At 73.2% G+C, this 227,229-nt stretch carries 194 protein-coding genes, 3 pseudogenes and 1 riboswitch (2 of these 198 only partly in view); of the genes and pseudogenes, 94 read left to right on the forward strand and 103 right to left on the reverse strand.

Features of this window, described 5'->3' with window-relative positions; all coding sequences use genetic code 11:
* On the forward strand, positions 1-1,180 hold the 3' portion of the coding sequence (locus AOQ37_RS09330; protein WP_062643145.1) for a glycoside hydrolase family 43 protein. It extends 209 nt beyond the left edge of the window; only the last 1,180 of its 1,389 coding nucleotides appear in the window; its start codon lies off the left edge, out of view; it ends in the stop codon at positions 1,178-1,180.
* A 74-nt stretch (positions 1,181-1,254) separates the two neighbouring features.
* On the opposite strand, the gene AOQ37_RS09335 is transcribed toward AOQ37_RS09330, so the two are convergent.
* The 5 genes from AOQ37_RS09335 to AOQ37_RS09355 all read right to left on the reverse strand — a co-directional run bounded on the left by AOQ37_RS09335 (position 1,255) and on the right by AOQ37_RS09355 (position 6,844).
* The gene (locus tag AOQ37_RS09335; protein ID WP_062643147.1) at positions 1,255-2,607 is read right to left on the reverse strand and encodes a DUF3500 domain-containing protein; all 1,353 of its coding nucleotides are present in this window, start codon (positions 2,605-2,607) and stop codon (positions 1,255-1,257) included.
* Positions 2,608-2,773: 166 nt separating this feature from the next.
* The gene (locus AOQ37_RS09340; RefSeq protein WP_062643149.1) at positions 2,774-4,309 is read right to left on the reverse strand and encodes a sensor histidine kinase; all 1,536 of its coding nucleotides are present in this window, start codon (positions 4,307-4,309) and stop codon (positions 2,774-2,776) included.
* The gene (locus AOQ37_RS09345; RefSeq protein ID WP_062643150.1) at positions 4,306-5,031 is read right to left on the reverse strand and encodes a response regulator transcription factor; all 726 of its coding nucleotides are present in this window, start codon (positions 5,029-5,031) and stop codon (positions 4,306-4,308) included. Before AOQ37_RS09345 ends, AOQ37_RS09340 begins: the two co-directional genes overlap by 4 nt.
* A 99-nt stretch (positions 5,032-5,130) precedes the next feature.
* Positions 5,131-6,252, reverse strand: a complete 1,122-nt coding sequence (locus AOQ37_RS09350; RefSeq protein WP_062643152.1) for a PP2C family protein-serine/threonine phosphatase — start codon at positions 6,250-6,252, stop codon at positions 5,131-5,133.
* Between the two features lie 136 nt (positions 6,253-6,388).
* Positions 6,389-6,844, reverse strand: coding sequence for a MarR family winged helix-turn-helix transcriptional regulator (locus AOQ37_RS09355; RefSeq protein ID WP_062643154.1), 456 nt, complete (start codon positions 6,842-6,844; stop codon positions 6,389-6,391).
* 167 nt (positions 6,845-7,011) lie between these two features.
* On the opposite strand from AOQ37_RS09355, the gene AOQ37_RS09360 reads away from it, so the two are divergent.
* Complete coding sequence (locus AOQ37_RS09360; protein ID WP_062643157.1) at positions 7,012-8,469, forward strand: MFS transporter; 1,458 nt, start codon at positions 7,012-7,014, stop codon at positions 8,467-8,469.
* Between the two features lie 144 nt (positions 8,470-8,613).
* Here the strand turns inward: AOQ37_RS09360 and AOQ37_RS09365 are convergent, their stop codons facing one another.
* Positions 8,614-9,603 carry a helix-turn-helix domain-containing protein gene (locus tag AOQ37_RS09365; protein ID WP_062643159.1) on the reverse strand — a complete coding sequence of 330 codons (990 nt, stop codon included), beginning with the start codon at positions 9,601-9,603 and terminating at the stop codon, positions 8,614-8,616.
* A 141-nt stretch (positions 9,604-9,744) separates the two neighbouring features.
* On the opposite strand from AOQ37_RS09365, the gene AOQ37_RS09370 reads away from it, so the two are divergent.
* Positions 9,745-10,584, forward strand: coding sequence for an SGNH/GDSL hydrolase family protein (locus AOQ37_RS09370; protein WP_062643161.1), 840 nt, complete (start codon positions 9,745-9,747; stop codon positions 10,582-10,584).
* 104 nt (positions 10,585-10,688) lie between these two features.
* Here the strand turns inward: AOQ37_RS09370 and AOQ37_RS09375 are convergent, their stop codons facing one another.
* From AOQ37_RS09375 to AOQ37_RS09385, 3 genes are all read right to left on the reverse strand, one after another.
* A complete protein-coding gene (locus AOQ37_RS09375) occupies positions 10,689-11,663 on the reverse strand; it encodes an alpha/beta hydrolase (protein ID WP_062643594.1) in 975 nt (324 codons plus the stop codon).
* Positions 11,664-11,931: 268 nt separating this feature from the next.
* The gene (locus AOQ37_RS09380) at positions 11,932-12,879 is read right to left on the reverse strand and encodes an FkbM family methyltransferase (RefSeq protein WP_062643163.1); all 948 of its coding nucleotides are present in this window, start codon (positions 12,877-12,879) and stop codon (positions 11,932-11,934) included.
* A gap of 289 nt (positions 12,880-13,168) precedes the next feature.
* Positions 13,169-13,732, reverse strand: a complete 564-nt coding sequence (locus AOQ37_RS09385; protein ID WP_062643164.1) for an NAD(P)H-dependent oxidoreductase — start codon at positions 13,730-13,732, stop codon at positions 13,169-13,171.
* A 100-nt stretch (positions 13,733-13,832) separates the two neighbouring features.
* Between AOQ37_RS09385 and AOQ37_RS09390 the strand changes: the two genes are divergently transcribed.
* A complete protein-coding gene (locus AOQ37_RS09390) occupies positions 13,833-14,537 on the forward strand; it encodes a TetR/AcrR family transcriptional regulator (RefSeq protein ID WP_062643166.1) in 705 nt (234 codons plus the stop codon).
* Here AOQ37_RS09390 and AOQ37_RS09395 read toward each other — a convergent pair.
* Positions 14,521-15,669, reverse strand: a complete 1,149-nt coding sequence (locus AOQ37_RS09395) for an FAD-dependent oxidoreductase (RefSeq protein WP_062643168.1) — start codon at positions 15,667-15,669, stop codon at positions 14,521-14,523. The genes AOQ37_RS09390 and AOQ37_RS09395 overlap by 17 nt on opposite strands.
* The gene (locus tag AOQ37_RS09400; protein ID WP_062643170.1) at positions 15,666-16,337 is read right to left on the reverse strand and encodes a TetR/AcrR family transcriptional regulator; all 672 of its coding nucleotides are present in this window, start codon (positions 16,335-16,337) and stop codon (positions 15,666-15,668) included. The genes AOQ37_RS09395 and AOQ37_RS09400 overlap by 4 nt, the downstream gene beginning before the upstream one ends.
* 116 nt (positions 16,338-16,453) lie before the next feature.
* Between AOQ37_RS09400 and AOQ37_RS09405 the strand changes: the two genes are divergently transcribed.
* Genes AOQ37_RS09405 through AOQ37_RS09415 form a run of 3 tightly spaced genes read left to right on the forward strand, consistent with a single transcriptional unit; the run spans position 16,454 to position 20,184 of the window.
* Positions 16,454-17,503, forward strand: a complete 1,050-nt coding sequence (locus AOQ37_RS09405; RefSeq protein ID WP_062643172.1) for a LacI family DNA-binding transcriptional regulator — start codon at positions 16,454-16,456, stop codon at positions 17,501-17,503.
* Between the two features lie 25 nt (positions 17,504-17,528).
* Positions 17,529-18,707, forward strand: a complete 1,179-nt coding sequence (locus AOQ37_RS09410) for a 4-hydroxybenzoate 3-monooxygenase (RefSeq protein WP_062643175.1) — start codon at positions 17,529-17,531, stop codon at positions 18,705-18,707.
* Positions 18,708-18,747: 40 nt separating this feature from the next.
* Entirely contained in the window at positions 18,748-20,184 is a 1,437-nt protein-coding gene (locus AOQ37_RS09415) for an aldehyde dehydrogenase family protein (RefSeq protein WP_062643177.1), read from the forward strand.
* Between the two features lie 100 nt (positions 20,185-20,284).
* On the opposite strand, the gene trxA is transcribed toward AOQ37_RS09415, so the two are convergent.
* The gene (gene trxA, locus AOQ37_RS09420) at positions 20,285-20,695 is read right to left on the reverse strand and encodes a thioredoxin (protein WP_062643179.1); all 411 of its coding nucleotides are present in this window, start codon (positions 20,693-20,695) and stop codon (positions 20,285-20,287) included.
* A 143-nt stretch (positions 20,696-20,838) separates the two neighbouring features.
* Here trxA and AOQ37_RS09425 point away from each other — a divergent pair, with 143 nt between their 5' ends.
* Positions 20,839-22,257 (forward strand): dihydrolipoyl dehydrogenase family protein, encoded by a 1,419-nt coding sequence (locus AOQ37_RS09425; protein ID WP_062643181.1) that lies wholly within the window; start codon positions 20,839-20,841, stop codon positions 22,255-22,257.
* A gap of 27 nt (positions 22,258-22,284) precedes the next feature.
* On the opposite strand, the gene AOQ37_RS09430 is transcribed toward AOQ37_RS09425, so the two are convergent.
* Complete coding sequence (locus tag AOQ37_RS09430; protein ID WP_062643183.1) at positions 22,285-22,929, reverse strand: peptide deformylase; 645 nt, start codon at positions 22,927-22,929, stop codon at positions 22,285-22,287.
* A 160-nt stretch (positions 22,930-23,089) separates the two neighbouring features.
* Between AOQ37_RS09430 and AOQ37_RS09435 the strand changes: the two genes are divergently transcribed.
* Complete coding sequence (locus AOQ37_RS09435; RefSeq protein WP_062643186.1) at positions 23,090-24,487, forward strand: PepSY-associated TM helix domain-containing protein; 1,398 nt, start codon at positions 23,090-23,092, stop codon at positions 24,485-24,487.
* Between the two features lie 115 nt (positions 24,488-24,602).
* On the opposite strand, the gene AOQ37_RS09440 is transcribed toward AOQ37_RS09435, so the two are convergent.
* Together AOQ37_RS09440 and AOQ37_RS09445 are read right to left on the reverse strand one after the other, a co-directional pair.
* The gene (locus AOQ37_RS09440; RefSeq protein ID WP_062643188.1) at positions 24,603-24,974 is read right to left on the reverse strand and encodes a tetratricopeptide repeat protein; all 372 of its coding nucleotides are present in this window, start codon (positions 24,972-24,974) and stop codon (positions 24,603-24,605) included.
* A 63-nt stretch (positions 24,975-25,037) separates the two neighbouring features.
* Positions 25,038-25,541, reverse strand: a complete 504-nt coding sequence (locus tag AOQ37_RS09445) for a MarR family winged helix-turn-helix transcriptional regulator (protein ID WP_062643190.1) — start codon at positions 25,539-25,541, stop codon at positions 25,038-25,040.
* Positions 25,542-25,645: 104 nt separating this feature from the next.
* Here AOQ37_RS09445 and AOQ37_RS09450 point away from each other — a divergent pair, with 104 nt between their 5' ends.
* Positions 25,646-26,368: a hypothetical protein gene (locus tag AOQ37_RS09450; protein WP_234436847.1), complete on the forward strand. Its 723-nt coding sequence runs from the start codon at positions 25,646-25,648 to the stop codon at positions 26,366-26,368.
* Positions 26,369-26,465: 97 nt separating this feature from the next.
* Here AOQ37_RS09450 and AOQ37_RS09455 read toward each other — a convergent pair whose 3' ends face one another.
* Positions 26,466-27,032, reverse strand: coding sequence for a universal stress protein (locus AOQ37_RS09455; RefSeq protein ID WP_062643194.1), 567 nt, complete (start codon positions 27,030-27,032; stop codon positions 26,466-26,468).
* A gap of 152 nt (positions 27,033-27,184) precedes the next feature.
* A complete protein-coding gene (gene metE / locus AOQ37_RS09460; protein WP_062643196.1) occupies positions 27,185-29,503 on the reverse strand; it encodes a 5-methyltetrahydropteroyltriglutamate--homocysteine S-methyltransferase in 2,319 nt (772 codons plus the stop codon).
* A 164-nt stretch (positions 29,504-29,667) separates the two neighbouring features.
* Positions 29,668-29,899, reverse strand: a riboswitch (cobalamin riboswitch).
* Positions 29,900-30,136: 237 nt separating this feature from the next.
* Here metE and AOQ37_RS09465 point away from each other — a divergent pair.
* A complete protein-coding gene (locus tag AOQ37_RS09465; RefSeq protein WP_062643198.1) occupies positions 30,137-30,607 on the forward strand; it encodes an ATP-binding protein in 471 nt (156 codons plus the stop codon).
* A gap of 21 nt (positions 30,608-30,628) precedes the next feature.
* Here AOQ37_RS09465 and AOQ37_RS09470 read toward each other — a convergent pair whose 3' ends face one another.
* From AOQ37_RS09470 to AOQ37_RS09490, 5 genes are all read right to left on the reverse strand, one after another.
* Positions 30,629-32,050, reverse strand: coding sequence for a M1 family metallopeptidase (locus AOQ37_RS09470; RefSeq protein WP_062643200.1), 1,422 nt, complete (start codon positions 32,048-32,050; stop codon positions 30,629-30,631).
* Between the two features lie 74 nt (positions 32,051-32,124).
* Positions 32,125-32,823 carry a response regulator gene (locus AOQ37_RS09475; RefSeq protein ID WP_062643201.1) on the reverse strand — a complete coding sequence of 233 codons (699 nt, stop codon included), beginning with the start codon at positions 32,821-32,823 and terminating at the stop codon, positions 32,125-32,127.
* 18 nt (positions 32,824-32,841) lie between these two features.
* The gene (locus tag AOQ37_RS09480) at positions 32,842-34,047 is read right to left on the reverse strand and encodes a sensor histidine kinase (protein WP_062643596.1); all 1,206 of its coding nucleotides are present in this window, start codon (positions 34,045-34,047) and stop codon (positions 32,842-32,844) included.
* A 74-nt stretch (positions 34,048-34,121) separates the two neighbouring features.
* Positions 34,122-34,880: a DUF4232 domain-containing protein gene (locus AOQ37_RS09485; RefSeq protein WP_234436848.1), complete on the reverse strand. Its 759-nt coding sequence runs from the start codon at positions 34,878-34,880 to the stop codon at positions 34,122-34,124.
* Positions 34,881-35,134: 254 nt separating this feature from the next.
* On the reverse strand, positions 35,135-35,731 hold the full coding sequence (locus tag AOQ37_RS09490; RefSeq protein WP_062643598.1) for an NADPH-dependent FMN reductase: 597 nt from the start codon (positions 35,729-35,731) through the stop codon (positions 35,135-35,137).
* A gap of 112 nt (positions 35,732-35,843) precedes the next feature.
* Here AOQ37_RS09490 and AOQ37_RS09495 point away from each other — a divergent pair, with 112 nt between their 5' ends.
* Together AOQ37_RS09495 and AOQ37_RS09500 are read left to right on the forward strand one after the other, a co-directional pair.
* Complete coding sequence (locus AOQ37_RS09495) at positions 35,844-36,680, forward strand: helix-turn-helix domain-containing protein (protein WP_062643203.1); 837 nt, start codon at positions 35,844-35,846, stop codon at positions 36,678-36,680.
* Positions 36,681-36,828: 148 nt separating this feature from the next.
* On the forward strand, positions 36,829-38,634 hold the full coding sequence (locus AOQ37_RS09500) for a RecQ family ATP-dependent DNA helicase (protein WP_062643205.1): 1,806 nt from the start codon (positions 36,829-36,831) through the stop codon (positions 38,632-38,634).
* Between the two features lie 114 nt (positions 38,635-38,748).
* Here the strand turns inward: AOQ37_RS09500 and AOQ37_RS09505 are convergent, their stop codons facing one another.
* The 3 genes from AOQ37_RS09505 to AOQ37_RS09515 all read right to left on the reverse strand — a co-directional run bounded on the left by AOQ37_RS09505 (position 38,749) and on the right by AOQ37_RS09515 (position 40,765).
* Positions 38,749-39,714, reverse strand: a complete 966-nt coding sequence (locus AOQ37_RS09505; RefSeq protein WP_062643207.1) for a pirin family protein — start codon at positions 39,712-39,714, stop codon at positions 38,749-38,751.
* 75 nt (positions 39,715-39,789) lie between these two features.
* Positions 39,790-40,278, reverse strand: a complete 489-nt coding sequence (locus AOQ37_RS09510) for a hypothetical protein (RefSeq protein ID WP_234436849.1) — start codon at positions 40,276-40,278, stop codon at positions 39,790-39,792.
* A gap of 1 nt (position 40,279) precedes the next feature.
* A complete protein-coding gene (locus tag AOQ37_RS09515) occupies positions 40,280-40,765 on the reverse strand; it encodes an ATP-binding protein (protein WP_062643209.1) in 486 nt (161 codons plus the stop codon).
* Positions 40,766-40,904: 139 nt separating this feature from the next.
* Between AOQ37_RS09515 and AOQ37_RS09520 the strand changes: the two genes are divergently transcribed.
* Complete coding sequence (locus AOQ37_RS09520; protein WP_062643211.1) at positions 40,905-41,129, forward strand: DUF397 domain-containing protein; 225 nt, start codon at positions 40,905-40,907, stop codon at positions 41,127-41,129.
* A 95-nt stretch (positions 41,130-41,224) separates the two neighbouring features.
* The gene (locus AOQ37_RS09525) at positions 41,225-42,148 is read left to right on the forward strand and encodes a helix-turn-helix domain-containing protein (RefSeq protein WP_062643213.1); all 924 of its coding nucleotides are present in this window, start codon (positions 41,225-41,227) and stop codon (positions 42,146-42,148) included.
* A 25-nt stretch (positions 42,149-42,173) separates the two neighbouring features.
* On the opposite strand, the gene AOQ37_RS09530 is transcribed toward AOQ37_RS09525, so the two are convergent.
* Entirely contained in the window at positions 42,174-42,992 is an 819-nt protein-coding gene (locus AOQ37_RS09530; RefSeq protein WP_062643214.1) for an SAM-dependent methyltransferase, read from the reverse strand.
* 174 nt (positions 42,993-43,166) lie between these two features.
* Between AOQ37_RS09530 and AOQ37_RS09535 the strand changes: the two genes are divergently transcribed.
* From AOQ37_RS09535 to AOQ37_RS09545, 3 genes are all read left to right on the forward strand, one after another.
* The gene (locus tag AOQ37_RS09535; RefSeq protein WP_062643602.1) at positions 43,167-43,940 is read left to right on the forward strand and encodes a helix-turn-helix transcriptional regulator; all 774 of its coding nucleotides are present in this window, start codon (positions 43,167-43,169) and stop codon (positions 43,938-43,940) included.
* On the forward strand, positions 43,937-44,911 hold the full coding sequence (locus AOQ37_RS09540) for a threo-3-hydroxy-L-aspartate ammonia-lyase (protein ID WP_062643216.1): 975 nt from the start codon (positions 43,937-43,939) through the stop codon (positions 44,909-44,911). The genes AOQ37_RS09535 and AOQ37_RS09540 overlap by 4 nt, the downstream gene beginning before the upstream one ends.
* Before the next feature lie 142 nt (positions 44,912-45,053).
* Entirely contained in the window at positions 45,054-45,413 is a 360-nt protein-coding gene (locus tag AOQ37_RS09545) for a cupin domain-containing protein (protein WP_062643217.1), read from the forward strand.
* Between the two features lie 21 nt (positions 45,414-45,434).
* Here the strand turns inward: AOQ37_RS09545 and AOQ37_RS09550 are convergent, their stop codons facing one another.
* Both AOQ37_RS09550 and AOQ37_RS09555 read right to left on the reverse strand, forming a co-directional pair.
* Complete coding sequence (locus tag AOQ37_RS09550; protein ID WP_062643219.1) at positions 45,435-46,787, reverse strand: vWA domain-containing protein; 1,353 nt, start codon at positions 46,785-46,787, stop codon at positions 45,435-45,437.
* Positions 46,784-47,641 (reverse strand): AAA family ATPase, encoded by an 858-nt coding sequence (locus tag AOQ37_RS09555; protein ID WP_062643220.1) that lies wholly within the window; start codon positions 47,639-47,641, stop codon positions 46,784-46,786. The genes AOQ37_RS09550 and AOQ37_RS09555 overlap by 4 nt, the downstream gene beginning before the upstream one ends.
* A gap of 154 nt (positions 47,642-47,795) precedes the next feature.
* On the opposite strand from AOQ37_RS09555, the gene AOQ37_RS09560 reads away from it, so the two are divergent.
* A complete protein-coding gene (locus AOQ37_RS09560) occupies positions 47,796-48,368 on the forward strand; it encodes a hypothetical protein (protein ID WP_062643222.1) in 573 nt (190 codons plus the stop codon).
* Between the two features lie 102 nt (positions 48,369-48,470).
* Here the strand turns inward: AOQ37_RS09560 and AOQ37_RS09565 are convergent, their stop codons facing one another.
* The 6 genes from AOQ37_RS09565 to rhaI form a co-directional block, all read right to left on the reverse strand.
* Positions 48,471-49,112, reverse strand: coding sequence for a LutC/YkgG family protein (locus AOQ37_RS09565; protein ID WP_062643223.1), 642 nt, complete (start codon positions 49,110-49,112; stop codon positions 48,471-48,473).
* A complete protein-coding gene (locus tag AOQ37_RS09570) occupies positions 49,109-50,596 on the reverse strand; it encodes a LutB/LldF family L-lactate oxidation iron-sulfur protein (protein ID WP_062643225.1) in 1,488 nt (495 codons plus the stop codon). Before AOQ37_RS09570 ends, AOQ37_RS09565 begins: the two co-directional genes overlap by 4 nt.
* The gene (locus tag AOQ37_RS09575; protein WP_062643227.1) at positions 50,593-51,348 is read right to left on the reverse strand and encodes a (Fe-S)-binding protein; all 756 of its coding nucleotides are present in this window, start codon (positions 51,346-51,348) and stop codon (positions 50,593-50,595) included. The genes AOQ37_RS09570 and AOQ37_RS09575 overlap by 4 nt, the downstream gene beginning before the upstream one ends.
* 73 nt (positions 51,349-51,421) lie before the next feature.
* The gene (locus AOQ37_RS09580; protein ID WP_062643603.1) at positions 51,422-52,858 is read right to left on the reverse strand and encodes a rhamnulokinase; all 1,437 of its coding nucleotides are present in this window, start codon (positions 52,856-52,858) and stop codon (positions 51,422-51,424) included.
* A gap of 5 nt (positions 52,859-52,863) precedes the next feature.
* Positions 52,864-54,903: a bifunctional rhamnulose-1-phosphate aldolase/short-chain dehydrogenase gene (locus AOQ37_RS09585; RefSeq protein WP_062643229.1), complete on the reverse strand. Its 2,040-nt coding sequence runs from the start codon at positions 54,901-54,903 to the stop codon at positions 52,864-52,866.
* Positions 54,904-55,043: 140 nt separating this feature from the next.
* Positions 55,044-56,204 carry an L-rhamnose isomerase gene (rhaI, locus tag AOQ37_RS09590; RefSeq protein WP_062643230.1) on the reverse strand — a complete coding sequence of 387 codons (1,161 nt, stop codon included), beginning with the start codon at positions 56,202-56,204 and terminating at the stop codon, positions 55,044-55,046.
* A gap of 261 nt (positions 56,205-56,465) precedes the next feature.
* Here rhaI and AOQ37_RS09595 point away from each other — a divergent pair, with 261 nt between their 5' ends.
* From AOQ37_RS09595 to AOQ37_RS09640, 10 genes are all read left to right on the forward strand, one after another.
* Positions 56,466-57,983 carry a sugar ABC transporter ATP-binding protein gene (locus AOQ37_RS09595; RefSeq protein ID WP_062643232.1) on the forward strand — a complete coding sequence of 506 codons (1,518 nt, stop codon included), beginning with the start codon at positions 56,466-56,468 and terminating at the stop codon, positions 57,981-57,983.
* A complete protein-coding gene (locus AOQ37_RS09600) occupies positions 57,980-59,080 on the forward strand; it encodes an ABC transporter permease (protein WP_062643233.1) in 1,101 nt (366 codons plus the stop codon). Before AOQ37_RS09595 ends, AOQ37_RS09600 begins: the two co-directional genes overlap by 4 nt.
* Positions 59,073-60,065 (forward strand): ABC transporter permease, encoded by a 993-nt coding sequence (locus AOQ37_RS09605; RefSeq protein WP_062643235.1) that lies wholly within the window; start codon positions 59,073-59,075, stop codon positions 60,063-60,065. The genes AOQ37_RS09600 and AOQ37_RS09605 overlap by 8 nt, the downstream gene beginning before the upstream one ends.
* Before the next feature lie 34 nt (positions 60,066-60,099).
* Positions 60,100-61,182: a rhamnose ABC transporter substrate-binding protein gene (rhaS, locus tag AOQ37_RS09610; RefSeq protein ID WP_062643237.1), complete on the forward strand. Its 1,083-nt coding sequence runs from the start codon at positions 60,100-60,102 to the stop codon at positions 61,180-61,182.
* A 40-nt stretch (positions 61,183-61,222) separates the two neighbouring features.
* Positions 61,223-61,543, forward strand: a complete 321-nt coding sequence (locus tag AOQ37_RS09615; RefSeq protein WP_062643239.1) for an L-rhamnose mutarotase — start codon at positions 61,223-61,225, stop codon at positions 61,541-61,543.
* Positions 61,544-61,682: 139 nt separating this feature from the next.
* On the forward strand, positions 61,683-63,107 hold the full coding sequence (locus tag AOQ37_RS09620; RefSeq protein ID WP_062643240.1) for a BNR repeat-containing protein: 1,425 nt from the start codon (positions 61,683-61,685) through the stop codon (positions 63,105-63,107).
* Positions 63,108-63,209: 102 nt separating this feature from the next.
* On the forward strand, positions 63,210-64,256 hold the full coding sequence (locus tag AOQ37_RS09625; protein ID WP_062643242.1) for a LacI family DNA-binding transcriptional regulator: 1,047 nt from the start codon (positions 63,210-63,212) through the stop codon (positions 64,254-64,256).
* A 277-nt stretch (positions 64,257-64,533) separates the two neighbouring features.
* Entirely contained in the window at positions 64,534-65,835 is a 1,302-nt protein-coding gene (locus AOQ37_RS09630) for an alpha/beta fold hydrolase (RefSeq protein WP_062643244.1), read from the forward strand.
* Positions 65,836-65,863: 28 nt separating this feature from the next.
* Positions 65,864-66,607 (forward strand): PIG-L deacetylase family protein, encoded by a 744-nt coding sequence (locus tag AOQ37_RS09635; RefSeq protein ID WP_062643246.1) that lies wholly within the window; start codon positions 65,864-65,866, stop codon positions 66,605-66,607.
* Between the two features lie 41 nt (positions 66,608-66,648).
* Entirely contained in the window at positions 66,649-67,479 is an 831-nt protein-coding gene (locus AOQ37_RS09640; protein WP_062643248.1) for a pentapeptide repeat-containing protein, read from the forward strand.
* Here AOQ37_RS09640 and AOQ37_RS09645 read toward each other — a convergent pair.
* Complete coding sequence (locus tag AOQ37_RS09645; protein ID WP_234436850.1) at positions 67,441-69,057, reverse strand: cytochrome P450; 1,617 nt, start codon at positions 69,055-69,057, stop codon at positions 67,441-67,443. The genes AOQ37_RS09640 and AOQ37_RS09645 overlap by 39 nt on opposite strands.
* Positions 69,058-69,164: 107 nt before the next feature.
* Between AOQ37_RS09645 and AOQ37_RS09650 the strand changes: the two genes are divergently transcribed.
* Positions 69,165-69,779 (forward strand): TetR/AcrR family transcriptional regulator, encoded by a 615-nt coding sequence (locus tag AOQ37_RS09650; protein WP_062643250.1) that lies wholly within the window; start codon positions 69,165-69,167, stop codon positions 69,777-69,779.
* Positions 69,780-69,912: 133 nt separating this feature from the next.
* Entirely contained in the window at positions 69,913-70,638 is a 726-nt protein-coding gene (locus tag AOQ37_RS09655) for a DUF2470 domain-containing protein (protein WP_062643252.1), read from the forward strand.
* Here the strand turns inward: AOQ37_RS09655 and AOQ37_RS09660 are convergent.
* Together AOQ37_RS09660 and AOQ37_RS09665 are read right to left on the reverse strand one after the other, a co-directional pair.
* Positions 70,606-71,880, reverse strand: a complete 1,275-nt coding sequence (locus AOQ37_RS09660) for a lactonase family protein (protein WP_107085151.1) — start codon at positions 71,878-71,880, stop codon at positions 70,606-70,608. The two genes, AOQ37_RS09655 and AOQ37_RS09660, sit on opposite strands and share 33 nt — an antisense overlap.
* A 386-nt stretch (positions 71,881-72,266) precedes the next feature.
* Positions 72,267-73,520 carry an FUSC family protein gene (locus AOQ37_RS09665; protein WP_062643257.1) on the reverse strand — a complete coding sequence of 418 codons (1,254 nt, stop codon included), beginning with the start codon at positions 73,518-73,520 and terminating at the stop codon, positions 72,267-72,269.
* A 180-nt stretch (positions 73,521-73,700) separates the two neighbouring features.
* Here AOQ37_RS09665 and AOQ37_RS09670 point away from each other — a divergent pair, with 180 nt between their 5' ends.
* From AOQ37_RS09670 to AOQ37_RS09685, 4 genes are all read left to right on the forward strand, one after another.
* The gene (locus AOQ37_RS09670; RefSeq protein WP_062643258.1) at positions 73,701-74,384 is read left to right on the forward strand and encodes a TIGR03086 family metal-binding protein; all 684 of its coding nucleotides are present in this window, start codon (positions 73,701-73,703) and stop codon (positions 74,382-74,384) included.
* A 325-nt stretch (positions 74,385-74,709) separates the two neighbouring features.
* On the forward strand, positions 74,710-75,672 hold the full coding sequence (locus AOQ37_RS09675; protein ID WP_062643260.1) for a phosphotransferase family protein: 963 nt from the start codon (positions 74,710-74,712) through the stop codon (positions 75,670-75,672).
* Positions 75,673-75,763: 91 nt separating this feature from the next.
* A complete protein-coding gene (locus tag AOQ37_RS09680; RefSeq protein ID WP_062643607.1) occupies positions 75,764-77,056 on the forward strand; it encodes an ROK family transcriptional regulator in 1,293 nt (430 codons plus the stop codon).
* Positions 77,057-77,206: 150 nt separating this feature from the next.
* Positions 77,207-77,497, forward strand: coding sequence for a hypothetical protein (locus tag AOQ37_RS09685; protein ID WP_062643262.1), 291 nt, complete (start codon positions 77,207-77,209; stop codon positions 77,495-77,497).
* 813 nt (positions 77,498-78,310) lie between these two features.
* Here the strand turns inward: AOQ37_RS09685 and AOQ37_RS09690 are convergent.
* The 3 genes from AOQ37_RS09690 to AOQ37_RS09700 all read right to left on the reverse strand — a co-directional run bounded on the left by AOQ37_RS09690 (position 78,311) and on the right by AOQ37_RS09700 (position 81,558).
* Positions 78,311-79,339 (reverse strand): SDR family oxidoreductase, encoded by a 1,029-nt coding sequence (locus AOQ37_RS09690; RefSeq protein ID WP_062643263.1) that lies wholly within the window; start codon positions 79,337-79,339, stop codon positions 78,311-78,313.
* Positions 79,340-79,825: 486 nt separating this feature from the next.
* Positions 79,826-80,482, reverse strand: a complete 657-nt coding sequence (locus tag AOQ37_RS09695; RefSeq protein ID WP_062643265.1) for an HAD family hydrolase — start codon at positions 80,480-80,482, stop codon at positions 79,826-79,828.
* A gap of 35 nt (positions 80,483-80,517) precedes the next feature.
* Positions 80,518-81,558: a PHP domain-containing protein gene (locus AOQ37_RS09700; RefSeq protein ID WP_062643267.1), complete on the reverse strand. Its 1,041-nt coding sequence runs from the start codon at positions 81,556-81,558 to the stop codon at positions 80,518-80,520.
* A gap of 96 nt (positions 81,559-81,654) precedes the next feature.
* Here AOQ37_RS09700 and AOQ37_RS09705 point away from each other — a divergent pair, with 96 nt between their 5' ends.
* A complete protein-coding gene (locus tag AOQ37_RS09705) occupies positions 81,655-81,891 on the forward strand; it encodes a hypothetical protein (RefSeq protein ID WP_062643269.1) in 237 nt (78 codons plus the stop codon).
* Positions 81,892-81,918: 27 nt separating this feature from the next.
* Here the strand turns inward: AOQ37_RS09705 and AOQ37_RS09710 are convergent, their stop codons facing one another.
* Together AOQ37_RS09710 and AOQ37_RS09715 are read right to left on the reverse strand one after the other, a co-directional pair.
* Positions 81,919-82,395 (reverse strand): VanZ family protein, encoded by a 477-nt coding sequence (locus AOQ37_RS09710; protein ID WP_062643608.1) that lies wholly within the window; start codon positions 82,393-82,395, stop codon positions 81,919-81,921.
* A gap of 419 nt (positions 82,396-82,814) precedes the next feature.
* Positions 82,815-83,495 (reverse strand): DUF4230 domain-containing protein, encoded by a 681-nt coding sequence (locus tag AOQ37_RS09715; RefSeq protein WP_062643271.1) that lies wholly within the window; start codon positions 83,493-83,495, stop codon positions 82,815-82,817.
* A gap of 433 nt (positions 83,496-83,928) precedes the next feature.
* On the opposite strand from AOQ37_RS09715, the gene AOQ37_RS09720 reads away from it, so the two are divergent.
* On the forward strand, positions 83,929-84,882 hold the full coding sequence (locus AOQ37_RS09720; protein ID WP_062643609.1) for a ribose-phosphate diphosphokinase: 954 nt from the start codon (positions 83,929-83,931) through the stop codon (positions 84,880-84,882).
* A gap of 149 nt (positions 84,883-85,031) precedes the next feature.
* Here AOQ37_RS09720 and AOQ37_RS09725 read toward each other — a convergent pair whose 3' ends face one another.
* On the reverse strand, positions 85,032-85,439 hold the full coding sequence (locus AOQ37_RS09725) for an anti-sigma factor antagonist (protein ID WP_078890099.1): 408 nt from the start codon (positions 85,437-85,439) through the stop codon (positions 85,032-85,034).
* A gap of 451 nt (positions 85,440-85,890) precedes the next feature.
* Positions 85,891-86,841, reverse strand: a complete 951-nt coding sequence (locus AOQ37_RS09730; protein WP_062643276.1) for an NADP-dependent oxidoreductase — start codon at positions 86,839-86,841, stop codon at positions 85,891-85,893.
* A gap of 71 nt (positions 86,842-86,912) precedes the next feature.
* Here AOQ37_RS09730 and AOQ37_RS09735 point away from each other — a divergent pair, with 71 nt between their 5' ends.
* Entirely contained in the window at positions 86,913-87,869 is a 957-nt protein-coding gene (locus AOQ37_RS09735) for a GlxA family transcriptional regulator (protein WP_062643278.1), read from the forward strand.
* A gap of 47 nt (positions 87,870-87,916) precedes the next feature.
* The gene (locus tag AOQ37_RS09740; RefSeq protein ID WP_062643280.1) at positions 87,917-88,789 is read left to right on the forward strand and encodes a hypothetical protein; all 873 of its coding nucleotides are present in this window, start codon (positions 87,917-87,919) and stop codon (positions 88,787-88,789) included.
* A gap of 7 nt (positions 88,790-88,796) precedes the next feature.
* Here AOQ37_RS09740 and AOQ37_RS09745 read toward each other — a convergent pair whose 3' ends face one another.
* On the reverse strand, positions 88,797-89,360 hold the full coding sequence (locus tag AOQ37_RS09745) for a TetR/AcrR family transcriptional regulator (protein WP_062643282.1): 564 nt from the start codon (positions 89,358-89,360) through the stop codon (positions 88,797-88,799).
* On the reverse strand, positions 89,357-89,719 hold the full coding sequence (locus tag AOQ37_RS09750; protein ID WP_062643284.1) for a DUF1304 domain-containing protein: 363 nt from the start codon (positions 89,717-89,719) through the stop codon (positions 89,357-89,359). Before AOQ37_RS09750 ends, AOQ37_RS09745 begins: the two co-directional genes overlap by 4 nt.
* 136 nt (positions 89,720-89,855) lie before the next feature.
* Between AOQ37_RS09750 and AOQ37_RS09755 the strand changes: the two genes are divergently transcribed.
* On the forward strand, positions 89,856-90,320 hold the full coding sequence (locus AOQ37_RS09755; protein ID WP_062643285.1) for a pyridoxamine 5'-phosphate oxidase family protein: 465 nt from the start codon (positions 89,856-89,858) through the stop codon (positions 90,318-90,320).
* Between the two features lie 65 nt (positions 90,321-90,385).
* The gene (locus AOQ37_RS09760) at positions 90,386-90,778 is read left to right on the forward strand and encodes a VOC family protein (RefSeq protein WP_062643288.1); all 393 of its coding nucleotides are present in this window, start codon (positions 90,386-90,388) and stop codon (positions 90,776-90,778) included.
* 112 nt (positions 90,779-90,890) lie between these two features.
* Here AOQ37_RS09760 and AOQ37_RS09765 read toward each other — a convergent pair whose 3' ends face one another.
* Complete coding sequence (locus AOQ37_RS09765; protein ID WP_062643289.1) at positions 90,891-91,187, reverse strand: DUF4235 domain-containing protein; 297 nt, start codon at positions 91,185-91,187, stop codon at positions 90,891-90,893.
* Positions 91,188-91,263: 76 nt separating this feature from the next.
* Positions 91,264-92,283 (reverse strand): glutathione S-transferase family protein, encoded by a 1,020-nt coding sequence (locus AOQ37_RS09770; protein ID WP_062643291.1) that lies wholly within the window; start codon positions 92,281-92,283, stop codon positions 91,264-91,266.
* A gap of 125 nt (positions 92,284-92,408) precedes the next feature.
* Between AOQ37_RS09770 and AOQ37_RS09775 the strand changes: the two genes are divergently transcribed.
* The gene (locus tag AOQ37_RS09775) at positions 92,409-93,500 is read left to right on the forward strand and encodes a cation diffusion facilitator family transporter (protein WP_107085152.1); all 1,092 of its coding nucleotides are present in this window, start codon (positions 92,409-92,411) and stop codon (positions 93,498-93,500) included.
* A gap of 135 nt (positions 93,501-93,635) precedes the next feature.
* Here the strand turns inward: AOQ37_RS09775 and AOQ37_RS09780 are convergent, their stop codons facing one another.
* The gene (locus AOQ37_RS09780) at positions 93,636-94,085 is read right to left on the reverse strand and encodes a nitroreductase family deazaflavin-dependent oxidoreductase (protein WP_062643294.1); all 450 of its coding nucleotides are present in this window, start codon (positions 94,083-94,085) and stop codon (positions 93,636-93,638) included.
* A gap of 117 nt (positions 94,086-94,202) precedes the next feature.
* Positions 94,203-94,826 (reverse strand): LysE family transporter, encoded by a 624-nt coding sequence (locus AOQ37_RS09785; protein ID WP_062643296.1) that lies wholly within the window; start codon positions 94,824-94,826, stop codon positions 94,203-94,205.
* 300 nt (positions 94,827-95,126) lie between these two features.
* Between AOQ37_RS09785 and AOQ37_RS09790 the strand changes: the two genes are divergently transcribed.
* The gene (locus tag AOQ37_RS09790; protein WP_234436851.1) at positions 95,127-96,434 is read left to right on the forward strand and encodes a cytochrome P450; all 1,308 of its coding nucleotides are present in this window, start codon (positions 95,127-95,129) and stop codon (positions 96,432-96,434) included.
* 9 nt (positions 96,435-96,443) lie between these two features.
* Positions 96,444-96,647, forward strand: coding sequence for a ferredoxin (locus AOQ37_RS09795; RefSeq protein WP_062643298.1), 204 nt, complete (start codon positions 96,444-96,446; stop codon positions 96,645-96,647).
* 75 nt (positions 96,648-96,722) lie between these two features.
* Here the strand turns inward: AOQ37_RS09795 and AOQ37_RS09800 are convergent, their stop codons facing one another.
* Entirely contained in the window at positions 96,723-97,268 is a 546-nt protein-coding gene (locus AOQ37_RS09800; protein WP_062643299.1) for a TetR/AcrR family transcriptional regulator, read from the reverse strand.
* Between the two features lie 143 nt (positions 97,269-97,411).
* On the opposite strand from AOQ37_RS09800, the gene AOQ37_RS09805 reads away from it, so the two are divergent.
* A complete protein-coding gene (locus AOQ37_RS09805) occupies positions 97,412-97,873 on the forward strand; it encodes a nuclear transport factor 2 family protein (protein ID WP_062643301.1) in 462 nt (153 codons plus the stop codon).
* Positions 97,874-97,882: 9 nt separating this feature from the next.
* A complete protein-coding gene (locus tag AOQ37_RS09810; RefSeq protein ID WP_062643303.1) occupies positions 97,883-98,398 on the forward strand; it encodes a flavoprotein in 516 nt (171 codons plus the stop codon).
* Between the two features lie 173 nt (positions 98,399-98,571).
* Here the strand turns inward: AOQ37_RS09810 and AOQ37_RS09815 are convergent, their stop codons facing one another.
* A complete protein-coding gene (locus AOQ37_RS09815) occupies positions 98,572-99,393 on the reverse strand; it encodes a phytanoyl-CoA dioxygenase family protein (protein ID WP_062643305.1) in 822 nt (273 codons plus the stop codon).
* Between the two features lie 69 nt (positions 99,394-99,462).
* On the opposite strand from AOQ37_RS09815, the gene AOQ37_RS09820 reads away from it, so the two are divergent.
* Together AOQ37_RS09820 and AOQ37_RS09825 are read left to right on the forward strand one after the other, a co-directional pair.
* On the forward strand, positions 99,463-100,425 hold the full coding sequence (locus tag AOQ37_RS09820; RefSeq protein ID WP_199824969.1) for an AraC family transcriptional regulator: 963 nt from the start codon (positions 99,463-99,465) through the stop codon (positions 100,423-100,425).
* A gap of 303 nt (positions 100,426-100,728) precedes the next feature.
* Positions 100,729-102,762, forward strand: a complete 2,034-nt coding sequence (locus AOQ37_RS09825) for an RICIN domain-containing protein (protein ID WP_199824974.1) — start codon at positions 100,729-100,731, stop codon at positions 102,760-102,762.
* A 9-nt stretch (positions 102,763-102,771) separates the two neighbouring features.
* Here AOQ37_RS09825 and AOQ37_RS09830 read toward each other — a convergent pair whose 3' ends face one another.
* A complete protein-coding gene (locus AOQ37_RS09830) occupies positions 102,772-104,067 on the reverse strand; it encodes an arsenic transporter (protein ID WP_062643309.1) in 1,296 nt (431 codons plus the stop codon).
* 72 nt (positions 104,068-104,139) lie between these two features.
* The gene (locus tag AOQ37_RS09835) at positions 104,140-106,509 is read right to left on the reverse strand and encodes a SpoIIE family protein phosphatase (protein ID WP_062643311.1); all 2,370 of its coding nucleotides are present in this window, start codon (positions 106,507-106,509) and stop codon (positions 104,140-104,142) included.
* Positions 106,510-107,044: 535 nt separating this feature from the next.
* Between AOQ37_RS09835 and AOQ37_RS38525 the strand changes: the two are divergent.
* A pseudogene (locus AOQ37_RS38525) lies at positions 107,045-108,286 on the forward strand (discoidin domain-containing protein); the annotation flags it as partial.
* 73 nt (positions 108,287-108,359) lie between these two features.
* On the opposite strand, the gene AOQ37_RS09855 reads toward AOQ37_RS38525, so the two are convergent.
* On the reverse strand, positions 108,360-108,926 hold the full coding sequence (locus AOQ37_RS09855; protein WP_062643319.1) for a cysteine hydrolase family protein: 567 nt from the start codon (positions 108,924-108,926) through the stop codon (positions 108,360-108,362).
* 256 nt (positions 108,927-109,182) lie between these two features.
* Between AOQ37_RS09855 and AOQ37_RS09860 the strand changes: the two genes are divergently transcribed.
* The 4 genes from AOQ37_RS09860 to AOQ37_RS09875 all read left to right on the forward strand — a co-directional run bounded on the left by AOQ37_RS09860 (position 109,183) and on the right by AOQ37_RS09875 (position 114,267).
* Positions 109,183-111,423: a glycoside hydrolase family 9 protein gene (locus tag AOQ37_RS09860; protein ID WP_062643321.1), complete on the forward strand. Its 2,241-nt coding sequence runs from the start codon at positions 109,183-109,185 to the stop codon at positions 111,421-111,423.
* Positions 111,424-111,550: 127 nt separating this feature from the next.
* Positions 111,551-111,796 carry a hypothetical protein gene (locus AOQ37_RS09865; RefSeq protein ID WP_037735240.1) on the forward strand — a complete coding sequence of 82 codons (246 nt, stop codon included), beginning with the start codon at positions 111,551-111,553 and terminating at the stop codon, positions 111,794-111,796.
* A 3-nt stretch (positions 111,797-111,799) separates the two neighbouring features.
* Entirely contained in the window at positions 111,800-112,177 is a 378-nt protein-coding gene (locus AOQ37_RS09870) for a hypothetical protein (protein ID WP_062643323.1), read from the forward strand.
* 437 nt (positions 112,178-112,614) lie between these two features.
* Positions 112,615-114,267, forward strand: coding sequence for an RICIN domain-containing protein (locus AOQ37_RS09875; protein WP_062643325.1), 1,653 nt, complete (start codon positions 112,615-112,617; stop codon positions 114,265-114,267).
* Between the two features lie 79 nt (positions 114,268-114,346).
* Here the strand turns inward: AOQ37_RS09875 and AOQ37_RS09880 are convergent, their stop codons facing one another.
* The 3 genes and pseudogenes from AOQ37_RS09880 to abmR all read right to left on the reverse strand — a co-directional run.
* On the reverse strand, positions 114,347-115,516 hold the full coding sequence (locus tag AOQ37_RS09880; protein ID WP_062643327.1) for a lactate 2-monooxygenase: 1,170 nt from the start codon (positions 115,514-115,516) through the stop codon (positions 114,347-114,349).
* A gap of 102 nt (positions 115,517-115,618) precedes the next feature.
* A complete protein-coding gene (locus tag AOQ37_RS09885; protein WP_062643329.1) occupies positions 115,619-117,226 on the reverse strand; it encodes a purine-cytosine permease family protein in 1,608 nt (535 codons plus the stop codon).
* A gap of 295 nt (positions 117,227-117,521) precedes the next feature.
* Positions 117,522-118,079, reverse strand: a pseudogene (gene abmR, locus AOQ37_RS09890) (ATP-binding transcription factor AbmR); the annotation flags it as partial.
* A 357-nt stretch (positions 118,080-118,436) separates the two neighbouring features.
* Here abmR and AOQ37_RS09895 point away from each other — a divergent pair.
* Positions 118,437-118,871 (forward strand): protease inhibitor, encoded by a 435-nt coding sequence (locus AOQ37_RS09895; RefSeq protein ID WP_062643331.1) that lies wholly within the window; start codon positions 118,437-118,439, stop codon positions 118,869-118,871.
* A 178-nt stretch (positions 118,872-119,049) separates the two neighbouring features.
* On the opposite strand, the gene AOQ37_RS09900 is transcribed toward AOQ37_RS09895, so the two are convergent.
* The 9 genes from AOQ37_RS09900 to AOQ37_RS09940 all read right to left on the reverse strand — a co-directional run bounded on the left by AOQ37_RS09900 (position 119,050) and on the right by AOQ37_RS09940 (position 130,433).
* On the reverse strand, positions 119,050-119,247 hold the full coding sequence (locus AOQ37_RS09900; RefSeq protein WP_062643333.1) for a CDGSH iron-sulfur domain-containing protein: 198 nt from the start codon (positions 119,245-119,247) through the stop codon (positions 119,050-119,052).
* Entirely contained in the window at positions 119,228-119,902 is a 675-nt protein-coding gene (locus tag AOQ37_RS09905; protein WP_107085153.1) for a HemK2/MTQ2 family protein methyltransferase, read from the reverse strand. Before AOQ37_RS09905 ends, AOQ37_RS09900 begins: the two co-directional genes overlap by 20 nt.
* The gene (locus AOQ37_RS09910; protein WP_062643613.1) at positions 119,903-120,919 is read right to left on the reverse strand and encodes an iron-containing redox enzyme family protein; all 1,017 of its coding nucleotides are present in this window, start codon (positions 120,917-120,919) and stop codon (positions 119,903-119,905) included.
* 325 nt (positions 120,920-121,244) lie between these two features.
* Positions 121,245-122,261, reverse strand: a complete 1,017-nt coding sequence (locus AOQ37_RS09915) for a Ppx/GppA family phosphatase (protein WP_062643334.1) — start codon at positions 122,259-122,261, stop codon at positions 121,245-121,247.
* 174 nt (positions 122,262-122,435) lie between these two features.
* Positions 122,436-123,938 carry an MFS transporter gene (locus AOQ37_RS09920; RefSeq protein WP_062643336.1) on the reverse strand — a complete coding sequence of 501 codons (1,503 nt, stop codon included), beginning with the start codon at positions 123,936-123,938 and terminating at the stop codon, positions 122,436-122,438.
* A 281-nt stretch (positions 123,939-124,219) separates the two neighbouring features.
* On the reverse strand, positions 124,220-127,105 hold the full coding sequence (locus tag AOQ37_RS09925) for an NHLP bacteriocin export ABC transporter permease/ATPase subunit (RefSeq protein ID WP_062643337.1): 2,886 nt from the start codon (positions 127,103-127,105) through the stop codon (positions 124,220-124,222).
* A 1-nt stretch (position 127,106) separates the two neighbouring features.
* Positions 127,107-129,329 (reverse strand): NHLP family bacteriocin export ABC transporter peptidase/permease/ATPase subunit, encoded by a 2,223-nt coding sequence (locus AOQ37_RS09930; protein WP_062643338.1) that lies wholly within the window; start codon positions 129,327-129,329, stop codon positions 127,107-127,109.
* Positions 129,326-130,132: an HlyD family efflux transporter periplasmic adaptor subunit gene (locus tag AOQ37_RS09935; protein WP_062643339.1), complete on the reverse strand. Its 807-nt coding sequence runs from the start codon at positions 130,130-130,132 to the stop codon at positions 129,326-129,328. Before AOQ37_RS09935 ends, AOQ37_RS09930 begins: the two co-directional genes overlap by 4 nt.
* An 85-nt stretch (positions 130,133-130,217) precedes the next feature.
* Positions 130,218-130,433, reverse strand: coding sequence for a hypothetical protein (locus AOQ37_RS09940; RefSeq protein WP_062643340.1), 216 nt, complete (start codon positions 130,431-130,433; stop codon positions 130,218-130,220).
* 1,026 nt (positions 130,434-131,459) lie between these two features.
* Between AOQ37_RS09940 and AOQ37_RS09945 the strand changes: the two genes are divergently transcribed.
* On the forward strand, positions 131,460-132,950 hold the full coding sequence (locus AOQ37_RS09945) for a S1 family peptidase (RefSeq protein WP_062643342.1): 1,491 nt from the start codon (positions 131,460-131,462) through the stop codon (positions 132,948-132,950).
* A gap of 70 nt (positions 132,951-133,020) precedes the next feature.
* Here the strand turns inward: AOQ37_RS09945 and AOQ37_RS09950 are convergent, their stop codons facing one another.
* Positions 133,021-135,177, reverse strand: coding sequence for a SpoIIE family protein phosphatase (locus AOQ37_RS09950; RefSeq protein ID WP_062643344.1), 2,157 nt, complete (start codon positions 135,175-135,177; stop codon positions 133,021-133,023).
* A 318-nt stretch (positions 135,178-135,495) separates the two neighbouring features.
* On the opposite strand from AOQ37_RS09950, the gene AOQ37_RS38530 reads away from it, so the two are divergent.
* Positions 135,496-136,104 (forward strand): response regulator transcription factor, encoded by a 609-nt coding sequence (locus tag AOQ37_RS38530; protein WP_234436858.1) that lies wholly within the window; start codon positions 135,496-135,498, stop codon positions 136,102-136,104.
* Between the two features lie 306 nt (positions 136,105-136,410).
* Here the strand turns inward: AOQ37_RS38530 and AOQ37_RS41980 are convergent.
* The 4 genes and pseudogenes from AOQ37_RS41980 to lanKC form a co-directional block, all read right to left on the reverse strand.
* A pseudogene (locus AOQ37_RS41980) lies at positions 136,411-137,829 on the reverse strand (ATP-binding cassette domain-containing protein); the annotation flags it as partial.
* Positions 137,830-138,224: 395 nt separating this feature from the next.
* Positions 138,225-140,174: an ABC transporter ATP-binding protein gene (locus AOQ37_RS09960; RefSeq protein WP_374701489.1), complete on the reverse strand. Its 1,950-nt coding sequence runs from the start codon at positions 140,172-140,174 to the stop codon at positions 138,225-138,227.
* Positions 140,175-140,313: 139 nt separating this feature from the next.
* On the reverse strand, positions 140,314-140,427 hold the full coding sequence (locus AOQ37_RS09965; protein WP_062643346.1) for a SapB/AmfS family lanthipeptide: 114 nt from the start codon (positions 140,425-140,427) through the stop codon (positions 140,314-140,316).
* 90 nt (positions 140,428-140,517) lie between these two features.
* On the reverse strand, positions 140,518-143,229 hold the full coding sequence (gene lanKC, locus AOQ37_RS09970) for a class III lanthionine synthetase LanKC (RefSeq protein WP_062643348.1): 2,712 nt from the start codon (positions 143,227-143,229) through the stop codon (positions 140,518-140,520).
* Between the two features lie 235 nt (positions 143,230-143,464).
* Between lanKC and AOQ37_RS09975 the strand changes: the two genes are divergently transcribed.
* The 7 genes from AOQ37_RS09975 (at position 143,465) to AOQ37_RS10005 (ending at position 150,410) form a co-directional block, all read left to right on the forward strand.
* Positions 143,465-145,930: a SpoIIE family protein phosphatase gene (locus AOQ37_RS09975; protein ID WP_062643350.1), complete on the forward strand. Its 2,466-nt coding sequence runs from the start codon at positions 143,465-143,467 to the stop codon at positions 145,928-145,930.
* A gap of 50 nt (positions 145,931-145,980) precedes the next feature.
* Positions 145,981-146,355, forward strand: a complete 375-nt coding sequence (locus AOQ37_RS09980; RefSeq protein WP_063781135.1) for a DUF6479 family protein — start codon at positions 145,981-145,983, stop codon at positions 146,353-146,355.
* Between the two features lie 73 nt (positions 146,356-146,428).
* Positions 146,429-146,611, forward strand: a complete 183-nt coding sequence (locus AOQ37_RS09985) for a hypothetical protein (RefSeq protein ID WP_062643352.1) — start codon at positions 146,429-146,431, stop codon at positions 146,609-146,611.
* A gap of 68 nt (positions 146,612-146,679) precedes the next feature.
* Entirely contained in the window at positions 146,680-147,747 is a 1,068-nt protein-coding gene (locus AOQ37_RS09990) for a glucose-1-phosphate thymidylyltransferase (RefSeq protein WP_062643354.1), read from the forward strand.
* Entirely contained in the window at positions 147,744-148,712 is a 969-nt protein-coding gene (rfbB, locus tag AOQ37_RS09995; RefSeq protein WP_062643356.1) for a dTDP-glucose 4,6-dehydratase, read from the forward strand. Before AOQ37_RS09990 ends, rfbB begins: the two co-directional genes overlap by 4 nt.
* The gene (gene rfbD / locus AOQ37_RS10000) at positions 148,709-149,620 is read left to right on the forward strand and encodes a dTDP-4-dehydrorhamnose reductase (protein WP_062643358.1); all 912 of its coding nucleotides are present in this window, start codon (positions 148,709-148,711) and stop codon (positions 149,618-149,620) included. The genes rfbB and rfbD overlap by 4 nt, the downstream gene beginning before the upstream one ends.
* On the forward strand, positions 149,607-150,410 hold the full coding sequence (locus AOQ37_RS10005; RefSeq protein WP_062643360.1) for a class I SAM-dependent methyltransferase: 804 nt from the start codon (positions 149,607-149,609) through the stop codon (positions 150,408-150,410). The genes rfbD and AOQ37_RS10005 overlap by 14 nt, the downstream gene beginning before the upstream one ends.
* Here the strand turns inward: AOQ37_RS10005 and rfbC are convergent.
* Both rfbC and AOQ37_RS10015 read right to left on the reverse strand, forming a co-directional pair.
* A complete protein-coding gene (gene rfbC, locus AOQ37_RS10010) occupies positions 150,400-150,999 on the reverse strand; it encodes a dTDP-4-dehydrorhamnose 3,5-epimerase (protein WP_062643362.1) in 600 nt (199 codons plus the stop codon). The two genes, AOQ37_RS10005 and rfbC, sit on opposite strands and share 11 nt — an antisense overlap.
* A 4-nt stretch (positions 151,000-151,003) precedes the next feature.
* Complete coding sequence (locus tag AOQ37_RS10015; RefSeq protein ID WP_062643364.1) at positions 151,004-152,938, reverse strand: glycosyltransferase family 2 protein; 1,935 nt, start codon at positions 152,936-152,938, stop codon at positions 151,004-151,006.
* Positions 152,939-153,096: 158 nt separating this feature from the next.
* Here AOQ37_RS10015 and AOQ37_RS10020 point away from each other — a divergent pair, with 158 nt between their 5' ends.
* Positions 153,097-153,600, forward strand: coding sequence for a metallophosphoesterase family protein (locus AOQ37_RS10020; RefSeq protein WP_062643366.1), 504 nt, complete (start codon positions 153,097-153,099; stop codon positions 153,598-153,600).
* A 207-nt stretch (positions 153,601-153,807) separates the two neighbouring features.
* Here AOQ37_RS10020 and AOQ37_RS10025 read toward each other — a convergent pair whose 3' ends face one another.
* On the reverse strand, positions 153,808-154,908 hold the full coding sequence (locus AOQ37_RS10025; RefSeq protein ID WP_062643617.1) for an XdhC family protein: 1,101 nt from the start codon (positions 154,906-154,908) through the stop codon (positions 153,808-153,810).
* A 201-nt stretch (positions 154,909-155,109) separates the two neighbouring features.
* Here AOQ37_RS10025 and AOQ37_RS10030 point away from each other — a divergent pair, with 201 nt between their 5' ends.
* Positions 155,110-156,972 (forward strand): hypothetical protein, encoded by a 1,863-nt coding sequence (locus tag AOQ37_RS10030; protein ID WP_062643619.1) that lies wholly within the window; start codon positions 155,110-155,112, stop codon positions 156,970-156,972.
* Positions 156,973-157,134: 162 nt separating this feature from the next.
* Here the strand turns inward: AOQ37_RS10030 and AOQ37_RS10035 are convergent, their stop codons facing one another.
* Positions 157,135-158,415: a YncE family protein gene (locus AOQ37_RS10035; RefSeq protein WP_062643368.1), complete on the reverse strand. Its 1,281-nt coding sequence runs from the start codon at positions 158,413-158,415 to the stop codon at positions 157,135-157,137.
* A gap of 181 nt (positions 158,416-158,596) precedes the next feature.
* Here AOQ37_RS10035 and AOQ37_RS10040 point away from each other — a divergent pair, with 181 nt between their 5' ends.
* Together AOQ37_RS10040 and AOQ37_RS10045 are read left to right on the forward strand one after the other, a co-directional pair.
* Positions 158,597-159,250 carry a TetR/AcrR family transcriptional regulator gene (locus AOQ37_RS10040; protein WP_062643370.1) on the forward strand — a complete coding sequence of 218 codons (654 nt, stop codon included), beginning with the start codon at positions 158,597-158,599 and terminating at the stop codon, positions 159,248-159,250.
* 43 nt (positions 159,251-159,293) lie between these two features.
* Positions 159,294-162,044, forward strand: a complete 2,751-nt coding sequence (locus tag AOQ37_RS10045) for a P-loop NTPase fold protein (protein ID WP_062643371.1) — start codon at positions 159,294-159,296, stop codon at positions 162,042-162,044.
* 9 nt (positions 162,045-162,053) lie between these two features.
* Here the strand turns inward: AOQ37_RS10045 and AOQ37_RS10050 are convergent, their stop codons facing one another.
* Positions 162,054-163,289, reverse strand: coding sequence for a glycosyltransferase (locus AOQ37_RS10050; RefSeq protein ID WP_062643621.1), 1,236 nt, complete (start codon positions 163,287-163,289; stop codon positions 162,054-162,056).
* Positions 163,290-163,495: 206 nt separating this feature from the next.
* Between AOQ37_RS10050 and AOQ37_RS10055 the strand changes: the two genes are divergently transcribed.
* The gene (locus AOQ37_RS10055; protein WP_107085154.1) at positions 163,496-165,454 is read left to right on the forward strand and encodes a ricin-type beta-trefoil lectin domain protein; all 1,959 of its coding nucleotides are present in this window, start codon (positions 163,496-163,498) and stop codon (positions 165,452-165,454) included.
* Positions 165,455-165,516: 62 nt separating this feature from the next.
* Here the strand turns inward: AOQ37_RS10055 and AOQ37_RS40385 are convergent, their stop codons facing one another.
* Both AOQ37_RS40385 and AOQ37_RS10060 read right to left on the reverse strand, forming a co-directional pair.
* Complete coding sequence (locus AOQ37_RS40385) at positions 165,517-165,759, reverse strand: hypothetical protein (protein ID WP_159401326.1); 243 nt, start codon at positions 165,757-165,759, stop codon at positions 165,517-165,519.
* Positions 165,747-166,112 (reverse strand): nuclear transport factor 2 family protein, encoded by a 366-nt coding sequence (locus AOQ37_RS10060; protein ID WP_062643373.1) that lies wholly within the window; start codon positions 166,110-166,112, stop codon positions 165,747-165,749. The genes AOQ37_RS40385 and AOQ37_RS10060 overlap by 13 nt, the downstream gene beginning before the upstream one ends.
* Positions 166,113-166,282: 170 nt before the next feature.
* On the opposite strand from AOQ37_RS10060, the gene AOQ37_RS10065 reads away from it, so the two are divergent.
* Complete coding sequence (locus AOQ37_RS10065) at positions 166,283-166,579, forward strand: hypothetical protein (protein ID WP_062643375.1); 297 nt, start codon at positions 166,283-166,285, stop codon at positions 166,577-166,579.
* Positions 166,580-166,647: 68 nt separating this feature from the next.
* Here the strand turns inward: AOQ37_RS10065 and AOQ37_RS10070 are convergent, their stop codons facing one another.
* Positions 166,648-168,402: an ABC transporter ATP-binding protein gene (locus AOQ37_RS10070; protein WP_062643377.1), complete on the reverse strand. Its 1,755-nt coding sequence runs from the start codon at positions 168,400-168,402 to the stop codon at positions 166,648-166,650.
* Between the two features lie 173 nt (positions 168,403-168,575).
* On the opposite strand from AOQ37_RS10070, the gene AOQ37_RS10075 reads away from it, so the two are divergent.
* The 3 genes from AOQ37_RS10075 (at position 168,576) to AOQ37_RS10085 (ending at position 171,336) form a co-directional block, all read left to right on the forward strand.
* Positions 168,576-169,661 (forward strand): S-(hydroxymethyl)mycothiol dehydrogenase, encoded by a 1,086-nt coding sequence (locus AOQ37_RS10075; RefSeq protein WP_062643379.1) that lies wholly within the window; start codon positions 168,576-168,578, stop codon positions 169,659-169,661.
* Positions 169,661-170,290 carry an MBL fold metallo-hydrolase gene (locus AOQ37_RS10080; RefSeq protein ID WP_062643381.1) on the forward strand — a complete coding sequence of 210 codons (630 nt, stop codon included), beginning with the start codon at positions 169,661-169,663 and terminating at the stop codon, positions 170,288-170,290. The genes AOQ37_RS10075 and AOQ37_RS10080 overlap by 1 nt, the downstream gene beginning before the upstream one ends.
* Positions 170,291-170,421: 131 nt before the next feature.
* A complete protein-coding gene (locus AOQ37_RS10085) occupies positions 170,422-171,336 on the forward strand; it encodes an SDR family oxidoreductase (protein WP_062643383.1) in 915 nt (304 codons plus the stop codon).
* 4 nt (positions 171,337-171,340) lie between these two features.
* Here the strand turns inward: AOQ37_RS10085 and AOQ37_RS10090 are convergent, their stop codons facing one another.
* Positions 171,341-171,877, reverse strand: a complete 537-nt coding sequence (locus AOQ37_RS10090; protein ID WP_062643385.1) for a hypothetical protein — start codon at positions 171,875-171,877, stop codon at positions 171,341-171,343.
* A 113-nt stretch (positions 171,878-171,990) separates the two neighbouring features.
* Positions 171,991-173,379 carry a pyridoxal phosphate-dependent decarboxylase family protein gene (locus AOQ37_RS10095; RefSeq protein WP_062643388.1) on the reverse strand — a complete coding sequence of 463 codons (1,389 nt, stop codon included), beginning with the start codon at positions 173,377-173,379 and terminating at the stop codon, positions 171,991-171,993.
* Between the two features lie 233 nt (positions 173,380-173,612).
* On the opposite strand from AOQ37_RS10095, the gene AOQ37_RS10100 reads away from it, so the two are divergent.
* Positions 173,613-174,308, forward strand: coding sequence for a L,D-transpeptidase family protein (locus AOQ37_RS10100; RefSeq protein WP_062643390.1), 696 nt, complete (start codon positions 173,613-173,615; stop codon positions 174,306-174,308).
* 223 nt (positions 174,309-174,531) lie between these two features.
* The gene (locus tag AOQ37_RS39720) at positions 174,532-174,702 is read left to right on the forward strand and encodes a hypothetical protein (RefSeq protein WP_020129024.1); all 171 of its coding nucleotides are present in this window, start codon (positions 174,532-174,534) and stop codon (positions 174,700-174,702) included.
* Between the two features lie 102 nt (positions 174,703-174,804).
* Here AOQ37_RS39720 and AOQ37_RS10105 read toward each other — a convergent pair whose 3' ends face one another.
* Together AOQ37_RS10105 and AOQ37_RS10110 are read right to left on the reverse strand one after the other, a co-directional pair.
* On the reverse strand, positions 174,805-176,196 hold the full coding sequence (locus AOQ37_RS10105; RefSeq protein ID WP_062643393.1) for a S1 family peptidase: 1,392 nt from the start codon (positions 176,194-176,196) through the stop codon (positions 174,805-174,807).
* Positions 176,197-176,310: 114 nt separating this feature from the next.
* Entirely contained in the window at positions 176,311-177,414 is a 1,104-nt protein-coding gene (locus tag AOQ37_RS10110; protein WP_374701490.1) for a type 1 periplasmic-binding domain-containing protein, read from the reverse strand.
* Here AOQ37_RS10110 and AOQ37_RS10115 point away from each other — a divergent pair.
* Together AOQ37_RS10115 and AOQ37_RS10120 are read left to right on the forward strand one after the other, a co-directional pair.
* Positions 177,413-178,612, forward strand: a complete 1,200-nt coding sequence (locus AOQ37_RS10115) for a MalY/PatB family protein (protein ID WP_062643397.1) — start codon at positions 177,413-177,415, stop codon at positions 178,610-178,612. The two genes, AOQ37_RS10110 and AOQ37_RS10115, sit on opposite strands and share 2 nt — an antisense overlap.
* A gap of 43 nt (positions 178,613-178,655) precedes the next feature.
* Positions 178,656-179,036: a PPOX class F420-dependent oxidoreductase gene (locus tag AOQ37_RS10120; protein ID WP_062643399.1), complete on the forward strand. Its 381-nt coding sequence runs from the start codon at positions 178,656-178,658 to the stop codon at positions 179,034-179,036.
* A 69-nt stretch (positions 179,037-179,105) separates the two neighbouring features.
* Here the strand turns inward: AOQ37_RS10120 and AOQ37_RS10125 are convergent, their stop codons facing one another.
* The 4 genes from AOQ37_RS10125 to AOQ37_RS10140 all read right to left on the reverse strand — a co-directional run bounded on the left by AOQ37_RS10125 (position 179,106) and on the right by AOQ37_RS10140 (position 184,468).
* Complete coding sequence (locus AOQ37_RS10125; RefSeq protein WP_062643400.1) at positions 179,106-181,901, reverse strand: alpha/beta hydrolase family protein; 2,796 nt, start codon at positions 181,899-181,901, stop codon at positions 179,106-179,108.
* Positions 181,902-182,110: 209 nt separating this feature from the next.
* Entirely contained in the window at positions 182,111-182,524 is a 414-nt protein-coding gene (locus AOQ37_RS10130; protein WP_062643402.1) for a Zn-ribbon domain-containing OB-fold protein, read from the reverse strand.
* 230 nt (positions 182,525-182,754) lie between these two features.
* Positions 182,755-183,468, reverse strand: a complete 714-nt coding sequence (locus tag AOQ37_RS10135; protein ID WP_199824975.1) for a TetR family transcriptional regulator — start codon at positions 183,466-183,468, stop codon at positions 182,755-182,757.
* Between the two features lie 151 nt (positions 183,469-183,619).
* Entirely contained in the window at positions 183,620-184,468 is an 849-nt protein-coding gene (locus tag AOQ37_RS10140) for a bifunctional methylenetetrahydrofolate dehydrogenase/methenyltetrahydrofolate cyclohydrolase (RefSeq protein WP_062643406.1), read from the reverse strand.
* Between the two features lie 245 nt (positions 184,469-184,713).
* Here AOQ37_RS10140 and AOQ37_RS10145 point away from each other — a divergent pair, with 245 nt between their 5' ends.
* Positions 184,714-185,541 carry an ATP-grasp domain-containing protein gene (locus AOQ37_RS10145; RefSeq protein ID WP_062643407.1) on the forward strand — a complete coding sequence of 276 codons (828 nt, stop codon included), beginning with the start codon at positions 184,714-184,716 and terminating at the stop codon, positions 185,539-185,541.
* A gap of 57 nt (positions 185,542-185,598) precedes the next feature.
* The gene (locus AOQ37_RS41985) at positions 185,599-186,534 is read left to right on the forward strand and encodes a peptidoglycan-binding domain-containing protein (protein WP_062643408.1); all 936 of its coding nucleotides are present in this window, start codon (positions 185,599-185,601) and stop codon (positions 186,532-186,534) included.
* Positions 186,535-186,767: 233 nt separating this feature from the next.
* Here AOQ37_RS41985 and AOQ37_RS10155 read toward each other — a convergent pair whose 3' ends face one another.
* From AOQ37_RS10155 to AOQ37_RS10175, 5 genes are all read right to left on the reverse strand, one after another.
* Positions 186,768-189,110, reverse strand: a complete 2,343-nt coding sequence (locus AOQ37_RS10155; protein ID WP_062643625.1) for a SpoIIE family protein phosphatase — start codon at positions 189,108-189,110, stop codon at positions 186,768-186,770.
* A 130-nt stretch (positions 189,111-189,240) separates the two neighbouring features.
* The gene (locus AOQ37_RS10160; RefSeq protein ID WP_199824970.1) at positions 189,241-189,621 is read right to left on the reverse strand and encodes a hypothetical protein; all 381 of its coding nucleotides are present in this window, start codon (positions 189,619-189,621) and stop codon (positions 189,241-189,243) included.
* A gap of 301 nt (positions 189,622-189,922) precedes the next feature.
* The gene (locus AOQ37_RS10165) at positions 189,923-190,846 is read right to left on the reverse strand and encodes a MurR/RpiR family transcriptional regulator (protein WP_062643409.1); all 924 of its coding nucleotides are present in this window, start codon (positions 190,844-190,846) and stop codon (positions 189,923-189,925) included.
* A gap of 732 nt (positions 190,847-191,578) precedes the next feature.
* Positions 191,579-193,495 carry a phosphatase PAP2 family protein gene (locus tag AOQ37_RS10170; protein WP_062643411.1) on the reverse strand — a complete coding sequence of 639 codons (1,917 nt, stop codon included), beginning with the start codon at positions 193,493-193,495 and terminating at the stop codon, positions 191,579-191,581.
* Positions 193,496-193,744: 249 nt separating this feature from the next.
* A complete protein-coding gene (locus tag AOQ37_RS10175; RefSeq protein WP_062643413.1) occupies positions 193,745-194,653 on the reverse strand; it encodes a BadF/BadG/BcrA/BcrD ATPase family protein in 909 nt (302 codons plus the stop codon).
* Positions 194,654-194,974: 321 nt separating this feature from the next.
* Between AOQ37_RS10175 and AOQ37_RS10180 the strand changes: the two genes are divergently transcribed.
* The 6 genes from AOQ37_RS10180 to AOQ37_RS10205 all read left to right on the forward strand — a co-directional run bounded on the left by AOQ37_RS10180 (position 194,975) and on the right by AOQ37_RS10205 (position 203,269).
* Positions 194,975-196,108, forward strand: coding sequence for an ROK family transcriptional regulator (locus AOQ37_RS10180; protein ID WP_234436853.1), 1,134 nt, complete (start codon positions 194,975-194,977; stop codon positions 196,106-196,108).
* A 279-nt stretch (positions 196,109-196,387) separates the two neighbouring features.
* Positions 196,388-197,710: an extracellular solute-binding protein gene (locus AOQ37_RS10185; protein ID WP_062643416.1), complete on the forward strand. Its 1,323-nt coding sequence runs from the start codon at positions 196,388-196,390 to the stop codon at positions 197,708-197,710.
* Between the two features lie 122 nt (positions 197,711-197,832).
* Positions 197,833-198,744, forward strand: a complete 912-nt coding sequence (locus AOQ37_RS10190) for a carbohydrate ABC transporter permease (RefSeq protein WP_062643418.1) — start codon at positions 197,833-197,835, stop codon at positions 198,742-198,744.
* On the forward strand, positions 198,741-199,643 hold the full coding sequence (locus tag AOQ37_RS10195) for a carbohydrate ABC transporter permease (RefSeq protein WP_062643420.1): 903 nt from the start codon (positions 198,741-198,743) through the stop codon (positions 199,641-199,643). The genes AOQ37_RS10190 and AOQ37_RS10195 overlap by 4 nt, the downstream gene beginning before the upstream one ends.
* Positions 199,644-199,645: 2 nt before the next feature.
* The gene (locus AOQ37_RS10200) at positions 199,646-201,364 is read left to right on the forward strand and encodes a hypothetical protein (RefSeq protein ID WP_062643422.1); all 1,719 of its coding nucleotides are present in this window, start codon (positions 199,646-199,648) and stop codon (positions 201,362-201,364) included.
* Between the two features lie 69 nt (positions 201,365-201,433).
* Positions 201,434-203,269: a hypothetical protein gene (locus AOQ37_RS10205; RefSeq protein WP_062643424.1), complete on the forward strand. Its 1,836-nt coding sequence runs from the start codon at positions 201,434-201,436 to the stop codon at positions 203,267-203,269.
* Here AOQ37_RS10205 and AOQ37_RS10210 read toward each other — a convergent pair.
* Together AOQ37_RS10210 and AOQ37_RS10215 are read right to left on the reverse strand one after the other, a co-directional pair.
* Positions 203,259-203,894, reverse strand: a complete 636-nt coding sequence (locus tag AOQ37_RS10210; protein WP_062643426.1) for a DUF6461 domain-containing protein — start codon at positions 203,892-203,894, stop codon at positions 203,259-203,261. The genes AOQ37_RS10205 and AOQ37_RS10210 overlap by 11 nt on opposite strands.
* A 10-nt stretch (positions 203,895-203,904) precedes the next feature.
* The gene (locus tag AOQ37_RS10215) at positions 203,905-204,585 is read right to left on the reverse strand and encodes a nucleoside/nucleotide kinase family protein (protein WP_062643428.1); all 681 of its coding nucleotides are present in this window, start codon (positions 204,583-204,585) and stop codon (positions 203,905-203,907) included.
* A 65-nt stretch (positions 204,586-204,650) separates the two neighbouring features.
* Here AOQ37_RS10215 and AOQ37_RS10220 point away from each other — a divergent pair, with 65 nt between their 5' ends.
* From AOQ37_RS10220 to prcB, 4 genes are all read left to right on the forward strand, one after another.
* Positions 204,651-205,046, forward strand: a complete 396-nt coding sequence (locus AOQ37_RS10220) for a YybH family protein (protein ID WP_062643429.1) — start codon at positions 204,651-204,653, stop codon at positions 205,044-205,046.
* Positions 205,047-205,116: 70 nt separating this feature from the next.
* A complete protein-coding gene (locus AOQ37_RS10225) occupies positions 205,117-205,893 on the forward strand; it encodes a beta-phosphoglucomutase family hydrolase (RefSeq protein WP_062643431.1) in 777 nt (258 codons plus the stop codon).
* Complete coding sequence (locus tag AOQ37_RS10230) at positions 205,890-208,232, forward strand: glycoside hydrolase family 65 protein (protein WP_062643433.1); 2,343 nt, start codon at positions 205,890-205,892, stop codon at positions 208,230-208,232. The genes AOQ37_RS10225 and AOQ37_RS10230 overlap by 4 nt, the downstream gene beginning before the upstream one ends.
* A gap of 88 nt (positions 208,233-208,320) precedes the next feature.
* The gene (gene prcB, locus AOQ37_RS10235; protein WP_062643435.1) at positions 208,321-209,187 is read left to right on the forward strand and encodes a proteasome subunit beta; all 867 of its coding nucleotides are present in this window, start codon (positions 208,321-208,323) and stop codon (positions 209,185-209,187) included.
* Positions 209,188-209,281: 94 nt separating this feature from the next.
* Here prcB and AOQ37_RS10240 read toward each other — a convergent pair whose 3' ends face one another.
* Entirely contained in the window at positions 209,282-210,241 is a 960-nt protein-coding gene (locus tag AOQ37_RS10240; RefSeq protein ID WP_062643437.1) for a hypothetical protein, read from the reverse strand.
* A gap of 11 nt (positions 210,242-210,252) precedes the next feature.
* Positions 210,253-211,725: an APC family permease gene (locus AOQ37_RS10245; protein ID WP_062643439.1), complete on the reverse strand. Its 1,473-nt coding sequence runs from the start codon at positions 211,723-211,725 to the stop codon at positions 210,253-210,255.
* 331 nt (positions 211,726-212,056) lie between these two features.
* On the opposite strand from AOQ37_RS10245, the gene AOQ37_RS10250 reads away from it, so the two are divergent.
* Positions 212,057-212,518, forward strand: coding sequence for a DUF5709 domain-containing protein (locus AOQ37_RS10250; protein ID WP_062643441.1), 462 nt, complete (start codon positions 212,057-212,059; stop codon positions 212,516-212,518).
* Positions 212,519-212,575: 57 nt separating this feature from the next.
* Here the strand turns inward: AOQ37_RS10250 and sthA are convergent, their stop codons facing one another.
* On the reverse strand, positions 212,576-213,979 hold the full coding sequence (sthA, locus tag AOQ37_RS10255; protein ID WP_062643443.1) for a Si-specific NAD(P)(+) transhydrogenase: 1,404 nt from the start codon (positions 213,977-213,979) through the stop codon (positions 212,576-212,578).
* A 63-nt stretch (positions 213,980-214,042) separates the two neighbouring features.
* Positions 214,043-214,249 (reverse strand): hypothetical protein, encoded by a 207-nt coding sequence (locus AOQ37_RS10260; RefSeq protein ID WP_062643445.1) that lies wholly within the window; start codon positions 214,247-214,249, stop codon positions 214,043-214,045.
* A 148-nt stretch (positions 214,250-214,397) separates the two neighbouring features.
* On the opposite strand from AOQ37_RS10260, the gene AOQ37_RS10265 reads away from it, so the two are divergent.
* On the forward strand, positions 214,398-216,641 hold the full coding sequence (locus AOQ37_RS10265) for an MMPL family transporter (RefSeq protein ID WP_062643447.1): 2,244 nt from the start codon (positions 214,398-214,400) through the stop codon (positions 216,639-216,641).
* Here the strand turns inward: AOQ37_RS10265 and AOQ37_RS10270 are convergent.
* Positions 216,598-217,692 (reverse strand): PP2C family protein-serine/threonine phosphatase, encoded by a 1,095-nt coding sequence (locus AOQ37_RS10270; protein WP_062643449.1) that lies wholly within the window; start codon positions 217,690-217,692, stop codon positions 216,598-216,600. The genes AOQ37_RS10265 and AOQ37_RS10270 overlap by 44 nt on opposite strands.
* Before the next feature lie 231 nt (positions 217,693-217,923).
* On the opposite strand from AOQ37_RS10270, the gene AOQ37_RS10275 reads away from it, so the two are divergent.
* Entirely contained in the window at positions 217,924-218,811 is an 888-nt protein-coding gene (locus AOQ37_RS10275; protein ID WP_062643451.1) for a GNAT family N-acetyltransferase, read from the forward strand.
* Between the two features lie 66 nt (positions 218,812-218,877).
* Here AOQ37_RS10275 and AOQ37_RS10280 read toward each other — a convergent pair whose 3' ends face one another.
* From AOQ37_RS10280 to AOQ37_RS10290, 3 genes are all read right to left on the reverse strand, one after another.
* Positions 218,878-219,768, reverse strand: a complete 891-nt coding sequence (locus AOQ37_RS10280) for a Gfo/Idh/MocA family protein (RefSeq protein WP_062643453.1) — start codon at positions 219,766-219,768, stop codon at positions 218,878-218,880.
* A gap of 134 nt (positions 219,769-219,902) precedes the next feature.
* Entirely contained in the window at positions 219,903-220,106 is a 204-nt protein-coding gene (locus AOQ37_RS10285; RefSeq protein WP_062643455.1) for a hypothetical protein, read from the reverse strand.
* Between the two features lie 71 nt (positions 220,107-220,177).
* Positions 220,178-221,491: a type III PLP-dependent enzyme domain-containing protein gene (locus AOQ37_RS10290; RefSeq protein ID WP_062643629.1), complete on the reverse strand. Its 1,314-nt coding sequence runs from the start codon at positions 221,489-221,491 to the stop codon at positions 220,178-220,180.
* A 558-nt stretch (positions 221,492-222,049) separates the two neighbouring features.
* Between AOQ37_RS10290 and bdeA the strand changes: the two genes are divergently transcribed.
* From bdeA to AOQ37_RS10305, 3 genes are all read left to right on the forward strand, one after another.
* Complete coding sequence (gene bdeA / locus AOQ37_RS10295; protein ID WP_062643457.1) at positions 222,050-222,985, forward strand: bis(hydroxyethyl) terephthalate hydrolase; 936 nt, start codon at positions 222,050-222,052, stop codon at positions 222,983-222,985.
* 246 nt (positions 222,986-223,231) lie between these two features.
* Complete coding sequence (locus AOQ37_RS41790) at positions 223,232-226,405, forward strand: LuxR C-terminal-related transcriptional regulator (RefSeq protein ID WP_062643459.1); 3,174 nt, start codon at positions 223,232-223,234, stop codon at positions 226,403-226,405.
* Positions 226,406-226,513: 108 nt separating this feature from the next.
* Positions 226,514-227,229 carry the 5' portion of a PucR family transcriptional regulator gene (locus AOQ37_RS10305; protein WP_062643460.1) on the forward strand. It continues 670 nt past the right edge of the window, so 716 of the gene's 1,386 nt are visible here — the first part of the coding sequence; it begins with the start codon at positions 226,514-226,516; its stop codon lies off the right edge, out of view.

Below are 227,229 nucleotides of genomic sequence, written 5' to 3' on the forward strand. Positions count from 1 at the left end.
CGCCACCGACTTCCGGCTGGTGCAGTCCTCCGCCTACACCCCGCCCGCCAACCGCATCCGCGACGCGAGCATCCTCAAGCACACCAACGGCTACTACTACATCGCCTACACGACCCACACCTGGCAGGACGTCAGCACCACCATCGGCTTCGCCCGCAGCTCCGACCGGGTCAACTGGACGTTCCTGTACGACTACACGCTCCCTATCGCCGATCTCTCGCGGGCCTGGGCGCCGGAGTGGTTCGTCGACAGCGACGGCAGCGTCAACGTCCTCGTGTCCTGCTCGGTGACCAGCGACGAGTGGATCTTCACCCCGTATCTGCTGAAGGCCGCCAACTCCGCGCTCACCGCCTGGAGCGCGCCGGTCGCGCTGTCCGGGATCGGCGCGAACCACATCGACACCTTCATCGTGAAGACCGGCTCGACCTACCACGCGTTCACGAAGAACGAGACGACGAAGTACATCGAGTACGGCACCGCGTCGAGCCTGGCCGGCCCCTACACGATCACCAGGACCGGTGACTGGGCGGGCTGGGGCAGCTACCGCGAGGGCCCGTCCGTCATCCAGCTCGACAACGGCGCCTGGCGGATCTTCTTCGACGGCTACGGCGACGGCAACTACTACTGGAGCGACAGCTACGACTCCTTCGCCACCTGGAGCGCGCCCAAGGCGCTGCCCGGCATCTCCGGCACGGCACGCCACTTCACGGTCATCAAGGAGACCGTGACCGGCGGCCCGGCCCTCACGAAGAACGCCACCCGCTCCTTCCGGTCCGCCAACTACACCACCCGCTACTGGCAGGAGCAGTCCGCGCTGCTCAACCTGCCCGTGGTGACCGGCTCCAGCACCACCGCCGAGAAGCAGGCGTCCACCTTCACCGTCGTGGCCGGTCTCGCCGACGCGAACGCGTACTCCTTCCGCGACGCGGCCGGCAACTACCTGCGCCACTACTCCTTCCGGGGCCGCTTCGACGCCAACGACGGCACGGCGTCCTTCGCGAGGGACGCCACCTTCATCGCCCGGACGGGCTCGGCGAGCGGTTCGGTCCGCTTCGAGTCGTACAACTACCCCGGCTACTACCTGCGCCACTACAACTACCAGCTGCGGGTGGAACAGCCGGACGGCACCGACCTGTTCCGCCAGGACAGCTCCTTCGTGGCGGCCACCCCCTGGGCCTGAGCACGCCCGCCCCGTGACGCGGTGAACCGGGCCGGGACGACGGGGCCCCGGCCCGGTGGCCTACCGGTACCGCCTCACCGGTGGTGCGGCGACGTCAGGTAGTGCTGCCGGAGCAGCTCCTTGCCGTAGTCGTTGCCGTTGGGGGTGCGGATGACGGAATGGACGTGCTTCTGGGTCGCGCCGCTGCCCTGGGTGGCGCCGTACGCGCCCGCGAGCGGGCCGGGGGCCTGGCAGTCGACCTCGATCCAGACGACGGGGCTGTGCACGCGCACGTAGAAGGCGTCGTCGTCACCGGTGCCGCCCGCCCAGGTGACGTAGGTGTCGTCGAGGTGCGCGCGCACCTCGGCCAGCGCCGCCTTCGCCACATCGGCCTTGGCGCGCCCGGTGAAGGCCCGCACGATGCCGAGCAGTTCGGTCCGCTGGGCGGCGGTGAGCGCGTTGCCGCGGATGCCGGTGTACGCCTGCACCACGTTGTCGGAGAACGCGCCCGCTGTCATCGACTCGTCGGACTTGGTGGACGACTCGATGGCGACCGCCCGCTGCGCCGCGCTGAGGGAGTTGATGAAGGCGAGGCCGGCGACGACCTCCTCGTGGCAGACGGTCACCGTCTCGCCGTCGATCTCCATCGAGGTCGGCTCCGAGCCCCAGAAGCAGGGGCTCATCACGACCTGGTCGCCGAGGACGAAGTAGTTGACGACCAGATGGTGGCCGTCGAACTGGAAGCCCCAGGGTTCGGTCGCCGACGGGGTGCCCAGCACGGTCCAGTAGTAGGCGTCCTCGTTGAAGGAGTTCGTGTTGCCGATGGCCTCGCCGGCCGCCTGGTTGATCCGCCGGATCTTCTCGGTGGTCTCCAGGCCGTCGGCGCTGAGCGCGGACTTCAGCAGCGCCGTTCCCAGGGCCTTCTGGGCGTCGCTCAGGTCGGCGAGGGACACGCCCTGGCGCGCGTAGGAGTCGACGTTGCTCCACAGCCGCCACTCGGTGGAGTGGACCGTGAACTGCGTCGAGGTCCGCTGGGTGTCGGTGAGCCCGGCCAGGAAGGCGTTCGCGGCGGCGATCACCGGGGCGGTCCTCACCCCCGTGGAGTGGATCGTGAACAGGTCGTCGATCCGCTTGCCGTCGGTGGTGAGGCCGAAGAAGTCCTCGGTGATCGTCTGGTTGCCGGGACCGCCGGCACCGCCGCCCGGACCCCCGCCGGGCGCGCCGCTCGGCACCGCGCTCGGGTCGGCGGAGGCGGTGGCGGTGGCGGTGGCGGTCGCGTCGTCCGCCAGCGCGGCCCAGGCCCCGGCCCCGCCCATGGTCGCGACAGCCGTGGCACCACTGGCGAAGAAGACCTTGCGCATGAACGTGCGGCGGCTCGCGTGAGCACGGCGGCCTTCCTCGGACCGGTTCTCGTGGGCCGTCGGTTCGCCGGAGTCGAGCTCGGTCATCGTCGCTGATTCCCTTCGTCAGGGGCACGTTCCCGCTGAACGGCCGCCGACCGATCACTGTGGAGGAGCCGGCTGAGGCAGACCTGAAGCGGCCGGCGAAGGACCGCCGGAAGCGGCCTGCGCGGGGCGTCCGCACGCGCCCTGAACTGCGGTTGTGTGAGCGCGCTTAGAGTTGCTGGGAAGTCGGGACGGCGGACCGTCCGGACGTCGGGAGCGTCACCGAGAACTCGGTTCGCCCCGGTTCGCTCCGCACGTCGATCCGGCCGCCGTGCGCCTCGGTGAGGGCCGCCGCGATGGCCAGGCCCAGGCCCGTGCCGCCCTCCGCGCCGTGCGTGCGGGAGCGGGAGCCGTCGGCCCGGGTGAACCGCTCGAAGACGGTGGGAAGCAGCTCGGGCGGGATGCCCGGCCCGTCGTCCCGCACCCGGATCACACACCGGCCGGCGCCGATCCCCGCCTCCGGCGCCCCCGGGGCCTCCACGACGACGGTGACCTTGGTGCCGGCCGGTGTGTGCGCCCGGGCGTTGGCCAGCAGGTTGGCCACCACCTGATGGAGCCGGGACGGGTCGGCGACGACCGTCACGGGCCCGGCGAGGCGCAGCGCGAGCTGCCAGTCGTGCTCGCCCCCCGCGGCCCGCGCGTCCCAGACGGCCTCCGCGACCAGCGTCGCGAGGTCCACCTCGGTCCACTGGAGCGGCCGTCCCTCGTCGAGCCGGGCGAGCAGCAGCAGATCCTCCACCAGGCCGGTCATCCGGGCCGACTGGGCGGAGACCCGGTGCCAGGCCAGCTCCGGCGCGATCGTCCGGCTGCCGCCGGTCATGTACTCGGCGTACCCCGCGATCGAGGCGAGCGGGGTACGCAGCTCATGGCCGGCGTCGGCGAGGAACCGGCGCATCCGTTCCTCGGTGCGGCGACGCTCGGCGAGCGAGGACTCGACGTGGTCGATCAGCTGGTTGAGCACGAGCCCGACCTGGCCGGCCTCGGTGCCGGGGTCGGTGTCCCGCGCCGCGACCCGGGCGAGGACGGCGACCTCGCCGCGGTCGAGCGGCACCCGGGCGACCTCGGCGGCGATGGCCGCGACCCGGCCCAGCGGGCGCAGCTGCCGGCGTATGACGACGGCGGAGACACCGGCCGCGGCGGCCAGTCCGAGGCCGCCGATCACCGTCTCGACCACCACCAGACGGTCGATCACCTGCTGCACGTCGGCCATCGGGAGCCCGGCCAGGACGGGTACCCCGTCGCCGCCGATCGCGGTCACCCGGTAGGTGCCGAGGCCGGGGACCGCGCGGGTGTGCAGCGACCCGTCAGCGGTGATCCCCTTCAGGGCGGCGCGCTGGGTGCCGGTGAGGGCCCGCTGACGGCCGTCCTCGGTCACCACTTCGGCGGCGATGACCTCCCCGTCGGCGAACCGGGCCGCCAGGGTGCCGGCCGGCTGTCCGCGTTCGTTGAGGAACCCCAGGTCCGTCGCGCCGCCGGTCCGTCGCTCCAGCCCGCCCTGGCTGCGCTCGGCGGCGTCGGTGACGCGCTGGTCCAGTGCCCCGAGCAGATGGACGCGTTGGACGAGTACGGTGCTGAGCGCCATGGCCGCGCCCACGGCGACCAGGGTCACGGAGACGAAGAGCACGAGGCGCGCGCGCAGGGAGCGGCGGCCCAGACCCGTGCCGGACCGGCCCGCTCCGCGCCGCCGCCCGGGCAGGACCCTCATGCCCACTCGTCCGCGGCCCTGATCGCGTACCCCGCGCCGCGCACGGTTCGGATCATCGGCGCCCGCCCCTTGTCGATCTTGGCGCGCAGTCCGTAGATGTAGACCTCGACCAGATTCCCCTCGCCGTCGAAGGACGCGTTCCAGACGTGGTCGAGGATCTGGGCCTTGCTGAGCACCTGGTGCGGATGGCTCATGAGGAACCGGAGCAGGTCGAACTCCTTGGCGGTCAGCGTGACCGGTGCTCCGCCGCGCCGCACCTCGCGGGTGCTCTCGGCCAGCACGAGATCGCCCAGCACCCGCACGGGGCTCCGGTCGGCGCTCTCGCCGGGACCGGTCCTGCGCAGCAGACCGCGTAGCCGCAGCATGACCTCTTCCAGCGAGAACGGCTTGGTCACGTAGTCGTCCGCGCCGGCCGACAGCCCGTCGAGCCGGTGCTCCAGGGCGTCCCGCGCGGTGAGCATCAGCACGGGCAGCCGGCTGTTCTCGCCGCGCAGCCTGCGCAGCACCTCGACCCCGTCGACGTCGGGCAGCATGCCGTCGAGGACGACGACGTGCGGGGCGCAGTCCCGCGCGATCCGCAGCGCGCCGCGTCCGTCGGCCGCCGAGAAGGACTTCCAGCCCGCCTCGGTCACGGCCGCGGACAGCAGCTCGGTGAGCTCGGGCTCGTCGTCGACTATCAGCACGCGAACCGTGCCCGCACGGGTACCGGGGACGCCAGACATGGCTCGACCCTCTCTCCGTCCGCCATGAGGAGCGTGTGCGCGAGCTGAGCGCGCGCCATGGGACGGACGACCCCCCCGCCGCCGGCCCGGACGCCGGGCTCAGTGACGCGGTGAGCGGCGGACGGTCAGTACGGCGACGTCGTCGTGCCGGCGGTCGTACCCGGCGTACGCGCGGGCGTCCTCGTGCAGGGCCGCGGGCAGCTCGGTGGGGGAGAGGCCGAGGTGCTTCATCAGACGCTCGTCGACCGGGTAGAACGTGCCGTCGGGGGCGCGGGTCTCGGTCAGACCGTCGGTGGTGAGCACCAGCGTGGAACCGGCCGGGAACGCGAACCACCCGACCGTCGTGGGTTCGGCGGCCAGTTCGGCGAGCCCGAGCGGGACGCCGGTGTCCACCGCCGGGGTGGTGACGGCGCCGTCGTGCACCAACCGGGGCGGGATGTGGCCGCAGTTGACGGCCTGTGCCTCCGTTCCCGCGTCGACGCCGATGATGAGCGCGGTGACGAACCGCTCGTCTTCACCGGTCTGTTCGGCGTAGGAGTTGTGCCGGACGACGGCTGCGTCCAGGGTGTCGACGAGCGCGGTGAGCGTGGGCTCGCGGTGGGCCGCCTCCCGGAAGGCGCCGATGACGGCGAACGCCGCGCCCACGGCGGCCAGCCCCTTGCCCTGCACGTCCCCGATCAGCACCCGTGTGCCGAACGGCGAGGCGACGACGTCGTAGATGTCACCGCCGACCAGCCGGTCCTCCTGCACGGGTTCGTAGACGCCGTTGACCAGCACCTCGTCGGTGAGCAGGGGCAGCGGGTGCAGGATGTGCCGCTGCATGGCGGCGGCGGTGGACCGCAGCCGCAGCATCGCGCGCTCGCGCGCGATGCGCCGGTGGCAGGCGTAGACGGAGGCGGCGCCCAGGGCGAGGGTGAGCAGCACCAGCAGCGCGCGGTCGAGCCACCGGCCGTTGTCGTCGGCCCGCACGAGCAGGGTGAGGGTGACGAACAGCGTGGTCCACGCGGCGACGAACTTCGTCTGCTGGACGGTGCACAGCGCGGAGGCCGTGCCCGGCAGGAAGACCAGCAGCCCGAGGAGCCACACCTCGGATTCGGACAGGACCCCGAGCACCTCCACCAGGACCGTCACCGACAGCACCCCGACGACCGTCTCCGCGTTGCCCGGGGGCTCGATGGCCTCGAGGGTGTCGGCGGGACGCGTCCGACGGGGACCGGTCATGGGAACTCCCGCGCAGTGGTGATCTCTCTGTACTTTAGTCGCGCGCCGACCGCGTCACCTGAACGCCCACCGGCGGGCGGTCACGGGCGTCCCGTCACGGGTCCGCGGTCACGGGTCCGCGGTCACGGGTCCGCGGTCACGGGCGGGGCCAGGGGCGGCCGCCGATGGCCTCGATGCCGTAGTTGAAGCGCCGCAGATAGCCCGCGAAGGCGGCGATGTCCTCGTCCGGCCAGTCGGTCATCACCTGGTCCAGGATGTCCACGATCCCCTCGCGCTCCGAGTCCAGCAGGCGGGTGCCCTCGTCGGTGAGCCGGAACTTGCGGGCCATCCCGCCCTCCGGGTCGGGGATCCGCTCGACGAGCCCCGACCGCATCGCCGCCGCGGTCTGCCGGTTCAGGGTGGACGCGTCCAGGCCGAAGGCGTCGCTGAGTTCCCCGATCGACATGGGTCCCTGGACCCGGATCCGGCTCAGCAGGATGTACGCGCTGCGCTCCATGAGGCTGTTCTTGCGGCGGCCGCCCCGCTGGTTCAGGAACGTGTGGCGGCTGAGCAGCATCTGCTCGTACTCGACCTCGTGCGTCGGCGTCTCCATGTGCGCGACCTCCTGCTTCCGTGCGCCCGCTCCATCCTGGCACATGGGTGTGCACGGGCCACGGCATGTGCTTGATACATACGACATGTACGATGCACATCCTTCGAGTCCTACGCGCAGATCCTTTCCGCGGACCTTCACCGCACATCCCAAGTCGAGGAGTCCCCATGGGCGCCCCCGCTCTCCAACCCACGGCCCGCCCGGGCGCCGTGATCGCCACGCTGGCCTTCGCCGGCACCACCGCGGCGATCATGCAGACACTGGTCACCCCGCTCATCGCCGAGCTGCCGCAGATCCTGGACACCTCGTCCTCGAACGCGGCCTGGGTGATCACGGTCACCCTGCTGGTGGCCGCCGTGTGCGTGCCGGTCGTCGGCCGCCTCGGCGACCTGCTCGGCAAGCGCCGGATGCTGCTCGCCTGTTCCGTGCCGCTGATCGTGGGCTCGGTGGTGTGCGCGTTCGCCTCCGACGTCGTCACGATGATCGTGGGGCGCGGCCTCCAGGGCATGGGCATGGGCATGGTGCCGCTCGGTATCGCGCTGCTGCGGGACGTCGTCCCGGCCGAGAAGCTCAGTGGCTCCATCGCGCTGGTCAGCGCCTCGATGGGCATCGGCGGCGCGATCGGCCTGCCGCTGGCCGCCGCCGTCGCCCAGTACGCGAACTGGCGCGTGCTGTTCTGGGGCTCGGCCGCCCTGGCCGCCGTCGTCGCGGTCCTGATCTTCACCCTCGTCCCGGACGTGCCCGCCGGGGCCAAGGGCCAGCGCTTCGACCTGCCCGGCGCGATCGGCCTCGGCGTCGGCCTGGTCTCGCTGCTCCTCGCGGTCTCCAAGGGCGCCGACTGGGGCTGGGCCTCGGGCACCACCCTCGGTCTGTTCGCCGCCGCCGTCGTGGCCCTCGCGGGCTGGGGCGTGTGGGAGGTGCGCACCACCGACCCGCTGATCGACCTGCGCACCACGGCCCGGCCCCGGGTGCTCCTCACCAACCTCGCCTCGGTCTTCATCGGCTTCGGCATGTACGCGAGCATGCTGGTGATGCCGCAGCTGCTCCAGTTCCCGGAGGCCACCGGCTACGGCCTCGGCCAGTCGATGCTCGCCGCCGGTCTGTGGATGGCCCCCGGCGGCCTGATGATGATGCTGATCTCCCCGCTGGGCGGGAAGCTCACCAACGCCCGCGGTCCGAAGTTCACGCTGGTCTGCGGCGCGCTGGTGCTGGCCGCCGGATACTTCGTCTCGCTGGCCCTGATGGGTTCCGCCTGGGGCGTCATGGTGGTCACGCTCATCACCAGCGGCGGTGTGGGCCTCGCCTACGGCGCGATGCCCGCCCTGATCATGAGCTCGGTCCCGCTCACCGAGACCGCCGCCGCCAACGGCTTCAACACGCTCATGCGGTCGCTCGGCACCTCGATCGGCTCCGCCGTCATCGGCGTGATCCTCTCCCAGATGACCACGACCATGGGCGGCCACACCTTCGCCTCCGAGGACGGCTTCCGCACCGCGCTGCTGGTCGGCGGCGGGCTCGCCCTGATCTCCGCGGCCATCGCCGCCGTCATTCCGGCCGCCCGCGCGGCGGCGCCCGGCGAGGACGCGACCGGCCGGGCCGAAGTGCCCGAGCAGGCCAAGGTCTGACCCACCGGAGGGGGCGACCGCGCCGGTCGCCCCCTCCGTACCGCACCGCTTCCGCCAGGACCGCACCGCTTCGCCAGGACCGCACCGCTTCCGCCAGGTCCCTCCCCGAGGCGTGCCGTCGCGGCCGGAGCCTCGCGCGGAGGCCTACGGGCGCGCCAGCCGCCGCATCGTCAGCGCCAGGTGCAGCCGCAACCGGCCCTGGGGCGTGCGCACCGGCCACCCCAGCAGCTGCTCGGCGTGGGCCAGCCGGTCCTGGAGGGTCGAGTGATGCACGTGCGCCTCGGCCGCCGCCGATCGCAGACTCGCGGTGGCGGTGACGGCGTGCAGGGTGGTGAGCAGCCAGGGGGCGTCGGCGGCCGCCGTCTCCACGGCCAGGACGTCCGCCGGGGGTGCCGCCCCCGGCCTGACGAGGTCGGCCAGCAGCGCGATGCCGCCCAGTTCGTCGGCGTGCACGACCCGCGGGCCCGGGTCCTGCGCGGTGCCGTCCGCGGCGAAGCGGAGCGCGGTGCGGGCCGCTGCCCAGGAGTGCGGCAGGTCCGGCACGGGCACGGCGGGCCCGACCCCCACCCGGCCGGCCGGCACCGCGTCCCGGGCGTCCGCGGGCAGCACGCGCGGCCTGCCGTCGGGCGTGGCGAGCGCGCGGGCCGGGGCGGCGGGGTCCAGGCCGAGGCGGCGGGCCGCGTGCAGCCGGGCCGGTCCGGCGGCCGTGGCGTCGAGGAGCGTCTCGACCAGCGCCGGGTCGTCCAGCGGCGCCCGCCCGCGGGTGCGGTCGAGCACGACGCGGGCCGCGCCGGCCGCCCGTTCCAGGATCACGGCGTCCACGACGCTGGGCAGCGCGGCGGCGCGTTCCAGCCACAGCGCGGGTGGCCCCCCGGGCGTCAGCGGGGTGCACGGCCAGTCCGGTTCCGGTGGCAGCTCCGTGTCGCGGCGCGTGCCGTCGGGCTCCACCCGGACCCGTACCCGCCGGTCGGCGTCGACGAGCCGCGCGGGCACCCCGGCGAGCACCGCGGCCCCGCGCACCAGCGCCTCCACCCCGGCCCGGGCCTCGGCCAGCCGGTCGAAGTAGGCGATGACCCGCACGGCGGCACCGGCGTCGGGGTCCAGTGCGGTCAGGCGCCCGGCCAGCTCTTTCATACGGCCATGATGCGCCAACGGGACGTCGGCGAGGAGGGGTGCCGTGTTCGTCCGCGGGCCTGACCTCTCCGTTTGCTCAACGGCGTGATTAGTCACTTTCTTGAGTATGATGAGGGGACGGGGAGGAAAGGCGGACGACTCATGGCCGGCGCTGCTTACTCGCGCTACGTCGCCCTGGGCGACAGTCAGACGGAAGGACTGGGCGACGGGGACGACACCGTCGGCCTGCGCGGTTTCGCCGACCGGTTCGCCGAGCGCCTCGCGGCCCTCGACCCCGGGGTCCGGTACGCCAATCTGGCCGTACGAGGGCATACCGCCGGCCAGGTCCGCGCCGGACAGCTGGGGCCCGCCCTGGCGCTGCGCCCCGACCTGGCCACCGTCGTCGCCGGGGTCAACGACCTGCTGCGGCCCCGGTACGACGCCGCGGAGGTGGCCGGGCACCTGGAGGAGATGTTCGCCGCGCTCACCGGGGCGGGAGCCCGCGTGGTGACCCTGACCTTCCCCGACGTCGGGAAGATCGTTCCCCTCGCCCGGCCCATCAGGTCACGGGTGTTCGACCTCAACACCCGGATCCGCGCCGCGGCCGCCCGTCACGGGGTCGCGGTCGCCGAGACCGGCCGGCAGGCCGTCACCACCGACCCCCGGCTGTGGACGGCGGACCGGCTCCACGCCTGCGCCCTCGGCCACGAACGGATCGCCGCGGCCCTCGCCCACGCGGTCGACCTGCCCGGAAGCGACGACGGGTGGACGCTCCCCCTCCCGCCGCAGCGGGTTGCCACGGGCCGGCGGGCCGTGGCGGCCGAACTCCGCTGGGCGGCCGCCTACCTCGGCCCCTGGCTGGGACGCAGGCTGCGCGGTCGCTCCTCCGGCGACGGCCGCACCGCCAAGCGCCCCCGGCTCCTCCCCGTGAGCGCGCCGAGCGCCCCGCCCGGACCCGAGACCGACAGCGGTCGGCGGCAGTCGTCAGGGGGACGGCCATGAGCCGCCGGCCGGCCGGAGCGCACACCGCGGGTGTCGTGCCCGCCGGCCACGGATGCCGCCCCGGCGACCGGGTCGGCACCCGCCCTCTCCTCTGACCGCAGGCGTCATTCGGCGAGCAGCCTCCGCAGCCAGTCCAGGTGGGCCGCGCGGGCCGACCTGGACAGCGCGGCCTGCGGTGCGAAGCCGTCGAAGCCGTGGAAACCGCCCGGCCAGACATGCAGTTCCGCCACCCCGCCGGCCTGCCAGATCCGGGAGGCGTAGGCGACCACCTCGTCCCGGAAGGTCTCGGCGGACCCCACGTCGAGAAAGGCCGACGGCAGCCCGGACAGGTCCTCGGCGCGGGCGGGCGCCGCGTAAGGGGAGACGTCCGGGCCGCCGCGCCGCTCGCCGAGCAGCGCCGTCCACCCGGTCTCGTTGGCCGTGCGGTCCCAGACGCCGAGGCCCGCCATCTGGTGGCTGGAGGGCGTGTCGTTACGGTCGTCCAGCATCGGGCACAGCAGCAACTGGCCGAGCGGCCGGGGCCCTCGACGGTCGCGCAGCAGCAGGGCGAGGGCGGCAGCGAGGCCGCCGCCCGCGCTGGCCCCGGCGAGCACGATCCGCCCGGGGTCCGCGCCGAGTTCCGCGGCGTGCTCCGCCGTCCACAGCAGACCGGCGTAGACGTCCTCGACCGGCGCCGGATGCGGGTGCTCGGGCGCCAGCCGGTACTCCACGGACACCACGACCATGTCCAGTTCCCGCGCCCGGTCCAGGGCCGTGTCCACGCCGACCCGGTTGTTGCCGAGGATCATGCCGCCGCCGTGCACGTGATAGACGACCGGACGCGGGCGCTCCGGAGCAGGTGACGTGGGCCGGCAGATCAGCAGGGAGATGTCCGGGCAGCCCGGCGGGCCCGGCACCTCGCGGTCCTCGACCTCGAAGGCCCCGTCCAGGGTCAGGTCCAGTTCTGCCAGCAGGGCGATCCCGGGCCCCTGGCGGACGGTCTCGATGTCCTCGGCGGCGAGTCCCGGCTGGATCATCTCCCGGAGCAGCTCCAGGGCGGCGCCGAGTTCGGGGTCGAAGGGCGGCGGTGCGGATGTCATTTGTCTCCTCACGAGGAGCGCGGTCGCGCGGCGGCTCGTGCCGCCCATGATCGGCGCCCGCACCGCCTTCCCGGCCACCGCCGTCCGGCGGGAGCTGACCGCCGTACGGCGGGTGACGGCCACTTCCCGCTCCGCGGCCCGCGGGGGCACGACCTCCGATGCCGGGCGTGACGCCCGCGAACGGTTCCACCGGCGGCGCGGGACCGCGCTACGGCGCTGCGGCGGGGGACGGCGCCACCGGGTGGGACTGCGCTACGGCGCTGCGGCGCTATGGGGTGGGCGCGGCGTCCGCGCGCATCAGTACGCAGTCGAACTCGATCACCCGCCCCGTGGTGGCCTCACGCGTCACGGGGTACATGCCGGTGATGCCGAACCCGGCGGCCTCGTACACCGCGACGGCCTCGCCCATGCCGGGACTGCCCTCGTAGAGCTTCAGCACCGCGACCTCGGACTGCATCCCGACGAACTCCGCGATCCGCTCCCCGGCGCCGGCGAACACCTCCAGGTCGTAGCCCTGGGTGTCCATCTTCAGGTAGGGCCGCGGATCGGCGAGGCCGTCCAGCGCCTCGGTCATGACCTCGTCCAGCCGGCGGACGTGGATCTCCTCGGTGTCGGCCTTCGCGAACCTGCTGTAGCGGCCCTTGCCGTAGTCGCTGGCCGGCAGCAGGGAGTTCATCGTCTTCCAGCCGACGTGGATCTCGGCCGTCGCCTCCGCGCGGCCCAGTCCGCACCGGTACACCTGCCAGTCGGGGTCGTCCGCCGCGGCCTTCTCGAGCCGGGCGAACGTCTCCGAGGTGGGTTCGAAGGACACGATCCGGCCGGTGTAGCCGAGCCCGCGCAGCCGCCTGGCGTACTGGCCGCTGTTGGCGCCGACGTCGAAGACGCAGTTCACGCCGTAGAGCTCCAGCATCGCGGTCACGTGCCGGGTGCAGAGGTACTCGGCGGCCGCCAGCTGGAGTGCGCGTTCGTCCCGGGCGCCCGCGCTCTCCATCAGGAGCAGGGCGCCGGTGTCGCCCAGCCGCACGGCGGCGCCCGCGGCGGCCTCGGACCGGGCCGCGTCCCGGGTCCGGCGCACCACCCACGTGTCCCTGTCCGCGCCGGTCAGCCGGTACGCGCCGACGCGCCGGGAGACCACCGCCGTCCCCGGCCAGAGGTCGGTCACCTGGACGCCGATCCGGGGCATCAGGCCGAGCAGTCGTCGAGAGAGGGTGCGCATCCGTCCAGCCCTATCAGACGCCGCCGGAGGCGGTCCGGGAGTTGAACGACATTCGCCGATCCGATTGCCGGACGAGGAAGCGGACGGACCGGTCCGTGGCGGCCGGTGTCCCTCGACTTCACGGGCCGGGGCCGCCGTGCGTCGGACCCCGTGCGCTGGACCCCGTGGACCGCCCCCGTGATCCGTCCACCGGAGCCCGTACGGCGGGGCGGGGGTACGGCGACAGGGGCCCGGAAACCGCTCCGGACCCCTGTCTCGCCGTGTCGTGCCGCTTCAGGCGGTCACGCGGTCAGGCCGCCGCGACCTCGCCCGCGTGGCCGTGCAGACGGGCCACGACCTCGGTCAGCTGGGCGGCGACCTCGGCGTCGTCGACCGGGTGGGTCTCGGCGAAGCGGGTCAGCGAGCCCGGGATGGAGAGCTTGAGGTCCTCGATGACCCGGCCGCCGGCGATGCCCACGGCCTTGCGGGCCTCGTCCTGCGCCCACACGCCGCCGAACTGGCCGAACGCGGTGCCGACCACGGCGACGGGCTTGCCGCCGAAGGCGCCCGCGCCGTACGGGCGGGACAGCCAGTCGATGGCGTTCTTCAGCACGGCCGGGATGGTGCCGTTGTACTCGGGGGAGAAGAGCAGGAAGGCGTCGGCGGCCTGGGCGGCGGCGCGCAGCTTGGCGGCGGCGGCCGGGACGCTGCCTTCGACGTCGAGGTCCTCGTTGTAGAAGGGGATCTCGGCGAGGCCCTCGAAGAGGTCGACGTCGGCGCCCTCGGGAGCGACCTTGACGGCCGCCTCGGCGAGCTGGCGGTTGGTCGAACCGGCGCGAAGGCTGCCGACGAGCGCGAGGATGCGGACAGACATGGGTACTCCCAGAGGCTGAAACATTGCTGTTACGAATCCGGACCGAGGTCCGTTTAATGTTCTAGCATCCTAACCGGACCACGGTCCAGTTTCATTCCCGATGCTTTACGCTGAGTTCATGTCCGCCGTTCTGCCTCCCTGTCCGGAGTCCGAGGAGAGCCTGACCGAGCCCGAGCTGCTGCACCTGGGCCCGGCGGGCGACGAGCCGTGCCTGCGCGCCGACGCGGCCCGGAACCGGGCCCGGCTGCTGGACGCGGCCGCCCGGCTGATCGCCGAGCACGGCGCGGCCGGGGTCACGATGGAGGCGGTGGCGAGCGCGGCCAACGTGGGCAAGGGCACGGTGTTCCGGCGCTTCGGCGACCGCACCGGGCTGCTGACCGCCCTCCTGGACCACTCGGAGCGCAACTTCCAGGCCGCGTTCCTGAGCGGCCCCCCGCCGCTGGGGCCGGGCGCGGAGCCCGTGGAGCGCCTGCGGGCGTTCGGTGTCGCCATGCTCCGGCGGGCCGTGGACGAACTGGACCTCCAGCTGGCGGCCGAGCCCGGACCGGACCGCCGGTACTCCGTGCCCCCGCGGCGGGTCCATCACAGTCATCTCGTGCTGCTGCTGCGCCAGGCGCTGCCCGACGCGGACGTCGAACTGCTGGCCCACACGCTGATGGGGTATCTCAACCCGGTCCTGGTGCACCACCTCACCCGGCAGTGCGGTATGCCGGCGGCGCGTCTGGAGGCCGGCTGGGGCGAACTCGTCGACCGGGTGACCAGCGGCGTGCCGAGCGTGCCGCCGCCGGTCACGGCCGCGCGGTGAAGAGGTCGACGACGGCCCGCGGGGCGTCCTCGGCGAACAGGGCCGTCGCGCTGCGGGCCGAGTCGGCGGCGGCCGCCGCGCTGCGCGGGAACAGCTTCTCCTCGTAGGCGGCCAGCGCGGCCTCACGCCCGCCCGGGTGCGCCGCCAGGGCCAGCCCCAGTTCGGCGCCGTCCAGCATCGCGAGGTTGGCGCCCTCGCCCGCGAACGGTGACATCAGATGGGCGGCGTCGCCGAGCAGGGTGACCCCGGGGACGCGGTCCCAGCGGTGGCCGACCGGCAGGGCGTGGATCAGGCGCGGCACCAGTGGTCCGTCGGCGTCGGCGACCAGTGCCCGCAGGCTCTTGTCCCAGTCCGCGAAGTGCTCCAGGACGCGCTCCTTGGCCACCTCGGTGTCGCCGAAGTCGATGCCGTCCGCCCACCCCTCGGCGACCCGCAGCGCGGTGTAGACGTGCAGGCCGCCGTCGGGTTCGCGGTGCGCGAGGAACCCCTTGCCGGCCCCGAGCGCGAGCAGGAACCCGCCGCCGACCACCGCGGCGCTCACCGGATGGCGTACGTCCGCGTCCGGCAGGTCCGTCTCCACGAAGGACACGCCCGTGTAGGCGGGCCGGGCGGCGGAGAGCAGCGGTCGGATCCGGGACCAGGCTCCGTCGGCGCCGACCAGCAGGTCCGTGGTGAAGGCGGAGCCGTCCTCCAGGCGCACCTCGTGCCGCCCCTCGCCCAGGGCCCGCGCGCCGGTGACCTTCGCGCCCCAGCGGACCGTGCCCTCGGGCAGCGAGTGCAGCAGCAGGTCGCGCAGGGCGCCCCGGTCGACCTCGGGGCGCCCGCCGGTCCCGTCGTCGGCGTCCTCGAAGCGGACCACCGCGTCCCGGTCGAGGACCCGGGTGGCCTGGCCGCCGGGCATCACCAGGCGTCGGAACCCGTCGTGCAGGCCGGCGGCGCGCAGCGCCTCCTGGCCGGAGTCCAGATGAATGTCGAGCAGACCGCCCTGGGTGCGGGCGGTGGGGGAGGCGTCCAGGTCGAAGACGGCCGCCTTGATGCCGCGCACGTGCAGGACGCGGGCGAGGGTGAGGCCGCCGAGTCCGGCGCCGATGATCGCTACGGGGTGATGCACGGTTCCTCCTGTGGTGGTCATTCGGGTACGGCGGTCCGCTCGATGCCGCTGATCAGCGCCTGGAATCCCCAGGAGACGCGGGCCTCGGGCGGGCCGGAGAGCAGCGGGCCGGCCAGACCCGCGAGGTGCGGACGGTCGTCCTCCGACGCCTCGCGGACCGCCTGCCGCAGGGCGTCCCAGTCCTCCTGGGAGGCCTCGTCGGTGTGTTCGGCGGCCGTCGCGGTGGCGTGCTGGAGCAGCAGGTCCACGCCCCAGGCGGCCTGTGCGGGGGGCACCCGGCCCTCGTCGAGCAGGGCCAGCAGGGTCTCGATCAGGTCCAGGTAGTGCGGGCCGCTGGGCCGGGCGGTGAGCGCGGAGCGGGCGAGGTCCGGGTAGGCGAAGAGCATCGCGGTGTACGCGGTGAGCACCGCCTCCAGCCGCTCGCGCCAGTCGCCCTCGTCCGGCGCGGGGCCGACCGTCCCCAGGAGTTCGTCGAGCACGGCCGCGTGCAGCTCCGCCGTGTTGCGGACGTACACGTACAAAGAGGCCGGGCCGGTGTCGAGTTCCTCGGCCAGGCGCCGCATGGTGAGCTTCCGCAGGCCTTCGGCGCGCAGCACCCTGAGGGCGGCGGCCACGATGCCCTCCCTGGTCAGAGCGGGCTTGGCCGGGCGCTCGCGGCGGCTGCGCGGAGTATCGGGGCGTGCTGTCATGCCTCCACTGTAACGAACATGTTCGTCGCGAACAAGTACGTCACGAACATGTTCGTTGACGGCTCATCGGATTTCGGCGTCCCCCGCCCGGAAGGTCGCTCACAGCTTCTGCCAAGATGCCGTACGTCATGGTGCAGATACCGAACCCGCCCGCGCCGACGATGCCGCCGGCGCCGCGCCCCGTGCCCACGAGCGCCGACGTCGCCCGCCTGGCCGGCGTCTCGCGCGCGACCGTCTCCTACGTCCTGAACAACGCCAGTGCCGTACGCATCAGCGAGCCCACCCGTCGCCGCGTGCACGCGGCCGCCAAGGAACTCGGCTATGTGCCGCACGCGGCCGCCCGCACCCTGCGGGCCGGCCACAGCCGCATGGTCCTGATGCCCACCCTGCCCGTCCCGGCGGGCCCCCTCTACTCCCAGTTCGTGCACGACTTCCAGGGGGCGCTGAGCCGCCTCGACTACACCGTCGTCCAGTACGGCGCCACCGGTCTGCGCGGTGACGACGCGGCCCGGGCCTGGGCCGAACTGCGGCCCGTGGCCGTGCTGGTGCCCAGCCCCGGCGTCGGCCCGGAGGGGGTCGCGGTGCTGAAGCGGTCCGGGGCCCGGGCCGTGGTCACCCTCGGGCCCGAGGCGGTCGAGGGAGCCCGTGCCCTGCTCCTCGACCACGCCGACGTCGGCCGCAGCGCCGCGACCCATCTGTACGCCCGCGGCCGCCGCCGGATCGGGGTGGTCGTCCCGGCCGAGCGCGGTATGGAGATGTTCTCCGCGCCCCGTCTGGCCGGCGCCCGCGAGGCGCTGCACGACACGGACGCCACCGTCACCGAGCTGTCCCTGGCGTACACGGAGGAGGCCGCGGCCGCCCTCGCCGCCCGCTGGTCCGCCCTCGGCCTCGACGCCGTCTTCGCCTACAACGACGAGTACGCCATGCTGCTGATACGCGCCCTCCAGGACGCGGGCGTACGCGTCCCCGAGGACGTCGCCGTCATCGGTGCGGACGACCTGATGCTCGGCCGGCTGCTGCGGCCCCGGCTCAGCACCGTGCGGATCGCGCTGCCCTCCGGCCGTGACCTCGCCTCGCTGGTCGACCGGGCGGTGCGCAGCCCCGCGGCCCTGCCCGAGCCGCACGAGCCGTTCGGGGCCACCGTGGTGCAGCGCGACTCCAGCTGAACTACGGTCGCAGGGGAGGCGTGCCATGCGTGCGACGGTCGGCATCATCGGCGGCGGCCCCGCGGGGCTGCTGCTCGCCCGGCTGCTGCACCGCGCGGGCGTCGACTGCGTGGTCCTGGAGAGCAGGACCCGGCGGTACGTGGAGCGGCGCCAGCGGGCCGGAATGCTGGAGCAGGGCACGGTCGACGCCCTGCGCGAAGCGGGGGCCGCCGGCCGGCTCGACCCCGAGGGCCTGGTGCACCACGGCATCGAGCTGCGTTTCGACCGCGAACGCCACCATCTCGACTTCCCCGTCCTCACGGGCGGCCGCACGGTCACGATCTACGCCCAGACGGAGATCGTCAAGGATCTCGTCGCCCTCCAACTCGCCGACGGGCCGCCCCTGTTGTTCGAGGCACAGGCCCTCGGTGTGGAGAAACCGCTGAGCGGGTCGCCCGTCGTGCGGTTCCTGCACGAGGGCCGCGAACGGACCCTGTCCTGCGACTGGGTGGTCGGCTGCGACGGCTCGCACGGCGTCGCCCGCGCGGCCTTCCCGGCCGCCGCGGGCCGCACGTACACCCACGAGTACCCGTACTCCTGGCTCGGCGTGCTCGCCGAAGTGCCGCCCTCCTGCGAGGAGTTGATCTATGCGCGCCACGAACGCGGCTTCGCCCTGCACAGCATGCGCTCGCCGTGGATCTCCCGGCTCTACCTCCAGGTCCCCAACGGCACCGACCTGGGGGAGTGGCCCGACGACCGGATCTGGGACGAACTCGCCGCCCGCTTCGTCGTCGACGCCGACTGGACGCTGTGCCGCGGCCCGATCATCAGCAGGTCCGTCACGCCGATGCGCAGCCTCGTGCACGAGCCGATGCGGCACGGCCGGCTGCTGCTCGCCGGGGACGCCGCCCACATCGTCCCGCCGACCGGCGCCAAGGGGCTCAACCTCGCCGTGTCGGACGTACGGCTGCTCGCCGGCGCCTTCGCCGAACTGCACGCCACCGGGTCCACGAGGCTGCTGGACGGGTACTCGGAACTCTGTCTGCGACGTGTGTGGCAGGCGACCCGCTTTTCCGACGACATGACTAGGATGTTGCACGCTCAACCAGATGGAGACGCGTTCGACCACCGGATGCAGCTCGCCCGGCTGCGCCGGATCACCGCATCCCGCCACGCCGCCGCCGAACTGGCGGCCAACTACACGGGACTTCCCCTCCCGCTGTGAGGAGCCGCGAGTCCCGCGGGTCACCGATCGGAGAGCCTTCATGCCGCTGCTCGACCCCAAGAACTGGCAGTCCCGCCCCTTGTCGGGTCCCCGGTACACCGTCACCGAGCCCGCCACCGGCGACCCGCTGGGCACCGTCGACCTGGCGGGCGCCGCGGACGTGGGCCCCGCCGCCGAGGCGGCCCGTGCCGCGCAGACCGAGTGGGCGCGGCTCCCTCACTTCGTGCGCGCCGGCGTGCTGCGCAAGGCCGGTGACCTGTTCACCGCACACGCCGACGAACTGCGCGACTGGATCGTCCGCGAGTCCGGATCCATCCCCGGCAAGGCCGACTTCGAGCTGCACGTCGCCGCCCAGGAGTGCTACGAGGCCGCCGCGCTCGCCTCCCGCCCGGCCGGACAGGTCCTGCCCAGCGAGGCGCCCCGGCTGTCGTACACCCGGCGGGTGCCCGTCGGCGTGGTGGGTGTGATCTCCCCGTTCAACGCCCCGCTGATCCTGTCGATCCGGTCCGTCGCGCCCGCCCTCGCGCTCGGCAACGCGGTGGTCCTCAAGCCGGACCCGCGCACGGCGGTGTGCGGGGGACTGGCCCTGGCGGCGGTCTTCGCCGAGGCGGGCCTGCCCGAGAACCTGCTGCACATCCTCCCGGGCGGCGCGGACACCGGCGCGGCCCTGGTCGCCGACCCGCTCGTGCCGGTGATCTCCTTCACCGGCTCCACCGGAGCCGGCCGGGCGGTCGGCGAGGCCGCGGGCCGCCACCTCAAGCGGGCCCACCTGGAACTCGGCGGCAACTCCGCCCTGATCGTGCTCGAGGACGCCGACCTGGACGCGGTGATCTCCACGGCGGCCTGGGGCTCCTTCTTCCACCAGGGCCAGATCTGCATGACCACCGGCCGCCACCTGGTCCACGCCTCCCTCTACGAGGAGTACGTGGAGCGGCTCGCGGCGAAGGCCGACGCCCTCGCCGTCGGCGACCCGCACCGCGCCCAGGTCCACCTCGGCCCGCTCATCGACGACGGCCAGCTCGCCAAGGTGCACGGCCTGGTGGAGGCCAGCACCGCGGCCGGCGCCAAGCTCGCCGCGGGCGGCAGGCACGAGGAGCTGTTCTACCGGCCGACCGTCCTCGCGGGCGTCGACGACGACACACCCGCCTACGCGGAGGAGGTCTTCGGCCCCGTCGCACCCGTACGCGCCTTCGCCACCCCGGACGAGGCGGCGGCGCTGGCCGCGCGCAGCCCCTACGGCCTCTCGCTCGGCATCGTCACCCGGGACGCGGCCCGCGGTCTCGACCTCGCCGAACGCGTCCCGACCGGCATCGTGCACATCAACGACCAGACCGTGAACGACGAGGCCGTCGCGCCCTTCGGCGGGGTCGCCGCCTCCGGCACCGGCGCCCGTTTCGGCGGCGAGGCCAACCTCGAGGCATTCACCGACGTGCGCTGGACGACGGTCCGCGCGGACGTGGCGCCGTACCCGTTCTGAGGACCCCCGCTCCGGCGACTCCCCGCTCCGGCGACTCCCGCTCCGGCGACTCCCGCTCCGGGGACCCCCGCTCCGGGAGTCCGGTCCGGGGGCTCCTCGACTACTCGCCCTGGGCGGCCGGGGTGCCGTCGGCCCCCGCCGCCGCCTTGGCCTGCTCCTCCTCGATCGACTTGCGCACCTCGTCCATGTCCAGCTCGCGCGCCTGTCCGATGACGTCCGTGAGGGCGGCCTCGGGCAGGGCGCCCGGCTGGGCGAACACGGCGACCCGGTCGCGCACGATCATCAGCGTCGGGATCGACTGGATGCCGAAGGCCGCGGCCAGCTCCGGCTGCGCCTCCGTGTCCACCTTGCCGAACACCAGGTCCGGGTTCTCCTGCGCGGCCTTGTCGTAGACCGGGGCGAACTGACGGCACGGGCCGCACCAGGACGCCCAGAAGTCGATCAGGACGAAGTCGTTGTCGGTGACCGTCTGGTCGAAGTTCTCCTTGGTGAGCTCCACGGTGCTGCTCATGGCGTGATTCCCTCTTCCCGGTACTTCCTGCCAGGGTCCCCTGACATGGGGTGAAGCCGTCCTCGACAACGCGGCCGGCCCGACACGTATTCCGCGCCCCTACCCGTGTGGCCACCCCGCACACCACCCACCAGACTGACCCCATGACGGAAACGGAAACCAACCTGTACGACGTGGTTGTGCTCGGAGCCGGGCCCGTGGGGGAGAACGTCGCCGACCGCACCCGTGCGGCCGGCCTCACCACCGCGGTCGTGGAGAGCGAACTGGTCGGCGGCGAGTGCTCGTACTGGGCCTGTATGCCCAGCAAGGCCCTGCTGCGCCCGGTGATAGCCCGCGCGGACGCCCGCAGACTGCCCGGCCTGCGCCGAGCGGTGCAGGGTCCGCTGGACACCGAGGCGGTCCTCGCCCGCCGCAACTGGTTCACCGGCGACTGGACGGACGACGGCCAGGTCGACTGGATCAAGAGCATCGGCGCGGACCTGTACCGCGGCCACGGACGGCTGACCGGCCCGCGCACGGTCACGGTGGGGGACAAGGTGCTGACCGCCCGGCACGCGGTCGTCGTCGCCACCGGGACCCGGGCGGCGCTGCCCGACCTGCCGGGCCTCGCCGAGGTCAGGCCCTGGACGAGCAGGGAGGCCACCAGCGCCCAGTCCGCGCCCGGCCGGCTCGTCGTGGTCGGCGGCGGAGTCGTCGCCACCGAGATGGCCACCGCCTGGCAGGCCCTGGGCTCCCGGGTCACGCTCCTCGTGCGGGGCAAGGGCCTGCTGGACCGGATGGAGCCGTTCGCCGGCGAACTGGTCGCCGCGGCGCTCACCGAGGCCGGCGCCGATGTCCGCACGGGCACCTCGGTGGCGTCGGTGACCCGCACCGACGGCACCGTCGTGGTCGTCACCGACACCGGTGAGCGCATCGAGGCCGACGAGATCCTCTTCGCCGTCGGCCGCGCCCCGCGCACCGACGACATCGGCCTGGACACGGTCGGCCTGGCACCCGGCTCCTGGCTCACCGTCGACGACAGCCTGCGGGTCACCGGCACCGACTGGCTCTACGGGGTGGGCGACGTCAACCACCGCGCCCTCCTCACCCACCAGGGCAAGTACCAGGCCCGGATCGCGGGCGCCGCCATCGCCGCCCGCGCGGCCGGCACCGACCTGCCGGAGAACGACCCGTGGAGCGCCCACGCCGCCACGGCCGACCACGCGTCCGTCCCCCAGGTCGTCTTCACCGACCCGGAGGCGGCAGCCGTCGGCCTCTCGCTCGCCGAGGCGGAACAGGCCGGACACCGGGTGCGGGCCGTCGACGTCGACATGTCGTCGGTGGCCGGAGCGGGTCTGTACGCCGAGGGCTACCAGGGCCGCGCCCGGATGGTCGTCGACCTGGAGCAGGAGATCCTGCGCGGCGTCACCTTCGTCGGCCCGGGGGTCGGGGAGCTGATCCACTCGGCGACCGTCGCGGTCGCCGGCCAGGTCCCGCTTGCCCGGCTGTGGCACGCCGTCCCGTCCTACCCGACGCTCAGCGAGGTGTGGCTGCGGCTGCTGGAGGCCTACCGGGACAACTGACGCGATGCGACCGACGGGGCCCGCCGCCTAGGGCAGTTCGAACCCCAGCGCCCTCGCGGCGGCGTCCGCCGTCGGCTGCGCCCAGCGTTCGAGGACGGCCTCATTGGCCGAGAGCGAGCGCGGTTCGGCCCGGTCGAGGTAGAGCAGCCCGTCGAGGTGGTCCGTCTCGTGCTGGACGATACGGGCGGGCCAGCCGGCGAACACCTCGTCCAGCGGCCGGCCGTGCTCGTCCGCGCCCGTGAGCCGCACCTCGGCGTGCCGGGCCACCACCGCCTGGTAGCCCGGCACGCTCAGGCAGCCCTCGAAGAAGGCGGCACGCGCGGAACCGACCGGCTCGTAGGCCGGGTTGACCAGGACCCGGAACGGCTGGGGCACCCGGCCGCGGGCCAGCCGCACCTCCTCCGGCACCGGCGCCGGGTCCTCGACGACCGCGATCCGCAGGTCCACCCCGACCTGCGGGGCCGCCAGGCCGACACCCGGCGCCGCGCGCATGGTGACGCGCAATGCCTCGACGAACCGGGCCAGCAGAGCGGGGTCGAGCTGGCCCTCGTAGCGCGGGGTGCCCGCCCGCAGGACCGGGTCCCCGGCAGCGACGATCGGCAACGGGCCGCCGGGGGCGAGGAGTTCCTCGATCCGGTCGGCAAGGGGCGCGCGGGGACTGGGAGATGCCATCGGGCCAGCATGCCATGACCGCACGCTCTGTGACGCGCGTCACTTGAAGTGACGGGAACTCGATGCCGTCCGTCACCGACTACTGGTGCGTCACGGCTGGAAAACGTCCCCCGGGCCGCTGTCCCCGACCCACTCCTCCTGCCTCCGGAGAAGCCCCACCATGTCCACCGCTCCCTCGACCACCACGGACGAGGCCCCGCACACCGCGGCGCCCGCGCCCGAGTCCCGCGGTCCCTGGGCCCCGCTGCGCCCGCTGATACTGCGTCTGCACTTCTACGCCGGCGTGTTCGTGGCGCCGTTCCTGCTGGTCGCCGCCGCGACCGGATTCCTGTACGCCGGCGCGTTCCAGGCCGAGAAGCTGCTGTACTCCCATGAGTTGACCGTGCCGGTCGGCGACCGTCCGCTGTCGATCTCCGAGCAGGTGGACGCGGCCCGCACGGCCTACCCCGAGGGCACGGTCTCGGCCGTCCGCCCCTCCCCGCAGGACGACGCCACCACCCGGGTGATGCTGTCCGGCGTCAAGGGCGTCGACGCCACCCACACCCTCGCGGTGTTCGTCGACCCGTACACGGGCACCGTGCGCGGCGCCCTGGAGCAGTACGGCTCCACCGGCGCGCTGCCCCTGCGCACCTGGATCGACGAGTTCCACCGCGATCTGCACCTCGGCGAGAACGGCCGCCTCTACAGCGAACTCGCCGCCAGCTGGCTGTGGGTGATCGCGGGCGGCGGTCTGGTGCTCTGGTTCTCCCGGCGACGCGCCCTGCGCAAGGTCCGCGGCACCACCGGACGGCGCCGCACCCTGGGCCTGCACGGCACCGTCGGCGTCTGGGCCGCCGTCGGCTTCCTCTTCCTGTCCGTGACCGGGCTGACCTGGTCCACCTACGCGGGCGCCAACATCGACGTCCTGCGCACCTCGCTGGGCCAGGCCACCCCGTCGGTCTCCGCGGCCGCGGGCGGCGGCGAGCACGCCGGTCACGGGACGGCCGCGGGCGCGGGCGGGGACGCCGGGGACGGCGTCGGCCTCGACGAGATCCTCGCCGCCGCGCGGGCCGAGGGGCTGGGCGACCCGGTCGAGATCGTCCCGCCCGCGGACGCCTCCTCCGCGTACGTGGTCAAGCAGGTGCAGCGCGGCTGGCCCGAGAAGCAGGACGCGGTGGCGATCGACCCGGCCACCGGCGAGGTCACCGACGTGCTGCGGTTCGACGACTTCCCGCTGCTCGCCAAGCTGACCCGCTGGGGCATCGACCTCCACACCGGCGTGCTGTTCGGCCTGGTCAACCAGCTCGCGCTGATGGCTCTCGCGGGTTCCCTGATCCTGCTGATCGTGTGGGGATACCGGATGTGGTGGCAGCGCGGCCGGGGTTCCGCCTTCGGCCGGCCGATCCCGCGCGGTGCCTGGGCGCAGGTCCCGCCGTACGTCCTCGTCCCGCTGATGGCGGGCATCGCCGTGATCGCCTACTTCGTTCCCCTCCTCGGCGTACCGCTCGCCGGCTTCCTGGTCGTGGACGTCGTCCTCGGCGAGATCGCGCACCGGCGGGGGCGGCGGACGGCCGTCTGAGCGGTCCCGCGCCGGACCCGTACCGGTCCCGCGCCGGACCCGTACCGGTCCCGCGCGGAAGCGGCCCGGCGGTGGAGGTCACCGCCGGGCCGCGCGTCGTCCCATCGCTGCGGGCTCAGGCCTCGGGGAAGTCCCCGGCCAGCGCCGAGGCGAGCCGCAGATGCGGTCCCGCCTCGATGTGCCGCCCCTGTCGCTCCAGGGTGCGGCCCAGCATCAGCCGGGCATAGTGCTCCACCGGGTCCCGCTCGACGATCAACCGCAACTCGTTCTCCGCGCGCAGCAGTTGGGCCGAGTGGTAGTAGGCGCGGGCCAGCAGGAGCCGCGGTCCGGTCTGCTCCGGCACCTCCTCGACCAGCCCGACCAGCACCCGCGCGGCGGCGGCGTACTCCTTCGCGGCGAAGAACAGCCGCGCCCGCTCCCACCGCTCGGCCGGCGTTCCGTGGGCGTAGTAGGCGGTGTTGTCGGTCGTCTCGTATGTCGTGTCCACTCGTGCCTCCTTCGAGGCCGACAACCGGGTGTGGTGGTTGAATATTCCACTAACCGGGAGGCGCTACCCGGCCGGTGCCTCCGTGGCCGGGCCGTCGCCCGCCGAGGTGGGGTCGAGCGGCACGTCGAGCAGGAGGGACAGTTCGGCGGTGAGGGTGCGGGTGCGCGGGCTCTTCAGTCCTCCGAGCGGTTCCAGGAGCTGGTCCAGCAGTCCCCGGACCACCTTGACGGCCCGCCGTGTCACGTCCTGCCCCCGCTCGGTCAGGGCGAGCTGCACGGCGCGCGGGTCGCGGGGGTCCCGGGTGCGCTCGATCAGGCCGGCGGTCTCCAGGGCGCGCGCCAGCTTGGAGACGTAGAGCGGCTCGAGGCCGGTGTGGTCGGCGAGGCGGCGCTGGCTGGGCCGTTCGCCGGCGTGCTGCATCCCGTACAGCGAGGCGACCAGGGAGTACTGGGCGTGGGTGAGGCCGAGCGGGGCCACCGCCCGGTCCACGGCGACGCGCCACTTCGTCGACAGCCGCCACACCAGAAAACCGGGCGTCGCCCCTTCGGAACCCCTGCGCTCGATCATGGGCGATAGATTACATGGCTACTATGTCCGAGGCTTCTCATGGTGTCTCACGGCTTCCGGCGACTTCCGGCGGCGGGGCCGCCACCTGAGCGAAAGAGGGGGAAGTGCCCGTGCACGGAGTGCCGTTGACCGAGCGGGTCATCGAGGTGGTGCGCCGCGATCCGGCCGCGAGCGCGCTGCCGTACCTGCTGCCCTACCTGAACGTGCCCTGGGTGGAAGGGGGCGTCCCCAGGCCGATGGCCGAGGACGCGCTCGAGCGGGCCGCGTTCCCGTCCGGGCGCCCCCTGTCGCCGAGCCTGCGTGCCTGGCTGGCCTACGACACCGGCCTGCTGGAGCGGCACGGATGGTTCACCCCGGACGGCGCCTTCGCGCCACGGCCGCTCGACCGGCTGGTCGGGGACGAGATGGGCGCCTTCTGGGGCGAGATGTTCGGGTGGCTGTCGGGACGCTTCTCCGAGTGCTTCCTCCTGCCCGGCGGATCGGACTCGCGACGGATCCTGGCCGTCACCGAACCGGACGGGGAGGGCGAGTACCCGGTGCTCGCCCTCGACCTGGACGACATGCCGTACCTCGGACTCATGTACCCGGGCTTCGACGTCTACCTCGCCGACACGGCGGGCCTCGTCGCCCACGCGGACGAGGAGCGCGGCTACACCGCCCTGTTCGGCGACGGGACCTACGGGCCCCGGCTGCGCGGCCACGCGGCCCGGTGCTTCGCGGGGGAGGAGTGCGTGGAGTTCCCCTTCGAGTCCGCCCGGGTGTACGCCGAACTCGGCCCCGAGCCGGGACGGGCCGACACCGGGGACGGCGCCCGGGACGGGGTCTGACCCGCGTCGCCGCGTAGGACACGGAAACCCGGCGGGGCCGACGATCCCGCGAGTCGCGCCGCCGACCCGTCGCGCGTCGCGCGTCGACGGCTCCGGCTCAGGCCTCGGGCGGGGCGGTGGCGAACTCCCTCGCCAGATGGCCGGTGTCCAGTCGCAGCCGCAACGCGTTCCGGCGGCGCGCCGAGGCGAGGGCGGCCTGGAGGGGGGACGGGGGCACCGCCAGGACCGGGCAGACGGCGTGGGCCAGGCAGTAGCGGCCGGTCGACGGCCACAACGCGCGGTGCAGCAGGCCGCGCCGTCCGGCGCCGAGCACGAGGAGGTCGTCCTCCCGGTCGGCGGTCCCGACCAGTGCCGGACCGGGGGTGCCGCGTGCGACGAGGGCCCGGGTGGGCACCCCGTGACCGCCCCCGCCGAAGACCTCGCGCAGGGCGTCGCGCAGCCTCTCGCGCGCCAGCCGCTCCCAGTCCTCGGCCAGCACGGCCGCGGACGTCGACCTGCGGACGGCGAACTCGCCGCCCGGCGGCTCCCAGACCAGCACCGGCCAGAGCTCGGCTCCCCGGTGCCGTGCCTCGTCGGCGGCCCGGCCCAGGGCGGTGAGACTCCCCGGTGAGCCGCTCACCCCCACGACGACACGGGGGGCCGGGGACGGGCGGGACTCGGGCATCGCATCCTCCGTTCTGCGCGCGCCGGCCGGTCCGTCCGGGCGGCGACCACGCGCACGACCGCTTCCGTCCCGCCTACCCCGGGAGGCCCCGAACAGCCCGGGGGCCGGGGAAGGACGGCGCGCGTCCTTCCCCGGCCGGGGCGTACCTGCCGTCAGGACGGGGAGAGTTCCTCGCGGACCGTGCGGGCGGCGGCCACCAGGTTCTCCAGCGAGGCCCGGGTCTCGGGCCAGCCGCGGGTCTTCAGGCCGCAGTCGGGGTTGACCCAGAGGCGCTCGGCGGGAATGGCCCGCAGGCCGGTGCGCAGCAGTGCGGCGGCCTCCTCGGCGCTCGGGACACGGGGCGAGTGGATGTCGTAGACGCCCGGTCCGGCCTCACGCGGGTAGCCGTGGGCGGCGAGCTCACGGGCGACCTGCATGTGGGAGCGGGCGGCTTCGAGGCTGATGACGTCGGCGTCGAGGTCGTCGATGGCCTGGACGACGTCCCCGAACTCGGCGTAGCACATGTGGGTGTGGATCTGGGTGTCCGCACGCACGCCGCTCGTGCTGAGGCGGAACGCCTCGGTGGCCCAGGCCAGGTAGGCCGGACGGTCGGCGGCCCGCAGCGGCAGGGTCTCGCGCAGCGCGGGCTCGTCCACCTGGATCACCGAGGTCCCGGCCCTCTCCAGGTCGTCGACCTCGTCGCGCAGGGCGAGGGCGACCTGTCGGGCCGTGTCGCCGAGGGCCTGGTCGTCGCGGACGAAGGACCAGGCGAGCATGGTGACCGGCCCGGTGAGCATGCCCTTGACCGGCCGCGCGGTGAGGGACTGGGCATACGTCGTCCAGCGCACGGTCATCGGTCCGGGGCGGGAGACGTCGCCGGCCAGGATCGGCGGGCGGACGTGACGGGTGCCGTAGGACTGCACCCAGCCGTGTTCCGTGGCCAGGTACCCGGTGAGCTGCTCGGCGAAGTACTGGACCATGTCGTTGCGTTCGGGCTCGCCGTGCACGAGGACGTCCAGGCCGGCCTTCTCCTGGAAGGAGACCACCTCCTGGATCTCGGCCCTGACGCGCTCCTCGTAGCCGGCGGTGTCGACGCGGCCGGTGCGCAGGTCGGCGCGGGCGGTGCGCAGTTCGCCGGTCTGCGGGAAGGAGCCGATGGTGGTGGTCGGCAGGAGGGGCAGGCCGAGGCGGGCCCGCTGGGCGGCGGCCCGCTCGGCGTAGGGCCCGCAGCGGCGGGCGTCGGCTTCCCGGACGGCGGCGGCGCGGGCACGGACGACCGGGTCGCGGGTGATCGGTGAGTTCGCCCGGGCGGTCAGGTCGGCGCGGTTCGCGGCCAGTCGGCCCGTGATCGCGTCGGTGCCGAGGGCCAGACCCCGGGCGAGGGTGACGACTTCGGCGGTCTTCTGGCGCGCGAAGGCCAGCCAGCGCCGGATCCCCGGCTCGATGTCCCGCTCCGGGGCCGTGTCGAGCGGCACGTGGAGCAGGGAGCAGGAGGCCGCCACGTCGACCCGGCCGGCCAGCCCGAGCAGGGTGCCGAGGGTGGCCAGGGAGGCCTCCAGGTCGTTGATCCAGACGTTGCGGCCGTCGACGACACCGGCGACCAGCCGCTTGCCGGGCAGGCCGCCCGCGGCCGCGAGGTCGCCGAGGTTGGCGGCCGCGGCGCCGGTGAAGTCCAGGGCGAGTCCGTCGACCGGAGCCTTGGCCAAGACCGGCAGGGCCTCGCCGAGCCGGTCGAAGTAGGAGGCGACCAGGAGCCTGGGACGGTCGGACAGGGCGCCGAGAGCCCGGTACGCGCGGGCGGCGGCGTCCAGTTCGGCCGCGGTGCGGTCCTGGACGAGGGCGGGCTCGTCCAGCTGTACCCACCCGGCGCCGGCCGCGCGCAGGTCGGCGAGGACCTCGGCGTACACCGGCAGCAACCGGTCCAGCAGGGTGAGCGGCTCGAAGTCCGCGGGCGCCCCCGGGGCGGGCTTGGCGAGCAGCAGGTAGGTGACCGGGCCGACCAGCACCGGGCGGGCGCTCAGCCCGAGGGCGAGGGCCTCCCCGAGTTCGGCGACCTGCTTGGCCGGATCGGCCGTGAACTCGGTGTCCGGGCCCAACTCGGGCACCAGATAGTGGTAGTTGGTGTCGAACCACTTGGTCATCTCGAGCGGTGCGACGTCCTGGTCGCCGCGCGCCATGGCGAAGTAGCCGTCGAGGGGGTCGGCGGCCACGGCGGCACGGTGCCGGCCGGGGATCGCGCCGACCATGACACTGGTGTCCAGGACGTGGTCGTAGTACGAGAAGTCGCCGGTCGGGACCTCGTCGAGCCCGGCGTCGGCGAGCTGCCGCCAGTTGGCGGCACGCAGTTCGGCGGCGGTCGTCCGGAGGGCGTCGGCGGTGACCCGGCCCTTCCAGTACCCCTCGACGGCCTTCTTCAGTTCCCGGTTCGGGCCCTGCCGGGGGTAGCCGTACACGGTGGCCCGTGCCGCCGGGGCCGCGGACTTCGCTGTCACGGAAATCTCCTTCGCGAGATATCTCCCTGGGGTCCCGGGACGGGACGCGAGCGCGAAGGGTGACGAACCGGACGGGCCCGATCTCGCGCCTCATGGCGCGGTCGCCCGACCGATCTGTACGCCGACCCGCCCACGAGGTCACCGGGACATCCGCGCACGAGTGGGTCGCACGCGGGCAACGGGCAGGTCTTCGGACTCACGGGCACGTCTCACCGTACGGAATGCGTACGAGACACCTACTGGCCGTCGCTTCCCAGACCCTGTTCGTGGGTCCAGTGCGTATGACGGCGGTCGTTCCCGCTCACCGCTGCGGGGCAGTCCCGGATTCCCACCGGGTTCCCTCTTACGACGCGTCCCGCCTGGCGGACGGGGCGAACCAGCTGCGCCCACCACCCTACGGGTTGTCGCTCCGCGCCGCGGGAAGGGTCGAGCATCCGTCGAGCGATGCGGCACCGGCCACCGGCCCCGTCGGGCTCGAGATCCACGCCCGCGCAGCGGCAGCAGCGCGCACCACGGGCCGACCGCGGCGGTGGACCGCGCAAGCGGACACGGCCCGGGACCCGCGCCTCCGTGGTATGCGGGGCGCGATCGCGGGTACCTGCGCACGTGAACGGGGGAGCGAGGGCGAGGCACGTGGAATCCGATGCCGAAGGTGACGGCAGTGCGGGACGGGACGGGTACCTGATGCGCTCCGGGTACGTCCTGGACGCGGACGACGGCTGCATCGCGGACGCCCGCCACCACGCCGTCGCCTTCCTCGGCCAGGCCCATGCCCACCGTCGGCTGCCGGAGCCCGCACGCGCGCGCGACCTCACCCAGCTCGTGGTCAGCGAACTGGTCACCAACGCCCGCAAGTACGCCCCCGGCCCCGTTCTGGTGGAACTGCGCCTCACCGCCCGTGCGGTGGAGGTCGTCGTGTGGGACAGCGACCCCACTGTTCCCGTGGCACGGGCCGGCGATCCGGGCAGGGTCGGCCAGCACGGTCTGGAGATCGTCAAGGCGGTCACCGAGGACCTCTTCATCGAGCAGGAGCCGGCCGGCAAGCGCGTCACCGCGCGCATCGCCCTGAGGGAGACGACCCGCGAGGCCCCCACCCGGGCGTGACGCGTCGTACTCCGGCGGGCGTCACCGGATGCGGTGCGTCTCCCAGAAGGGGCGCAGGTCGACGTCCGTCAGGGACTGGGCGGCCTTCTTGAAGGCCGCGGTGCTGGAGACGCCGTACCAGTGGTCCCGGACGTACCGGTGCAGCAGACGGGCCATGGTGTCGGCGCCGAGGGTGCGTTCCAGGTCGGCCAGGGCGCAGGGGCCGGCCGTGTAGAGGAGGTGGTACTCGCCGCGGTGCCGCGACCAGTAGGCCATCGAGGCGGTCAGCGCGGTCTCGTCGTCGGGCCACTGGACGTCCGACCAGCAGCCGTCGGTCTCCCAGCCGTAGAAGCGGGCGTTGGCGTACTGGGCGAAACTCTCGTCCAGCCACGGCGAGCCGTACTCGTCGTTGCCGACGACGCCGTACCACCACTGGTGCGCCACCTCGTGGACGACGGCGCCGCCCTCCTCGGTGGTGCCGAGCAGGACGAGGCCCGGGTACTCCATGCCGCCGCCGAACCCCGCGGTCATCACGAGGTCGATCTCGCCGTACGGATAGCGGCCGAACTCCCGGCCGAACCGGTCGATCGCGGCGACGGCGTCCGCGCGGTTGAGCCGCACGCCCGCGTCAGGGGTGTCGGCCGCCCAGTACGACCTCACCCGCACACCTCCGGGCGTGGTCTGCGTCGCCGTACGGAACGGGCCCGCGGCCCACGCGAAGTCCCGCACCCGCTCCGCGACGCTGACGGTGACCGTACGGCCGGGGCTCCCGGGGACGGCCCGGGTACGACCCGTCGCGGGCACCTCCAGGGCCGACGGGTGGTCGAGACGTACGTGGAAGTCGCCGGTCAGGGCGTAGAAGCTCTCGCCGAGCGCCACATACGGGTCGAGGTGCCATCCCCGCGCGTCGTGCACGGCGAGCACCGGCAGCGCGTTGCCGAGGAAGCGGTGGGCGCCCTCCCGGCCGAAACGGGCGTTGCGGTCGGGGACGGTGAGGGAGACGTCGAAGGAGACGGACGTCCGCTCGCCGCGCCCGAGCGGTTCCGGCAGGTCGATGCGCAGTGCCGTGCAGTCCACGTCGAGCGGCCCCGGTGCGCCACCGGTCACGCGCGACACGACGACGGGGGAGGGCGCTGCGGGCGTGCCGCACTTGTCCTCGCCGTTTCCCCACAGCCGCAGGTACACCTCGCGCAGGGGCCGATCGGACGCGTTGCGGAACGACACCCGCTGCCGACCGCTCCAGTGGCCGCCGTCGGCGTCGGAGCGCAGGGCCACGTCGTAGCGAGGGCGATCCGGCGTCGCCGCGCCCCCGGACATCCCGGCCCCGGACATCCCGGCCCCGGAGGTCGTCGCACCGGCCTCGTTCACTCCGGCGCCGAGGGCCGCGAGCAGCACGAGCAGGACGAGCGACACGACGGACAGACGGCGGCCGGGCCCGGACGGCCCCACGGCTGACGGCGACATGCCAGCCGATACTGCCACAACCCAACGCCCGGAGAGCCTGCTCGGGGCGTCCCCGGCGCGGCCGGTCTCCTCCGTCACGCGCCGGGGGCGTCCGGTCGGACCCGACGGACGCCGGCCTCGACGATGCCCGCCTCGTAGGCGAACACCACTGCCTGGGCGCGGCTGCGCAGATCCAGTTTGGTCATCACCCGGTGCAGGTGCGTCTTGACCGTGGATTCGCTGACCCGCATGCGCTCGGCGATCTCCTCGTTGGCGAGGCCCTCGGCGACGAATTCGAGCACCTCGACCTCGCGGCCCGTGAGCATGCCCGTCGCGTCGGCGCCGGTCCCGGTCCCCGGCCACTGCCGTCGGCCGACGTGCCGCTCGACGAGCCGCCGGACGTGGGCGGGAGCCACCAGCAGGTCCGCCGAGAGGGTCGCCGTGACCGCGCTGAGAAGCTGCTGCGGCGGCATGTCCTTCAGCAGGAAGCCGCTGCATCCGGCGCGCAGGGCCGCGTAGACGAACTCGTCGTCGTCGAAGGTGGTGAGGACGACGATGCGCGGAGCCGGGTCGAGGCCGAGGGCGAGAATGCGCTCCGCGGCCGCGAGCCCGCTGAGCCGGGGCATCTTGATGTCCATCAGGATCAGATCCGGGTGGTGCTCACGTGCCGCGGCGACGGCCTCCACACCGTCCGACGCCTCCACGACCGGGCCGAGTCCTTCCACCGTGCGCAGCAGCGTGACGATGCCGGAGCGGATGAGGTGCTGATCGTCCACGACCAGGATGCGGGCCACAGCGCTCCTCGCAGATGCTCACGTCACGGATCGGCCGCCGCCGCGGTCCTGGCCCAGGGGAAGACTGAGCCGCACCCGGAACCCGCCCTCCGGGCGGGAACCGGCTGTCAGCGAGCCGTGCCAAATCTTGGCCCGTTCCCGCATGCCGATCAAGCCGTGTCCGGACCCGTCGGAAGATGTGGCCGAAAGCGGCCCGCCCCGGTCGAGGACGGTCACTCTCAGTTCGTCGTCCAGGTAGTGGACGGCCACCTCGGCGGTGGCCGACCCGGAGTGTTTCACCACGTTGGTGAGGGCCTCCTGGACGACGCGGTAGGCACACAGTTCCACTCCTGGATGCAGCGGCCTGCGCTCCCCCGAGAACCGGACCTCGACATGCAGGCCGGCCGCCTCCAGCCGCTCGGCGAGCGCGGGAATGCGGTCGACGCCGGCCAGCAGATCGTCGGGGACCGGGTCGGCCGGGTTCTCGGGACCGGACGTGTCGCCGAGATCGTAGGTGCGCAGTACGACGAGGAGCCGGCGCAGCTCCTCCAACGACTCCCGTCCGGCCGCGGCGGCGGTGCCGAGTGCCTCGCGGGCGGAGGGAGGGTCACTGAAGAACACGTACTCGGCCAGCCCGGTCTGCAAGGTGACGATCGTCATGTGCTGCGAGATCGTGTCGTGCAGCTCCCGCGCGATGCGGAAGCGCTCGTCCAGGACGGCCCGGCGGGCTTCCTGGCGCTGCTGCCGGTCGAGCAGGGCCGTCAGCCGCCGCAACTCGGCGTTGCGGTCGGCGAGACGGCGCTGGGTGAGCCCGACGGTGCAGGCGACGGCCGGCACGATCAGGGCCTGCACGGCCACGACCGGCCAGGGCAGCCGGCCGCACACCCCGCTGAGCGCGATGACCGCCGTGAGCAACCCGGTGCCGCACGCGATGCGGCCGCGTCCTTCCCGGGCCGCGACGGAGATGAACGCCACCGCCGGGACCCAGAAGTTGAGCGAGGGCTGGTATCCCAGCAGCAGATATCCGGCGAAGCCCGCCGTCGTGGTCACGAGCACGCCGAACGGCAGGTTCTCTCGCAGGGCGAGCGCCAGGGCGATCAGCAGGGTGAGCAGATACGCCCACAGGTCGAACGGCCGCCAGGCCGACGGATGGTAGAACGCCCCGGCCAGACAGCCGGCGAGGGCGAAACCGGCGGCGAGGGCGATGTTGGCCGGGCGCGGGCGGAACGCCTCCGTCGCGGGCATCCGGACATGGTAGACGAAGCCTCTCAACCGACCCGCCTCCTACGAGAGTCACGGACCGAGTCAGGAGGACCGGGTCAGGAGGACATGATGAAGTCCAGGGCGAAGCCGGAAGCGGTCGTCCAGTAGGTGACGCGGGCGCCGTCGTCGAACGCCACCTCGCGGGGCAGGCCGACGTCGATCGGACCACTCCCGTCGCTGCCGAGCTCACGGCCGTGGAGCAGCAGGGTGATCGTGTCCGTCTCGTACTGGTCCATCGGGACACCGGAGGCGAGCAGCGCGGCGTACGCCTCGTCGCCCGGAGCGAGGGTGACGGGCCCGGCCTTCGGGTCGCTGTCCTCGTACACGTCGATCGGGTAGCGGGCCTCGGCGTACGGACCGAGGAACAGGTGCGGGTAGTGGTGGACGGCGCACTTCTTGTCGCCGGTGTTGGTGACGGTGATGAGGAGATGCTTGGGGACCTCGCCCGCCCCGTCCTCGAGCGTGGTGCCGAACGAGAGGTCCGCCGCGGCGCAGGCCGGAGCGGCGGCGGCACCGCTGCCGCCGCCGCTCCCGCCGCCGGTGGCGCCCCCCGATCCGTCGCCACCGGTGCCCGAACCGCCGCTCGGCGTCGCCGGACCCGATGCCCCGGGCGTGCCGGAGCCCGTCGCACCCGGCTGCGCCGGGCCGGTCGCGCTCGGCCGGTCCGAGGCGGTGGAGTCGGCGCCGTCCGCCTCGCCCGGCTCGCACCCCGCGGACACGAGCATCGCGCCGACCGCCGCGGCCCCCACGGCACAGGACTTCCAGCGGTCGGGCCTCTTGGACGTCCTACGGTTCTCGCGGACAGAGATGTTCATGGTGTTCCCCCGTGGTCGGCCGTTCCCGGCCGCTCTCGACTCCCGATGCGCCGGCAGGTCGTCCCGGCGCTACCGAGGCTAGGAGAGCGAGGGTGCCGACGGCGTCCGGCGGAGAGCCGGATGCTCCGTCGACTTCCGGTGCGGTGGACCTCCCCGGCGTAGACCTCTGCCCGACACCGGGGTCAACCTCCGGTGGAAGCGGGCGTGGTGCCTCCACCTCTGGTGCGGGCCGTACCGGGCTGCCCCGGCCGTCGTCAGGCGGGGTAGGGAACGGCCTCGCGAGCGGTCCGCAACGCCCCGGCCCACCAGGAGAGCTGGTCGAGCAGCGTCTTGGCGTACCCGGCGACCTGGGGGTCCAGCGGCCGGCCGTCCTGCCACGCCGTGTAGTAGTTCGGAAAGGCCAGGCCGTCGCGGACGGTCACCGCGTGCAACTCGGTCAGCACGTTCTCCAGATGCAGTACCGCGTGCCGGCCGCCCGCCGCTCCGCCGTAGCTGACGAAGGCGACGGGCTTGGCCGTCCACTGGGTGAAGTGCCAGTCGACGGCCGCCTTCAAGGAGGCGGGGTAGCTGTGGTTGTACTCCGGCGTGACCACGATGAACGCGTCGGCACGCTCCAGCGCCGACGTCAGCGCCGCCATCCCGGCCGGACGGGGATAGTCGTCACCGGCGTACTTCGGGGAGGCCGCGGGCAGGGCGAGCGGGATGTCGATCCCGGCCAGATCGACGACCTCCACGTCGAAACCGCCGTGCAGACGCGCCTGTTCGGCGACCCACGAGGCGACGACCGGGCCGAACCGTCCCTCCCGGACGCTTCCCACGATGATCACCAGCTTGTGCTTGTCGTTGTTCATGCCCACCACGATCGGGCCGCACCGCGGCCGCAGCCAGACCGTGCCCAGGCTGGCCCCCACAGGGCCACGCTGAGCGCCGCGCCCTCGGCGGTGGGCGCCCTATCCTCCTTGCATGGGCACGCCGTTGGGAGATTTCGTCCGGGCCAAGCGCGACAGCATCCAGCCGCGGTCGCTGGGGCTGCCCGATCGTGGCCGCCGCCGGTCACCGGGGCTTCGGCGGCTGGATCTGGCCGCGCGAGCCGGCATCAGCGTCGAATACCTGACCCGCATCGAGCAGGGCCGCGACCGCCGTCCCTCGTTGGCGGTCATCCACGCGCTGGCCGACGCTCTCAGCCTCTCTCCCTCGGAACGCGACCATCTGCGCTACCTCGCGAAGATCACCGGTGGCGAATGCACCGCGCACTCCCAGCCCGTACCGCCGACCCGGCAGGTGCGGCCGTCGGTCCTCGAGACGCTGCGCCTCCTCGAACCGGGCATCGCCGTGGTCACCAACCGGCTGGGCGACATCCTGGCGCACACCGGTGCGTACGAGGCGGTGACCGGCGCGTCCGGACTGCTCGACGGCGACCACCCGAACCTCACCCGCTACGTCTTCACCGACCCGCGCGCCCGCACCTTCTTCACCGACTGGGACGACATCGCCGACGAGCAGGCGTTCGACCTGTGGCTCGGGCCGTCCGTCGAGAACTCCGAGTGGCTGACCGCGCAGCTCGCGGCCGCCGCCGGACCCGAGTTCACCCGCCGCCGCAACCGCCATGTGGTGCCACCCCGTGGCGTCCTCCGGCTCCAGCACCCCGCCGGACCCGAGATCCGGCTGCGCCGCGAGACACTCGAACTCCCCTCGGACGCCCAGCAACTCGTCGTCCTCCTGCCCGCGGACGAGGAGACGGCCCAGGCCGTCGACCGGCTCCGCCGCCGACCGCACGGCCGGCTCCGCGCCATCTCGTGACCGGTGGACGCCCGGGCCGCCGGGGCAGTTCCGGAGAGGGTGGGCCCTGGGCTGTGCGAGGCCGCGGCACGAGGTGAGGCGATATCCCGGCGAACCGGGGTAGCCGCCAGACACACGGCGGTCGGACGCCCATCCCGCAAGGAGAACCATGCTCGCACTCACCTCCCGTCGTCTGCGCGGCACCGCCCGTCGGGTATTCGGCTGGCAGCAACTGCGTCCGGCCCAACTGAGCGCGATGAAGGCCGTGATGAAAGGGCGTGACGTACTCGCCGTCATGCCGACCGGTGCGGGCAAGTCCGCGGTGTACCAGGTGCCCGCGGTCCTGCTGGGCGGCCCGGTCGTGGTCGTCTCGCCGCTGATCGCGCTTCAGCGCGACCAGATGCAGAGCCTGCTCGGATCCGGCGCGCTGCGTGCCGCCGCCATCAACTCCGCGCAGCGCCGGAGCGACAACGAGACGGCATGGGCCCGCATCAGCGCCTCTTCGGTCGACGTGGTCTTCCTCGCTCCCGAGCAGCTCGCCAAGCCGGAGGTCACGGACCGGCTCGCCGCCGTCCGGCCCAGGTTGCTGGTGGTGGACGAGGCACACTGTGTGTCGTCCTGGGGACACGATTTCCGGCCGGACTACCTGCGGTTGCGCCAAGCACGCGAGCGGCTCGGCAACCCGCCGGTTCTCGCCCTGACCGCGAACGCGGCCGCCCCGGTACGCCGGGACATCGCCGAACGGCTCGGCATGCACGACCCGGTGGAGACAGTGGCCGGCTTCGACCGTCCCAACATCGACCTGAACGTGTCGACCTTTCAGGACGCGGCCGCCAAGGAGCGGTTCGTCGTGGAACGGGCGGCCGTCGAGGAGAAGCCCGGAATCGTGTACGCGGGGACGCGGCGGGCGGCGGACAGCTACGCCGAGCAGTTGAGCGACCTGGGACTCTCCGCCGAGAGCTACCACGCGGGCCGGTCCGCCGCCGAACGCGAGCGGATCCACGACCGGTTCAGCTCCGGTGAACTCGACGTGGTCGTGGCGACCTCGGCGTTCGGGATGGGCATCGACAAGGCGGACGTACGGTTCGTGCTGCACGCCTCCGTTCCCGGTTCGCTCGACGCCTACTACCAGGAGATCGGCCGCGCCGGCCGCGACGGGGCACCGGCCAGGGCGATCCTCGCCTACCGCCCACAGGATCTCGGACTGCAACGCTTCTTCGCCGCCGGCGCTCCCGACGCCGACGCGCTGCGGCGCGTCGCCCAGCGGCTGCGCGACGAGGAGGGCCCCTTGGGCGCGACCCGGCTCCGCGCGGACTGCGATCTCGGCGCGACGGCCCTGTCCGCCGTGCTGAACCTCCTGGAGGAGGCCGGGGCGGTCCGCACCGGACGGAACGGCAGCCGCTTCACCGGCGCGGTCCGCACCGACGGCGCCTCCGCGGACGACGAGATCGACGCCGCCGTCCGGAGCGCCCTCGCCGTGCACGCCACCCACCGCAAACTCGAGCAGTCCCGGGTCGACATGATGCGCGGGTACGCCGAGACGACCGACTGCCGTCGGCGGTTCCTCCTCGGCTATTTCGGCGAGTCCGTCCCCGTCCCGTGCGGGGCGTGCGGCAACTGCACGGGCCCGGTGTCCGAGTTCGCGGCCGGGCCCGGGCGCGAGCGGTCCCGGACCGCCGGACGGCCGCACAAGGCGGCCGCGCGGCAGCGCCGGTGGACCCGGGCCGGTGCACGCGCGGGCGCCATGGCGGCTGCCGGCCGGACGACGCAGACCGTCGCACGGCCCGCCGCGGACGATCACGCCTATCTGCCGGGCGTCCGTGTGCGCCACGACCGGTGGGGTGAGGGCGAGGTCATGAGCGAGGGCGACGGCAAGATCACCATCTTGTTCGAGTCGGTCGGCTATCGCACCCTGTCGCTGGCCGTGGTCACGGACAAGCAGTTGCTCGCCGCGCTGCCCGACTCACCCCGCTGACGCCGGACCCGCGGGTCCGGCGCCCGGAGATGCCACCCCGCCCGTCGCCCCGCCCCTCGCCGCGCCGTCGGCCGCGGTCGGAGGACGAGGCGCTCCGAACCCGCAGCCCGGGGGTCAGCGCACGCGCCCCCGCGGCTTCAGCGGGGTCGGCGGCAGTTCCGGGGCGCGCAGGGGTGCTCCGTCGTAGCCCTTGACCTCGCCGAAGCGGGTACCCGTGGTCCAGTCCTCGCGGGCCTGGGTGATCTCCTCCTGGGACCGGCCGACGAAGTTCCACCACATGACGAGCTCCTCCTCGAACGGCTCGCCGCCGAGGAGCATCAGGGCCGCGTCGGACTCGGCCCGCAGGGGCAGTTCGGTGCGGCCGCAGCCGAGGTAGAGCATCGAGCCGGGCAGCACGGGCACGCCGTCCACGTGCGCCTCGCCGGACATCGACAGCACGCCGTACTCGAAGTCGGGGTCCAGCGGCAGCCGGACGTCCGTGCCCCGGGCCAGCGCCAGGTCGGCGCCGACCAGGGGGGTGTACGTCGTGCCGGGGGAGGTGGAGCCGTCGAGGGTGCCGAGGAGCACGGTGGCGGTGAGACCGGGGGCGGCGACCGTGGGCAGCTCGGCGTGGTGCTCGAAGTGGGGGTCGGTGTGCCGGTGGGCGTCCGGCAGCGCGACCCACAGCTGGGCGCCGTGCAGGAACCGGGCGTGCGAGCGCGGGCTCTCCTCGGAGTGGCTGATCGCCCGCCCCGAGGTCATCAGACCGAGTTCCCTGGGCCGGATGGTCTGGAGGCTGCCGGTCGAATCGCGGTGCAGCACCTCGCCCTTGTGCAGCCAGCTGACGGTCTGGAGCCCCATGTGCGGATGCGGCGGGACCTGCATGCCGGGCTCGTCGGCGATGTCGTCGGGGCCGTAGTGGTCGACGAACGCCCAGGCGCCGATCATGCGCCGGCCGAGGTTGGGCAGCAGCCGGCGCACCTCGGTGGACCCGCCGAGCTTCACATGCCGAGGGCTCAGCAGTTCGCGCACGGGTTCGGCGACGACGAATCCACGGCCGCCGCACAGACTGGGTACGGGGGCGCGGTCAAGGTTGCTCATGCGGTCAACCTAGCGGTCGGGTGCGGCGTCGCGCACACGGAGCGGCACCGGGTCGGCGTGCCCGTCGGCGGCGGATCAGTCGGCCAGGGTCGCGGCGAGGTCCGAGGTGGCCCGCACGATGTCGGTGTCCTGCTCGGCGAGCAGGTGACGCAGGACGTCGCGCTGCGCGCGGACGGCGTGCCGGGCGGCGCGTTCCCATGCCACGTAGTTGTCGGGGTGGTGCAGCAGCTTGGGGTACGCGACGGCGGTGGTCTCCCACTGCCGGGTGTCGGCGATGCTCTTCAGCAGGCGCAGGATCTCCGCGCGGCAGGTGACCTGGGGGAGCCGGACCAGTTCCCAGAGGAAGGGCACCGTGGCGGCCGTCGCCTCGTCGACGACGAAGCCGAACTGGCAGATCCGGCGGCGCAGTTGCCCGAGCGCCGAGTCGGCGCTGTCGGCGTCGCCGCGGGCGAGGGTGGTGAGCAGGAGGGGGATGCCCGCCGCGGAGCCGGTGGAGTCCTTGATCTCGGGCCACGGTATGTGTCCCAGGTCCTCGAGCGGTGCGGGTCTCTTGGTGGCAGTCATGTCAGGTGTGGGATACCGGGTCGGGGTCGGGGCAGGGACGGGTCGGCAGCATCGCCCAGACGGTCTTGCCCACGGGGGCGCGCCTGGTCCAGCCCCAGTGGTCGGAGAGGGCCTCGACGATGTGCAGTCCGCGGCCGTGTTCCAGCAGGGCGTCCGCGGTGCGCGCGTGGACGGGCAGGCTGTCGCTCGGGTCGGTGACCGCGCACACCAGGTGCGCCCGGCGCAGGGTGAGCCGGAGGCGTACCGGGAACTCGTCGGTCGAGGCGTGCGGGAGGGCGTGCAGGACGGCGTTGGCCGCCAGTTCGGTGACGACGGTGAGCGCGTCGTCGGTACAGCGCTCCAGGGACCAGCAGTCCAGGGTGCGCTGGGTGAACTCCCGTGCCTGGGCGAACCCCTCCCGGCTGCCCCTGAGGTACAGGGCGGCTGTTCTGGGGGAGTCGCGGACGAAGACGGACTCGTGGCTCCGGATATGCGCAGGTGATGACACGGGGCATCTCCCTGAGGCGGCGTCAGGACAACGGGTTGGAACTGCGGTTGACGGCATGGCTATTATCCACGCTGACGAGGTCCTCGTGCAATTTCACGAGAAATTGCGCGTACGAAGCGAGGAGAGTGCAGTGTCGTCAGTGTCGAACGGAGTACGGGCGAGTTCGCTGGGCGTCCGCTGGATCAAGAGCAGTCACAGCAACGCCGAGGGCAACTGTGTCGAGGTCGCGGCCCTGGACGGGGGTGGTGTCGCACTGCGCAACTCCCGTGATCCCGACGGCCCGGCGCTCGTGTACACGCCGGCCGAGGTCGCCGCGTTCGTGGCCGGGGCGAAGGGCGGGGAGTTCGACCACCTGGTCCGATAGGGCTCGGTTGAGGCCCAATTCCCCTGCCGCGTGCGGTCGGAGGGCATCGGGTGCGATACTGCGGTCTGTCGTCTGCCGGTCCACGGGGAGTCAGGATGTCCGTCGAGTCACCTCGAGTGTCCCGCCTCGAACCGTATCTGAACCGGGCCGAGCCTGCCCCGACCTTGCTGAAAATGCTGGTCGGCGTGCAGCTGACGGGTATCCGGGAGGATGCCGGCCTCTCCCAGGACCAGGCGGCGCGGGCCGTCGGGTTCAGCCCGGCGAAGCTGTCACGCATCGAGGCGGGCAAGGGCCGCAAGCCGCCCGTCGAGGCGGACGTCCGCAAGCTGCTGTCGCTGTACGGGACGGACGACCACGAGGCCTCCGTGCTGCTCCGGCTGCTGCGGCAGGCGGGTGAGCCGGGCTGGTGGCAGCGCTACGACAAGCGGCTCATGCCCGAGTGGTTCGACCGGCTGGTCGGTCTCCAGGAGGCGGCCACCGCGATCCGTACCTTCGAGATCCAGTACGTGCCGGGCCTGCTCCAGACCCCCGCGTACGCGCGCGCCGTCGTCGAGCGCGGGCTGCCCTCGGCCACGCCCCGGGAGGTCGAGCGGCGGGTGGAGCTGCGGACCCGGCGCACCGAACTGCTGCGGCGGCCGGACGCCCCGCAGGTGTGGGCCGTCCTCGACGAGTCGGTGCTGCTGCGGGTGCTGGGCGGCACCGAGGTGATGCGCGAGCAGCTCGACCACCTCGTGGAGCTGGCGCAGCAGCCCCATGTCACCGTCCAGGTCGTGCCGTTGGACGTGACGCACGCCTCCGCGCCGGCCATACCGGTCACCTACCTGCGGTTCGGCGGCGTCGATCTGCCCGACGTCGTCTATCTGGAGCAGATCAGGAGCGCGACCTTCCTGGAGGACCGGGACGAGACGGAGGAGTACCGGGTCGCGCTGGACCGGCTCGCGGACGAGGCTCTCGACCCGCGTGCCTCCATGGCGCTGCTGAAGAAGACGGCGCGGCAGCGCTACGCCGCCGCTCCCTGAACCGACGCGGCTCAGCCGAGGCGGCTCAGCCGACGCGGGCGACCCCGCCGAACTCGATCCACTCCTGCGTGAGCTGGCGGGGCACGACCTCGGTGTCGGGCCGCCAGGTGGAGACCTCCACCAGTCCCGGGTCGAGGATCTGCGTGCCCTCGAAGAACGCGGCGACGTCCGCCTCCTGACGGACCCGGCCCCAGTGGCCCTGGGTGGCCTTGTCCATGAAGTCGGTGACGAACTCCCTGACCTTCGGGTCCTCGCTGACCAGCTGACACATCACCAGGAAGCTGCCCGGTGCCAGGCGTTCGGTCACCCGGCGGACCACGGCCTGCGGGCCGTCGGTGTCGCTGTCCGGGATGCAGTGGAAGACCGAGTTGAACAGCACGGCCACCGGCTGTGAGAAGTCGATCAGGCGCCGGGTGTCCTCGTGCGCGAAGATCGCCTGGGTCTCCCGCATGTCGGCGTGGATGACGGCGGTCCGGTCGTCCTGCTCCAGCAGCGCCCGGCCGTGCACCAGCACCATGGGGTCGTTGTCGACGTAGACGACGTGCGCGGTCGGGTCGACGCGCTGGGCGACCTGGTGCACGTTGTCCTGGGTGGGCAGGCCGGAGCCGTGGTCCAGGAACTGCCGGATCCCGAACTCCTGGGTCAGGGTCCTGACCACCCGCTGGAGGAAGCGGCGGTTGTTCAGCGCGAGGGCGCGGGTGCTCGGGACGACCTTGTCGAGCTCCTCGCAGGCCGCGCGGTCGGCCGCGTAGTTGTCCTTGCCGCCCAGGTAGTGGTCGTACATGCGGGCGGCTGTGGGGACGGCCGCATCGATCGACGTGGACAGCTGCTTGCCAGGCTGCATCTCTTCCCCCGGAAGGCCTCCGTGCCACGGACTGGCGCGGTCGACAACACATCCTAGGGAAGCGGCAATTGGCGACACCACCCCTTGATCGACGGTTCCCCTGAAGGTGTCCGCCCGCGGCGTCCGAATCTGGACTGCTGGTCCAGCTCCTGGACGTATGGTCTAATCATGGTCATGATGTCCCAGGAGAGCGAGCAGGACGTGATCCTGCGTGCGCTCACCCCCGTCGTCGACGGCATCGCGGCCACGTTCGGGCCGGTGTGCGAGGTGGTGCTGCACGACTACCGGCGGCCGGACCGGTCCGTCGTCGCCGTGGCCGGATCGGTGACGGGCCGCACGGTCGGCGGGGCGATGAGCGAGATCGGCATGCGGGTCCTCGCCCGCGGCGACGACGCCGCCGACGAACTGAACTACGTCACCCGCACCGGCGCCGGGCGGCTGGTGAAGTCGTCCACGATGGTGCTGCGCGACTCCACCGGCTCGGTCTTCGGCGCGCTGTGCGTCAACGTGGACGTCACCGAGGTGGACCGGGCGCGGGGTCTGCTGGCGGCGCTCGCGGGGGCGGCCGGCGGCGCGGCCGAGGTGCCGGTGACCACCTTCGGTGACGACATCGACTCCGTCGTGGACGCCCTGCTCGACGATCGTCTGCGGCACCAGGGCCAGACCTGGGCCGGCCTGGACCGGGCGCGGCGCCTGACGCTGTTCCGCGGCCTGGACGAACGCGGTGTGTTCGCGGTGCGCCGCGCGATCGAGCAGGTCGCCGCCCGCCTCGGCATCTCCCGGGCCTCCGCGTACAGCTACCTCTCCCAGGCCCGAGCCACCCACCCGACCGGAGCCGACCGCGCCGAGGACACCGGCGACCCCGCCGCCACTGTCGGCACCGGCGGTACCGGCGGCACCGGAAGTACCGCGAGCACCGACGACAACCCCGAGGGAGCACATCCGTGACGACCACACCTCCGCCGATCACTCTCGACGACGTGCGCGACGCGGCCGCCCGGCTCAAGGGCGTCGCGCACCGCACGCCGGTGCTCCGCTCCCGCACCCTGGACGCGCTGGTCGGCGCCGAGGTGCTGCTGAAGTGCGAGAACTTCCAGCGTGTCGGCGCCTTCAAGTTCCGAGGGGCCTACAACGCCGCCTCCCGGCTGGCCCCGGAGCAGCTGGCCCGGGGCATCGCCGCGTACTCCTCCGGCAACCACGCCCAGGCCGTCGCCCTGGCCGCGCGGGAACTCGGCACCACCGCCGTGATCGTCATGCCCGAGGACGCGCCCCGCTCCAAGCGGGCGGCGACGCGGGGCTACGGCGCCGAGATCGTGACCTACGACCGGTACACCGGCGACCGGGTGGCCATCGCCGAGGCGCTGGCCGCCGACCGGGGCCTGGCGCTGATCCCGCCCTACGAGCACCCGCACGTCATGGCCGGCCAGGGCACCGCCGCGCTCGAACTCCTCGAGGAGGCGGGCGAACTGGACGCCCTGCTGGTGCCGGTCGGGGGCGGCGGACTGATCGCCGGCAGCGCGACCGCGGTCAAGGGGCTGCGACCGGCCACCCGGGTCGTCGGGGTCGAACCGGAGGCCGGGGACGACACGAAGCGGTCGCTGGAGGCGGGCCGGCGGGTCGAGATCCCGGTGCCGCGCACCATCGCCGACGGCCAGGCCCTGCACACACCCGGCGAGCTGACCTTCTCGGTGAACCGGCGGCTCGTGGACGAGATCGCCCTGGTCGGCGACGACGAGATCCGCGCGGCCATGCGGTTCGCCTTCGAACGCCTGAAGATCGTCGTGGAGCCGAGCGGCGCCACCCCGCTCGCCGCCCTGCTCGCCGGGCGGGCCGGCGCCCTGCCCCGGCGGGTCGGGGTGATCATCTCCGGCGGCAACGTGGACACCGCACGCTTCGCCGAACTGTGCGGCGGTGGCTGAGCGGTCCCTACCACCGATTGGCGGGCCCCGCGAGAGGGGCGGAGGATGGAGGAGAGGGGCTCGGCCCCCGACCGGCGACGCCCAGGGCCGCCGGGGAGACCGGCCCCGGCCGTGGTCAGGCGCGGCCGGAAGGAGGAGCGTCATGATGGAAGTGAAGGCGCTCGAGAAGCCGGACGAACGACGTGATTTCCCCAGAGGGCACCTCGAGGCCGTCCATATGACGGGGCTCGACTTCGCCGTGGCGACCTTCGAACCGGGCTGGCGCTGGTCCGAGTCGCTCGCGTCCCTCGCGGGCACCCCCACCTGCCAGATCCACCACAACGGCTATGTGGTCCAGGGCCGTATGCACATCACCATGGACGAGGGCGGCGAGGGCGAACTCGGCCCCGGCGACGTCTTCGTGGTGTCGCCCGGACATGACGCCTGGGTCGTTGGCGACGAGCAGTGCGTGGTCTACGACTTCGCCGGGGCGATGGCCAAGGACTACGCGAAGGCGCAGTAGGACAGCGGCGGCCGGATACCGCTAGACCGGGAGCAACCGGCTCACCAGGAGGCCGAGTTGGTGGGCGTTGCGGCACTCGTGCATCGCGACCGCCCCGGCGTACTCGGGTGCGGCCGAGTCGCCGGTGCCCCACAGGGAGCGCGGCTCCGGGTTCAGCCAGTGCACGTGCCGGGCCTGCCCGGCGATCCGCCGGAGCGCGGCCAGGTTCGGGTCGCTCATGTTCGTCCGCGCGTCGCCGAGCAGGAACACCGTGGTGCGCGGGCCGACCGCCGCACCGTACCGCTCGACGAACTCGCCCAGGGCGACGCCGTAGTCGCTGCTGCCGTGGTAGCCGGTCAGGGTCGCCTCGGCCCGGATGCGGGCGCCGAGGCCCTCCGGGTCCGCCGCGCCGTGTTCGAGGAGGCCGGTCACCTCGTCGATCCGGTTGACGAAGGCGAACACCCGGACCTTGCTGAACTGGTCGTGCAGCGCCTGCACCAGCAGCATCGTGAAGTCGGAGAAGCCGGACACCGATCCCGACACATCGCACAGCAGCACCAGTTCGGGCCGGGCCGGACGCCGGCGGCGCAGCACCGGCCGCATCGGCACCCCGCCCGTCGAGAGCGAGCCGCGCAGGGTGCGCCGCAGGTCGATGGTGCCCCGGGCGGCCCGGCGGCGGCGCGCGGCCATCCGGGTCGCGAGCTTGCGGGCCAACGGCTGAACCGTCCGCCGCAGTTCGGCCAGCCGGTCCTTCCCGGCGTACAGGAAGTCGACCCGGTCGGCGGTCGGCGCCACCGCCCGCCGGGCGATCTCGTCGCGTCCCCGCCGCTCCGCCACCCGGCGCCGCGCCTCCCCGGCAACCAGCGAGCGGAAGGACTCGATGCGCCGCCGGATCTCGTCCTCGAGGAGCCGGTCGGCGAATCCGGCGTCACCGCCGCGGGCCCGGAGATCCTCCCGCACCCGCGCGAGCAGCGTCTGCGGGCGCAGCCGTTCCAGTGTCTGGTACGACGACCAGCCGTCCGCGCCCGGTGAACTCCCGTACCCGCCCAGCCCGTCGACCGCCTCGATCGCCAGCCGGGCCAGCATCGCCGCGTCGTCGTCGGCGAGCGCGGCGGCCAGCCGGTCGCGCAGGTCGTCACGGTCGCCGGGCTCGCCCGCGGGGGCGCCGACTCCGTGCGGGAAGTAGAGATCGAAGACGGTGTCGAACACCCGTCGCTGGTCCGGGGAGTGCAGCAGGGTGGCGGCCAGCCCCTCGCGCAGCAGATCACGGTCCGCGAACCCCAGGGCCGCCGCCGCCTCGGCGGCGTCCACCGTCTCGCCGGTGCCGACGCGCAGGCCGTGCGCGCGCAGCGCGGCGACGAGGCCGACCAGACGGTCTGCGGCCTCGGCGCTCACACGGCGTCCAGATCGAGCTTCGCACCGGCCTTGAGGATGTCGTCCTGGTGCTTGAGGATCACACCCAGGCTGTCGCGCACGACGTTCTCGTCGAGGGCGGTGGCGCCGAGCGCGAGCAGGGTGCGCGCCCAGTCGATGGTCTCGGCGACGGAGGGCGCCTTGCGCAGGTCCATCGCGCGCAGCGCGCCGATCACCCGGACCACCGACTCGGCCAGCGCGGCCTCGATCCCGGGCACCTTCAGCCGGACGATCCGCCGCTCCAGCTCCTCCTCGGGGAAGTCGATGTGCAGGAACAGGCACCGGCGGCGCAGCGCCTCCGACAGCTCGCGGCTCGCGTTGGAGGTGAGCACCACGAACGGGCGGCGGGAGGCGGTGATCGTGCCGAGTTCGGGGACGGTGACCTGGAAGTCGCTGAGCACTTCGAGGAGCAGTCCCTCGACCTCGACGTCGGCCTTGTCGGTCTCGTCGATCAGCAGGACCGTCGGCTCGTCACCGCGGATGGCGGCCAGCAGCGGCCGGGGGAGGAGGAACTCCTCGCTGAAGATGTCCGTGCGGGTCTCGTCCCAGGTCTCGTCCCGGCCCGCGCTGATGCGCAGCAACTGCTTGGCGTGGTTCCACTCGTACAGCGCACGGGACTCGTCGACGCCCTCGTAGCACTGGAGCCGCACCAGCCGGGCGCCCGCCACCTGGGCCACGGCCTTGGCGAGTTCCGTCTTGCCGACGCCGGCGGGCCCCTCCACGAGCAGCGGCTTGCCGAGCCGGTCGGCGAGGAAGACGGTCGTGGCGACGGCGGGGGAGGCCAGGTAGCCGCTCTCGGCGAGCCGGGCGCGGACATCGTCGACGGACGTGAACAACGGGGCCTCCCGGGCGTTCGATCGTGGGCGGTGCTCGATCCGTCCACTATCTAAGCGCTTGTTCACCTCGCTTGTCGATGTTGCCGGTGTGGCCGACGGCGGCGGGGGCGTCAGGGGCGCCGGGGTTGTCGGTGGCTCCCGGTACGTTGCGCCCATGGGTGTGTATCTCGTGGACGTGAGTGCGGACGACTGGTCGACGGCGGGGGAGGAGGGCCACGGAGAGGTGGCCACCGCCCTGAACACCGAGCTGGCGCGGCGCGGCCTGCCGCCGTTCGCCCCGGAGGGCGGCGGGGCCCCGGGCCGGTTCGAGGAGAAGCTGAGCCCGCCGATGGACGGCTTCGACGCGCTGTGCCGGGAGCGGCTGACCCCCCAGGAGCGGCACGCCCTCCTCGACTGGTCGGTGCTGGTCCCGTTCGCCCTGGACGAGGCCGTCCCGCTGCCCGTCGGCTCCGCCTACACGGACGAGACGCTGGTCGTCGCGGCGCCGTACGTCCTCGCGCTCGCCGAGCGGCTGGCCGGGGCCCTCGGTCTGCCGCTGGACCTCGTACCGGCGAGACCCGGCAACCTCGAACTGACCTTCTGGTTCCTGGAAGGCGAGGCGGAGGAGGCCGCCGCCACCCGGCCGGGCCCCTGGGCCGAGGACCTGGCCACGGCGTTCTACACCGCGCTCTACCTGCGCGCCGCCCAGCACTCGCTTCGGCACGGCCGCCCGATGACCTACTGCTGAGGTCACCGGAGCGCGGCCGCGCCGCGCCGCGCCCCCTGCGGGAAGGTGCCCGGCGCATGCCCCAGAACGCGTTCCACCCGGGGGCAGGGACTCCTGGGGAGCTCAGCCGACCAGGATCACCTCGAGGGTGCGCGGGCCGTGCACTCCCTCCACCCGGTCCAGCTCGATGTCACTGGTCGCCGAAGGACCCGAGATCCATGTCAACGGGCGGGCGGGATCGAGGCGTTCGAGGGCCTGCGGCACGGACGACACCACCTGCTCGGGGACGCGCACCACACAGATGTGGTGGTCCGGGACCAGGGTGATCCGGCGCCGCCCCTGGTCGGGGCCGCCGTCCAGCACGATCGTCCCGGTCTCGGCGACCGCCACCGCGCACGCCGTGACCACACTGTCCACCCGGTCGAGTTCGTGCGCGCCGCTCTCCACCCGGTCCGCCACCCGCGCGACCTCCGTCTCGGTCAGCCACGCCTCGTCGAGACCGGGCGGCACCAGCACGGTCGCCGCCTTCCGCTCCGCGAGCAACCGGGCCAGCAGGGACGGCAGTTCGTCGGCACCGCAACGGTGCACGAGGGCGCGGTAGTCCGCCAGGTTCTCCGCCAGCAGCGCGACCGTCTCCTCGGCGCTCCGGGCACCGTGCTCGCGCAGATAGTCGCGCGCGACGGCTTCCTCGTACGGGGGCTCGTCCCGCGGTACGTCGGCCAGCGCGCGCCGCACCCGGCCCAGGATCCTTTCCCTGCTGCTCATTTCGCCGTCCCCTCGTCGCCGGTCCCGCCGTTCGTACGCTGCCACCAGTCGCGGAACGGCTCCGCGGGCACCACCGGCAGATCCCGCGTGCCGCTCCACGCCCTGCCGGGGCCGGGCAGCGTACGCGGATGGAGCCGACGGGTCCGGGACGCCAGCCGCTGACCGGCGCGCAGCGCGCCGGGCCGGCCGAAGGCCCAGCGCGCCGCCCGCATCGCGGCCCGCTCGGCGCCGTGGCCCTTGGCCGGCTTGAGCACCACCTTGTTGCCCTCGCGGGTGACCGGGCCGCCCTGGACGACCCGCTCCCGCAGGTGCACCAGTACCTCCGGGATGTCGATGGCCACCGGGCACACCTCGTAGCAGGCGCCGCACAGCGACGAGGCGTACGGCAGCGAGGCGTCGATCTCGCTCCCGGTACCGCGCAGCTGGGGGCTGAGGATCGCGCCGATCGGGCCCGGATAGACCGAGCCGTAGGCATGGCCGCCGGCCCGCTCGTACACCGGGCACACGTTCAGACAGGCGGAGCAGCGGATGCAGCGCAGGGCCTGCCGGCCGACCTCGTCCGCGAGGGTGTCGGTGCGGCCGTTGTCCAGCAGCACCAGATGGAAGGTCCGGGGACCGTCGCCGTCCGTCGTGCCCGTCCAGGTCGACGTGTACGGGTTCATGCGCTCGGCCGTCGAGGACCGGGGCAGGGTCTGGAGGAAGACCTCCAGGTCCCGCCAGGTCGGAACGATCTTCTCGATGCCGACGACGGAGATCAGCGTCTCGGGCAGGGTCAGGCACATCCGCCCGTTGCCCTCGGACTCCACGACCACCAGGGTGCCGGTCTCGGCGACCATGAAGTTGGCGCCGGAGACGCCGACCTTGGCGCGCAGGAACTTCTCGCGCAGATGCAGACGTGCGGCGTCGGCGAGTTCGGCGGGGGTGTCGGTCAGCCCCTCGGGGGCGGGGCGGCCCCACTCGCTCATCTCGCGGGCGAAGATGTCCCGGATCTCCCCCCGGTTGCGGTGGATCGCGGGGACCAGGATGTGCGAAGGCCGGTCCTTGCCCAACTGCACGATGAGCTCGGCGAGGTCGGTCTCGTAGGCGCGGATGCCCTCCGCCTCCAGCGCCTCGTTGAGCCCGATCTCCTGCGTGGCCATCGACTTGACCTTGACGACCTCCGACTCGCCGGTCTCCTTGACCAGGTCGGCCACGATCCGGTTGGCCTCGTCGGCGTCGGCGGCCCAGTGCACGACGCCGCCCGCCGCCGTCACCGACTCCTCCAACTGCACGAGATAGCGGTCGAGATGACGCAGCGTGTGGTCCTTGATCCGCTTGCCCGCCTCCCGCAGCTCCGCCCAGTCGGACACCTCGGCCACGGCGGCCGCCCGCTTGGCGCGGATGGTGTGCGTGGCGTGCCGCAGGTTGGCGCGCAGGGTCTGGTTGCCGACCGCCTCGTGCGCGGCCTTCGGGAAGGCCGGCATTCCTACGAACGTCCCGCTCATACGGCCGGGTCCTCCTCCGTGCTCGCCAGGATCTCCGCGATGTGCACGGGCCGCATGGCCGTCTCCAGTCGGGTCATGGTCCCGCCGATGTGCATCAGGCAGGAGTTGTCCGCCGCGCACAGCACCTCGGCGCCCGTCGACTCGGCGTTGCGCACCTTGTCGGCGCCCATCGCCGCCGAGACGTCGGCGTTCTTCAGCGCGAAGGTCCCGCCGAAGCCGCAGCACTCGTCGGCCCCCGGCAGCTCCACCAGTTCCAGCCCCCCGACCGCCTGGAGCAGCCGCCGGGGCCGCTCGCCGAGACCCAGTCCCCGCAGCCCGTGACAGGTCGGGTGGTACGTCACCGTGTGCGGGTAGTACGCGCCGACGTCCGTCACCCCGAGCACGTCCACCAGGAACTCGGTGAGCTCGTAGGTCTTCGGGACCACCGGCGCCAGGGTGGCCGCGAGGGTGTCCCCGCGCCCCTCGGCCCGAGCCCGCTCGCCCATCCGTGGATACAGCTCCCGGACCATCGCCCCGCAGGACCCGGAGGGCGTCACGATCGCCTCGTACTCCCCGAAGACATCGGAGAAATGCCGGGCGAGCGGCTCGGCCTCATGGCGGTAGCCGGTGTTGTAGTGGGCCTGGCCGCAGCAGGTCTGGGCCATCGGGAAGTCGACCTCTACCCCCAGCCTGGTCAGGAGTTTCACCACAGCGCGGCCGGTGTCGGGATAGAGCGTGTCGTTGACACAGGTCAGGAACAGTGCGACACGCATCGCGGCTCCTTGGGGGTAGGTCATCGGATGAGTGCAGACTAGTCCGGTGCGGGGGCCCGGGGGAGACCCCGGCTCACCGCGTGGCGAGCCGGGCCTCCGCCTCGCGCCACCGCCCGGCGTCGCCCCGCGGCGTGTAGCGCGTCAGGGGCTGCGTACGGGCGAGCAGCCGGCGCAGATCGGCACGGTCGCCGACCAGTTGGTGCGTCCGTGCCTGGACGAGCACGTTGCCGAGGGCGGCGGCCTCCGTCGGACCGGCCACCACCGGCAGCCCGCAGGCGTCGGCGGTGAGCTGGCACAGCAGCGCGTTACGGGTGCCGCCCCCGACGATGTGGACGACGTCCACGGGGTGGTCGGCGAGCCGCTGGGCCTCCTCGACGGCCCGCCGGTGGGCGAGGGCGAGCGAGTCGAGGATGCACCGAGTGATCTCCGCCGGCGAGACGGGCACCGGCTGTCCGGACGCGCGGCACGCCTCGGCGATCCGTTCCGGCATCCGCCCGGGCGCCAGGAAGGCGGCGTCCCCGGCGTCCACCACCGAGCGCAGCGCCGGCACGGCGGCAGCCTCCCGCAGCAGCCCGCCCAGATCCGGGTCGCCCCAGGCCCGCAGGCACTCCTGGAGGAGCCAGAGCCCCATGATGTTGCGCAGGTAGCGGACCGTGCCGTCGAGACCGAGCTCGTTGGTGAAGTTGGCGGCCCGGCTCTCCTCGGTGAGCACGGGCGCCGTCAGCTCCAGGCCGGCCAGCGACCAGGTGCCGGTGCAGATGTAGGCGAACCGCTCGCCGGTCGCCGGGACGGCGGCCACCGCGGAGGCGGTGTCGTGCGAGCCGACCGTCGTCACCGGCACGGGCCCGGTCAGGCCCGTCTCCTCCAGCACCTGCGCCCGCAGCAGCCCCGCCGGATCGCCGGGCCGCCGCAGCGGCGCGAACAGCTCCAGGTCGATGCCCAGCCGGGAGGCCACGTCGTACGACCAGTCGCCCGTCGCGGGATCGATCAGCTGGGTGGTGGAGGCGTTGGTGAGTTCCGTGCCCTGCTCGCCCGTCAGCCAGTAGGACAGCAGGTCCGGGATGAGCAACAGGCGCCGGGCGTGCTCCAGCTGGCGTGTGCCGCGGGCCGCCGTCAGCTGGTACAGGGTGTTGAAGGGCGCGTACTGGAGGCCGGTGGCCGCGTACAGCTCGGCCGCCGGCACGGTCGCCCACACCTTCTCGGCGACGCCCTCGGTGCGGGCGTCCCGGTAGTGCACCGGGTTGCCGAGCAGCGCCGAGTCGGCGTCGAGCAGGCCGTAGTCCACGGCCCAGCTGTCGATGCCGACCGAGTCCACCTGACCGGCCGACCGCAGCCCGGCGAGCACCCCCGCGTACAGGGACAGCACGTCCCAGCGCAGCCCCTCGGGAACCCGGACCGGCCGGTTGGGGAAGCGGTGTGCCTCCACCAGTTCCAGTGAGTCCGGGCCCACCCGGCCGACCATGACGCGCCCGCTCGACGCGCCGAGGTCGACCGCCGCGTACGACCGCACGGCCGTCACCGGAGGAACGCGGCCGCCACACCCGCGTCGACGGGGACGTGCAGTCCGGTGGTGTGGGTGAGTTCGCCGCCGGTGAGCGCGAACACCGCGTTTGCGACGTGGTCCGGCAGCACCTCACGCTTGAGGATGGTCCGCTGGGCGTAGAACTCGCCGAGCTTCTCCTCCTCGATGCCGTAGGTCGCGGCCCGCTGGGCGCCCCAGCCGCCCGCGAAGATGCCCGACCCGCGCACCACGCCGTCCGGGTTGACACCGTTGACGCGGATGCCGTGCTCGCCCAGCTCGGCCGCCAGCAGCCGGACCTGATGGGCCTGGTCGGCCTTGGTGGCGGAGTAGGCGATGTTGTTCGGGCCGGCGAAGACGGCGTTCTTCGACGCGATGTAGACGATGTCGCCGCCCAGCTCCTGCGCGATCATCACCCGCGCCGCCTCACGCGAGACGAGGAACGAACCGCGGGCCATGATGTCGTGCTGGAGGTCCCAGTCGCGGGCCGACGTCTCCAGCAGCGGCTTGGAGATCGAGATCCCGGCGTTGTTGACGACGAGGTCGACCCCGCCGAAGGCGAGCGCCGCGGCCCGGAAGGCGCCGGCGATCTGCTCCTCGGAGGTCACGTCGACGGTGACGGCGACGGCCCTGTCGGGGCCGCCGAGCTCCTCGGCGACGGCGGCCGCGTTCTCGGCGTTCAGATCGGCGACGACGACGCACGCGCCCTCGGCCGCCAGCCGGTGCGCGATGGCCTTGCCGATCCCGCTGCCGGCACCGGTGACCAGGGCCACCCGGGTGGCCAGCGGCTTCGGCGCGGGCATCCGCTGGAGCTTGGCCTCCTCCAGGGCCCAGTACTCGATGCGGAACTTCTCCGCCTCCTCGATCGGCGCGTACGAGGACACCGCCTCCGCGCCGCGCATCACGTTGATCGCGTTGACGTAGAACTCGCCGGCGACGCGCGCGGTCTGCTTGTCCTTGCCGAAGGAGAACATGCCCACGCCCGGGACCAGCACGATCGCCGGGTCGGCGCCGCGCATCGCGGGCGAGTCGGCGTCGGCGTGCCGGCCGTAGTAGGCGGCGTACTCCTCGCGGTACTCGGCGTGCAGCTCCTTCAGCCGCGCGACCGCGTCCTCGACCGCGACGGTGGGCGGCAGGTCCAGGACCAGCGGCCGCACCTTGGTGCGCAGGAAGTGGTCCGGGCAGGAGGTGCCGAGCGCGGCGAGCCGCGGGTGCTCGGCCCGCGCCACGAAGTCGAGCACGGGGTCGGAGTCCGTGAAGTGCCCCACCTGGGGGCGGTCCTGGGAGGCGATGGCCCGCACGTACGGCGCGAGCGCGGCGGCCCGCTCCCGGCGCTCGTCCTCGGGCAGCGCCGCGTAGCCCTCGAGGACCGGCCCGAACGGATCGGCCTTCCCCTTCTCCGCGAGGAAGGTCTCGGCGGTCCGGATGATGTGCAGCGAGTTGCGCTCGCACTCCTCGGAGGTGTCGCCCCAGGCGGTGATGCCGTGGCCGCCGAGGACACAGCCGATCGCCTGCGGGTTCGCGGCCTTCACGGCGGCGATGTCCAGCCCCAGCTGGAAGCCCGGCCGCCGCCAGGGCACCCACACCACGCTGTCACCGAAGCACTCGGCGGTCAGCTTCTCCCCGTCGGCCGCGCAGGCGAGCGCGATCCCGGAGTCCGGGTGCAGGTGATCGACGTGGGCCGCGTCGACGAGTCCGTGCATGGCGGTGTCGATCGAGGGCGCCGCTCCGCCCTTGCCGTGCAGGCAGTAGTCGAACGCGGCGACCATCTCGTCCTCGCGCTCGACGCCCGGGTACACGCCCTTCAGCGCCCGCAGCCGGTCCAGCCGCAGCACGGCCAGGCCCGCCCCGGTGAGTGTCCCGAGGTCCCCACCGGACCCCTTCACCCACATCAGCTCGACGTCCCCGCCGGTCACGGGGTCGGTGTCGGTGCCCTTGGCGGAGGTGTTGCCGCCGGCGTAGTTGGTGTTGCGCGGATCGGCGCCGAGCCGATGGGACCGACCGAGCAGAGCGGCGGCTTCGGGGTGGGTGGTCATGCGGATTCCTTACTTCTCGAACGCGGATGAGGGGGGTGTCCGAAGGGGCGCGGGGCGGTGTCGCGTCGCGGCTCCCGCCGCGCGGGCGCGACCGGCCACGACGGGCCCGCGGTCCGCGGCGGACGGGTGACGGCGGACGCTTATGCGCCCCACCCCGCCTGCTCCCCGCCGACCCGCGAGGCAACGATCTTCTCGGCGTACCCGGACGCCCGGTACGCGGCCATGGGGTCGGGGTCCAGCCCCGACTCCTCCCGCACCTCACGCAGCAGCGGACGCACGTCCGTGTTGTACGCGTCCATCACCACCGCGTTCGCCTCCAGCACGTCGCCGGACGCCTGCGCGGCGGCCAGCGCCGACCGGTCGACCAGCAGCGCCTTCGCGGTGGCCTCCTGCACGTTCATCACGGACCGGATGATCGCCGGGATCTTCGCCTCGATGTTGTGGCACTGGTCGAGCATGAACGCCACATCGGACGTGAACCCACCGCCGCGCACCACCTCGTACATGATCCGGAACAGCTGGAACGGGTCGGCGGCACCGACCATGAGGTCGTCGTCCGCGTAGAACCGCGAGTTGAAGTCGAACCCGCCGAGCTTCCCCTCGCGCAGCAGCGTGGCGACGATGAACTCGATGTTGGTGCCGGGCGCGTGGTGCCCGGTGTCCACCACGACCTGCGCCTTCGGGCCGAGCTTGAGGCAGTGCGCGTAGGCCGTGCCCCAGTCCGGCACGTCCGTGGAGTAGAAGGCGGGCTCGAAGAACTTGTACTCCAGCAGCATCCGCTGCCCGTCCCCGAGCCGCTCGTACACCGCGGAGAGGCCCTCGGCGAGCCGGTCCTGCCGCTCCCGGAGGTCGTCCTGGCCGGGGTAGTTCGTGCCGTCGGCGAACCACAGCTTCAGGTCGGCCGAGCCCGTCGCGTCCATGATGTCGACGCACTCGAGCAGATGATCGAGCGCCTTGCGCCGCACCGCCGCTTCCGGGTGGCAGATGCTGCCCAGCTTGTAGGCGTCGTCCTGGAAGGTGTTGGAGTTGATCGCCCCCAGCTTCACGCCGCGGTCCTCGGCATGTTTCGCAAGTGCGGAGTAGTCCTCCACCTTGTCCCACGGGATGTGCAGGGCCACCGTCGGGGCGGCGCCGGTGAAGCGGTGCACCTGCGCCGCGTCGTCCAGCTTCTCCTGCGGGGTGCGCGGTACGCCGTCCTGGGCGAACACCTTGAAACGGGTGCCTGAGTTCCCGTACGCCCACGACGGCGTCTCGACGGCCTGGGTCTTCAGCGCGGCCTTCACCGCGGCGAGGTCGGTCACTTCGGGCTCCTGTGACATCGGTCCGGAACAACTCCCGGATGAAACGATTCAGTAGGGGAAGCTATGAGGCTCCGAGAAGAGTGTCAAGCCCTCCGGCCTGCTTCGTTCTCCGTGACCGGCGCGTGACCTTCGGCTATCGAAAACTTTTCGAGACGTACCCATTGACGTGACATGGCCGGGATGTCTAACGTCCCGGCAATCCAGTTGAAACCTTTCACGACGCTGTGAGGGCCTGTCCCAGGCGTCGTCGAGGAGCCATTTATGACTCACCCGTCCGACGCGGGACCGGCCCCGGTGCTGGCGTTGAAGGACGTGACCAAGTCCTTCGGCGCCGTTCGCGCCCTGCGGGGCGTCTCCCTGGAACTGTTCCCCGGCGAGGTGCACGCCCTCGCCGGCGAGAACGGCGCGGGCAAGTCCACGCTCATCAAGACCCTCGCGGGAGTGCACCGGGCCGACGCGGGCCGGGTGCTGCTCGACGGTGAACCCGTCGTCTTCCACGGCCCCGGCGACGCCCGCGACGCCGGTATCGCCGTGATCTACCAGGAGCCCACGCTCTTCCCCGACCTGTCGATCGCCGAGAACATCTTCATGGGCCGCCAGCCCCGGCGCGCACTCGGCCGCATCGACCACAAGGCCACCCACGCGGCCACCGCCGACCTGATGCGGCGCCTGGGCGTCGAACTCGACCCCGACCGCCCGGCGCGCGGCCTGTCCATCGCGGACCAGCAGATCGTGGAGATCGCCAAGGCGCTCTCCTTCGACGCCCGCGTCCTGATCATGGACGAGCCGACCGCCGCCCTCACCGGCAGCGAGGTCGCCCGGCTGTTCGGCGTCGTGCGCACCCTGCGGGAACAGGGCGCGGCGGTGCTGTTCATCTCGCACCGGCTGGAGGAGATCTTCCAGATCTGCCAGCGGGTGACCACCCTGCGCGACGGTGCCTGGATCGCCAGCGAGCCACTGGCGGACATGACCGAGGACGACCTGGTCCGCCGGATGGTCGGCCGCGACCTCGACGAGCTCTACCCCAAGCAGGACGTGACCCCGGGCGAGGTCGCCCTCAGCGTCCGCCGGCTGACCCGGGAGGGAGTCTTCACCGACGTCTCCTTCGAGGTACGGCGCGGCGAGATCGTCGGACTCGCCGGACTCGTCGGCGCCGGACGCACCGAGGTCGCCCGGGCCGTCTTCGGCATCGACCGCTGGGACGCCGGCGAGGTGGAGGTCCAGGGCCGCCGGCTGACGAACGGCGCCCCCTCCACCGCGATGGCGGCCGGCCTGGCGCTGGTCCCCGAGGACCGGCGGGCCCAGGGCCTGGTGATGGACATGTCCATCGAGCGCAACATCGGCCTGACCGGCCTGCGGACGACCGTGAAGGCCGGCCTGATGGACCGTGGCGCCGAACGCAGCCGCTCCCTCGACTGGGCGGTCAAGCTCCAGGTCAAGTACGCCCGGATCGCCGACACCGTCAACACGCTGTCCGGCGGCAACCAGCAGAAGGTCGTCCTCGCCAAGTGGCTGGCCACCGGCCCCAAGGTGCTCATCGTCGACGAGCCGACCCGCGGCATCGACGTCGGCACCAAGGCCGAGGTGCACCGGCTGCTCAGCGAGCTGGCCGCCGACGGGGTCGCCGTCCTGATGATCTCCTCCGACCTGCCCGAGATCCTCGGCATGGCCGACCGCGTGCTGGTGATGCACGAGGGCAGGCTCGCCGCCGAGATCCCCCGTACCGAAGCCACCGAGGAAACCGTGATGGCCGCAGCCACCGGGAGGGCAGCCGCATGACGGTGACCACCTCCCCCGAGGCCCCCGTCGCCGAGGTGCCCAAGTCCAGCGGCACCCGGCTGGTCGACCGCGTCTTCAAGATGCGCGAACTCGCCATCCTGGTCGTCTTCCTGGTGATGATCGCCGTCACCCAGGCCGGCAACAGCGAGTTCCTGTCCGAGCAGGGCATCAAGGACCTGCTGCTGAACGCGACCATCCTGGTGCTGGTCGCCACCGGTCAGTCCCTGGTCGTCATCACCCGCAACGTCGACCTGTCGGTCGGCTCCACCCTCGGCATCAGCGCCTTCGCCGCCGGCACGTACCTGCAAGGCGGCGGCAACCCGGTGATCGCGATCGTGCTGGCGGTCCTGCTGGGCGTCGGCTTCGGGCTCCTCAACGGCCTGCTGGTCAGCCTCGGTCAGGTGCCCGCCCTGGTCGTCACCCTGGGCACGCTGTACATCATCCGCGGTATCGACTCCATCTGGGTCGGCTCCCGCCAGATCACCGCCGCCGACCTGCCCGACTCCTTCGTCGACTTCGGCTCCGGCGGAGTGTCCGCGGTGCCGTGGCTGGCGCTCATCGCGCTCGCCGTCCTCGTCGCCACCGCGTACTACCTCAAGCACTTCGGCAGCGGCCGCGAGCTGTACGCGCTCGGCTCCAACCCGGAGGCCGCCCGGCTGGCCGGCATCCCGGTCCGCAAGCGGATCCTCGCCGCGTACACCTTCTGCGGCGCTCTCGCCGGCCTCGCCGGGGCGATGTACCTGGCCCGGTTCGGCAACGTCGACTCCGGGACCGGCAACGGCTACGAACTCACCGTCGTCAGCGCGGTCGTGGTCGGCGGCGTCGTCTTCACCGGTGGCTCCGGCAGCGTCTACGGCGCGGCCCTCGGCGCCCTGCTGCTCACCTCCATCAACAGCGTCCTGCCCGCGCTCGGCGTCAGCTCGGTCTGGGTGCTCGCCATCAACGGCGTGCTCCTGCTGCTGGCCATCGCGGTCGACCGGATCGTCGCCCTGCGGGTGGCGGCCGCGCTGAAGAAGAAGTCGGCGGCGGCCCGGACCGGCGCCACCCCCGCCTCCGCCAAGCCCACCGTCAAGAAGGGAGACGCCGGCCATGCCTGAGTCGCTCACCCGCGCCGTCCGCTGGGACACGGTCGTCGGCGCCCTCCTGATCGTCCTGCTGCTGTTCTCGTTCTCCTTCGTGGACGGCTTCGGCAACGCCCTCAACCTGTCGTTCCTCATCGGCAACACGCTGCCCATCGCGCTCATCGCGCTGCCGATGACCCTGCTGGTCGTCTCCGGCGAGATCGACCTGTCCGTCGCCTCCACCGCCGGACTGTCCGGCGCGGTGATGGGCGCCCTGTGGAACCAGGGCCTCACCATCGAGGCGATCATCCCGATCTGCCTGCTCCTCGGTGTGGTGTGCGGGCTGGTCAACGGTCTGCTCGTGACCCGCCTCGGGCTCCCCTCGCTCGCCGTCACCATCGGCACCATGGCCGCCTACCGGGGCATCGCGCAGATCGTGCTCGGCTCCGACGCGGTCACCGACTTCCCCACCCAGTACCTGGACTTCGCGGCCGGCCGGCTGGGGGACACCTTCCTCCCGCAGGCCTTCCTGCCCTTCGTCGTCCTGCTCGCGATCGCCGTGGTCGTGCTGCACGCCACCCCGTTCGGCCGCTCGCTGTTCGCGATCGGCGCCAGCGAGGAGGCCGCCCGGTTCGCCGGCATCCGGGTCCGGCGGCACAAGCTGATCCTGTTCACGGTGACCGGCCTGATGGCCTCCCTCACCGGCATCTTCTGGGCCCTGCACTACGCCAGCGCCCGCTACGACAACGCCACCGGCCTCGAACTCTCCGTCATCGCGGCCGTCCTGCTCGGCGGTATCGACTTCGACGGCGGCAAGGGCACGCTCGGCGGTGCCGTCGCGGGAGTCTTCCTGCTCGGCGCCGCGCAGAACGTCATGAGCCTCCAGGACGTCTCCGCCCAGTCGCAGATCGTCGTCACCGGCGTCCTGCTCGTCGTCTCCGTGCTCGGCCCCCGGGTCGCACGGCAGATCTCCGTCGCACGGGCGGGCCGTAGAGCCACGGCCCCGACTCCGACGGCTTAACCCCGCTTCGCTCACCTCGTAAAGGAACCCCGTGATGCGCAAGTCATCCCTCCGTCGTGCCTGTGCGGCCCTGGCCGCCGTCTCCTCCCTCGCGCTCGCCGCCACCGCCTGCGGCGGCACGACCAAGGAGGACGTGAAGAACGAGAGCACCGGCGCCGCGGCCTCCGCCGGCAAGGCCGACCCGAACGCGGCCACCAAGAAGGGCCTGACCGTCGGCTTCCTGCCCAAGCAGGTCAACAACCCCTACTTCACCACCTCCGACAAGGGCGGCGAGGCGGCTCTGAAGGAGCTGGGCTCCAGCTACAAGGAGGTCGGCACCAACAGCGGCACCGACACCTCCGGACAGGTCTCCTACGTCAACACGCTGACGCAGCAGCAGGTCGACGCGATCGCCGTGTCCGCCCAGGACCCGGGCGCCCTGTGCACCGCGCTCAAGCAGGCCATGAAGAACGACATCAAGGTCGTCACCTACGACTCGGACACCAACCCCGACTGCCGCAACGCCTTCGTCTCGCAGGCGTCCGCGGAGGACCTGGGCCGTACCGAGGTTCAGCTGCTCGCCGAACAGATCGGCTACAAGGGCGAGATCGCGATCCTGTCCGCCGCGCAGACGGCGACGAACCAGAACACCTGGATCGACTTCATGAAGGACGAACTGAAGGACGCCAAGTACAAGGACATCAAGCTCGTCAAGGTCGCGTACGGCGACGACGACGCCCAGAAGTCCTTCCAGCAGACCCAGGGCCTGCTCCAGGAATACCCGAACCTGAAGGGGATCATCTCCCCGACCACCGTCGGCATCAAGGCGGCGGCCCAGTACCTGTCGGGCTCCAAGTACAAGGGCAAGGTCAAGCTGACCGGCCTCGGCACGCCGAACGACATGCGCACCTACGTCAAGAACGGCACCGTCGACGCCTTCGAGCTGTGGGACCCGGCGAAGCTCGGCGCGCTGGCCGCGCAGACGTCGGTGGCGCTGGTCTCGGGCCAGATCACGGGCGCGGAGGGCGAGACCTTCAAGGCCGGCGGCACCACCTACACCATCGGCAAGGACGGCGTGATCAGCCTCGGCAAGCCGACCGTGTTCGACGCCAAGAACATCGACCAGTTCAACTTCTAGTCCCCGGTAGCTTCGACTCCCCGCACAGGAGCGGTACTTCATGCAGCGTGTCTGTTTCCTTCTCAAGGTCCGGCAGAACCGGCTCGCCGAGTACCGCGAACGCCATGCCGCCGTGTGGCCGGAGATGCTCGACGCTCTCTCGGCCACCGGCTGGCACAACTACTCCCTCTTCCTGAGAGACGACGGCCTGCTCGTCGGCTATCTGGAGACCGAGGACTTCGCCGCCGCCCAGGCCGGCATGGAGGCCACCGGCGTCAACGCCCGCTGGCAGGCGGAGATGGCGCCGTTCTTCGAGTCGCTCGACGGGGCCCGGCCCGACGAGGCGATGAAGCCCCTCACCGAGGTCTTCCACCTCGCCTGACACCCCCCGCCCCGGCCCCGTCCCCGCCCCGGCCCCGTCCCCGCCCCGTCCGGTCCCCGCCCCCTCCTCTCCGCTCCCCGTCCCCTCCGTCCCCCTCTCCCTCCGTTTCCCGCTCTCGCAGACGATGGAGTCCTCCGAGATGAGACGACGCACCCTGCTGGCCGGCGCCCTCCTGGGCGCCACGGCGTCCCCCGCCCTCGCCGCCGGCACCGCCCGCGCGGCCGCCCCCGGCCCCTCGGTCACCAGGAAGGCCACCGGCCGACTCGACGCCGCGGCCGTCTTCTTCGTGTCCTACGACGGCCTGGTCAACAACAACTCGTTCCAGAAGAACGGCCTGTTGACCTACAAGGGCCACCAGTACGCCGCCTGGTACACCTCCACCAGGTACGCGGTCGTCGCCCGGCGCGTCCTCGGCGGCACCACCTGGTCCACCGTCACCCTCGCGCACCGTCTCAAGGCCGACGACTCGCACAACGTCATCTCCATGGGCGTCTCGAAGACCGACGGCCGTCTGCATCTCACCATGGACTCCCACAGCGACGGCTTCTTCTACGTGAAGTCGGTGGCCGGACTCCTGGACGACCCGGCGGGCACCTCCTGGACGTCGTCCGTCTTCGGCGCCGTACAGACCACCCTCGACGGCCTCGCGCTCACCGACCGGTTCACCTACCCGCAGTTCATCGCCACCCCCGAGGGCCGACTCCAGCTCAGCTACCGGGTCGGCGTCTCCGGCGACGGCCGCAACGCCCTCGCGGAGTACGACGGTTCGGCCTGGACGAACCTCGGCGAGTGGTCCGGCTCCACCGGCACCTACACCAGCGAGCACGGCACCTCGACGGTCCGCAGCATGTATCTGCACGGCATCGACTACGACGTCAACGGCCGGCTGCACGCGTTCTTCACCTGGCGTGAGCAGAACGGCGCGGTGATGTGCTCCGGCGGCGGCATCACCAACCACGACACCGGTTACGTCCACTCCGCCGACCGGGGTCGCACCTGGCGCAACGACGCGGGCGCCGTCGTCGGCACCACGGGCGGCTCCGACAAGGTCGCCGTCACGGACGCCGGACTCGTGGTGGACGCGCTCGGCCCCGACCACTCCCTGATGAACCAGGAGAGCCAGGCCACCGACTCCACCGGCCTCCCGCACGCGATCATCAGCTACGTGCCCGGCCGCTTCGGCCAGTGCACCACCGACTACGTCCGCGACCGCACGGCGGACGGCCGCGCCTTCCATCTGCGCAAGAACTCCTCCGGGAGCTGGCAGAAGACGGAGATACCCGTGGTCCTCGGCTCCAGCCAGCGCACCAAGCTGGTCCTGGACAAGTACGACAACGCGTACGCGATCTTCCCCTTCGGCCGGATAGCCGGGGCCTCCAAGGCCTCCGGCCACACGGACTGGAGGGTGCTCTTCGACGGCAGCGGCCTCAACGCCTTCGGCGAGGTCGTGATCGACGAACTGCGCGTCAAGGCCGACAACACCCTGTCGATCATGTATCAGGAGAAGTCGAGCGGGACGACCCCCTCGGCGCTCCACGTCGTCGACTTCGCACTGCCCGCATGACCCGCATCCGACCCGTATCCGTACTCGGAAAGGGGTGCGGCGGGGTGACGGTAATGTGAAGGCCGTCCCGCCGTATCCCGTTCACCTGGAGGTCCCCGCCTGATGGCCCAGCCGGTGGGAATCAAGGACGTCGCCCGTGCCGCCGGAGTATCCGTCGGCACGGTCTCGAACGTCATCAACCGCCCGGACACCGTCGCCACCGAGACCCGGGCGCGCGTGCTGTCGGCGATAGACCGGCTCGGCTACGTGCGCAGCGAGTCCGCCCGGCAGCTGCGCGCGGGACGCAGCCGGATCATGGGGCTGCTCGTCCTCGACATGGGCAACCCGTTCTTCGTGGACGTCGCCCGCGGTGCCGAGCGGGCCGCCCGTGACGCCGGGCTCGGTGTGATGGTCTGCAACAGCGCCGAGAGCGCCGGCGAGGAGGCCGAGTACCTGTCGCTCTTCGCCGAGCAGCGGGTGCGGGGCGTGCTGCTCACCCCGGCCGACGCGACCGGCCGCAACATCGCCTCGTTCCGCCGCCACGGCATCCCCTTCGTCCTCGTCGACCGGGTCTCCGAGGGCACCACCGAGTGCTCGGTGTCCGTGGACGACGTGGCGGGCGGCGCGCTCGCCGTACGGCATCTGGTGGACGCCGGACACCGCTCGATCGCCTACGTCAGCGGTCCGCCCGGCTTCACCCAGGTCCGCGACCGCCGTACCGGAGCCCTGAACGCGCTCGCCGAGGCGGGCCTCGGCCCGGAGTGCCTGCGCGAGCTGCCCACCGAGCGGCTCGACGTGGCCGCCGGGCGGGACGCGGGCGCCCGTCTGCTGGGCCTCGGCGACCGCCGCCCGACCGCCGTGTTCTGCGCCAACGACCTGCTCGCCCTCGGCGTGCTCCAGGCGATGTACGCGGCGGGGGTGAAGGTCCCGGAGGATCTGGCCATCGTCGGCTACGACGACATCGAGTTCGCGGCCGCCGCGGCCGTCCCCCTCACATCGGTCCGGCAGCCCGCCGTCACCATGGGCGCCCTGGCCGCCGAGATGCTGCTGGAGGAGACCGAGGCGCAGGCGGCGGGGACGGGAGGGGCGGGCGCCGCCCGGCACGAACACCGGCGGGTGGTGCTCCAGCCGGAGCTGGTGGTGCGCAGGTCCAGCCTCTCGTCGCGCTGAGCGGCGGTCCGGCGGCCGAGCCGGGCGCGCCGAGCGGCGGTCCACCGGCCGGGTCGGCGTGCCGAGCGGCGGTCCAGCGGCCGAGCCCGGCGTGCCGAGCGGCGGTCCAGCGGCCGAGCCCGGCGCGCCGAGCGGAGATCCAGCGGCTGAGCGGCCGTTCAGTAACGGTGCTGAGTGCCCGTTCAGTAGCTGTTCATGATCCCCCGGGCTCCTGTACCGCCCGGACATGTGCTGAACTGGGACGCGGCCCTTACACCGATCGTCCCGGGAGCCTCCGTTGTCCGTCAGCTACCGCCAGCCCGGCGTGGTCCTCACCGACCGACGCTTCACCGTGCCCCTCGACCACGCCGACCCGCGGGGGGAGACGATCGGGCTCTACGCCCGCGAGGTCGTCGCGAGCGAGAAGGCGGACCAGGACCTGCCGTGGCTGCTCTACCTCCAGGGCGGCCCCGGCTTCGGCGCCAACCGCTTCATCGGCCGGCCGGCCTGGCTCGGGCGCGCGCTGAAGGAGTTCCGCGTCCTGCTCCTCGACCAGCGGGGCACCGGCCACTCCACCCCGGCCAACCGGCAGACCCTCCCGCTGCGCGGCGGTCCGGCCGAACAGGCCGACTATCTGACGCACTTCCGCGCCGACTCGATCGTCCGCGACTGCGAGCTGATCCGGCGTGAGATCACCGGCGGCGCCCCCTGGACCGTCCTCGGCCAGAGCTTCGGCGGCTTCTGCACGCTCACCTATCTCTCCCTCGCCCCCGAGGGTCTCGCCGCCGCCCTGATCACCGGCGGTCTGCCCGCGCTCGACGCGCACGCCGACGACGTGTACCGCGCCGCCTACCCGCGCATGGAGCGCAAGGTCGCCGCGCACTACGCCCGTTACCCGCAGGACGTCGAACGCGTCCGCCGTATCGCCGACCACCTCCTCCACCACGAGGTGACCCTCCCGAACGGCCACCGGCTCACCGTCGAGGCCTTCCAGACGCTCGGCATCCTGCTCGGCGGCGGCGAGGGCAGCCACCGCCTGCACCACCTCCTCGAAGAGGCCTTCGTCCCCACCCCGGACGGCCCTGCGCTGTCCGACGCCTTCCAGGAGGAGATGCAGAACCACCTCTCCTTCGCCGGACACCCTCTCTACGCCCTCGTCCACGAGGCGGTCTACGGCCAGGACAGCCGGCCCACCGCCTGGGCCGCCGAACGGGTGCGCGCAGAGTTCCCGCAGTTCGACGCGGCCAAGACGCTCACCGGCGACGGGCCGCTGCTGCTCACCGGCGAGACCATCCACCCCTGGATGTTCGACACCGACCCCGCGCTGCGCCCGCTGCGCGAGACCGCCGAACTCCTCGCCGCCCGTACCGACTGGCCGCCCCTGTACGACGCGGCGCGCCTCGCCGCCAACGAGGTCCCGGTCGCGGCGGCGGTCTACCACGACGACCTGTACGTCGACACCGCGCACTCCCTCGACACCGCCCGTGCCGTCCGCGGCCTGCGCACCTGGGTCACCGACGAGTTCGAACACGACGGCGTCCGGGCCGGCGGCCCCCGGGTCCTGGACCGGCTGCTGGCTCTCGTCCGTGACGAGGTGTGACGGGTTCGTCACGCGTTAGTCTGCGGGCATGACCGAGCCGACGACCACCCAACTCCAGCCCATGCCCGACGACTGGCGGCGCGCCCTGGCCGTGGTGGCGCATCCGGACGACCTCGAATACGGGTGCTCCGCCGCCGTCGCCGCCTGGACCGACGCCGGCCGCGAGGTCGCCTATGTGCTGGCGACCCGGGGCGAGGCGGGCATCGACACCCTCGCGCCCGCCGAGTGCGGTCCGCTGCGCGAGCGGGAGCAGCGGGCCAGTGCGGCCGTGGTGGGGGTGTCGACGGTCGAGTTCCTGGACCACCGGGACGGCGTCGTCGAGTACGGGCCCGCCCTGCGGCGCGACATCGCCGCCGCTGTCCGCCGCCACCGCCCCGAACTGGTGATCACCCTCAACCACCGCGACACCTGGGGCGGGGTCGCCTGGAACACCCCCGACCATGTCGCGGTCGGCCGCGCCACCCTGGACGCGGCCGGGGACGCCGGGAACCGCTGGATCTTCCCGGAACTCGCCGAACAGGGCCTGGAGCCCTGGAACGGCGTGCGCTGGGTCGCGGTCGCCGGCTCCGCGACGCGCACCCACGCCGTGGACGCCTCGGCGGGACTTGAACGGGCGGTCGGCTCGCTGCTCGAACACCGCGCCTACATCGGGGCGCTGACCGACGAGGAACCGGAAAGCTACGTACGGGGCTTCCTGACCGGGGTGGCGAAGTCGGTGGGCGAACGGTTCGGCGGCCGCCCGGCGGTCGCGTTCGAGCTGTTCGCCCGATAATCGGGCAGGTCGGCCCGTATCCCGTGCGTAGGCTGTGCGGCATGCGAGACGAGACGGCGGACCGGACCACACTGCGCGGCGACTGCGAGAACTGCTTCGGCCTGTGTTGCGTGGCCCTGCCCTTCGCCCGCTCCGCGGACTTCGCGATCGACAAGCCCGCGGGCCGGGAGTGCCCCAACCTGGGCGCGGACCATCGCTGCGGGATCCACGCGCGGCTGCGGCAGAGCGGCTTCACCGGCTGCACGGTCTACGACTGCTTCGGCGCCGGCCAGAAGGTCTCGCAGCTCACCTTCGGCGGCCGGGACCGCCGTACCGCCCCGCCCGGGGAGGCCCGCCTCATGTCCGAGGTGTTCCCGGTCGTCCGGCAGCTCCACGAACTCCTCTGGTATCTCACCGAGGCGCTCGGCCTGCCCGCCGCCCACCCGGTCCACGACGATCTGCGCCGGGCCCTGGCGAAGACCGAGGACCTCACCCGGCTGGCCCCGGCGGAGCTGGTCGGCCTGGACGTCCCGGCGCACCGCCAGGACGTCAACGTGCTGCTGCTGAAGACCAGCGAACTGGTCCGGGCCGGTGTCCGGGGGCGCAGGAAGGAGCGCCGGGGCGCCGATCTGATGGGCGCCCGGCTCCGGGGCGCCGACCTGCGGGGCGCGAACCTTCGCGGCGCCTGTCTGATCGCCGCCGACCTCACCGGCGCCGATCTGCGCGGGGCGGATCTGATCGGCGCGGACCTGCGCGACACCGGCCTCGCCGACGCCGATCTGACCGGCGCGTTCTTCCTGACCCAGCCGCAGCTGAACGCGGCCCGGGGGAGCGCGGCCACCAGGCTGCCCGAGTCAGTCACCCGCCCCGCGCACTGGACAGCGCGGCCCTGAGGGCGCCGTCGCCGGGCCCTCCCGGTCGGCCGGCCCGCCGGACGGCGCCGGTGTCCCGGTCGGCGCGGACGTCCGGGTGCGCCGCTCCAGGTGCATCCGCAGCCCCTCCGGCATCAGGGTCAGCCGCTCCGTGACCCGCAGTCGGTACGCCGGGTCCGGCCGCAGCTCGTAGCGGCGCAGCAGCAGCCCGAGCACCAGTGTGGCCTCGTGCAGCGCGAACTGCCGTCCGATGCAGGCCCGCGCCCCGGTGCCGAACGGCTTGAAGGTGTGCGGGGGACGGGCGCGTACGGCCGCCGCGTCGAAGCGGTCGGGGTCGAACCGGTCGGCGTCCGGCCCCCACGCCTCGGGATCGCGGTGCAGCATGGCCGTCAGGATCAGCGCCCAGGCGCCCCGCCGCATCGGGTGCTCCCCGCCCAGCACGGTGTCCACCCGGGCCTCGCGCGCGAACGCGGGCGCCGTCGGCCACAGCCGCAGCGCCTCGTCGAGGACCCGGCGGACGTAACGCAGCTTCGCGACCTGCTCGTACCCGGGCACGGCCGCGTCCCCCCACACCCGGTCCACCTCGGCTCGGGCGCGGGCGGCGATCCCGGGGTTGAGGGAGAGGTAGTGCAGGGCGAAGGAGAGCGCGCCCGAGGTGGTCTCGTGGCCGGCGACCAGAAAGGTGACGACCTGGCGGCGTACGTTCTGCGCCGACAGCCGCTCACCCGTGTCCGGGTGGGCCGTCTCGAGCATCCGGTCGAGCAGGTCGCCGTCCCCGCCGCCGCCGGCGCGGCGCTCCCGCACGAGCTCGTCGACCGTGTGGTTCAGATGGGCGATGTCGGCCTCGTTACGGCGCGTGGCCCGCCGCAGCAGGGCGGGGGAGGGCACGGTGTTGAGGCGCTGCGCGTAGGTGAGGGTGCCCACCATCGCCGTCACGAAGGGGTGCGGCCGGTCCCGTTCGAAGGACGCGAAGTCGTGGCCGAAGCCGGTGCGGGCGATCGTCTCCAGGGTCAGTTTGGTCATGTCGCCGGGCACGTCCACGGCCCGGCCCGCGGCCAGTTCGCGGTCCCAGTGGCCGGTGAGCCGCTCCGCCACGTCCAGCATCATCGGGTGGTAGGCCGCCATCGCCTCCCGGCTGAACCCCGGAGCCAGGACGTCGTGCGCCAGCTGCCAGTTCGGCTCGTGGTTGTACGCCGTGAACAGGGCGTCCCCGACGACGGGCCGCAGATTGGCGATGCCCAGCCCCACATGCTTGGCGAACCGTGTCTCGTCCGCCATGTCGGCGGCCAGCGCGGAGCCCCAGACGAACACGAACTCCCGGTTGAACGCCTTGCGGCGGAAGATCGGCCCCAGTTGCCCGGCGTACCGCAGTGAGTCCTGGAGGGGGGTGCGGCGGCTCGCGCCCAGCACGTCGCCGAGCAGGGGGAGCCGGCGCGGGGGGTGCGGGATGCGCTCCAGCTCGGGCCAGCCCAGCTCCGCGCTGCGGAACCCCTTCGGCAGTGCGCCCCCGGCCGCGGGCCCCGCCGCGGCCGGTCCACCCGGCCTTGCCGCAGTCCCCGGCGCCCGCGCGGTGCCCGTCGTCCCCGTCGTCTCCGCCATGACGCGATCTCCCTCGATGCAGCGGCAGGTTGAGCGTGTTGTACGTGGGTTCAACAGCGGCCTCAGTCTGCTGCCGCTGTTGAACCGGCGTCAAGTAGAGTGCGGGGATGGCCGCGAACCAGGGGGAGCGCACCCGGCGCCGACTCAGCACCGAGGAGCGCAGGGAGCAGCTGCTGTCGGTCGGCGCGCGACTGTTCTCGGAGAGCCCGTACGACGACGTGTGGATCGAGCAGGTCGCCGAGATCGCCGGGGTCTCCCGCGGGCTGCTGTACCACTACTTCCCCACCAAGCGGGACTTCTTCGCGGCGGTCGTGGAGCGCGAGAGCGAGCGGATGCTGCGGATGACGGCGGCGGTTCCCGGCGCCCCGGTCCGTGAACAGCTGACCTCCGGCCTCGACGCCTATCTGGCGTACGTGGCGGCCCACGCCCATGGCTACCGGGCCTTCCACCGGGCCGACGCCTCCGGTGACCAGGCGGTGCGCCGGGTCTACCGGCGGGCGCTCGCGGCCCAGGAGCGGCAGATCCTGGCCGCGCTCGGCGCCGACCCGGAGTTCGGCCCGGTCTTCGAGGAGCGCCCCGATGTACGGCTGGCCGTGCGCGGCTGGCTGGCGTTCACGACGGCGGTCTGCCTGGAGTGGCTGCGGGGGTCGGACCTGTCGCGGGAGCAGGTGGGGGAGTTGTGCGCGCGGGCGCTGCTGGGGGTCATCGCGGGCCCGGCGTGACCGGCGCGGGGCCGTCGAGGCCCCACCCCCGAGGTCCGGCGGTCGAGACGCGGGTCCCGCGCGTCGCTGTCCTGGTTGGCGAACACCCGGATCTCCGATAGGTTAGGCAAGGCTTACCTAAGGAGGTTTTGGGATGGGTGACAGCCAAAGCTGGGCGGCCGTGCCTGCCGCTGCCGAGCGGGCCCGTTCGGTACTCGCGGCATCGTGGTCCTGCGCGGTGACCGCCGACGGAGGGCGCGAGGAGTTCGTCGGCGCGCACGCCGTCGACGAGGACGGCCGGGTGATCCTGCACGTGCCCGAGGACAGCGCCCTGCTCACGGCCGCGATCTTCGCGCCCCGCGGCGAGCCGTCCGCCGTGCTGGAGTTCGCGGACGTGGCACCCGTGCCCGTGCGGGGGCGGATCCGCGCCCGGCTCTGGCTGGCCGGCTGGTTCCGCCCCGAGGACGGTCATCTCGCCTTCCACGCCACCCGCATCGTGCTCAAGGAGCCCAGCGGCGCGGTCGTCGTCGACCTCGAGGAGTTCGCCGCCGCCGGGCCCGATCCGCTGGCCACCGCCGAGGCGCATCTGCTCACCCATCTCGCCGACGCCCATCCCGACGCGGTCGAGCGGCTCACCCGGCTCGTCCGGCCGGACAGCCTGCACGGTGCCGTCCGTGTCCAGCCGCTCGCCGTCGACCGGCACGGGCTGACCCTGCGCGTCGAGCGCGCCCGCGCCCACGGCGACGTACGCCTGCCCTTCCACGCGCCCGCCGACGACGTCGGCCAGCTCACCGAGCGCATGCACGTCCTGCTCACCCAGGCGGCGGCCGCCTCCTGCCCCCGCGCCCTACAGCGGCAGCGCGCAGACGGCGACGGGTGACGCGAACGGCTCGCCCGCGAGCCGCAGCCCGCCGTCGGCACCGTCCACCCGGAAGACGCTGACCGTGCCGGAGCGCTGGTTGGCGGCGAACAGCAGGCCGCCGTCCGGCGACAGGGCGATCTGCCGGGGGAAGTCGCCCTCCACCGGCACCGTGCCGAGCAGCCGCAGCCGGGCCCCGTCAGCCTCCACCGCGTAGCGGGCGAGGGTGTTGTCCCCGCGGTTGGCGAGGAAGGCGTGAGCGCCGTCCGGGGTGACCGCCAGTTGCGCCGGATAGTTGGTGGCCGCCCTGGAGCCCGTGGACTGCGGCCTCCCGATCGTCAGCCGGCCGCTCGACGGCTCGTACGCGCACACCGAGACCGTGTCGTCCGCCTCGTCGGCGAGATAGGCGTACCGGCCGCCGGGATGGAAGGTGAGATGGCGCGGACCGGCGCCCGCCCGGGTGTGCGCCTGCGCGACCTCCGTGAGCGTCCCGGCCCGCTCGTCCAGGCGGTAGCTGTACACCGTGTCCGTGCCGAAGTCGACGGCGAGCACATGGCCGCCGTCCGGAGCCGTGATGAACTGGTGTGCGTGCGGCCCCTGTTGGCCCGACCGGGGCGCCGGGCGGCGGTGCGTCACCCGGTCGGTGCGTTCACCGAGCGCCCCCGAGGCCTCGATCGGGTGGACCGTCACACTGCCCGAGCCGTAGTCGGCGCTCAGCAGCCACCGTCCGCCCGGATGGACCGACACATGGCAGGTGTGCGTCCCGCCCGTGGTCCGGCTGCCCAGCACCTTCTCGTCGGACAGCCGCACGGCGGTCACGGCGCCCCGCTCCCGTTCGTCCGCCGCGTACAGCGTCGTGCCGTCCGGGTGCACCGCGAGATACGACGGGTCCGGGACGCCGGTGATCGTGCCCCGGCCGGTGACGCGCCCCGAGACGGGGTCGTACGAGGCGACCTCGATGCCCTTCCCGCCGCCCTCGGCGGACGTGTAGGTGCCGAGGTAGAGGGGGCGCGGACCGGTGGCACCGCGCGAGGCCTCCGGTGCGGGCGCCGCCGACGACGCAGGCCGGCCGGGCGACGCGGCCCCCGAGGAGTCCCGGGCCGCGGCCGGCTCACCCTCGTCGCCGCAGCCGGTGAGGGCCGACGCGACGGCCGCGCCCCCGAGCACCCCGACGAAGCGGCGTCTGCTCCAGCCTCCGCCGGGTTCCCGGCCCGGCCCGGGCCGGGGGGATCCCCGGTGCGCCGCTTCCGTCCCACTGCCCATGCCCGCACCTCAGGTCGTCGTACGCCTCCGCCGTGACAGCCACCTTGACCCGGACCCGTCGTCGAACGCAAAAGCGGACCTCCGACGGGGACCCGCCCCGGCCGACGACCTCGGAGGGTCCCCCGCCGGTCCGCAGCGGCGCTGCCGGCCACGGGCCCACGGCGGTGCCGGTCACGGGTCCGCTGCCGGCCACGAGCCCCCGGTCACGGGCCACCGCGCGGGTTCCCCGCCGGTCACGGGCCGACGGTGGTGCCGGTCACGAGCCCCCTGTCGGTCACGGGCCCGTTCCCGGCCACGGGCCACCACACGGGCCCCTGCCGGTCACGGCCCGCCGTCCGGCGGGTACTCCCTGCCGGGCCCGCACGCCGGCCCGGCCCGGGGCCGGGTCAGGAGGAGCGCCGCCCGAATCCCGTCCGCTTCCGCCACAGCTCGTCCTGCACGCCCAGGCGCTCGCGCAGCCGGGACAGCCGTGGCATCCGGACCCGCTGGTCCCGGCTGTTGCGGTCCAGTTCCTCCAGGAGCCGACGGGTGCGGTGCTCGGTGTCCAGCTCGTCGATGATGCGGGTGGCCTCGGTCAGCAGCGCGCCGTGCAGCTGCCACTGGCGGGCGTCGTGCTGGAGCTGCTCCAGCAGCAACTGGGCGAGTTTGTCGCGGGTGGCCGCGGCCTGCCGCAGCTCGGCGGTGAGCCGCTCCTCGGCCGCGTCCGCGTTGAGGCTGACACTCGTGGTCACCAGCACCGCGAAGCTGACCACCGCGTCGGCGATCTCGGACAGCAGCCGCTCCACCACCTCGCCGGTCCCGGCCGGGAACAGCGGCTGCGGCTCGCGCTCCTTGGCGAGATCGGTGAGGGTCCGGGCGAGCACCCGCAGGACGACCGTGCAGATCTCCAGCGTGTCCAGACCGGTGCGCAGCACCACCCGGTGCAGCAGCCCCTCCCGCACGCGCGGATTGAACCGGAGGCTGTCCTCGGCCTGCCGCAGCGCCGCGTCCACCTCGACGATGTCGTGGTCCAGCCGGCGCGCCTCGTGCAGCCGGGCCGCCGCCTGTTCCACCGCGGTCCGGCCGGCGGCCTCCTCGCCGATGCGGAGCATCAGCCGGCGCAGCCGACGGGCCAGCCCGTCGATCGACTCGCCCGCCTCCTCCACCCACACCGGTGGCGGCAGCAGCAGATTGCAGCTCAGCCCGACGAACGCGCCGATCAGCGTCTCGACCACCCGCGCCCACGCCGTGTCCCCGACCGTGGTCACGCCCAGCACCAGCATGGCGCTGATCGCCACTTCGGGGACGTACTCGTCGACCCGCACCAGATGCCCCACCCCCAGCGAGGCGACGATCAGCAGTGCGAGGCTCCACCAGGTCAGACCGACCAGGAGGCTGAAGGCGATGGCCACGAGCACACCGGCGACCACCGCGTTCACCCGGCGGATCCCGTTGGTGAGCGTCGCGTACAGGGTGACCTGGACGACGAGCAGAGCGGTGAGCGGTGCGGTGAGGGGCAGCGCCTCGGGGCTCAGGCGCAGGGCGATGACATAGGCGATCGTCGCCGCGGTGGCGGACCGCAGTGCCTGGACGACGACGGGTTCCCGGTGGCGCTGTACCAATCGCACGAGCGGTGCCGCTCGTTCACGTACTTCTTGCATCGACAGTCCAGTTCCCCTTCCCCCGCGGCCTCGAACGTCTCTTCATCACCTCGCGACACGCGGAGTACGACAGGATGGGTCGATCGGCCCTATTGCGGACCGTATCTGTCCGCGAGCGAGCCTAGGTTGTTCCCATGAGCCGGGGAAGTGACCGGGCGGGCGGAACGGAGGGGGATCTCCATGGCGGACGAGGCAGCCGGGGCGGAAGCGGCGGGCACGGCGGACGGGGCCGTCGGGGCCGACGGGAGCGTCAGGGCCGTCGGGGCCGACAGGGTGGGTGCGCCGGACATCGAGGTCCTCGCGGGCGCGCACGCCTACCTGCGGGAAGTGGTCGCGGCGGTCGGCGACGAGCAGTGGGGCGCGGCGACGCCGTGCGACGGGTGGACGGTACGCCAGGTGCTCAACCACGCCCGTATCGACCAGCAGGGCTACGGCCTCGCCCTCACCGGCGGCCGACCCGACAGCGACCCGTTCCACCCGGCCGACGCGCTGGACGGCGACCCGGCGGCCGAGCTGGCGAAGGTACTGGACGCGGTGGCCGGGGCGTACGCCGGGCTGCCCGCGGACACGGAGGAGGTGCCGACGCCGCTGGGCCCGCTGCCGCTGTCCCTCGCCGTCGGCGCCGCCGCGATGGACGCCGCCGTGCACGCCTGGGACATCGCCGTGGCCACCGGCCAGGACCGTCCCCTGCCGGCCGGGACGGCCGCGGGGATCGCACCGGCGGCGGAACACCTCGTGGACCACCTGCGCGACGCGTACCAGGTCTTCGCCCCGGCCCGGGAGACCCCGGACGCCCACGACCGGTCGGCGACGCTGCTGGCCTTCCTCGGCCGCGACCCGCACTGGTCCCCGCCCGCGACCTGAGGGGAGACGGCGGCACGCGCGCGGCCCGTGGCCCTTCGCCCGGCCTCCGCGCCGCCCGCCGACGCGTCCGTCGTGGAGCCCGTCTCGGCCCGGGAGTCCGCACCGGGGCCGCCGTCGGCTCGCCGTACCGCTCCCCGGCTTCCGGGGGCGGTTTCGCGGACGGCGCCGGGCGGCGGGGAGGGGTTCCGTACCCTGTACCGGGACCGTACGTCCGGCGCCGACGACACGGCCGCCGAGACGTGGCCGGCGGGGCGGATCGCGGAGGGCCGGCACGCGGACAGGACGTCCGCGCGGCCGGGTGACCGGCGGGAGGGAACGGGGCGGGATGACGGATTCCTGGGCACGTGCGCGGAGCGTCCTGGAGACGGCGGGCCTCCCGCCCGGCCTGCTGGCCCACGTGGGGCCGCTCGGCGGCGGCACGTACAACACCGTGGAGGAGCTCCGCCTGACGGACGGCGGCCACTACGTGCTGAAGGTCGCCCCCACGGCGCCGGGCCTGAGCCACGAGATCCGACTGCTGTCCGCGGAGGCCGAGTTCTGCCGCGGGGCGGCCCGGGCCGAAGTGCCGGCGCCGCGGGCCGTGGCCCTCGACGAACAGTGGCTGCTGATGACGGTGTGCCCGGGAGCCCCCTGGGACGGCTGCCTCGATCCCTGCGAACAGGCCGGACTGCGCGCCGAGTTGGGCGCTCTCATGGCCCGGCTGCACCGGGTCGCCGGGCCCGGCTTCGGTTACCCTTCCGGCGCCTTGGGGCCGCTCGCCGCCGACTGGCGCACGGCGTTCACGGCGATGTTCGACGCCGTCCTCGCCGATGCCCGCCGCTACGGAGCCTGGCTGCCCCGCCCCGTCGACGAGGTGGCCGCCGTCGCCCGGGGCGCGTACGACGCCCTCGACGAGGTGACCGTCGCTCGTCTCGTCCACTTCGACCTGTGGCCCGGCAACATCCTGGTCGACCGGAGCGGCGGGACGCCCCGGATCGGCGGCCTCATCGACGGCGAGCGCATGTTCTGGGGCGACCCGCTCGCGGACTTCGTCTCGACCGCCCTGCTCGGGGACATCGAGAGGGACGCGCCCTTCCTGGAGGGTTATCGCGGCGCCGGAGGGCACGCCGTGTTCGACGGGTCCGCCCGGCCGCGTCTCGCCCTGTACCGGGCCTACCTCTACCTGATCATGCTCGTCGAGACGGTCCCGCGGGCGTACGGCGCGGAGCACGACCGCTGGCTGCGCGAGGCGGTCGCCCCGGAGCTGCTGGCGGCACTGGACGGGATCGCCTCGGCGGACGTCTCTTAGCTCACATCGTGAACTAAGGGTTGGAGGAAAGTCGCGTGGCGCCGCGCGCAAGGGTATGTTGCAGGTCGGGCAGGGTGCGAAGGGGAGCGACATGACGGGGCGGAACGGGCGCACGGTACGCGACCTGAGGCGGGCCAACCGTACGGCCGTGCTCAAGCGGCTCTACTTCGACGGCCCCCTCAGCCGCTTCGAACTCGGCCCGAGCACCGGTCTGAGCTCCGGCTCGGTCAGCAATGTCGTCGCCGACCTGGTCGCCGACGGACTGGTCGAGGAGGCCGGCAGCGTCGACTCCGACGGCGGTCGCCCCCGCATCCTGCTGCGGGTCGTCCCCGCCAGCGGGCACATGATCGGCGTGGACGTCGGCGAGACCCGGGTGCGGATCGAGCTGTTCGACCTGACCCTCACCGAACTCGCCCGGGTGGAAAGGCCGTTGGAGCAGCGACGGTACGAGGTCGACGGAATCGTCGGACACATCCGGGACGGCGTCGCCGAGGTCCTCGAAGCCGCCGGCATCGCCCCGGAACAGCTGCTCGGGGTCGGTATCGGTGTCCCCGGCATCATCGAGCACACCCCGGAACGGGGCGCCGTCGTGCACGGCCAGACGATCGGCTGGGACGCCGTCCCGCTGGAGGCGCTGCTGCGCGAGGGCTCCCTGCTGCCGGAGAGCGTGCCGTACTTCATCGACAACGGCGCCAAGACCCTCGGCCAGGCCGAGATGTGGTTCGGCGGCGGACGCGGTGCGCACAACGCGGTCGTCGTCCTGTTCGGCTCGGGTGTGGGCGCCTGTCTCGTCACGCCCGAGGTGGAGCACGGCCGTGCCGTCGAGTGGGGGCATCTGACCGTACGGGTGCGGGGCCGTCGCTGCCGGTGCGGCGCCCTCGGCTGCCTGGAGGCGTACGCGGGTGCCGAGGCCCTGCTGGAACGCTGGCGCGAGCACGGGGGCCGGCCGCCGCAGGGCGCGGACGAGGAGAGCGCGCTGACGGCCATGCTGGGCGCCGCCTATCCCCAGGACGGCGCGCGGGTCCCCGACCCCGTGGCGCTCGAGGTGCTGGAGGAGACTGCCGAGTATCTGGGCGCGGGCCTCTCCGACCTGATCAACCTCTTCCAGCCCGAACGCATCCTCATCGGCGGCTGGGCCGGACTCCAGCTCGGCGCCCGCTTCCTGCCCGCCGTCCGCCGCCACGCGACCGCGTACGCGTTGCGCCACCCCGCGCAGAAGGTCACCGTCGAGCTGGGGCGGCTCGGCCCCGACGCGGTCACCGTCGGCGCGGCGATCCTCCCGCTCGCCGACTTCTTCGCCCGTGGCGGCCGACGCCCCGAGCCCGTCCCCGTCGGCCCGGCCCCCGCCTGGCGCACCGTCCTGGAGGACCGCGCACCGCGCTGACCCCTCGCCGCCGCCCGCTGCCCCCGGCCCACCCGACCGGCCCCGCCGCGTTTCGTCGATCTCCGGGGAGGTACTCGCCTGCTCGGCCGGGCGATCGGCGCCCGGCGACGTCGTGCGCGCCCGGCGCCGCGACGGTGAAGGGAGGACGTCGTGGCCGTGCAGCGCCCCGAGAGCCCCGGTGGGAACGGCACACCCATCCCACGCGACCTGCCGGACCAGCAGGCCGACGGGGGAGAGGACCCCTGGGACATCGGCGACCCCGAGCAAGCCGCCGACGCCGGCGGATCGAGCGGATCCGGTGAGGCGGGGGAGTCCGGAGAGGACGGGGAGAGCGCTCCCGACGTTCCCGACACCGACGAGGCGGGTACCGGCCGGCAGGGCGCGGCGCAAGCGGGCCGCGGCCAGAGCGACCACCCCGTGCCCGACGAGCCGTCCGCCTGAGGAGCGCCTCATGGGTACGGTCGGCAACCCCTCGTCCCCCGGGCCGGGTTCGGCTCCTGCCACGGCCGTCCGGCCGTCGAGGCACCCTCGTCTGCGGCCGCCCTCGCCCACGACCTGGGCCGCCCCGACCGCTTCGTGAACATGCTGCCCGTGTCCAAGCCGGCCTCGCCGATGAGCGGGGGCTCGTGGCGGCCGTCGGTCTGCGGCCGGCGGCGGGCGCGGTCGCCTTCGCCGCGCTGAGAGGCCGGTTGCCGCGACTCGGGGGCGCGGCAACCGGGACCGCCGCGGTCCCGGGCCCGCCGGTCGCCACCCGCACCGGGGTGCGGGCGGCGGACACCGCCGTACCCGCCTGACACGGCGCCCACCGGGATCTGCCCTGAGTGTTCGCGGTGTCGGCCACGGTCACGGCCTCGGGTATGGCCCTGGTGGTCGCCCGGCCCACGAGAACACGCCCGCGCGCCGTGCCGCCGCCCTGGCCGCGCCCGCCGACGCGGCGCCGCCGTCACCTGCGGGCTGTACGCGGCGCCGCCGTCACTTGCGGCCCTCTCCTGGCCGGCCCCGCCTGCACCCGCTTCGGGGTGTTCACGGCCGGGATCGCCTCGGCCCGGGACCTGAAGTACACCGTGGTCCCGCGACGCGAGCGGCAACGGCGACAGGGGCGGCGACACCCCGTCGAAGGCGGGCGGCCCGGCGGAACGGCCTGACCGGCCCGGCGCCCGACGGCTGACGGCCGCCCGACGGCCGACGGTCGGGCCCACCGGCCTTCCCGGCCACGGTGGGCGGCCCGGTCGGGCGGGCGCGGGCGCCATGTGCTCAGCCCACCTTGCGCCCCCGCATCGGCTCCGTGGCCTCGCCCTCGCCGGCCCGCAGGCCCAGCAGGAACTCCTCCAGCACCTCCGGCGCCGTGTGCTGCGGATGCCAGCCCAGCTCGACCCGGGCCCGCGTGCAGTCCATCAGGGGGAGCCTGAGCACGGCGTCGAAGAGGTGCGGCGAGGCCGGGAGCAGGCGCAGGCCCCAGGCCGCGGCGATCGCCGAACGGGCCGCCGTCCGGGGCAGGCGCACCGGGCGCGCGCCGAACATCTTGCCCAGCAGTTCCGCGTCGAGAGCCGGCTCGGCGGCCAGGTTGAAGGGGCCGCGCACCTCGGTACGCAGCGCCAGCCGGTACGCCACGGCGGCGTCGTCGGTGTGCAGCGCCTGCACGCGCAGACCCCGGACGTCCGGCAGGAAGGGCAGCCGCTCGGGGCGGGCGACCGGGCCGGGCAGGAACCGGCCGCCGAAGATGCGCCGCTGCTCGCTCGCCGATTCCCGCTTGAACAGGAACGCCGGCCGCATCCGCACGACCCGGGTCCGGGGATGGTCGCGCTCGAAGGTGTCCAGGGTGCGCTCCAGGTAGGCCTTCTCCCGGCAGTAGGCGGCGTCCGGCCAGCCGTGCGTCGGCCAGGACTCGTCCACCGCGTGCTCCTTCGGCCCCGGCGAGTACGCGCCCACCGAGGACGCGTGCACCAGGACGGGCACCTGCGCGGCGGCCACCGCCTCGAAGACCCGGATGCTGCCCAGGACGTTCGTCCGCCAGGTCGCCGCCGGATCGTGGGTGGGCTGGAACGCCCAGGCCAGATGGATGACCGCGTCCGCGCCGGCGAAGGCCGCAGCGAGACCGGCCTGCTCCGAGGCAAGGTCGACGGCCGTCCACTCGGTCTTGCGCGGCGACAGGTCCGGGATCCGCCGGGCCAGGCCGCGTACCGAGGCGACGTCCGGGTCCTCCGACAGCAGCCGCACCACGCTCGTGCCGACATTGCCGGTGGCGCCCGTGACGACCACGTTGCTGCCCGTTGCGCTGCTCACCGTCGGCTCCTCTCGCCGGTCCTCGCAGGGACCCGCCGAGTACCCGGCCCCGCCCGGCGCACGCGGGACGTCCCCGACCCGCCGCCCTGGGCCGGGAAGTCGCCGCGCGAGGGCGTTCCCGCCGGTCAGGCCGGCCGACAGGGCCCTGGGCGAAGCCGAGTGCTCCGGGTCGAGCGGCCCGGCCGCCGGGCAGGGGCGTCGCGGACAGGGGAAAGCCCCGACCGGACGGGGGAATCACGGTCGGGGCGGTCTGAAGGTGTGGGCGCGGACGGCGGTCGCCTCTCGGCGAAAGGCTCCACAGGGCTTCAGCCGGACGATCGTCCCTGTGGGCAAAAGGTGAGGCCCGGGGACACTGTCCCGTCCGCACCCACGAATGGTTCAACGGCGAACCTCCTGGGCGTGTTCCCGGGCCGGCGGCCACGAGCGGTGACGTGTGTCACCCCTTCCGGGTGCCGCCCTCCGCGAGGTCACGCGCGACGGCGTCCCTCAGGCCAGCGGGCTGTCCGACAGCGACGCCAGGAGCTCGGCGGGATCGGCGTACACCGCTTCCGCCCCCGCCTCCAGCAGGTCGGCGCGGGGGATGCCACCGCACAGGACGCCCACGCAGCGCACCCCGGCGCGGCGGCCGGCCCGCATGTCCCACACGGTGTCGCCGACGAACACCGCTCGCTCGGCGGGCGCCCCGACCAGCTCCAGGGCGTGCTCCACGGGTTCCGGAGCGGGCTTGCCCTCCTCGACGTCGTCCGAGCTCGCGGTCGCGGCGATGACGTCGTCGGCGTCGATGGCACGGCGCAGGGCGGACAGCTCCTCCCCGCTCGCGGAGGTGGCGAGCACGACCGTCCAGCCGTCGTCGTGCAGCCTGCGCAGCAGCGGACCCGCGTCCCGAAGCGTCGGGAGCCGGTCGAAGTACTGCCCGTAGAGGGCCTTGTGGGCGGCGCTGATCCCGGCGTCCTGGTCCTTGTCGCGGTCGTCGCCGAGCAGGTGGGCGACGAGATCGCCGGACCCCAGCCCGACCGCCCGGTGCACGGCGTGCATCGGGACCCGGTGGCCCGCCTGCCGGAAGGCCTCCCACCAGGTGGTGACATGGAGGTGGTTGGTGTCGACCAGGGTGCCGTCGACGTCGAACACGGCAGCGCGTGTCATCGGGGTCCTTTCGCTCGAGATCTCCGGGTGCCACCTCAGGCACCCGCCACGCCCGCCGGTACCCGTCCCTCCCGCGTCCAGGCCAGCAGGTCCGCCATCGGCCAGGTGGTCACGATCCGTTCCGCCGGCACCTCGCACTCCTCGGCCCGCGCGCAGCCCAGGATCTGCCAGTCCAGCTGGCCGGGCGCGTGCGCGTCGGTGTCGACCGAGAACAGCACGCCGGCCGCCACGGCCCGGCCCAGCAGCCGGCGTGGCGGATCGAGCCGCTCGGGCCGGCTGTTGATCTCGACGGCCGTACCGGACTCGGCGCACGCGGCGAACACCGCGTCCGCGTCGAACTCCGACTCCGGCCGTCCCCGGCCGGTCACCAGCCGCCCGGTGCAGTGGCCGAGGATGTCGGCGTGCGGGTCGCGCACGGCGTTCACCATGCGGCGGGTCATGGCGCGGGACTCCATGCGCAGCTTGGAGTGCACGGACACGACCACCACGTCCAGCCGCTCCAGCAGCTCCGGCTCCTGGTCCAGCGAGCCGTCGTCGAGGATGTCGCACTCGATGCCGGTCAGCAGCCGGAACGGCGCCCAGGTCGCGTTGAGCTCCTCGACCACGTCGAGCTGCCGGCGCAGCCGCTCGGGCGAGAGCCCGCGGGCCACCGTGAGACGCGGTGAGTGGTCGGTCAGCACGGCCCACTCATGGCCGAGCGCGGCCGCCGCACGGCCCATCTCCTCGATGGGGCTGCCGCCGTCCGACCAGTCGGAGTGCAGATGGCAGTCCCCGCGGACCAGCTCCCGCAACCGTTCGCCGGCGCCGTCCGTGAGTGGCTTGCCCGCCTCGCCCTCCAGCTCGGTCAGGTAGGACGGCGTCTCCCCTGCGAGCGCCTCGCGTGCCACCTGGGCGGTCTTCGGACCCACGCCCTTCAGTGACTCCAGGGTCCCGGCCCCGGCGCGCTCGCGGACCTCCGCCTCCGGCAGGCGGGCCAGCACCCGGGCCGCCGTGCGGAAGGCCTTCACCCGGTAGGTCGGCGCCAGCGACCGCTCCAGCAGGAAGGCGATCCGGTCCAGGGCTTCGACGGGCTCCATCGCCACCTCCTGGCTCCAGAGTTCCCCACCCGTGCGCGGATCGCACCAGGAAATCGGACCATTCGTCACGACAGGTTCCGCTCTACCCTCTATGTCATGAGCGAAATCGCGAGCCTTCGTATCTCCCACCCGCGGATCATGGTGCTCGGGGTGCAGCCGGGCCCCGCGCCGTTCCGCATCGTGGAAATCGACTCCGAGGTGGTCGGCGAGGCGAGGGACGTGACCGACGTCCTCGAGATCGCCGCCTCGTTCGGCATCACCGTGCACGACCTCGACGACCCCGACGTGGTGCGCTGGGTGGGCGGGGACCGGTACACCTGGAGGCCGCGCTGACGACGGCGGTCCCCGCCCCGCCGACGGTCAGGCCCTCTCCCGGGCGGCCCGCCGCAGGTGCCGTTCCCGTGCGTGCACCGCACGGCTCATCCGGCGGCCGATGAGCAGGTAACCGATCAGGGCGCCCGTGGTGTTGAGGATGACGTCGTCGATGTCGAAGGCGCGTCCGGTGACCACCGCGCCCTGGGCGAACTCCACCATCAGCATGACGGTCGCGGTCAGCAGCAGCACGCGCAGCACCCCGCGGGCCCGGGGCGCGACCACCGGCACCAGGACGCCGAAGGGCACGCCGAGCAGGATGTTGCCGCCGATCTGCTTCACCGCGTCGCGGAGTTCGGGCTGGTCGAGGTAGGCGCGCAGGGAGTCGCCCGGATGCAGGTTGGAGTGCACCAGCGCCGCGGAGGCGGGTGACGGCTCCAGGGTGAGCCGGGCGAGCACGACGGCGAACGCCACCATGAACACGAAGGCGCACAGCATCGCCAGCAGCCGGAGCGGAAGCGGCAACGGCCGGCGCTCGGCGCGCGCCGCCTTCTTGGCCGGGCCGGACGTCGCGTCGGGCTTCGGGGCCGACCTACGCCCGGGCCGCCACCTCGACCTCGGCTCGGACACCGGATCGGGCTCCGGCGCGGAGCTCGCCTTCGCGCCGGATTTCGCGCGCGGCCCGAAGGGGAACCCGCGCTTCGGGCCCGACTTCCCGGCCCCGTTCCCGGGCGGGGCCGGCTCCTCGGTCCGGCCGGCGCGTGGGCGGAACACGGCGAGCGGACGTAGGGCTGTACGGGCCATTCGGTCCTCCAGTCTTCAACTTCCTTGCGTGGTAGGGCGGTTACCCCCGAACGCCCGAGGAATGCGGCCCGTCTCACCGCGGTTCCCTTCACCGCGGTCCCCTTCACCGCAGACCCGGCGGGACGGGCGGGGGCGGCAGGTCAGGCGTGGTACGTGACCTTGACCTCCGTGAAGCCGAGGGAGCGCAGCAGTCCCTGGAGCATGTCGGTGGTGTTGGTCTCGGCGCGTGCGATCAGCTCGCTCTCCTTCGCGGCCTCGCCGATGTGCTTGACGGCCAGCTTCTGCACGGCCTGCTCACCGCTCGGGTTGTCCGAGAAGAGGTCGCCGAGGCGGTCGAACAGCCCGCGCTGCTTGGAGACCGCGTAGGAGCGGTCCGGGTCGAGCGCCGGCTTGCCGAGCAGGGCGTGCGGCAGCCGGAGGGTGGCCGAGGTGCGGTCCTCGTCGACCGTCACGTCCTGGTCGCCGACCTTGCCGAGGTCGACGTAGGCGTCCACGGTGCCCGCCCCGACGTACAGGGTGCGGGTGCCGCGGATCGCGTCGGGGAGGTACTTGGCGTCCTTCTCCAGGTCGACGACGACCTGGAAGTTGCCGGAGGCGGCGTCGTAACGGCTCATGTCCTGGATGGATTCCAGCAGGGCGGGGCCCGAGCGGTCGTGGGTCTCGGTGCCGAAGAAGTCGCGCAGCCCCGGCAGCAGGCTCAGCCGGATCCCGGCGAACATCACGACGAGTACGACCACGACGGCGGTGAGCACCTTGGCCCAGCCGGGCATGCGCCGGGGGAGGCGTGTGGCGGGCTTCTCGGGCTTGATGTCGGTCGTCATACGACGGCCCTCCTTCCTCCTGTCCGGATGCCCGCCAATTTCCCGGTCAGACCGCGCTGTTGACAACCTGTGACAGTGCGGGACGGCAGGACGGGCCGCCGGGGCCCCGGGGCCGCGCCCGGCCCGTCGGCCCGTTCGTCGGCGTGCCGGGGCGAGCACCCCCGCCCTCCCGGCCGGTGCCGTCCCGGTCGCGCGGTCCCGATCGCCCGGCTCAGGCCGGTGTGGTGGTGGCCGCTCCACCCGGTTGGCCGCTTCGGGCCCTCCGGGGCCCGGCGGCCGGACACGGGCGGATTCCCGGGGGCCCGAGGGGCTGCGAGTGACTCCGAGTGACCGGGCGGGACTCCCGTGCACTCCTGAGGGTGGGCAAAACGGACCCGGTCCGTAGCATGAGAACTCCGCGCCCCAGCCGGACATGATCAGCGAGGAGCCGATCGTGCGAGACATCTCCGTGTTCAGCGGCAGTGCCCATCCCGAGCTGGCCGCCGAGGTCTGTGCCCACCTCGGCGTGCCCCTGAGCCCCACCCGCCTCAGCAGGTTCGCCAACGACTGCCTGGAGGTCCAGCTCCAGGCGAACTGCCGGGAGCGGGACGTCTTCCTGGTCCAGCCCCTGGTCCGGCCCGTGCAGGAGCACCTCGTCGAGCTGCTGCTGATGTGCGACGCGGCCCGCGGCGCCTCGGCGGGCCGGATCACCGTCGTCATGCCGCACTACTCCTACGCCCGCTCCGACAAGAAGGACGCGCCCCGCATCTCCCTGGGCGGACGCCTGGTGGCGGATCTGATGGCGGCGGCCGGCGTCCACCGTGTCCTCGCCATGACCCTGCACTCGCCCCAGGTGCACGGCTTCTTCTCGATGCCCGTCGACCATCTGCACGCCCACCGGGAACTGGCCGCCCACTTCCGCCGCTACGACCTCAGCCGCACCACCGTGGTCTCGCCCGACCTGGGCAACGCCAAGGAGGCCGCCGCCTTCGCCCGGATGATCGGCGCCCAGGTGGCGGCCGGCGCCAAGCAGCGTTACGCCGACGACCGGGTCAGTATCAGCGCCGTGATCGGCGAGGTGGCCGGGCGGGACGTCATCGTCCTCGACGACGAGATCGCCAAGGGCAGCACGGTCCTGGAACTGCTCGACCGGCTCAGGGAGTTGGAGCCCCATACGATACGGGTGGCGTGCACGCACGGCCTGTTCGCGGCCGGGGCGCTGAAGCGGCTGAGCGAGCAGCCCGACGTGCTGGAGATCGTGTGCACCAACACCGTGCCGGTGCCCGCCGAGGAGCACACGGACAAGCTGCGGATCCTGTCCATCGCGCCGGCCCTCGCGGAAGCGGTGCGCCGTATTCACAACGGTGAGTCGGTCAGCGCCCTGTTCGACGCGGCGCGCGGCCGGTAGCCGGGGCCGGGGAGCGCGGTGACGGGCGGGAGCGGGTACGGACGTGAGCGGGTGGGGGCGGGAGCGGGTACGGACGCGAGCGGGTGGGGGCGGGAGCGGGTGGGGGCGAGGGCGGGAGCGGGGTGGGGGCGGGTGCGCTTCGAGCGCCGTCATAACGTCCCGGAGGTGGCCTCGGGCTGTTCCAGGGCCGCGTCCAGCGTCGTGGCCGGCGGCAGCAGCCGGTACAGACCGGTGGCCCGCAGGATCCGCAGGGTGAGCCGATGGGTGCAGACGAGGTGCAGATGTCCGCCGCGGCCGAGGACGCGGCCGCGCGCCCGGTACAGCAGGCGCAGCCCGGAGCAGTCGAAGAACTCGATCCGGCTGAGGTCGATCACGACCCGGGGCGCCTCGCCCTCCGTCGCGTCGTCGAGGTGCGGGGCGATCTCGGTGGCGGCGACGATGTCGATCTCGCCGCGGAACTCCAGCACCGTGTACCCCCGGTCCTCGCGGATGCGCAGATGCGGGGTGTCCGCCGCGGGTTCCTCCAGCACGACGACATCGCCTCCAACCCGCTCCACCGGTCGGGAGCCTCCAACGGCCGGGGAGCAGACAGCTGTTCCCCGCCCCAGCAAGTTACCCCCGATCGAGTGAATTCCAGCATGTTCGATTGACATATGTCTTCGAAATGCAACCGACAGTGCCGGAGTTTTTTCTCGCCGTGAGCGAAGGGGCGTACGCCGGGTCGTGAAGGGGTGCGTCGGGTGTGACGACGGGGCGTGCCGCGCTTCGGCGGTGAGGTCGCCCTCGCCGTCGAAGGGCCGCCGGTCGGCAGGCGGGCCGTCGGGCTCACCCTCGGTGACAGCGGGATCCGGGCCTCCCTCCAGGCCCTGGTCGGGCCGGTCGAGGAGGGCGGCCGGCTCCCGCTGCACCGCCTGATCGGCACCCGTCCGTCCGCGGACGTCGAGCAGGCGGTACGGGGTATGACCGAGGGCGGGACCGGCGAGCCCGCGCCGATCCTCCGAGGCTTCGTCAGCCGACCGTCAGGACGAGCTTCCCGGTCGTCCGGCCGGTGTCGCCGAGCGTGTGCGCCTCGGCGACCTCGGCCAGCGGGAACGTCCCCGCGATCGTGGCGCGCAGCTTCCCGGCCTCGACCAGCTCGGCGATCGTCCGCATCCCCGCCCGGTCGGCGTCCACCAGCATCCGCATCGCCCGGACACCGAGCCGCCCGGCCTCCTCGTAGAACTCCCCGGAGCCCACCGGCAGGATCGACACCACGATCCCGCCGGGCCGCAGCACGCGCAGCGACCGCACGGAGGTGTCCCCGCCCAGCGTGTCGAGGACCACGTCGACGTCCTTCACGGCCTCGGTGACGTCGGTCTCCCGGTAGTCGATCACCTCGTCGACGCCGAGCTCCCGCAGGAAGTCGTGCTTGCCCGCGCTCGCCGTGCCGATCACATACGCGCCGCGCGCCTTGGCGATCTGCACGGCGACATGGCCCACGCCGCCCGCGGCCGCGTGGATCAGTACCCGCTGCCCGGGCTCGAGGCCGGCGTTCTCCACCAGCGCCTGCCAGGCGGTGAGCGAGACCAGCGGCAGGGCCGCCGCCTGGACGTGGTCGATCCCGGCCGGCTTGTGCCACAGGGCGCGGACCGGGGCGATGGCGTACTCGGCGTGCGAGCCGTGGCCGTAGGGGTACGGCAGCATGCCGAAGACCTCGTCGCCGGGGGCGAAGGTCGCCACGCCGATGCCGACCGCCTCGACGGTCCCGGAGAGGTCCCAGCCCAGGACGAACGGCGGCTCGCCCAGGAACCCGCCCGTCTGGCGGTGCTTCCAGTCGGTCGGGTTGACGCCGGCGGCGCGCACCCGGACCAGTACCTCGTTCGGACGCGGCGCGGGCCGCTCCACTTCCGTTTCCCTCAGGACCTCGGGACCGCCGAGGACGTTCTGGCCGATGACGCGCATGGTGTTCACAGTGCTCATGGTGAACCAGCCTGCCGGGCCGGGCGCGTCCGGGAAATGGCAAGATTGCCAAGCTTCGATAAGATCGTGCCATGCAGGCACACCAGCGCAAGCACCGGGTGGTCGTCCTCGCCCTCGACGGCGTCTACCCCTTCGAACTCGGCATGCCCAGCCGGATCCTCGGCGCGGCCGACGGCCACTACGAGACCCTGACCTGCTCGGTCGACGGTCTGCCGGTGCAGACCAACGCCGACTTCACGATCGGCGTGCAGCACGGCCCCGAGGTGCTGGCCACGGCCGACACGGTCGTCGTCGCCCCGGTGGCCTCCGCCTGGCTCACCGCCGAGCTGCCGGACGGGGTCGCCGGGGCGCTCGCCCTGATCCGTCCCGACGCGCGCATCGTCTCCATCTGCACGGCCGCGTTCGTCCTCGCCGCCGCCGGACTCCTCTACGGCCGCCGGGCCACCACCCACTGGCAGGTCGCCGAGGCGTTCCGCCGGATGTACCCGCGGGTCGACCTCGACCCGGACGTCCTGTTCGTCGACGACGGCCGCGTGCTGACCTCGGCGGGCGCCGCCTCCGGGGTCGACATCTGCCTGCACCTCGTCCGCAAGGACCACGGCAGCGAACTCGCCAACAAGGTGGCCCGCCGGTGTGTGGTCCCGCCGTTCCGCGACGGCGGCCAGGCCCAGTACATCGAACAGCCCGTGCCCCCGGCCGGCCCGGCGAGCACGGCGGCCACCCGCGCCTGGGCCCTGGAACGCCTCGACGAGCCCCTCGCCCTGGCCGACCTGGCCGCGCACGCCCGGATGAGCCCGCGCACGTTCGCCCGCCGCTTCCAGGGAGAGGTCGGCATCAGCCCCGGCCGCTGGCTGATCCAGCAGCGCGTGGTGCACGCCCGGCACCTGCTGGAGGCCAGCGACCTCTCCGTCGACCAGATCGCCGGCCGGGTCGGCTTCGCCACCGGCGCCTCGCTGCGCCAGCACCTGCACGCGGCCATCGGCGTGTCCCCCCAGGCGTACCGCAGGACCTTCCAGCCCGCCCGCTGAACGTTGTGGACCGCTGCGGCGTCGTAGCGGCAGGATCGTTTCGGGGAATGGGGGCTGATGTGCGCGGAAGGCTCGTCATGGTGACGGCGGTACTGGTGGCTGCCGTGGGTTGCGGTGCCGGGGGAGAAGGGGGCGAAGGGGACCTGGTCATCGACCACGACCCCGCGGCGACCCCGTACAGCGGCCCGCTCCTCCTCGCGACCGAGGAGACGGACGAGGACACCCCGCAGGCCCTGCTGCTCGCCTCCGGCGCCGCGGGCCGGGCGCTGGAGTGCGACGGGGAGATCTCCTGGGGCGGCGGACCGGACGGCTGGAGCGAGCGCGACGGCGGTGACACGCCGGAGGCGGGGCTGCGGCTCTGGTTCGACCTGTTCGAGCCGACCGGACCGCGTTCCGGCTTCCGGGCCGAGCGCGAGGAGACGGACCGGGTGCTGTACTCCTACGACGTGGACGGCCGGACGAAGATCGCGGTCGTCGTCGCCCGGGACCAGAAGGGGCGGCCGGGCTGGGGTCCCGAGACCCACGCCACCTGCGATCCGGCCGAACTCCCCGCGAGCGTCACCGACTCCGGCACACCGGAGATCTGGACCGACCGGCACGGGGAGCGGGTCGCGACCACGACCCTGAGCAGCTACCCCGGTGCCGAGCACTGCGACTGGCAGACGGCGCACTTCCTGGGGACGGGCCGGGGCGCGGAGTACCGGCAGTACGTCCGCGACCCCGAGGGCGTGATCGACGAGGACCTGCTGACCTCGCCGTACGACGGCGACGTCACCCTGCCCGCCGACGCCCACGACACCGGGTACCGCCACGGCGACCGGCGGCTGTGGCTGACGGACGACGCCTCGACGGCGTACGTGCGCACCTCCGACGGGGTCGAGGCCTGGCCCCTGGCGAAGGAGACGGTGGCCTGCATGTGACCGCCCGTCAGCGGCTCGCGTGCAACGCGACCAGCAACTGCCACACCTGGTCGGCGATCTCGCCGGGCGTGCCGTCGAGATCGCCGTGCAGCCAGTCCGCCAGCACTCCCGCGAAGGTCGCGGCCACGGCCGAGGCGACCAGGGGGGCGTCGGCGGCACCCGCCCGCTCCCGCTCCCGCAGGCTGTAGGCCCGCAGATCCCGGTGCAGCACGCGGCCGAGCGGTCCGCCGCCGCCCGGCGCCAGCAGCGTGCGGTACAGCGCGGCGTGCGGGGTCAGTGAACCGAAGAACTCCGGCAGGGCGGCCGGCGCGCGCACCGGGTCGGGCCGCCCCCGCCAGGCGTGCAACGCCTCCACCGCCTCACGCACGACGTCCGCGCAGGCGTCGACCGCGAGCGCCTCCAGGTCGGGATAGTGCACGTAGAAGGTGGCCCGGCCGACCCCGGCCCGCCGCACCAGCGCGGCGACGCCGACCTCCTCCAGGGGCCGCTCGGCGCACTCCGCGAGCAGTGCGGAACGCAGCCTCGCCCGGGTGCGGGCCGCGCGCGGGTCCTCGGGCTCGCCGCGGGTCACCGCGCGATCAGGACGGCGGCCAGGGCGAGCGCGCCGGGCAGGGCCTGGGCGACCAGGATCCGCCGGTTCGCGGTCGCCGCGCCGTACACGCCGGCCACGATCACACAGGAGAGGAAGAACACCTGCGCCCGGAACCCGGTCGGGTCGGCCGCGATGAGCCCCCACACCAGGCCCGCCGAGAGGAAGCCGTTGTAGAGACCCTGGTTGGCGGCCAGCGCGGCGGTGCGCCGCGCCATCTCGGCGTCCAGGCCGTGGAACGACAGCCCCGGCTTCTTCTGCCACAGGAACATCTCCAGCACCAGGATGTAGAGATGCAGCGCGGCCACCAGCGCGACCAGCACGTTCGCCAGGATTTCCATGGTCCCCCTCAGCTTGTTGGACAGGTGTCCACTATAACGGGACACCTGTCCAGGAAGTCCAGCCGCCGGAGGGGACTCCCGGCCTCCGGCGCGCGACCCTCCGCGCGAAACCGGAGGCGACGGCCACACTGGAACCATGACGCCAGCACCCGCCCGCCCCGCGAAGCAGCGCAAGCTCGACACCCTCCACCGGCTCGAACACGACGTCGACGCGTGGGTCGCCACGGCCGCCGAGAGCGGTGCGGCCCCGTATCTGGTCCCGCTCTCCTTCGTCTGGGACGGCGCGACCCTCCTGTTCGCGACGCCCGCCACCAGCCCCACCGGCCGCAACCTGCTGGCCACCGGCGTCGCCCGGATCGCCGTCGGTCCGACCCAGGACGTGGTGATGATCGAGGGCACCGCCGTGGCCGTGCCGCCGCTCGAACTGCCGGAGGAGGACGCCGAGATCTTCGCCGGCAAGACCGGGTTCGACCCGCGCGAACTGGCCGCGCCCTACCTGTACTTCCGCGTCCTCCCCGGCCGGATCCAGGCCTGGCGGACGGCCGACGAGATCCAGGGGCGGGAGCTGATGCGGGACGGCGCGTGGCTGGTGGCCGACTGAAACCGGGGTATCCGCAAGGTCCGGGGGCGAGTCCCGCTCCCGGACCTCGCGGAGGAGACGACGACATGACATTGGTGAAAGCGGGCGTCGTGGTGCTCGACTGTGCCGAGCCCGAGAAGCTCGCCGAGTTCTACAAGGAACTGCTGGACGCCGACGAGATCGTCGCGTCCGCCAACCGCATCGAGATCAAGGGCGCCGACGGGACCCGGCTGGCCTTCCGGCGCGATGTGAACGCGACCCCGCCGAGCTGGCCCCGCCCCGAGAACTCCTTTCAGGCCCACCTGGACTTCCTGGTCGACGACCTCGACGAGGTCGAACGCAGGGTCGTCGGCCTGGGTGGCCGCCCCCTGGAGACCAAGGGTGCCCCCGGCCCGCACGAGGAGCGCGGCTACTCCGACCCGTCAGGCCACTCCTTCACCATCCGCCTCGAGCCGTCCACGGCACCGAAGCAGGGCTGACACGGCTGACACCGGGCCGCGGCCAGCGGGACGCGCCCGGCGGCGCCCCGGCGGAGCCCGCGGGGGGCGCCGCCGGGGCGCCGCGGGGCGCGGCCGGTCCCGGCCGGGCCGCTCAGTCCCGGCCCCCCTTGTCCTGGGCCGGCCACACGCCCGTGGACCGCTCGATCGCCTTCGCGCCGGTGCGGTCGGCGGCGCTGCGGACGGCCGCGAAGATGGCGCCCTGGACCGCCGCGGCCAGCAGGATCTCGCCCCAGCCGCGATCCCGGTCCAGGGCGTCCGGGGCGTCGTCCTCGTGCCGGATGGCCTTCCACGCCTTGCGGAACGCGACTCCCGCCAGGGCGCCGCTCGCCCAGCCGAGCACGAATCCCACGGGCTTGTACGCGAGGGGGAGCTTCTTCTTCTTGACCACGTGCGTCTCACTCCTTCTTCCGGTGTGCTGTCTTCGGGTGTGCTGTCCTGCGGTGTGCTGTGTGTGGACGCGGGTCTCAGGGTCGTCCCCGCGCCGGAACCTCCTCGTCGGGACGGACCGGATCGGGCGGTGTCCCGGTGCCGAACGGACTGCCGCCGAGTTCCTCACGGTGGTGGGCGGCGTTCCAGCCGGTCAGGTCCGGGCCGACGGGGACGATCCGGGTCGGGTTGATGCCGGTGTGCACCTGGTAGTAGTGCCGCTTGATGTGGTCGAAGTCGACGGTGTCGCCGAACCCGGGCGTCTGGAAGAGATCCCGCGCGTACGCCCACAGGACCGGATTCTCCGTCAGCTTCCAGCGGTTGCACTTGAAGTGGCCGTGATAGACGGCGTCGAAACGTACCAGTGTGGTGAACAGCCGGATGTCCGCCTCGGTGATCGTGTCCCCCACCAGGTAGCGCTGCCGGGCCAGCCGGGACGCCAGCAGCTCCAGCCGCCGGAACACCCCCGCGCACGCCTGCTCGTACTCGTCCTGCCCGCTGGCGAAACCCGCCCGGTACACCCCGTTGTTGAGGTCCTCGTAGACGTCGGCCATGACCGAGTCGATCTCGTCGCGCAGCGGTTCGGGGTAGAGGTCGGGGGCGCCGGCGCGATGCAGGGCCGTCCACTCGGTGGCGAGGTCCAGGGTCAGCTGCTGGTAGTCGTTCGTCACCAGCTCGCCGCTGGGCACGTCCACGAGCGCGGGCACGCTGACGCCGTCCCCGTGGCCGGGCTCGCGGCGGTCGTACGCCTCGGCCAGGTAGCGGATGCCGAGCACGGGGTCGCGGCCGTCCGGGTCGAGGGTGAAGCGCCAGCTGCGGTCGTCCTGGACCGGGTCGGCGATCGCCATCGACAGCGCCTCCTCCAGACCCAGCAGACGCCGGGAGATCACCGCCCGGCTCGCCCACGGACAGGCACGGCTGACCACCAGGCGGTAGCGGCCCGCCGTCACCGGCCAGCCGTCCCGGGCGTCCGCGGTGACGCGGTCGGTGAAGTGGCTCTTGGACCGCCGGAACGCCTTGTGGCCGTACGCGCTGTTGCCGTCGCCCCCGTCGCTCATGGTTCCTCCCGCTGGTGTCGCGTGCTCCCGGACCGTCCTGTTCCCGTGGGTGCCCTGCTCAACGCGTTCCCCGATTTCCGCCGACGGCACGGTATGAGCTCGATGCGCCTGGGCAGTCGGCGAACGTGACAGGGACATCTTCAGAGCGCCACACCGCATCGACCGCCGCACCGACCGCTGGACGGACCGCCGGGACGGACACCGCAACGAGCCCCACGAGGGCGGCCGAGGAGAAGGCGCCGGAGGGAGGAGAAGGCTCCCCCTCGTCGAACGCCGACCGGAAGACCCGCGTCACCGTCCTGGTGGCGCTCGCCGCCAACCTGGTGATCGCCGTGGCCAAGGCCGTGGGCGGTCTGTTCGCGGGCTCGCCCGCACTGCTGTCGGAGGCGGCGCACTCCGTGGCCGACAGCCTCAACGAGGTCTTCCTCCTCGCCGCGCTGCGCCGCAGCAGGCGTCCGGCCGACGCACGGCACCCCTTCGGCTACGGCAAGGAACGCTTCTTCTGGTCGCTGCTGGCCGCCGTGGGGATCTTCGTCATGGGCGGCTGCTTCTCCTTCTTCCAGGGCGTCGAGGCGCTCCGGTCGGGCGTCGACGAGACGCTCACCGGCTATGTGGCCGGGCTGATCGTGCTCGGCGTCGCCTTCCTCGCCGAGGGCGCCTCCCTGCTGCGGGCCCTGCACCAGGTGCGCAAGCAGGGCGGCGGGGCCGCCGCGCTGCGCGATCCGGCCCTGCGCACGGTCGTCGCCGAGGACGGCACCGCCGTGCTCGGCGTCACCCTGGCCGCGATCGGCATGTTCCTGCACATGGTGACCGGGCAGGTCGTGTGGGAGGCCTCCGCCTCCCTGGCGATCGGCGCGCTGCTCGTCTACGTGGCCTACCGGCTCGGACGCGAGGCCCGTGACCAGCTCATCGGCGAGGCGGCCGACCCGGAGACCGGGGCCCGGATCCGCGCGGTGCTCGACGCCCAGCCCGAGATCGACAGCGTGGAAGCGCTGTTCACGATGAAGATGGGACTCGACGCGGCCCTGGTGGCGGCCCGCGTCGACCTCGTGCCGGGTCTGGACAGCGAGCGGGTCGAGGAGATCGCCGTGCGCATCAAGCGCTCGATCGCGGCGACGGTGCCCGAGGCGGACCAGATCTTCCTCGATGTGACCGACCGCGGGGCGGGCGAGACAGCGGAAAGCCCCGCCGCGACGGGGGAGCGCGGCGGGGCCTGACTGTCGGGTGCCCGGTGGGGGCACCGTCATGCGTATCCGCGACAGATTTTTCTACGAAACGCTCGAGGATTCCTCGAATACCGCTGGAACCCTCCCCGGAGCGGCGCCTTCCGCGCCCGCGCCGAGAGTGCCGTCTCAGCTCCCGGCGGCGGGCTCCGCGACGAACACCGGGATCTGCCGGTCCGTCTTCTTCTGGTAGTCGGCGTACTGCGGGAACGCGGCGACGGCCCGCTCCCACCACTCGGCCTTCTCCGCGCCGGTGACCTCACGGGCCGTCATGTCCTGCTTCAGGGTCCCGTCCTGGAGCTCCACCTGGGGCTCGGCCTTGACGTTGTGGTACCAGACCGGGTGCTTCGGCGCACCGCCCAGCGAGGCGACCAGAGCGTAGCGGCCGTCGTGCTCGACCCGCATCAACGGCGTCTTGCGCAGCTTCCCGCTCTTCGCGCCCCGGGTCGTCAGCAGGATGACGGGCAGTCCCGTGTCGAGCAGCGTCGTCCCCTCGGTGCCGCCGGAGCGCTCGTACCGCTCGACCTGCTCGCGCACCCACTGCGTCGGGCTGGCTTCGTACTCGCCTTCGAGAGGCATGGCATCTCTCCCCTTCGTCATCTTCGTCATCGCGCCGTGTCGCGAGCGTCCCGTACGTCCGACTCGCAACCCGCTTCAACAACCACGGCCGCGGGATTCATCCGCCCGGGGTGCCGCCTACGTCACCATCCGTACGGCGAGCACCGTCATCACCGCGCACGACACGAGCGCCGTCACCAGCCGCCCGCGGTGGCCGGTCAGCGCACGGCCCAGCAGCGCGCCGCCGCCGGCCAGCGAGACCTGCCAGCTCGCCGACGCCAGGAAGGCCGCCAGCGCGAACACACCCTGTTCCAGGGGCCGTTCTGAGCCGGTGCCATCGGTGCCGAGCACCAGGGCGGTGAAGTAGATCACGGTCGTCGGGTTGAGGACGGTGATGCCGAACAGGCTCAGAAAGGCGCGGCTCGGGCTCGGCGGAGGCGGGACGGACCGGGTGCTGAGCCGCCGGGCCCGGTACTGCCGTACCGCCGCCACCGCGCCGCGCGCGGCCAGCGCCAGCAGGACCAGCGCCGAGGCCCAGCGCAGCGGCGTCAGGACCGGCCGCAGGACCGCGGCGACGGCGGAGCCCCCGACGGTGGCGACCAGGGCGTAGCAGCCGTCCGCGAGGGCGACGCCGAGCGCGGCACACACACCGGTGCGCAGGGAGGTGCGGGCGGTGAGGGAGACCAGGTAGGTCGCGACCGCGCCGACGGGTACGGCGATGCCGTAGCCCGCGACCAGGCCCGCGACGAGCGCGGCCGTCACGGTCGCGCGGTATCGGACCTCCGGGGACGGCCGGGCTGCTGTCGGCCGCACGCCGCAGGAGCGGGAGCGGGCGTCAGCGGCAGCGGGGCGTCGAAAGTGGACATGGCCGGATCCTGCGGGTGAGGACCCGCCGACGGCAACCGGTTTTCCCGCGGCCGCCCCGGCAGCGGTCCTTCGGAGCGAATGGTTCCGGCCGAATCGCCCCATTGGTCGATCTGGCCGAACTCCGCGTCGCCCCATAGATGCCCGGGGCATCTAATGAAGATCGGCATGACGCACCCTTCGTCTGCGAGGTCACCCATGACGGACACGACGGACACGACGAACCGGACGAGCGCGACGTACACCACCGGCACGACGGACACCGGCGACGCGACGTACCCGACGGGCCTGGCGGGCCTGGCGGGTGCGGGGCGCGGTCCGGCTCCCGTCGCCTATCCCCAGGACCGCACCTGCCCCTACCAGCCGCCCGCCGCCTACGACTCCCTGCGCGACTCCCGTCCACTGGCCCGCGTCACCCTCTACGACGGCCGGGCCGTCTGGCTGGTCACCGGGCACGAGACGGCCCGCGACCTGCTCGCCGACCCCCGTCTGTCGACCGACCGCACCCGCCCCGGCTATCCGGCGACCTCGCCCCGCTTCACGGCGCTGCGCGACCGCCGGTCGGCCCTGCTGAACGTCGACGACCCCGAGCACCACGCCCAGCGCCGGCTGCTGGTGGCGAGCTTCACCCTCAAACGCGCCACCGCCCTGCGCCCGGCCATCCGGCGGATCATCGACGAGCGCATCGACGCGATGCTCGCGCAGGGACCGCCGGCCGAACTCGTCAACGCCTTCGCGCTGCCCGTGCCGTCCACGGTGATCTGTGAACTGCTCGGCGTCCCGTACGCCGACCACGAGTTCTTCGAGGCGCAGTCGCGGCTGCTGCTGCGCAGCCGGGTGCCGGAGGAGGTGCGTGCGGCGCGCGACCGGCTCGACGCCTACCTCGGCGCGCTGATCGACCGGAAGCTGGCGGCGCCGTCCGGTGACGGTGTCCTCGACGCCCTGGTCCACGAGCAGGTGCGCGAGGGCACGGTGGACCGGGAGGAGGCGATCGCCCTGGCCACGATCCTGCTGGTCGCGGGCCACGAGACGACCGCCAACATGATCTCGCTGGGCACCTACACCCTGCTGCGGCACCCCGAGCGGCTGGCCGAGCTGCGCGCCGAACCCTCGCGGCTGCCGGCGGCCGTCGAGGAGCTGATGCGGCTGCTGTCCATCGCGGACGGGCTGCTGCGGCTGGCCACCGAGGACATCGAGGTGGCCGGGACGACGATCCGGGCGGGGGAGGGCGTGGTCTTCGCGACCTCGGTCATCAACCGGGACGCGGCCGCCTACCCCGCGCCGGACACCCTCGACTGGCACCGCTCCGCGCGCCACCACGTGGCGTTCGGCTTCGGCATCCACCAGTGTCTCGGCCAGAACCTGGCCCGCGCGGAGCTGGAGATCGCCCTCGGCACGATCTTCGAGCGGCTCCCCGGCCTGCGGTTGGCCGTGCCCGCCGACGAGGTCCGCTGGAAGCCCGGCGACACCATCCAGGGGATGCTGGAACTCCCCGTGACCTGGTAGGGGGCCTCCATGACGGACATTCACATCGACACGGGCGTCTGTATCGGCGCAGGCCAGTGCGCGCTGGCCGCCCCGGGCGTCTTCACCCAGGACGACGACGGCTTCAGCGCCCTTCTGCCGGGCCGGGAGGACGGCGGCGGTGACCCGATGGTCCGGGAGGCCGCGCGGGCCTGCCCGGTCGGCGCGATCCAGGTGTCCACGACGGCCGGATGAGTTCACCGCCCTCGCGGTCGACCCGGTCCCGGGCCTCCGTCACGCACGGCTGACCCGCGGCCCGAGGAGCGGCGCTCAGCCCAGCAGCAGCCGCGCCGCCTCGCGGGCCTCGGCCGCCGGGGCGGTGCCGCCGTCGATCCCGGCGGTCACCATCGCGCCCTCCGCCAGCAGGAACAGCGGCCCGGTGAGCGCGTCGGGCAGCCCCGCGTCGGCCACGAGCGCGCCGAGGTACTCCCGGAACGCCCGTTTGTGCGAGCGCACTTGACCCGCCACCCGCTCCGAGGTCGCACCCAGTTCGCCGTACGCGTTGATCCAGGCGCAGCCGTGGAAGTCCGGCTCGCCGAACCACTGCGCCAGCCAGTCGAACACGGCCAGGATCCGCTCCCGGGGGTCTTCCCGCCGGGCGACGGACTGCGCGAGCAGCCCGCGCCAGCGCACGTCGCGCCGCTCGAGGTAGGCCTCCACCAACTGCTCCTTGGCCGGGAACAGTTGGTACAGGCGCTTGAGCGACACCCCCGAGGCGCCCCGGAGGTCGTCCATCCCGACGGCCTGCACGCCGCGTGCGTAGAACAGCTTCTCGGCGGCGTCGAGCGCCTGCTCACGGGCCGTTGCGCTGTCCATGGGCGACCACCGTTCCTCGGTATTCCTGGCTCCTTGACGGGAGAACGTGCGTTCTCTACTTTAGCAGTCACGCCGGAGAACGCCCGTTCTCCGACGCTCGTCGTCATCTCTTCCCCTCTCGTCCCAGAAGAGCAGGAGCCGTCATGTCGGAAGCCCGCCCACCCCTGCCGCCCTTCACCCGGGAGACCGCGGCCCGCAAGGTCCAGGCCGCGGAGGACGCCTGGAACACCCGTGACCCGCACAAGGTCGCCCTCGCCTACTCCGAGGACTCGGTCTGGCGCAACCGGGACACCTTCCTCACCGGCCGTGCCGCGATCGTCGAGTTCCTCACCGCCAAGTGGGCCCGTGAGCACGACTACGCGCTCCGCAAGGACCTCTGGGCCCACGACGGCCACCGCATCGCCGTCCGCTTCCAGTACGAGTCGCGCGACGCCACCGGGCAGTGCCGGCGCAGCTACGGCAACGAACTGTGGGAGTTCGACGAGCGCGGACTGATGACCCGCCGCGAGGCGAGCATCGACGACGTACCGATCGACGAGGCGGACCGCCGGATCCACGGGCCGCGCCCCGAGGCCGAACGCGGGCTGTCCTTCCCGCTTGAGTAGGGTGCGCGGGTGACCGCTCAGGACGAACAGCCGCCCTTTCTCTACGTCGTCGTCTGCGCCGCCGGGATCGCCGCCGATGTCGGCGAACTGATCACCGCCGCCCAGGAACGGGAGTGGCACGTGGGCGTCATCGCGACGCCGCACGCCATGAACGGCTTCTTCGACACCGCGGCCGTCGAGGCGCAGACCGGGCGCCCGATCCGCACCGCCTGGCGGCGCCCCGGCGACCCGCGGCCGTTCCCCGACCCCGACGCGCTCGTCGTCGCCCCGGCCACCTTCAACACCATCAACAAGTGGGCCGCGGGCATCGCCGACACCCTCGCCCTGGGCACCCTGTGCGAGGCCGTCGGGCTGGGCATCCCGCTGGCGGTGCTGCCCTGTGTGAACGAGACCCTCGCGGGCCATCCCGCCTACCAGGACAGTCTGATACGGCTGCGGGACGCGGGCGTCCGGTTCGGGTACCCGTACGACGGCGCCCCGGGCGAGGCGTTCGGCTGGGAGCGGGCGCTGGACCTGATCGAATGAGCCCCTGACGCGGCGCCCGCCCGCCGCGTGAGGGGCGCTGCCGCCGGGAGCGCGAGCCGTCAGGGGCGCGGGGAACCACGCGACCGGCCACGACGGACCCGCGACCGGCCACGACGGACCCGCGGACGAACAACGACGGACGGGCGGTCGGAGAACGGAGAACCCGCGGGGCGCTAGTGCGGGCCCCGGGGCGCGAATTCGGTACCGCAGGGACCCGCTCCCTCGCTGACCGCCAGCGGCACCCGCGCACCGCTCATGGAGAGCGTCCGGTAGTACCGGCCGATCCGCCGCGCCGACCGTCCGGTGTAGTGCCCGATGAACGACCGCCGGAAGCGGTCCGCGCTGCGGTTGGGGCCCGACCCGTGCACCAGGCTGCCGTTGAAGAACAGCACGTCGCCCGGCGCCATGTCGACGGGCACCGCGGCGAGCCCGGGCGGCGGCGGCACGTACTCGCGCGCGAACGACACCTCCGCGTCCGCCTCCTCCGGGCAGAACAGCCCCGTCCGGTGGGTGCCGGGCACGACCTCCAGCCCGCCGTTGTCCCGGTCGATCACGTCACAGGCCAGCCAGGCCGCCACGCAGGTGCCCGGTTCGACCCGCAGATAGAAGTTGTCCTGGTGCAGCGCCTGGCCCCGGGCGCCCGGCGGCTTGAAATAGAACATGCTCTGCGCCGCCAGCACCTCCTCGCCGAGCAGCGTCTCCAGCACCTCGCGCAGCCGCGCGTCCAGCAGCACCTGCCGGGCGAGGGGGCTGATCTCGTGCGGGTGCATCACCCTCGGGTACACGTGCAGCGGGTCGGTGGCGCCGGGGCGCGGCTCGAAGTGCCCGGGTACCGGACCGGCCGCGTGCAACCGCGTGAACCCCGCGCACAGCCGGTCGACCTCGTCGCGGCCGAACAGCCCGCGTACGACGGTGAAGCCGTCCTCCCGGTACTGCCGCAGCCCCGCCGGGGTCAGCACGGGTGTGCCGGCGGCGCCGGTGTCAGTGACGGTCATACTTTCCCTCCTCGTTCCACTGGCCTCGACCCGCAACGCTAGGCCGACGCGCCCCCCGGGAGGATGCCCATGCGTGCTGACGACCTGCCCAGGACTGCCGCCGGGCCCGCGGATCCGTCCCCGCCGCCCGGTCACGTGGTGGTCGCTCATTTCGACGAGGGGGCGGGGTACGGCGTCAACCGGCCTCAGGGGTCGGACAGTTGGCTGATCACCTGGACGACGGGCGGGCGCGGCAGACTGCGGCAGGGCGGGAGCGAGGCAGGGGCGGGCGCGGGCGACCTGGTGGTGCTCGCGCCGGGCGTCCCGCACGCCTACGCCGTCGAACCGGGCGCCCGGCACTGGCGGTTCTGGTGGGCCCACTGCCAGGCCCGGCCCTCGTGGACACCCTGGCTCCGCCCGTACGCCACCGGCGACGGGCCGGACGGCCTGTACGCCGTCGGACCCGTCCCGGCCGCCCTGCACACGCGGATGGAGGGAACCTGGCGGCGGTTGCACGCCGACGCCCGCTGGACCGGCGCCGAAACGCCGGCCGGTGACCTGGGCATCGTCGTGGCACGGGGCTCCGCGGCCCGCGAACTCGCCCTGTGCGGACTGGAGGAGGCCGTTCTGCTGGCAGCCGCCTCGGCCCGGCCTCCCGCCGCCCCGCCCGGCCTGGACGACCGGGTGCGCCGGGCGCAGGCGCGGATGGCGGCGGATCCCGGCGCCGCGCACACCGTCCGCTCGCTCGCCGCGGAGGTCGCGCTGTCGCCCTCGCGCTTCGCGCATCTCTTCACGGAGCAGGTCGGCCACTCCCCGATGCGGGCGCTGCTCGAGACACGACTGCGCCACGCCGCCCGGTTGTTGGAGGGCACCGATCTGTCGGTGGAACGGGTGGCGTCGGCCTCGGGCTTCGCGAGCGCGTTCCACTTCAGCCGCGTCTTCCGCGCCCGGCACGGCGCACCGCCGGGCGCGTACCGGGACGGAATGCGTCCGGAAATTACCGTCCTGAAAGGCACGTCGAAAGAGGCACCAAAAGGGACACCCATACAGTGACCACCCCACAGGTGTTCCGCCATTGACGTTCCGTCAAAGCCATTCGGTCCGAACCGCAATGCACGAAACCGCGGGATCCCTTGTTCCGCCTGGTCCGGCTGTGCGAAGGTGAGGCCTGTCGGCGCACGGACAACGATTTCCCGGTGCGCACGAGACACCTCCCGTTCACACCCCCCACGCTTCAAAAGAGCGGTACCCCCCGCGGACGTTCGAGGTGCCGAACCCTGTGCGAGTCGATCCCGCTTCCTGGGCGGGGTCGCATACCCGATGGTATGGACTTTATGCCGCATGCCCCCGGAAGGAATGCAGATCGTGAATGACGCAGGCCTGTCGAATTCCCCTTCGGCGCGCCGCTTCGACGCGACGGACGAACAGTTGAGCTCCGAACTGAAGAAGTGGACGGGGGCGTCCCCCGCACTGCATCCCGTCGGTGAGCTGCTGGACCGCCATTGGGCGGCCGCCTTCGCCTACGCGCGGCTGTGCACCGACGGCGAACGCGCGGCGGGCATGCTCACCACGGCCGCCTTCACCCGGCTTTTCGGTGAGAGCCTGCGGCAGAACGGGCCGACCGCCGCGTGGCGCCCGCATCTGCTGGTGACCGTGCGCCGCATCGCCGGTGAATGGGACGCCGACGGCCGCCGTGACCTGCTGCACCCGGCGCTGCGCGCCGAGGGCGAGGACGGCGACCGCGCCGCCGCTCGGCTGCTTCCGCCGCTCAACCGGCGCATCCTGTCCCGTGCGTTCCAGCGGCTGCCCCAGTCCGCGCGCTGCCTGCTCTGGCACATCGAGGTCGAGGCCGAGCCCCTGGCGGTACCGGCCGGACTGCTCGGCCTCGAGGAGGAGGGCGCGCGGGTCGAACTGCGCCGGGCCCGCGAGCGGCTGCGCGAGGAGTGCCTCCAGGTGCACCGCGAACTCGCCACCGACGACGAGTGCCACCGCTACGACCGGCTGCTGGACGTCACCTGCCGACGCGGCGGCGCCGACCTCGACCCCGATCTGCGCGGTCATCTGGAGCGGTGCCGGCACTGTCTGCACACCGCCGACCAGCTGCGCCAGTTCGAGGGTCTGCTCGGCGCCGCCCTGGCCGAGGGCATCCTGGGCTGGGCCGCGGCGGCCTACGTGGAGGTCAGGGTGGCCGGCGACGGCGAACCCGTCGGGACCCCTGCCGAGGAGCCGCGGAGCTACGCGGGCGAGGCCTTCACCGACGGGACCCCCGCCGCTGCCGCCGCCCCCGCCGCGCCCGGCGGCCCGGCCGGAGCGGGCCCGGGCTCCCGCCGTGCCGGGCTGCGCCGCGGGGCGCTCGCCCGTATCGGATCACGGGTCGGCGCCGCCGCCCGCCCCGCCGGCCGTGCCGCCGCCCGTCCCGGGTCCGGTGCCGCGTCCGGTGCCGACGCCCGGCCGGGCGGGAGCCGTTCGGCCCAGAAGGCCGCCCGCCGTGCCCGCCGCCGCAACCTCGCCGCCGCCGTGCTGACCGTCAGCGGGCTGGTCGTGCTGCCGCTCGTGGTGTGGGCCGCCCTCGACGACGGCGAAGCGACGGCGCCCACCGCCGCCGCCGGGACGGCGAGGACCCCGGCCCCCGGGACGGACACGGCCACCTCCGACCCGTCCTGGGTCGACGTCGGTGAGGACGCCCAGGGCACCCTGCGCGGCCGTCTGCACAACGCGGCCTCCGGGCTGTGCATCGCCATCGTCGGCACCAAGGCCGTCAGCGGCGCCGAGACCGGACTCGCCGCCTGCTCCGCCGTGGCCGGCCAGCAGTGGTCGTACGAGCCGGACGGCCTGGTGCGCAGCGCCGCCGACGCCGATCTGTGCCTCGACTCCCACCTGGGGTTCTCGGTGCGGCTGGCCCCGTGCGCGGGCGCCTCCCAGCCCGACCCCAGGAACGTCCGCTACGACTTCACGCTCCAGGGCACGCTCGTCCCGCGCTCGGGCCAGAACCTCGCGCTGGCGCCCGCCGCCACCGACGGATCGGGTGCGCTCGTCCTGAAGAACCGGGTGGACAGCGCCGCCCAGCGCTGGGTGATCGACACCTCGCAGCCCGACCCGCAGATGCAGTTCGTCAACTGGGGCGCCGACAGCACCGCCTCGGACGCGCCGGCGGCGACCCCGACCCCGCGGGCCGCGAAGTCCCCGGCGGCCACGCCGACGCCGTCCGCCACGCAGGCCACCACGAGTCCGACCGGCTCCTCCTCGGCCTCGGACAGCGCGTCCTGCCCGTACGGCACGGACGACTACTGCTCGTGGGGCGGCGGGTCGGACGCGTCCGGCGGTGCGGGACACGGCTACGGCGGCGGGGGGTACGGCTCGGGCTCCTGGGACGGCGGCGCGCGCCGCTGACCCGAGCGGTCAGACGCCGACCACCTGGAGCGAGGCCCACAGTGCCACGACGGCCGGGACCAGCGCGGCCGGCACCGTGAGCAGCCCCAGCCGGGTGAACTCCCCGAGCCCGACCCGTTCCTTCCGCGCCTGCACCACACGCCGCCACAGCAGCGTCGCCAGCGATCCGGCGTAGGTGAGGTTGGGGCCGATGTTCACCCCGAGCAGCACGGCGAGCACCGCCCCGGTCCCGGCCGGGACGGCGAGCGGCACCAGGACCAGCACCGCGGGCAGGTTGTTGATCAGATTGGCCAGGACGGCGGCCAGCGCGGCGACGGCGAGCAGGGCGAGCAGGCCCGACCGGTCGGGCAGCACGTTCCCCAGCGCGTCGGCGAGCCCGTTGTCGACGACCGCGCGCACCACGACGCCGAGCGCCAGCACGAACGCCAGGAACCCCGGCGCGGCGGCCCGCACCACGGCGACCGGTGTCACCCGCCGCCGCAGCAGCGCGCGTCCGGCCATGACCAGGGCACCGGCGAACGCGGCCCAGGCCGGTTCGATCCCGACGGCCGACGCCACCACGAAACCGACGAGGGTGCAGGCGACGGTGACCAGCGCGAACAGCGGCAGCTCGGGCGCCGGACCGTCGTCGGCCGCGAGCTCGGCGGCGGGCAGGTCGTCGGCGAAGAAGCGCCGGAAGACCAGGTACTCGGCGCCGATCGCGACCACCCAGGGCAGCGCCATCAGGGCGGCGAACCGGGTGAAGCTCAGCCCGCTCGCCTCGAACGCCAGCAGGTTGGTGAGGTTGGAGACCGGCAGCAGCAGCGAAGCGGTGTTCGACAGGTGCGCGCACGCGTAGACGTGCGGCCTGGCCCGCACACCCATCCGGGCGGCGGTGGCGAACACCACCGGCGTCAGCAGCACCACGGTCGCGTCCAGACTGAGCACGGCGGTGATCACCGAGGCCAGACCGAACACGGCGACCAGCAGGCGCCGGGGGCTGCCCGCCGACCGCCGGGCCATCCACGCCCCGCAGGCCGTGAAGAGGCCCTCGACGTCGCACAGGTGCGCCAGCACCAGTACGGCCGCGAGAAAGCCGACGACCGGTCCGAGCCGTTCGGCCTCCGCCAGCGCGTGCTCCGGCGAGACCGCCCCCAGGGCGATCACCAGCGCGGCGGCGGGAACGGCGACGAGTGCCTCGGACCGTCCTGCGGGGCGCAGCACGGCCCATCCCAGGGCGGCGGCGAGCAGGACGACGGACAGTGTCTCGGCGAGCGGCGTGCTGATGTGGATCTCCGGAAACGGGGTGCGGTGGTGCCCGCCCATCTGACTGGTCCGGGTGCCCGTCCATGAAAACACGTGCGGGTAAAGCGCCCGCCAAGTGACCGGGAGGCCGCCTCACTCCTCGTCGAGCAGGCTCAGCTCCGCCCAGATGGTCTTGCCCTCGGGGGTGTGCCGGCTGCCCCAGCGCTGGGTGAGCTGGGCGACCAGCAGCAGGCCGCGGCCGCCCTCGTCCCAGGTCTTCGCCCGGCGCAGATGCGGGGCGGTGTGGCTGGTGTCGGACACCTCGCAGATCAGCGTGGTCGCGTCGTGGATCAGCCGGAGCCGGATGGGGTGGGAACCGTAGCGGATGGCGTTGGTGACCAGTTCGCTCACCACCAGCTCGGTGGTGAAGGACGCCTCGCTCAGTTCCCAGCGGGCGAGCTGGTCGACCGCTTGTCTGCGGATGGGCGCGACCAGCGAGGGGTCGGCGGGGATGTCCCAGGTCGCGACCTGGGAGGCGGGCAGGCCCCGGGTGCGCGCGAGCAGCAGGGCCACGTCGTCGGCGGCGCCGCCGGGCGGGAGCAGGGCGTGCAGGATACGGTCGCAGGTCTCGTCCAGCGAGTCCGCGTACGCGGCCAGCGTCTCGCTCAGCAGCCGCAGACCGGCGTCCACGTCGCGCTCGCGGGACTCGATCAGGCCGTCGGTGTAGAAGGCGAGCACCGAGCCCTCGGCGAGCTCCAGCTCGGCCGACTCGAACGGCAGTCCGCCCAGGCCCAGCGCGGGTCCGGCGGGCAGCTCGACCCGCCGGGCCGGGCCGTTCGGCCGCAGCACCACGGGCGGGGGGTGGCCCGCCCGGGCCATCGTGCAGCGTCGCGACACGGGGTCGTACACCGCGTACAGACAGCTGGCGCCGACCTCGCCGGGGCTGCCCTCGCCGCCCGCCTCCTCCGACAGCCGGACGACCAGGTCGTCCAGGTGCGTGAGCAGCTCGTCGGGGGCGAGGTCGATGTCGGCGAGCGTGCGTACGGCGGTGCGCAGCCTGCCCATGGTGGCCGAGGCCTGGACGCCGTGCCCGATGACGTCCCCGACGACCATGGCGACGCGCATCCCGGACAGCGGGATCACGTCGAACCAGTCGCCGCCGACCCCGGCACGGGCGGCCGGCAGATAGCGGGAGGAGGCGTCGACGGCTGCGGTGCGCGGCAGGGTGCGCGGCAGCAGACTGCGCTGGAGGGCGAGGGCCGTCTCGCGTTCGCGGGAGAACCGGCGGGCGTTGTCGATGCAGACGGCGGCCCGGGCCGTGATCTCCTCGGCCAGCAGGACGTCGTCCGGGGTGAAGGGGTCCGGCCGGTGGAACCGGGTGAGGACGGCGACGCCGAGCGTCATACCGCGTGCCTGGATCGGCACGGACATCGTGGAGTGGATGTCCAGCTCCCGCACCCGGGCGCCGCGCGCGGGGTCCCAGGCGAGCCAGGCGTCCAGACCGCCGTCCGCCAGGGTGCCGATGATGGTGTGCCCCGCGACCAGGGAGTCGGCCTGCGGCGACCCGGTCGGGTACCGCTGTACCTCGCCGGGCTTGGCGATCGCCTCCGGGCTGCCGACGTTCACCGAGTGGTGCGCGGCGCGCCGCAGTCCCACCGGCGGGCTGAACCGGCTCGGCAGCTCCCCGCCGTCCTGCGGGTCGAGCAGGTCGACGCTGACGAAGTCGGCGAGCGCGGGCACGCAGACCTCCGCCAGCTCCTGGGCCGTCCGGATGACGTCGAGGGTGCTGCCGATGCGCACGCTGGCCTCGTTGACCAGCTGGAGCCGCTCGCGGGCGAGGTAGTTCTCGGTGAAGTCGTGCGCGGACAGACACACGCCGCGGATCCGGCCCTCACCGTCGGTGACGGGCGCCATCCGGGCCAGCCAGGCGTGCGCCCGTGACTCGCCGCCGGTGCGCGTGTACGTCTGCACCTCGTGCGGCCGCCCGCTGGTGAGCACCCGCAGCATGGCCTGTTCGAGCTCCGTGCTCTGCGGCCCGCCGCCTATCTCGGCGAGCCGCAGCCCCCGGATGCGTTCCTCGGGCAGCCCGATGACCTCACGCATCGCGTCGTTGATGCGGCGCAGCCGCAGCCGTTCGTCGTAGACGGCCACGGCGCAGGGGGACTGGACCAGCCCCGCCGCGGCGAGGAGGGTCTCCGAGGAGCCGGGCCCGGCTCCCGTCAGCGGGGTGACGACGAGCCAGCGCGCCGGTTCACCGGTGTCGGCGGGGACGCGGTGGGCGAGCAGCCACACCTGGACGGGGCGGCCGTCGCGATGGCGCAAAGTGACCGTTCCGTCCCAGCGCGCGCCGGTGAAGTCGGGGGTCCCGTCGGCCACCAGTTCCGCGGCGGGCCGGCCCAGCACGTCGGCCGGGGACCAGCCCAACAGGACCCGGGCGCCCTCGTTCCACCCGATGAGCGCGCCCGACTCGTCGACGACGGCCCGGGCCGTCGCGGCCTCGTCGAACGGATACTCCGGGCTCATCTCGGCACTCCATCGCGGACACTCACAGTGAACAGGTACGTCACTTCCGTTCCAGCCTAGTGTGTCCCGCTCCGATGCGGACAGGAACCCCCGCAGCTCGGCTGAACAGCGAGTTCCCGCCGGGGTCAAGGGCCAAAACCGGCCGGTCCTGCCATCGGGACCGGGCGGCCGCTGCCGGGCCCCTTGACGGGCAGGAGCGGCCCGTCGTCAGATTCTGTTTGTTCACGATCAGTTGTGAGTACTTCTGGTTCCTGATGAGGGAGAGCCGACCATGACGGTCACTCGCAGATCGGTCCTTCTCGCGTCCGCGGCCGCTCCGGCCGCCGGAGCGCTTTGCGGCACACCGGCGGCGCGCGCCGCCGCGGACGCCGTGCGCGCCTCCGGCCGCCGGACGGTCGCGCTGCGCGACGGCTGGCGCTTCGCGCTGGTGAACCCGGGCGGGATCACCGACCCGACCGGGCGGTACGCGGACGCCGCCGAGCCCGGCCGCGACGACTCGACCTGGCGCGCGGTGTCGGTTCCGCACGACTGGAGCGACACCGGCGAGAACCGCACCCCGGGCAGGCGGGCCACCTCCTCGTACGACAACAACCTCGCCTCCTGGACCGTGAGCGGCGAGTAGGGGCTCAAGCAGGACCGCGACCGGAAGTGGTTCACGGGTCAGTTCCTGTGGTCCGGCATCGACTACATCGGCGAGCCCACCCCGTACGACGTCTTCCCGGTGCAGGCGTCCTTCTTCGGCGCGGTCGACGCGGCCGGGTTCCCGAAGGGCATGTACCGCCTCTTCCGGAGCCGGTGGACCGGCGAACCGATGGTCCATCTGCTGCCGATGACCTGGAACCACGAGAGGGGCGACACGGTCGAGGTGTGGGCCTGCTCCAACGCCGACACCGTGGAGCTGTACCTCGACGGAACGTCCCTGGGCGTCCGGAGGTTCGACACCAAGAGGACCGTCGACGGCCGCACCTACCTGGAGACCACCGAGGCCACCGGCGACGACAAGACCTTCACCACCGGTCCCTACCGCGGCAGTCACACCAGTCCGAAGGGCAGCGCGGGCAAGCCGCACCTGACCTCTCCTTCGAGGTGAGCGGCGGCTCGCTGACAGGACTCGACAACGGGCGGCAGGAGAGCGCCGAGCGCCACCAGGCCACCACCCGCACCGCGTTCCACGGCAAGGCCCTCGCCATCGTGCGTTCCGGCACCGGGGCCGGGACCCTGAAGGTGACCGCCTGCGGGGACGGTCTGCGCCGGGGCACCGCCACCGTGCGCACCACACCCGTCCGCGCGAAGGCGACCACCCTGGCCGCCGCCTTCGCTCCCGACCTCCCGGCGCCGGTGAACCACCCCTCTGCGGACGCCAGTTACTCCGGTCGACCGGACACCCTGCCCGCGGCCCTGTTGGACGGCGACGGCAACCGGCTGGTCCAACGCCTTCCTCAAGGCGGCCACCGCCCTGCTGCCCGCCTTCGGCGCCGCCCGGCCGCGGGACTGGGTCAGCGTGGACTACGGGCGCACCCGGGACTTCGACCGGGTCGAGGTGTACTTCACCGTCGACGCCACGCACAGTCTGCCCGCGGCGGTCGAGGCGGAGATCTGGGACGGCGAACGCCATGTGCCGGTCACCGGGGCGACCGTGGACCGGGCCACGGCCTCGGACACGCCGACGGCTCTCACCTTCGACCCGGTCCGCGGCTCCGCGCTGCGGCTGACCCCGACCAGCGCCGCGCCCGGCACGGCCCGAGGAGCTATCCGCATCACCAGGCCGGAGGCCTGAGCCCGTGAGCCCGTGAGCCCGTGAGTCCCAGAGCCCGCGAGCCCCCGATCCCCGACGGCCCGGCCGGCGCGGTTCAGCCCGCGTCGGCCGGTTCGAAGGTCACCTTCGCCGTGTCCACCGTGCCCGCGCGGCGCCCGGGCGCGCTCTGCCACGACCAGTACAGGTTGGTGTGAGCCATCACCTGTTCCGGTGCGGGCGCGCCGTACTTGCTCAGGTCCTCCGTGGTGTGCGCGTCGCCGACCAGTGTCACGTCGTACCCCCGCACGAAGGCGCCGTGCAGGGTCGAGCGGACGCACGCGTCGGTCTGCGCCCCGGTGACGACGACGCGGCCCACCCCGCGCTGCGCGAGCACCGACTCCAGCTCGGTGTCCTCGAAGGAGTCCTGGTAGTTCTTGTGGACGAGGGGCTCCGCCTCGAGCCGGACCAGTTCCTCGACGTACTCCCAGTCCTCGCTGCCCCGTTCGAGGTCGTCGTCGGAGTGCTGCACCCAGACGACCGGCACGTCCTGCGCGCGGGCCGCGTCGATCAGGGTGCCGATGTTCGCGATCACCTCCGCACGCCGGGGCGCGCCCGCCACCACGCCCTTCTGGACGTCGATCACGAGCAGGGCGGTGTTCGGCCGGCCGGGCAGGGTGGTCATGGAGACCTCCGCTTCTCATTCGTCGCAGGCATCGCAGGCATCGCAGGCGTCGCAGGTGTTGTCGGCGTGAGCGATGCTCGGACGGCCCACAGTAGGACGCACCACTGACAACGGCACCGAAGCCATCTCGTCCGGACCGTTGACGGGGTGTCATGACTGCAACAAACATGTCCTGCGACCCCGCTCTGGGAGCGCTCCCACGCGATGGCACCCGGATCCCGTACGGAGCGTCCCGCACTCCCCGAGGAGCCTGGACGTGAAACGACGCAGAACCACCCTGTTGTCCCTCGCGGCCCTGCTGGGCGCGGCGCTCACCGCGCTGCCCGCCCAGCAGGCCGGTGCCGAAGAGGTCGAGCAGGTGCGGAACGGCGGTTTCGACACGACCGCCGACCCCTGGTGGACCAGCAACGTCACCGCCGGTCTCAGCGACGGCCGGCTGTGCGCGGACGTGCCCGGCGGCACCGTCAACCGCTGGGACGCCGCCGTCGGACAGGACGCCGTCACCCTGGTGAAGGGGTCGTCGTACCGGTTCTCGTTCAGCGCCTCCGGTGTGCCCGAGGGGCACGTGGTGCGGGCGATCGTGGGCCTCGGTGTCTCCCCGTACGACACCTGGTACGAGGCGAGCCCGGTGCTGAGCGAGACGGGTGACGCCTATACGTACACGTTCACCTCGCCGGTCGACAGCGCCCAGGGGCAGGTGGCCTTCCAGGTCGGCGGGAGCGCCGATCCCTGGCGGTTCTGCCTGGACGACGTGTCGCTGCTGGGCGGGGTGCCGCCGGAGGTGTACCAGCCGGACACCGGGCCGCGGGTGCGCGTCAACCAGGTCGCCTATCTGCCCGCCGGCCCGAAGAACGCCACGCTGGTCACCGATGCCGCCGCGAAGCTGCCCTGGCGGCTGCGGAACGGCGCGGGGGCGACGGTCGCGCACGGCTGGACCGTGCCGCGCGGCCTCGACGTCTCGTCCGGACAGCGCGTCCACTCCATCGACTTCGGCGGCTACCGCACGCGCGGGACGGGCTTCACGCTGGTCGCCGACGGCGAGACCAGCCGTCCCTTCGACATCGGCACGGCCGACTACGACCGGCTGCGCCTGGACGCGGTGAAGTACTACTACACGCAGCGCAGCGGCATCGCGATCCGGGACGACCTGCGGCCCGGCTACGGGAGGGCGGCCGGTCATGTGAACGCGGCCCCCAACCAGGGCGACTCCGCGGTGCCCTGCCGGAGCGGGGTGTGCGACTACACGCTCGACGTCACCGGCGGCTGGTACGACGCGGGGGACCACGGCAAGTACGTCGTCAACGGCGGCATCGCCACCTGGGAGCTGCTGAGCACCTACGAACGCTCCCTGCTCGCCCGCACCGGCGACCCGGCCGCCCTCGGCGACGGGACGCTCGCCCTACCGGAGAGCGGCAACAACGTGCCGGACATCCTCGACGAGGCCCGCTGGGAGCTGGACTTCCTGCTGAGGATGCAGGTGCCGGACGGGCAGCCGCTCGCCGGCATGGCCCACCACAAGATCCACGACGCGCAGTGGACCGGGCTGCCGCTGCTGCCGGGCGACGATCCACAGAAGCGCGAACTGCATCCGCCGACCACCACGGCGACGCTCAACCTGGCCGCGACGGCCGCCCAGGCGGCCCGCCTGTACCGGCCCTACGACAAGGCCTTCGCGGCGAAGGCGCTGACGGCCGCGCGCAAGGCCTTCGCGGCGGCCCTCGCGCATCCGGACGTGTACGCCGACCCGAACGACGGCATCGGCGGCGGCGCCTACAACGACGACGACGCGACCGACGAGTTCTACTGGGCGGCCGCCGAGCTGTATCTCAGCACGGGGGAGAAGCAGTTCGCCGACCGGGTGCTGAACTCCCCGGCGCACACGGCGGACATCTTCGTCCCCAACGGCTTCGACTGGTCCCGTACGGCCGCCGCCGGCCGCCTCGACCTCGCGACCGTTCCCAGCGCGCTGCCCGGACGCGACAAGGTCCGCGGGTCGGTCGTGCGGGGCGCCGACAGCTATCTCGCCACGCTGGCCGGACAGCCGTACGGCATGCCCTACGCCCCCGAGGGCAACCGGTACGACTGGGGTTCCAGCCACCAGGTCCTCAACAACGCCGTGGTCATCGCCACGGCCTACGACCTCACCGGCGCCTCGAAGTACCGGTCCGGAGCCGTCCAGAGCATGGACTACGTGCTCGGGCGCAACGCGCTCAACCAGTCGTACGTCACCGGCTACGGCGAGGTGAACTCCCATCGCCAGCACAGCCGCTGGTACGCGCGCCAGCTGGACCCGAACCTGCCGGACCCGCCGCGGGGCACCCTGTCCGGCGGCCCGAACTCGAGCATCCAGGACCCCTACGCGCAGAGCAAGCTCCAGGGCTGTGTGGGCCAGTTCTGCTACATCGACGACATCCAGTCCTGGTCCACGAACGAGACCGCGATCAACTGGAACGCGGCGCTGGCCCGGCTGGCCTCCTTCGTGGCGGATCAGGGATAGAGCCTGATCAATGAGAGACCCGCTCTGATCGGGAGCGTGCAGGATCGAACACCCTCCGGTACCGCGCGGTCATCAGTTTGACCTGGGGATATTTACGAGTAAGTACCCGCGCGGTACCGTGAAGGACATGCCAGCCCTCAATGTGGAATTCAGCGATCGCGAGCTGGAGGACCTGCGGCAGATCGCCAAGGAACGCGGTACGTCGATGAAGGCACTCGTGCGGGAGGCGGCCGCCGCCGACATCGCGCGGCACCGGGCGCTCCAGGAAGGCGCGGAGGCCTTCCGCAGGTTCTTCGCCTCGCACGCCGACGAGTTCGCCGCCGCCTTTCCCGAGGACGAACGCTCCGTGCGGGGCGAGGGGCGGGTCGCCTGACCGATGACCTCCGTCATCCACATCGACGTGCCCTGGCTGCTCCAGCGCCATGAAGAGGTTCTGCCGGAACAGCCCACCGTCAACGACTTCTCGGCGCTGGTCGCCGCGGTCGCCCGGCACCGGGTCGATCCGCCCAAGCTCGGCGTGGACTCCGACCCGGCCTGGCGGGCCGCCGCGCTGCTGCACACGCTGACCCTGCTCAAGCCCCTGCCCTCGGCCAACGCCCGCTTCGCCTGCGCGACGGCGGTGGCGTACATGTTCACCAGCGGGGTCGGTATCGATCCGCCGTACGGCGCGCTCGTCGACCTCGCCCGCGATCTGCTCGACGGCAAGACGGACGTCTACGGCGCGGCGGACCGGTTGCGGTCCTGGCAGATATAGGCAGGAGCAAAGTGTCCCGGGGCCGCCGGCCGAGGGCGGGAGGAGCAAGGCCGGCGGCCGTTTCGCGCAGGAGAGCCGCCGTCCTGCGCGGGGCCTCCGAGGAAGTGGCCGATTCCAGCCAACTGCGCGGGCCGCTGTGCCGGGAGCGTGCGCGGCGCCCCACCGTGTGCGCGTGTTTCACACGGGGCGCAAGGGCGGATTTCGGCCGAGCCCGCGAAGGCCGTGAAAAGGCGCGATGCCTGGTGGGAGCGGTCCCGCTTATCGACTTTCCATCAACAAGGCGCAGCTTCAGCGCTCGCCTTGTTGTGCGTGACTCAGTTGTGCAAAGGTGAACCGCCCGTGCGGGGGGTCATGACCACATCCCCCGCGTTCGTCGGCGGAGGCGAATTCACGCTCCCGGCCGCACCGGACAGGTACGTACCAAAGGAATGTGCTCAGTGCCCACCCCTCAGCCTCCTCGTCCGCCCTATCCTCCGCAGGGCGGGGGCCCCGGAGAATCCGACGAGTCGCTCGCCGCGGGAATACGCGGCGGAGCGGACAACGAGGTCGCCCAGTCCACCGCTCTGCTGATCGCCCGGCACTGGCGGCCGGTGCACGAGTACGCGGTCATCTGCCTCGCCTCCTCCGGGAGCGTCGCGTCCATGATCACCGCGTCCGCCTTCCACCAGGTCCTCGACAGGTTGAAGCTGGGGGAGCCGGGGACCGCGCTGCGCCCCCGACTGCTGGTGACCGTACGGGACATGGCGCGGCTGTGGTCCGCCGACGAGGAGCTGTCCGGCGTGCTGCCGGTGCTGCGCAAGCCGGCCGGCGCGCGGGGGATGCGGGCCGCCAAGTCCATGACCCCGGACAACCGGGTGCTGGCGGAACGTTCGTTCCAGGGCCTGCCCGCCGTCGCCCGCTGCGTCCTGTGGCACGTGGAGGTCGAGGCCGAACCGGTCACCGTCGCCGCCGGTCTGCTCGGGATGGACACCGACACGGTCTCGGGCGTCCTGGAGCAGGCCCGGGACAAGCTGCGGGAGGGCGTCGTCCGGGCCCACCGGGAACTCGCGCCGAGCAAGGACTGCCGCTTCTACAACCGGCTCCTCGACGTGCCGATCCGCCGCGGCGGCGACCTTCTGCCGGACGTGCGCAAGCACATGGACGAGTGCCGCTACTGCCGGGCCGCCGCCGAACAGCTCGGTCACTTCGAGAGCGGCCTCGGCGTGCTGCTCGCCGAGGCGGTGCTCGGCTGGGGGGCCCGCCGCTACCACGACACCCGCCCCGGTCGCGCCAAGCAGCAGACCGTACGGCTCAAGGGCTCCGCACGCCACGGCGGCCGTGGCGGCCGGGGCACCCGTGGCACCCGGGGCCGAGGCGGCAATCTGCTCGCGCGCATCCCCTCGCCCCGTCGGCGGTCGTCCGGGGAGACGCGCTCGCCGCGCGCGCTGTTCACCGGCGTCGGACTGGCCTCGGCGGGTCTGCTGACCACCCTGCTCGCCGCCGGCATGTGGTCGGACGACGGCGGCGCCGACCCGGCCGCCTCCACCAGCGGCAGCGTCCCCGGCATCGACTCGCAGGCCGCCACCGCCTCGCCGACCTCCCCGGGCACCGCCCAACTGCCCACCGCGCCACGGCAGACCACGCTGCGCAACGCCGCCGCCGACCTCTGCCTGGACGTGCGGGGCGAGGCGCGGGCCGGCTCCGCCCTCGAACTGGCGGACTGCTCCTCCGACGCGACCCAGCAGTGGTCCTACGACGACGACGGGCAGTTGCGCAGCGTGGCCGGGCCCGGCCTGTGCGTGGACTCCCACGCGGACGCCGGGGTGGTCATCCTCGGCGCGTGCGTGGACGCCACCGACGCCCGCGGGGACGACGTCCGCTACGACCTCACCGTGCAGGGCGAGTTGCTGCCCCGTTGGGACGACACGCTCGCCCTCTCCCCGGCGGGTGAGGCGCCGGGCGCGGACGTGGTCGTCAAGGTCCGCGACCACTCCACCGGTCAGCGCTGGCTCACCGGCACCGCCTCCGCCACCCCCGGTTCCCTCGCGGTCACCGGCACGGACGCGCCCCCGTCGGCCCAGCCGGTCGACCTGGCGGACGGCACCGCCTGAGGGACGAAGGGCCCGGGCCCCGGACCGGGACCGGGACCGGCACCGCGGAGGCCGGCTCGTACGGCTCCCGCCGCGCCCGTCAGCCGGCGTCCTCGACGAGGTCGGCCGGACCCACGGTCGCCGGGCCGGCGTGGCCGGACAGCGCGAGGGTGAGGTCGAACTCCGCGAGCAGACAACGGATCACGTGCTCGACGCCCGGCTGCCCGTCCAGACCGAGGCCGTAGGCGTAGGGTCGGCCCAGCAGCACCGCCCGCGCGCCGAGGGCCAGCGCCTTGAAGACGTCGTCGCCGGTGCGCACCCCGCTGTCGAACAGCACCGTCAGCCGGTCGCCGACGGCCTGTGCCACCCGGGGCAGCGCGTCGGCGGCCGCGACCGAGCCGGCGACCTGCCGGCCCCCGTGGTTGGAGACCACCACGCCGTCCATGCCCGCGTCGGCGGCCAGCCGGGCGTCGTCGGGGTGCAGCACACCCTTGAGGACGATCGGCCCGTCCCAGTTCTCCCGCAGGAACGCCAGGTCCGGCCAGGTCTTGCCGGGGTCCGCGAACAGGCTGACGAAGTGCAGGACGGCCGCGTTCGGGTCCTCGTGCACCGGCTTGGCCAGGCCCGCCAGGAACGCCGGGTCGGTGAAGTAGTTGGCGGTGCCCACGCCGTGCAGGAACGGCAGATAGGCCTGGTCGAGATCGCGGGGCCGCCACGCCAGCAGCGGGGTGTCCAGGGTGACGACGAGCACCGTGAAGCCGCTCTCCCGGGCCCGCCGCAGGAAGCTGCGGGTCACCTCGCGGTCCTTGGACCAGTACAGCTGGAACCAGCGCTCGGCGTCCCCCATCGCCTCGGCCACCTGCTCGATCGGTGTGCTGGACGCCGACGACAGGATGAACGGCACCCCCTGCGCGGCCGCCGCCCGGGCCGCCGCGGACTCCGCCTCCGGATGCATGATCGACAGCACCCCGACGGGCGCGAGCGCGAGCGGCGCGGGCAGGGCCCGGCCCAGCACCTCGACCGACAGGTCCCGCTCGTGCACGTCCCGCAGCATGCGCGGCACGATCCGGCGGCGCTCCAGGGCCGCGCGGTTCGCCCGCGCCGTGCTGCCGTCCCCCGCGCTGCCCGCCACATAGCCCACCGGCCCGGGCCCGAGGCGCTGTTCGGTGAGCTCCTCGAGCCGGGTCAGGTCGGTGGGCAGCCGGGGGACCGCGCCCGTCATCCCGTTGAGATAGATCTCGTACTGGAAGTCCGCCCAGTGCTTCGCCATCCGTACGTCCCGCCTCTCGCCGTCCCGTGGTCGGCCGTCGTCGTCGCACGGCGACCATACCGGCGGGTCGGTGGCGGTGGTCAGGCGGTGGTCGGGCCGTGGTCAGACGGTTCGGTCGACGGCCGGCCCGGACGCTGCGGCGACGGGTTCGCCGGCCTCCGTGCCCGGTCCGGTGATCGGCGGCACCGGCACCTCCACGGTCCTGGCCAGCCGCGCCCCCTCGGGCCCGTACACCGCCCGGGGTTCCGGGAACAGCCGCAGCAACGCCAGGTAGAGCAGGGCGGCTACGGCCAGGGACAGCGGCAGGCCGATGTCGACGCCGTTCGCCAGATCACCCAGCGGCCCGACGAACTGGCCCGGGATGTCGGTGAACAGCACACCGAGCAGCGCCGACACCCACCAGGCGGTCATACCGCGCCAGTTCCAGCCGTGCGCGAACCAGTAACGCCCGCCCCGCTGGCGGCGGTTGAAGACCTGGAGGGCGTCGGGGTCGTACCAGCCGCGCCGGGTGAAGAATCCCAGCATCATCACGACCATCCACGGCGTCGTGCACGTGATGATCATCGTGGCGAAGGTGGAGATGGACTGGACGAGGTCCAGCGCGAACCGGCCGACGAAGATGAACACGATCGACAGCAGGCCGACCAGCACGGTCGCCCGCACCCGCGACAGCCGCGGGAACACCGACGAGAAGTCCAGGCCGGTGCCGTAGAGCGAGGTCGTGCCCGTGGACATCCCGCCGATCAGGGCGAGCAGACAGACCGGCAGGAAGAACCAGCTCGGTGAGATCGCGAGCAGCCCGCCCACGAAGTCGGGAGCGGCCGGGTCGACGTACTCGGGGGCCTTCGACGCGATGATGCTCGCGGTCGCGAGGCCGAAGACGAACGGCAGCAGGGTCGCGACCTGCGACAGGAACGCGGCGCCGATCACCTTGCGGCGCGGGGTCGTTGCCGGGATGTAGCGCGACCAGTCGCCGAGGAACGCCCCGAACGACACCGGGTTGGACAGCACGATCAGCGCCGCGCCGATGAACGACGGCCAGAACAGCGCGTCGGTCGCCGGGTCGGCGGAGTCCGTGAAGACGCCCGCGTACGAGGCGTCGAAATCACCGGCGAAGGCGATCGCGCCGAGCAGGAACAGCACGGTGGCGGAGGCGACCGCGACCTTGTTGACGAACAGCATGAACCGGAAGCCGTACACGCAGACCGCGAGCACCAGTCCGGCGAACAGCGCGTAGGCGACGGCGTACGTCAGATCGCCGCGGGGGAGGCCGAAGAGGCGGTGCGCGCCGCCGACCAGGGCGTCGCCTGAGCTCCACACCGAGATGGAGAAGAACGCGATCGCCGTCAGCAGGGAGAGGAACGAGCCGACGACCCGGCCGTGCACGCCGAGGTGCGCGGAGGAGGAGACGGCGTTGTTGGTGCCGTTGACCGGCCCGAACACGGCCATCGGGCACAGGATCAGCGCGCCCACGACGACCCCGAGGAGGGTCGCGGCGAGGCCCTGCCAGAACGACAGTCCGAAGAGGATCGGGAAGGCGCCGAGCACGCAGGTGGAGAAGGTGTTCGCGCCGCCGAAGGCGAGCCGGAACAGGTCGAGGGGGGTCGCGGTGCGTTCGGCGTCGGGGATGCGGTCGACACCGTGGGCCTCGACCTCGGTGAGGGACGGGGCAGAGGCGGACGGCGCGGATCCGGGGGACGGCGGGGTCAAGGGAGCTCCAGCAACAGGCGGTCGACGGTGGAGCGCGGGGTGGCGCGGCACGGTGAACGGCCGTCCCGTCGCGGGGTGGGCGACGCGGGCGGGTGCCGTCACTGATCGGGGTCTGCCGAACGTACGGCGTGGGGGATGACCCCGGCCAGAGGACGAATCATCCTTCTTTCGCGTCGGGAGTGGACGAATCCGCCACGTCCGCGCCGCCGGTACCCGAATCGGTGCCGGTGCCGGTGCCGGTGCCGGTGCCGTCGCTGGAGCCCGTGCCGGGATCGGAGTCTTCGCCGGGATCCGAGTCCGTGCCGGGATCCGTGCCGGGGCCGGGGTGGGTGTCCGCGTCCGGGCCCTGGGCCCGCACGCGCTGGACCTGTTCGAGGGAGTCGCGCAGCTCGGTGAGCCAGTCGTCGGTGTGCCGCTGGACCAGCCGGACGCACCAGGCGAGCGCGTCGCTGCGGCTGCGGGCCACGCCCCCGGCGATCAGGGTGTCGAGGACCTGGCGTTCGGGCTGCCGCAGCCGGGTCATGACGGGCGCGGCCACGTGCGTGAACAGCGCGCGCTCCCCGTCGCACACCACACCCCAGGACACCTTGCGCCGGAACCGGTGCTCCGCGTCCCGGGCCACGGCGATCCGGGTGTCCCGGGTGCGCTCGCGGAACTCCTGGATCCGGGCGGTGACCGCCGCCTCCCGCTCGGCGGCCGAGGCGTCCCCGGCCGGCTTGGGCGCGGGGATGCGGCCGATCACGGTGATCTCCTCGCGGTCGACCGTCACCTCGGCCGGCTCCTCGAAGAGGTCGTCGGGCAGGCGGCCCGCGAACCAGCCCCTCAGCTTCTCTTTCTGCTCGTTCGTAATCATGTAATGACCATTACTCCGCAGGTACATGAACACAAGGGGTCGAGAACAAGTCCGCCGAGAGCGGAACGCGGGGGTGTGCGGAGGCATTCGGGAGCCGTGGCGGAATGTTTCAGGCCTATTAACGAAGCTATGGAAACCGGTCACCGAGTCGATCGAAGGGATCATGAAGCGCTTGCTTCCGGCGTTGGAACGTTCGAATTCCGTAACTTCTCGCCACTGATTCAATACGCAAGGTTACTGAAACCCATGGGGTCGATGTGAGTTTCGGCGGCGGACTCGGCAGACTCGCGCTCGCCGCGTTCGACACCGACCGAGCCGGACCGGCACACCCCCGAACCGAGCGGAAGGATGCACACAATGCGGAACACCGCGCGCTGGGCAGCGACCCTGGGCCTCACGGCCGCCACCGTCTGCGGATCCCTCACCGGATCCGCGCTCGCCGCCCCGGCCGCAGCGCCGACCTCCCTCTACGCCCCGTCGGCCCTCGTGCTGACCGTGGGCCACGGAGAAAGCGCGGCCACCGTCGACGCGGCCCGGGCCGTCACCCTGAACTGCGCTCCGACGCCCTCCGGCACCCACCCCGCCGCCGCCCTCGCCTGCGCCGAACTGCGCGCCGCCGGCGGCGATCTCGACGCCCTGGCGGGTCCGGGCGACGCCGTCTGCACGCGGCAGTACGACCCGGTGGTCGTCACCGTCGACGGTGTATGGCGGGGCAAGCGCGTCGCCTTCGAGCGCACCTTCTCCAACGAGTGCGTGAAGAACGCTGCCGGGAGCAGCCTCTTCGCGTTCTGAGACCGGGGTCGCGTGGTCCCCGTGGACGCCGAGAGAGGCTCGTGAAGTGGGGAGTGCGAGCCCTGACACGGGAGCAGCGTGATCCCTTACCCGGAGGCCGGCGGGCAGTGTGGGGCTGCCCGTCGGCCTCCGGTGTGTTCCTCGCACCCCGGTGCGGACGGCGGCCACCGGGAGCGGTCTAGGACCGCTCCCGGTGGCTGGTGTCGCACCAGGGGTAGCGGCGGCTGCGCCGGCAGGTGCACAGCGCGACCCGGAAGCGGTCGGAGGTGACCGTGCTGCCGTCCTCCAGTTCCACCTCGACCGGCCCCTCGACGAGCAGGGGACCCCGGCGCTGGACGCTGATCCGACAGGGCCTGTCAGCAGGGGAGTTCGGCACGGACGACCACCAGCTCCTCGTTCTCGTCGTCGGCGGTCAGCAGGCCCCGCTCCCGCAGCCAGTCCCTGCGCTCGCGCAGGACCGGGCCGAACGGGATGCGGCTGCGTCGCGTCACGGAGGCCTTGAGGCCGGACGCGCGCAGGACGGTCAGCGTGCTCGCGGGATCGCTGAGCGCGGAGTGGACCATCAGCAGCACGCCGCCGGGCCGCAGCAGCGGGGGAGCCTCGGCGCAGATCCGGTCGAGCAGGAGCCTGCCGTCACCGCCCGCGTCCCAGGCCCGGGCCGTGCCGCGGCCCGCGCGGACACCGCCCGGCGCGGGCACGTACGGCGGGTTGGACAGGATCAGGTCGAAGGACTGTCCGCGCACCGGGCCGAAGAGATTGCCCCGGTGCACCCGCACCGGCAGCCGTTCCCGCCAGGCGTTGAGGCGGGCGGAGTACACCGCGCGCCAGGACACGTCGACGGCCGTGACCCGGGTGCCGCGCCGCGCGGCCTCCAGCGCCAGCGCGCCGGTGCCGGTTCCCACGTCCAGGACGTCGGCGCCCGGCAGCAACGTTTCTTCGGACAGCGCCCCGGCCAGCAGGGCGGTGTCCTCCTGGGGGGCGTACACGCCCGGGAGTACGAGAGGGTTCACCGTGACCAAGTACCCCGACATTCACGAAATATGGGATTTTTCGCGATCGGGGAGGGGAGTGCGCAGGGAGGTCTCCCCCGCGCGCCAGGCGGCGAGCAGACGGGCCGCGAGGCGGTCCTCCAGGTACCCGGTGGCGTCGAGGCCGAAGGTGATGTCGGGGGCCAGGTGGGGTTCCTCGTCCAGCAGACCGCCGATGACGTCGTGGCGCACCACCTGCTCGTGCACGGCGTCGGCCTCGACGTGCTCGTCGTAGAAGTGCTCGGCGGCGGGACCCGCGGCCACGCGGCGCATCGCCTGCGCGAGCCGCCGCGAACCGGGCGAGGACGTGATCTCGACCGCCGCGAAGTGGCCCACGAGGGCGCCCCTGAGGGAGCGGTGCAGGCCGAAGAGGGACATCAGGTTGACGGTGGCCAGCGTCTCGGCGCACCCGGCGTCCAGGTAGCGGCCATAGGTGGTGTCCAGGTCCAGGTCCGTCATCAGGTCCGCGAACAGCCGCGCGTGGACGCGCTCGGGGCGACCGCCACCCCACTCGTCGAACTCGACCGCGGCCATGGCGGCCTTGGCCCGGCCCCACAGCCGCGGCAGGACCCAGGCGTGCGGGTCCGCCTCCTTGAGGTGGTACAGGGAGCGCTGGACCGCGTACTCGCGCACCTGCCACAACTCACCCTCGGCCGCGAGGAAATGACTGACGCCCGTGCCCTCGACGGGCTCGACGAGCAGCTCGGCGAGCCCGTCCTCGACGGAGTCGTGGAGCGGTGTGTCCTCGCGCAGGGCGGTGAGGAACCGGTGCTCCAGCGCGGCCCGCACCCGCAGCAGATCGGGGTCCCACTCCCGCTCCGGGGCCACACCCGCGAAACCGCGGTAGTGCAGCTCGTAGCAGAGGTACAGCGCCAGCTGGAGATCGTCGCCGTACGCGGACGCGGCGGCGACCGTTCGCGCCGCCGGAAGCGCGTCGGAGCCCGCGAGATATCCGCGGACGGCCGCGGACACCGGGCCACGGGCGGCCGGCAGCTGTGGTCCATGGGGGTCGTGTGCCATGCGCGCCGGGTACCCCCGGAACACCGGACCACCCACCCGAACACCGGACCACCTGCCCGAACACGGGATCACCGGCCTGGACGTGGGGCCACAGGCCCGGACGCGGGGCCACCGGCCTCGGCTCGGGTACGAGCGCCGTCACCCACTCGGCCCGCCCCCGGCCCACTCGGCCCGCCCCCGGCCCACTCGGCCCGCCCCCGGCCCACTCGGCCCGCCCCCGGCCCACTCGCCCCGCCCCCGGCTTCCCGGCCCGGGCGGTGGTCTCGGTGTGGCGTGGGTGACTTTCCGGCGGGTGCGGGGCGGGGCCGGTCGGGGTTCGGGTCGGTCAGGGGCCCTGCTGGGCGAGGCGTAGGGGTACCGGGTCCGGCGGGGCCTCTTCCGCCTCGTCGTCGGTGAGGCGGGTGGCTTCGGCCCACCAGGCCGGGCCGTCCTCCATGTGCCGCAGCATGACGCCCTCGCGGATCGCCCACGGGCAGACGGTGACCGAGGTCAGTCCGGTGAGCTTCATCGCCGTGTGCCCGATCACCGCGCCCGCCAGGCTCTGCGCGGCGCGCGGCGCGGAGATACCGGGCAGCCGGGCGCGCTCGGAGGCGGGCAGGGCGGCCAGGGTGGAGACGGCCTCGCGCAGGTCGCGGCGGCGCAGGGTGCGGTCCATGAACGGACCGTGCCGCCCGGGGGCGGCCCCGCACAACCGGCCGAGCTGCTGGAAGGTGCGGGAGGTGGCGACCGCCGTACGCGGCCCCTCCCAGCGGACCCGGGCGGCCACGTCCCTGAGCTGGTGGCGGATCCGGCGCCGGGCCGCCCGGAGCGCCTCCGGCGACGGCGGGCCGTGGTCGGCGAAGAATTCGTGGGTGAGCCGGCCCGCCCCGAGGGGCAGCGAGGCGACGAAGTCCGGCAGCCGGCCCCGGCCGAAGGCCACCTCGAAGGAGCCGCCGCCGATGTCCAGCAGGGCGAGCGGACCGCAGCGCCAGCCCATCCAGCGGCGGGCCCCGAGGAACGTCAGCTCGGCCTCCACCTCACCCGGCAGCGTGCACAGCGCGACACCGGTGCGGGCCCGGACCGTGCGCAGCACCTCGCGCCGGTTGGGCGCCGAGCGCACCACGGCGGTCGCGAAGGCCAGCGGTCCCGCCGCGCCCCACCGGTCCGCCGTCCTGGCCGCCGCTGCGACCGCCCGGACGAGTTGTTCCACGGATGCTTCCGGGAGCGGGTCACCGGGCGCGACCTGCTCGGAGAGTCTCAGTCGCCACTTGGCGGTGTGGACCGGCAGCGGGACTCCTCCCGCCGCGTCCGCCACCACCAGCCGCACGGTGTTCGACCCCACGTCCAGCACGCTTATTCTCATGGACCGCGAGTACCCAGGGCTAAACCTGCGGGCGCCCCGTCTCCACAGGTCTGCCACGGATCCTGGCCGACGCGGATCCGGGCCGGGACGCGGATCCGGGCCGACACACAGAGGGGCCGCCGTCCTTCGCGGACGGCGGCCCCTCTCCCTGGTGCGGGTCCTGCGGAGGGTCCGTCACATGTGGACCACCGGGGCCGCGTCGGCGTCCTGCTGCGGAACCCCGCGGCGGAAGAGCAGGAACGCGATGACCGCGCCCGCCGCGAAGAAGACGGCCGACCACCAGAACGCGGTGGTGTAGCTCTCGATGGTCGCCTGGGCCTGGACCAGCTTGTCCGCCGGGTTCTTGCCCACCAGGAAGTCGGCGGCGGCGCTCGCGGCCAGCGTGTTCAGCAGCGCCGTACCGATCGAACCGCCCACCTGCTGCATGGCGTTGACCGTGGCGGAGGCCACGCCCGCGTCCTCGGCGGCGACCCCGCCGGTCGCCATCTGCATGGCGGGCGGCATGACCAGACCGAGGCCGATACCGGTGATGACCAGCTGCGGCAGCACCGCGCTGACGTAGTGGGAGCCGACGCCGATCCCGGTCAGCCAGGCCATGCCCACCGCGGCGATCGCGAAGCCCAGCGGGATGACCGCCTTCGGGCCGAGCCGGGGCACCAGGGCCGTGGTGCCGATCTGCGCCGCCACCATGAGCGCGCCGACCATCGGCAGGAACGCCACACCCGTCTTCGTCGGGCTGAAGCCCAGGTTCAGCTGGAGGTAGTAGGTGAGGAAGAGGAACACGCCGAACATGCCGGCGCCGGAGATCAGCACGGCCAGGAACGAGGCCGCCCGGTTGCGGTCGAGGAGGATGCGCAGCGGCAGCAGCGGGTGCGCGGCCCGGGTCTGCCACCAGGTGAAGGCCGCCAGCAGCGCCCCGCCCGCGAGCAGGAAGCCCCAGGTCTGCGGCGATTCCCAGTCGTGGGTCTCCGCGTTGGAGAAGCCGTACACCAGGGAGAAAAGACCGGCGGCGACCAGGACCGTACCCGGCACGTCCAGCTTGGAGTTCTCCGCGTCGCGGTGGTTGGACAGCAGCAGCCAGCCGCCCGCGAAGGCGACGACGGCGATGGCCACGTTGACGTAGAGCGTCCAGCGCCAGTCGAGCGCGTCGGTCAGGATGCCGCCGAGCAGCAGGCCCACCGCGCCGCCCGCGCCGGCGATGGCGCCGTAGACGCTGAACGCCTTGGCGCGCTCCTTGGCGTCGGTGAACGTGGTGTTGAGCAGCGAGAGGGCGGCGGGCGCGAGGAGCGCGCCGAAGGCGCCCTGCAGTGCGCGTGCGGTGACCAGCATCTCGAAGTTGGTCGCGGCGCCGCCGAGCGCGGAGACGGCGGCGAAGCCGACGACCCCGATCAGGAAGGCCGTCTTCCGGCCGAAGAGGTCGGCTATCCGGCCGCCGAGCAGCAGCAGGGAGGCGAACGCCAGCGCGTACGCGGTGACGATCCACTGCCGGTTGCCGTCGGAGAAGCCGAGGTCGGCCTGGGCGGAGGGGAGGGCGATGTTCACGATGGTGGCGTCCAGCACCACCATCAGCTGGGCCAGGGCGACGACCGCGAGGATCCACCACTTCTTGGCGGATGCTGCGGACGGCCCCTGGTCGGCGCCCGTGCGGGGGCCGTCCGTCAAGGTCTTCGAGGACATGGGGAACCACTCCAGGGACGTACGTGAGGGCAAAGAAAACGTAAACGAAACGGTTTCGTACACATCGAGGCTAGACCAGTTTCAGCGAAACGGCAAAGTTTCGTTAGTGAGGTGCCCGGAGGTGTGTCCGAGAGGGCGTCCGCAGCGGCGCCGGGGGAGTGGCCGAGGGGGCCCAGGGTGCCCGCAGGAATGCCCACGGGGGTGCCCTCAGGGATGCGCACGAGGTGCCCGCAGGAATGCCCCGGGTCCCCGGCCGTCTCCGGAACCGCCGGAGCGAGGCGCTAGGCCAGCTGCCGTCGCACCAGTTCGTGCAGGCGTCCGCCGGTGTCCGCGAGCAGCTGGGCGGGCGGGCCCTGCTGGGCGATCTTGCCGTCTTCCATCACCACGACCCGGTCGGCGTCCATCACCGTCGACAGGCGGTGCGCGATGACGACCCGGGTGGCGTTGAGCTTGCGGGTGCTCTCGATGACCGTGCGCTGGGTCTCGTTGTCGAGGGCGCTGGTCGCCTCGTCGAAGAACAGGATGCGGGGCCGGCGGATCAGCGCCTGGGCGATCATCAGCCGCTGGCGCTGGCCGCCCGAGACCGACCCGCTGCCCGAGACGATCGTGTGCAGCCCCATCGGCATGCGCCTGATGTCCTCGGCGAGACCGGCGAGCTCCGCGGCCGCCATCGCCTCCTCCGGCGTGTAGGCCTCGGTGCCGCAGATGACGTCCAGCAGGGAACCGGTGAACGGCTGGGCGTGCTGGAGCACCACCCCGCACTGCCGGCGCACCGCCGACCGGTCCAGCGCCGCCAGGTCCTGCCCGTCGTACAGCACGCTGCCCGAGACCGGTCTGTCGAAGCCGATGAGCAGCCTGAGCAGGGTCGACTTCCCGCACCCGCTCGGGCCGACGATCGCCACGAACTCGCCCGGCCGCACCTCGAAGGAGACGTCGTCGAGGACGAGGGGACCGTCGTCGGAGTAGCGGAAGGACAGCCGGCGGGCCTCGAGCGCGCCGGTCAGCGGGCCGGGGCGGGTGTTCGCCGTGCGGACCTCCGGCGTCGCCTCCAGCACCGGCCGGATCTCCTCGAACAGCGGCAGCGCGGCCACCGCCGAGACGAAGGCGCCGGTCAGCGAGGTCACCGAGGTGAGCAGCATCGTCATGGACGTGTTGAAGGTGAGGAAGTCCGCCGCCGACAGCGCGCCCCGGGCCGGACCCGCCAGCAGCATGAACATCAGCAGGGAACACAGCGGCAGATACACCGAGCCCAGCACCGTGTTGAGGTTCTTGATCCGGCCGAGGCGCTGCTGGAGCTCCCGGCTGCGCGCGAACTGCGCAGCCCAGGCCGCGTAGGCGTAGTTCTCGGCGGCCGCCACCCGCAGCTTCGGCAGCCCCCGCAGGGTCTGGAAGGCCTGGTTGTTGAGCTTGTTGGAGAGCACCACGAGCCGCCGCTGCCAGCGCACCTGCCACAGCCCGAGTGCCAGGAACACGGACCCGATGACGACGAGCGTGCCGATCGCGGCGAGCGCCATCGGCACGCTGTACCAGAGCAGCAGCCCCAGGTTCATCGCCCCGACGGTGACGGACTGCGCGACCGAGGGGCCGAGTCCCGCCAGCAGCCTGCGGATCGCGCTGATGCCCATGGCGGCACTCGCCAGCTCGCCCGTGGAACGCTCGGCGAAGAACTTCGTCGGCAGCCTGAGCAGCCGGTCCCACACCGCCGGCTGGAGCGTCGCCTCGATCCGCCCCTCCAGGCGCAGCACGGTCAGGTTCTGGAGCAGCATGAACGCCGCGGCCACCACGCCGCTGACCATCACCGCCAGACACACCTGCACGATCAGCCCTTCCTGGGCCCTCGGCACGTACTCGCCCAGCACCTTGCCGGTCGCGATCGGCACCAGCGCCCCGATCACCACCGTCACCAGCCCGCTGAGCAGCAGGTTCGTCAGATCCCCCGTTGTGCCCCGCATGCTGAACCGCAGCAGGCCGAGGGGGCCGAGGCCCTGTTCCGGCAACGGACGGTAGAACATGACCGCCCGCGGCTCGAACTCCGCCGCGTTGGCCTTCTCGACCGGGGTCTCGCGCCCCGTCGCGGGATGCACGGCGACATAACCGCCGCGCCGCCACAGCAGCGCGACCGGCGCCCCGGACAGGGCCCGGTGTCCGACCAGCGGCCCCACGTCGTCCCGCCACCACCGGCCGTCCAGACGTACGGCCCGGGCGCGCACCCGCGAGGCGAGGGCGACCCGTTCCACCGGGTCCAGCCGGTCGCTGTCGGAGCCGGTGCCCGTTCGCGAGGGTTCGGCGAGGGTGATCCCGGCGGCCCGGGCGACGAGCCGGCACGCCGCGTAGGTGGCGTCGGCGTCGGCCGCCGTGGCGCGCCGGTCCGTGCCCCTGCCGTCGCGCTCGCCCCGGCCGCTCCTGCCGATCGACGCGAGCAGCGTGCGGTCGGCCTGGGCGCGGACCGCCTCACCGGCCTTGATCCCGGCGGCCGTGCGCGTCTCGTGGGTGTGCTCCAGCTGCTCGATCCAGCGGTCCAGCGTGGTCAGCAGCCGGTACTGCTGGTCGACCATGCTCTGCCATACCGCGGGGTCCATCAGCAGGTCGGCGGCCGCCTCCGCGCCGTACAGCGAGCCGTACTGCACGCTGCCCGGCGGCACCTGCATCCAGAAGACGTCGTCGTCGTCCCCCGTGCTCGAACGAACGCGCACGGGGGCGCCCCCGTCCTCCGCCGCCCGCTCGGTGGCCATCGGCGCCTGGAAGAGGATCGACAGACCGCGGCCCACACCGAGCGCCAGCGCGTACTCCAGCGGGCTCGAGGTCGGCGGCACGTACTCCGGGTTGCCGTACTCGTCGTAGGACCAGGTCTGGGTGTTCGCGGGCTGGTACAGCTCCCGCAGTCCGACGCGGTGCACGACGCAGTCGCGCGACGGACGGGCGAGGAGCGTGTGACGGGGCCCGGCGACCGGGCCGAGCAGCAGGGCGCCCGCCTCCAGCCGGCCCAAGTGATGCCAGTGGCCCTGCTGTTCGGCGTCCACCGCGAACAGGTCCAGCGCGCCGGACGCGACCAGCCACAGCACCTGGGGGCCCTCCAGATCGAGCCGGCCCGACCCGGCGCAGTCGATCCGGGTGCCCAGCTGCCCCAGCGCGGTGAGGACGACATCGCCCTCGGATACGGCGGTCATCTCATCGCTCCCTGACCAGCGCCGCGTACGGTCCGCCGCGCGCCACCAGTTCCTCGTGCCGCCCGCGCTCCACGACGGTGCCGTGCTGGAGCACGACGATCTCGTCGCTGTCGCGCACCGTGCTCAGCCGGTGGGCGATCACCACGCACGCGCAGCCGCGTCGGCGCAGGTTGTCCATCACGACCTGCTCGGTCTCCGCGTCCAGCGCGCTGGTCACCTCGTCCAGCACCAGGATGCTGGGCCGGCGCACCAACGCCCGCGCGATCTCCAGGCGTTGACGCTGACCGCCGGAGAAGTTGCGGCCGTCCTGCTCCACCCTGCTGTGGATGCCGCCGGGCCGCCGCAGGATCATGTCGTGCAACGCCGCGTCCCGGAGCGCGTCGACGACGGCCTCGTCCGGGATCGAGGGGTCCCACAGCGCCACGTTGTCGCGCACCGAACCCTCGAAGAGGAACACCTCCTGGTCGACGAAGGACACCGAGGAGGCCAGCGCCCCGCGCGGAATGTCCTCCAGCCGCTGCCCGTCCACCCTGATCACGCCCTCCCAGGGCGTGTACAGACCCGAGATCAGCCGGGACACCGTCGACTTCCCGCTGCCCGAGCCGCCGACCAGCGCCACCTGCTGCCCCGGTCCGACGGTCAGGTCGAAGCCGGTCAGCAGCGGTTTGTCCAGCGGGCTGTAACCGAAGGTGATGTTCTCCAGCTCGACATGACCGTGCAGCCGGCGCGTGGAGTCGGCGCCGGAGCGGCGGTCGTAGAGCGGGTCGGCGCGGAAGTTCTCCACGTCCTTCAGCCGTGCCACGTCCGCCGCGAAGTCCTGGATCCGGCCCGCGACCCCGTTGAGGCGGGTCAGCGGGGCGGTGAAACGGGTGACCAGAGCCTGGAAGGCGACCAGCAGGCCCACCGAGATGTGGCCCTCGATCGCCCGCATGCCGCCGATCCACAGGATCAGCGCGCTGTTGAGCGTCGCGAGCGTCGGCGCGACCACGCCCAGCCAGGCGCTCGGCACCCCGAGCCGCTGCTGCTCCTCCAGCGTGGTGGCGTGCTGCCCGGCCCACTTGCGGAAGTACCCCTCCTCGCCGCCGGTCGCCTTCATCGTCTCGATCAACTGAAGGCCGGTGTAAGCCGTGTTGGTGAGCCGGGCGTTGTCCGCGCGCAGCTTCGCCGTGCGGGTCGCGCGCATCCGGACGACGATCCGCATCGCGACGATGTTCAGCAGCGCCACCCCGATCCCGACGAACGTCAGCTGCGGGTCGTAGGTGTAGAGGAGGACCGCGTACAGGACGACGACGATCGCGTCCACGCCCGCCGAAGCCAGGTCGCGGGCCAGCGTCTCGGCGACCGCGTCGTTCGACTGGAGCCGCTGGACCAGGTCGGCCGGGCTGCGCTGGGAGAAGAAGGTGACCGGCAGGCGCAGCAGATGGCGCAGGAAGCGGGCGCTGGACAGGGTCGAGGAGATGATCCGGCCGTGATGCAGATTGGCCTGCTGGAGCCAGGTCAGGGCCATGGTGAGGGCCACGCACGTGCCCATCGACACGAACAGCACGCTCAGCAGCGAGGTCTGCTGCCCGATCAGGAACATGTCGATGTAGGTCCGGCTGAGCGCCGGCACGGCCGCGCCCACCAGGACCAGCAGCAGGCTCGCCAGCACGGCCGCCGGCAAGGTGCCCGCGGTGCCCCGCAGCCGGGCCGGCATCGCGCCCAGCACCCCCGGTCTGCGTCCGCCCCGCTCGAACCCCTCGCCTGGCTCCAGCACCAGCACGACACCGGTGAAGCTGCCGTCGAAGTCCTCGATCGGCACGAAACGCCGGCCCTTGCCGGGGTCGTTGATGTACACGCCCCGGCGGCCGAGTCGACGGCCGAGACCCTCGTAGACGACGTAGTGGTTGAACTCCCAGAAGAGGATCGCGGGCGACCGCACCCCGGCGAGGGCCGTCAGGTCCATCTGCATGCCCTTGGCCGTGAGGCCGTAACCGCGGGCCGCCTTCAGCAGGTTGCTCGCCCGTGAGCCGTCCCGGGACACACCGCAGGCGATGCGCAGTTCCTCCAGCGGGATGTGCCGGCCGTAGTGCCCGAGGACCATGGCGAGCGAGGCCGCCCCGCACTCCACGGCCTCCATCTGGAGCACGGTGGGCGTGCGGACGGTCTTCGACCCGCTGCGGGGGACCGTGCGCCGGGGCGGTGCGGCACGCCGCCGGGTCCGCGGCTGCTCGGAGGTGGTCACGGGAGCAGCCAATCGACGGGACGCTGGTCGGCCAGCCGGATCGAACCGGTGGCCATGGTCATGGAGGTGAGGGCGTACGGCGGCCCGTCCGCGGAGGACCACGCGTAGCCGCTCTTCGTGGCCGAGGACCTGTCCAGCCGGACCAGGACCGCCACCGGGCGGCCGTCCTTCGTGAACTGCTCGCCCAGCTGGCTGTCACCGAGGAAGGCGGCGATCGCCTGCGCCGACTGGGCGGCGCGGTCCACCGACTTCACGTGCCCGCGCAGCACGCCGAACTCCTGTGCGGGCACGGTCTGTACGGTGAGGTCGACGGCGGCGCCCGACGCGACGGAGGCGGCGTTCTCGGCGGGGACGTACACCGTGGCGTAGAGCGGGTCGTCGGCCCCGGCGACCTTCTCCACCGCGGCGACGTTCGCGCCGGTGGAGATGATCTGCCCAATGGTGGCGGCGAGTGCGGTGATCCGGCCCGCGGCCACCGTCCGCACCACGGCGTCACCCTCCGCCGTACGCACCTTCAGCACGGGTGAGCCGGCGGGCAGCCGTTCGCCCTCCTTCGCCAGGACCGCGAGGACCTGGCCCGCGGCGGGGCTCTGGAGAATGTAGCTGCCCTCTCCGTGGGTGAGGACGGCGGGCGCGCTCACCGTGGAGGCGACCGAACCGGTCACCGCCCACACGGACGCGGCGGCCATGACGGCCACGGTCACGGACAGCACCAGCCAGCCCTGGGGGCGCGCGAAACGCACCGGCAGGTCGAGTTCCTCCGGCGACTGGAGCTTGGCTAGGGCCTGTTGGCGGAACTGCACGGGCCTACCTCGGGAGTTTCAGGACGCCGACGAGTCCCGGAGCCGGGTGACGGCTCCGGGACTCAAAGGGTCACGAAGGGTGCGATCAGAGACCGGCGACCAGGTTGGTGACCGGGGCCGTGTTCAGGCCGGTGACACCCTCGACCGTGCCGACGACCGTGTTGACCAGGCCGGAGACCGGGGCCACGCCGTCCACCAGGCCGGTGACGGTGCCGACGGCGTTCAGGGACAGACCGCCGGAGACGTTGTCCAGCTCGGCGTCGGAGATCTCGACGGTCTCAACCTGGGGGGTGGAGTTCATGGTGGAACTTCCCTTCACATGGATAGCTCATCAGGGGGGAGCGGCCCCCTCTGGGGACAGACGACGGCCGCGAGCACGGGCACCGGGCACCCGTTTCCGGGAGACCGCGGTGACCCTGCGGTGCGATGGATCAAAGCAGGTCCGCGGTCGGGGCAGCCAATCAATCACCGCGTTCACCTGGGTACTTGTGTCACCGGCGTGGGAAACGGTGCGCGCGCGCCCACCACTTGTCGGCGACTTCTTCACAGCACGGGCGGGATCCGCGCGGACGCACGCCCGGCGCCGGCGTGGCGAATCCGACACTCCCGCCCCAAAGGCGTGGCGGGCGCCCGGCGGTTGTGCAGAACCCCTGCGCGCGGTGACCCGCTTGGGCATTCGATGTGCAGATTCTCGGAAGTGGGGATTCGGCCCATGAGCATGCACGGAAAGTCACGGTGCGGATGCGTGGAGTGTCGGTCCGGGAAGGGCCGGTCGGCGTCGCACATAGCGGACGCACAGATCCGCAACCGCTTTCGGGGGCCGCGCTTCACCGGTACCGCTCGGTTCAGGACATCCGAATCGGTCACCGCCCGCGGGAACGAAGTCGGCCGGCGTTCCGTCTTCCCTTTTCCGGGGTCCCGCGGACGGCCGGTACGCCGGGCGCGGAAGCCCGGGCCGCGGCCGCCGCCGACAGCGTCCCCGGCAACCCTCCGCCCGCCCGCGCCGACGGCCTTGACCAGGGAGGACGCCGAACCGGCGGGGCCCGCGGGCCACTTCGGCGAACCGGCCGGGAGAGGGGGCCCGGGGCGCCGGGGCGACCGAAGGGATCCGGTCGGCTCCGGCGGCCGTCGTCGCCCTGTGGGCGATCGTTCCCGGGGGCGCGAGGTCGGAGTCCGGTCATGGCCGATTCACGTTTGAGCAAAGGACGTTGGCAAACGCGATTGAACGCACCCCTCGACCCCTGCGTACTCATGGCCAACCAGGCGCCGCTGTACGGAGCTGCCGGACCCCGGCAGCCAGACCCCGTCCCCCAGGAGGTCGAGTTTTTTGAGTCACAAGCGAGTTACGAAGCGCAAGGCCATCATCGCCGCGGGCGGTGTGGCCGCGCTCGGAGCGGCAGCCATCCTGCTTCCCCAGGCCAACGCCTCCCAGGACGGCGGTTCCGACAACGCCGCCACGGTGAAGACGCTCAAGGCGGGCGACGCCTCGGACCTCGCCGCACAGCTCGAGAAGCTGCTCGGTGACGCCTTCGCCGGCTCGTACTACGACAACGAGGGCAAGCAGCTCGTCGTCAACGTCATCAACGTCGAGGGCGATGACATCGACATCGACGGCGACGAGAACCAGGTCATCGTGCAGGCCGAGAAGGCGGGCGCCAAGATCCGCCAGGTCGACAACAGCACCGCCGAACTCGAGGCGGCCGCCCGGACGCTGAAGAAGGAGGCGACCGTCCCGGGCACCGCCTGGGCCGTCGACCCCAGGACGAACAAGATCCTCGTCACCGCCGACTCCACGGTCACCGGCACCAAGTGGGACCAGATCGAGTCGACCGTCAAGACCCTCGGCGCCGGCATGGCGACGATCCAGAAGTCGGCCGGCACCTTCACCACGAAGGTCGCCGGAGGCGACGCGATATTCGGCGGCGGGGCACGCTGCTCCCTCGGCTTCAACGTGACGGCGGGCGACGGCTCCCCGGCCTTCCTGACGGCCGGTCACTGCGGGGTCGCGGCCGAGCAGTGGTCCGACTCCGAGGACGGCGAGCCGATCGCCACCGTCGACCAGGCGACCTTCCCCGGGGACGGCGACTTCGCGCTCGTGAAGTACGACGACCCCGCCACCGTCGCGGCGAGCGAGGTCAACCTCGGCGACCAGACGCTCGCGATCACCGAGGCCGCCGAGGCGACGGTCGGCACCCAGGTCTTCCGGATGGGCAGCACCACCGGTCTCAACGACGGCCAGGTCCTCGCCCTCGACGCCACCGTGAACTACCCCGAGGGCACCGTCACGGGCCTCATCCAGACGGACGTCTGCGCCGAGCCCGGCGACAGCGGCGGCTCGCTCTTCACCCAGGAGGGCCAGGCGATCGGCCTGACCTCGGGCGGCAGCGGCGACTGCACCGTCGGCGGCGAGACCTTCTTCCAGCCGGTGACCACCGCGCTCGAGGCGGTCGGCGCGACCCTCGGCGACGGCGGCATCGGCGCCGGTGACGCGGTCGGCGGCGAGGAAGCCGGCGCGGGTGCGGTGGACGAGAACGGTGACGGCGTCGACGACAACACCGGCGAGGCCATCGTCGGCGGCGGCGAAGAGGCCGGCGCGGGTGCGGTGGACGAGAACGGTGACGGCGTCGACGACAACACCGGCGAGGCCATCGTCGGCGGCGGCGAGGAAGCCGGCGCGGGTGCGGTGGACGAGAACGGTGACGGCGTCGACGACAACACCGGCGAGGCCGTCGGGGGCGGCGGCGCGGACGAGAACGCCAATGGCCACGACCAGGGCAATGGCGCCGAGGACGGCGCGGGTGTGACCGAGTCGCACTGACCCGGCATCAGCTGAACGGTCCGACCCTCCGGCGGGGGTCGGACCGTTCGTCCGTGCCCGGCGGCGGCCCTCAGGCGTCCCCCCGCGCCCGCAGCAACAGCAGCGCCACGTCGTCCATCCGCTCGTCCGCCGCGGCGTAGGGTCCCACCAGTTCGTCGGCCAGCTCGGCCAGCGGACGGTCCCCGGCCTCGCCGAGCCGCCGCCCCAGGTCGGCGATCGCGTCCTCGATGTCGACGTCCGGCGTCTCGATGAGGCCGTCGGTGTAGAGGGCGAGGACACAGCCCTCGGTCAGCTCCACCTCCGTCGTCGGGTAGGTCGCCGAGCCGTCGATGCCCAGCAGCGGACCGCCCGCGAGGTCGAGGACCCGTACCCGGCCGTCCGCCCGGCGCAGCAGTGGCGGGGGATGCCCGGCCCGGGCCATGACGGCCCGCCCCCGGGCCGGATCCAGCCGCAGGTACAGACAGCTCGCGAACAGCTCGGAGCCCAGGTCGATCAGCAGCCGGTTGGTGCTGCGCATGACCTCCGCCGGCTCCTGCCCGACCGTCGTGTACGCGCGGACGGCGGTGCGGATCTGCCCCATCAGCCCGGCCGCGGTCACGTTGTGCCCCTGCACGTCCCCGATCACGGCCGCCGCCTGCGGATGCGAGGGCACCAGGTCGTAGAAGTCCCCGCCGATCTCCATGCCCCGCGTGGCGGGCAGATAGCGGGCCGTCGCCTCGATGCCGGGCAGCGACGGCAGCGAGTGCGGCAGCAGCGCCGCCTGAAGCCCGTGCGCCAGCTGGTGCTTGACGTCGTAGAGCAGGGCGCGGTCCAGGGCCTGCGCGATCAGCCCGGCGAGGCTGGTCAGCACCGCACGCTCGTGCGTGGAGAACGCGTGCGGTTCGGCGTAGGCCAGCACACAGGCTCCCACCGGGCGGCCGGAGGCGATCAACGGCAGGAAGGCCCAGGCGGCGAAGCCGTCCGGGGTCGAGCGCCGGGCCGGGTACAGGCGCTCCAGGTGCTGCCGGGAGTCGAAGAACGCCGGGACGCCGTGGGCGACCGCGTGCGCGCCCGGCGTCGGGGAGGACATCGGCGTCCGGTCGAACCGCTCCACGACCCGCGGGTCGGGGTAGCCGTGGTGCCCGAGCACGTGCAGCCGACCGCCCCGGGTGCCGAGCAGCGCCAGCGCCTGACTGCCCACCGCCGGCGCGATCTCGTCCGCCACCAGTCCCACCACGTCCTGCACGCTCACCGTCTCGGTGAGTGCCCCGGCCATGCTCAGCGCCTGGGACATCGACACCAGCCGGGTCGGTGCGTCGCCCGAGCGGGGATCGGACGGGCTCATCTCCGACACCGCCCGGGCCCGGCTGATCCGCACACTGATCCCGGTGGTGCTCGGATACAGCCGGAGGGACAGCCACTGCGAGGGCGGGCGCAGCGCCACGAACGAGGTGGCCTCCTGGCTGAGCAGCGCGGCCCGGTAGCGCTCCTCGTACAGAGGATCGTTCAGCCAGGGGACTGCCGCCCACAACTGTGAACCCAACAGCCCGCTCACCGGGACGCCGAGCAGCTCGGCCGCCGCCTCGTTCGCGAAGCCGACCCGTCCGCTCAGATCCAGGGAGCACATCCCGTACGGCAGCCGCGCCACCATCCGGGCCGCCTCGAGCGTGCCGAGCGTGTCGGAGACGCCGCCGAGCGGGCCCGCGTCCAGCACATCGGACTCGGCCCGCACCTGGCGGTTGTTCGACGCGGCGCGCTCCAGGCGCACCGCGAGCCGCTCGCAGGCCGACGTCAGCTCCTGGCGCTCCCGGTCGGACAGCTCCGGCGGGTGCGAGCCGGGCCAGGTCACGTAGACCGCGCCGTACACCCGGGACGCGGTCGCCACCGGCAGCGCCGCCAGCGCGAAGGGATACGGCAGGACGACGGCGATCCGCGGATACCGTCGGGCCATCTCCTCCTCCCCGCCCACCCACACCAGCCGCCGCTCGCGCACCGCCTCGGCGACCGGGATCGGCGCGCTCAGGCCCACCCGCTCCCAGGGCGCCGCGAAGGACCGGGGCAGCCCCGCCATCACCGCCATCTCCAGCAGCGGCTCGTCGCCCGGCCGCAGATACACGGCACCCGAGTGCGCCCCGACGGCGTCCATCATCGACGTCAGCGACAGCGAGAGCAGCGGTCGGCCGACCGGCGCCCATTCGGTCGCAGGTGCCTGACCGGACGACTTCTGCCCGTCCGACACGGCGACCACCTCCTCGCCCGGCGCCGCGCGCGAGCCTCAGGGTCCAAATCTGCCCCCTGGCGGCCCGGTGCGCACGGCGAGCGACGCGCCCGCGGCGGGCCGCCGCCCTACCCCGTCGGGTCATCCTCATGCCCCCTCGGCCGAAGCGCGCGACGGCGTACGGGCGCCCCGCGTGCGCCCCCGCGCATCCCGATGGCCGGATCCTCGCGCTGAGATACGGTCCCGGAGCCGAAGAATGGGCACGCGTTCCACACCATGTTCAACACCACGGACAACACCACGGACAACAGCACGGACCGGTGTACGGCGAAGGCTGAAGGGGCGGCAGTGATCCGGGTTCTACTGGTGCACGACGCATGTCTGGTCAGATCGGTCCTCGCGCAGTGGCTCTCCCGGGAACCCGATCTCCGGGTGGAGGACGTCCCCTGGCGCGGCGCGGCCGTCCGCGTCGGGGCGGTGCGCCCGGACGTGTGCGCGGCGGATCTCGACTCCTCCGACGCCTACGGTCTGCCGCCACTGGGGGAGTTATGCCCGCGGGGCGGTGGCCCGGTGCCGCCCCGCCTGCTGGTGCTCGCCAGCGCGAACCGGCCGGGCCTGCTGAAACGGGCGCTGGAGGCGGGGGCGCTCGGTTACGTCGACAAGGAGGGCTCACCGGAGCAACTGCTGCGCGGCATCCGGCGGGTCGCCCGAGGGGAACGTTTCGTCAATGACTCGCTGGGCTTCGGCTTCCTCAAGGCCGCGGAGATGCCGCTGACCGGCCGGGAGCTGAGCGTGCTGACCCTCGCCGCGGAGGGGGCCTCCATCGCGGAGATCGCCGGGAACCTGCATCTGTCCCACGGGACCGTGCGCAACTACATGGCTGCCATCACCCGCAAGACCGGCGCCCGCAACCGGGTCGACGCCATCCGCATCTCCCAGGGGCAGGGCTGGCTGTGAGCCGCGCCCCGTTTCCCGGGCCCCTTCCTCTCTCCCCGCATCCCAGCCGCCGACGAGATCGCGGTACAGGGGGGAGCGGCGCTCCACCTCGTCGTGGGTCCCGTACGTGGTCCGCGGCCCGTCCATGACCAGCACCCGGTCGGCGCGCCTGGCCGAGCTGATGCGGTGGGCGACGACGACCAGGGTGCCGCCCGTCCGGGCGGCGAAGGCGCGCTCGGCGCGGGCCTCCGCCTCCTGGTCCAGGTGACTGGTCGCCTCGTCCAGCAGAGCGAGCGGGGCGTGCGACAGATAGGCGCGGGTGAGGGCGATCAGCTGGCGCTCGCCGGCCGACAGCGCCCCGGGGTCCACCCTCGCCGCCGGTCCGCCCAGCGCGTCGAGCAGCGCGGTCAGCCCGACCGCCTCGGCCGCGGCGAGCAGCTCCTCCTCCGGCACGGGGTCCGGCCGCAGGTGGGTGAGATTCTCCGCGAGGGTGTCGCTGAACACGTACGCCTCCTGCGGGATGAGCACGCGCCGGGCGGCCGCCTCGCCGCTCGGCACCGGCCGCCCGCAGACGCGTACCGTGCCGCGCACCGGTTCCAGCAGCCCCGCGACCAGCCCGGTCAGCGTGGACTTCCCGATTCCGCTCGGCCCTACGACGGCCAGATGCGCCCCGACGGGCAGGGTGAGCGTGAGGTCGTCGACGACGGGCGCGGAAGCGGGACCGTAGGCGAAGGTGAGGGAGGTCAGTGCGAGCGCGGGGTGTTCGCCGGTGGGGGTACGGCCGGGCGGCGAGGGGTGACCGGCGGACGGGGACTGGTCGGCGTATGCGCGGTGGCCCATGGATGAGGGGTGGCCGACCGGCGGGAAGTGACCGGCGGACGGGGACTTGTCGGCGGACGGCGACCGGCCGGGGGGCGGGCGGTGGTCGGCCGGCGGGGACTGGTCGGTGGACGAGGGATGGCTGGCGGACGGGGACGGGTCGGGGGACGAGGGGTGGCCGGGGGGCGGGCGGTGGTCGGCCGGCGGGAGGGGGGTGCCGGACGAGCGGGGGGTGGCGGACGAGCGGTTCGGTGTTTCGCGTGGCGGGGGCAGGGCCGGGCCGGTGTTTTCCGGCCGCCGCGTGGTGGGCGGCCGCTGGGGCCCGGTGCGCCGGTGCTGCGGGGCTGCCGTCCGGGTCTCGCCGTCGGCCGGGAGGTCCGGGGTCTCGCCGGGCGGTGCCAGCCGCCGCAGGACGACCGTCAGCCGGGAGCCGCTCGTGCCGAGGCCGTGGACCAGCGCGGTCAGGGCCGGGAGCAGGGACTGGGTGACATAGGCGAGGGCGCCGACCAGCGCGCCGGGGGTCACGCCGTGGCCAAGGAGCCAGGGGGCGCAGGCCAGCAGCAGGACCAGCGGCAGATGGCCGCCGAGCGCCAGACACGCCACGCGGGCCACGCCCCAGTGGGCCAGGGCGCGGGCGGCCCGCAGCTCGGCGTCGACGAGCGGGCCGGTGTCCCGGGTGATCCGGTCCTCCGCGCCCGCCGCCGTGATGTCGCGGAGCCCGGGGACGACGACGCCCAGGTGCCCCGCCAGGGCCTCGTCGGCGGCGAGGAACGCCTCCTGCCGCCGGGCCAGCGGACGCAGGGTCACCGCGAACAGGCCCACGCCGGCGGCGAGCGGCGGCACGACCACCAGCAGGAGCCGCGGCGCGAGGGCCGTCAGGCCGAAGAGCGCGCCGGCGGACGTGAACACGAACGAGCGCGACACCATCACCAGGCCCGCGAAGCTGTCCCGCGCGATCTCCACCTGCTGGGTGAGCCCGGACAGCGCACCGCCGTCCGCCTCCCGCACCCCCCGCCGCACCACGCGGGTGACCAGCCGGTCCCGCAGCGGTTCCACCAGCGCGGCGACCGCCCCGTAGACCCGGCCGGTCCCGTAGGCGCCCACGAGCACGCCGAGCCCCGCCACCGCCAGCCACCACAGCCCCACCGCGGACCGCCCGGCCAGGAACCCGTCGTCCAGCGCGCGCGCCAGGGCGTAGCCGAGCAGGAAGGTCTGCCCGGTCTCCAGCACCGACCAGCCCGCGAGCCGCAGAACGGCCCGCCGTCGTTCCCCCAGGAAGCGGAGCCCCCTGGCCCCGAGCCCTCCCCTGCCGCCCGCCCGGCTCACCGCCACCCCTCCGGCCCGGCCCCGGCCTCAGTTGGCGCCCCGGCCCCGGTTTCGGTCCGCGTAGCGGCCCTGGTTCCGGCCTCGGCTTCGGTCCGCGCCCCGGGGCCGGCCCCGGTCCCGGCTTCGGTCCGCGCACCGCTCCCGGCCCCGGCCTCGGTCCGCGCACCGCTCCCGGCCCCGGTCCCGGCCTCAGTTACCGCCCCGGCCCCGGCCCCGGCCTCCGCCCGTGCCCCGCCCCCGGCGGTCGTGCCGAATACCGCGCGGTATTCGGGCCGGCGCCACAGTTGTGCATGTGGTCCCACCGCGCGCACCCGGCCGGCGTCCAGCCAGGCCACCGTGTCGGCGCGGGCGGCCGTGGAGGCGCGGTGGGCGACCACGAGACGGGTGGCCGTCGTGCGGCCGAACACGGACCGGGTGACCTGGCGTTCGGTGATCGTGTCGAGGCTGGAGAGGGCGTCGTCGAGGATGAGCAGCCGGCCGCCGTGGGCGAACGCGCGGGCCAGGCCGAGACGCTGGGCCTCGCCGCCGGAGTGCGGGGCCTGCGCGCAGGGTGTGGCGTAGCCGTGCGGCAGGCGGCGGACGAAGTCGTCGGCGCAGGCGGCGCGGGCGGCTTCCCGGACCCGATCCGGGGAGGCCCTGCCGAGCGAGACGGTGTCCTCGATCGTCGTGCCCAGCAGGGCCGGGCGGTCGAAGGCCTGGGCGATCGCGGCCCGCAGTTCGGCCCGGGGGAGATCGCGCAGTGGCACGCCGTCCAGCAGGACCTCGCCGGCGTCCGGATCGGCGAGCCGCCCCGCCAGCGCGGCCAGCAGTGACTTGCCGGTGCCGGAGCGGCCCACGAGAGCCAGGGTCGTCCCGCCCGGTACGACCAGGTCGACGCCGTCCAGCACCGTACGGCCGCCGCGACGGGCGGTCACGCCCCGCAGCTCGAGCCGGCCCGGGCCCTCCCGCGGCAGGCGGCGGTCGCCGTGGCGGGGGGCCGGTTCGCTCAGGACCTCGCCGAGGCGGGCGCCCGCCGTCCGGGCCCTGACCAGGCCGGAGAGCTGTCCGACCAGGACGCCTACGCCGGTGGCGAGGACCGCGTAGCGGGACGCGGCGAGGACGTCGCCCGGCGACAGCCGGTGCCGGGTGAGCAGCAGCCCCGCCACGGCGACGACCCCGAGGTGCAGCAACGGCGCCACCGCGGTCGCCTGCGCCGCGGCCCGGCCCTGGACCCGCCACATGCGGCGGCCCGCCCGGGACAGCTCGGGCAGCGGCCGCAGGACGCGCGCGCTGTCGCGGGCCGCGGTGCCCGCCGCGCGGATCGTGCGGGCCCCGCCGACCGCCTCGGTGAGCGCGGACGCGATCCGCCCCTGTGCCCGCTGGTACTCCGCGACGCACGCCGAGGTGTCCCGGGCGAGGGCCCGCAGCAACAGGGTCAGGACCGGCGCACCGGTCAGGAAGACGGCCGCCAGCCACGGGTCGACGACGGCCAGCGCGGCCACCGCGCCGACGGGCCCGGCGAGCGCGGCGAGCAGCGCGGCGCGGGTGCCGGGCGCCGTACCGGCCTGGGCGGCGTTGCCGACGACCCGGGCGACGAGGTCCCCGGAGCCGAAGCGGGCCGTGGCGCGCGGGCCCACGGCCAGGACGTGCCCGGTGATCCGCCGGCGCAGGAAGGCGGTGGTGCGGGCGTCGAGCGTGCCGCCGAGGACGGTCTCGCACGCGTCGAGCAGGGTCAGCAGCAGGGTGAGGGCCGCGCAGCACAGCACCCAGCGGGTCGCGGGGGAGTGGGTGAGCAGCAGATCCAGGGCCCGGCCGAGGGCCGCGGGCAGCAGCAGCGCGGCCCCGGTCGACGCCACGCTCACCAGAGCCAGCCCCACGCAGCGCGCTCCGCTGTGCCGGGTGGCCGCGCCGAGCAGCGCACCGGTCGTCCGGTCCATGGTCGTCCGGTCCATGGTCGTCCGGTCCATCGGCATCCTGCTCCCGCGCTTCCTCGGAGGTGTCGGAGGTGTCGGAGGTGTCGCAGTCCTGGCGGACGGCCCCGGGCGGCCCCCTCCCCTGGGGAGCGGACCGCCCGGAGCGTTCAGCGTGTCGTGTGCGTTCCGCGGGTCAGAGACAGAGCAGAACGCTGGCCGCGCTGACGCAGGACAGCAGGCTCACGGTGCTGTTGGCGCCGCTGGTGTGCTCGTCGGATTCCATCGTCTGAAGGTCGAGCAGGGCCATGGTGTGTCCTCTCATCGATTCATCGGTGAAATGTCACGTCCCGTGGGGACGGGTTGCGTCACGACTCCGTCGGGTTGTGGCGGAGCCGCGTCATGAGGGCCGCCGCGGCGGCGGGAGGAACGGCAGGTGCGCGGTGGCACCCGAGCCGTCCGGGTCGAGCGCACCGGCGAGGGCCAGCAGACAGCCCGCCGTCCCGGTGCCGAGGTCCATGGAGAGCCGCATCATCTGGTGCCCGGGGAAGGCGAGCTGGCCCTGGTAGGGCATCGCGAACCAGCCGAGGCCGGCGATCTGCTCGGCGAGCCGGGCCGGGGTCGCGCCGGGCGTGGTGGTGCGGGCGAGGTGCAGGATCATCCCGGCGCGGCCCTGGAAGAGACCTGGCTGCGCGTAGAAGCGTGAGGTGGCCGCGATGAGGATGCCGGCGCGGGCCCGCGCGAACTCCCCGGCCGAGCCCTCGGCGTGGGCCGCGTGGTCGTCGAGGACCGCTCCCACCCCCACGCTGCCGTCCCCGAGGTAGGGCAGGGTCCGCCACCCCTCGTCGACCTCCAGCGCACCGCCCTCGCGCTCCTCGCAGGCCGCGAGGTCCCGGCGCAGGGCGATGCCTGCCGCCTCCAGCAAGCGGCGGTCGCCGGTCTCCTCGTACTGCCGGAGCAGGAACAGCGCGGGTCCGCTCGCGCCCCGCAGCAGCCCGGCGCGGCGCCGCCGGGGCGGGTCCGGCACCGGTTCGGCGAGCCGTCGCACGACGATGTCGGCGGCCTCGGCGGCGCGCTCGCGCAGCTCCGGCTCCCCCGTCCGGCGCGCCAGGCCGCCGAGGACGAGCCCCAGTCCGGCCAGCCCGCCGTGCAGGTCCGAGGAGAGGTTCTGCCACCGCTCGCGCAGGATGCCGTCGACCAGATCCAGCGCCCGCTGCCGGTGGCCCAGCAGGTCCAGCACGTGGGCCACGCCCGCGAGGCCGTCGTACAGGCCGAGCGGAGTGCCCGTCGGGGCCGGGGCGGTGTGGTCGAGGAGCCAGCGCTCGCCGTCCTCGTGGCGTTCGGCGCCGGTGACCGCCAGCGCGTACAGCACACCGGCCGCGCCGTGCGCCAGCCCGAGTCCGCCGCCGTCGGAGAACTGGGCGACGTCCCCGGGGAAGAGCCGGTCGTCGCGCTCCGGCGTCGCCGACGCGAGGATCGCCTTGACCATCGAGTCACGGCTGTGCGGCCAGTCACCGGGCTCCACCCGGAAGGCCGGCGCCGACGGCACCCGGCCCGCGGCCGACGGCACCGGGCCCGCGGCCGACGGCCCCCGGCCCGCGGCCGACGGCCCCCGGCCCGCGGTCCGCACCGGCGCGCCGGACGCGCCGTCGTCCCGGTCGCCCACGTCCACCCGGACGTCACGGGTGATCTCCGCGACCGCCCCGTCCAGGAACTCCGCGGGGACGTCCGGGAACTGCTCGGCGATCACCTCGGCCAGATGGGCCGCCTTGCCCCGGTCGACCACGAACAACGTGGTGACCGGCAGGAACAGGGCCAGCCGCAGGCAGGCCAGCGCGTACCGGTCCACGTCGGCGCCCCGCCGGTCGGGAGGCGCGAAGAAGCCGGGGTGTGCCACGACCTGGCGGCCGTTCTCGCCGACCGGGGCCGCCGCCTCGAAGTCGATCAGGTACACCGACTCCTCGTCCGGCGCGACCATGATGTTGAAGACGTGCAGGTCGTTGAAGACGATGCCGCGCGCGTGCATCTTCCCCACCGCCCGTTCCACCGCCCCGTGGATCCGGACCGCCCACGCCGTGTACGCGGCGACCTCCACCGGATCGGGATCGGGGGAGAGCAGGGGGTGCCGCTCGGCGAAGAAGGAGTTGAGCGGACGTCCCTCGACGAGGTCCATGACCAGGAAGCGGTGGTCGCCGAGGGTGAACCAGTCCCGTACCTCGGGCACCACGCCGGTCCCGGCCACCGCCTCCAGGGCCCGCTTCTCCCGCTCCAGCCGGGTGATCGCGTCGGCCCCGTCCGAGGCCAGCCCCGCGTGCGGCCGGCCCTCCTTGAGGACGACCCTGCGCCCGTCCCGGGTGTCGGTGCCCGCGTAGACCCCGCCGCCGTTGGAGAAGTGCAGCGCCTTCTCGATGCGGTAGGGCAGCTCGCCCACCGTCGTCGTGTTGCGGGCCGCCAGGTGCGGCTCCAGGAACGGGGGCAGCGTCACCCACTCCGGCACCTGGAAGGAGGGCGCCCGCCGGTCCGGGACCAGGGCTCCGGAGCCGTCGCGCACGGCCGGCACCAGCGAGCCCCGGTCGTCGACGACGTAACGGCGCGCGAACGCCCCGTAGCGGACGTAGAGGGGGCCTTCGGACCAGCGCAGATCGGTCAGGATGTACGGGCCCTCGAAGCCCTCCAGCAGGGCGCCGAGCTCGCTCAGCACGGTGTGCAGCTGCTCCTCGTCGGACGGGTAGACGGTGACGAACTTGCCGCTGGTGTCGCGGCCCGCGTACTTGGTGTTGCGCAGGTGCAGCAGGTGCGGGCCCGGTACGAACTTGAAGGGCACACGGCGCGGCACGCAGTAGTCCCACACGATCGCCGCGATCCGTTCCGCGTTCGCCCGGGTGGCCGAGGCGTGGATCTTCCAGCCCTGGGCGGGACCCGGCGCCGGGGAGCCGTCGGCGGCGAGCGGTGTCAGGGTCAGCCAGTCGCCGGTGCGCGCCGAGGTCCAGCCCTCGGGGACCGGGCGGCGCGCCGTGTCGAACAGCGGCGCGGGCCCGTCGCCGGTCAGCCGGTCGGGCGTCTCGTAGAAGTGCGCGTCCGCCAACGCGTACACCTCGTACCGCTTGTCCATGCGTCCCCTTCCGTGGCGACGGCTCAGTGGCCCGGCCAAGAGACTCGCAAGCCGACGGGGGCCGTGCACAGTCACGCCTGTCACGAGAACCCTGTGCGGAACGCATGCGTAAAGACATGTTCGGTCCGTTTCGAGCACGGCCGGCGGGCGCTACCCCCGACCGCCTCCACGAAACACCCGGCCGCCCCCCGCGAAACCGCCGCAGGGGCTGCGCCGGGGCACCTTTGGCGCTGTAATGGCGGACGTGGTCAGTGAGGGTGCCGCGGAGCGCAGAACGGGGCCCCTGTGTGTCGAAATCGCGCTCAAGACGATCACGGCCGATCCCGCCTCGCCCGAACGGTTGAGGCGCACGCTCGAACTGGCACTCGTCTTCGCGGGCGCGGTCCTCGCGGCGGCCTACACATCGGGCGCCGAAGCGGACTCGCTGCGGCTGGTCGCGTCGGCCGGCGTCCCGAGGACCCTGTACGGACTGCGCGAGAGCTATCCGCTCGACGGCCACTCGCCGCCCGCCGCCGCCCACCGCGCAGGACGGCCGGTGTGGCTGGGCCCGGCGGAGCTCGCCGACTGCGCACAGGCCCCGCGGCTGCCCGCCCGGGACCTCCACCTGGCCGTGCTGCCCGTGCCCGGCACCACCGGCGGGTGTCTGCTCGCGCTGAGCGAGCGCCCCGGCGGCTTCGGCGCCGACGAGCGGGCCTGTCTGGAACTCCTCGCCGAGGCGGTCGTCCTTCCCGCCCCGGTCCTCCCCGCTCCCGCCCTCCCCGCCGACGGGGAGGAACTTCGCCCCCACGCCTTCAGCCTGGCCATGGACAGCGGCCGGGTCGAGGCCGGCGACGCGCTCCTGGAACTGTTCGGGATGAACCGGGACCGCTTCGACGGCCGGGTGGAGACACTGCTCGGGCTCACCGTCCCCGAGGACCTGCCCTCGCTGATGTCCGTCGTCGAGGCCGACCACATGTCGATCGGCGAGCGCGAACTGGAGTTCCGCGTCCTCCAGCCCGACGGGCCGCCGCGGTGGCTCAGGCTCCGCGGCCGGCTGCTGCCCGGGGACGGGAGGCCAGCACGGCTCGTCGGCACCGTCACCGACGCCTCCACCCTGCGCGGCGAGGTCAACGATGTCGCCCGCGTCCAGCGACTGGCCGCCGCGCTCGCCACCGCGGGCACCGTCGGCGACGTAGGACAGGCCGTCATCGCCGCCCTGCGCACCCCGCTGCGGGCCGACCGGATCGCGCTCGCCGAGCTGGAGAACGACCGGCTCGTGGTCACCGTCCTCGACCCTCCCGAACCCGAGTCCTGGCCACAGCTGTGGCAGCTGGAGTGGCGCGCCGAGTGGCCCGACGCGCCCGTGCGCGCCATGCCCACCCTCGCCGCCGCCCTGCGGGAGGGCCGCGCCCGGATCTGGCCCGCCGGGACGGCGCTGGAACCGGCCCTCGCCGAGGTCGGCCCCGGCGGTCTCGCCGTCCTGCCGCTGTCCGCCGGGGGACGCATGGCCGGCGCCTGCCTGATCGGCTGGGACGAGCCGCACGACTTCGGCCCGGACGAACGCGCCCTGCTCACCGCCTCCGCGGGCCTGGTCGGCCAGGCCCTGAGCCGTGCCCGCGCCTTCGACGCCGAGCACGAACTCGTCGGCATGCTCCAGCGCCAGCTGCTCCCGCGCCGCCTGCCGGAACTCCCCGGCGCCGTGGCCGTCGCCCGCTATCTGCCGGCCACCGCGGGACTGGAGCTGGGCGGCGACTGGTACGACGTCATCCCGCTGTCCGACCACCACGTCGCCCTGGTCATCGGCGACGTGCAGGGACACAGCGCGGGCGCCGCCACCCTCATGGGCCAGATGCGCACCGCGCTGCGCGCCTACGCGGCCGAGGGCCACCCGCCGGACGTCGTGGTCTCGCACGCCAACCGGCTCCTGATGGAACTGGAGACCGACCTCTTCGTCACCTGCTGCTATGTCGACGTCGACATGGAGGAGGGCACCGCCTGGTGCGTCCGGGCCGGACACCCGCCACCCGTCCTGCGGTACCCGGACGGCTCCACCGAGATCGCCGAGACGGACGGCGGCCCGCCGCTCGGCGTGGTGACCCGGGCCGAGTTCCCGATGACCCCGCTGCGCCTGCTGCCCGGCACCGTCGTCGCGCTGACCACGGACGGGCTCGTGGAGTCCGCCGACCTGGACATCGACACCGGACTGGACCGCCTCGCCCACGAACTGGCCGTGTCCGACCCCGCCCATCTGGGCCCCGTCGCCGACGCCCTGCTCGGCAGCGCGCACCGCGGCGACGACGTCGCCCTGCTCCTCATGCGCTACGACGGCATGGCCGTCAAACCCCTCCGCGAGGGCTGGACGGTGTGGCGGGTGCCCGAAGCGGCCCGGCAGGCCCGCCGCTTCACCCGGCGCACCCTGCGCTCCTGGGGCGTGCCCGCGGAGGCCATGGACACCGCCCTGCTCGTCGTCTCCGAACTGGTGACCAACGCCCTGGTGCACACCGACGGCCGGGTGCGTCTCGACCTCGTCCTGATCGGCCGCCGGCTGCGCGTCGCGGTGACCGACGCCTCGCCCCGCACCCCCGTCAAGCCGACCAGCCTGGGCTGGGAGGCCACCGGCGGCCGGGGCATCCTCCTGGTCGAGGCCACGTCCGACTCCTGGGGGACGGTACCGGTCAGCGGCGGCAAGCAGGTGTGGAGCGAACTGGCGCTGGACCACTGAACCACCCGGTCGCCACGTGTCCCGCACCGGTAAGGGGGTACCCGCCGCCCATGGACACCTTCGCCTCCGTCACCCTCGCGGCATCCGGAAAGTCCGTGCTGGCCACCGTCGCCTTCATCGTCGTCGGGATCGCTCTCGTCGGCGGTCTGATCTGGGCCTTCCGCCTCGGCATCAAGGTCCGTGAACGTGAGCCCGCGCCGCCGAAGCCGCACGAACAGCCCCGCAGGCCCGGCTCCGGCCCGGCCCACGAGACCCGCAGGGCCCGCGAGCCCAACGAGATGCCGGTGGCGACGGACGAGAGCGAACGCCTCACCCCGCACGAGCTGCGGCCCACCGGCAGCCGGGACAGCGCCGACCAGCGCCGCCCCCGCTGGGACGAGGGCTCCGGCGGCTCGTTCGGCAGCGGCGGCCAGGGTGCCCCCTGATCCGGGGAGAACCTCGCGACCGAGAGCGGTCGCCGGGCGGGAGTCCGGTGACCCGGAAGGGTGTGGAACCGTCGTGACCGCGCACATCGAACACGAACCGGCGGACCGCCGGGCCGAGACCGGCTGGGCGAGGGCCCGCCGGCTGCGCCGTGGACAGGCGGCGCCCCGTACCTGCCTGGCGGCCGTCGCCGCACCCGGCGGTGCGGCCGGGATGCAGTCCGGCCCCGAATGGAACATTGTCAGGGGTGAGGACTGACCGGCGCACGCTGCGCACAGGCGGAACGGATCGGTCGCTGCCGGGCGACCGGGGCTGGAGCGAGGCTCATGAAGGCTCTTGTGCTGTCCGGCGGGGCGGGGACACGCCTTCGGCCGATCACCCACACGTCGGCCAAACAGCTCGTCCCGGTCGCCAACAAGGCCGTGCTCTTCTACGGCCTGGAGTCCATCGCCGCCGCCGGCGTCACCGAGGTCGGCGTGATCGTCGGTGACACCGCGCAGGAGATCCGGGAGGCCGTCGGCGACGGCTCCCGGTTCGGCCTCGACATCACCTACATCCCGCAGGACAGACCTCTCGGCCTCGCCCACGCGGTGATCGTCGCCCGGGACTTCCTCGGCGACGACGACTTCGTGATGTACCTGGGCGACAACTTCATCGTCGGCGGCATCACCGACCTCGTCGACGAGTTCCGCAGGACCCGGCCCGACGCCCAGATCCTGCTCACCCGGGTCCCCGACCCCCGCGCCTTCGGCGTCGCCGAACTCGACGCCGCCGGGCAGGTCGTGGGCCTGGAGGAGAAGCCCCCGCACCCCAAGAGCGACCTCGCCCTGGTCGGCGTGTACCTCTTCACGCCCGCGATCCACGACGCCGTACGCGCCATCGGACCCTCCCGGCGCGGCGAGCTGGAGATCACCGACGCCGTCCAGCGGCTCATCGACACGGGCGCCCGGGTGCGCTCCACGATCATCAAGGGCTACTGGAAGGACACCGGCAACGTCGTCGACATGCTGGAGGTCAACCGGACCGTGCTGGAGGGCGTCGAGCGCCGTATCGACGGCGAGGTCGACGAGACCTCCGAGACGGTCGGCCGGGTCGTCGTGGAGGCCGGCGCCCGGGTGGTGAACTCACGCCTGGTCGGGCCCGTCGTCCTCGGCGCGGGCAGCGAGGTCCGCGACTCCTACGTCGGCCCCTTCACCTCCGTCGGCGAGAACTGCCGGATCACCGACAGCGAGCTGGAGTTCTCCATCGTGCTGCGCGACTCCTCCATCGAAGGGGTGGGCCGCATCGAGAACTCCCTGATCGGCCGGCACGTCGAGGTCACCCCGGCGACCGGCGTGTCCAGCGCCCACCGGCTGGTCCTCGGCGACCACAGCAAGGTACAGATCCACACATGAACCTCCTCGTCACCGGGGCCGCCGGATTCATCGGCTCCACGTACGTGCGCGGCCTGCTGGCCCGCGACCCCGCCGTGCGGGTCACCGTCCTGGACAAGCTCACCTACGCGGGCAGCCGCACCAACCTGCCCGCCGGACACCCCCGGCTCGACTTCGAGCACGGCGACATCTGCGACGCCGGCCTCGTCGACAAACTGACGGCCGCCGCCGACCAGATCGTCCACTTCGCCGCCGAGTCCCACGTCGACCGCTCCATCGACGGCGCCGGAGCGTTCGTCCGCACCAACGTCCTCGGTACCCAGACGCTGCTGGACGCGGCCCTGCGGCACGGCGTCGGGCCGTTCGTGCACGTCTCCACCGACGAGGTCTACGGCTCCATCGAGACCGGCGCCTGGACCGAGGACCACCCGCTGCGCCCCAACTCCCCCTACGCCGCCTCGAAGGCGTCCGCCGACCTGATCGCCCTCTCCTACCACCGCACCCACGGCCTGGACGTCCGCGTCACCCGCTGCTCCAACAACTACGGCCCGCACCAGTTCCCCGAGAAGCTGATCCCGCTGTTCGTCACCAACCTCCTGGACGGCGACCAGGTCCCCCTCTACGGCGACGGGCGCAACGTCCGGGACTGGCTGCACGTCGAGGACCACTGCGAGGCCGTCGACCTGGTCCGGACGAAGGGCCGCCCCGGCGAGGTCCACAACATCGGCGGCGGCACCCAGCTGAGCAACCGCGAGCTGACCGGGCTGCTCCTCGACGCCTGCGGGGCCGGCTGGGACCGGGTCAGGCACGTCGAGGACCGCAAGGGCCACGACCTGCGCTACTGCGTCGACTGGACGAAGGCCCGCACCGAGCTCGGCTACCGGCCCCGCCACGACTTCGCCGCCGGTCTCGCCGAGACGGTCGCCTGGTACCGGGACCACCGCGAGTGGTGGGAACCCCTGAAACGGCGGGTGCGCACCCCGTGAGATGGCTGGTGACCGGCGCGGGCGGGATGCTCGGCCAGGACACGGTGGCGGAACTGACCCGGCGCGGCGAGGACGTGACCGGCCTCGACCGCAGCGCCCTGGACATCACCCGGCCCGGGTCCGTGGCCCGGGCGTTCGCCGCGCACCGGCCCGACCTGGTGGTGAACTGCGCCGCCTGGACGGCCGTCGACGACGCCGAGACCGACGAGGCCCGCGCGCTGCTGGTCAACGGCGAGGGCCCCCGGCTGCTGGCCGCCGCCTGCGCCGCGCACGGCGCGCGACTCGTCCACGTCTCCACGGACTACGTCTTCGACGGCGCGGCGCGCGCCCCCTACCGGGAGGACCATCCGCCGGCCCCCCGCACCGCCTACGGCCGCACCAAGCTCGCCGGTGAGCTGGCCGTCCGCGCCGCGCTCCCCGACACCGCCGTGATCGTGCGCACCGCCTGGCTCTACGGCGTCCACGGCCGCAGCTTCGTCCGGACGATGCTGGACCTGGAGGCCCGCCGCGACACCCTCGACGTCGTCGACGACCAGCGCGGCCAGCCCACCTGGAGCGTAGACGTCGCCGCCCGCGTCGCCGATCTGGGACCGAGGGTCGGCCCCGGCGGCGCGACGGGCGTCTTCCACGCCACCGCGGCCGGCGAGGCCACCTGGTACGACCTGGCCCGCGAGGTGTTCCGGTGCGTCGGCGCCGACCCTGACCGGGTGCGCCCCACCACCTCCGACGCCTTTCCCCGGCCCGCGCCCCGGCCGGCCTGCACCGTCCTCGGGCACGGCCGGTGGCGGGAGGCGGGCCTGGCGCCGCCGCGCGACTGGCGCGCCGCGCTGAGGCAGGCCCTGCCCCTGATCCGCACAGCGTCCCCGGACACGGTGTCCCCGAAGGAGTCCCCACGTGAAACGCCATGAGTTCCTGCGGGAACTGCACAAGGTGACCGCCAACCGCAACTACCTGGAGATCGGCGTCAACGACGGCCGCAGTCTGCGGCTGTCCCGGGTGCCCAGCATCGCCGTCGACCCCGCGTTCAAGGTCACCTCGGAGATCCGCTGCGACGTCCACCTGGTGAAGGCCACCAGCGACGACTTCTTCGCGCGCCGCGACCCCCTCGCCCATCTCAAGGGCAGCCGTCACCCGCTGCGCAACCTCGCCCGGGGCCGCCACCCCCTCGGCCACTGGCGGCGCGCCACCCTCGACCTGTCCTTCATCGACGGCATGCACCTGTTCGAGTACGCGCTGCGCGACTTCATCAACATCGAGAAGCACTCCGACTGGTCGAGCGTGATCGTCTTCGACGACATGCTGCCCCGCGGCGTCGACGAGGCCGCCCGCGACCGGCACACCACCGCCTGGACCGGCGACGTCTTCAAGCTCGTCGAGATCCTGTCCCGCTACCGCCCCGACCTGGTGGCCGTCCCCGTGGACACCCGGCCGACCGGACAGCTCGTCGTCTTCGGCGCGGACCCGCGCAACCCCGTGCTGCGGGAGAAGTACCACGAGATCGTCGCCGAGTTCGACGTGCCGGACCCCCAGAAGGTGCCCGAGACGATCCTGGAACGGGTGCGGGCGGTGCGGCCCGAGACCCTGCTGCGGGCGGGCTTCTGGAAGCCCCTGGTACGGGCCCGCAACCGGGGTCTCGACCGTTCCCGGGGCTGGGAGCCGCTGCGCGGCGCCGTGGAGCGGGCGGCGGTCAGCCGCTGAGCCTCAGCTCCCGGTAGCGCTCCCGGCAGGCGGCGTACGACGGGAGCAGCCCCGACGCCCGCGCGCCCGCCAACGACGGGGCCCGCGCGTCCTTCTCCGACAGCACCGGCTCCGGGCCGCGCGGCCAGTCGATGCCCAGCGCCGGGTCCAGCGGGTGCACCCCGTGCTCGTGGTCGGGCGCGTACCCGGTCGAGCAGAGGTAGACCACGGTGGCCTCGTCGGTCAGGGCGAGGAAGGGGTGCCCGAGGCCCTCGGCGAGGAACACCGCGTGCCGGGTGTCGTCGTCCAGCCGGACCGCCTCCCACCGCCCGAACAGCGGGGAGCCCACGCGCAGGTCGACGACCACGTCGAGCACCGCCCCGCGGACACAGGTGACGTACTTGGCCTGCCCCGGCGGCACGTCCGAGAAATGGACCCCGCGCAGCACACCCCGTCGGGAGACGGAGCAGTTGGCCTGTGCGAGCTCCAGGCCGTAGCCGGTGGCCGCGCGGAACTCCGGTGTCCGGTACCACTCGTGGAAGCTGCCCCGCCCGTCGGGGAAGACCTTGGGCTCGATCACCCAGGCCCCTTCGATGTCCAGTGGCCGCACGGCGTCACCTCCTGCGGGGCGTGATGCTCTGGAGTGCCCGGTACAGCGCCCTGCGCACCCGGCGGGCCAGCCGTCGCGCACCGGCGGGCTGGGGCGCCGGCACCACGAGGACGCCGTCCGCCGCGATGTGCAGGGCGAACGGCAGCGGGTGGAAGCGCGCCCCGTCCGCGTCCGGGGTGAGGCACACCGTCGCCAGCCAGGTCCCGCCCAGCAGATCGCCGACCGGCAGGAGGGCCGCGAGCCGCCCGCCCGGCGACAGTGTCCCGACGACCTCGCGGGAGCCGCCGGACTTCGCCCCCGTCAGCCGCAGCAGCACATCGGCGGCCTCGGGCACGTGCAGCGGCAGGACCACCTGGAGCCGGTCCTCCACGACGGCGACGTCCCCGGCCGCCACACGGCCGAGGCCCAGCCGCTCGCCCGCGTGTCCGACGTCCAGCGCGAGGCTCGCGTACCGGTCGGTCCAGTACGGCAGCACCACGCGCCCCGCGACCACCGCGGCGGGCGGGACGGGACGGCCGTGGCGGGGCGCCGGCCCCAGGCGCAGTTCCTTGGTCCAACCGCCGAGGCCGACCCGCACGTACACGTCCCACAGTCCCTCGCCGGCCGGCCCGCCGCTCAGTGCGGTGGCGGGGTCGATGGTGGCGGTCGCCCGCAGGACGAGCCGCACCTGGCTGCCGTCGCCGCCGGCCGGCACCGTCTCCCGGACCACGTCCACCGGCTGGAAGTACTGGGCGGAGCTGGCCCGCTCCCGCAGCAGCAGGTCGGGCACGGCCCGGTCGAACCGCCCCACGGTGTCCGTGCCCAGCCACCGGACCGCCTCGGCCACGTCCCGCGGCGGCCACTGCGGGGAGCCCCCGGCGGACGGGAAGGTCATCGGCCCGCCGTCGTGCGTCAGCTCGGCGGCGAAGGCGATCCGCAGCACGCCGCCCTGCCAGGTGACGTCCTCCGGATCGACGGCGAGGGCGACGCCCGCCTCCCACTCCGCGAACGCGACGACGTCCTCGTAACGCGCGTCGGCGGCCAGCGCGGCCACGACCCGCTGGGTGGGCTGGAGCGGCGCCGCGACACCCGGTCCGAACCGCTCGACGACGACCGCGTGGATCTCCTCGAACAGCTCCCTGCGGTAGTCCTCGGGCAGGCCGAGGAAGCGTTTGCCGCGCAGCCGTTCGACCATCTCGACGCGCAGCCACCGCCGGAACAGCTTGTCGCGCAGCGGGCCCGGCTCGGTGTACCGCTCGACGACGTCGAGGGCCTCCCGGAGGTTCTTGAAGTACCCCGCCGGGTCGAACCGCCGGAAACCCGCGTTCCCGGCGTCGTCGCGTCTGACGTGGTAGTAGCAGACGTAGTCGCTCAGCACCGAGACGTTGTCCGCGCGCAGATAGGCCTCGGTGACGAAGACGTGGTCCTCCAGGCGCCGCCGCCCCTCGGGGAAGCGCAGGCCGGTGCGGTCCAGGAAGGCCCGGCGGATCATCTTGTGCGGGGTGAGGCTGTCGATCAGCGGCGCGTTCTCGACGGTGGCGTGCGGGCGGTTGACCCGGAACAGCTCCACCGGCACCCCGCGCCCCTTGCCGGCCATCTTGCCGACGACGACGTCGGCGTCGTTGGCGACCCCGTAGGCGTACATCCGCTCCAGAGCCTCGTCACCCAGGTGGTCGTCGTTGTCGACGAACATGACGTACTCGCCCCGGGCGGCGTCGATGCCGACGTTGCGCGGCTTGCCCGCCCAGCCGGAGTTCTCCTGGTGGACGACCCGGACCCGGGGGTCCTCGGCGGCGACGGCGTCCAGACGGGCCGGGGTGTCGTCGGTGGAGCCGTCGTCGACGAAGATCACCTCGTACGCGTCCGGCGGGAGCGACTGTCTCAGCAGGGAGGCGAGACACTCCTCGATGTAGGGACCGGGGTTGTAGACGGGGACGATGACGCTGACCTTGACCGGCATCGGGCTCCTGGCCCCCTCGCTGGATCGCTCTGCCGTGCTGGATCGCGCTGCCGTGCGCGGGACGGAGGGTGCGCGTGGCCCGATGCTAACCCCGCCGCCGACGCCCCACCTGTCCGGATCGTCCCGAGTCGCGTGCGGGAATCTCGTACGCTGGTGCCGTGCGCCTGCTGATCATGTCCGACACCCACCTCCCCAAGCGTGCCAAGGCGCTGCCCGCCCCGCTGCTCGACGAGATCCCGCGCGCGGACGTGGTGATCCACGCCGGGGACTGGGTCGACACGGACACGCTGGACCTGCTGGAGAGCCGCAGCCGCCGGCTCGTCGGGGTGTACGGCAACAACGACGGGCCGGGTCTGCGCGCCCGGCTGCCCGAGGTCGCCTTCGCCGAACTGGGCGGCCTGCGCTTCGGGGTCGTCCACGAGACGGGCCCCGCCCAGGGCCGCGAGGCCCGCTGCGCCGCCCGCTTCCCCGAACTGGACGTCCTGGTCTTCGGGCACAGCCACATCCCCTGGGACACCACCGCCCCCGGCGGACCGCGCCTGCTCAACCCGGGATCCCCGACCGACCGGCGGCGTCAGCCGTACTGCACCTACCTGACCGCCACCGCCGCCGACGGCAGGCTCACGGACCTCGTCCTGCACCGGCTGCCCCCGCGCCGATGACACAGAACCGGGCCGCGCCCGGCCGAGACGGTCGGGGGCGGCCCGGAACTTGCGAGTGTGCGTTGATTCAACGGACCTCCTTCCTTCGTCGGACGAAGGACAGAGGACATGCATGCCTGTCCGTTATGTGCGCGTACCCCGTTCGGGCGAGCCTCACACATCCCTCACGGAAAACGGAAAACCGGGACGGAAGGCGGCCGGCCCGTCTCACCGCGCGCGGTGGATGGCCCCGGCCGTCGCGGTCAGCGGAGCCCCGCTGCCACCCCAGCGCAGCGCGACGATCTCGGCGGCCACCGACACGGCGACCTCCTCGGGCGTCCGGGCCGCCAGGTCCAGCCCGACCGGTGAGCGCAGCCGGGCCAGCTCGGCCTCGGTGAGTCCGGCCCGGACGAGCCGCGCCCGGCGCTCGTCGTGGGTGCGGCGGCTGCCCATCGCCCCGATGTACGCGGCCGGCCGGCGCAGCGCCACCTCCAGCAGCGGCACGTCGAACTTCGGGTCGTGGGTCAGCACGCAGACGGCGGTGCGGTCGTCGGTGTCCGTGCCGCGCAGATAGCGGTGCGGCCAGTCCACGACGACCTCGACGCCCGGCGGGAAGCGCTTCGGGGTGGCGAAGACCGGCCGGGCGTCGCACACCGTGACGCGGTAGCCCAGGAAGGCGCCGATCCGGGCCACGGCGGCCGCGTAGTCGATCGCGCCGAACACCAGCATGCGCGGCGGCGGCGCGAAGGAGTGCAGGAACACCGCGACGGCGTCCTCGCGGCGCTGCCCGCGCGGCCCGTAGTGCCGCATGCCGGTGACGCCGAGCGCGAGCTCGCCGCGCGCGTCGGCCGTCACGGCGGCGTCCAGGCCCTCCGTGCCCAGCGTGCCGGAGGTCCGGTCAGCCCGGACGGCGAGGGTCGCTCCGCGCGGCGCGGGGCCGTCGGTGACCGTGGCCACCGTCACCGGCTCGCCCGCGGCGACGGACTCCGCGACGGCGCCGAACGACGGGTCGAGGCCGGGTGTGACCGGACGGACCAGCAGCGTGATCTCGCCGCCGCAGGTCAGCCCCACGGCGAAGGCGTCCTCGTCGCTGTAGCCGAAGGTCTCGAGCCGGGCCGTCCCGTCCGCCACGACCTCCCGGGCCAGCTCGAACACGGCGCCCTCCACACAGCCCCCGGACACGCTGCCCACGACCTCGTCGTCCGGCCCCACGGCCATCGCCGCGCCCGGGTCGCGCGGCGCGCTGCGGCTGACGGCGACCACGGTGGCGAGCCCGAACGGCGCACCGGCCGCGTACCACCGGTCCAGCACCGGGAGAATCTCGCGCACGATCGGTTCCCTTCCGGCCGCGACGGCCGCGTCGGCCGTCTCCCTGAACGGTAGTCCGCAGCCGCTCCACCCGCCGGTCCGCACCGCGCGGGGCTCCTGCGGTACGGGCGACCTGATCGCCAACTGGGTTGACAGGGAACGAACTTACTCGTGGGTCAGAAGGTATTGACGGTGTCCGGAAATCACCGGACTGTAGTGAACATGCCGAATATCCGGGCTCGTCTGCTCGCTGTTCTGGTGGTCCTCTGCGGACTCTGTGGCTTCCTGACGACGGCGGGCTCCCCGACCGCCGGCGCGGCCACGCTCCCCGACTCCCTCTCCTTCGACGGCACGGCGCTCACCGTCTCGGGCGGCCGCTTCGTCGACGCCACCGGCCGTGAGGTCGTACTGCGCGGCTACAACGTCTCCGGCGAGACCAAGCTCGCGGAGAACAAGGGCCTGCCCTTCGCCTCCGTCGCCGACGCCAGGAAGTCCGCCACGGCCCTGCGCGCCCTCGGCGGCGGCAACTCCGTCCGCTTCCTGCTCTCCTGGGCCTACGCCGAACCGGTGCGCGGCCAGGTCGACACCGCCTACCTGGCCGCCGCCACCGCGCAACTGGGCGCCTTCCTGGACGCGGGCATCCGGGTCTACCCCGATTTCCACCAGGACCTCTACTCCCGCCACCTGTTCCACTCCGGCAGCTGGTACACGGGCGACGGCGCTCCCGCGTGGGCGGTGGCTCTCGGCGGCTATCCGACCGAGTCCTGCGGCATCTGCTTCCTCTGGGGCCAGAACATCACCCAGAACGGCGCCGTGAAGGCCGCCCAGTACGACTTCTGGCACAACAACCACGGCCTCCAGGACTCCTTCCTGGCCACCGCCCAGAAGGTCATGGCGTACCTCAGGGCGAACCTCACCACCGAGCAGTTCACCGGCGTCCTGGGCTTCGACCCCTACAACGAGCCGTACGCCGGCACCTATGACTCCGGCCAGACCAGCCGCACCTGGGAACGCGACCTGCTGTGGCCGTTCTACGTGAAGTTCCGGGCCCGGATGGACGCGGCCGGCTGGACCGACAAGCCCGCCCTCGTCGAACCGAACCTCTTCTGGAACGGCAACGTCAGCAAGGAGGAGGGCGGCCTCCTCGACGCGGGCACGCTCGGCTCCCGCTACGTCTACAACACCCACTTCTACGACCAGAAGGCCATCTCCGGCGTCCTGATGTGGGGCAACGCGGCGGACGGCCAGTACGTGACGGACTTCGGCACCGTCCGCGACCGTGCCTCGGCGACCGGGACGACGGCGATCGTCAGCGAGTTCGGCCACCCTCTGAACGGCACCACCGCCGGCAAGGCCCCGAGCGTCCTGAAGGCGATGTACCAGGCCCTCGACTCCCGGGTGAAGGGGGCGAACTGGTGGACCACCCCGGCTACGTCCGGGCCGGTCCTCTCCGGTTCCCAGTGGCAGTGGGACATCTACAACGGCCGCCACCACGAGCTGATGAACGGCAACCCGGACAAGGTGCTCACGACCGGCGACGCCTGGAACGACGAGGACCTCTCCGCCGTGCGCCTGGACGACAGCGGCACGGTGACCCTCCGCCAGGACACCCGGCTGCTCGACCGGATCTACCCGAGCGCCACCTCCGGCACGACCGTCGCCTTCACCTACGAGGACCGCTCCCGCGACGGCTCCACCACGCTCACCTGGAACCCGGTTCCCGGCACCCTGCCCAGCACGAGACAGCTCGTCGGCTCCGGCCAGTACGGTCTGCTGGTGTGGCGCTCGAACGGCGGCACGGCACCCACCGAACTGCATCTGCCGGCCTCTTTCCCCACCGCCACGACGACGGTCGTCTCCGACCTCGGCACGGTGTACGCGCCGCCCGCGTACACGACCACCACGAAGATCGCCGCGGCCGCCGAACCGGGCGGCACGGGCAGCCGGCGCCTGCTGCTGAGCGCGCCGGACTCGGGCGCCGTGCACTACGCCCTGGTCGCCAACGGGTCGACCGCGCCCTCCGCGACCCTGCTGGCCGCCGCCCGCACCGAACTGTCCGCGTGGGTGACCCAGAAGGTCGGGTAGCCCCGCACGGCACCGCAGCGCCACGGCACGGAGACGGGGCGGGCGGCGGACCACCGCCACCCGCCCCGGTCCCGTGGGGCCCCTCCCGTGAGGGCCCCCTCCCGTGAGGATGCTGTCCCGCGAGGATGTCGTCCCGCGGGGATGCCTTCCCGTGAGGGCCCGTCAGTTCGCGTTCGGCCCCGTCCAGTTCGCTGCGACATGGCCGATCCGGACCCGCTGCGGATGGTCGCCGACCGGCACCGACACGACCTTCCGCCCGGTGGCGAAGTCGATCGCCGTGACCTGGTCGGCGCCGCTCTCGGAGATCACGCAGCTCCTGCCGTCGCCACTGACCGTGGCCCAGTAGGGCTTGGAGGCGGTGACCAGCGGGCCCTCCTGGAGGGTGGCGCGGTCGACGACCGTCGCGTAGTCGTCCATCGTGCCCGCCACGCACAGCTTGGCGCCGTCGGGGCTCATCGAGATGCCGTGATGGCGCGAGTCGTTGACGAAGGTGGTGCGGTCGTCGCTGGTCGCCGGGTTCTTCGGCAGCGTCTTGGTCCGCGTGATGCGGTCCGTGGCGAGGTCGTACTCGAAGAACCCGTTGAAGAACGAGACCTGGAAGTACAGCTTGGACTCGTCCGGTGCGAAGACCGCCGGGCGCACCGCGTCCGAGTAGTCGGTCAGACCGATCGCGTTCAGCCGCTGCCGCATGTCGATGATCTTGACCTGCTGAAACGTGGTCGCGTCGACGACGGTGATGCGCCGGTCGCCCTTGGTGAAGTCCTGCCACGGGGCGTCCTGCGAGGTGTTCACGTCCCCGATCGACATGTTGTAGAGGTACTTGCCGTCCTTGGTGAAGATGTTCTCGTGCGGCTTGTCGCCGGTCTTGAACGAGCCCAGCTGCTTGCCGGTGACGATGTTCAGGACGTGCACGGTGTTCGAGATCGACGCGGAGACCGCGACCCGGGTGCCGTCGGGCGAGACGGCCATGTGGTCGGAGCGGTAACCGGACACCGGGAAGCGCCAGTTGATGTTCCCGGTGGCCAGGTCGATGGAGACGACATCGGCGAAGCTGGGCCGGGAGACGACCACCGAGGCGCCGTCCGGCGTGGTGTACATGTCGTCGACGAACTGGTCGTGTCCCTCGCCGACGCCGTTGCGGATGGCCTGGAAGTAGATCCACTTGATCGGGTCGGCGTTGATCTCCGCCATCCGGGCGCTCTTGTCGGGGATCACGTTGATGCGGCCGACCTCGGAGAAGTCGCCGCTGGACTTGATGACGTCCGCGGTGCCCTCCCAGTTGTTGCCGACGAAGAGCACCTCGCGCAGAGCGGCGGCGGTCGAGGGGTCGGGTACGGCGGTGGCGGCGCCGGTCACAGCGGTGGCGGCGGACGCCGGGGCGGTGACGGTCAGTGCGAGGGCGGCGGCTACGGAGCAAAGGTGCCTGGATCTGAAGGCAGGCATAACTGCTCTCTCCTCTGGGGGCGGAGGGTGTGGGGGGTGGGCGGAAGAGGTCCGCCCAATCTGAACACGCGAGCATTCAGACTGTGCTTACTGGAAAGTAAGGAAGGGGGCCCCTTCGCCACAAGACCCCGTACACGACAAAATCGGAGGTGGGGGAGCAGGGAACGGCGAGGGAGGGGCAGTGGCGGGCAGGCTCAGGGCGCCGACCGGCCGCTACGGCGGAAAGTCCGCCGAGCAGCGGCAGGTCGAACGGCGCGGGAGATTCCTGGACGCGGCGCTGCGGTTGTTCGGGGGTGTCCCCGGCTACCGCGGCACCACGGTCGCGTCGCTGAGCGAGGCGGCCGGCCTGTCGACCCGTCAGTTCTACGAGGAGTTCCGCACCCTGGAGGACGTCCTGGCGGCGCTGCACCTCCAGGTCAACGACCGGGCCGAGGAAGCGGTCCTGGCCGCCTTCGGCGCCGCCCAGGACCTGCCGCTCGTCGAGCGGGTCACCGCGATCTTCCGCGCCTACGCGGCCGATGTGACCTCCGATCCGCGCCGCATCAGGATCACCTTCGTGGAGATCGTCGGCGTCAGCCCCCGGCTGGAGGAACAACGCCTGGCCCGCCGCGCCCGCTGGGTCGACCTCATCTGCGCCGAGGCGTCCGCCGCGGCGGCCCGCGGCGAAGCGGCCCCCCGCGACTACCGCCTGGCGGCGACGGCCTTCATCGGCAGCGTCAACGGCCTCCTGCACGACTGGAGCGCCGGCTGGGTGGACGCGACCCTGGACGAGGTGGTCGACGAACTGGTCCGCCAACTCCTGGGCATCCTGCGACCGCAGGGGTGGACGCGGTAACCGTCCTGAACGGCACCGGGGACTACATGGGGGGCTGGGCGAGTTGCAGGACGACGAGGACCGGGAACTGCTGGCGGCCGGTCTGGACGACGATGGGGAGCGGGCGGCCTACGCACGGGCCCTGAAGCAGAGCCTGACGGGCAAACAGGCTCCGTCCTTGCTGGACCGGCGCCCCGGCGCGTTCCGGCCGGATGTCCTGCGGGCGATGCGCATGGAGGAGAACGTCGCCCGAGTACGGCGTGCGCCGCCGTACCAGGAGGCCGCGGTGCGCTACGAGGCCGCGCGCGACAGGCGGGACGAGGCCGAGAACCGCATCGCACTGTTGCTGCCCCGGATGACCTGGGACGTGCCGTTGGCCGTGGCCGCTCTGTCGCCGACGGCCCCGGTCGTTCTGTGGGCGACCGGGAGCGGCTGGTGGCCTGCCGGCCTCTGCGTCGTGCTGACCGCCCTGGGAGGGGCCCTGTGGCGACCGGAGTCACGCGGTCGGGTGCGGGCCCTCGTCGCGTTCGTCCTCGTGCTGACGGCGAGAGCCGGATGGGTGCGGGCGGTGCGGCGCCGGACCGTCGAACTCACCGAGGCAGCGGCGCGGGACGCCATGCCTCCGGTGGTGCGGAGCGTGCTGTCGGAACTCCTCGGCGATGATCCCGACTGTCTGCTCGTCGCGACGGAGTACGAGGGGATCAGAGACCACCGTGACCAACGGTTCGTGGTCGACAACCAGGCCATGGAGGAGATCCACCGGAAGCTCGACGCCCTGGTCGACGGGACCATCGCCGTGTGCGGACCGCGCGGTTCCGGGAAGTCGACCCTGCTCGCCACCTGCGGCGGCACAGGCGACCTGAAGGTCTCCGTGCAGGCCCCCGCCTCCTACGCGCCTCTGGAGTTCCTCACCTCGCTCTTCGTCGTCCTGTGCGAGACCTACCTGACGGACCACGGGTACGGGTTTCCCGAGTTCCGCCGCCTCAGCCCGCTGCGCACCGCGCTGCGCAGGCTCGGCGCGGCCGTACGGGCGCTCGCTCGAAGCTTCCTGGTCGGCCTGCTGGCCCTCGGGCTGTTCCTGGTGGGTCTCTTCGCCGCCGCGCACGGCTTCGTCGAGCAGGGCGTCGGGGCCCTGGAACGAGCCGGCGACGACACCGCGGAGCGGCTGCGGGACGCTCTGGTGGCCGTCCTGGAAGGCAGACGACCGTGGTCTGCGCTGACGGCCGTCGTTCTCGGCTTCCTGGTCTGGAAGTACGTCAGACGGTGGCGGTTCGGCGGCTTCACCGGCGTCCTGCGCCAGGTGTTCCTGGTTCCGGCCGGCCGGTTGCTGATGGTGCTGGGGCTGGTGACGGTGTGGTCGCCGAGGCCGGTGATCGCCTGGTTCGAGGAGTGGCGACACGACGAACCGGCCGTCTACTACGTCACGATGACCGTCGTCTGGGTGCTCTCCTTCATCGCCGTCTGGCTGGTGGTCACGCCCTTCTGGGACTATGTGCGCGGGACCACCGCGCGGGCCGCGGCCCTGGTCTTCGTCCTCGGGTTCGCAGCGGTCTTCGTCGACGACCGGATGCGGCATGCGTCCTTCGGATGGGACCTGTCGCAGCGAGTGGCACTGATCTCCCTCGGCGCCGTCATGATCAGGGCTTCCCGATGGAGGCGCGGAAAGCGGGAGCCGACTCTGGCCAGACGGTGCCGGGACCACCTCTACCGGCTCCAGACGGTCCAGAGCGTGACGTACGGCGCGAGCGGGGCCCCGGCAGGTGGGCTGCTCAGCCTGGGATCCACCTACGGCACCTCGTTCACCGCGTCCCCCCTCACCCTGCCCGAACTCGTCCAGCAGTTGAGGCGCACACTCGCCGAGGTGGCCGGCGAACTGCGGCCGCAGAAACGGCGCCTGGTGGTCACCATCGACGAGATCGACCGACTCGGGTCCACGGCCAAGGCGCTGGAGTTCCTCGGAGAGATCAAGGCCATCCTGGGTGTCACCGGTGTGCACTTCCTGATCTCGGTGTCGGAGGACGTGGGGGCGGCTTTCGTCCGGCGGGGACTGCCCGGACGCGATGTCGCGGACAGTACGTTCGACGACGTCGTCCATGTGCGGCCGTGCTCGCTGGAGGAGTCGAAGCGGATACTGGGCCAGCGTGCCGCCCAATTCTCGGAGCCGTTCGTGGCGCTCGCCCACGCCCTGTCCGGCGGGGTGCCGCGGGACCTGATCCGGTACTCCCGCGAGATGGTGTCGCTGCACAAGAGCACGGGGGACGTCGAACTGCGGAACATCGCCGCCTGGCTTGTCATCCGCGCGATGCGGGAGACGGTGGACGCCTTCAGGGCCGGGGCGAAGGACGGCGTCCTGCCCACCCGGAGCACGGACGTGGTCTTCGGGGCGACCAGGCGGCTGGCGGAGTTCCTGCACGCCGACTGTCTGTGCGAACTCGACCGGATGCGAGGGTACATCGGCCGTTTCGCGCGGTGGGAGGACATTCCCGGCGGCGCCGAACTGCGGGCGGACCTGCCCGCCGACGCCCTGGAGCGTCTGGAGGAAGCCGCCGCCTACGCCTATTTCTGCGTCACCCTCCTCGACGTGTTCGCGGCGCCGGGATTCGAGCGCCGCCGTACTCAGGCGCATGTGCACAGGCCGGACGGAAGCCTCGAGCGGCTGGCGGTCGTGCGGGGGGAACTCTCCCTCTCGCCGCACAGTGCTCGTCGGCTCCTCGACGACACCAGGGCGGCCTGGGGGCTGCCGCCCGTGCCTGCTCCCGACCTGCCGGAGATCGTCGAGACCGTGCGCAGGTCCTGCCCGCACCACGCCGACTGAGGCTGCCGGTCAGCGCTCTCCCAGCCGGCCGACCGCAGCCACCACCTGCGCCGTTCCGTCCTCCGCACGTACCCGCTCGCCCAACTCGGCCGCGCAGCGGGCGAATTCCGGCTCCCCGGTGACCCGCAGGAGGGCGGCGGTCAGTGTGGCCGTCGTCAGGTGGCGCAGTGGCACCGTGTGCGGGGCCACGCCGAGGCCGACCAGGCGGTTCGCCCAGAAGGTCTCGTCGAACTGGATCGGTACCGGGACCGCGGGCACCCCCGCGCGCAGGCCCGCCGCCGTCGTCCCCGCACCGCAGTGATGGACCACCGCGGCCGTCCGGGGGAACAGCAGGGCGTGCGGGACCTCGTCGACGGTCAGCATGTCGTCGCCGTCGGCGGCGAGGCCCGCCCAGCCGCGCTGGATCACCCCGCGCAGCCCCGCCCGCCGTAGCGCCCGGACGATCTCGCCGCTCAGCCGCCGCGGGTCGGGCACGGTGGCGCTGCCCAGTCCGACGAAGACCGGCGGCGGTCCCGCTTCGAGGAACTCCCGCAGGGCGGGCGGCAGTCGGGTCTCCCGGTCGTACGGCCACCAGTAGCCGGTGACGTCCAGCTCCGCCCGCCAGTCGCGGGGCCGGGGCACCACCAGAGGGCTGAAACCGTGCAGGACCGGCCAGCCGCGCCGGGTCCGGCCCCGCAGGCCGGTGCCGCGACGGCGCGGGGCGGGCAGTCCGAGCCGGGCCCGTACGGCCGGCACGACCGGGGCGAAGACCTGCTCGACGGCCGCCTCGACCCCGTGCCCGGCGAGCCGGTTGCCGACCGCTCCCCATGAGCCGCCACCCAGCACCGGCGGGGCGAACTCCCTGGTGGGGGCGACGGGTTGGAGGTAGAGGCCGAGGCTCGGCAGGGACAGTCCCGTGGCGATGGTGTGCCCCAGCGGCGCCACCGAGGCGGAGAGCAGCAGGACGTCGCTCTCGTGCGCGGCGGCCAGCAGGTCGTCGGTCATCCGCCCGACCAGTGACCGTGCCATCCGGGTCACCCGCAGCAGTTTGCCCGGGCCGGTGGTGCTGCGGTGCAGTCCCCGGCCCCGCTCGGACTCCAGTTCCGCCCGCGGGTCCACCGGCAGCGCGTGGAAGCCCACCCCGGAGCCCGCGACGAGCGGCGCGAACCGCGCGTGGGTGACCAGGGTGACCTCGTGTCCGGCCCGCACCAGCCCGTGGCCCAGTCCCGTGAAGGGGGCCACGTCACCCCGTGAGCCCGCTGTCATGATCGCCACTCGCACGACGGACAGTATGGGGGCGGGGCGGCCGGCCCGCGGTGAACGACCCTGCGAAAGCAGCCACTTCGAGTGCGGGAGCGGCCACGTCACTTCTGTCGCAGCCGTTGACTTCACTCCCCGGCGGTTCTACTTTCGGCGCGCAACGCGTTCGGTTAGCCGACCCATGTTCGATATTTCGAAGCTGGAGCCGCCGTATGTATCCCCCACCCCCCACGCACCCGCTCCGACGCCGGAGAGCCGCCGCCGCCCGGTTCCTCGCCCTGCTGCTGACCGTGACCGCCGCCCTGCTGTTCGCCCAGCCGGGGCCGGCCCGGGCCGCGACCTCGCGGCAGATCGCCGTGCCCACCGCCCCGATGGGCTGGGCCTCCTGGAACAGCTTCGCCGCGAAGATCGACCACGACGTCATCAAGAAGCAGGTCGACGCGTTCGTCGCCGCGGGCCTGCCGGCGGCCGGGTACCGGTACATCAACATCGACGAGGGCTGGTGGCAGGGCACCCGCGACAGCGCGGGCGACATCACCGTCGACGAGTCCGAGTGGCCCGGCGGCATGAGCGCCATCGCCGACTACATCCACAGCAAGGGCCTGAAGGCCGGGATCTACACGGACGCCGGCAAAGACGGCTGCGGCTACTACTACCCGACCGGCCGGCCCGCCGCCCCCGGCAGCGGCAGCGAGGGCCACTACGACCAGGACATGCTCCGGTTCTCGCAGTGGGGCTTCGACTTCGTGAAGGTCGACTGGTGCGGCGGTGACGCCGAGGGCCTCGACGCGGCGACGGCGTACACCGCGATCAGCGCCGCCGTCACGAAGGCGACGGCCGCCACCGGACGCCCGCTCACCCTCTCGATCTGCAACTGGGGCTACCAGAACACCTGGAACTGGGCCCCCGGGCTCGCCCCGATGTTCCGGACCAGCACCGACATCGTCTACTACGGCAACAACCCCTCGATGACGAACCTGCTGTCCAACTTCGACCAGGGCCTGCACCCCACCGCCCAGCACACCGGGTACTACAACGACCCGGACATGCTGATGGTCGGCATGACCGGCTTCACCGCCGCCCAGAACCGCACCCACATGAACCTGTGGGCCGTCTCCGGCGCCCCGCTCCTCGCCGGCAACGACCTGACCACGATGACGACCGAGACGGCGAACATCCTCAAGAACCCCGAGGTCATCGCCGTCGACCAGGACACCCGCGGCCTCCAGGGCGTCAAGGTCGCCGAGGACACCACCGGGGCGCAGGTGTACGGCAAGGTCCTCGCCGGCAGCGGCAAGCGCGCCGTCGTCCTGCTCAACCGCACCTCCTCCGCCCAGAACATCACCGTCCGCTGGGCCGACCTGGGGCTGACCGGCGCCTCCGCCACCGTCCGTGACCTGTGGGCGCGCGCCGACGTCGGCACGTACGCCACGGGCTACACGACGAGCGTCCCGGCGGGCGGCTCGGTCATGCTCACCGTCACCGGCGGCACCGAGGCCTCGGGCAGCACGTACACCGGTACGTCGGGCTTCTCCGGCGTGGTCGCGGGGAACACCGGCCCGAAGGTCGTCGACGTCGCCTACACCAACACGGCCTCCACCGCCCGCACCGCGACGCTGAAGGTCAACGGCCAGACCTCGACGACCGTCTCGTTCCCGCCGACCGGCTCCGCGCAGGGCACGATCAGCCTCCAGGTCGCCCTGTCGAAGGGCTCCTCCAACACGCTCGTCTTCACCGGCGCGCCGACCCTCGCCGACATCACGGTCAGACCCCTGCCCGGCGCGAACGGGGCGCTCGTCGTCGGCAAGCAGTCCGGCCGCTGCCTGGACCTGTTCGACAGCACGATCACCAACGGCACCCAGGCCGAGCTGTGGGACTGCAACGGCGGCTCCAACCAGGCCTGGACGTACACCTCCCGCAAGGAACTCGTGGTGTACGGGAACAAGTGCCTGGACGCCTACGGCCTCGGCACCACCAACGGCACGAAGGTCGTCATCTGGGACTGCAACGGCCAGAACAACCAGAAGTGGAACGTGAACGCCGACGGCACGATCACCAACGTCAACGCCGGGCTGTGCCTCGACGCCAACGGCGCGGGCACGGCCAACCGCACCCCGATCGTGCTCTGGACCTGCGGCACCGCCGACAACCAGAGGTGGACGCTGACCTGACCCCGCCTCCGCGTGCCCATGAGCGACCGTGGCCGGCGGCAGGCGGGGGCGAGGGGTACGGCTCAGCGATGCCGGCCGTAGCGGGTGCGCACGGCACGCGGTGCCGGCGGACGGGGGAGGGACCGCATCGCGCGCAGCGCTGTCCGCAGCAGCGCGACGGACACCAGCCCGCCCGCCGCTGCGGCCGGTACCGTCGGCGCCGTCCGGGGCGGCCGTGACCGCCCGCGCGCCGCCCGCACCGAGAAGGTCCAGGTCAGCCGAGAAGTGACCTGGACCCCTGCGGTCTTCCTCCCTACTCGTCCCATGCCTGGATCATGGTCTGCTCGACGATCTTGCCGTCCCGCAACGTGATCATCGACTCGGCGAGCACCTGCACGCCGTCCGCGTACCGGCACGACTCGCTGAAGGCGGCGCGGTCGCCCTGGACGATGCACTCCTCGAGCTTGTGGGTCATGTCCCGGCTGTAGACGTCCTCCAGCATCCGGCCGATCTCGTCGCGGCCGTGCAGCACTTTGGGTCGGCTGGGCTGGGTGTTGTGGTCGATGACGCGTATCTCGGCGTCGTCGGCGTAGAGCGACAGCAACGTCGTCGCGCTGTCGCCCTCCACGCCTCGGCGCAGGGTCTCGGTGTCGAAGGCGGAGCCTGCCGCGGTGCCCATGGTGACCTCCTCCGAGGGCCGCGGCCGAGGGGAGGACGGCCGCCTGAACCCTCACCTTCGAGACTCCTCCGGCGCGCCGGGCTCGGCAAACGCAGCCTGTGCCGTCCGCCTGTCGGGTGAGCACCGCCGCCCACCCGTGTCCGCCGGGGTGCCGACGGCGTTGGTCGGACATGATCTCCACTCGACGCATCGCCGCAATCGCCGCTCTGGCCGCCGGGGTCACTGGCCTCGCGGCGCCCCTGGCGAGCGCGGCCGAAGCCCCGGCCGGCGGCAAAATCAATCCGATGACCGCGCTGGACTCGCTCGCCGCGAGCCAGATCCCGGAGGAGTACCGGGCCGACCTCCCGCCGGTCTCCCGGCAGCTGGGTGAGCTCAACAAGGTCAGCGAGCTCGAGAAGTTGAACGAACTGCACCAGGTCACCGACCTTGTCGCTCCGGTGACCGGGCTGCTGCCCGCGATCGGCTGAGCGTCTCGCCTCGTCCCCGTGGGGGCCGTCCGGAGGACCGGACGGCCCCCACGCACGTGCGGCGCGGTTCAGTCGACCGTCGCCAGGAACTGCGTGGCCGCCAGCTCCGCGTAGAGCGGGTCACCCGCCACCAGCTCACGGTGCGTCCCCACCGCACGGACCCGGCCCGCGTCCATGACGACGATCCGGTCGGCCATCGTGACCGTCGACAGCCGGTGCGCGACGACGAGGACGGTGGTCGTCCGGGCGACGTCGGCGACGGTGTCGCGCAACGCCGCCTCGTTCACCGCGTCCAGTTGGGAGGTCGCCTCGTCCAGCAGCAGGAGCCTCGGACTGCGCAGCAGCGCGCGGGCGATGGCCACCCGCTGCCGCTCCCCGCCGGACAGCTTCGTCCCGCGATGTCCCACCAGGGTGTCCAGCCCCTGCGGCAGCCGTTCGACCAGGCCCTCCAGCCGGGTCGTCTTCAGCACGCCGCGCACCGTGTCGTCGTCCGCCGAAGGGTTCCCCAGCAGCAGGTTGTCGCGCAGCGAACCCGACAGCACGGGGGCGTCCTGCTCGACGTAGCCGATGGAGGAGCGCAGCCCGGACAGGTCCCAGTCCGCGAGGTCGCGCCCGTCGAGGGCGATCACGCCGGACTCCGGGTCGTAGAACCGCTCGACGAGCGAGAACACCGTGGTCTTGCCCGCGCCCGAAGGACCGACGAACGCGGTCATGCCCCGGGCCGGCACGCTGAAGGTGACCCCGTGGTGGACGTACGGCAGGTCGTCGGCGTACCGGAAGCGGACGTCGGCGAAGTCCAGCGAGGCCGGTCCGGTGGCCGGCGAGGGCAGCGGCCCGGGCCGGGACACCGGCTCGGCGGGCAGCCCCAGGGCCTCCTGGATGCGGCTCAGGGCCGCCGAGCCCGTCTGGTACTGGGTGATCGCGCCGACGACCTGCTGGATCGGCGACATGAGGTAGAAGACGTAGAGCAGGAACGCCACCAGCGTGCCGATCTCGATGGCGCCCGTCGCGACCCGCGCCCCGCCCACCGCGAGGACGGTGATGAAGGCCGTCTGCATCGCCAGGCCGGCCGTGTTGCCCGCGGCCGCCGACCACTTGGCGGCGCGCACGCTCTGCCGCCAGGACTCCTCGGCCGCCGCGTGCAGCGTGGCCTCCTCGCGGTGCTCGGCGCCCGACGCCTTCACCGTGCGCAGCGCGCCGAGCACCCGCTCCAGCGAGGCCCCCATCACACCGACCGCGTCCTGCGCCCGGCGGCTCGCCCGGTTGATCCGCGGCACGATCACGCCCAGCACCGTGCCCGCACAGACGATCACGGCCAGCGTGACCCCCAGCAGCACGGGATCGACCACGCCCATCATCACGACCGTGGCGGCCAGCGTGAGCCCGCCGGTGCCGAGGCCCACCAGCGGGGCGGTGGTGACCTCGCGCAGCAGCGTCGTGTCGGAGGTGATGCGGGCCATGAGATCGCCGGGCTCGCTCCGGTCGACGGCCGTGATCTTCAGCCGCAGCAGATACGAGGACAACGCCCGCCGCGCGCCGAGCACCACCGACTCCGCGGTACGCCGCAGCACGAACGAACCCAGCGCGCCCACCGCCGAGTTGGCGACGACCAGTGCCGTCAGGGCGAGCAACGCGCCTGATATCGAACGGTCGTGACCCAGGTCGTCGATCAACTTCCTTGCCACCAGAGGCAGCAGCAGCCCGGTGGCGCCGGTGACCAGCGACAGCGCGGCACCCGCCAGCAGGGACCGGCGATGGGGCCGTACGTAGTCGAGCAACAGCCGCCACGGGGGCCGGCCGCCGGCGGTCTCTGCGATGGACACGGGACTCCTCGGGAGGTCGGGTGGCAGGCCTCAGGCTACGTCGGCCGCCCGGGGGTACGGCCACGAAGGGCGTGTTCAGGGCGCCCGCCGGCCCTGCCGCCCGTGCCCTTACCGATCAGTCACGCGTAGGGTCGGCAGCGGGACGGACGACCGCCGACGAAAGGGGCAGCACCATGCCGCAGGAAGTGCGCGCAGTGATCGCGCCGGGGAAGAACGAGCCGGTACGGGTGGAGACGATCGTGATCCCCGACCCCGGTCCCGGCGAGGCCGTGGTGCAGGTGCAGGCCTGCGGGGTCTGCCACACCGACCTGCACTACAAGCAGGGCGGGATCAACGACGAGTTCCCCTTCCTGCTCGGTCACGAGGCGGCGGGCGTGGTGGAGTCGGTCGGCGAGGGCGTCACCGACGTCGCCCCCGGTGATTTCGTGATCCTGAACTGGCGTGCGGTGTGCGGGCACTGCCGGGCGTGTCTGCGCGGCAGGCCGTGGTACTGCTTCGACACCCACAACGCCCAGCAGCGGATGACCCTGACCGACGGCACCGAGCTGTCGCCGGCGCTGGGCATCGGGGCGTTCGCGGAGAAGACCCTGGTGGCGGCCGGGCAGTGCACGAAGGTCGACGCGTCGGTGTCGGCGTCGGTGGCGGGGCTGCTGGGCTGCGGGGTGATGGCCGGCATCGGCGCGGCGATCAACACCGGAAACGTCGGCCGCGGCGACACGGTCGCGGTGATCGGCTGCGGCGGGGTCGGCGACGCGGCGATCGCCGGGTCGAACCTGGCCGGCGCCGCGAAGATCATCGCCGTCGACATCGACGACCGCAAGCTCGAGACCGCCAGGAAGATGGGCGCCACGCACACGGTCAACTCCAAGGAGACCGACCCCGTCGAGGCGATCCGTGAGCTGACCGGCGGCTTCGGCGCGGACGTGGTGATCGAGGCCGTCGGCCGCCCGGAGACCTACAAGCAGGCCTTCTACGCCCGTGACCTGGCCGGCACGGTCGTCCTGGTGGGGGTGCCGACGCCGGAGATGAAGCTCGAGCTGCCGCTGCTGGACGTCTTCGGGCGGGGCGGGGCGCTGAAGTCGTCCTGGTACGGCGACTGCCTGCCCTCGCGCGACTTCCCGATGCTGATCGACCTCCATCTCCAGGGCCGCCTGGACCTCGGGGCGTTCGTCACCGAGACCATCGGACTCGACGAGGTGGAGCAGGCGTTCGAGCGGATGCATCACGGGGACGTCCTGCGCTCGGTGGTGGTGCTGTGATGGCCGCGCGCATCGAACGCCTCGTCACCTCCGGCCAGTTCAGCCTCGACGGCGGCACCTGGGACGTCGACAACAACGTGTGGATCGTGGGCGACGACCACGAGGCGATCGTCATCGACGCCGCACACGACGCCGAAGCCGTTCTGGCCGCCGTGGGCGACCGCCGGCTGACGGCCATCGTGTGCACCCACGCCCACAACGACCACGTCTCCGCCGCGCCGGCCCTCGCCGACGCGACCGGCGCCACGATCTGGCTGCACCCCGACGACCTGCCGCTGTGGAAGCTCACCCACCCGGACCGTGAGCCCGACGCCCATCTGGCCGACGGCCAGGTCATCGAGGCCGCGGGCACCGACCTGACCGTCCTGCACACCCCGGGGCACGCGCCCGGCGCGGTCTGTCTCCACGACCCCGGCCTCGGGGTGATCTTCACCGGCGACACCCTCTTCCAGGGCGGACCGGGCGCCACCGGCCGCTCCTGGTCCCACTTCCCGACGATCATCAGCTCCATCAGGGACCGGCTGCTCGCCCTGCCGCCCGAGACGAAGGTGCTGACCGGTCACGGCGACGCGACCACCATCGGAGCGGAGGCACCGCACCTGGAGGAGTGGATCGCCCGCGGGCACTGAGGCCGCGGACCGCGCCCGACCGGGTGACCCGGCGGACGAAAGACGACAGGAGATGTCCGGCTTCCGCGCGATCCTCGTCGAGGTCGTCGATCCTCGAGGACGACATCGACACGACACGCGGGAGGTCGGACATGTCCGGTCCACTGGAAGGCAAGGTCGCCCTGGTCGCCGGGGCGACCCGGGGCGCGGGACGCGGTATCGCCGTGGAGCTGGGGGCGGCCGGCGCCACCGTCTACGTGACGGGACGCACCACCCGCGCCCGGCGCTCCGAGTCCGACCGCCCCGAGACGATCGAGGACACCGCCGACCTGGTCACCGAGGCGGGCGGCCACGGCATCGCGGTGCCCACCGACCACCTCGACCCCGCCCAGGTACGCGCCCTCGTCGACCGCGTCGCGGACGAGCGGGACCGCCTCGACGTCCTCGTCAACGACATCTGGGGCGCCGAGCACCTCTTCGCCTGGGACACGCCGGTCTGGGAGCACGACCTGGACGACGGGCTCCGGCTGCTGCGGCTCGCCGTCGAGACCCACGCGATCACCAGCCACCACGCGCTGCCGCTGCTGCTGCGCCGGCCCGGCGGACTGGTCGTCGAGATGACCGACGGCACCACCGAGTACAACCGCGACACCTACCGCGTGAACTTCTTCTACGACCTCGCCAAGACCTCCGTCCTGCGGATGGCCTTCGCCCTCGGCCACGAACTCGGCCCGCGCGGCGCCACCGCCGTGGCGCTCACCCCCGGCTGGCTGCGGTCGGAGCTGATGCTCGAGACGTTCGGCGTACGCGAGGACAACTGGCGGGACGCCCTGGAGCGGGTGCCGCACTTCGCCATCTCGGAGACACCCCGCTACGTCGGCCGGGCGGTCGCCGCCCTGGCCGCCGACCCCGACGTGGCCCGCTTCAACGGACAGTCCCTCTCCAGTGGCGGCCTCGCCCCCGTGTACGGCTTCACCGACCTCGACGGCAGCCGCCCGGACGCCTGGCGCTACATGGTCGAGGTGCAGGACCCCGGGAAGGCGGCGGACACCACCGGCTACCGCTGAGGACTCAGGCGTCGGAGAGCGGACCGGTCGGCCAGCGCGCCGGGTGCCCCGGCGGCAGGGCGAGATCCTCGCGCACGGCGGCGTAGTACCCCTCGCGGCCGGCCCGCTGCCGCTCCAGCAGCTCCTGCCAGGCCCGCGGATCGTGCGTCCCCTCACGCATGAACCGCTCCATCTCCATCACCGTGGTCACCCACACCCGGGCCCGGTCCACCACCTCCCGGCTGCCCAGCATGATCAGCGCCTCGCCGGCCGGGTCGCGTCCGTCGGTCGCCTCCGCGAGCAGCGGCTCGGCCTGCGCCGGGGACAAGGGGTGCGGGTGCGGGTCGTTGCCGAGGTGGGAGGCGACGCGGTAGGTCAGGTTCACCGACTTCTTCAGGGCCCGCGCGTAGTCGCCGTACACGCTCAGCCGCCGCTCCTCCCACCGGGCCGCCGTCTCGCGCCGGAACCTGGCCCCGTCGCTGCGCACGATCGCCAGGTACGAGCCGAGGGCGCCGATCACGACACCGAGGAGAGCGGGGAGTTGCTGGAGGAACGCGGTCATCTCCGCACGGGCTCCGTCCTGTTGACGTGGTGGAGGCGCTAGACCGCCCGTGCAGATCCTTTCACCTCACCGCCCGGAGTGCGTCGGCCGGCGTGCGACGGGCACGGTGACGGTCAGCCGGGAAGTGCCGCGGTGAGCGCCTTCAGCACCCGCTCCCCGTCCGCCCGCGAGGTACGCCAGTTGCTGAACGCCGCCCGCAGCGCCGGCACCCCGCCGTACACCGTCGGCGTCAGGAACGCCTCCCCGGACGCGGCCACGGCGTGAGCGAGCGCGCCGACCCGCTCCTGCGTCGGGTCGTCGGCGAGGGTGAAGCAGACGACGTTCAGCCGGACCGGCGCCAGCAGCCGCAGCCCGTCCAGCGCGGCGACACCCTCGCCGAGCCGGGTCGCGAGGTCCACGTTGCGCTCGACGATCTCGCGGTGCCCGGCCCGCCCGTAGGCCACCAGCGAGAACCAGGCCGGCAGCGCCCGCAGCCGCCGTGAGTTCTCCGGCGTGAGATGGACGAAGTCCGGTTCGCCGGTGGGCAGTCCGAGATACGGCGAGGCGTTGTGGAAGACCCGTACCTGGAGGTCACGGCGGCGGGTGAACTGGACGGCGGCGTCGTACGGCACGTTGAGCCACTTGTGCAGGTCCACGCAGACCGAGTCGGCCGCGTCGAGCCCGTCCACGAGGTGCGCGTACGCGGGGGAGAGGGCGGCGAAGCCGCCGAAGGCCGCGTCCACGTGCAGCCAGAAGCCGTACCGCTCCTTCAGGACCGCGATCGCCCGCAGATCGTCGAAGTCGACGGTGTTGACGGTGCCCGCGTTGGCCACCACGATCGCCGGCCGCCCGTCCAGCGCGGCCAGCGCCGCCTCGAGCGCGTCGACGTCGACGGCCTCCCCGCCCTCCCGCACCGGCACCTGGCGCAGCCGGTCGCGGCCGATGCCCAGCACCGAGAGCGCCTTGGTGACACTGGAGTGCGGACTGCCCGAGAGCACCTCCACGGGCCCCAGCGCGGCCGCGCCCTCCCGGGACACGTCCACGCCCAGCCGCTCGCCCAGCCACTCACGGGCGACGGCGAGCCCGACGGTGTTCGAGACCGTCGCGCCCGTCACGAACGCCCCGCTGTGCGCCTCGCCCAGCCCGAACAGCTCACGCAGCCAGGCCACCGTCTCCCGTTCCAGCGCCGCCGCCCACGAGCCGCCCGCCCCGGAGACGTTCTGGTCGTACGCGCCGGTCAGCCAGTCACCGGCGACCGACGCGGGCGTCGCCCCGCCGGTGACGAAGCCGAGGTAGCGCGGCCCGGCCGAGCCGGAGAAGCCGGGTGCCCAGTGCTCGGCGAACCGTGTGAGCGCGCCCTCGGCGCCGGCCCCCTCGTCGGGCAGGGACGCCCGGTCGGGCGCCCGGTCGAGGCGGACGACCGGCCGCTCGGCCAGGCCGCTCACCTCACGGACGGCGAAGTCGCGGGCGGACTGGAGGAGCTCGGGAAGCCGGGAGAGATCGTCGGCGAGATGGCGATGCATGAGGGAAACCTAGGGCGGGGACACCGGTCTGCGCCCGATCCAATCCACGGGAACTGGACCGCGGACGGGCGCGACGATCCCGGAGGAATCAGATGTAAGGGGGTGTACCGGGTGAACCGTACGGACAGGAAGTTCACCGTTCTGTCACAGCCGGGACCGGCCTACAACCGTCGCCCCCCTGGAGCTGTCTAGGAGGGAGAGATCGCCACTGATGTGCCAGGGAGAGGGCAGCCATGGGGGACATACGCAGACGAGGAGCCGTCGTGCTCGGGCTCACCGGCCTGGTCGCGCCGTTGACGCTGGCGCTGGGCGCCGGCCCGGCGCAGGCCGCGAGCTGTACGACGCAGGCCGGGCCGTACCAGAAGCAGGTCGAGAAGTTCCTCGGCCGGCCCGTGGACGGCAAGCAGTCGACCACCGACTGCAAGGCCATCCGTGCCTTCCAGACCAAGCACGGCATCACGCCGAACATCGGCTACGCCGGGCCCGTCACCTGGGGCGTGATGGACCTCATGAACAAGCAGAAGGCGGTCGGCAAGACCCCCAACAAGGCCGGCAAGTGCCCGACCAACAAGGGCCGTATCGCCTGCGTCAACCTGACGCTCCAGATCAGCTGGATCCAGGACGGCAGCAAGCTCGTCTACGGTCCCGTGCCGGTGCGTACCGGCCGCAACGGGTACGAGACCCGTACCGGTCTGAAGAAGATCTACTGGCGGAACATCGACCATGTGTCGAGCATCTACAACGTGCCGATGCCCTACAGCCAGTTCTTCGACGGTGGTCAGGCCTTCCACTCGGTCGGCGTCAGCATGTGGAACCCGCCGGGCTCCCACGGCTGCGTCAACATGACCACCACGGCGGCCAAGAAGTACTGGTCGCTGCTGAAGAACGGCGACGACGTCTTCGTGTACGGCCGCAAGCCGGGCACCTGAGCCCTCCCGGGTCGCTGAAGTGGCGCGGACGCCCGGCCGGTCCGGGCGTCCTGCCCCGGCGCGTCCCCGAAGTCCGGGATCCGGAGCCCTCCTGGGCGCGGGGGACGGGTGAACTGTGCCCCGGGGACGGACCGATGGACGTGACCAGTGACACGTCCGTTATGTCCGGTTCGTTGGTGATGACTCACGCGGTCTTCACGTCCGAAGCCGTAAGCTTCACGGCATGTCCACCACTGTTGAATCCCTCTCCGAGCGATCGGCCGCGGAGGTCAACGAGGAGATCCGGGCCCTGTGGCTCCGGTCGGGCGGGACACTGAGCGTCGAGCAGCGTGCGGAATACCAGCGGCTCGTCCTGGAGTGGGCCGCCGCTCCGTCCTCCGTCGAAGCGGCCTGACAACGACCCGGCCGCGGGGCCGCCCGACAGCGGCGCCCCGCACCGGGCACCTTCCCCCAGCCGACACACCTCGGTCGTCACCCCCGTCACACCCCCCGGCCGTCACCCCCATGTCGCCGAGTAGTACCGCTGGTATGCCTTGCGGTCCTGCTCGGCGCGGATGTACCGGGTCGCGACCAGGGCGACCATGCTGCCCGCGATGACCAGCAGACCGGGACCGATGTTCTTGGGGTCGGTCAGCCGGGCGGCGAGCGTCTCGCTGACCGCCGTACCCGTCACGGGCGTGGTCGTGCCCGGCGAGGCCGCGCCCGGGGAGAGCCCCGCCTGGGTGGAGGAGGCGGACGGCGCCGGGTCGGCGGACGCCGTGGACGCGCCGGCGTTGTCGGAGGGTGCGGCCACGATCAGCTGGACGCCGAGCTGCGCCAGCGCCCTGGTCACCGGCTGGAAGAACGTCGTCCCCCCGGTGGTGCAGTCGCCGCTGCCGCCGGAGGTGATGCCGAGGGCGATGCCGTCGGAGAACATCGGGCCGCCGCTGTCGCCCGGTTCGGCGCACACGTTCGTCTCGATGAGCCCGCTGACACTGCCCTCCGGATAGTTCACCGTCGCGTCGAGACCGGTGACCTCGCCGTCGCGCAGCCCGCTGGTGCTGCCGCTGCGGAAGACCCGCTGGCCGACGGCCGCGTCCCCGGTGCCGGTGATCCGCACCCCGTTGCCGTCGCCGATGGCCACCACGTCGGCGCCCGCGCCGGCCTTGCCGCTCGCGTACTGCACCAGCGAGAAGTCGCCGCCGGGGAAGCTGGAGTTCACCGTCCGGCCCACCTGCTGCTTGGCCTGGTTGTCCGCGAACCAGGTGGAGCCGGTCGGCCCGCAGTGCCCGGCGGTGAGGATGAAGTCGTTCGTGCCGTTGGTCACGTTGAATCCGGCCGAGCAGCGTCCGCCGGTCGACAGGATCGGCTGGGCGCCGTTGATCCGGGTGGTGAACTCGCCGCTGGTGCGCTCCATCCGGACGAAGCTGCCGATGCCGGCGGCCGTCTCCGTCAGCTGTGACCAGTCGCCGGCCGACACGGTGCTGTCCGCCCGCACGACGACCTGGTTCGTCCGGTAGTCCATCACCCAGGCGGTGCCGGGCACCCTGGGCGCCGAACGCAAGTCGGCCGCAGCCGACTTGAGCTCGTTCATGCTGTGCGCCACGATCTTGGCCTCGGCGCCCGCCGCCCGGACGGTGTCGGCCGACTCCTCGTCGGTGACGGCGACGACCGGCTTCCCGTCGGCACCGAGCCAGGTGCCCGCCGTGCGCGAGGTGCCGAGCTGCTCGACGAGGGCCGCTCCCGGATTGGTGACGACGGACTCCGCCGCGCTGCGCGGCCCCGCGGCCGTACCGCCCGGCTCGCTCGCCATGGCCGCCTGGGTGACCATGGCCCCTCCCAGGAGGAGTCCGCCGACTGCCGCCAGCCGTGACACCCGCCGGACGGTCCGTCGTCGTACATGCCTCATGTCTTGGCTCCCGAAACCCCGAACGCACGGCCTCAACACCGCGGGGCGCTCCGGTCGTTGAGTGCCCTCACCTCCATACGTGCGAGGACCGCGCAGCGTTCAGCGCGCGGACGATCACCTCGGCGCCGGGCCGGGGGAGCGTCGACCGGCAACCTGAACGGGCGAGTCGAGCTGCGCGGGCCGTCGGTCCGACGCGGTCGCCGGACCGAGCCGTGCCCAGCTGCGCTCGTCGCCCCACACGGCCGCCGCACCGGTGTAGGGGCGCAGCAGCGCGGTCAGCGCCGGGTCGCCGCGGCCGTTGAGTTCGTCGGAGGCGATCCGGCGGGCGATGCCGGCCAGGAAGTCGGCGAGCTGCACCCGCGCGTCGTCCCGCGAGACGACGAGCCGGAATCCGGCCAGCCGGATGCCCCGTATCCGGGCCGCGCCCTCGATCCAGGCGATCCGCTCCGGGGTGAGCATGTTCTGCCGGTCGTGCGCGAGCCGGACCGGACGCCCGCCGGCGCTCCAGTGGGCGGCCGTGTGCAGGATCGAGGGCAGCAGGGGGTTGAGGACCGGGGTCAGTACGAACGGCCCGTCCTGGATCCCGGCCCGGTAGGCGAGCGCGCGGGAGCGTTCCTCCGCGAGCCGTGCGAGGGTCTCGGCCACCGCCGTCCCCGGATACCGCAGCCGCAGTTCCTCGAGTGTGCGGAAGAAGTGCTCGACGGGCTCGTCCGACGCACCTTCGTGGCGCACCCACAGCAATTGGTTGGCCGCCTCCAGGAATCGCCGCCATTCCTCCTCGGTGAACGTCCGCCGCCCCTGCCGGAACAGCGGAACGGCCGCCCCGGGGTCGCCGAGCAGCAGGTCGGCCGCCCGGTCCACGACGAAGAAGGACTTCTCGACGAGGTGCACATGGGCGTGCCCGTACAGCGGGCCCGACGCCGAGAGCAGCCATTCCAGAACCGCCCGGTGTTTCTCCCGCAGCAGATGGTTCGCCTTGTACTCCTCGGCGGGCGAACGGATGCGGTTCCTGATCTCCTGCACATGTCCGGCGGCGGAATCGGCGGACAGCAGCACACTCGCGTGCGCGAACACGTCCGTGTTGCCGCCGGTGAGGTTCTCGCCGTCCGAACCCGATTCGTCGCAGGCGATCTCCGGTACGACGCCGCCGGCCTCCGCCACGACTGTCCCGTTCACGTGATCCCAGGTCACACCACAGCCCCCTATCTTGTGCCCCATGACCAGCATCCCGCACGAGACGCCCGGTGAGCCGAACCCTTTACAGGCCCTCACGCTCGACCGGCTCCGATGTCGTACGAGCATGAAGTGGCGCACGTACCCCGCGGACGTCCTTCCGCTGTGGGTCGCCGAGATGGACGTGCCCCTCGCCGAACCGGTCGTCGACGCGGTGACGCGGGCCCTGGCCCTCGGCGACACCGGCTATCCGGCCGGCACGGCCTACGCAGAGGCGCTGGCCCTGTTCGCCGCGAAGCGGTGGGGCTGGGACGGGCTCGCGGTCGAGCGGACGGCGATCGTGCCCGACGTGATGATGGGCGTCGTCGAGATGCTGAAGCTGGTGACGGGACCCGGCGATCCGGTGGTCGTCAATTCGCCCGTGTACCCGCCGTTCTTCCCGTTCGTGGAGCACCTGGACCGGCGGATCGCCGAGGCGCCCCTCGGTGACGACGACAGGCTCGACCTCGGCGTACTGGAGGACACCTACCGGCGCGCCGTCACCGGGGGCGGCCGCGTCGCGCACCTGCTGTGCAGCCCGCACAACCCGACCGGCACCGTCCACACCGCGCGGGAACTGGCCGCCGTGGCCGCGCTGGCCCGGCGGTACGGCGTCCGCGTGGTCGTCGACGAGATCCACGCGCCGCTCGTCCTCCCGGAGGCCGGGTTCGTGCCCTACCTCGCCGTCCCCGGCGCGGAGAACGCACTGTCGCTGATGTCGGCCTCCAAGGGGTGGAATCTGGCCGGGCTCAAGGCGGCCCTGGCCGTGGCGGGCCCCGAGGCGGCGGCCGACCTGGCCCGTCTGCCCGAGGAGGTGTCCCACGGGCCGAGCCATGTGGGGGTGCTCGCGCACACGGCCGCCCTGCTCGACGGCACGCGCTGGCTGGACGCCCTGCTGGCCGGACTCGCCGACAACCGCCGACTGCTGACCGCCCTGCTGGCCGAGCACCTGCCGGGCGTGGCCTACAGGCCCGGAGAGGCCACCTATCTCGCGTGGCTCGACTGCCGGGCGCTGGGCCTCGGCGACGATCCGGCCGCGGTGTTCCTGGAACGGGGGCGGGTGGCCCTCAGCCGCGGGCTCGACTTCGGCACGGGCGGGGCCGGGCACGTCCGTCTGAACATCGCCACCTCGCCGGAGGTCCTCACCGAGGGGGTGCGACGGATGGCGGCCGCCCTGCGCCGAACCGCCGGTCCCACGAGCTGAAACCGCCGAGGTACGGGAACGGTCCGGTGCCTAGACTGCGGGGATGGCTGACAACGCGCTCGACCGGCTGGCGTCGGGCAAGTACCTGCTGATCACCAGCTACCGCAAGAACGGAACAGGAGTGGCCACTCCCGTGTGGGTGGTGCGGGACGGGGACGCGCTCGGGGCCTGGTCGGCCGCCGACGCGTGGAAGGTGAAGCGGATCCGGGCCCGCGGCGACGTGCTGGTCGGGCCCTGCGACGTCCGCGGCAACCCGACCGGCGAGCAGATCCCGGCCACCGCCGAGATCTGCGACGCGCAGACCACCGCCCGCTACCGCACCCTGCTCGCCCGCAAGTACGGCGTCGTGGGCCGCCTCACCCTGCTCGGCAGCAGGCTGCGCCGGGGTCTGGACGGGACCGTCGGGATCCGCGTCACGCTGTGAGCGCGACGACGGAGCGGCAGGGACCCGGAACCGCACGGTTCCGGGCCCCTTTCGCACGGCGCGAGCGCGCTACGGCGCGTCCACGACCGTCCCCGTCAGCACCGGACGGTCCGGCAGCGGCTCGGCGCTGTCGTCGGTCAGCGCGAGACGCATCGACTCGGCCGGCTCGGCCACCTGGTCCCGCACCGTGGGCACGGTGAAGTCGGCGACGGTGGTCCCGGCCGGGATGTTCAGCCAGACCCACAGGTTCGCGTCCGACAGCGGACGCTCCGGGTCGGGCACATCACCCGAGTAGTCCGCGAGCCACCGCGGGTCCACGTCCTTGGTGGACAGCTCGGCGCCGTCGGTGACGGGCAGGACCCGGACCGGCTGCCAGAAGTTCACGTCGGCGGTCTCGGACAGGGTGATCCGCCAGCTCAGCGACTCGCCCTCGGTCACCCGGTCCGCGACCGGGGTCAGGGACACCTCCGGCGCCGCGTCGTCGTTGCGCACCGTGACCCCGCCCCGGTAGGAGCCGACGACCGCGCCGCGCACGGCCTTCACCAGGAGGTCCTGGGTCACGTCGTAGCCGAAGCGGGTGTCGCCCTTCACCTCGACCGGCACGTCGATCGGGGTGCTGCCGGGCCGGACCGAGACCAGCTTCTCCGTGGCCTCGGAGGTCTCCGGGTCGACGACATAGAAGCGCACCCGGCCGCTGCCGTGGCCGGACACCTGGACCGGGACGTGATAGGTGCGGGTGCCGGAGTCGCCCTCGTCGGCCGTGATCCGGCCGATGTCGACGCGCGGCAGCGCCGCCGCGCGCACCGAGGGTGTGCCGGGGGCCCAGCCCCAGGCGTCCATGAACCACGCCTGCCCGGAGCCCGAACGCGGTGTCAGCGCAAGTGACCTGACGTGCCCGAGGTCGAGGCCGGCACGGGTGGCGGCGGACAACGGGACCCGCAGCTCGCGGGCCCAGTACGAGGCGGTGCGGTCGGAGCCCGGTAGGCCGTCGGCCGTGACCCGGCCGAGCGTGGCGCGGCGGCCGGCCGTGTCGGCGACGGACACGTCCAGCTCGGTGCCGGTGGTGTTCGGCGGCACGAAGACCCGCAGTGCCAGGCTCTCGGCTCCGGCGAGGGAGACGGGAGCCAGGGACGCGATGCTCGTCGGCGTGCCCGGCGCGGACCACTTCAGCGCGACCGCGCTCTTGCCGGAGTCCTTCTCCACGTCCCACCAGCCGAAGTGCGGTGACCTACCGGTGGCCTCGGCGTCCAGACACGCCCTGGCCGGATCGGGGTCCGCCCAGCACACCCGGCCGCCGCTCACCTCGACTCCGCCGTCGGGCACGAAGCCGCCCGTGCGGCGGGCGCCGACCGCGTGGGTCAGCACCCGGGCCGGGTCGGCGGAGGGCGCGCGCCGGCCGGTGCCGTCGAGCAGCGGGCGCGCCCGGTCGTCACCGGCGACGAACAGCCGGGCCGCGGCGGCGATGTAGGTCGCGCCGGCCCGGTGCTGCTGGTCGGCGGTCAGCCGGGTGGGGGCACCGGTGGAGCAGACCGGGTCGGGCTGCTGCGCCTCCGGGTCCTCCCAGAAGTCGTCGAAGGAAGGAGCCACGGCCTTGCCCGGCGTCCACTCGGTGTTGAAGAAGTTGTGGTTGGCGCCGACCATGTAGACCGCGCTGTGCAGGGCCGCGCCGGTGCTGATGCCCCGGGTCCCGTCGAGGTAGGTCTCGCCCTCGAGGTCGGAGACGTCGCCGTCGCAGCCCGGCAGGATCGTCGCGGACGGCACGTCGGCGACCGGATTCTGGCCGAAGACGGTCGGTCCGACGAGAACGGTTCCGCGGATCTTCCAGCGGACCGGACCCCGGTAGCCGTCCTGCGCGGCGGGCGGCGGGTACAGGCTGTCCAGGGCGGCGCGGTTGACGCCCTCGCCGCCCCGCGAGTGGCCGACGAGCAGGACCCGGGAGAGGTCGGCCTTCGTCGCGGAGGGCACCGACGCCGGGGCGTGGCCCGGGTGCGCGGCCCAGTCGGCCCACCTGGCCAGGTGCTGACGCACCAGCGAGGAGCGGGCCTGCGCACCGCCGTCCTCGGCCTCCCCGTCCTGCCCGTTGATGCCGTTCGCGGACACCGACACGGTGACGTAGCCCTGCGAGGCGAGGAGCTGCTGGTCCTGGAGGTAGCCGCGGTGGCTGGGGATCGGCTTCATGCCGGCCGGGCAGGGCCAGGAGATGTCGAACTCCTCGCTGCCCGGCCGGTAGCAGGTGGTGTGCCGGCCGTGCAGGAACAGTGCGAGCGGCCGCTTGCCGACGGCGCCCTTCGGTGCCACCACGACCGCGCGCATCTCCACCGGTCGGGCGAAGCCCGGCAGCGTCACCGGCGCGAGGTCGTACTCGCCGCTGACCGTGCGGTACGCGCCCGGCCTGCCGGGGTCGACGGAGTTGGCGGGGGCGGGGGCAGGAGCCTGGGCCTGGGCCGAGGGCTGCTCGCGGGGGAGGGAACGCCGCCCACCGGGGGCGGAGTCGGCGGCGGGCACGTCCAGTCGGCGTCCGCCGGCCAGCACGCGCAGGTCCTTCAGGGGGGTGTCGCCGACGCCGTCGAGGGAGAGCCGGAAGGTGTGCCCGTCCTTCCCCGTCGTCGGCAGGCCGAGCAGTCGGTCGCCGGCGCGGAACTCCACGCGGGCGTCACCGAGGGGCACCGGTGTGGCCGACCGCCACACCAGCTCACGTGCGGTGCCCTCGCCGCCGACCTGCCACCCCTGGGGCAGGCCGCTGTCGGCGACGGCGGTCGACGGTCTCGTCTCGGACGGTTGTCGGGCATGTGCCAGTCCCGGTGTTCCCGCCAGGGCCGCGAGCGCGGCCACGGCGGTGACACCTATTCGCCGGGCACGGATCAAGGTCCACTCCTCAACACTCGGAGCGCGGGGGCCCCGTCCGTATCGGGAGCCCCTCGCGCCCCGGAGGAGGCGAGAGCACCGCTGTGGGTTGCCTGTGTCCGGGAACCCGGTCGGCCGAGCGCAAAGAACCGGACAGCGGCAACCCGCTGTCCGGTCTCGCCGGCCCCGATCCGAGCGCGCGAAGTGCCGGCGTCAGTGCCGTTCCGGTGCTAGTGCCAGGCCCGGTACGGCTCGTCGAGGAGCTGGAACACGGGCTCGCCGCGCACCGGGTCCTTGACCGTCGACAGCCGGACGCGGTCGCCGCTGTGGATACCGATGAGCGGGCCCATCACCCGGCCGCGGACGACGAACCCCTCGGACATCTCGACCAAGGACACGTTGCGGGCGGCCGGGGTGTTGCGGTTCACCACCGTGGCGTGGCGCACCGTGCCGGTGCCCTCGCTGCGTTCCGTGCGCAGGTCGCTGCCCTGACACACCGGGCACAGCAGGCGGTGGTACATGGCGGTGCCGCACCAGGTGCAGCGCTGGAAGAGGATGGTGTCGCCGTCGGTGCTCGCGCGGTCGAGGACGCCCGCCGCGGAGCCGGCGGCCTGCTGAACGGCGTTTCCTGAGTAGTGGTACACGCGGGTCAACTCCCTGCACTCGGCCGGAATCCACGTGCTCGGCTCGCCCGTGCACGCACGTGCCCGGTCAGCCGTGCCACCGTGCACGCCCACAGAGTATGGCACTCAGTGCCACTCGTAAAGGCACTGCGTACCCGCAATCTTGAGGGGGTTCGGCGCGGGTTCGGCGGGGGTTCGACGCAGGGCCGGGGCGGGGTCGGTGGGCCTCTCGGCACGGGTGCCGAGCGGGGTCAGTCCCGTCCGAGGGTCGTCTCGATCTCCTGCACCACGCGCCACAGCGGTGCCCCGCGCCGGGCGACCACCACGACGACGTCCTCCGGCGGCCCGTCGGCGGGCGGCGCGGGGAGCGCCGGGAACGCGGGGCGGGCCGTGGGCGCCGGGTCCGTCGGGGATGTGCCGAAGGCCGACCGCACGTACCCGAGCGCGTGGTCCACGGTCGACCCGGCGTCGCCCTCGCCGTCCGAACGCAGCCAGGAGCGCAGCGCGTTGTTGTGGGCGGCGACCACCGCGGCCGCGATCACGTCGGCGTGCAGGTTGCCGTCCGGCCGGCCGGTGAAGCGGCCCCGGAGGTACGCGGCGAGGGCGCGCTCGTAGCGCCAGACGACCGAGAGCTCGTACGCCCGCAGCCCGGGCACCTGCTTGGTGAGCCGGTAGCGCTGCACGGAGAAGGACGGGTTCTCGGCGTACATCAGCAACACGAGCCGGGCGGCGTCACAGACGCGTCGCACCGGCTCGTGTTCCTCGCCGCTCGCCGCCAGGAAGGCCGTCATGTCCGCGAGGCACCGCTCGTGGTCGGGGAAGACCACGTCCTCCTTGGAGGGGAAGTAGCGGAAGAAGGACCGCCGCCCGACGCCCGCCAGCGCCACGATGTCGTCGACGGTGGTCTGTTCGTAACCCCGTTCCAGGAACAGCCGGAAGGCCGCCGCGACCAGGGCGTCCCGCATGGGCGGTTTGGCCTCCGCCTTGTGAGTGGCGCTCATGGACGCGAACGTAACATCTGAGCGGCACGGATGGCACTCAGTTCCCTCCGCCGGGGAACCGAGTGCCCGGGTATCGGGGTCCCGGTACCGGAGGTCCGGCACCGAGGTCCCGGTGTCACATGCGCTCGGCCGCCTCGACCACGTTGGTCAGCAGCATCGCCCGCGTCATCGGCCCGACCCCGCCGACGGGCGGCGAGAAGGAACCGGCGACGCCGCTCACGTCGGGGTGGACGTCGCCGAGGATGCCCTCGACCGTGCGCGTCAGGCCGACGGACAGCACCGTCGCGCCCGGCTTGATCCAGTCGGGCCGGACCAGATGGGCCACTCCGGCCGCGGCCACCACCACGTCCGCCTCCCGGGCGTGCGCGGCCGTGTCCTGGGTGGCCTCGTGGCACAGGGTCACCGTGGCGTGCTCGGTGCTGCGGGTCAGCATCAGACCCAGCGGCCTGCCCACGGTGACACCGCAGCCGATGACGCAGAACTGCTGGCCCGTGATCTCCACCCGGTTGCGCCGCAGCAGGTCGATGATGCCGCGCGGGGTGCAGGGCAGCGGGGCCGGTATGCCCAGCACCAGCCGGCCGAGGTTCGTCGGGTGGAGTCCGTCGGCGTCCTTGACCGGGTCGATCAGCTCCAGCACGGCGTGGGTGTCGATATGGGCCGGGAGCGGCAGCTGCACGATGAAGCCGGTGCACGCCGGGTCGGCGTTGAGCCGCAGCACGGCGGCCTCGACGTCGGCCTGCGCGGCGTCGGCGGGCAGTTCCACGCGGATCGAGGCGATGCCGACCTGGGCGCAGTCGCGGTGCTTGCCGCCGACGTAGGAGCGGCTGCCCGCGTCGTCGCCGACGAGGATCGTGCCCAGCCCCGGATGGATGCCCCGCTCCTTCAGCGCCTGGACGCGGAGGGCGAGTTCGTTCTTGATGTCGGCCGCGGCGGCCTTGCCGTCGAGCAGCGTTGCGGTGGTCACGGGAGTCGACGAGCCCTTCGGGAGAAAAACGACGGTCCTGTCATCGTACGGCCCGCCCGCCCGCCGCCCCTCGCGAGTCCCGCCGCCCCCGGGGAGCCCCGCCACCCCTCCCGAGTCCCGCCGCCACCGGGAGACCCGTGGGCCGCGGCGGCACCCCCGGCCGTGGCGGTACCGCTCCGGGACCGGCCGCGCACACCGTCTGACGTAACCTTTCCGCACCCTTCGACCCGTCATCAGGAGACCGCATGTCCGCCGCCCGCCCCCGTCTGCTCTACGTCACGGACCTGGCCTACCCGGCCCGAGGGCGCCGCTACTGCGACGAGGACGTCCTTCTCACGTCCCGGCTGCGCGCGGACTTCGACCTGGCTTTGTGCCACCCGCTGGACGCGGCCGCCCTGATGGAGTCCTTCGACGGCGTCGTCGTCCGCAACAGCGGCCCGGTCCTGGGCTACCGCAAGGAGTACGAGGCCTTCCGGGAGCGCGCGCTCCACGACGGCGTACGCGTCTACAACCCGCTCACCGGCCGCGCCGACATGGCGGGCAAGCAGTACCTCGTCGACCTGAGCGCCGCGGGCTACCCCGTCATCCCCACCGTCGACCGCACCGAGGACCTGGGCCGGCTGCCCGAGTCCGACCGGTACGTCGTCAAGCCCAAGCTCGGCGCCGACTCCATAGGCCTGCGGATCCTGCCGCCGGACGAGCTCCCCGCCCTGGCCGACGGCTCGGTCCTGGTCCAGCCCCGCGTCGACTTCGTGTACGAGGTCTCCTTCACCTACATCGACCACGACTTCCAGTACGCCCTGTACGCGCCGCACCCCGACCGCCGCTGGCAGCTGGAGCCCTACCGGCCCACCGTGCGGGACCTGGAGTTCGCCCGGCGCTTCATCGACTGGAACGGCCTCGCGCACGGCATCCAGCGCGTCGACGCCTGCCGGACCCCCGACGGCGAACTGCTGCTGGTCGAGCTGGAGGACCTCAACCCCTACCTGTCCCTCGACGCCCTGGACGAGGCCGGACAGGACGCCTTCGTCGCCGCGACGACCCGCTCCCTGCACCGCTTCCTCGCCGGCTGAACCCGCCCGCCCGTCCGCCCGTATCTCTCCGGGGGGACCCACGGGAGGGAGACGAGCGTGCCGACACCGGAGGAACCGGGAAAGCCGCACGAACGCCCGGTCCTGGAACCCATCCGGGTCCTGCGACCGCGCAACACGGACGCCCTCGCGGAACTGTTCCGCGAGATGACCGAGCTGACCCAGGACCCCGACGCCTACGAGGCGATACCCCTGCGGCCCGAGCCGGCCGAGGAGGAGGCGCCGACGGAGGAACTCCCGCCGCTGGACCGCGACGAGGCGACCACCGTCGGCGCGCCGGCCATGCCGAGGCCACGCGGCGGCCGGGACTGGCGCACCGAGGGCGTCGACCGGGACCGGCGCACCGGGAGCGGCGACCGGGACGGGGCGAACCGGCGCGGCACCCGGGCCGGGGCGAGCCAGCGAGGCACCCGGGACGGGGCAGGCGGGAGCGGCGAGACCCGGGTCCTGCCCGGCGGCAGCGGGCCCGGCAGGCGCGCGGACGCGGCGCGGGGGCGGGCCGGAGCAGGCGCCGTCCAGGGGACGGACGCTGCCCGAGGCCGCAGGCGTGCGCCCTCCGGCGCGCGGGTGCGCCGGGGCGCCATCGCCGTCGGCGTGTGCGCCGCAGCGCTCGCCGGTTTCGCCGGCGCGCTGCTGCTGCCCGGCCGGGGCGGCGAGGCGGCCGCGCGGACACCCCCGCCGACGGCGGCCGCTCCGACCCCGGCCGCCACCGCGACCGGGTCCGTCGACCCCGACGGCGCCGGCACGCTGCGCGAGGGGGACAGCGGCGCCGAGGTGACCGACCTCCAACAGCGCCTGCTGCGCATCCCGGACGTCTACGACGACGGCCCCACCGACGGCCGTTACGGCACCGTCCTCACCGAGGCCGTGGCGCGCTTCCAGCTCTGGTACGGCATCCGAGGCGACGAGAGCGGCGTCTACGGCGACGACACCCGGCGCGATCTGGAGGCCCGCACGGCCTCGATGGGGGGATGACCGGGTAAACGCCTCGGAAACCCGCCACGGCGGGCGGGGCGGCGCGTGCCACCATGGACGGCGGGTCGGCGCGCGGTCGGCACCCCGACCCGTCGAGCCGAAAGCCGTCCGCATGAACGTGTCCCGCATCCCGGGCCTGGTGCTGCCCGTCGTGTTCCTGCTGGCCGTCGCCGTCGGGGCGCTCTGGTACTGGCGGCACCGCGACGACTGAGCCGTCCGGCCCTCCGGCCGTCCTACCGCTCGGCGTCCGGCGGCACCTGGATGTCGAGCACGCACACGTCGTCGCGTCCGTCGGGTTCCAGCGTCGCGCCGAGCAGTCGGTCCAGCGCCGCGGGGGCGTCCCCGGCCCGGTGGGCGGCGGCTGCTGCCAGCCGTTCGAGACCGCGGTCGACGCTCTCCAGGGGCCGCTCCACCAGGCCGTCGGTGTAGAGCAGCACCTGGTCACCGGGCTCCAGGACGACCTCCGCCGCCTCGTAGCGGGGCGTGTCCGTCGCGCCGAGCAGTATCCCGAAGGGACGGTCGAGATAGCGGGCCTCACCGGCGCGCACCAGCAGCGGTGGGGGGTGGCCGGCCTGCGCCCACTCCAGTCGCCGTTCGCGCGGGCTGTAGCGGGCCAGCACCATGGTCGCCGAGCCGTGCGGATCGCGGGAGTGCAGCAGCAGGGCGTTGAGGCGGCTGAGGGCTCCGGTCAGCGACGAACCGGTGATGACCATGCCCTTGGCGGTGAACCGCAGCAGGGCCATCGACGCCACGGCGCCCATGCCGTGCCCGGCCACGTCACCCACCACGAACAGGGCGTCGCCGTCGGGCAGTTCGATGGCGCTGAACCAGTCGCCGCCGACGCTGAGACCCGACTGCGCGGGCAGGTAGGCGATGTCCACGCGGAGTCCGGCCAGCCGGACGGGCTGCTTCGGCAGGGGCAGCAGCGCGTCCTGGAGCCGGGCGGCCACCAGGCGTTCGGCCTCGAGCACGCCGTGCTGGGTGAGCATGGCCCGCTCGCTCGCCACGAGAGCGAGTTCGGCGCTGCGCTGCGCGGTGAGGTCCTGCACGAAGCCGTGCACCTCGACGGGTGTGCCCTGGGCGTCCGAGACGGCCTCGGCGACCACCCGCAGATGCCGGACCCCGGCCCGGGTGAGGACCCGGAACGGCACGTCGCACGGCCGCCCGTGCCGTACCAGTTCCCCGACGGCGCGGGCGAGCGTCGGTACGTCCTCGGGGGAGGCCATGCGGGGCAGCCCCTGGAGCGGGACGACGCCCTGGGCCGCGTCCCGCTCGAAGATGCTGAAGACCTGGGAGGACCAGGTCCCCTCGCCCGTCTCCAGGTTCCAGGTGACCCAGCCGAGGTTGCCGAGGCGCTGCACGTCCGCAAGCCGCTGCTCCTGCCGGTCGGACGGATCGTGCCGCACCCAGCTGAGCACCAGTCCGTCGCCCAGCCGCACCACCCGGGCCGAACAGGTGGCCAGTTCGCTCACCCCGGACACCATCTGCTGCCGGGCGAACGGCTCGCTCTCGTACGGCCGGTCACCGGCCAGCGCCTGGAGACAGCCCTCCCACAGCGGATCGTGGGCGACCTCAGGCCAGCACTCCAGGAAGCGCAGCCCGACCAGCTCACGCCCGCTGCGGCCGACGGCGTCGGAGGTCACGCTGGTCGCGGCGTCGACCCGGAAGTCCTCGACGTCACCCGACGCGGAGCGCAGCGGGGCGAGCAGCACCGCCGCGACGGGCAGCCGGTCCAGCACCGTCTGCAAGGCGTCGGCGGCCCCGCCGGCGGACGGGCCCGGCCGGGTGCCGAACGAGCGCAGGGGGCCCGCGCACAACTGGGCGACGGCCAGCAGGTGTTCGCGCACCGGGGGCGCGAAGGCGCCCTCGCGGTGGCGCAGGATCCCGATCACGACCTCGGCCGACGCGCCGGTCACCACCGGCAGCCAGGCCCGGGACGGCCACCGTTCGGGCGGGTCCCCGATCAGCTGGTACCGCCTGCCGTCCTCCTGGATGTCCTCCAGCCAGCGGGGCTGCCCGGTGACGAGGGCGTCCAGGGCGGCGATCCCGCTGACCGGCGGCACCCGGCTCCACTGGTCGGCCAGCGTCTTGTCGATGCCGGCGTGCCCGGTGAGCTCCAGCCCGCCGCCCGGCCGCCGGGCGAAGATCATCACCGCGCCGGCGCCCACGTCGGGGGCGAGCCGGTCCAGGAGGCACCGGGCGAGATCGTGCGGGGTGCCGACGCGGACGAGGGCGCGGCTCAGGCGGCCGAGGGCGGCGGCGTCGATCTCGTCGTGGGCCGGCTCCGGTGCGGTGATGCGCGCGGGCGCGTCGGCCGGGGCCGGGCACTCGGGGCCGTGGGGCGGTGCGGAGAGCGTGCCGAGGCTGATCCAGCACTCCTCGAGCAGCGTCCGCTGTCCGGTTTTGGCGCGTCGCTGGAGCTCCTCGTGCGCTGCGTCCGGCGAGCAGCCGAGCTGTGCCATCACCACGCCCTTGGCGCGTTCCAGCACGGCGGTGGTGGCCGCTCGGTCCTGGAGCCGGTCCAGCTCCGCGCGCTGACGCGCCACCACCCGGGTGAGTGCCGTCACGTCGGGCATGTCACCGGACTGCGTGGGGTCGCTCGTCACACCTTGAGCATGGCACATCGGGGTGACTTCGATCCGGGTCTTGCGGCAACGCTCCCGCCAGGCGTGATACCCGTCCGGGCGGCACGGGCGGATCTTCCGTTCAGCGTCCGGAGGTCTGCTCGGCCAGTGCCTCGGTGACCGCCCGGACGCTGCGGGCGATGTGCTGGAGCTGCATGACCTCGGCCGCGTACATCTTGATCGTGTGTTCGATGACCGATTCGGGCAGGCCGAGCCGGGGCAGGTCGGCGCGGGCGGTCTGGAGGGCGGTGCGGGCCACCCGGACCTCGTTCTGGACCTGGATCTGCGCGTGCCGGGCGAGCAGGACCGGGTGGCGCAGCAGCGCCGGGTAGCTCGCGTAGCGCGCGGGAACCAGCTCGCGCAGCCACTTGGCCGCCGAGCGCTCCCAGTCGTAGCTGCCGGGAGTCTTGACCTGGCACGGCCAGTCCGAGCTGATGCGCGTCGTCGTCAGGGTCATGATCATCGCTTCCGGTGTTGGCGTCGTGACGGTGGTCCGACGGTTCGGGGCGGCCCCGGCCCAGGGGAAGGCCGGGGCCGCCACGGGCGCTCGCGCAAGCGATGCCCCGAACGCCCTGGGCGCCGACGCGGGTAGGGGACGGCGGCTTCGGGCGCTCGTACATGAGCCCTTGCGGGCGGATGCGGCCGTGAGCAGTATTTATATATGCCGACTGCTTTGCAAGGCGTATGAAAACATTCATGCGCGATTTGCCCGCAATGATCCCTCTGTGCATTTCCGGGGGAGGGGGGTGGTCTGGCGGAGCCGGTCACTCACGCAGGAAGAACTGGTGCTGCTCGGCGATCTGCTCGTACTCCTCGAGCCTCGCCTGGGTGCGTTCGGGGCCCGCGTCGGTCATGGCCTGGAGCAGCGCCGCGGCCATCACGCCGGGGGCGGCGTAGGAGTCGAAGACCAGGCGGGAACCGGTGCCGGTGGCGAAGGTGGCGTCGGCCTCGTCGGCCACCGGCCCCAGCGCCAGGTCGGTGATCAGCGCGACCTTGAGACCGGCGCTGCGCGCGACCCGTACGGCGGTCAGGGTCTCGTGTGCGTGCCGGGGCATCGAGAACGCCAGCACCCAGGTCCCGCCCGCCTCCCGGGACTGGAGGAGCGCGTCGTAGGCGACGCTGCCTCCCCGGGTGACCAGCCGTACGTCCGGGTGGACCCGGCGGGCGGCGTAGGCGAAGTACTCGGCGAGCGAGACGGAGATCCGCAGCCCCAGGATGGTCAGCGGTGTCGACTGCGAGAGCTTGCGGCCCACGTCGATGACCCGGTCCGGGTCGGCGAAGTCGCGCCGCAGGTTCTCCAGGTTCTCGATCTCCGCCTCGACCGCCGCCTGGAGTTCGTTGCTCCGGTTCACCTCGGCCGCGGCCGGACCGCCGGCCAGGGCGCCCAGCGCGATCGACTGGAGCCTCTCCCGGAGCGCGGGATACCCGCTGAAACCGACCGCCGCGGCGAACCGGGTCACCGAGGGCTGGCTGACCCCGACCCGGTCCGCGAGGTCGGTGATCGACAGGAACGCCGCCTCGGTGATGTGCTCGATCAGATACTGGGCGATGCGCCGTTGCCCCGGGGACAGATGGGGTCCGTCGAAGAGCGCCCTGAGCCGGGAGGTCGGGGACACCTCCGTCTCCGGACCGGTTCTGCCCGAGGTGATCGCGGATGCCTGTGCGCGTGCCTGTTGCGGCGATGGCACCGGTGCGCCTCCTTTGTCTTCCACGGGCTCAACATACTTCAGGCGCCGCGTCGGACAGGGTCGGCGAAGGCGCCCCTCGCGCACCCGGTGATCACGGCTTACCGCCGGTACAGCCGGCGAACCGTGCGCGACGACGTCGGAGGAGCAGGCGTGCGGGGCGAGCGCGGCCAGTGCGGGTTGAGGCGTCCCCGGTGCTCTTGGCGGCAGCCGGCCGCCGCGGCGACGTACACAAGCTCGTCGATGGTCGGTGTCGGCCGTACGGCGGTGGTGGCTGTCGTGTCGGTCGTCAGGGTCGGCGGGACGGCCGCCGGGAGCGGGTCGAGTGGCCGTCGGCGGGCTGGTGGTCGGTGTCGGCCGTACGGCGGTGGTGGCTGTCGTGTCGGTCGTCAGGGTCGGCGGGATGGCCGCCGGGAGCGGGTCGAGTGGCCGTCGGCGGGCTGGTGGTCGGCGTCTGCCGTACGGCGGTGGTGGCTGTCGTGTCGGTCGTCAGGGTCGGCGGGACGGCCGCCGGGGCCGGGACGAGTGGCGTCGGCGGGCCGGTCGGGCGGCTACCCGCAGGTCCCCCGGCCGGGCCAGGCCCCCCGGCCGGGCCGCGGCGGGGGTCGTCTTCAGGGCCGGGTGCGCTTCGGTCGCCCTCGTCCGTCCCGCGGTGACACCGGCCGGGCGGTGGCCGGAGCCGGTGCGCGGCCGCCTCGGGGGCTCGCTCCGCACCGGCTCCCGCCGCGAGAGGTGCTACCGCTTCAGGAGTCGTACCGACAGACCGTCCGCCGTGTACACGGGTACGGCGCGCAGCCGGTCGGAGTCCAGTTCGACCCGGTCGAACCGGCCGCGCAGCGCCGCGGCGGCGATCACGGGGACGGTCGTCCCCGCGACCGGCGGCCGGTCGGCGTCCAGGCGCAGCGACAGCACGGCGCCCCGGTCCAGCCGGACCCGCCCGGACACCGTGAGGGCGGGACCGTGATGCCCGCGCAACGTCAGGTCCACGGTCGCGCCGGACTCCTGGGCCCACCCGCCCCGCACCCGCACCGGGGCGCCCGCGCGCAGGGTGCCGCCGGTCAGCCGCACATCGCCGTGGCCGAGCGCGTCGGCGTGTCCGGCGACGAGCACGCCGTCCGCCAGCACGGTGCCGCCGCGGTAGCGGTTGTGGCCGGTCAGCGTGAGCGTGCCCGAGCCGCGCTTGGTCAGCCCGCCCTCGCCGTCGATGTCGTGACGCCAGACGTCGGCCGCGTCGAAGCCGCCCTTCGCCGCGTCCAGCGTGACCGTGACGTCGGAGTCGAAGGCGCCGTACCCGTCCGCCGCCGCGAACAGGTTCAGCCGGCCCCACTGCTCGAAGCCGTCCAGCAGCACGTACCCGGAGGGCAGCGCGGTCGTGCGCAGCACCTCGCGGCGCTGGGCTGCGCTCAGGTACGGCAGCCGGGTCTCCAGCAGCACCTCGGCGCCCTTGGGGACGGTGAGCGGTGTCCTGCGGCCCTGGCGTTCGAGGACATAGGTCAGCCGGGGCTGGTTGGCGCGGGCGTTGGCCTCCCGGTCGGCGTACGCGTCCGAGGCGTCGGAGTGCGCGTAGGCGGCCAGGGTGTCGGCCGTGGTGCCGGTCCTCTCGGTGAAGTAGGCCAGCGCCTGGGCGCGCGCGGCCGCCTTGAGATCGGCGTTGGCCGGGTCGGCGAGCGCGGCGGCGGCCAGCGCGGTGGCCATGATGCGGCCGCCGAGGACGTCCACGGTGGAGTGCATGCCCGAGACGATCCGGGTGTGGCTGAGTTCGAGGGCGCGGGTCACCAGCTCCTGGAACCGCTCCGGCACGGCGTACGCGAACGCCAGCGACGCCAGGTGGAAGGCGTTGGTGTGCCCGCTGGGGAAGCCGCCGTCGTCGGTCGCGGAGGTGCCGCGCTGACGCAGCAGCTGCGGGACGACGACCACCTTCGAGTCGTACACCGGGTAGCCGAGGGCGTCGGTCCTCCCGGTGTCGACGACCTCGCTGTTCTCGTTCATGCGCCACGGACGCGGGTACTGGAAGGCGTACTTGCCCGGGTTGCCGGAGGCGAACGGGCCGCGCACGGTGTCGACGAGCCTGGCGACCTGGCCGAGGTCGGAGGCGTAGGAGCCGGCGCCGACGGCGGAACCGGCGGGCGCGTCCGCGGGCACGGCGTCGCTGATCGTGGTGGCGGGCGTGGTGTCCGGCGCGCCGGTGATCGACGTGACGGCCTTGGCGCCGGCCTTGTAGAGGTCCGCCAGGGGGCCCAGTCCGGCGATCATCGCGTAGCTCTGGTGCTGACGGTCGTACACGAACGCCTGCCGGCCCGCTGCCTCCGTGCGGGAGCGGGTGACCGCGATGCAGTAGCGCATGTTGGCGCGCAGTATCTCGGGCCGCAGCGCGGTGCCGGTGTTCCAGGCGGCGCCGGTCTTCCACACCTTGGCGAAGCCGCCCAGGATCCGCACCACGGCGTTGGTCTCGGGCGTGAGGTTGGTGAGGACGTTCGTCTTGTAGTCGTCGACGAACGGCAGCGCGCTCGTGGCGGCCTCGGCGTCGGCGGCGCCCAGCCAGGAGACGAGCGTCGGAGCGGCCAGCAGCGCCGCCGAACCACCGAGGGAGGCTTTCAGGAAGCGCCTTCTGTTCGGTGCGGGGGAGGTGGACGGCCCGGCGGGTGACGGCATGCGGGTGCCTCTTTCGGGTTCGTCGGCCGTGCGGCCGGGGAGGACGTGCGGGGTCCGTACGGGATACCTGCTGAGATACGTGCGGCTGAGATACGTGCGGGGTACGTCGAGCGGGTGCGGCCCGTCCGTCCTGTGACGACGGGTGGGCCGGAAGACGCCTGCGAGCGAAGATCTACGGCCGGGTCGTGTCGCTTCCGCGATGACCGGGCGGCCGGTGCGTGTCCCGCGGGTGAACGGGGAGCCCGCGCCTCACAGGAGCGAGCGCGCCAGCGCGACCGCGCCCTCGACCGGCGGCACGGTGAGCGGCCGCGCCCGCGCCCCCGGCACCGCCTCGGCGAGTCCGGCGGTGAACGCCGCGTAGAGCGCCGGCTGGCCGAGCACCGTACCGCCCGCCACGACGACGTCGTCGACCGCGACACCGCGTGCGGCGAGGCGGGCCACCAGCGCGGCGAGCGCCGCACCGGCCTCGGCGATCACGGAGTCGGCGAGCGCGCAGCCGTCGGCCGCCGCCGAGAAGACCGCGGGGGCGTGCCGGCCCCACTCGGCGGATACGTCCGAGGCGGCCTCCAGGGCCGCGCCGAGCGCCGGAACCTCGGGCACGCCGAGAGCGGCGAGGAGACGCCGGGCCAGGGCGCCGGGCTCCGCACCGCGGTCGTGGGCCGCCCACACCGCCCGGGCCGCCTCGCGGACCAGACCGGCGGCGCCGCCCTCGTCGCCGAGGACCGCGCCCCAGCCGCCCACCTGGACGGGGTCGCCGCCGGGCAGCCGGCCCACCGCCACCGAGCCGGTGCCGGCCACGAGGCCGACGCCCCGGTCCAGTCCGGCGGCGGGAACGAGCAGTTCGGCGTCGCCCACCACGCGCGTGGGCACACCGAGGGAGAGTTCCAGGGCGTCGCGGATCTCCGCGCACTGGCGGGGTGTCTCGCAGGCGTGCGCGCCCACGGCGAAGGCGGCGGGGCGGGTGTCACCGGGCAGCGTCTCGCGGACGAGCCCGGTGAGCCAGCGTGCGGCGGCGGCCGGGTCGTGCGGCCGCCAGCCGGTGCTGGCGCGGACGTGGTCGATCACGGTGACGCCGCCCGCGAGGGCGCGGAGGCGGGTCTTGGTGCCGCCTACGTCGACGCCGACCACGAGGGCGGCCGAAGGGGGAGAGTCCTGCACGGATCCTCTTTCGTCGTTGCTGCGTCGAGCTGCGACGGCGGGCGAACCGTGTCTGAGGGATTGCGGATCGGTGAACTAGGGAAGCCCCGGGACGGGCTTCTGACGAGCACGGCAGGCGAGTACCGTGAAGTTCGTTAGGAAGTTAACTAACGAAGTACAGTGCGTCAAGAGCAATCGCGCACTCGACCGTCCAGGCTCCCGTACGGGCCGCCGCGGGACGGGAACGCGCGACGTCGGAGCATCCCATCGCCGCAGCCCGCCGAGTTGATCGGCCCGGGCGCGCGGCCCTGTACCCGTGTGGGGGAAACTGTGGAACTCGACGTGGCGGAAGCCCCCCGCCTGACCGAGAGCGCGAGTGCCGTGTTCGCCGTGCTGGCCCGGGCGGGCAGCGCGACCCGGCCGCAGCTGGCGAGCCTGGCGGGCCTGTCCAAGCCGACGGTGTCCTCCGCCGTCGCCGAACTGGAGAGTGCCCGGTTGGCCGCGCACTCCGGCACCGCCTCCGGGAGCACCGGGCGCTCGGCGGCCGTGTACGGCCTGGGACCCGCCGCCGGCGCCGTGCTCGCCGTCGACCTCGGCCCCGCCCTCACCCGGGTCCGCGGCTGCGCCCTCGACGGCACCCCCCTGGCCGAGGCCACCGCCTCGCGCGAGGACGCCGCCGACGCCGTGCGCGAGGCGCTCACCGCGCTGCCCGGCGGGGTCCCGCTGCGCTCCATCGTGGTCGCCGTCGGTGATGTCGCCGCTCGCGACCTGCGGGGCAGCGGTATGCGTCCCGCGACCGCCAAAGCCGGCCCGGTCTTCGACGCCATGGCCGTCGCGCTGCCGCCGGGGGTGCCGGTCCACCTGGAGAACAACGTCAACTGCGCCGCGCTCGCGGAGCTGCACGAGGGCGCCGCGGTCGGCCGGCACACCTTCGGCTATCTGCGGATCGGCGTGGGTATCGGCCTCGGCATCGTCGTCGGCGGCTCGGTGCTGCGCGGCTCGAACGGCGCCGCCGGAGAGCTCGCCCGGCTGCCCTACCCCTGGGACGACGGCCGTGAGCCGCGCCGGGAGGCCCTGGAGGAGTACATCGGCGCACGGTCCCTGCTGCGCCGTGCCGCGGCGGCCTGGCAGGCCGCCGACGGACCCTGCCCGCGGACCACCGAGCGGCTCTTCGCACTGGCGGGGGAGGGCCGTGCCCCGGCCCGCGCCGTCGTCGACCGCCATGCCGCGGACGTGGGCCGGCTGGCCGCCGCCGTGACCGCCGTGCTGGACCCGGGCCTGATCGTGCTGGGCGGCAGCACGGGCGCGGATCCGCGGCTCCTGCCCGGTGTGCGGGCCGAGCTGGCACGGCTGAGCTGGCCCACCGAGGTGGTCAGCAGCACCGTCGGGGACACCGGCACCGTCGCCGGTGCCGCGCGGCTCGCGGTCGCCCGGGGAGTCCAAACCGTGACCGAGGCCGCGCGGGCCAAGGATTGACGGCCCGCGACTCGGTCTGCCAATGTCCGGACAAGCGCTTTCTAAGTCGGTCGGGACGCCGGCTTGGGTTGAGCATCCCGCCTGTACGCGAAGTACGGCAGCCGCACGAGGGCGCGCTTGTGCGACGACGGCCCTCGGGGCCGGGGATCCCACCCGTCGAGGCGATACGGCCGGGCGAGGCCGACGCCGTCGGAAAGCGAACCCTCCTGCAAAATGCACCCGTGCCGCATCGGTCGGCGCCGTGCTCCGTCCCCTACGACGAAAAAAAAGGGATCGAAGATGACCACTGTGGGTGTGCGGCGCTCCAGCCGACTCGGCCGCGGCGGCATACGCCGCCTTGTTCCCCTCGCTGCCGGGGCCGTGGCAGGCGCCCTGCTGCTCTCCGCCTGCGGGTCGGGTTCCGACTCGGGCGGGACCTCCAAGTCGCTGACGTTCTGGATCTCCACGGTTCCGGGGCAGGACGCGGGCTGGAAGAAGATGGTCGCGCAGTACAAGAAGGAAACCGGCGTCAGCGTCAAGCTCGTCAACATCCCCTACGACGGCTACACGACGAAGCTGCACAACGCCGCGCAGGCGAACTCCCTGCCCGACGTGGCGGCCGTGCCGGCGCTGGACCCGATCTGGTCGAGCAAGCTGATCGACCTCAGCTCCATCGCCAACAACAAGACCAACAAGATCAACGCCAACTTCCTCGCCAAGGACTCGTCCGGGAAGGTGCTGTCCATCCCCTCGGACGTCACCGCGTCCGGCCTGTTCATCAACAAGACGCTGTTCGAGAAGGCCGGCGTCGCCGTCCCCGCCTCGCCCCAGAACACCTGGACCTGGACCGACTTCATCAAGGCGGCGGACACGGTGCGGGAGAAGACCGGCGCCAAGTACTCCCTGACCTTCGACCAGTCGCCGTCCCGGCTGCGCGCCATGGTGTACGAGATGGGCGGGCAGTACGTCCACGCGGACTCCTCCGGCAAGTTCTCGGTGGACGCGGCGACGAAGAAGGCCGTGAACACCTTCGTCGGGTGGAACGACGACAAGACCATGCCTAAGTCGGTGTGGACCAGCGGCGCCGACCCGTCGGCCATGTTCCAGAGCGGTGACGTCGTCGCCTACTGGTCCGGCGTGTGGCAGGTGCCCGCCTTCGCGGAGAGCATCAAGAAGTTCGAGTGGGCGAGCGTGCCGACTCCCGCCCAGCCGGTGCAGGCCAGCGATGTCAACAGCGGCGGCATGACGGTCGGCTTCAACAACAACGGCGACGCGGCCGCCGCCGCGACGAAGTTCCTGTCCTGGCTGTACGAGCCGGCCCACTACCAGGCGCTGTGCGAGGCGTCCGGGTTCCTGCCGGTCGAGAGCGGTCTGGACCCGAAGTACCCCTTCACCTCCGAGGCGGCGCAGGCGGCGTTCAAGCTCTACAACGAGTCGATCCCGCTCTACGCCCCGATCTCCGGCTACTTCAACAGCGCGCAGACCAACTGGGTGCTGAAGGGCAAGAGCCTCACCGAGGACCCGACCAAGACGGAACTCGGCAAGGCGATCAACGGCCAGCAGTCGGCCGACAAGGCCCTGGAGAACATCGTGGCCGGCTACAACCAGCAGGTCGGCGGCTGATCGCAGGACCGGGGGCCGGGCGGCGGGAACGAGACACCGCCGCCCGGCCCGGGCGCCCACCCAGTGTCGGGCTCATGGCCTGAGCCCACAGCAATCCCTTCCACCAGCACGGAGTCAGGAAGATGACAAAACGCGCCTCGGACGTGTCCGCGAGCCCGCCCAGGAGACGCAGCAAGTACACCCTTGCGCCGCTCGTCCTCATCGCGGCCAACGTCGTGCTCTTCTCGCTGTTCTTCGTCTGGCCTGCGGTGATCGGGCTCGTCTACTCCTTCACGAACTACACGGGCGTGGGGGCGTTCCGGTTCGTCGGCCTGGACAACTACCAGAACCTGTTCGGCGACTCCATCTTCTACGACGCGCTGGGCCGGACCCTGCTGTACGCCGTCCTCGTCGTTCCGCTCAACTTCGCGCTCTCGCTGCTCATCGCCAACCTGGTGGTCAGCAAGCAGGCCAAGGGCGCGACGGTCGCCCGGGTCGTCTTCTTCATCCCCTGGCTCATCTCGCCCATCGTCGTGGGTGTCCTGTGGCGGTGGCTGTTCGGTGAGAACTTCGGACTGATCAACTACGTCATCGAACAGCTCGGCGGAGACCCGATCGCCTGGCAGTCGAACGCGGACCTGTCGCTGGGCGTGGTCGTGATGGCGGGCGCCTGGTGGGGAACGGCCTTCTCGATGCTGCTGTTCATCGCGGCGATCAAGAACGTGCCCACCTCGTACTACGAGGCGGCCTCGCTCGACGGCGCCGGCCCCTGGCGCCAGTTCGTCAGCATCACCCTGCCGAGCATCGCGCCCACGTCCTTCATCGTCATCCTGCTCAACACGATCAACGCGATGAAGGAATACCCGCTCTTCCTCGCCCTCAACAACGGCGGACCGGGCACGTCGAACAACCTGCTCGTCCAGTACATCTACCAGACCGGCTTCAAAACGGGCCAGATCGGCTACGCGAGCGCCGCGTCGTTCGTGCTCATGCTCATCCTGATGGCCGTCGCGATCATCCAGCTGATCGTCAACCGGCGGATGGAGAACCGATGACCACCACAGAGGCGCCGCGCAAGATCGACGCCGATTCCGCACGGGCCCTCCCCGGGAAGCGGTCCCGCAGAGCGAGCCGCGGCAGCCTCCGCGGGGCGGTGTCCGCGACCACCCTGCTGTGGATCCTGGCGGCTCTCTACGGGCTCCCGGTGCTGTGGTTCGTCCTCAGCTCCTTCAAACCGGCCGGCGACCTGTTCTCCCTCCCGCTGACGGTGCTGCCGCACAACCCCACTTTGTCGGGTTACGAAGCGGCGTGGGACAGCGCCAACTTCTCGCAGTACTTCGTCAACACGGCCCTGGTGTGCGTCGTCACGACGGTCCTCACGGTGGGGGCCAGCTGCTGCACCGGCTACGCGCTGGCCAAGTACGACAACAAGTGGCTCAAGTTCTTCTTCCTCTGCATCCTGGCCACCACGATGCTGCCGTCCGAGGTCATGCTCGCCCCGGAGTTCCTGGTCGTCCGCGACCTCGGCCTCTACAACTCGTTCGGCGGCATCATCCTCCCGGCCGTGCTCACCGCGACCGGATGCTTCATGTTCCGCCAGTTCTTCCTGACGGTCCCCGACGAACTCGTCGAGGCCGCCCGCATCGACGGCGCCCGCGAACTGTCGATCTTCCTGCGGATCATGGTGCCGATCTCCCGGCCCATCATGCTGACGCTCGCCATCCTGTCGTTCCAGTGGCGCTGGAACGACTACATCTGGCCGCTGCTGATGCTCAACGACCCCGACAAGTTCACCGTGCAGATCGGCATCCAGAGCCTCGTCGGTGCGCAGAACATCAACTGGTCGGTGCTGCTCGGCGGATCGGTCATCTCCATGATCCCGCTGATCGCCGTCTTCCTGGTGTTCCAGCGGTACGTCATGAGCGCCGACATCAACGCCGGACTGAAGGACTGACCTTGCCCAGCCCGCTCGACCACGGTTTCGGCCGCGCGGTGGCCCGCGCGGCCGACCGGGCGGCCGTCCCGCTGGCGGCCGTCCCGGACGTGGAACCCGTCGGTGTGACCCACCGCGTCCTGGCCCGCCGGGTGAAGACCCTGGTCGCGGCGTACCGTTGCCGGGACTCGGCACTGCACGGCAGCGCGGCCGCCGTCGCCGCCGCGCTGACCCACCTGCGTGCCCTGCGCGCCGTGCAGACGGCCTCCGGCCTCTTCGCGGGCGGCGACAACGTGCAGTCACCGCCGGACTCCGCCTTCACCGTCAACGACGTGTGCGACGCGCACGTCCTCGCCGCCGGCGCGGGACCGGAACTGCGCGAGGTCACGGCCGCGCTCGCCGGGATCGCCCGCGCCGCCGCCGGTCCTCTCCTGACCGGCGGGGCGCACACCCCGAACCACCGCTGGGAGCTGTGCGCGGCGCTGGCCCGGCTGCACCGGTCGTTCCCGGACGCACGGCTCCTCGACCGCGTCGGGGAGTGGCTCGCCGAGGGCGTCGACATCGACGCGGAGGGCCTGTACTCGGAACGCAGCGCCGTCTACGCGAGCCATGTGTCCAACCCGTCGCTGCTGCTGCTGGCCGACGTGCTCGGCCGCGCCGACCTCCAGGACGCCGTCGAACGCCATCTCGCCACGACCCTGGACCTCATCAGGCCGGACCGCACGGTGGAGACCGTCCACTCGCGACGGCAGGACCAGAACCACCCGTTCCCGCTGGCGCCCTACCTGCCGCACTACCGGCTGCTCGCGATCCGCACCGGCCGGGGCGACTTCGCCCGGGCGGCACTGCTGGCGGCCGCCGACGGCATCGAGGACTGCGACCTGCTCGCCCAGACCCTCCTGACCCCGGACCTGTGCCGCCTCCTGCCGGCCCCGGAGCCGGAGACCCTGCCGCGCGAGCGGTACCTCACCACCGCGCGCCTCGCCCGGCACGCCTCCGCCACCGCGCACACCGTGGTGTACGGCGGCTCCGACGTGCCGGGGCACCGGCGCGTCCGCTCGGGCCTCGCGTGCAACCCCACCTTCCTGCGCCTGTTCGCCGGCGACGCCGTCCTCGACGCGGTCCGCCTCTCACGGGGGTTCTTCGACCTCGGCCCGTTCCGCGCCGCCGAGATGCGACGGCTCGCCGCCCACCGATACCGGCTCACCGAGACCGTCACGGCCGCCTACTACCAGCCGCTCCCGAAGGAACGCAGACGGGACGACGGCGCCTACCGGCTGGTGGACGAGGGACGCTTCTCGGCCGCGATGGCCTTCCCCGACCGGCCTCGCGACGAGATCTCCCACACGACCCGCGTCGACGTGGACCTGCGGGACGACGGTGCCGACCTGCGGATCGACATCAGCGGACCACCGGTGCCCTGGGCCCTCGAACTGACCTTCCGGCCGGGCGGCTCGTTCGAGGGCGCCGTACCGATCGGCGACGGACGCCGGTGCCTGACGACCGGCCCGACGACCTATCGGGTCGGCTACGACGAGATCCGGGTCGAGGCCCACGTCGAGGCGGGCGAACCCCTGGCCGGTCCGGACCGGAGCGACGTCCTGCGCTACGACCCGGGGCAGGACCACACCGTGGTGGGCGGCACCGACGCCACGACCGGGAACCGCGTCCACCTCGGCGGACTCGGCCCGCACACCCTGACCCTCGCACTGCGCGCCCGCCGGCCCGCACCCGCCGTGTGACTCCGACACCCACGCCATGGCCATCTCCGGCATGAAGGGCTGATCCCCGTGCACCTCCCGTCCCCTCCCGTGTACCTCCTCCACCAGCGCGGCCCGCTGCACGACCTGCCCGACACCCCGCAGGCGTACGACGCCGTCCTCGCCGACGTCAGCGAGCAGGCGCTGCGCCGCCTGACCCCGCAGGGCAGCCTGGAGCACCCCGACTGTGTCGACGACATCGGCGACACCTCGCTCGGCATCACCTCCCTGCTGGCCCTGGCCTGGCGGCGCACCGAGGACCCGCGGCTGCCGGAGGCGGTACGCCGCAGCCTCGCCTTCCACCTGCGCGAGCGGGTCTACCGGGACGACAACCCGGGCTACCCGAACCTTCGGGTGCGCGAATCCGGACTCCCCTACGCGCGCTACACCCTGGCACCCGGCGCGCACCCCGTCGGCGACTGGCCGAGCACGGTCTGGGCGCTGCTCCAGGCCGTGAACGTCCTCGACCTGGCCGACGGCCCGGTGCCGGACGACCAGCGCGCCGAACTCCTCGACGTGGCACGCGGCTACTGGAGCTGGCTGACCGAGGCGACCTTCTTCAACCCCCAGGAGGCCGGCAACCAGGCGATCGGCTGCGTGGTCGGCGGCCTGATGCTGGCCCGCCACCTCCCGCCGGAGGAGGGCGAGCCGGTCCGCGCCCGGGCCCTCGCGCTGTACCGCGACGAGATCCGCGCCCACCGGGTCCGCGACCGGGGCGCCCTGCTGCCCCCCGAGCACGGCGGCGCCTACGACAACAACTACGGCCCGATCTCCCTCTCCTTCCTCGCCCAGGCCCACCGGATCAGCGGCGAGGAGGTCTTCGCCGAGGACGGGGAGGCGCTCGCCCGCTACCTCGACGCCCGGCTCACCGTCGGCGGCTTCGACAACGGCGGCCCCCGCTACAGCGAGCAGCACTCCGCCTTCGAGTCCGTACTGGGCCTGCGCTACTTCGGCGCCCGGATCGGCGCCGACCTGGGCCGCTACCGGGGCGACAGCCGCTGGGCCCGGCACGCCGTCAAGGCGGACGGCGGCGTCGACGGCCACTTCGCGTGGATGCTGGTCTGGCAGATCCAGGACGCCACCCGCTGGCACCGCGAGCCGTCCACCGGCTCCGCACGGCACCAGCTGCGCTCCGGCACGGTCTCGGTGGCCTTCGACGACCGGATGACCCCGGCGGTCGTCGAGGCGGCCGGGACCTACTACCTGCCCGCCGCCGTCGACCGCCAGCACGGCTTCGGCCCCGTCACCGACGGCTTCCTGCTGTGCCGGCCGATGGGCGAGGTCCGGGTCCGCGACGCCCGGGCCGGGGGCCTGACGGCCAAGCTGGTCACCAAGCCGGTCGTCGGCCGCGACCACGTCCTGCGCAGCGTGCGCTCCCTGTACGTCACCGACGGCACCGTCCTGTGGACGACGGTCGCCGTGGAGCGCCTCGACGGCACGCCGTACCTGCTGGCCGGCCTGCCGTACGCCGAGGACGACGGCGACCGGGTCCGGCGCACCGCGCACGGCGCCGTCTCCTCGCCGGGCGGCCTGCGCCTCACGCACCCCGAGGCCGAGGGCGCCGAGCACTTCGACGCGCGCGCCGGACTCACCCAGCAGGAGGCCGCCTTCGCGCTCGCCGCCGATCCGCGCGGCTACGGCAACCCCGACGAGGGCTGGCGCCACCTGGTCAGCTCGACGGCCCTGGAGGCGGGACCGCTCCCGGACGCGCCGGACGACCTGCACGTGTTCGCGGTGTGCCACGGCACCGAGGAGCCGCTGAGCGTCGCGGTCGAGTGGGCCGCGGAGGGCCTGACCGTGCGGACGGACGCCTTCACCGCCGTCCTCGGCCCGGACGACGAGCACGCCGAGCCGACGCTGACGCTGCGCGCCGCCGTCAGGGGCTGAGCGTCATCCGAGGGGTGCCGCGCACCGCGTACGCGGGCAGCCGGGCGTCGTGCAGGAACGCGGGGGACAGGGACAGTCCGAACCGCCGCTCCACGACGCCGAGGCTGCGCCGGTAGCCCGTGCGGTGGTCCTCGTCCTCCGGCGGGAGGAAGGTGTTCCCGTCACGGGACAGGATGCCCGCGGCGATCAGGTCGGGCAGCAGCAGATCCGGCTCCGCGCCCCACCGCCACACTTCCTCGCGCAGCCCGTAGCCGGTGACGAACACGCCGTCGCGCGCGTAGTGGACGTCGGCGGGCGGGTGCTCCTGGGGCGGCACGTACCGCACGACCTCCACGCCGCCGCGCGACATCTCCGCCAGCAGGTCCCCGCCGGTCGAGTCCCCGTACTCCAGGGCGAACGACCATTCCCCGGAGCTGCCGACCCGGACCACGCCGTCCCCGTCCTCGGCCGGCCGCCACTGCGTGATCCCGAGCCGCCACACCTCGGCGTCGGTGATCGGCTCGGTGGCCCCGCCCGGGTCGGCGCCCATGCGGCGGGCCAGCTCCTCGGGGGAGATCCCGCGCGCGAACACGACGCTGGACATCCAGCCGTCCAGATCCACCAGCCACACGATTCCGTCGGTCATGGGCTCGAAGCTAACCCGCGGCACCGACAACGCCCCCGGACGGCCGGGGCGGCACGGGCAGCGGCACGACCAGATCGGCGCGGTCCCTCGTCGTCGCCACCAGTTCGGCGTTGCGCTCGTCACTGCGCCGCACCCACTCCACCGCCTCCTCGTGGCCCTTGCCGAACCGCTCGTGCCGGGCGATCAGCCGGCGGACGCGCTCGTCCTCGTCGGACTCGCAGAACCACACCTCGTCCAGCGCGTCCCGGACCCGCGCCCACGCCCCCGTGCCGAGCAGGAGGTAGTTGCCCTCCGTGACGACCAGGCGGGCCGTCGGCGGAACCGGCACGGCCCCCGCGAGCGGCTGCTCCAGCTCCCGCTCGAAGCCCGGCGCGTACACCGGGTCCGCGCCGTCCGTCTCCTCCCGCAGCCGCCGCAGCAGGGCCGCGTACCCCGCCGCGTCGAAGGTGTCGGGCGCACCCTTGCGGTGCCGTCGGCCGAGGCGGTCGAGTTCGACGTCGGCGAGATGGAAGCCGTCCATCGGCACGTGCGCGACCCAGGGGTCCCCGGCGCCGTTCAGCTCGCGCACCAGGCCCTCGGCGAGCGTCGTCTTGCCCGCGCCCGGACTGCCCGCGATCCCGAGGAGTACGCGCCGGCCGCCGTCCCCGGCGAGAACACGGGCCCGGACCAGCAGATCGTCGAAAGTGAGCACACAGCAGAGTGTCGCAGTCTCTGGAAGGAGACCCCACGGAGATCCGCGACGAAAGGAGGCCGACCGTGTCCGACGACGAGCGGCAGATCCGCACCCTGATCACCCGCTGGGCCGACGCCGTCCACCGGGGCGACCTCGACACCGTCCTCGACCAGCACGCCGAGGACCTGGTGATGTACGACGTGCCCGCGCCCCACGAGGGAATCCGGGGCCTCGCCGCCTACCGCGCGACCTGGCCGCCCTTCTTCGTCTGGCAGGCGCAGGGCGCCCGCTTCGACATCGACACCCTCGACGTCACCGCGGGTCACGACGTCGCCTACGCCCACGCGCTGCTGCGCTGCGGCACGCCCGAGGAGCTCGCCGAGTGTCCGAGCCTGCGGCTGCGGCTCACCTTCGGGCTGCGCAAGGAGCACGGCCGCTGGCTCATCGCCCACGAACACCACTCCTTCCCGCACGACTGACCGCGTGTGGCGCGCGACACACCCGCGAGAGACCCCGGTGAGAGACCCGATGTGGGGGAACGAGGGCCCTATGACGTCGACGCTCGGTCTCCCCGCAACGATCCAGGCCTGTCTCTTCGACCTCGACGGGGTCGTCACCCGAACGGCCGTGGTGCACGCGGCCGCCTGGAAGGAGACCTTCGACGCGTTCCTGTACGCGCGCGGGGACGACGACTTCCGCCCGTTCGACGAGACCCACGACTACGGCGAGTACGTCGACGGCCGCCCCCGCGCCGACGGCGTCCGCACCTTCCTCGCCTCCCGGGGCATCGAACTGCCCGAGGGCGAACCGGGTGACCCGCCCGACGCGCGGACCGTCCACGGGCTGGGCAACCGCAAGAACGAACTGCTCCTGGAGAAGATCCGCACCCAGGGCGTCGAGCCGTACGACGGCACCCTGCGCTACATCGCGGCGGCCCGCGCGCGCGGCCTGCGGACGGCGATCGTCTCCTCCAGCGCCAACACCCGCGACGTGCTGCGTTCGATCGACGCCGAGGACCTCTTCGAGGTGCGGATCGACGGCGTCGTGGCGGCCGAGCGGGATCTGCCGGGCAAGCCGCGCCCCGACACGTTCCTGGCCGCCGCCCGCGATCTCGGCGTCGAGCCGTCGCGGGCGGCCGTCTTCGAGGACGCGCTGGCCGGGATGGACGCGGGCCGCGCCGGGAACTTCGGGTACGTCGTCGGTGTCGACCGGGTCGGGCAGACCGACGCGCTCTACACGCACGGCGCGGACATCGTGGTGAAGGACCTCGCGGACCTCGCCGACCTCGCGGGTGGCGTCGAGGGCGACCGGGGGGAGCGGCAGTGATCACGGACCGGTCCTACACGGTCGAGCCCTGGTGCGTACGCGAGACGCGGCTCGACCTCGACGTCCTGGCCCAGAGCGAGTCCGTCTTCGCACTCTCCAACGGGCACGTCGGCTGGCGCGGCAATCTGGACGAGGGCGAGCCGCACGGGCTGCCCGGCGCCTACCTCAACGGTGTGCACGAACTTCACCCGCTGCCCTACGCCGAGGCGGGCTACGGCTACCCGGAGTCCGGGCAGACCGTCATCAACGTCACCAACGGCAAGATCCTTCGGCTGCTGGTCGACGACGAGCCGTTCGACCTGCGCTACGGGCGGCTCGTCACCCACGAGCGGGTGCTCGACCTGCGCCGGGGCGTCCTCGAACGGACCTGTGAGTGGACCTCGCCCGCCGGGTCCACGGTCCGGGTGCGCTCGACCCGGCTGGTCTCGCTCACCCAGCGGGCCGTGGCCGCCGTCGCCTACGAGGTGGAGGCCGTCGGCAGCAGCTCCCGGGTGGTGATCCAGTCCGAGCTGGTCACCAACGAGAGCCTGCCCGACCCGAACGGCGACCCGCGTGCGGCCCGGGCCCTGAAGTCACCGCTGGAGCCGGAGGAGGACGTGGCCGTCGGCCGTCGGCTGCGGCTCGTCCACCGCACCAAGCGCAGCGGGCTGCGGGTGGCGGTCGCCGCCGACCACGAGGTCACCGGCCCCGAGCGGACCACCGTCGACAGCGAGAGCAACGTCGACGTCGCCCGGCTGACCGTCACCTCCGTGCTGGAGCCCGGCGAGACGCTGCGGGTGGAGAAGCTCGTCGCGCACGGCTGGTCGGGCGCCCGCTCCCGGCCCGCGATGAGCGACCAGGTCGAGGCGGCCCTCGCGGCGGCCGGGCACAGCGGCTGGGCGGGTCTGCTGGAGGACCAGCGCGCCTACCTCGACGACTTCTGGTCTCGCGCGGACGTCGAGGTCGACGGTGACGAGGAGATCCAGCAGGCCGTCCGCTTCGCGCTCTTCCACGTGCTCCAGGCCGGTGCCCGCGCCGAGCAACGCGCCATCCCCGCCAAGGGGCTGACCGGGTCCGGCTACGACGGCCACGCCTTCTGGGACACCGAGACCTTCGTGCTGCCCCTGCTCACCTACACCGCGCCCGGCGCCGTCGCCGAGGCCCTGCGCTGGCGGCAGAACACCCTGCCCGCCGCCCGCGAACGGGCCGTCCAACTCGGCCTGCGCGGCGCCGCGTTCCCCTGGCGGACGATCGAGGGTTCGGAAGGGTCGGCGTACTGGCCGGCCGGAACCGCCGCCTTCCATGTCAACGCCGACATCGCCGACGCCGTGGTCCGCTACGTCACCGCGACCGGGGACCGGGACTTCGAAGCGGCCACCGGTGTCGAACTGCTGGTGGAGACCGCCCGGCTGTGGCGCTCGCTCGGCCACCACGACGCGCACGGCACCTTCCACATCGACGGCGTCACCGGGCCCGACGAGTACAGCGCGGTCGCCGACGACAACACCTACACCAACCTCATGGCCCGGGCGAACCTCCTCGCCGCCGCCGACGTCGTCGCACGGCACCCGGGCGAGGCAGCCCGGCTCGGCGTGGACGCGGAGGAGAGCGCGGCCTGGCGCGACGCGGCCGAAGCGGTGCACCTGCCCTACAACCACGAACTCGGCGTGCACGAACAGCACGCGGGCTTCACCCGCTACCAGCAGTGGGACTTCGCCGGCACCCGGCCCGACCAGTACCCCCTGCTGCTCAACTTCCCGTACTTCGACCTCTATCGCAAACAGGTCGTCAAGCAGGCCGACCTGGTGCTGGCGATGTACACCTGCGCCGACCACTTCGACGAGGAGCAGATCGCCCGCAACTTCGCCTACTACGAGCCCCTGACCGTCCGCGACTCCTCCCTCTCGGCGTGCAGCCAGGCGGTGATCGCCGCCCAGTCGGGCCATCTGGAGCTGGCCTACGACTACACGACCGAGGCCGCGCTGATGGACCTGGCCGACCTGGAGCACAACACGCGCGACGGGCTGCACATCGCGTCCCTGGCGGGCACCTGGATGGCCCTGGTCGCCGGGTTCGGCGGGCTGCGCGGTGACCGCGAGGGCCTGCGGTTCGCGCCCCGGCTGCCGGAGCGGTTCAGCCGTCTCGCCTTCAGCGTCCAACTCCTCGGCCGCCGCCTGCGGGTGGAGATAGGCCCGGACAAGGCCACGTACACCCTGCTGTCCGGCTCGCCCCTGACGATCCAGCACCACGGCGCCCCCGTGCTGGTGAACGGCGACGGACCCGTGGTGCGCGCCCTGCCGCCCGTGCCGGACCGGCCGACACCCCGGCAGCCCCCGCATCGCGGGCCGAACACCCGCTGAGCCGCCGGCCCGGTGTCCGGCGGTGTGTTTCCCGGCCGCCGGGTGCTGGTAGGTAGGGGAGGAGTCGGAGGCGGCGAGGGGGAACGGCATGGCGCAGAGTGGGCACGAGGGACGGCTCGCGGACGAGTTCTTCACGGCGGGCGGCTCGTCGTTCGGCGAGTTCCTGGCGGCGCACCGTCCCGAACTGCTGCCGACGCGTGGCCCGTTCGCCGACGGTGTGCGGGGCGGGGCGGACGGCTTCCCGCACGGTACGACGGTGCTGGCCCTCGTCTACCGCGACGGTGTGCTCATCGCCGGCGACCGCCGGGCCACGATGGGCAACCTCATCGCGCAGCGCGACCTGGAGAAGGTGCACCCGGCCGACGAGCACACCGCCGTCGCCTTCGCCGGCACCGTCGGCCTCGCCGTGGACATGGTGAAGCTGTACCAGGTCGAGCTCGCGCACTTCGAGAAGGTCGAGGGCATCCCCATGACCCTCGGCGCGAAGGCCCGCAGACTGGCCACGATGATCCGGCAGAACCTCGGCCAGGCCATGCAGGGCCTCGCCGTCGTCCCCCTCCTCGCGGGCTACGACACGGCCGCCGCCCCGGGGGCCGGGGGCCGCATCTTCAGCTTCGACGTGGCGGGCGGCCTCTACGAGAAGACGCCCTTCCACGCCGAGGGCTCCGGATCCCCCTACGCCCGCGGGGCGTTGAAGAAGCTGTACCGCGCCGGTATGTCCCGGCGCGAGGCGGCGCTGGCCGCGCTCCAGGCGCTGTTCGACGCGGCCGACGACGACTCCGCGACCGGCGGCCCCGACATCGGCCGTCGGATCTTCCCGATCGTCTCGGTCATCACCGAGGAGGGCTTCGAGCGGCTGTCCGCGGCGGAGACGGAGCGGCTCAGCCACGAGATGGTCGAACAGCGCCGGGACAGGCCGGACGGCCCCCACGCCACCGAACCACCCGCGTCGTAGCCGTAGCCGTAGCCTGCCGTCGGGGGTGTCGACGCCGAGTCGACGAGATCTGGGACCGGCCGCTCCGGGGCCGTGCGGCGGGGGAGGGGCGGGCTCAGGCGCGTACGCCGTGTTCCTTGCGGCGTCTGGTGATCTGCTGGACCGGGTCGCCGGTGTACGACCAGGGAGTGCGGGTCGCCCGGTGGCCGAGGATCCGCAGCAGGGGCGCCGCCACCTCCGCGGCCCCCGCCCAGCACGCGGCGTGCGCGAGGTAGTTGACGTCACGCAGCTCGCCCGGGGCGACGGCGTCCTCCTTGCGGCCGGTGATCCAGCGCTCCCAGGTGCGGCGCACGTCGCCGACGGCGCCGTCGTTGGTCCAGTGCTGGCCGAGGCCCACCGCGCCGGAGCGCTCGTGCGAGGTGTCGAGGGCGTGGCGGAACTCCTCCACGCGCGCGTACTGCACCAGCACCGGCAGCGGACAGCCGGGCGGGGCCGAGCCGGCCGCGTCACGGGCGAAGTCGTACATCAGCCCGTGCGAGCCGTGCCAGCGGGCGGAGTAGTAGTGCAGCACCTGGAGGTGGCCCTCCATGCTGTACGGATCCCGCTGGTACAACTCGTCCCACCAGCGGGCCAGTTCCTGTCGCCGTACCCCGGCCGGATAGAGGCGGGCGACCGAGATCAGCGAGGTCCAGGGTGTCGGGTCGTCCGGGCAGGCCTCGGCGGCGGCCAGACACGCCAGCACCGCGCCGTCTGTCCGGCTCTGGTCGATCGGCACGCCGCGGCCCGCGGCGATCGCCAGGTTGAACGCCCGGGCGGTCTCCGTGGCCGCCCGCAGCACCAGCGCGTCGGCACTGTGCGGTTCGGCGGCCAGCCAGGTCTCCACGGTCGAACTGCCCGCGCAGGCCTGCGCCAGCAGCCGGACCCGGTGGCCGCGGGCGAGCCGGTCGGGGCCGGTGGCGCGCAGCAGGTCCCGCGGGCCCTGCCAGCGGCCGATGACGATGTCGTGCCGGGTGGCGGAGAGGGGAGCGTCCCCGCAGTCGGGGTCGAAGTCGGGAGCGAAACGGTCGCGAGCCATCAGGTCCCCTCTCAGAAGTCGGTGGAGAGGCCCTCGTGGCCGCCGGAGCGCGTGGTCGGGCGCCCCTCGGGCACGTAGTCGGCCTCGACGGTGCGTGCGGCGTCCAGCCGTGCGGGCCGGTAGTAGTCGCTGCCCTTCCGCCAGTACCAGAGCATCGGCACCAGTCCCGCGGCGAGCCCGCCGATGCCGATCGCGACCGCCGCGGGGGCCAGCTCACCGAGCGACTCCACGAAGATCCAGAACATGAACACGGCGCCGAACAGCGGCCACAGACCGCCGAGGACGAAGTCGGAGGGGGACCTCAGCAGCGTCCTGCGGTACGCGACGACCGCCGCCAGGCCCGCGAGACCGTAGTAGACGGCGATCTGGAGGCCGATCGCCGAGATGGCGTCGGCGAGGATGTCGCCCACCGAGCCCAGGGCGTTGGAGGCCACGAACAGCACCAGCGCCACCACGCCCACCACCACGACGGCCACCCAGGGCGTGTTCCAGGTGCGGTGCACCCGGCCCAGCGCGGACGGCATCGTACGGTCGCGGCCCATCGCGAACAGCGAGCGCGTGACCTGGATCAGGGTCGTCTCCAGGGTGGCCACGGTGGACAGCAGCACGGCCACGACCAGCATCTTGCCGCCCCAGCCGGGCCACACCTCCTCGCCGAGCGCCGCCAGCACGTTCGCGCCCTCGTCCTGGACGCGCCGCGAGCCGAGGACGACGTTCACCGCGATGGTGAAGACCTCGAAGAGGAGGAAGACGATGCCGACCCCGATCAGCCCCGCCAGGCCCGTCGTACGGCGGCTGTCGCGCGTCTCCTCACTGAGGTTGCTGCTCACGTCCCAGCCCCAGTAGTAGAACGCGGCGACCAGCGCGCCCGACGCGAAGCCGGACACCCCGTCGAAATGGCCGAACCCGAGCCAGGACCGGTCGAAGGACAGCGCGTTGTCCGTGTGGAAGACGGCGAGCACCGCGAACAGGGCCAGGATCGCCAGCTCCACACCGGACATGACGAGCTGTGCGCGCACGGTGAGCCGGGCCCCGCCCAGCACCACCGCCAGCATCACCAGGAACCAGGCGGCGCCGACGACCGTCGACAGCACCGTGCTGTCGGCGAGGCCCTCGTCGAACAGGGCGAGCGTCATCGACCCGGCCGGCAGGGAGCCCGCCACCATGAAGATGGTCGCCGAGATCACCAGCGCCCAGCCGCTGAGGAAGCCGAGGAAGGGGTGCAGCGTGCGTCCCACCCAGGAGTAGCTCGCCCCCGCGTTGACGTCGATCCGGCTGAGCCGGCTGAAGGCCAGCGCGATGCCCAGCATCGGTATCGCGCAGTACAGCAGCGCCGCCGGCCCGGCCAGACCCACGGCGCCGGTCAGGACGGCCGTGGTGGCGGCGATGGAGTAGGCCGGCGCGCTGCCGGCGACCGCCATCACCACCGTGTCGAAGGTGCCCAGTACGTTCGCCTGGAGGCCTCTTCCGGTGCGGTTGCTCATGGTCGCGCTGCTTTCCGTCGTGCGCGCCGCCCGGGCGGGGACGACCCGGCGGCGTAGGGGGGTGAGGGGTGAGGCGCCGCCGCGTGTCGCGAGGGGGTGACCTCGGGGCGTCGGCGGGGCGGGGCGCGGAGGGGACCGTCCCAGCACTGTGTTCACGGGCGGTCACACCGAGTGTGCGAGTGACTATAGCCCCACCGATTGAGCTTTCAAGATTGACGGACGGGTAAGTTCCGCTCCCGCTCGTGCGGGTGGCATGTGCCGCGATTGGAGCGGCCCGCACGGGAAACGCGGACGGGGAGAACGACAGCCCCCGAAGGCGAAGGAGCAACCCATGGGTACGGAGTCCGGGGCGAGGGGCGACGACGTCTACCAGCCCACCGGGACGAACGAGGAGCAGCAGGACGCCGCCCCGCTCGACCTCCAGGACGCCGTCGGCGAACGCACCTACGACGACGCCCTCGACGAGGGCTGGTCCCCGCCCGAGAAGCCGCTCGGCGTGACCAGGTACGGCACCACCGCGGCCGAACAGCACGACGGCGAAAGCCTCGACCAGCGCCTCGCCCAGGAGGTCCCGGACGTCGCGGAACCGGCCGGTGACGGCGTCGGCGACCTGCCCGGCGGCGAGGGCGAACCCGTCGACGCCGAGGTCGGTGACCGGCGCGCGGGCCGGCTCGTCGCCCCCGACGAGGGCGCCCACCCCGAGGCCACCAAGGAGGAGATCGCCCGGGACGTGGGCATCGACGGCGGAGCGGCGGGCGCCGAGGAGGCCGCCGTCCACATCGTGGAGGAATGAGCGGCCCGGCGCGCGCCCGTCGGCCGGTCGCGCGCCTGCCGGCCGCCCGCCCGCCCGTCAGTCACCGATGCGGTCCAACTGCCGTAGCCGGTTGGTGGCGTCGAGAGCGGCGACCTTGTACGACTCCGCCAGCGTCGGGTAGTTGAATACCGCGTCGACCAGGTAGTCGACGGTCCCGCCGCAGCCCATCACCGACTGCCCGATGTGGATCAGCTCGGTCGCCCCGGTGCCGAAGCAGTGCACCCCGAGCAGTTTCCGGTCCCCGGGCGAGACCAGCAGTTTCAGCATGCCGTGGGCGTCACCGATGATCTGCCCGCGGGCCAGTTCGCGGTAGCGGGCTATGCCGACCTCGAACGGCACGCTGTCCTCGGTGAGTTGGTCCTCCGTCCGGCCCACGAAGCTGATCTCCGGGATCGTGTAGATGCCGATCGGCTGGAGATGGTGCATCTGCCCGACGGGCTCTCCGCACGCGTGGTAGGCGGCCGCCCGGCCCTGCTCCATCGCCGTGGCCGCGAGCGCCGGGAAACCGATCACGTCCCCCACCGCGTAGATGTGCGGGACCGGCGTGCGGTAGTGCTCGTCGACCTCGATCCGGCCGCGCCGGTCCGCCGCCAGCCCGGCCTTGTCCAGATCCAGTTCGTCGGTCAGGCCCTGCCGCCCGGCCGAGTACATCACCGCGTCGGCCGGGATCTTCTTGCCGCTCTCCAGCACGGTCAGCGCACCCCGCGCGTGCCGTTCCACGGCCGCGACGGTCTCCCCGAAACGGAACGTCACCGCCAGGTCCCGCAGGTGGTACTTGAGCGACTCGATGACCTCGACGTCGCACATGTCGAGCATCCCGGCCCGCTTCTCCACCACCGTGACCCTGCTGCCGAGCGCGGCGAACATGGACGCGTACTCCATGCCGATCACACCCGCCCCGACGATCACCATGGACTGCGGGACGCGCTCGATCGTCAGGACGTTGTCGGAGTCGAGGATGGTCCGCCCGTCGAACTCCACACTGTCCGGCCGGGCCGGCCGCGTCCCGGTGGCGATCACGACGTGCTCGGCGCTGATCAGCCGCTCGTTCCCGGTGATCTCCCGCAGACAGACGGTGTGGTCGTCGACGAACCGGCCGGTGCCGGCGAACAGGGCGACGTGGTTGCGGGACAGCTGACTGCGGATGACATCGATCTCCCGCCCGACCACGTGCTCGGTACGGGCGGTCAGATCGGCGACGGTGATGTTCTCCTTGAGGCGGTAGCTCTGTCCGTACAGGTCCCGTTGGGTGAGACCGGTGAGGTAGAGCACCGCCTCGCGCAGGGTCTTGGAGGGAATGGTGCCGGTGTGGAGGGAGACCCCGCCGACCATGTCGGGGCGGTCGACGACGGCGACCCGGCGGCCCAGTTTGGCCGCGGCGATGGCGGCCTTCTGGCCGCCGGGACCTGATCCGAGGACGAGCATGTCGAAGTCGGGCATCCTCGGGAGTCTGGCAGCCGCGGGGCCCGCCGCGAAAGGGTGAGCCCCGATTGCCCCGAATGACTAGGGCAGCAGCTTCTCGATCGCGGTGGGTCCCTCCTCGGCGAGCTTGCGCCTGGCCCACTCGAGATTGCGCGGGGTGAGGTCCCGGCCGGTGACGAGGACCATGTCCTCGGGCGACACCTCGGTGCCGGTACGCGTGTGGAGCAGGTTGTCCGGGGTGGCGCGGTCCGGGGAGGGCTGGGCGGCGCCGGGTTCTGACGTCGGCATGATGTCTGCTCCTCGCGTCCGAAGGGAGGCTTCGGCCCGGTGCGGTCATCGGGTCCACTAACACCATTCATCCTGGAGCCGCAGCCTGCAATCCCGATCAGCTCCGGCCCGAGATGCCGGGAAGATCCACCCGGCGTCTAATGGCCCCATGGCTCCCACCACCGCCGGGAAACCGCACCGCGGGGGACTGCGCAGGCTCGGTGCCTGGTGCGCCCGTCACTTCCTGATCGTCATCGTCGCCTGGGTCGTGGCCGTCGTGGCCCTCCAGGCGGTCAACCGCTCCGTCGGCGGGACCTACGAGGACAACTTCCAGCTGCCGGGCGTGCAGTCCACGGACGGCCTGGACGTGCTCAAGGCGCACGACCCGCAGGCCGGCGGCTACAGCAGCCAGATCGTCCTGCACGACGACCAGCCCGTGACCACGCTGAGCTCCCAGCTGTCCACCGCCGTCGGCGACCTCCAGAAGCTCCCCCACGTGCTCACGGCCGTGAACCCGCTCTCCGTGACCTCGTCGAAGGTCGGCCCGGTCTCCGGCGACGGAAAGACCGCGTACGTCACCGTCCGCTTCGACGTACAGCCCTCCACCCTCGGCGACGACTACCTGGACGGCGTCGACAAGGCCGTCCAGCCGCTGCGGGCGGCCGGTGCCGACGTCGAGTACGGCGGATCGCTCGGCGAACTGGCCCGCCCCGCCCCGAACGACCGGATCAGCGAGCTCATCGGCTTCGCGGTCGCCATCGTCGTCCTGCTCGTCGGCTTCGGCAGTGTCATCGCGGCCGGACTGCCCCTGGTCACCGCCCTGATCAGCGTGGTCGGAGGGCTCGCCTGCCTCGGGCTGCTGGCCGCCGCCTTCACCTTCGCGACCGTCTCGCCGACCCTCGCCACCATGATCGGACTGGGCGTCGGCATCGACTACGCCCTCTTCCTCACCACCCGGCACCGGCAGAACCTCATGGACGGCGCCGACCCCGCCGAGGCCGCCGGACACGCCAACGCCACCAGCGGGCGGGCCGTGCTGGTGTCCGGCACCACCGTGATCATCGCGCTGGCCGGCCTGTACGCGTCCGGGGTGTCCTTCATCGGCAAACTCGGACTCGCCGCCGCCGTCACCGTCGTCACCGCCGTCATCGGCGCCCTCACCCTCGTGCCCGCCCTCCTCGGGCTCATCGGCAGACGCATCGACCGCTACCACGTCCGGAAACCGGTCGCCGAGACCGACGCCGAACCGGGCGCCACCCCGCACGGCACCTGGCACCGCTACGCCAGACGCGTCGAACGCAGGCCCTGGGAGTACCTGGGCGCCGGAGTCGCCGTCATCGCGATCCTCGCCATCCCGGTCTTCTCCATCCAGCTCGGCCACATCGGCGACGGCGCCGACCCGACCTCGTTCACCGACCGGCGGGCCTACGACCTGATGACCGACGCCTTCGGGCCCGGCTCCAACGGTCCCCTCACCGTCGTCATCGACCAGAGCGACGTCCCGTCCGACAAACGCTCCGACCTCTCCGCCCAGGCGCAGAAGACACTGGGCGCGGTGCCCGGCGCGGCCACGGTCACCCCCCTGACCCCCACCAGCGACGGCGACGTGCTGCTCGCGACCGTCTACTCCCAGCAGGCCCCGCAGGACGCGAGCACCACCGCCCTGACCAACCGGCTCGTCGACGACACCCTCCCCGACGCGGTCTCCGGGTACGACGCCAAGGGCTATGTCACCGGCACCACGGCCGCCCAGGTCGACTTCCGCGACATCGTCGCCAGCCGGCTGCCCCTGATCATCGGCGTGGTCGTCCTGCTCGCCTTCCTGATCATCCTCGCGGTGTTCCGCGGCCTCCTCGTCGCGGTCAAGGCCGCCGTCCTCAACGTCCTGTCGATCACCGCCTCGTACGGCGTGGTCGTCGCCGTCTTCCAATGGGGCTGGGGCGGGCCCGCGCTGGGCGTCCACGGCGACGTGCCCATCGAGAGCTATGTGCCGATGATGATGTTCGCGATCATCTTCGGCCTCAGCATGGACTACGAGATCTTCCTGCTGTCCCGGGTGCACGAGGCATGGATGCGCACCGGCGACGCCAAGGACTCGGTCGCCCACGCCCTGGAGATCACCGCCCGGGTCATCACCTGCGCGGCCCTGATCATGGTGAGCGTGTTCTCGGCGTTCATCATCAGCGACAACATCGTCGTCAAGATGCTGGGCCTCGGCCTCGCCGTCAGCGTGCTCATCGACGCCACCGTGGTACGGCTGCTCATGGTGCCCGCCGTCATGACCCTGCTGGGGGCGCGCGCCTGGTGGACCCCGCACTGGCTGGACCGGATCCTGCCGCACATCGACGCCGAGGGCGACGCGGAGACCCTCAGCGGTCCGCCGGACCCACCGGCGCGAGAGCGAGCATCGTGACGTCGTCTCGGACGGCGGGACAGTGCCGCCGGACGTCCCGCCACACCCGCTCGGTCGTCGTCGCGGGGTCGGCGCCGGCGGCGAGCGCGGGCAGCCGGTCGAGCAGGGGGTAGAAGACTCCGGCGGCGTCCCTGGCCTCCGAGACGCCGTCGGAGGCCAGGAAGAGACGGTCGCCGGGGAGCAGCCGCACCACCCGGGCCGTGAGCGGGGCGCCCTCCGGGAGACCCAGCCCCAGGGGAGTCCACGGGACGACGTCCAGCTCGGTGGCGGTGTCCCCGCGCAGCAGCACCGGCGGGGGATGCCCGCAGACGACCACGCGCACGGCGTCCGCGTCCGGCGTGAACTCCAGCAGGACCGCCGTCGCGAACAGCTCGGCGTGCGTGACCCGCGCCGAGTCCACGGTCAGCCGCCGGTCGAGGCGGGCGGCCACCCGCGCCAGGTCGGGCTGGTCCAGCACCGCCTCCCGGAACGCCCCCAGGAGCGAGGCCACCGTCGCCACCGCCGCCAGCCCGTGCCCCTGGACGTCGCCCAGCACCGCCCGCACCCCGTAGGCGCTCGTGCGGACGTCGAAGAAGTCACCGCCGACCAGCGTCCCGCGCTGCGCCGCCCGGTACAGACCCGCGCAGCGCACCGCACCCACCCGCTCCGGGACCGGCGGCACGACGGCGTTCTGCGCGGCCTCGGCGATCGTGCGCTCGGTGTCCAGCTGGGCGTCCCTCCGACGCCGGACGAACGCCACGAACACGCTCAGCACCGCGACGAAGGACACCGTCAGCACATCGGTCCGGCCCGGCCGGTCGAGCTGGAGCGCCGGCAGGTCGAGCATCACGACCACGACCGCGCCGAGCAGCGCGGTCGCCGCAGGACCGTACGACAGCACCGCCAGCGGCGGGATCGCGCCCAGCATGAACCCGATGTCCAGCGGCTCGGGGCTGGCCAGCGTGGCGGCGCACACGCCCGCGACCAGGAGGAGCGGCAGCGCCCGCACCCAGCGCGGCGGCGGCGCGCCCCGCAGCCAGCTCCGCCGTTCCCCGTCGAGTTGTCGTCCCACATCCCCACGCTCCACCGTGGCCGAGGCGGGCGCACGCCGAAAAACCGGTGGACGCGATCAAGGAGCACCCCCTAGCGTGTGAGCGCACGCCCGGACACCCACGGAAGGAGGCGAGCGCCATGCGAACCGCAGACATCCCGCGCTCCCGCTCCGTGACCCCGGCGTGCCGCGTCTGACCCCCGTCCGACGCCCCCGGGAGCGCACCACGCCGTACGCGACCCGGAGGAATCCGTGACCGATCTGGTCATCCGCGCTCTCGACGAGAGCGACGTCCATCTGTTCGACACCCTGCCCGACCCGCTGCGCGCCGCCGACGCCTTCGGCAGGATCGATTACCGGCCCGACTGGAAGCGGGTCGCCCTGCGGGACGGCCGGGTCGTCGCCCGCGCCGTCTGGTGGGGCGGGCCCGAGGACGGCGAACCGCTCGTCGTGGAGTGGTTCGACTTCGCCGACGGCGAGGAGGAGGCCGCGGCCGAACTCCTGCGCACCGCTCCGTGGCAGGTCGGCCTGGAACTCGTCATGCCGGGCGGCTGGCGCGAGGACCCCGTCATGCGGGCCGCCTCCGAGGCCCGGCACGCCGCCGCGCGCGCGGCCGGCCACACCCCGCTGGTGGAACGCTTCGTGTACCGGTGGACCCCGGAGTGCGGGCTGCCCGACCGTCCCGGCCGCCTGCGTTTCGCCCCGGAACCGGACGACGCGGTGTTCTTCGACGCCCTGCGCCGCATCCACTCCGACACCCTCGACGCCCACGCCCGCAAGGCCATCGCGGCGGGCGGCCTCGACCAGGCCGCCCAGGAGGAGATCGACTTCTTCCGCTGGTGCCCCTCCCCGCGCGAGTGGTGGCAGGTCGCCCGCACCCCGGCAGGAGAACTGGCCGGGATCCACATCCCGGCCCACAACCCCTCGGGGCCCTGCGTCGGCTTCATCGGCGTGCTGCCCGAGCATCGCGGTCACGGCTTCGCCTACGACCTGCTCGCCGAGTGCACCCACTATCTCGTCGAGCGGGGCGCCGAGTTCATCGCCGCCGCCACCGACCAGGGGAACCTCCCGATGGCGGCGCACTTCGCGAAGGCCGGCTATCCGATCGTGCGGGAGCGGGTGAACTTCGAGGTGCGCTGACGGCCCGGCGGAGCCCGTGGGACACCACCCGCCAGGTCGTGTCCCGCGGGCTCCGCTGTCGGTGGGTCAGCGTGCGCCGCCCGCCAGCAGTGCCTCGGCGTCGGCCAGGATCCGCGTGACGCGCAGGCCGAACGCGGCGTCGCAGGCGTGCGGTCGGCCGTCCCGGGCCGACGCGAGCAGCGCGTCGGCGGCCCGGGTGAGGGCGTCGGCGGCGTCGCCGCCCTCGTGGGGGAGCCGGGTCACCCCGGCCGTCCCGCGCAGTTCCACGCCCGCGCCCGTCGCCGCCGGCGGGGCGGTCAGGCTGAGCGTCAGGGTGCTGGAGGCGCCGTCCACATGGTCCAGGACCACATGGACGGTGTCGCGGGGACCGCGGGCCGCGGCCGACACCCGGCGGACGTCGCCGAGGACCGGCAGCAGCACGGACAGCGCGTGCGGACCGACGTCCCACAGCGCGCCCTTCTCACCGCGCCAGGGCGTGGCGAAGGGGTGGTCGCCCGTCCCGTGGAACACATCGCCCAGCCACTGCGCGTGTCCCGTGAACCATCCCCCGGCCTGCGCCTGTTCGGCGATCCAGGCACCGGCCTCGGGCAGGAAACGGGTGGTGAAGAAGACGACCGAGGCGACCCCGGTCTCCTCGACGGCCCGGACCACGGCCCGCGCTCCCGCAACCGTCGCGGCGACGGGCTTGTCGAGCAGGAGATGACAGCCGGCCGCGGCGGCCCGCACCGCGAGCGGCGCCTGGACGTCCGGGGGAAGCGCGACGGCCACCGCGTCCACCTCCGTGAGGAGGGTGTCCACCTCGTCGTAGGCCCGTGTCCCGTGCCGGTCGGCGAGTTCCTTCGCCGCCTCCGGGCGCCGGCCCCAGACGCCGACGAAGTCGAGCGCGCCGTGCGCTTCCAGGACGGGGGCGTGGACCATCCGCGCCCAGGGGCCGGTGCCGAGCAGACCGATACGCATACCGCTGACTCTCCCTGATGCCGACCGACGTGACGCCATGACCGAGGGGTGGGGGGGATGACGTCCTCACTCCGCCCGCGAGCCTCGCACACCGGCGCCTTCCGGGACACCCCGGTGGGTGCCCGCGGGGCCGGTCAGGCCGCCCGGGCCTCCGCCGAGCCGGAGTCGTCCGCCATCGGGCCGGCGGCGGGGGTACCCCGGACCAGGCGGAGATGGCGCCGGCGCCCGGCATGGCGCCGCTTGGCCGGGACCGGCGTGAGCAGGCGGTCCTCGACCCGGTCCATGACCGCCATCAGCACGGACAGCAGGGGCAGCAACAGCACGGCGACCCAGAGCACGGTTCTCTCCTCGGCAGACGACGCCATGCCGGGTGCTCCGGATCGCGCCGATGATGCCTGCCGGGCACGGGTCAGGTTTCCGGCGGCGCGGCGAAACCGGTCAGCAGGGCGTCCGCCCGGTCCAGACCGCTCTCGGCGGAGATCTCCCGCACCGTCTGCGCGGACCGGACGGTGGCGAAGGTGACCCGCCCGGCCTCGAGCCGGTAGCCGTACACGGCGGGCCTGGGCAGGCTGTTGTACGACCAGTGCGCCGAGAAGTAGTACCCGCCGGTGTCGTGCAGGACCACCAGGTCGCCCTCGGCGAGCGCGGGCAGCGGCCGGTCGTGCGCCACGACGTCTCCGGCGAAGCAGAGCGGCCCGGCGACGTCCTGCCGGACGAGGGGCGTCCGTTTGGGCGTGCCGTCCGGGCCGTACGCGGACACCCGCAGCGGCCAGGCGTCCGGCATGAAGACCGTGCGGGTGGCGATGTGCCCGCCCGCGTGGGTGAGCGCGACCCGGCGTCCACCGGCGTCCTTCACGTACTCGACGAGAGCCGCCGTGAAGCCGTTCTTCGCGATCAGGGAGCGGCCGAACTCGGTGACCACCTGGTAGCCGCCGTCCAGCAGCGCCGGTTCGGCGGCGTCGAGCGCGGCCACGTACTGCGCGTAGGTCGGCGTGACCGTGTCGTCGGCGAAGTTCACCGGCAGCCCGCCGCCCAGGTCGAGGCTGGTGACCTGGCGGCGGCCGACGGACGCGTTGATCTCCTCGGCGAGCCGGTGGATCGCCGCGAGGCCCTCCGCGATCAGCGGAAGGGGGCAGCCCTGCGAACCCACGTGCGCGTGCAGCCGGGTCAGCCACGGCCGCCGCGCGAAGGCCTCGACGACGCGGGTGCGGGCCCCCGGATCACGCAGGGCCACCCCGAACTTGGAGTGCGCGGTCGCCGTGCTCATCGCGCCGATCGACCCGCCCCCCACCTGCGGATTGACCCGCACCCCGAGCACCGAGGCGCAGCCCGGCGGGCGCAGGGCGTCGATCCGTTCCAGCTCGTCGAGGTTGTCCGCGTTGAGCGCGACGCCCAGGGCGAGGGCCTCCCGGATCTCGCTGCGGGTCTTCGCCGGGGAGTCCAGCACGATGCGCGCCGGGGCGAACCCCGCGTCCAGCGCCAGTCGCAGCTCGCCGCGGCTCGCCACCTCGCAGCCCATGCCGGTCTCGGCGAGCAGCCTCAGCACGGGCACCAGGGCACAGGCCTTGGCGGCGAAGGTGTGCAGGACCTCCGGCACCCGCGCGAACGCCGCGTGCAGGCCGGCGACACTGTCGCGCACCCCCCGCACGTCGACGAACCCGGCCAGCGGGCGGTCCTCGCCGAGCAGCCCGTCCGCGACGGCCTGCCGGACGGCGAGGGCCACGGGGGAGTCGTCGGCTCGCGGGTCGGTCGGTGCGTCGGTCGCTGCGTCGGTCGGTGCGTCGGTCCGGGGGCCGGTCCGCGGGTCGGTCGGTTCGGCGGACGGCTGGTTCTCGGCGGGGAGCAGCACGTGCTCGTCTCCTTCGGACGCGGAAGGTGTCACGCGGGTCGGGTGACACCTCCAGACTCCTCCCGCGTCGGCCCCACGTCCTCGGGACCGGCCCGAGGACGAGCGGAACCTCCGTCTCCGCGGACGAGCGATCCCGGGCGCCGGAGCATGCGGGCGAGCGGGCAACGCGGGCGCGTCGACAGGCGGGCAGACGGGCGGGCAGGCGGGCGGGCAACGCGGGCGCGTCGACAGGCGGGCAGGCAGGCGGGCGGGCAAGCGGGCGCGGGAGCGCGGGGGCGCCGTCTCCCGGTCTTCTCCGGTGAAAGGCCGCGAGACCGGTGACATCGCCGATCCCCCCGCACCGGTCCGGCCCCGACAGTGGCACCGCCAGTCCAGCGGCGGCGCCTCTCGCGGCCCGCCCGACCGAGAGGACGACTCCTCGTGCAGCTTCACATGCGCACCGGTGCGGCCCACCGCGCCTCCACCGGCTCCCCCCACCGCAGCTCCGCCCGACCCCGGCAGGGACAGCTCGTCCGGCTCGCCACGGCGGTCGCCGCCGTGCTCGGCCTCACCACGCTCAGCGGCCCCGGCGCGCACGCGGCGGACAACCCCTACGAGCGGGGTCCGGCGCCGACCACCGCGAGCATCGAGGCGCTGCGCGGCCCGTACGCGGTGTCCCAGACCACCGTCTCCTCGCTCGTCGCGACCGGCTTCGGCGGCGGCACGATCTACTACCCGACCAGCACCGCCGACGGCACCTTCGGCGCGATCGCCGTCGCGCCCGGCTACACCGCCACCCAGTCCTCCCTCGCCTGGCTGGGCCCGCGGCTGGCGTCCCAGGGCTTCGTCGTCTTCACCATCGACACGCTCACCACGCTGGACCAGCCCGACTCCCGCGGCCGTCAGCTGCTCGCGGCCCTGGACCACCTCACCCAGGTCAGCTCCGTGCGCACCCGTGTCGACAGCAGCCGCCTCGGCGTCATGGGCCACTCGATGGGCGGCGGTGGCAGCCTGGAGGCCGCCAAGGCTCGGCCCTCGCTCCAGGCCGCGATCCCGCTGACGCCGTGGAACCTCGACAAGAGCTGGCCCGAGATCACCACACCCACGCTGATCGTCGGCTCCGACGGCGACACGGTCGCCCCGGTCGGCACCCACGCGGAGCCGTTCTACTCCAGCCTGCCGTCCTCCCTGGACCGCGCCTACCTGGAGCTGAACAACGCCACCCACTTCACCCCGAACTCGTCGAACACGACGATCGCGAAGTACGGCATCTCGTGGCTGAAGCGCTTCATCGACAACGACACGCGCTACGAGCAGTTCCTGTGCCCGCTCCCGCGGCCCAGCACGACGATCGACGAGTACCGGGGCAACTGCCCGCACACGTCCTGATACGACGTGAGGAGAACGGGGCCGCAGCCGCAGCCGCAGTTGTTGGTGCTGCTGCCGTCGCCGTCGCCGTCGTCGCTGTGCGGGTGCACGCGACGCGGCGGCGGCCGTTGGGATCCGGCACAAGGTGTGTCACGGCCGTCGCGCGAGAACCCACTGGTGGCGGGTGCGGAACGGCCCGCGGCGGCGTCGTCGCCGAACCGGTCGGACGGCTTCCGCCGCCCGTTACCCGTACGTAACGTCACGGGAATGAGCGGACAGACGACCGACGGCGGCGGTGTGCGGGTGGTGACCGGTGAACCCGGCTGCGGCCGCACGGCGTTCCTGGCCCGCGCCGCCCGCTCGTGCCCGGCCGCGTACGTGGTCGGTGTGCGGGCCGACCCGGTGGCCTCGGCCGTACCCCTAGGGGGTCTGCGCGCCCTGCTGCGTGCCCTCGGCGCGCCGGTGGGGCCGTGGGCCGCCTCCGGCCCGCCCTGGGTGGTGCTCGTCGACGCCCTGCGGGCCGCGTCCGGCGGCAGACCGATGCTGGTGTGCGTCGACGACGCGCATCTGTGGGACGCCCCCACCCGCGCCGTGCTGGGCCGCACCGCCGACCACCTGCGCGGCGGCCGGGTGAGCGTGCTGCTGAGCGTCTCCGGACACCGGCCGGTCGACCGGGAGTTCGCCGCGCTGCCGGTGGTGCGCGTCGACCCGCTCTCCCCGGCGGAGGCGGCCACGCTCCTGGACGAGGCGACGGGCGGGGCCCTCGACCGGGCGGTGCGCGACGACCTGGTGGACGCGGCCGCGGGCAGCCCGGCGCTGCTGCTGGGGATGGTCCGGCGGCTGTCGCCCGGCCAGATCCGCGGTCACCGCGAGCTGCCCGGGCCGCCGGTCGACGCCGAGCTGCTGACCGGGCTCGCCGGCCCCTTCCTGACCGGGTTCACACCGGCGCAGGAGGACCTGCTGCTGACGGTCGCGGCGGCCGTCCGGGACACGGACCACACCGAGGGCACCCGGGTCGGACTGACGCTCGTCCGGCGGGCGGTGGAGCTGCTGCGGGGGACGCGTCCCGGCGCGCGGTCCGCGTACTCCTTCGACCCGCTGCCCGAGCTGCTCGTCCGGGCCGACGGCGAGGTCGGGTTCCACAGCGATCTGCTGCGCCGCGCGGTGTACGCGGGCGCGCGGCCCGAGCGGCGTCGGGCCGCACACCGCGCGCTGGCCCGGGCCCTGGCGGAGACGGGGGCCGGCGATCTGCCCGTGCTGCTGCACCGGGCCCGCTCCGCGACCGTGCCCCCGAGCGGGACGGCGACCGGACTGGCGGCGGCGGCCGACGACCGGACGCATCCCCGGAGCCTGCGGTGCGCGGCCTACACCCACGCCGCCGATCTGAGCGAGGACGGCACCCGGCGCGCGGAGTGGTACACGGCCGCGGCCGAGCAGGCCCTGCTGGACGGTCGCACGCACCGGGCCCTGCGGCTGCTCGACCGGGCCCGGGACAGCGCGGTGCCCACGGCACTGCGCGGTCGCGTCGAACTGGTTCGCGGTACGACGGTCCTGTACGACGGCGCCGTCGACGAGGCCAGAGCGTCCCTGCTCCTGGCGGCACGCCTGCTCGCCGAGTCGTCCCCACGCCGGTCCCAGGCGGCCCTGCTGGCCGCGGTCGACGCCGCCTGGACAGCGGGCGACCCCCAGGGCTGCCTACAAGCCCTGACCACGGCCGACCCCCTCCAGCCCCCGGCCCCGGCCCCGGTTCAGGTCCCGGCCTCCGCCCCGGCCCCGGCCCCGGTTCAGGTCCCGGCCTCCGCCCCGGCCCCGGCCCCGGTTCAGGTCCCGGCCTCCGCCCCGGCCCCGGCCCCGGTTCAGGTCCCGGCCTCCGCCCCGGCCCCGGCCCCGGTTCAGGTCCCGGCCTCGGCCCGGGCCCGGGCCCAAGCCCCGACCCATGCCCCCGCCTCGGCCCCGGGCCGACTCCCGGTTCCGGATGCGCGGGTTGCCGCCAGGCAGCAGGCCGGGGTCCGTTCGGCGGACCGGCCGGGGGACCGGGGTGACGAGCCGGGCGGTCGGCCCGGGACGGACACCGGGGAAGACGCGCAGGCCCCGGACACTCGTTCCGTCCGGCAACTCGGTGACCCTCGCCCCCCGGACGCTTCGGCGGGGCCGCCCGGCGTCCAGGGTGGGGCGGTGGGGGGTGTGGGGCACGGTGTCGGGTTGCTCGGCTACCGGGCCGGTCTTCGGGCTCTGCTCGAGGGGGAGTTCACGCAGGCGGCGGGGCCGCTGCGGCGGCTGGTCGTGGACGCGGAGGCCGCGGGCGCGGCCGGGACCGAGGAACCGGACACCGCGCTGCGCGCGGCAGCCGCCGCCCTGCTGCTGGGCGATCTCGCGGCCGCCCGCCGCGCCGGGGCGCGGGCCCTGGCCGCCGCGGGCACCCCCGGGACCGCCGCGACCCTCGCGCGGGCCCGGGAGTACCTCGCCTACGCGGAGCTGCGCGCCGGGCGGCACGCGCTGGCCAGGACCCACGCGGAGGAGGGGCTGCGGGCCGCGCACCGGACGGGGCAGCGCAACACGGCCGCCCACCACCACGCGGTACTCGCCCTCGCCGCGTCGATCGAGGGCACTCCCGAGGAGGTCGCCGCCCACGCGGACACCGCGCTGGCCACCGCCCGGCAGCACGGCCTCGTGCAGGCCGCGACGCTGGCGGAGTGGGCGACGGCACGGGCCGACCTGGCCGGCGGGCGCCCCCGGGAGGCCGCGGACCGCCTCGGGCCACTCGTCCGCCCGGGGCCGCGCAGAGGGCACTTCGCGGTGTGGATGCTCGCCGTACCGTGTTTCGTGGAGGCCGCCGCATCGACCGGACGGGCCGACGACGGCGTCACCGAGGTCTCCGAGGTCGTCGAGGAGTTCGCCCGGTGGGCCGGGTTCGGCGCCGACCCGCAGGCCCCCGCCCAGCTGACGCGCTGCCGGGCGCTGCTGGCCCCCGCGGACCGGGCCGACAGCCTGTACCGTCACGCGCTCGACCTGCACGACGCGGCCGGCGGCGGCGACTTCGAACGCGCCCGCACCGAGCTGCTGCACGGCAAGTGGCTGCGCAGGCGTCGCCGGCTGAGCGAGGCCCGCGACCGACTCGGCGCCGCCCTCGTCGGCTTCGAACGTTGCGGCGCGCGTGTCTGGGCGGACCAGGCCCGGGCCGAACTACGGGCGGGCGGCGTGGCGCAGAGCGGCGGAGGGCGAGCGCCAGGGCTGGGCCTGGGGCTCGACGGACTCACCCCGCAGCAGCTGCGGATCGCCCGGCGCGTGGCCGAGGGCGCCACCAACCGGGAGGTGGCGCTGACCCTCTCCGTCAGCACCCGAACCGTGGACTACCACCTGCGGAAGGTCTTCGCGGCGCTGGGCGTGCGTTCCCGCGTCGAACTGGTGCGCATGGTCGAGAAGGCCGGACAGGAGGGTTGACCGGAGAGAAAACAATGCTGCACACCCCTAGGGACCGACCGGACGGTATGCCATCCTTCGTGGCAGGACGAGTCGGACGGTTGAACACTGCCCCGGGGGAGGACCGCGATGCATCAGGCCCTACGGTCACGGACCGTGTTCCGTCCCGCGCCCGGTGCGCCGGCCGCCCCCGGGCCCCGGCCGCACCCGCCGCACGTGCGGTCGCTGATCGACGCCGACGCCCTCCGGGTCCTGCACCGTGCCGCACGGGCGCTCCTGGCGGATCTGCCCGATCTCACCGACCGGCTGGTGGCCGCGCTCCAGGACCAGGAGCCCGCCTACCGCGCGGCCGTGACGAGCGATCCCGCCGCCACCTGGCAGGAGGTGCACCGCTCGCTGCGGCACAGCGTGTCCTCGCTCATCGACCCGAGGGGCAACCGGGACGCGGCCCGCCGCTGCTCGTGGAAGATCGGCGCGACCCGCGCGGAACAGGGTCTTCCGCTGGACGCCCTGCTGCACGCGTTCCGGCTGGGCGGGTCCCTGGTGTGGCAGGGGCTCATCGAGGAGACCTGCCGCACGGCCCCCGAGGACGTGCGGCTGCTCGTGCACATCGCCGCCGACGTGTGGAACTTCGTCGACGAGCACTGCACGCTCGTCGCGGACGCCTACCGGCAGGTCGAACGCCAGCTCGCCTGGCGGCGCGAGAACCGGCTGCGGGTCCTGGCCGGAGCCCTGCTCGACGGGGCCAGCCGGATCGCGGACCTGCCCGAGACCGCCCAGGCGCTGGACCTCCCCGAGGAGGGCCGGTACGTCGTCGTGGCGGTGACGGCCGGCTGCCCCTCCGA

The organism is Streptomyces maremycinicus (assembly GCF_001184025.1).
Lineage (GTDB): Bacteria > Actinomycetota > Actinomycetes > Streptomycetales > Streptomycetaceae > Streptomyces > Streptomyces maremycinicus.

Excerpts from the sequence above, each read along its gene's own strand:
- AOQ37_RS09335 (WP_062643147.1), bottom strand. The coding sequence starts at position 2,607 with ATGACCGAGCTCGACTCCGGCGAACCGACGGCCCACGAGAACCGGTCC.
- AOQ37_RS09340 (WP_062643149.1), bottom strand. The coding sequence starts at position 4,309 with ATGAGGGTCCTGCCCGGGCGGCGGCGCGGAGCGGGCCGGTCCGGCACG.
- AOQ37_RS09345 (WP_062643150.1), bottom strand. The coding sequence starts at position 5,031 with ATGTCTGGCGTCCCCGGTACCCGTGCGGGCACGGTTCGCGTGCTGATA.
- AOQ37_RS09350 (WP_062643152.1), bottom strand. The coding sequence starts at position 6,252 with ATGACCGGTCCCCGTCGGACGCGTCCCGCCGACACCCTCGAGGCCATC.
- AOQ37_RS09355 (WP_062643154.1), bottom strand. The coding sequence starts at position 6,844 with ATGGAGACGCCGACGCACGAGGTCGAGTACGAGCAGATGCTGCTCAGC.
- AOQ37_RS09360 (WP_062643157.1), top strand. The coding sequence starts at position 7,012 with ATGGGCGCCCCCGCTCTCCAACCCACGGCCCGCCCGGGCGCCGTGATC.
- AOQ37_RS09365 (WP_062643159.1), bottom strand. The coding sequence starts at position 9,603 with ATGAAAGAGCTGGCCGGGCGCCTGACCGCACTGGACCCCGACGCCGGT.
- AOQ37_RS09370 (WP_062643161.1), top strand. The coding sequence starts at position 9,745 with ATGGCCGGCGCTGCTTACTCGCGCTACGTCGCCCTGGGCGACAGTCAG.
- AOQ37_RS09375 (WP_062643594.1), bottom strand. The coding sequence starts at position 11,663 with ATGACATCCGCACCGCCGCCCTTCGACCCCGAACTCGGCGCCGCCCTG.
- AOQ37_RS09380 (WP_062643163.1), bottom strand. The coding sequence starts at position 12,879 with ATGCGCACCCTCTCTCGACGACTGCTCGGCCTGATGCCCCGGATCGGC.
- AOQ37_RS09385 (WP_062643164.1), bottom strand. The coding sequence starts at position 13,732 with ATGTCTGTCCGCATCCTCGCGCTCGTCGGCAGCCTTCGCGCCGGTTCG.
- AOQ37_RS09390 (WP_062643166.1), top strand. The coding sequence starts at position 13,833 with ATGCTTTACGCTGAGTTCATGTCCGCCGTTCTGCCTCCCTGTCCGGAG.
- AOQ37_RS09395 (WP_062643168.1), bottom strand. The coding sequence starts at position 15,669 with ATGACCACCACAGGAGGAACCGTGCATCACCCCGTAGCGATCATCGGC.
- AOQ37_RS09400 (WP_062643170.1), bottom strand. The coding sequence starts at position 16,337 with ATGACAGCACGCCCCGATACTCCGCGCAGCCGCCGCGAGCGCCCGGCC.
- AOQ37_RS09405 (WP_062643172.1), top strand. The coding sequence starts at position 16,454 with ATGCCGTACGTCATGGTGCAGATACCGAACCCGCCCGCGCCGACGATG.
- AOQ37_RS09410 (WP_062643175.1), top strand. The coding sequence starts at position 17,529 with ATGCGTGCGACGGTCGGCATCATCGGCGGCGGCCCCGCGGGGCTGCTG.
- AOQ37_RS09415 (WP_062643177.1), top strand. The coding sequence starts at position 18,748 with ATGCCGCTGCTCGACCCCAAGAACTGGCAGTCCCGCCCCTTGTCGGGT.
- trxA (WP_062643179.1), bottom strand. The coding sequence starts at position 20,695 with ATGAGCAGCACCGTGGAGCTCACCAAGGAGAACTTCGACCAGACGGTC.
- AOQ37_RS09425 (WP_062643181.1), top strand. The coding sequence starts at position 20,839 with ATGACGGAAACGGAAACCAACCTGTACGACGTGGTTGTGCTCGGAGCC.
- AOQ37_RS09430 (WP_062643183.1), bottom strand. The coding sequence starts at position 22,929 with ATGGCATCTCCCAGTCCCCGCGCGCCCCTTGCCGACCGGATCGAGGAA.
- AOQ37_RS09435 (WP_062643186.1), top strand. The coding sequence starts at position 23,090 with ATGTCCACCGCTCCCTCGACCACCACGGACGAGGCCCCGCACACCGCG.
- AOQ37_RS09445 (WP_062643190.1), bottom strand. The coding sequence starts at position 25,541 with ATGATCGAGCGCAGGGGTTCCGAAGGGGCGACGCCCGGTTTTCTGGTG.
- AOQ37_RS09455 (WP_062643194.1), bottom strand. The coding sequence starts at position 27,032 with ATGCCCGAGTCCCGCCCGTCCCCGGCCCCCCGTGTCGTCGTGGGGGTG.
- AOQ37_RS09470 (WP_062643200.1), bottom strand. The coding sequence starts at position 32,050 with ATGTCGCCGTCAGCCGTGGGGCCGTCCGGGCCCGGCCGCCGTCTGTCC.
- AOQ37_RS09480 (WP_062643596.1), bottom strand. The coding sequence starts at position 34,047 with ATGCCCGCGACGGAGGCGTTCCGCCCGCGCCCGGCCAACATCGCCCTC.
- AOQ37_RS09485 (WP_234436848.1), bottom strand. The coding sequence starts at position 34,880 with ATGAACATCTCTGTCCGCGAGAACCGTAGGACGTCCAAGAGGCCCGAC.
- AOQ37_RS09490 (WP_062643598.1), bottom strand. The coding sequence starts at position 35,731 with ATGAACAACGACAAGCACAAGCTGGTGATCATCGTGGGAAGCGTCCGG.
- AOQ37_RS09495 (WP_062643203.1), top strand. The coding sequence starts at position 35,844 with ATGGGCACGCCGTTGGGAGATTTCGTCCGGGCCAAGCGCGACAGCATC.
- AOQ37_RS09500 (WP_062643205.1), top strand. The coding sequence starts at position 36,829 with ATGCTCGCACTCACCTCCCGTCGTCTGCGCGGCACCGCCCGTCGGGTA.
- AOQ37_RS09505 (WP_062643207.1), bottom strand. The coding sequence starts at position 39,714 with ATGAGCAACCTTGACCGCGCCCCCGTACCCAGTCTGTGCGGCGGCCGT.
- AOQ37_RS09510 (WP_234436849.1), bottom strand. The coding sequence starts at position 40,278 with ATGACTGCCACCAAGAGACCCGCACCGCTCGAGGACCTGGGACACATA.
- AOQ37_RS09525 (WP_062643213.1), top strand. The coding sequence starts at position 41,225 with ATGTCCGTCGAGTCACCTCGAGTGTCCCGCCTCGAACCGTATCTGAAC.
- AOQ37_RS09530 (WP_062643214.1), bottom strand. The coding sequence starts at position 42,992 with ATGCAGCCTGGCAAGCAGCTGTCCACGTCGATCGATGCGGCCGTCCCC.
- AOQ37_RS09535 (WP_062643602.1), top strand. The coding sequence starts at position 43,167 with ATGATGTCCCAGGAGAGCGAGCAGGACGTGATCCTGCGTGCGCTCACC.
- AOQ37_RS09545 (WP_062643217.1), top strand. The coding sequence starts at position 45,054 with ATGATGGAAGTGAAGGCGCTCGAGAAGCCGGACGAACGACGTGATTTC.
- AOQ37_RS09560 (WP_062643222.1), top strand. The coding sequence starts at position 47,796 with ATGGGTGTGTATCTCGTGGACGTGAGTGCGGACGACTGGTCGACGGCG.
- AOQ37_RS09565 (WP_062643223.1), bottom strand. The coding sequence starts at position 49,112 with ATGAGCAGCAGGGAAAGGATCCTGGGCCGGGTGCGGCGCGCGCTGGCC.
- AOQ37_RS09570 (WP_062643225.1), bottom strand. The coding sequence starts at position 50,596 with ATGAGCGGGACGTTCGTAGGAATGCCGGCCTTCCCGAAGGCCGCGCAC.
- AOQ37_RS09575 (WP_062643227.1), bottom strand. The coding sequence starts at position 51,348 with ATGCGTGTCGCACTGTTCCTGACCTGTGTCAACGACACGCTCTATCCC.
- AOQ37_RS09585 (WP_062643229.1), bottom strand. The coding sequence starts at position 54,903 with ATGACCACCCACCCCGAAGCCGCCGCTCTGCTCGGTCGGTCCCATCGG.
- AOQ37_RS09595 (WP_062643232.1), top strand. The coding sequence starts at position 56,466 with ATGACTCACCCGTCCGACGCGGGACCGGCCCCGGTGCTGGCGTTGAAG.
- AOQ37_RS09600 (WP_062643233.1), top strand. The coding sequence starts at position 57,980 with ATGACGGTGACCACCTCCCCCGAGGCCCCCGTCGCCGAGGTGCCCAAG.
- AOQ37_RS09605 (WP_062643235.1), top strand. The coding sequence starts at position 59,073 with ATGCCTGAGTCGCTCACCCGCGCCGTCCGCTGGGACACGGTCGTCGGC.
- rhaS (WP_062643237.1), top strand. The coding sequence starts at position 60,100 with ATGCGCAAGTCATCCCTCCGTCGTGCCTGTGCGGCCCTGGCCGCCGTC.
- AOQ37_RS09615 (WP_062643239.1), top strand. The coding sequence starts at position 61,223 with ATGCAGCGTGTCTGTTTCCTTCTCAAGGTCCGGCAGAACCGGCTCGCC.
- AOQ37_RS09620 (WP_062643240.1), top strand. The coding sequence starts at position 61,683 with ATGAGACGACGCACCCTGCTGGCCGGCGCCCTCCTGGGCGCCACGGCG.
- AOQ37_RS09625 (WP_062643242.1), top strand. The coding sequence starts at position 63,210 with ATGGCCCAGCCGGTGGGAATCAAGGACGTCGCCCGTGCCGCCGGAGTA.
- AOQ37_RS09635 (WP_062643246.1), top strand. The coding sequence starts at position 65,864 with ATGACCGAGCCGACGACCACCCAACTCCAGCCCATGCCCGACGACTGG.
- AOQ37_RS09640 (WP_062643248.1), top strand. The coding sequence starts at position 66,649 with ATGCGAGACGAGACGGCGGACCGGACCACACTGCGCGGCGACTGCGAG.
- AOQ37_RS09645 (WP_234436850.1), bottom strand. The coding sequence starts at position 69,057 with ATGGCGGAGACGACGGGGACGACGGGCACCGCGCGGGCGCCGGGGACT.
- AOQ37_RS09650 (WP_062643250.1), top strand. The coding sequence starts at position 69,165 with ATGGCCGCGAACCAGGGGGAGCGCACCCGGCGCCGACTCAGCACCGAG.
- AOQ37_RS09655 (WP_062643252.1), top strand. The coding sequence starts at position 69,913 with ATGGGTGACAGCCAAAGCTGGGCGGCCGTGCCTGCCGCTGCCGAGCGG.
- AOQ37_RS09660 (WP_107085151.1), bottom strand. The coding sequence starts at position 71,880 with ATGGGCAGTGGGACGGAAGCGGCGCACCGGGGATCCCCCCGGCCCGGG.
- AOQ37_RS09665 (WP_062643257.1), bottom strand. The coding sequence starts at position 73,520 with ATGCAAGAAGTACGTGAACGAGCGGCACCGCTCGTGCGATTGGTACAG.
- AOQ37_RS09670 (WP_062643258.1), top strand. The coding sequence starts at position 73,701 with ATGGCGGACGAGGCAGCCGGGGCGGAAGCGGCGGGCACGGCGGACGGG.
- AOQ37_RS09675 (WP_062643260.1), top strand. The coding sequence starts at position 74,710 with ATGACGGATTCCTGGGCACGTGCGCGGAGCGTCCTGGAGACGGCGGGC.
- AOQ37_RS09680 (WP_062643607.1), top strand. The coding sequence starts at position 75,764 with ATGACGGGGCGGAACGGGCGCACGGTACGCGACCTGAGGCGGGCCAAC.
- AOQ37_RS09695 (WP_062643265.1), bottom strand. The coding sequence starts at position 80,482 with ATGACACGCGCTGCCGTGTTCGACGTCGACGGCACCCTGGTCGACACC.
- AOQ37_RS09700 (WP_062643267.1), bottom strand. The coding sequence starts at position 81,558 with ATGGAGCCCGTCGAAGCCCTGGACCGGATCGCCTTCCTGCTGGAGCGG.
- AOQ37_RS09705 (WP_062643269.1), top strand. The coding sequence starts at position 81,655 with ATGAGCGAAATCGCGAGCCTTCGTATCTCCCACCCGCGGATCATGGTG.
- AOQ37_RS09715 (WP_062643271.1), bottom strand. The coding sequence starts at position 83,495 with ATGACGACCGACATCAAGCCCGAGAAGCCCGCCACACGCCTCCCCCGG.
- AOQ37_RS09730 (WP_062643276.1), bottom strand. The coding sequence starts at position 86,841 with ATGAGCACTGTGAACACCATGCGCGTCATCGGCCAGAACGTCCTCGGC.
- AOQ37_RS09735 (WP_062643278.1), top strand. The coding sequence starts at position 86,913 with ATGCAGGCACACCAGCGCAAGCACCGGGTGGTCGTCCTCGCCCTCGAC.
- AOQ37_RS09740 (WP_062643280.1), top strand. The coding sequence starts at position 87,917 with ATGGGGGCTGATGTGCGCGGAAGGCTCGTCATGGTGACGGCGGTACTG.
- AOQ37_RS09750 (WP_062643284.1), bottom strand. The coding sequence starts at position 89,719 with ATGGAAATCCTGGCGAACGTGCTGGTCGCGCTGGTGGCCGCGCTGCAT.
- AOQ37_RS09755 (WP_062643285.1), top strand. The coding sequence starts at position 89,856 with ATGACGCCAGCACCCGCCCGCCCCGCGAAGCAGCGCAAGCTCGACACC.
- AOQ37_RS09760 (WP_062643288.1), top strand. The coding sequence starts at position 90,386 with ATGACATTGGTGAAAGCGGGCGTCGTGGTGCTCGACTGTGCCGAGCCC.
- AOQ37_RS09770 (WP_062643291.1), bottom strand. The coding sequence starts at position 92,283 with ATGAGCGACGGGGGCGACGGCAACAGCGCGTACGGCCACAAGGCGTTC.
- AOQ37_RS09780 (WP_062643294.1), bottom strand. The coding sequence starts at position 94,085 with ATGCCTCTCGAAGGCGAGTACGAAGCCAGCCCGACGCAGTGGGTGCGC.
- AOQ37_RS09790 (WP_234436851.1), top strand. The coding sequence starts at position 95,127 with ATGACGGACACGACGGACACGACGAACCGGACGAGCGCGACGTACACC.
- AOQ37_RS09795 (WP_062643298.1), top strand. The coding sequence starts at position 96,444 with ATGACGGACATTCACATCGACACGGGCGTCTGTATCGGCGCAGGCCAG.
- AOQ37_RS09800 (WP_062643299.1), bottom strand. The coding sequence starts at position 97,268 with ATGGACAGCGCAACGGCCCGTGAGCAGGCGCTCGACGCCGCCGAGAAG.
- AOQ37_RS09805 (WP_062643301.1), top strand. The coding sequence starts at position 97,412 with ATGTCGGAAGCCCGCCCACCCCTGCCGCCCTTCACCCGGGAGACCGCG.
- AOQ37_RS09815 (WP_062643305.1), bottom strand. The coding sequence starts at position 99,393 with ATGACCGTCACTGACACCGGCGCCGCCGGCACACCCGTGCTGACCCCG.
- AOQ37_RS09820 (WP_199824969.1), top strand. The coding sequence starts at position 99,463 with ATGCGTGCTGACGACCTGCCCAGGACTGCCGCCGGGCCCGCGGATCCG.
- AOQ37_RS09825 (WP_199824974.1), top strand. The coding sequence starts at position 100,729 with ATGCAGATCGTGAATGACGCAGGCCTGTCGAATTCCCCTTCGGCGCGC.
- AOQ37_RS09830 (WP_062643309.1), bottom strand. The coding sequence starts at position 104,067 with ATGGGCGGGCACCACCGCACCCCGTTTCCGGAGATCCACATCAGCACG.
- AOQ37_RS09835 (WP_062643311.1), bottom strand. The coding sequence starts at position 106,509 with ATGAGCCCGGAGTATCCGTTCGACGAGGCCGCGACGGCCCGGGCCGTC.
- AOQ37_RS09855 (WP_062643319.1), bottom strand. The coding sequence starts at position 108,926 with ATGACCACCCTGCCCGGCCGGCCGAACACCGCCCTGCTCGTGATCGAC.
- AOQ37_RS09865 (WP_037735240.1), top strand. The coding sequence starts at position 111,551 with ATGCCAGCCCTCAATGTGGAATTCAGCGATCGCGAGCTGGAGGACCTG.
- AOQ37_RS09870 (WP_062643323.1), top strand. The coding sequence starts at position 111,800 with ATGACCTCCGTCATCCACATCGACGTGCCCTGGCTGCTCCAGCGCCAT.
- AOQ37_RS09880 (WP_062643327.1), bottom strand. The coding sequence starts at position 115,516 with ATGGCGAAGCACTGGGCGGACTTCCAGTACGAGATCTATCTCAACGGG.
- AOQ37_RS09895 (WP_062643331.1), top strand. The coding sequence starts at position 118,437 with ATGCGGAACACCGCGCGCTGGGCAGCGACCCTGGGCCTCACGGCCGCC.
- AOQ37_RS09905 (WP_107085153.1), bottom strand. The coding sequence starts at position 119,902 with ATGTCGGGGTACTTGGTCACGGTGAACCCTCTCGTACTCCCGGGCGTG.
- AOQ37_RS09910 (WP_062643613.1), bottom strand. The coding sequence starts at position 120,919 with ATGGCACACGACCCCCATGGACCACAGCTGCCGGCCGCCCGTGGCCCG.
- AOQ37_RS09915 (WP_062643334.1), bottom strand. The coding sequence starts at position 122,261 with ATGAGAATAAGCGTGCTGGACGTGGGGTCGAACACCGTGCGGCTGGTG.
- AOQ37_RS09920 (WP_062643336.1), bottom strand. The coding sequence starts at position 123,938 with ATGTCCTCGAAGACCTTGACGGACGGCCCCCGCACGGGCGCCGACCAG.
- AOQ37_RS09925 (WP_062643337.1), bottom strand. The coding sequence starts at position 127,105 with ATGACCGCCGTATCCGAGGGCGATGTCGTCCTCACCGCGCTGGGGCAG.
- AOQ37_RS09940 (WP_062643340.1), bottom strand. The coding sequence starts at position 130,433 with ATGAACTCCACCCCCCAGGTTGAGACCGTCGAGATCTCCGACGCCGAG.
- AOQ37_RS09960 (WP_374701489.1), bottom strand. The coding sequence starts at position 140,174 with ATGGACCGGACGACCATGGACCGGACGACCATGGACCGGACGACCGGT.
- AOQ37_RS09965 (WP_062643346.1), bottom strand. The coding sequence starts at position 140,427 with ATGGCCCTGCTCGACCTTCAGACGATGGAATCCGACGAGCACACCAGC.
- lanKC (WP_062643348.1), bottom strand. The coding sequence starts at position 143,229 with ATGGACAAGCGGTACGAGGTGTACGCGTTGGCGGACGCGCACTTCTAC.
- AOQ37_RS09975 (WP_062643350.1), top strand. The coding sequence starts at position 143,465 with ATGGCGGACGTGGTCAGTGAGGGTGCCGCGGAGCGCAGAACGGGGCCC.
- AOQ37_RS09980 (WP_063781135.1), top strand. The coding sequence starts at position 145,981 with ATGGACACCTTCGCCTCCGTCACCCTCGCGGCATCCGGAAAGTCCGTG.
- AOQ37_RS09990 (WP_062643354.1), top strand. The coding sequence starts at position 146,680 with ATGAAGGCTCTTGTGCTGTCCGGCGGGGCGGGGACACGCCTTCGGCCG.
- rfbB (WP_062643356.1), top strand. The coding sequence starts at position 147,744 with ATGAACCTCCTCGTCACCGGGGCCGCCGGATTCATCGGCTCCACGTAC.
- AOQ37_RS10015 (WP_062643364.1), bottom strand. The coding sequence starts at position 152,938 with ATGCCGGTCAAGGTCAGCGTCATCGTCCCCGTCTACAACCCCGGTCCC.
- AOQ37_RS10030 (WP_062643619.1), top strand. The coding sequence starts at position 155,110 with ATGCCGAATATCCGGGCTCGTCTGCTCGCTGTTCTGGTGGTCCTCTGC.
- AOQ37_RS10035 (WP_062643368.1), bottom strand. The coding sequence starts at position 158,415 with ATGCCTGCCTTCAGATCCAGGCACCTTTGCTCCGTAGCCGCCGCCCTC.
- AOQ37_RS10050 (WP_062643621.1), bottom strand. The coding sequence starts at position 163,289 with ATGACAGCGGGCTCACGGGGTGACGTGGCCCCCTTCACGGGACTGGGC.
- AOQ37_RS10055 (WP_107085154.1), top strand. The coding sequence starts at position 163,496 with ATGTATCCCCCACCCCCCACGCACCCGCTCCGACGCCGGAGAGCCGCC.
- AOQ37_RS40385 (WP_159401326.1), bottom strand. The coding sequence starts at position 165,759 with ATGGGACGAGTAGGGAGGAAGACCGCAGGGGTCCAGGTCACTTCTCGG.
- AOQ37_RS10060 (WP_062643373.1), bottom strand. The coding sequence starts at position 166,112 with ATGGGCACCGCGGCAGGCTCCGCCTTCGACACCGAGACCCTGCGCCGA.
- AOQ37_RS10065 (WP_062643375.1), top strand. The coding sequence starts at position 166,283 with ATGATCTCCACTCGACGCATCGCCGCAATCGCCGCTCTGGCCGCCGGG.
- AOQ37_RS10075 (WP_062643379.1), top strand. The coding sequence starts at position 168,576 with ATGCCGCAGGAAGTGCGCGCAGTGATCGCGCCGGGGAAGAACGAGCCG.
- AOQ37_RS10080 (WP_062643381.1), top strand. The coding sequence starts at position 169,661 with ATGGCCGCGCGCATCGAACGCCTCGTCACCTCCGGCCAGTTCAGCCTC.
- AOQ37_RS10085 (WP_062643383.1), top strand. The coding sequence starts at position 170,422 with ATGTCCGGTCCACTGGAAGGCAAGGTCGCCCTGGTCGCCGGGGCGACC.
- AOQ37_RS10090 (WP_062643385.1), bottom strand. The coding sequence starts at position 171,877 with ATGACCGCGTTCCTCCAGCAACTCCCCGCTCTCCTCGGTGTCGTGATC.
- AOQ37_RS10095 (WP_062643388.1), bottom strand. The coding sequence starts at position 173,379 with ATGCATCGCCATCTCGCCGACGATCTCTCCCGGCTTCCCGAGCTCCTC.
- AOQ37_RS10100 (WP_062643390.1), top strand. The coding sequence starts at position 173,613 with ATGGGGGACATACGCAGACGAGGAGCCGTCGTGCTCGGGCTCACCGGC.
- AOQ37_RS39720 (WP_020129024.1), top strand. The coding sequence starts at position 174,532 with ATGTCCACCACTGTTGAATCCCTCTCCGAGCGATCGGCCGCGGAGGTC.
- AOQ37_RS10105 (WP_062643393.1), bottom strand. The coding sequence starts at position 176,196 with ATGAGGCATGTACGACGACGGACCGTCCGGCGGGTGTCACGGCTGGCG.
- AOQ37_RS10115 (WP_062643397.1), top strand. The coding sequence starts at position 177,413 with ATGACCAGCATCCCGCACGAGACGCCCGGTGAGCCGAACCCTTTACAG.
- AOQ37_RS10110 (WP_374701490.1), bottom strand. The coding sequence starts at position 177,414 with ATGGGGCACAAGATAGGGGGCTGTGGTGTGACCTGGGATCACGTGAAC.
- AOQ37_RS10120 (WP_062643399.1), top strand. The coding sequence starts at position 178,656 with ATGGCTGACAACGCGCTCGACCGGCTGGCGTCGGGCAAGTACCTGCTG.
- AOQ37_RS10135 (WP_199824975.1), bottom strand. The coding sequence starts at position 183,468 with ATGCGGGACGCCCTGGTCGCGGCGGCCTTCCGGCTGTTCCTGGAACGG.
- AOQ37_RS10145 (WP_062643407.1), top strand. The coding sequence starts at position 184,714 with ATGTCCGCCGCCCGCCCCCGTCTGCTCTACGTCACGGACCTGGCCTAC.
- AOQ37_RS10155 (WP_062643625.1), bottom strand. The coding sequence starts at position 189,110 with ATGCCCGACGTGACGGCACTCACCCGGGTGGTGGCGCGTCAGCGCGCG.
- AOQ37_RS10160 (WP_199824970.1), bottom strand. The coding sequence starts at position 189,621 with ATGATCATGACCCTGACGACGACGCGCATCAGCTCGGACTGGCCGTGC.
- AOQ37_RS10170 (WP_062643411.1), bottom strand. The coding sequence starts at position 193,495 with ATGCCGTCACCCGCCGGGCCGTCCACCTCCCCCGCACCGAACAGAAGG.
- AOQ37_RS10185 (WP_062643416.1), top strand. The coding sequence starts at position 196,388 with ATGACCACTGTGGGTGTGCGGCGCTCCAGCCGACTCGGCCGCGGCGGC.
- AOQ37_RS10190 (WP_062643418.1), top strand. The coding sequence starts at position 197,833 with ATGACAAAACGCGCCTCGGACGTGTCCGCGAGCCCGCCCAGGAGACGC.
- AOQ37_RS10195 (WP_062643420.1), top strand. The coding sequence starts at position 198,741 with ATGACCACCACAGAGGCGCCGCGCAAGATCGACGCCGATTCCGCACGG.
- AOQ37_RS10210 (WP_062643426.1), bottom strand. The coding sequence starts at position 203,894 with ATGACCGACGGAATCGTGTGGCTGGTGGATCTGGACGGCTGGATGTCC.
- AOQ37_RS10225 (WP_062643431.1), top strand. The coding sequence starts at position 205,117 with ATGACGTCGACGCTCGGTCTCCCCGCAACGATCCAGGCCTGTCTCTTC.
- prcB (WP_062643435.1), top strand. The coding sequence starts at position 208,321 with ATGGCGCAGAGTGGGCACGAGGGACGGCTCGCGGACGAGTTCTTCACG.
- AOQ37_RS10240 (WP_062643437.1), bottom strand. The coding sequence starts at position 210,241 with ATGGCTCGCGACCGTTTCGCTCCCGACTTCGACCCCGACTGCGGGGAC.
- AOQ37_RS10245 (WP_062643439.1), bottom strand. The coding sequence starts at position 211,725 with ATGAGCAACCGCACCGGAAGAGGCCTCCAGGCGAACGTACTGGGCACC.
- AOQ37_RS10250 (WP_062643441.1), top strand. The coding sequence starts at position 212,057 with ATGGGTACGGAGTCCGGGGCGAGGGGCGACGACGTCTACCAGCCCACC.
- sthA (WP_062643443.1), bottom strand. The coding sequence starts at position 213,979 with ATGCCCGACTTCGACATGCTCGTCCTCGGATCAGGTCCCGGCGGCCAG.
- AOQ37_RS10260 (WP_062643445.1), bottom strand. The coding sequence starts at position 214,249 with ATGCCGACGTCAGAACCCGGCGCCGCCCAGCCCTCCCCGGACCGCGCC.
- AOQ37_RS10265 (WP_062643447.1), top strand. The coding sequence starts at position 214,398 with ATGGCTCCCACCACCGCCGGGAAACCGCACCGCGGGGGACTGCGCAGG.
- AOQ37_RS10280 (WP_062643453.1), bottom strand. The coding sequence starts at position 219,768 with ATGCGTATCGGTCTGCTCGGCACCGGCCCCTGGGCGCGGATGGTCCAC.
- bdeA (WP_062643457.1), top strand. The coding sequence starts at position 222,050 with ATGCGCACCGGTGCGGCCCACCGCGCCTCCACCGGCTCCCCCCACCGC.
- AOQ37_RS41790 (WP_062643459.1), top strand. The coding sequence starts at position 223,232 with ATGAGCGGACAGACGACCGACGGCGGCGGTGTGCGGGTGGTGACCGGT.